This window comes from Paraburkholderia sp. RHO2, from assembly GCF_050955445.1.
In the GTDB taxonomy this organism is placed as follows: domain Bacteria; phylum Actinomycetota; class Actinomycetes; order Mycobacteriales; family Mycobacteriaceae; genus Prescottella; species Prescottella agglutinans_A.
Genome location: NZ_CP162617.1, coordinates 3,441,071 through 3,671,756 on the forward strand (window position 1 = coordinate 3,441,071; position 230,686 = coordinate 3,671,756).

A 230,686-nucleotide genomic window follows, 5' to 3' on the forward strand; every position below is an offset into this window, starting at 1 on the left:
CGCCCACCGTTGCCGCCGTCCGGGCCGCCGAGCGGCTTGAACTTCTCGCGGTGGACAGAGGCGCAACCATTGCCGCCCTTACCGGCGCTGACGTGCAGCACCACGCGGTCAATGAATCGGGACATGACTGCCGGATCCTTCCTCAGTCAATACTTCTGGGCTACTTCTGGATTCACAGTGTGACGCAGTAGACGCACTGTGGCTGAAACAACAGTAGGGGCGGGCAGGGTTGTGAGACCCTGGCCCGCCCCTACTGGGAGATCGGAACGGAATCGAACTCGTCAGCGCATCGAAACGATGGGAGCCCGAACCGTAGGTGGCAGCAGACCTAGGCCTCTGCCGCGACCGGAACGATGTTCACGGTCTTGCGCCCGCGCTTGGTGCCGAACTCGACGGCGCCCGCAGCGAGAGCGAACAGGGTGTCGTCACCGCCACGGCCGACGTTGACGCCGGGGTGGAAGTGGGTTCCGCGCTGACGCACGAGGATCTCGCCGGCGCTGACGGACTGGCCGCCGAAGCGCTTCACGCCGAGTCGCTGTGCGTTTGAATCGCGACCGTTACGGGAGCTGGATGCACCCTTCTTATGTGCCATGTCGAATCCCTCCAGGAATCGGTGAAAGTTCGAGTTACTTGATGCCGGTGACCTTGAGGACCGTCAGCTTCTGACGGTGACCCTGGCGCTTGTGGTAGCCGGTCTTGTTCTTGAACTTGTGGATCCGGATCTTCGGGCCCTTGGTGTGCTCGACGACCTCACCGGTCACGGAGATCTTCGCCAGCTTGTCGGCGTCGGTGGTCAGCTCGGACCCATCGACCACGAGGACCGGGGCAAGCGAGACAGCGGTGCCGGGCTCACCCTCGATCTTCTCGACCTTGACGAGGTCACCAACAGCGACCTTGTACTGCTTTCCGCCGGTCTTGACGATCGCGTACGTTGCCATCGGACGGCTACCCCTTGCTACTTCGAACGTGCTCGCGCCGCTGCCGTGAAGGCTTTCAGTGCTGCGCGACTGGTCTGGTGTGGCGGCTACCCCTTACGCGCCCGTAAGGCCCGAAGCGGGCGCAGCAGAGCGGTATCGCCGGGTAGCGACCGGTCAAGATTACGGGAAGCGGGCCGCCAGGGTCAAACTGGCGTGTCACCCGATCCCGGTGCGGTGCTTCGCCGCCCCGCGATGCGCGCGGGGCGGCGAGTCACCACGAATCCGTCAGGCCTCGGCGTCCACCGGCGGACCGGCGGGACGCGCCGCGGCACGGCGCCGACGCGGTCGACGCGAGACCTGAGCCTCGCCGTCCCCGGCCACGTCCGACGCGGCGGGGCCCGCCGACACCGTCTCCGGTGCAGCAGCGGGCTCCGGGGAGGCTTCCGGCGACGGCTGCGACGTCGGGATCACGAACACCGTGCCCGCCTCGGGCGTCTCGCCTGCCGGTGCGGCCGCCGCCCGCGAGACGCGGCGGCTCCGCCGCCGGGCTCGCGGTGCCGCCGGAGCCTCGGCCTCCGGCTCGACCGTCTCCGGCTCAACCGTCTCCGACTCCGCCTTCGCGGGCTCGATCGGTGCCTGCTCCGCCTTCTCGGGCTCCGGCTCCGGCTCCGGCGCCGGCGATTCGGCTTCGGGCTTCTCGGCCGATGCGGTGTCCGTGTCGGGCGCGTCCGGGTGGTGCGAGGCCATCGCGAGCGCCACCGGGTGTGCCCGCTTGACGGTCGCGTCGGCGGCCGCCTCCTCCGCCGTCGGGTGAGCGTGCTGCCCGTTCGCCGGCTGCGGCTCCTGCGCTGCCGCCGCCGCGCGGTCGCGTCCCCGCTTCTTCCGTCCGCCCGACTCCTTGGCCTGACCGCGGCCCTCGTCGCCGGACTTCACCTCGACGGGCTCGCTGTGGACGACGATGCCCCGGCCGTGGCAGTGCTCACACGTGGTGGAGAACGCCTCGACCAACCCCGTGCCGAGCTTCTTGCGCGTCATCTGAACCAGGCCCAGCGACGTGACCTCCGACACCTGATGGCGGGTGCGGTCGCGACCGAGAGACTCCGTCAGGCGTCGCAGCACGAGGTCGCGGTTGGACTCGAGGACCATGTCGATGAAGTCGACCACGATCATGCCGCCGATATCGCGCAGGCGCATCTGCCGCACGATCTCCTCGGCCGCCTCGAGGTTGTTCCGCGTGACGGTCTCCTCGAGGTTGCCACCCGAGCCGGTGAACTTGCCGGTGTTGACGTCGATGACGGTCATCGCCTCGGTGCGATCGATCACCAGCGTGCCGCCCGACGGCAGCCACACCTTGCGGTCCAGTGCCTTCGCCAGCTGCTCGTCGATGCGGTGCGTCTCGAACACGTCGGGCGTGCCCGGCTCCGGATCGTGCTGCTCGACGCGCGGCAGCAGGTCCGGGGCCACGGTCTTGATGTACGACTCGACCGTGTTCCAGGCCTTCTCGCCCTCGATCACGAGCTTCGAGAAGTCCTCGTTGAACAGGTCCCGCACGACCTTGACCAGCAGGTCGGGCTCCTCGTACAGCGCCTGCGGGGTACCGGACTTGCCGTCCTTCGCCTTCGCGGCCTGCTCCTCGATGGTCGCCCACTGGCTCTGCAGCCGGGTGACGTCGCGCGACAGCTCCTCCTCGCTGACGCCCTCGGACGCCGTCCGGATGATCACACCGGCATCGGCCGGCACGATCTCGCGGAGGATCTCCTTGAGGCGCTTGCGCTCGGTGTCGGGCAGCTTGCGGCTGATGCCGGTGGACGTGCCACCGGGCACGTACACGAGGAAGCGTCCGGCCAGGCTGATCTGCGTGGTCAGGCGGGCACCCTTGTGGCCCACCGGATCCTTGCTGACCTGTACCAGCACCTGGTCGCCCGGCTTGAGGGCCTGTTCGATCTTGCGTTCCCTGCCGCCGAGACCGGCCGCTTCCCAGTTGACCTCGCCGGCGTACAGCACACCGTTGCGGCCACGTCCGATGTCGATGAACGCCGCCTCCATGCTGGGCAGCACGTTCTGCACGCGGCCGAGGTAGACGTTGCCGACCATCGACGACGACGACGAACCCGTCACGAAGTGCTCGACCAGGACGCCGTCCTCGAGGACCGCCACCTGGGTCGACGCCGCCGGGTTCGACCCGCCGACCTTCTCTCGCACGACCATCACCCGGTCGACCGCTTCACGGCGGGCCAGGAACTCCGACTCGCTCAGGATCGGCGGACGACGACGGCCCGCGTCACGGCCGTCGCGGCGGCGCTGACGCTTCGCCTCGAGGCGAGTGGAGCCGCTGATGCCCTGCACCTCGTCCTTGGCGCGCGCCTTGTTCCGCGGCTCGCGCTCGTGGACGACGGTGTTCGGCGGATCGTCCTCCGCCGTGATGTCGCCGTCGGCGCCACCCTTGCGGCGGCGACGGCGGCGGCGACGACGACTCGAGCCCTCGGCACCCTCGTCCTCGGCCGACTCGGCACCTTCGTCCTCGGCCGGCTCGGTGCCCGCGTCCGCGGGCTGCTGCGACTCGGTCGCGGTGTCGCCCTCGGCGGCCACCTTCTCCTCGGTCTCGTCCGACTCGGTGCCCTCGGTGGCCTGCTCGCCGCGGCCACGGCCACGGCCGCGACGGCCACGCCGGCGCCGACGCTGCTGATCGCCGCCTTCGGTCTCGGCGGTCTCAGCGGCTTCGGCCGCCTCGGGCGCTGCGATTGACTCGGCCGTGTCGGACGGTTCGGCGGCCGGTTCGGCGGTCGGGACCGCCGGCTCGTCGCTCACCTCGGGAGCGGCGGCCGCTCGACGGCTGCGACGACGGCGCGGAGCGGCCTCCGCGACCACGGCCTCGGGCTGGAGGAACAGCGGCGCCTGCACGGTCGGTTCGGGTGCGGCGGACTGCTCCGCCTCGCGCTCGACACCCGACTCGGTGTCGGTGAACAGTCCGGCGCCGGTTGCGGCGGTCTCGTCGGCAGCAGGAGTCGGCTCCGGCTCGAGCTCCGGCTCGGTGACGGCCTCCGCGACCGCCGCCTTCGCCTTGGGCGCGGCCTTCTTGCGGACGCGCTTGCGGGGCGCCGGCTTCTCCGACTTCTCAGTCGTCTCCGGCTTCTCGGCCGCCCCCTCCGCGGGGACAGGCTCGACGACGGATTCGGCCGCCGGAGCCTCGACTACCGGGGTCTCCGGTTCCGGGCTCGGCTCGCCGGCGCTGGACATCGTCGCGTGGATGCGCTCGGCGATCTCGCGCTGCAGGCTGGACTGCGCACTGCGCAGCTCGGTACCCAGCGCGGCTGCCTCGGCGAGAACCTGCTTGCTGGTGACGCCCAGCAGTTTCGCCAACGCGTGGACGCGAATCTTCTCAGGAAGTACCGGGGTGGTACTCGGCTCGACCGTCGCTTCCGCGATCGGTTCCTGCACACTTTCGGGCGGCGCTTGATCGGCCACGTATTCTCCTCGAGCCCCCGGGCGCGTCCATCCGTCTGGAGATCGGATGTGACGCGGCCGCGCGGGGGCGATGGTTGTGTACTCGCACCGGGGTACGAGATTGTCTGGTCTCGCTCCACGTGCTTCGCAGTGTCCGTTATCACTGCGAAATCGCGCGGTGCCTGGCAGGATGGCGGCGATCCACGGCGCGGACGCCTGACCGTTCACGACGTGAGCGCCTGATCATCCAGCGTGCCGCGCGTAGCAGGGATTACCTGCGCCTGCGAGGCAGCGATGACGGGCTTCGCACCGTGGTGTCATCCGATCGGATCCGCGTGGAGCACAATTTGCGGTCCGACCGACTCAAGTATCCCACACCTGCGCGCGGTGTCCCCTCATCGGCGCACCGGTAGGTGGCAAAACAATCCACAAAACAAAAGACGCTCCCCGGGCACGCGGCCCGAGGAGCGTCGGTAGTCGAGGGGCTCAGGCCCGAGCGAGCTGGGGAAACCAGAGCGCGATCTCACGCTCGGCGGATTCGACGGAGTCGGAACCGTGCACCAGATTCTGACCGCCGTCGAGCGCCAGGTCCGCACGAATGGTGCCGGGGACGGCCTTCTCGACCGGGTCGGTGCCACCAGCGATCTGCCGGAACGCCGCGATGGCGCGCGGCCCTTCGAGGACTGCGGCCACGAGCGGCCCGGACGTGATGAACTCGAGCAGCCCGGGGTAGAACGGCTTGCCTTCGTGCTCGGCGTAGTGCGTCGCTGCGACGTCGTTCGACGCGGTCTGCAGCTCCATCGCCGCGATGGTCAGACCCTTGCGTTCGATGCGGGAGAGGATCTCGCCGACGTAGCCGCGAGCCACGCCGTCGGGCTTGATCAGTACCAGGGTGCGCTCGTTCACGGAAAGCAGCCTAGACGGTCAGTCTCGTTGCCCAGGCAGCAGACCCTGCTCGATCCGGCGAGCTATGTCCTTGCGGAGGTACAGGATGTACAGCCACACCGCCCCGAAGAGCAGACCGATGACGCCGAGCGCCGTGTCCACGAAGAACCCGAGGATCGTGAAGACCTGCAGCGTCAGGTTGAACTTCATCGCCCACGGCCGCCCCTGCATGCCGGAGCCGACGATCATGAGCACCGCCAGCACGCAGATGTAGGTGCCGGAGAACCACGTGAGTCCCGACGCGTTGACGACGGCCACCACCGGCAGCGCCAGCAGCACCACGATCGCCTCGAGGACGAGAGTCCCCGCCATCACACCGCGGAAGCCCTTCCACGGATCGGTCGCCGGCGGGCGGAACTCGGGGTTCTCTGGGGTATCCGGGGTCTCGCTCACGCGGGGTCCTTTCCGAACAGGGATCGGGCGACGCCCGCGGTCACGACCGAACCGGTGACCACGACACCCGCTCCCGACACTGCCTCGCCGGGTTCGGCGACCTCCTCCGCCAGCCCGATCGCCGTCTCGAGGGCGTCGGCCAGCGTGGGGGCCACCACGACCCGTTCGTCGCCGAAGCGGGCGACCGCACGATTGGCCAGGTCCTCGACGTCCATCGCCCGCGGCGAGCCGTTGTGGGTGACGACCAGCTCGTCGAAGACCGGTTCGAGAGCATCGAGGATGCCGTCGACGTCCTTGTCGCCCATGACGCTGACGACGCCGACGAGCTTGCGGAAGTCGAACTCCGCCGACAGCGCGGCGGCGAGCGCCTGCGCTCCGTGCGGATTGTGTGCGGCGTCGAGGAACACCGTCGGTGCGCTGCGCACCCGCTCGAGTCGGCCCGGGTTGACCACCGAGGCGAAGCCGGCGCGGATCGCATCGGCCTCGAGCTGGCGGTCCGGCCCGGCGCCGAAGAACGCCTCCACCGCGGCGAGGGCGAGCGACGCGTTGCGCGCCTGGTGCTCACCGTGCAGCGGCAGGAAGATGTCCTCGTACACGCCACCGAGCCCCTGCAGCTCGAGCTGCTGACCACCGATCGCGATCTGGCGGCGCAGCACCTTGAACTCGGATCCCTCACGGGCGACGGCCGCGTCGACCTCGACGGCGCGCCGCAGCAGCACGTCCATCACCTCGGGCGCCTGCTCGGCGATGATCGCGACGGTGTCGACCGGGGCGACGCCCTCGATCCCGCTGTCGCGGCCCTTCTTGATGATCCCGGCCTTCTCCCCCGCAATCGACTCGAGGTCGGGGCCGAGGTAGTCGACGTGGTCGAGCCCGATCGGGGTGATCACCGCGACCTGCGCGTCGATGACGTTGGTGGCGTCCCACTTGCCGCCGAGACCGGTCTCCACGACGGCGACGTCCACCGGCGCCTCCGCGAACGCGGCGTACGCCATCGCGGTGGTCACCTCGAACTTGCTCATCGCGGGACCGCCCGCGGCCTCGGACTGCTGGTCGATCATCCGGATGTACGGCTCGATCTCGCGGTACGTGTCGATGTACGTCCGCACCGGGATCGGTTTGCCGTCGATGCTGATCCGCTCCGTCGCCAGCTGCAGGTGCGGGCTGGTCGTCCGTCCGGTCCGCCGGTGCAGCTGGGTGAGCAGGGCGTCGATCATCCGCGTCACCGATGTCTTGCCGTTGGTGCCGGCGACGTGGATGGCCGGGTAGCTGTGCTGCGGCGAACCGAGCAGGTCCATCAGCGCGGAGATGCGGGTCAGCGACGGCTCGATCTTGGTCTCGGGCCAGCGCTGATCCAGCTCCGCCTCGACGAGTGCGAGTTCGGCGAGATCGACCGGGGTGGGTTCGCCCGGGCGTTCGGTGGTCACGCTCCGCCCAGCTCCTTCAGACGTGCGCTCATGCGGGCGATCTCCTCCTGCGCCACCTGCTGGCGGGTGCGGATCTTGTCGACGACCGCGTCGGGGGCCTTCGCCAGGAACGCCTCGTTGGACAGCTTGGCGGTGGTGCCCGCCAGCTCCTTCTCGGCGACCGCGAGGTCCTTCTCGAGGCGCTTCTTCTCGGCGCCCAGGTCGACGGCGCCGGACGTGTCGAGCTCGACGGTCACGGTGGCCTTGCTCAGGCGCACCTCCACCGACGCGGTCGCGGCGAAGCCGTCGGCCGGCTCGGTGAGCTTGGCGAGCGACGCGACCGACGCCAGCTGGCTCTCGATGTCCGCCTCGGCGGCACCGGACAGGCGGGCGGCCACCTTCTGCGACGGCTTGAGGCCCTGGTCGCTGCGGAAGCGTCGAACCTCGGTCACGAGCTTCTGCATGTCCTCGACACGCTGGGCCGCAACGGGATCCGCCTCGACTCCGCTCGCGTGCGGCCACTCGGCGATGACGACCGACTCGCCGCCGGTGAGCACCTTCCACAGCGTCTCGGTGACGAACGGGATGACCGGGTGCAGCATGCGCAGCAGGGTGTCGAGCACGTTGCCGAGGACTGCCTTGGTGCCGTTGGCGTACACGGAGCCGTCGGCGAGCTGGACCTTGGCGAGCTCGAGGTACCAGTCGCACACCTCGTCCCACGCGAAGTGGTACAGGGCCTCGCACGCCTTGGAGAACTCGAACTTCTCGAACGCCTCGTCGACCTCGGTGCGGACCTGCTCGAGCCGGTCGAGGATCCAGCGGTCCGCGTCGGTGAGCTGGTCGCGGGCCGGCAGGTCCGCGACGACGGCACCGTTCATGAGCGCGAACTTGGTGGCGTTGAACAGTTTGTTCGCGAAGTTGCGCGACGACTGCGCGTGGTCCTCGCCGACCGCGAGGTCGCTACCCGGGTTGGCGCCGCGGGCGAGCGTGAAGCGCAGCGCGTCCGCGCCGAAGCGGTCGACCCAGTCGAGCGGGTCGATGCCATTGCCGCGGGACTTCGACATCTTCTTGCCGTACTGGTCGCGAACCAGGCCGTGCAGGAACAGGTCCTCGAACGGGACCTTGCCGCCGACCACGTCGTCGCCGGCGACGTAGGTGCCGAACATCATCATCCGGGCCACCCAGAAGAACAGGATGTCGTAGCCGGTGACGAGAACGCTTGTCGGATAGAACTTCTCGAGCTCGGGAGTCTTGTCGGGCCAGCCCATCGTCGAGAAGGGCCACAGCGCCGACGAGAACCACGTGTCGAGGACGTCGGGGTCCTGCTCCCAACCCTCGGGAGCCGTCTCGTCCGGGCCGAAGCACTGCACCTCGCCGTTCGGGCCGTACCAGATCGGGATGCGGTGACCCCACCACAGCTGACGCGAGATGCACCAGTCGTGCATGTTGTCGACCCAGCCGAACCAGCGCGGCTCCTGGCTGGCCGGGTGAATCACGGTGTCGCCGTTGCGTACCGCGTCACCCGCGGTCTTGGCGAGGGAGTCGACCTTGACCCACCACTGCATCGACAGCCGGGGTTCGATGGTCTCGCCCGAGCGCTCGGAGTGGCCGACGCTGTGCAGGTACGGACGCTTCTCGGCGACGACGCGACCCTGCTCGGCGAGCGCCTCGCGCACCTTGACACGGGCCTCGAAGCGATCCATGCCGTCGAACCGCGTTCCGGTGTCGGCGATCTTGCCGGTCTTGTCCATGATCGTGGGCATCGGCAGGTTGTGCCGCACACCCATCTCGAAGTCGTTGGGGTCGTGTGCGGGCGTGATCTTCACGGCGCCGGTGCCGAACTCGGGATCGACGTACTCGTCGGCGATGATCGGGATCTGCCGCCCGGTGAACGGGTGCTCGAGCGTGGTGCCGACCAGGTGCTTGTAGCGCTCGTCGTCCGGGTGCACGGCGACGGCGGTGTCGCCGAGCATCGTCTCGACACGGGTGGTGGCGACGATCACGTGCGGCTCGTCGTCGTTCAGGGAGCCGTAGCGCAGCGAGACGAGCTCGCCCTCGACCTCCTCGAACTTGACCTCGATGTCGGAGATCGCGGTCTGCAGCACCGGCGACCAGTTGACCAGGCGCTCGGCGCGGTAGATCAGGCCCTCGTCGTACAGGCGCTTGAAGATGGTCTGGACGGCGCGCGAGAGGCCCTCGTCCATCGTGAAGCGGTCGCGGCTCCAGTCGACGCCATCGCCGATGCGACGCATCTGGCCCTGGATGGTGCCGCCGGACTCGCGCTTCCAGTCCCAGACCTTCTCGATGAAGGCCTCGCGGCCGAAGTCTTCCTTCTTCTTGCCGTCGGCTGCGAGCTGCTTCTCGACGATCGTCTGCGTCGCGATGCCGGCGTGGTCCATGCCGGGCAGCCACAGCACCTCGTAGCCCTGCATCCGCTTGCGGCGGGTGAGCGCGTCCATGAGGGTGTGGTCGAGCGCGTGGCCCATGTGCAGCGAGCCGGTCACGTTCGGCGGCGGCAGCACGATCGAGTAGCCCGGCTTGTCGCTGGTCGGGTCGGCGGTGAAGTAACCGGCGTCTACCCAGCCCTGATACAACTCGGCCTCTACCGCGCTGGGATCCCAGCTCTTGGGGAGGGCGTCTGCGGGGCTGCGGGGAGTATCTGGCGCACTGGTCACCCCCCAATCGTAATCAGTGGCGGCGAATCGCCCGGACCCGGCTCGGAAGAGCTCTCCCCGCCTCTCGGAGTCAGCCGAGGACGTCGGGCAGTGGGACGTCCTCCTCGAGGACGTGCTCGGCCAGGAACGACTCGACGACCTGGTACCAGACCTTGGCGTGCTGCGGGCTGAGCACCCAGTGGTTCTCGTCGGGGAAGTACAGGAACCGATGATCGGTCTTCCCGTCCGCGTCGGCGGGCAGCCCCGACTCGGACAGCAGTTCGTACCACAGGCGCAGGCCCTCGCCGATGGGCACGCGGTAGTCCTTGTCGCCGTGGATCACCAGCATGGGGGTGACGATGTCGGCGACGTACAGGTGCGGCGAGTTCTCGAACGCCATCTCGGGGGTCATCTCGCGCTGCCAGTACCAGGCCGCGTCGGTGGTCGGCGCGAACTGGTCGAGCGCCCACAGGCTCGCGTGCGTGACGATCGCCCGGAAGCGGTCGGTGTGCCCGGCGATCCAGTTGGCCATGTAGCCACCGAACGAGCCACCCATCGCGGCGGTGCGCTTCGCGTCGACCTCCGGCAGCGCGACGGCGGCGTCGGTGATCGCCATCAGATCCGTGTAGGGCGCCTTGCCCCACTGTCCCCACCCGCGCTGGACGAAGTCTTGCCCGTAGCCGGTCGACAGCGCGGGGTCGGGCAGCAGCACCGCGTACCCCTTCGCGACCAGCAGCCACGGGTTCCACCGCCACGACCACGTGTTCCACGAGCCCAGTGGGCCGCCGTGCACCCACAGCAGCAGCGGCGCCGGCGCCTCGGCCGACGCGGCGTCGGGCAGCGCCAGCCACGCGCGCAGCGGGGTGCCGTCCGCGGCCTGCCCGACGACCTCGGTGAGCCGGCCCGGCAGCCGTGGCGACTCCGACGGGGCGCGCAGTTCGGTGACGGTGCCGGCGTCGTCCCCGGTGAGCGCGATCCGCACCGGGCGCGGCGGCTGCGCGTACGACGCCCGCAGCGCGTACACCGCCGCGCCGTCGGGCGCGACACGCAGGTCGGTGTAGGCGCCGTCGTCGGTGGTGAGCGCAGCAGGCTGGTCCCAGGGCCGGTCCCCGCCCAGCACGAAGACCGGGCCGCGGCCGTGGTCGTCGGCCGTGAGCAGCAGCCCGTCGCTGTCGGGCAGCCACGCGACGGCGGTGGGCCAGCGGTCCCACCCGGGCGCGATATCCTCGCTGCCGGACGTCTCGAAGGTGAAGCGGTGCAGTGTGATTCGCGGCGCGTGCTCGGGGTCGCCGTACGCCTCACGCAGGTACACCATGCTGGCGCCGTCGGGCGCGATCGCGGGACGCGACAGATCGGCCGAGTCGTCGTCGACCAGCACGGTCCGCTCCCCCGTCGCGGTGTCGATCCGCACCAGGACGGTCCGGCGCGTACCGAGCACACCGGGCACGATCCACGTGGTGACGACGAACGATCCGTCGGCCGCCAGGTCGTAGTCGGCGTCCCGCAGCGCGCCGCCGGGAGCGGGCGTCAGGTCGTCGAGCTCGATCGCCGCGCCGTCGGTGGCGCCGGCCAGCAGGTGTGGGACGTCGGGGCCCAGGTCGTGATCCCAGTGCCGCACCGGGTATCCGGCGTGCAGGATCGCCGTGACCTTCTTGTCCTTGCGCTCGCCGCGGATTCGTTGGTCGTCCTCGGCGGTGCCCGATGCCCCCAGCACACCCGTCGACACGACGACGCGCGGCGCCGATCGCGCGGCCCGCACACCCGCGATCCCCCCGCCGCGCCCGGCCACCCGGCAGGCCTCGCCGCCGTCCGCCGGCAGCCGCCACAGCGAGCTCGGGGCGTCGTCCGGCTCGTCCGGCGCGGGCCGGGATGCGGTGAACAGCAGGTCGCCGCTGTCGGTGAACGTCGCCCCCGACTCCCCCTTCGTGCCCCACGTCAGCCGCCGCGCGGCCCGCCCACCGGCCGGATCCAGCTCCCACACCGCCGACACGTACTTGGTGGCGGTGTCGTCGAGCGTGGCTTGCGTGACGACGAGCCGTGTGCCGTCCGGGGACAGCTCGAGCCCGGACAGCCGCGGCAGCGCCAGGTAGTCGTCGAGATCGTGGAACGGCGTGGCGGGGTGCTGCTGGCTGGAGGTCACCCCTGATTGGTATCACGCGGCCACCCGTCATGACCGGCGTCACGTGACCGGCGGCAGTCGGTTCAGCGCGGGTTGCGCCACATCTGCCACAGCTTGGGTCCGCCGTTCGGGATCACGATCTCGCCGGTGACCTCGAACCCGAACCGCTCGTAGTACGGGATGTTCGCTTCCTTGCTCGATTCGAGGTAGGCGGGGGTCCCCTCGGCGTCGCACCGCGACAGCCGCGAGTTCAGCAGCGCCTTCCCGTACCCGCCGCCGCGGCCCGCGGCGGATGTTCCGATCGTCGCCAGATACCAGTGCGGCTCGACCGGATGCGCGGATTCGAGCGCATGATCGACGTCGGCCCCCACGCGAAGCTGCCGGCCGAGCGCGAACGCGAACACCGGCAGGCTCAGGTACGAACTCAGCGCCGACTGCTTCCACCGCCCCGGCGGATCCCACAGGGCCCCACCGACAATGACGCCGGCGTCCGACTCCGCCAACTCCGCCCCGCCGCCGGCGAGGTGGTGGTAGCGGATCTCGGCGGCAAACGTCCTCGCCAAGCGGGCCGGCCGCTTCGCCGCGTCCGGCAGAATCCAGCTCATCACGGGATCGTCGTCGAAGGCCTCCGCGAGCGCCCGCGCGAGCGCGGGGATGTCCGATCGGGTCACTGGTCGCACGACAACTCCCATGCCGCGAGCGTACCGATCGATCAGGTCAGCAGAGGCGCGATACGCGGCGGGATCTGCTGCAACGCGTACGGCAGGCTCAGCACCGTGCTCCACGTCATGGCCTCGGCCGCCTCGTCCTCGAGGATGATCGCGCGGCCGTCCTTGACGACGTCGAGCGTCTGGTAGACGGGAGTCTTGTCGAGCTCGGCACGCAGCTTGTCGCCGAACCCGCCGCCCGCGTACCAGACCAGCAGGTCGACGTCCGCGAGCGAGAGCTGCTCGGTGCTGATCTCCGCGAAGTTCGTCGACCGGAGCTGTTCCGCGACAGGCGGGTTCACGAAACCGAGCTCGGTGAAGAACCGCACCTTGGGATCCTCGGGGCCGTAGACGCCGAACTGTCCGGGGCCCTTGAGCGCGCCCACCAGCACCGTCTTGCCGGCGAACACCGGATTGGCCGCCGCGGTGTCGGTGAACTGCTTCTCCACACTCGACACCAGTTCCGCGGCCCGGTCCTGCGCGCCGAGCGCCTCACCGAGGATGGTCGTCTGGTCCTGCCAGCGCACGCCGTAGTCCGCGACGCCGGCGGGCTGCGCGACGGTCGGCGCCAGCGCCGCGAGCTTGTCGTACTGTGACTGGGTCAGGCCCGAGTAGGTGCCCACGATCAGCTCGGGGCCCGCGGCGGCCACCTTCTCGATGTCGATTCCGGTGCTCGCGCTGCCGATGATCGCCGGCTGCGCGTCGCCGAGCAGATCCCGTGCCCACGGCCACACCGCATTCGGGTAGTCGCCGTACCAGTCGAAGACGCCGACAGGAACCGCGCCGAGTGCGAGCAGGGCGTCCTGGTCGTTGTATCCGACGCTCACGACCCGCTGGGGGGCGGCGGACACGGTGGTCTGCCCGTACTTGTGCGCGATCGTCGCGCCGTCCCCACCGGAACCGCCGGCGCTCGAGTCGCTGCTGCATGCGGCCGCGAATGCCAGCAGCGCGCCCGCGCTACCGATCAGGAATCCGCGGCGCGAGAATTCGCCGGCTCGCGACTGGAGATCACCCATCGGAGGACCCTTCGTTTGGTGGTGACGTCAGACAGAGAAGGTAAGGCTAGCCGACCTTACCCGGACGTTCGGAGCGTCGGACCGTGCATACCGGTCCTGGCCGGGCCAGTATGGGGTCATGACACGTCAGGGTCCCCGCGCAGACATCGACGAGAACGGCCTCGTCGTCACCCCCGCCAAGGACTACGCGGCCGGCGTTCCGGCGGTACTCGTGTCCCTCGAGAGAGCGGTCGAGCAGATGGGACTCGCCCGCACCGCCCGCACGCTCACCCGCCTCAACCAGCGGCACGGGTTCGACTGCCCCGGATGCGCGTGGCCCGAGACCCCCGGCCACCGCAAGCCCGCCGAGTTCTGCGAGAACGGCGCCAAGGCCGTCGCCGAGGAGGCCACGCTGCGGACCGTGACGCCGGAGTTCTTCGCGACGCACCCGATCTCGGAACTGGCCGGCCACACCGACTACTGGCTGGGTCAGCAGGGCCGGCTCACGCACCCCATGGTGGTGCGTCCGGGCAGCGACCGCTACGAGCCGATCGACTGGGACGACGCGTACCGACTGATCGCCGACCACCTCCGCGCACTCGGGACTCCCGACGAGGCCGTCTTCTACACGTCGGGACGGACCAGCAACGAGGCGGCGTTCCTGTACCAGTTGATGATTCGCAGCTTCGGCACCAACAACATGCCGGACTGCTCCAACATGTGCCACGAGTCGTCGGGCAGCGCACTGACCGAGGCCATCGGCATCGGCAAGGGGTCGGTCTCGGTGCCCGACCTCGAGCAGGCCGACCTGATCCTCATCGCAGGCCAGAACCCGGGCACGAACCACCCGCGGATGCTCTCGACGCTCGAGAAGGCCAAGGCGAACGGGGCGCGGATCATCGCGATCAACCCGCTCCCCGAGGCCGGGTTGCGCCGGTTCAAGGACCCGCAGAAGGTCCACGGCGTCGTCGGCGGCGGCGTCGAGATCGCCGACGAGTTCCTGCAGATCCGGCTCGGCGGCGACATGGCACTGTTCCAGGGGCTGGGGCGACTGCTGCTCGAGGCCGAGGACCGGGCACCGGGCACCGTCGTCGACCGCGACTTCGTCGATGCGCACTGCGCCGGCTTCGACGAGTACGCCGCGCACGTGCGCCGAGTCGACCTCGACACCGTCGTAGCGGCCACCGGCCTGTCGCTGCGGCAACTCGAGGACACCGCCCGCGCCCTGATCGAGTCGGAGCGGACCGTCACGTGCTGGGCGATGGGCCTGACCCAGCAGGCGCACGCCGTCGCGACCATCCAGGAAGCGGTGAACCTGCTGCTGATGCGGGGCATGATCGGCAAGCCTGGCGCCGGCGTGTGCCCGGTCCGCGGCCACTCCAACGTCCAGGGCGATCGGACGATGGGCATCTGGGAGAAGATGCCCGAGGAGTTCCTCGCCGCCCTCGACACCGAGTTCTCCATCGCGAGTCCCCGCCGCCACGGATGGGACACCGTCGACGCGATCCGCGCGATGCGCGACGGTCGCGCGCGGGTGTTCATGGCGATGGGCGGGAACTTCGTGTCCGCGACCCCCGACACCGCCGCGACCGAGCAGGCGCTGCGCAACTGCGAGCTGACCGTTCAGGTCTCGACCAAACTCAACCGCAGCCACGTCGTGCACGGGCGCACCGCCCTCATCCTGCCGACCCTCGGCCGCACCGACCTCGACGTCCAGGCCACCGGAAAACAGCTTGTGTCGGTAGAGGATTCGATGTCCATGGTGCATCTGTCGCGGGGTCGGTTGACGCCCGTCAGCGAGCACCTGCGTAGCGAGGTCGCGATCATCTGCCAGCTCGCGCGGGAGTTGCTCGGCACCGACCACTCGGTGCCGTGGACCGCTTTCGAGGGCAACTACGACCTGATCCGGGACTCGATCTCGCGCGTCGTGCCCGGCTGCGAGAACTACAACGCCCGCGTCCGGCAGCCCGACGGCTTCCAGCTGCCGCATCCCCCGCGCGACTCACGGGAGTTCCGCACGCACACCGGCAAGGCCAACTTCGCGGTCAACCCGCTCGAGTGGGTGCCGACCCCGCCCGGCCGGCTGATCCTGCAGACGCTGCGCAGCCACGACCAGTACAACACCACCATCTACGGCCTCGACGACCGCTACCGCGGTGTCAAGAACGGTCGCAAGGTGGTGTTCGTCAACGCGGCCGACATCGCCGACCTGCACCTGCGCGACGGCCAGCTCGTCGACGTCGTGTCCGAGTGGCGCACCGCCGACGGCCGCGTCGAGGAACGCCGGGTGCACGACTTCCGGGTGGTCGAGTACAACACGCCCCGCGGGAACGCGGCCGCCTACTACCCGGAGACCAATCCGCTGGTGCCCCTCGATCACGTTGCCGCCAAGTCGAACACGCCGGTGTCGAAGGCGATCGTCGTGCGACTGGAACCGGCCGGGGACCGCTGATGGGCCGGGTCACCGCACGCCGCCCCGTCCTGCGGATCACCCCGGACGGCACCCGCCGTCGCCCCGACACGCTCGCCGTGGAGGAACCACTCGAGATCCGGCTGCGTGGCCGCTCCCTCACCGTCACGATGCGCACCCCGGGAAACGACGTCGACCTGGTCCACGGATTCCTGCTGACCGAGGGCATCATCCGCGACCCGGACGACGTCACCGTCGTCCGGTACTGCGACGGCGTCGACAGCGAGGGCGCCAACACGTACAACGTCCTCGACGTCGAACTCGCCGCCGGCGTACCCGATCCGGGAAATCGCGGCCGGCGCGAGTTCCTGACCACGTCGGCGTGCGGCGTGTGCGGCAAGGCGTCGCTCGACGAGGTCGCGGTGCGCAGCAGGTTCTCGCTGTCCGACAGCGCGCTCGAGGTCACGGCCGCGGCGCTGTCGGCGATGCCGCCGACCCTGCGCCGCGGCCAGCGGGTGTTCGAGGCGACCGGCGGCCTCCACGCGGCCGGGCTGTTCACCGCCGACGGCGCCCTGCTCGCGCTGCGGGAGGACGTCGGGCGGCACAACGCGGTCGACAAGGTGCTCGGCTGGGCGCTCACCCAGCGCCGGATCCCGCTGTCCGACGCGGTCCTCGTCGTCAGCGGCCGAGCGTCGTTCGAGCTGGCGCAGAAGGCCGCGATGGCCGGGATACCGGTCCTCGGGGCGGTGTCCGCGCCGTCGTCGCTGGCGGTCGACCTCGCCCGCGACCGCGGGATGACGCTCGTCGGGTTCCTGCGCGGCGAGACCATGAACGTCTACGCCGGCGAGCACCGCATCAAGGTCTGATCATCCGTCCTCGGCCGGGGCGGGGGTTGCTGCGCCGTTCTAGCAGATCCCGGCCGGCTTCTCCCCCGCCTGCAACGACCGGAAGAACTGCTCGGCGTCGTCGTACGCCTGCGGCACCGCCGACCGGTGATCGGCACCGTCGTACGTCTTGTAGGCGACCTCGGACCCGTTGCTGCACAGCGACTGCACCAGCGCCTTGCTGCCGGACTCGGCGATGAGCGTGTCGGCGGTGCCCTGCAGCACCAGCGTCGGGACCGTCAACGTCAGCTGCCCGGGCGCCTGCTTCCTCAGATACGTCACGAGCTTGTCGATGTCGGCTCCGGGCGCGAACGCCTTGTCGACCGGGACGGCCGGGACCGCGTCGCGGACCTGCGCGACGCACCCGTTGCGGGCCGCGGTGAGCAACGGGCTCGACTCGGGGGTGACGTACGAGTCGGCGTCGATCGACGGGTCCGCCGCCTCGGCACCCAGCAGGATCAACGGCAGGAACGCGAGCGCCGGAGCCACCGCCGGATTGCCGGACGCGAGGTACTGCGGCGTCGCGCTCGTATCGTTGCCCGGCGCGATCGCGACCGCGCCACGCAGATCGAGTTCGGGGGCACGCTCGGCGCCCTGCGCCGCTGTGAACAAGGCTGCGTGACCACCCTGGCTGTGCCCCATCGCGTACCACTGGTCGCCGATCGAGTCGTCGAGCGCCCGACTCGCGCGCACGATGTCGACCACCGCGTTCGCCTCCGTCCCGCCGTCCATGTACGGGTGACCGCCCGGCGTGCCCAGGCCGACGTAGTCGGTCTGCACCACGACGTAGCCGGCGGCGACGTAGCGGTCCAGCGTGAGATCGACCCCGCCGAGGTAGTCGTGCGCCGGCCCGTCCGCGGTGTCGTTCGACGGCGCGCAGATGTCGGAGACGCCGGTCGTGCCGTGCGCCCAGCTGATCACCGGCCAACCGCCCTCGGGGGCGGACGTCCGGGGAACCGACACCGTGCCGGACACGACGACGGGATCACCCTGCGCGTTCTGCGACACGTATGTGACGAGTTCGCTGCGCCCGGCGCTCGGCAGCACCGGGGCGCCGCGCAGTTCCTGGCTCGACAGCAGCCGACCCGGCTCGAGTGAGTCGGCCCGATCCGTCTCGGACTCACCGCTGCTGCAGCCGGCGGCCACCAACGCGACCGTCGTGGCCGCAACGGCGGCGACGACACCCGCGCGCCGAGCACCGCCGTTGTTCGTCAGCGAGAACACTGAACACCTCCGAAAATTAAGATACATGTCTCAAACCGGAGAACATAGCGCATTCAGTACCCTTGCCGACATGAACTCCCCGAACGGTCGCGAGACGATCCTCCACGTTGCCGAGCGCCTCATCGCCGAGCGCGGGCTGCACGGGGTCTCGGCCAGGGAGATCGTGAGAACCGCTGGGCAGCGGAACAATTCGGCCATCACCTACCACTTCGGATCATGGAACGGCCTCCTCGAGGCGGTGTGGCTGGCACACATGGGGACCGTCAACACGGTGCGGGCGGAGATGCTCGACACAATCGACGCCGACGCCCCGGACCGGCTCGCCGCACTCGTCGGCGCCTACATCCACCCCTTCGTCGCCGAGATCGCGGCGCACTCCCCGTCCTACTGGGCACGATTCAACGAACAGTGGCTCACCGGCGTCCACATGGACTTCGTCACCCGACCGACGTCGCTCATGCCCGACGACCCGAGGTATCCGCGGGTCGGCGGTATGACGATGCTCAAGGACCTCCTCGCGGACATCGGCGGAGAGCTCACCCACATCGACGAGGGCCTGCGCGCCCGCCGTGTCGCGCTCATGGCCCGATTCGTGGTCGGCGGGATGGCGTCGTGGGAACGCGAGGCCACGACCGGCACCACCGTCGATCTCGAGTCGTTCGAGAACGAACTGACGTCCCTCTCGATCGCGCTGCTGCGCGCCCCGTGATCCCATGACCGACCCGTCGCCCTCGGACCGGCAGATCCCGAACACCGTGCTGGGCAAGGTGGTCATCGCCCTCGACGCGTTCACCGCCGACGACCACTGGGTGGGTTTCACCGAGCTCGTCCGCCGCACCGGCCTGAACAAGACCACCCTCCACCGCCTCCTCGCCGAACTGGTCGAGACCCGGCTGATCGACCGCTCCCCGGCCGGATACCGCCTCGGCCGTCACCTGTTCGAGCTGGGCATGCGGGCATCGGTCGAACGCGGCCTGATCGAGGTGGCCACCCCGTTCCTCGAGGATCTCCGCGAGCGGACCCGCGAAACCGTGCACCTGGGCGTGCTCGAGGGCGACGAGGTCGTGTACGTCGCCAAAATCGGCGGGCACGGGCAGGCCCCGTCGCCCTCACGGATCGGCGGGCGGATGCCGTTGTACTGCACCGCGATCGGCAAGGTGATGCTCGCGCACGCACCGAACGAGTTGAAGGTCGACGCACTCAAGGGACCGCTCCCCCGCCGCACGCCGCGCACCATCACCACCCCGGGACTGCTCGCCCGACAACTCGAGACTATCGCCGAGACCGGGGTGTCGTACGAGTACGAGGAGTCGGCCGTCGGGATCGTCTGCGTCGCCGCCGCGATCCTCGACGCCGACGACCGCCCCCTCGCCGGCGTCAGCGTGACGGGGCCCGCCACCCGCTTCCGTCCCGAGGCTCACGCGAACCAGGTCCGCGCCGCCGCCGCGGGAATCGCGGCCACTCTCGCTCGGCGGGACAACCTGCGGCAGGACTAGGCCTCAGCAGGTAAGTTTCGCTCAGCGAAACTGAATGCTCGCCCTGGACGGGGACCGTCCCGCACAGTCCTTACAAGCACAACCCACGACAAGGACATCCATGCCTGACACCGAACCTACGATCTCCGAAGAGGCGATCACCCAGGCCGCGAAGCGGCTGGCGACCGCGGCCAAGACCGGCGTCGCCTGCGCACCGATCAACGACCTCATCGGCCCCTCCGACATCGGCGTCGCCTACCGCGTTCAGCAGCAGCTGATCGACTGGCAGATCGCAGACGGTGCCGTCGTCGTCGGCCGCAAGATCGGCGCGACCTCGCTGGCCGTGCAGACCCAGCTCGGAGTCGACCAGCCCGACTTCGGTGTCCTGTTCGCCGACATGGACGTCTCCGACCTGCCCGAGGTACCGACCGAGCGGATGCTCCAGCCCAAGGCGGAGGCCGAGGTGGCGTTCCGACTCGGCACCGATCTCGCCGAGGGCGATCTCGATCTCGACCAGATTCGTGCCGCCGTCACCGGTGCCGTCGCGGCGCTCGAGCTGGTCGACAGCCGCATCGAGAACTGGAAGATCCTCATCACCGACACCGTCGCCGACAACGCGTCGTCCGGCCTGTACGTGCTCGGCGACAACTGGGTCACGCTCGACGAGTTCGAGCCCAAGGATGTCGTGATGAAGATGTACGCCGACGACGAACTCGTCTCGGAAGGCAATGGCGAAGCCTGCCTGGGTGATCCGCTGGTCGCCCTGCAGTGGCTCGCCCGCACCGCCCGTGAATACGGAGAACCCCTCCGCGCCGGCCAGGTCGTGCTCTCCGGAGCGTTGGGCCCCATGGTTCCCGCCGCGCCGGGGGTGACCATCCGCGCCGAGCTGTCCACCCTCGGCTCCGTGACCGCAGTTTTCTCCCGGAAGGAATCGTGACAATCGTGACGAACAACGCTGATTCGAAGAAGATTCGGGTCGCCATCATCGGGCCAGGCAACATCGGCACCGACCTGATGATCAAGGTCCTGAACAAGTCCGACGTGCTCGAGATGGGTGCCATGGTCGGCATCGATCCCACGTCCGACGGCCTCGCCCGCGCGGAGCGCCTCGGCGTGCCCACCACGTCGGAGGGCGTCGACGGCCTCATCGCCCTCGACGGCTTCGACCAGATCGACATCGTCCTCGACGCGACGTCCGCCAAGGCGCACGTCGCCAACTGCGAGAAGCTCGCGCCGTTCGGCAAGAAGATCATCGACCTCACCCCGGCCGCGATCGGCCCGTTCGTGGTCCCGCCGGTGAACCTCGAGGAGCACCTCGACGAGGATCTCGACAACCTCAACATGGTCACCTGCGGCGGGCAGGCCACCATCCCGATGGTCGCCGCCATCTCCGCCGTCACCCCGGTCCCCTACGCCGAGATCGTCGCGTCGATCTCCTCGAAGTCGGCCGGCCCCGGCACCCGCGCGAACATCGACGAGTTCACCGAGACCACGTCGAACGCCATCCAGCAGGTCGGCGGCGCCGGCCGCGGCAAGGCGATCATCATCCTGAACCCGGCCGAGCCGCCCATGCTCATGCGTGACACCGTCCTCGCGCTCGTCGGCGACGCCGACCACGAGGCCATCCGCGCCTCCGTCAAGGAAATGGCCGAGCGGGTCGCCGAGTACGTGCCCGGCTACCGCCTCAAGCAGGAGGTCCAGTTCACGCCGGTCGGCGCCGACGAGCCGGTCCACACCCTGCTGCCCGAGGGCGCGGGCCCGGTCACCACGAAGGTCACCGTGTTCCTCGAGGTCGAGGGCGCGGCCGACTACCTGCCCGCGTACGCCGGCAACCTCGACATCATGACCTCGGCCGCCCAGCGCACCGCCGAGTCCATCGCGCGCCGCCTCATCGCCGCGCGCACCAACACCCCCGCGGAGGTCTGAGCGTGTCCACCAAGATCTACATCCAGGACGTCACCCTGCGCGACGGCATGCACGCCGTCCGGCACCGGATGACCCCGGAGAACGTGGCCCGGATCGCCAAGGCGGTCGACGAGGCCGGCGTCGACGCCATCGAGGTCTCGCACGGTGACGGCATCGCCGGCGGCTCGCTCAACTACGGACCCGGCTCGAACACCGACTGGGAGTGGATCGAGGCCGCCGCCGACGTCGTCAAGAACGCGAAGCTCACGACGCTGCTGCTGCCGGGCATCGGCACCATCGAGGAACTCGAGCACGCCCACAAGCTGGGTGTGCAGTCGATCCGCATCGCCACGCACTGCACCGAGGCCGACGTCTCCGCGCAGCACATCGCGAAGGCCCGCGAGCTGGGCATGGACGTGTCCGGCTTCCTCATGATGAGCCACATGGCCCCGCCGGAGCTGCTGGCCCAGCAGGCCAAACTCATGGAGTCGTACGGCGCGCACTGCGTGTACGTCACCGACTCGGGCGGACGCCTGACCATGGACGACGTTCGCGCCCGCATCAGGGCGTACCGGGACGTGCTCGACGCCGACACCCAGATCGGTATCCACGCGCACGAGAACCTGTCGCTGTCGGTGGCCAACAGTGTCGTCGCCGTCGAGAACGGCGTGTACCGCGTCGACGCGTCCCTCGCGGGCCAGGGCGCCGGTGCCGGCAACTGCCCGATCGAGGCGTTCATCGGTGTCGCCGACCTGTACGGCTGGGAGCACGGCTGCGACGTGTTCAAGCTGATGGACGCGGCCGACGACATCGTGCGCCCGCTGCAGGATCGTCCGGTCCGCGTCGACCGCGAGACCCTGACCCTCGGCTACGCCGGCGTGTACTCGAGCTTCCTGCGCCACGCGGAGAAGGCCGCCGCCGACTACGGCCTGGACGCCCGCACCATCCTGCTCGAGGTCGGCAAGCGCGCCCTCGTCGGTGGTCAGGAGGACATGATCGTCGACATCGCGCTCGACCTGCTGAACAAGGACGGCGCCTCGGCGTGATGCGCTGACCGTCTCAGCTACCGACGAAGGTCGGACCCGTTCCCACGGGTCCGGCCTTCGTCGTTCGGCGGTAGGCGCGGGTGCGTTCGGCGGCTGGGACGAGATGCCCGTGAACGACACTGCCGCCCGACCTCCTCACGGAGATCGGGCGGCAGTGTCGTTCGTGCAGGGTGCGGCTAGGCCGACTTGTCGCGTCGCTCGCGCTCCGGCTTGCGCGGCACGATGGTCGGCAGCACGTTGTCGTTGACGGTCTCGGCGGTGACGACCACCTTGGCGACGTCGTCACGGCTCGGGATGTCGTACATCACCGGGAGCAGGACCTCCTCCATGATGGCCCGCAGGCCACGCGCACCGGTGCCACGGTGAATGGCCTGGTCGGCGATCGCCTCGAGCGCGTCGACCGTGAACTCGAGCTCGACGCCGTCCATCTCGAACAGCCGGGTGTACTGCTTGACGAGCGCGTTCTTGGGCTCCGACAGGATCTTGACCAGCGAGTCCTTGTCGAGGTTCGTCACCGACGCCACGATCGGGAGTCGGCCGATGAACTCTGGGATCAGACCGAACTTGATCAGATCCTCGGGCATCACCTCGGCGAAGTGATCCTGCGTGTCGATCTCCGCCTTGGACCGCACCTCGGCGCCGAAACCGATGCCGCGCTTGCCCACACGGTCGGAAACGATCTTCTCGAGCCCCGCGAACGCACCGGCGACGATGAACAGCACGTTCGTGGTATCGATCTGGATGAACTCCTGGTGCGGATGCTTGCGGCCACCCTGCGGGGGAACGCTCGCCTGCGTGCCCTCGAGGATCTTCAGCAGTGCCTGCTGCACGCCCTCGCCGGAGACGTCGCGCGTGATCGACGGGTTCTCGCTCTTGCGAGCGATCTTGTCGACCTCGTCGATGTAGATGATGCCGGTCTCGGCCCGCTTGACGTCGTAGTCGGCCGCCTGGATCAGCTTCAGCAGGATGTTCTCGACATCCTCGCCGACGTACCCGGCCTCGGTCAGCGCCGTGGCGTCGGCGATCGCGAACGGCACGTTGAGCATCTTCGCGAGCGTCTGCGCCAGGTAGGTTTTGCCGCAGCCGGTGGGGCCGAGCATCAGGATGTTCGACTTCGCCAGTTCCACGGTTTCGCCGCGGGCGTCGCGGCTGCGGTCGCCGGCCTGGATCCGCTTGTAGTGGTTGTACACGGCCACCGCCAGCGTCCGCTTGGCTGCGTCCTGGCCGATGACGTAGTTTTCGAGGAACTCGCGGATCTCCGCCGGCTTGGGCAGCTCGTCGAGCTTGACCTCACTCGACTCGGCGAGTTCCTCCTCGATGATCTCGTTGCACAGATCGATGCATTCGTCGCAGATGTAGACCCCAGGTCCCGCAATGAGCTTCTTGACCTGCTTCTGGCTCTTACCGCAGAACGAGCACTTGAGCAGATCGCCGCCGTCACCGATGCGTGCCATCTCGTAAGGTCCCTACTTCCTTGTCTACGTGCGAGCGTCCCCACCCGACTCACACGGCCCGCTCGACGGCGGCTCCGCTTCCTCGGCTCAGGATCGAGGGCTCATGGTGTGACCGTACCCGCAGATCGGGAACGAGGTCGACCGAAAGCCGGTGATTCCCGCACGGTGAACACGATTCCGACACCTGAATCACACCCGCGTGGTCAACGCGGAATGCCCAAGCTTGACGCGTGTACATCCCGGCCCACCGCACTCCGTTCACTCGGCGTGTCGGTGGGCCGGGATGCCCGACATCACTTCTGGGCGGACAACTTCCGGTACTCGAGCACGTTGTCGATGATGCCGTACTCCTTGGCCTCCTCGGCCGTGAGGATCTTGTCGCGATCGGTGTCCTTGCGGATCACGTCGGGATCCTTGCCGGTGTGCTTCGACAGCGTGGTCTCCATGAGGCGACGCATGCGCTCGATCTCCGCCGCCTGGATCTCGAGGTCGGAAACCTGACCCTGGATGCCGCCGGTGGCCGGCTGGTGGATCAGCACGCGGGCGTTCGGCAGCGCCAGACGCTTGCCGGGGGTGCCCGCCGCGAGCAGCACCGCCGCCGCCGACGCCGCCTGGCCGAGGCACACGGTCGTGATGTCGGCGCGGACGTACTGCATCGTGTCGTAGATCGCCATCAGCGACGTGAACGAACCGCCGGGCGAGTTGATGTACATCGTGATGTCGCGGTCGGGATCGAGCGACTCGAGGACCAGCAGCTGGGCCATGATGTCGTTCGCCGACGCGTCGTCGACCTGCGTGCCGAGGAAGATGATGCGCTCCTCGAACAGCTTGTTGTACGGGTTGGACTCCTTGACGCCGTAGCTGGAGTGCTCGATGAACGACGGCAGGATGTAACGGGACTGCGCACCGGCCGGAGCCTGTCCACCGAGTGAATTGGCGGCACCGCCGCCGAGCGCGCGGGGATCGAACATGTTGGTCATCAGTTCTCCAAGGATGGTCTGAGCAGAAGGGCGGATGCGGGCGCGGGCCTAGTTGCCTGCGCCACCGGCCTGCCGCGCGCGGGTGACGACGTGGTCGACGAAGCCGTACTCGAGCGCCTCCTGGGCGGTGAACCAACGGTCACGGTCCGAGTCCGCGGTGATCTGCTCGACCGTCTGACCGGTGTGCTCGGCGATGAGCTCGGCCATCTCGCGCTTGGTGTGCGCGAACTGCTCGGCCATGATCGCGATGTCCGACGCGGTACCGCCGATGCCCGCCGACGGCTGGTGCATCATGATCCGCGCGTGAGGCAGGGCGTACCGCTTGCCCTTCGTGCCGGCCGAGAGCAGGAACTGTCCCATCGAGGCGGCCAGGCCCATACCGAAGGTGGCGACGTCGCACTCGGCGAACTGCATGGTGTCGTAGATCGCCATGCCCGCCGTGACCGAACCGCCGGGCGAGTTGATGTACAGGTTGATGTCCCGCGTCGGGTCCTCTGCCGACAGCAGCAGGATCTGGGCGCACAGCTTGTTCGCGATGTCGTCGTCCACCTGCGTGCCGAGGAAGATGATGCGTTCGCGAAGCAGGCGTTCGTACACCGAGTCGCTGAGATTCAGACCGGACGTGGCCGAAGTCATGGCGGGATTCTGGTAAGTCACGGTACCTGCCTTCTCGATAAGTCGTTGGTTCCTCACACAGACACTAACGAAGTAGGGCGGCACCGGAGTCCCGGTGCCGCCCTACTTCGCTGAAAGCGGAAAAGTCTTTCCCTGGAAGGCGTGGAATACGCCGCCGGGATTACTTCTGCTCGTCGCCCTCGTTGTCCTCTGCCGCATCCTCGGACGCCGGCTCGGCGGTGCCGAACATCTCGGCGGTGTCGATCGCCGCGCCGGTGGTGTCGGTGACGGTCGCGGCGTCGACGACACCCGCGAGCGCCTTGCCGCGACGCACGTCCGCGAAGACCGCGCCGAGCTGGTTGGCCTGCTGGATCTGCTGGATGAACTGCTCCGGGGCCATGCCGTAGCGCTGCGCCTGGAACAGGATGCGCTCGGTGAGCTCGTCCTGGCCGACGGTGGTGCCGGCAGCGTCGGCGATCGCGTCGAGCAGCAGCTGGGTCTTCACCGAACGCTCGGCGGCCTCCTTGGCGTCCGCGTCGAACTGCTCACGCGTGGTGCCCTGGGCCTCGAGGAGCTCGTTCAGCTTCTCCTCGTCGTGCTCCAGACCGTGGATGGCGTCGTGCAGGGCCGCGTCGACCTCGGCCTGGACGACGGCCTCGGGCAGCGGAACCTCGACGGTCTCGAGGAGGGTCTCCAGAACCTTGTCGCGGATCTGACCGGCCTGCTCGACCTTGCGGACGCGTCCGACACGCTCACGCAGGTCGGCCTCCAGGTCGGCGAGGGTGTCGAACTCGCTTGCCATCTGGGCGAACTCGTCGTCAGCCTCGGGCAGCTCGCGCTCCTTGACCGTGTTGACGGTGACGGTGATGACGGCTTCCTTGCCGGCGTGCTCACCGGCGACCAGCTTGGAGGTGAACTCCTTGGAGCCGCCGGCCTCGACGCCGACCACGGCCTCGTCCAGGCCCTCGATCAGCTGGCCCGAGCCGACCTCGTGGGACAGACCCGACGCGGTGGCCTCCGGAACGGCCTCACCGTCGACGGTGGCGGACAGGTCGATGGAGACGAAGTCGCCGTCCTGCACGGCACGCTCGACGCCCTTGAGGGTGCCGAATCGCTGACGCAGCGACAGCAGCTGCTCGGCCACGGCCTCGTCGGTGACCTCGATCGGGTCGACCTCGACGGCGATGGTGGCGAAGTCCGGGAGGGTGATCTCGGGGCGGACGTCGACCTCGGCGGTGAAGACGAGCTCCTGGCCGTCCTCGAGCTTGGTGATGTCGATCTCCGGCTGACCGATGACCTTCACGTCGCTGGCCGAGACCGCCTCGGAGTAGCGCGACGGCAGAGCGTCGTTGACGACCTGCTCCAGCACGGCGCCACGGCCGACGCGAGCCTCGAGCAGCTTGGCCGGAGCCTTGCCCGGGCGGAAGCCGGGGAGACGGATCTGCTGCGCGAGCGCCTTGTAGGCCTTGTCGAAATCAGGCTTGAGCTCCTCGAAGGGCACCTCAACGTTGATACGGACTCGCGTCGGGCTGAGCTGCTCGACGGTGCTCTTCACGGATCTGGCTCCTTCGTAGTGGTGATGCTCTTAGTTCGTTATGTCGTTTCTCGCGCGCCAGCGCCGCATACGCGGCCCCGTCGCGCGATTGGTCGGGGTGACAGGATTTGAACCTGCGACCCTCCGCTCCCAAAGCGGATGCGCTACCAAGCTGCGCCACACCCCGTCCGAACAGGACTTCGCGAACCTCGCGAGGACCCGAGGCAGAATCCTACGGCCCCCCGATTATGAAATCCAAAGCGAGGTCGGTACAGTTCCATCTCGCACACGGCATCACTGGCGATCCCACTAATGTCGTATGCACGGGGATGTAGCTCAATGGTAGAGCCTCAGTCTTCCAAACTGATTACGCGGGTTCGATTCCCGTCATCCCCTCTCACGAGGGAAACCCCGGTTCATCTGCGGAGACGCGGAAGGACCGGGGTTTTGTCGTTTCCGAGGACGCCTCGAGACTTGTCGCGGCCGGGCACCGCCGGCGCGACCGTCACCGCACCCGCTCCGGTTCCGCGCGGCCCACCTCGCGAACGGCGGCAAGGAAATCGCCCCGACTGGCGCCGTCCCGACGTCCGGCACCGACACGGTCCGTGACATGTCTCACATCGGACGGGTTCGCTGCCGCCGCCCCGTCGACGCACCGACCACCTCGGCCAACCCTTCCCAACCCACACTGGAACCTGTTACAAGTTTGGTACGGATTTCACAGGATTCCCCTGCCCCACGAAGGAGTGCCGAATGCACACCCCTCTCTGCGACGAACTCGGCATCGAGTTCCCGATCTTTGCGTTCACCCATTGCCGCGACGTCGTGGTCGCCGTCAGCAAAGCCGGCGGGTTCGGCGTTCTCGGTGCCGTGGGATTCACCCCAGAGGAGCTCGAGATCGAGCTCAAGTGGATCGACGAGCACATCGGCGACCACCCGTACGGCGTCGACATCGTGATCCCCAACAAGTACGAGGGCATGGATTCGAACCTGTCCGCCGACGAGCTGACGAAGATGCTGCAGTCGATGGTGCCGCAGGAGACGCTGGACTTCGCGCGCGGCATCCTCACCGACCACGGGGTCCCGGTGCCCGAGGATCCCAACGAGAACGCGTTGCAGCTGCTGGGCTGGACCGAGGCCACCGCCACCCCGCAGGTCGAGGTCGCCCTCCAGCACCCGAAGGTCACGCTGATCGCGAACGCCCTCGGCACCCCACCCAGGGACATGATCGAGCACATCCACGCCGCCGGCCGGAAGGTCGCCGCGCTGTGCGGCTCGCCCTACCAGGCCCGCAAGCACGCGGACGCCGGCGTGGACATCATCATCGCGCAGGGCGGCGAGGGCGGCGGTCACTGCGGCGAGGTCGGCTCGATCGTGCTGTGGCCGCAGGTCGTCAAGGAAGTCGCCCCCATTCCGGTGCTCGCCGCGGGCGGCATCGGCAGCGGCCAGCAGATCGCGGCCGCGCTGGCGATGGGCGCGCAGGGCGCCTGGTCGGGCTCGCAGTGGCTGATGGTCGAGGAGGCCGAGAACACCGCCGTCCAGCAGGCCGCGTACGCCAACGCGACCAGCCGCGACACCGTCCGCAGCCGCTCGTTCACCGGTAAGCCGTGCCGGATGCTGCGCAACGACTGGACCGAGGCGTGGGAGAAGGAAGGCAACCCGGAGCCGCTCGGCATGCCGCTGCAGTACATGGTGTCCGGCATGGCCGTCGCCGCCACCCACAAGTACCCGGACGAGACCGTCGACGTCGCGTTCAACCCGGTGGGCCAGGTCGTGGGCCAGTTGTCCAAGGTAGAGAAGACCTCCGCGGTCATCGAGCGGTGGGTGCAGGAGTACCTGGAGGCCACCGGCACCCTCGAGCAGCTGAACGCCGCCGCCGACGCCTGACCGTCGCCTGACCCGCGATCACTCGTCGGGCAGGATCGGGACGCTCTCGCCGCGGTCGCGGCCGAGCAGCGCCGCGCGCGTGACCGCGACCGACCCGAACTTCGCCCGGACCGCGTCGAGTGCACCGTCGAGCCGGACGCCGTCGGACTCCGTGACCGGAGTCCCGGTGTCCGGCTCGAACGGCAGGGCCAGCTGCTCGGCCCCCTCTCGGTCCAGGTTCGACAGCGCCACCCCGACCAGGGTCAGACCCCGGTCGGCGATCAGCGGCCGCGATTGTTCGAGCAGCGACCGGACCGCGGCGAGGATGGTTTCGGTGCGCGCCGACGCCTCGGCGAGCGTCACCGAACGGGTGGCTCGATCGAAGTCGGCGAACCGCATCCGCAGCACCACCGTGCGAGACACCCAGCCCGCCCCACGCAGGCGCCGCGCCACCCGATCCACCAGCGCGGCGGCCGTCGTCTCTATCTCCTCGAAGCTTCGAGCGCGCCGCCCGAGCGCGTGCTGCGCCCCGACGGACCTGCGCCTCCGTCCCGTCTGCACCCGCCTGGGGTCGCGGGCCCAGGCGAGGGCATGCAGGTGCCGCGCCGACGCGGAGCCCACCACCGTGGACAGTTCCCGCTCGGCGAGCGTCGCCAACTCGCCGACGGTCCGCACACCGTAGTCGTGCAGCTTCCGGGAGGTGACCGCACCGACGCCCCACAGCCGCTCCACCGGCAGCGGGTGCAGGAAGTCGAGTTCACGGTCGGGCGGCACCAGCAACAACCCGTCGGGCTTGCCGACCGCACTTGCGACCTTGGCCAGGAACTTCGTCCGCGCGATCCCGACCGTGATCGGGAGCCCGACACGGTCCCGCACGTCGCGGCGCAACCGCTCCGCGATCCCGAGCGGGCTGCCGGCGATGCGCCGCAGGCCGCCCACGTCGAGAAAGGCCTCGTCGATGGAGATGCCCTCGACGAGCGGCGTCGTCTCGCGAAAGACGTCGAAGACGTCCCGGCTGGCCTCCGCGTAGGCCGACATCCGCGGGCGCACGACGATTGCCTGCGGGCACAAGCGCAACGCCTGCGCCCCGCTGGACGCGGTCCGCACCCCGAACGCCTTGGCTTCGTAGCTGGCCGCGAGGACGACTCCCCCACCGACGATCACCGGCCGGCCGCGCAGGCTCGGATCGTCGCGCTGCTCGACCGATGCGTAGAACGCGTCAAGGTCGGCGTGCAGGATCGTCGCCTCGGCAACCGTCGGGGCCCCGGAACCGGACTCGGCGCGATCGATGGACACGAACATATGTTCGCATCGACCACCGACAGTCCCTCGAGTCCGAGTCGCCGCCAACCCGGTCCCGGTATCCTGGAGGTTGTCCGATTTGTCGCCTCCGGAAGGCACCCCGTGGAACTCCTTCTCATCGTCGCCGTTCTCGGCGCCGTCGTCTTTCTGGTCATGAAGAGCCAGAACAAGAACAAGGGCCACTCGGCGAACCAACTCGAAGACGCCAAGGCGGATGCACGCCAGGCGATCGAGCGACTGGGTGGCCAGGTCTACAACCTCGTCGGCTCCGACGACGCCTCCAAGCAGGCGCTCGCGGACGCGTCCGAGCGCTACACCGCGGCCGGTTCACAGATCGAGCAGGCCACCACGCCGGTGCAGGCCCGCCTGGCCAAGCAGACCGCACTCGAGGGCCTGTACTACATCCGCGCCGCGCGCACGGCGATGGGCATGGATCCCGGCCCGGAGGTCCCGAGCATCGACGGCCAGAAGTCGGCCGGCTCGGTCACCGAGGATCGCGAGATCGAGTTCGAGGGCCGTCAGGTGTCCGCGTCGCCGAACCCGTCGGCACGCACGCCCAACTACTACCCCGGCGGCCGCGTCGCCGGCCGACCGGTTCCGGCCGGCTGGTACTCCGAGCCGTGGTGGAAGTCGGCCCTCGTCGCCGGCGCATGGGGCGTCGGCTCGATGTTCCTGTTCTCGGCCATGTTCTCCGGCATGTCGGGTGTCCCCTACGACGCCCAGGCGTTCGAGAACGGCTACGGCGACGGCTACCAGGACGGCCTCGAGGCCGGTCAGGACGCGGGCGGCGACGGCGGTGACATGGGTGGTGACGCCGGCGGTGACATGGGCGGCGACACCGACTACGGCGCCATGGGCGACGGTGGCGGCGACTGGGGCGGCGGAGACTTCGGAGGCGGAGACTTCGGAGGCGGAGACTTCGGCGGAGGCGACTTCGGCGGCTTCGACTTCTAGTCGGCCTGACACCCGGGGCACCAGAACAGGTTGCGCCCCTTCATGACAGCGTGAGCGATCGGCGTGCCGCAGATGCGGCACGCCGATCCTGCTCTGCGGTAGGTGTAGGTGCGCGGCCGGTCCTTGGCGTACGACGGCTCGCCGTGATCGTCCTCGGGGCGCACGACGTGCATCTTCCCGCGGCGCACACCGACCTTCATGAGGTCGACGAGGTCGGCCCACATCGCGTCGAACTCGGCTCGGCTCACGCGCTTGCCGGGCCGCTCCGGGTGGATGTTGTGCCGGAACAGGATCTCGGCGCGATAGACGTTGCCGACACCGGCCAGCACGGCCTGGTCCATCAGCAGTGCGCCGATCGGGGTCTGCGACTTGGAGATCCGGGCCCACGCACGTTCGGGGTCGGCGTCCTGACGCAGCGGGTCCGGGCCCAGCCGGGCTTCGATGGCCGCGACCTGCGGCGCGTGCAGCACCTCGCACGCGGTGGGCCCGCGCAGGTCGGCGCCGTACTCGGCGCCGATCATCCGCATCCGAACCTGCCCGACGGGCGCGTCGAGCGGCACCGCGGACTCGGTGAACTTCCCGTACAGACCCAGGTGGACGTGCACCACGAGACCGTTCTCGTAGTGGTGCCACAGGTGTTTGCCCCAGGCGTCGGAACGGACGAGGACGCGGCCGTCGATGAGGGCCGCGTCCTCTGCGAATCTGCCTTGCGGGCTCGACACCCGGACCGCCGATCCCGCGAAGCGCCGCTGGTGCAGTCGCGCGAGTCGGTGCAGGGTGTGACCCTCGGGCAAGGTGGTCTACCTGGTCTTTGTCAGGCTTCGGGAGCTGCGGGGACGGCGGGAGCCACACCCGTCTTCTCGTACTCGGCGAGGATGTCGATGCGACGCTGGTGACGCTCCTCCTCCGACCACGGGGTCGACAGGAACGCGTCGACGATCGCGAGGGTCTCCTCGAGCGTGTGCATGCGGCCACCGATGCCGATCAGCTGAGCGTTGTTGTGCTGACGCGCGAGCTGCGCGGTCTCGACGCTCCACGCCAACGCGCAGCGGGCGCCGGGCACCTTGTTCGCGGCGATCTGCTCACCGTTGCCGCTGCCACCGAGCACCAGCCCCAGGCTGCCCGGGTCGGCGACGACGCGGCGGGCCGCCTCGATGCAGAAGGCCGGGTAGTCGTCGAGGGCGTCGTATTCGTGCGCACCGCAGTCGATGGCCTCATGGCCGTTGGCGGTGAGGTGATCGATGATCTGGTTCTTGCGTTCGAAGCCGGCGTGGTCGGCACCCAGGTATACGCGCATGACCCCAATTCTGACAGGTGACGTCACCGCGATGACGGAAGGGGCGAGTCTGCAACCTCCCCCGCTTCCGCCTCCTCCACTATCTCCTCGCAGTGGGCGCGAACCCGCTGCCGTTCGCCGTCCACCCAGCCCCGGGACGCAGCGAAGTCGATCATCGCCGCGAAACCGGCCGACCAGTCGATCGGGCGCTGTGGATGTTCGCCGATCGCCTTCCCGAGACGATCGATGTCGAGCCATACGTGCGGACCGTCCGGCTCACCCCAGGAGGACAGTGCCGCAGCCAACCGATCGGGATCCGGTCCATTGTCGATGACGACCGCCAGGCGCCGGAAGTCGTCGACACCGGTGAGGACAGGGACACCACTTCCTGCGAGATCGATCTCGAGTTGCATTCTCCGACACCCTCCGAACACTCCGAACACACTTCGACACTCCGAGCAATCTGGATCACTCGATCGAATACTTACGTTGATTCCACTCCATCAGCTCGCCCCCGTCAAGATGTGCGATGCTCTGCCACATGGTCACTCCACCTGGAAATCGGCAGGGAAGCGCGACACGGATACGCCTGATCAAGACCGCGGAACGACTCTTCGCCGCACAGGGCGTCGACGCGGTATCGGTCCGCGCGGTCAACGCGGCCGCCGGACTGGGTCCCGCATCGGTGCACTACCACTTCGGCAGTAAGGACGATCTGCTCGCCGCCGTTCTGTTGGACATGGGCGTACAGGTGCGCGACCAGATCATCACCAACGTGGCGAGTCTGGCTTCGAACCCGCGGCCCCCGTCGGCGGAGACCCTGGTCCGCGCACTCACCGATCCGTACCTGAATCTTGTTCTGCGACACCGCACGCGAGGGATGCGCTGGGTGAAGATTGTCGCCCAACTGTCCCCCGAGGGACATCCCGCGCTCACCGCGACGGGCCACGACGTGGCGAACTCCTTGCTGGACCAGGTCCGGCGCGCGTTCCCTGACAGCGACCCTCACCGCCTCGAAATGCGGTGGGCGATCGCGATCGCCGGCTACCTCGAGGCGCTCAGTCGCGCCGACGACTGGGCCCGCGACGGCCGGACCGTCGATCCGGACGAGCTCGCTGCGTTCCACGAGGACCTCGTGCAGTTCGTCGTCGGCGGGGTCGAGCGACTACTCGCCGCCTGACCCGGCCCGGCCGGCCAGCCCGACACGCAGCGCGCCCACCCAGCGGGAAACTTTTGGATCAACTGTTCCATTTCTGTGGTAGACCAACAGGCGAGGCGGATGTGATTCCGCTCACCCTCGACCTGTCAGGAGACGACGCTCATGTGGACACCGGATTCGATCAAGTTCGGCGCCTTCCTTGCCCCGTACCACCCGCTCGACGCCGACCCGGCACTGCAGCTGCGGCGCGACATCGACCTCATGACGCACCTCGACCACCTCGGCTTCGACGAGGCGTGGATGGGTGAACACCATTCGACCGGCGCCGAGATCGTTCCGGCCCCCGACGTGTTCATCGCCGCCGCAGCCGAGCGGACGGAGCGGATCCGGTTCGGCACAGGCGTGATGTCGCTGCCCTACCACCACCCGCTCGTGACCGCGGACCGCATCACCCAACTCGACTTGCAGACTCGTGGTCGACTGATCTTCGGCACCGGCCCCGGCAAGATCCCGCTCGACGCGCACATGATGGGAATCAACCCGTCCGACCAGCGACGCCGCCAGGGCGAGGCGCTCGAGGCGATCCTGCCGTTGCTTCGCGGCGAGGTCGTCGACATGGAGACCGACTGGTTCACCTTGCGGGACGCACGCGCTCAGCTGCCGCTATACGCGGGCAGCATCGAGATCGCGACAGCTTCCACGATCTCGCCCAACGGTTCGGTGCTCGCGGGCACACACGGGCTCTCGCTGCTGTCACTCGCAGCCAGCTCGCCATCCGGATTCGAATCGCTCGATCGCAACTGGGGGGTCTACGAGAAGGTCGCGCGGGAGAACGGACACGTCGCAGACCGATCGACATGGAGGATCGTGAACCCCATGTTCCTCGCCGAGACGAGGGCGGACGCCGAGCGGGCGGTGAGCCGACGGATCGGCTCGATGGCGGCCTATGTCAACCGGCAGACCGGAGAGAATCCGGCGTGGGCGGACACTCCCGCCGGAATCGTCGACCAGTGGCGGAACGACACTCTCGGCGAATTCGGTCAGGCGATCATCGGCACCCCCGCAGACGCGATCGATCAGATCGATCGGCTCATCGAGAAGACCGGCGGCTTCGGCACCCTTCTGATCCTGCACGTCGACATGGCGAACTGGGAGGACACAAAGCGCAGCTACGAGTTGTTCGCCTCCGAAGTGATTCCGCACTTCAAGCGACGAAACATCGGACGCGAGGCCAGCTTGCAGTTCGCGGCCGACAACAGCGAGTACCTGATCGGAGGCCTGGCGGGAGCGATCACCAAGGCGCACACCGACTACTACGGTCGGTCCGCCGAGACGGCAGGAGCACAGGTATGAGGGCCGCACGGTTCTCCGACGGCGCCTTCTCGATCGGCGAGGTCCCCGACGCGCCGGCACTCGGCCCCGCGCAGGTGCGCATCGACGTGGTGGCATGCGGCATCTGCGGCAGCGACCTGAGCATGTCGAAGGACCCCTGCCGGTTCGTGCACGTCGCCGAGCAAGCGGGCTACCCGCTGGCAACCTTCGACACCGATCGGCCCGTCGTCCTCGGACACGAGTACGCGGGCATCGTGTCCGAGGTGGGTTCGGCCGTCACCGATTTCGCCGTCGGCGACCGGGTCGCCGGAATCGGACTCGCGACCGACACCGCCACCGGCATCCCGAAGATCATCGGGTACTCGAACGATTACCACGGGGCCTTCGGCGAGCACATCGTCGTCGACGCATTCTGGGTCCGGCACGTCCCTGAGGGACTGTCGCTCGAACACGCGACGCTTGCCGAACCGTTGCACGTCGGTGAGACGCATATGCAACAGTCCGGCCTCACCTCCGCCGACGCGGCGCTGGTGATCGGTTGCGGCACCATCGGCCTCGGCGCGATCGTGGCGGCCAAGGCTCGCGGGGCGAAGCTGGTGATCGCGTCCGAGCCGTCGCCGAAACGTCGCGAGCTGGCCGCGAAGATGGGCGCCGACATCGTCGTCGACCCGAACGAGCAGGACCCCATCGAGCTGTGGAACCAGATTGTCACCGAGGGCAACACCCTCGTGGGCCAGGCGGGCGCGGGCATCCTCATCGCATACGAGTGCAGCGGCCGTGCCGGGATCCTGGGCACCCTGATGCACACGATGCCGTTCAACTCACGGATCCAGGTCCTGGCCGCGCCGTTCGGGGACGAGGCGATCATTCCGGTCGTGGGGCAGTTCCGCCGGATCGCGATCAACTTCGGTCACGGCCCGTACGAGAACGCCTACGACATCACCCTGCAGCGGCTGGCCGACGGCGAGATCGACGCCGAGGCCATCATCACCGGCCGGGTCGGCCTGGGCGGCGTGGCGGACGCCTTCACCGCCCTCCGCGATCCCGACGAGCACGTGAAGATCCTGGTGCTGCCGCAGGACTAGGTCAACCGCACGCGCACGGTGCCGCGGGGCCCTCGCCCCACGGCACCGTGCGCAGTGCGTAGCGCCTACTCGAAGGAGGGGTCCTCGGTGCGGGTGCGCTTGAGCTCGAAGAAGTGCGGGTACGACGCCAGCGCGACGGTGCCGTCCCACACCTTGCCGGCGTCCTCGCCGCGCGGGATGCGCGAGAGGACCGGGCCGAAGAACGCGGTCCCGTTGACGTGGATCGTCGGGGTGCCGACGTCGTCGCCCACCTTGTCCATGCCGGCGTGGTGGCTGCGGCGCAGCTCGGCGTCGAACTCGTCGGTGTCGGCGGCCGCGGCCAGTTCCGCCGGCAGCTCCAGCTCGGCCAGCGACTTGACGATCACCTCGCGAAGGTCGTGGTTGCCCTCGTTGTGGATGCGGGTGCCCATCGCGGTGTAGAGCGGCAGCAGGATCTCGTCGCCGCGCTGCTGCGCGGCCGCGATCAGCACGCGCACCGGCCCCCACGCCTGGACCATCCGCTCGCGGTATTCCTCGGGCACGTCGCGCCCCTCGTTGAGCACGGCGAGGCTCATGACGTGGAAGTTCGCCTCGATGTCGCGGACCTCGGTGACCTCCAGGATCCAGCGCGACGTGATCCAGCACCACGGGCACAGCGGATCGAACCAGAAGTCGACTGTGTCCTTGCCGTTCCCGCTGCCGGTCTGTGCACTCACGCCTGTCTCCCTCGTCCTGTGGCGCGACACCCGTCGCACCTCTCGGTTCAAGACAACCACGGCCCCGCGGGAATCCTTCCCGCGCGCCCCCGACGCCGGATAGTGTCGGTGGAGGACAGCCACCAGCGAGGGTCGACGCGACGGTCGACAGGGACGGTCGTCGGCGACTCGGGGACGGAGCCTCCCGTGACACTCCACGAGCCATCCACTCGCACATTCGTCGTCGTCGGCGGCGGCCTGGCCGGCGCCAAGATCGCAGAATCGTTGAGGGCCAGGGACTTCGACGGATCGATCGTGCTCCTCTGCGCGGAGGACCACCTCCCGTACGAGCGGCCGCCGCTGTCCAAGGAACACGTCGCGGGCAAGAAGGATTTGCCCGATTTCACCGTGCAGCACGGTGACTGGTACCGCGATCACCACGTGGACGTGCGGCTGGGCACCACGGCGACGGCGATCGACCGCGACCGCAAGCACGTGGTCCTGCCCGACGGCTCCACCGTCGCCTACGACAAGCTGGCCCTCGCGACGGGTTCGCGGTCGCGCCGTCCCCCGATTCCCGGCGCGGACGCCACGGGCGTGCACTACCTACGCACCATCGACGAGTCGGACGCCCTCATCGCGGCACTGGAGGCTGGGTCACGGTTGGTGATCGTGGGTGCGGGGTGGATCGGCCTGGAGATCGCGTCGGGCGCGCGGAACCGGGACGTGTCGGTCTCGATCGTCGAAGCGTCGGAGGTGCCGCTGCTCGCCGCGCTCGGCAAGGAGATGGGTGCGGTGTTCGCCGATCTGCACCGCGAACACGGCGTCGACTTCCGGTTCGGCGCGAGGGTGGAGGAGATCACGGTCGCCGACGGCCGCGCCGACGGTGTCCGGCTCCGCGACGGCACGGTGCTGCCCGCCGACGCGGTCCTGGTCGCGGTGGGCGCGCAGCCGAACATCGAGATCGCCGAGGACGCGGGGCTTTCCGTCGACGACCACGGCGGGGTGCTCGTCAACGGAAACCTCACGACCAGCGATCCCGACATCGTCGCCGTCGGGGACATCGCCGCGCAGCAGCATCCCCTGCTGGCGACCCGGGTCCGCGTCGAACACTGGGCCAACGCGCTCAACCAGCCGGCGGTCGCGGCCGCGACGATGCTCGGGCATCCCGAGGAGTACACGAATCTGCCGTACTTCTTCACCGACCAATACGACCTCGGCATGGAGTACGTGGGCTGGGCGCCGAAGTACTCGAAGGTCGTCACCCGCGGCGACGTCACGCGGCGAGAGTTCCTGGCGTTCTGGCTCGACGAGGAGAACCACGTCCTGGCCGGGATGAACGTCAACATCTGGGACGTCACCGACGAGATCAAGGCGCTCGTCGCGTTCTCCGGTCCGGTCGACCCCGCGCGTCTCGCGGACCCCGCCGTCCCCCTCCCCGATCTCCTCCCCTGACCCTCGCGTCTGCGCACTTGTCGCCCCGGACCCCGAAAACACCGCGACAAGTGCGCACGTCGCGGGAGAAGGGTGACACGTGGTGGGATAGCAGTGAGTCGAATGTCCATCCTTGACGAGGAGATCTCCGTGGCCCCACCGAATCTGACCCGCGAACAGGCTGCCGATCGGTCGGCGCTGGTGTCGGTCGACAACTACAGCATCGACCTGGACCTCACCGACGGCTCCGGCCGTCCGGGCGAGAAGACCTTCCGCTCACGCACCACCGTCACCTTCGGCGCCACCGCCGGATCGTCGACGTTCATCGACATCATCGCCGCCACAGTGCATTCCGCGGTGCTCAATGGCACACCGGTCGACGTGTCGTCGTACGACGAGTCCACCGGGATCACGCTCGACGGACTGGCCGAGTCCAACGAGCTGGTCGTCGACGCCGACTGCCTGTACACCAACACCGGTGAGGGCCTGCATCGGTTCGTCGACCCGACGGACGACGCGGTGTACCTGTACTCGCAGTTCGAGACCGCCGACGCCAAGCGCATGTTCGCGTGCTTCGACCAGCCGGATCTCAAGGCCACCTTCGACATCGCCGTCACCGCACCGGACGAGTGGAAGGTGATCTCCAACGCCGAGACCGTCCAGACGCTGGCGGCGACACCGGGCCGGCACGTCTTCCGCACCACCCCGCGCATGAGCACGTACCTCGTCGCGCTGATCGCCGGCCCGTACGCCGAGTGGGCCGACAGCTACACCGACGAGCACGGCACCATCCCGCTCGGCATCTACTGCCGCGCCTCGCTCGCCGGGTACATGGACGCGGAGCGGCTGTTCACCGAGACCAAGCAGGGTTTCGGCTTCTACCACCGCAACTTCGGGATCCCCTACGCGTTCGGCAAGTACGACCAGCTGTTCGTGCCGGAGTTCAACGCGGGCGCGATGGAGAACGCGGGCGCGGTGACGTTCCTCGAGGACTACGTGTTCCGGTCCAAGGTGACCCGCTACTCGTACGAGCGGCGCGCCGAGACGGTGCTGCACGAGATGGCGCACATGTGGTTCGGCGACCTCGTCACGATGCAGTGGTGGGACGATTTGTGGCTCAACGAGTCGTTCGCGACGTTCGCGTCGGTGCTCTGCCAGACGGAGGCCACCGAGTACACCAACGCATGGACCACGTTCGCGAACGTCGAGAAGTCGTGGGCCTATCGGCAGGACCAGCTGCCGTCGACGCACCCGATCGCCGCGGACATCCCGGATCTGGCCGCGGTGGAGGTCAACTTCGACGGCATCACGTATGCCAAGGGTGCGAGTGTGCTCAAGCAGCTCGTCGCGTACGTGGGCCAGGAGCCGTTCATGGCCGGCCTGCGGGACTACTTCGCCGAGCACGCGTTCGGAAACGCCACGTTCGACGACCTGCTGCGGGCGCTCGAGAAGGCGTCCGGTCGCGACCTGTCGAGCTGGGGCGCGCAGTGGCTCAAGACCACGGGCCTGAACATCCTGCGGCCCGACTTCCAGATCGAGCCCGACGGCACGTTCTCCCGGTTCGCGGTGTTGCAGGACGGCGCCGAGCCCGGTGCCGGCGAGACCCGCGTGCACCGCCTCGCGGTCGGCGTCTACGACGACGACCCGGCCACCGGCAAGCTCGTCCGGACCCATCGCGTCGAGCTCGACGTCGAGGGCCCCAGCACCGACGTCCCCGAACTGGTGGGCGTGCCGCGCGGCAAGCTCGTCCTCGTCAACGACGACGACCTCACCTACTGCTCGCTGCGGCTGGACCGGGACTCGCTCGACACCCTCGTCGGGCGGATCGGCGACATTGCCGAGCCGCTCCCCCGCACGCTGGCGTGGTCGGCGGCGTGGGAAATGACCCGGCAGGCCGAGATGCGGGCCCGCGACTTCGTCAGCCTCGTCCAGCGCGGCATCGGCGCCGAGACGGAGGTCGGTGTGGTGCAGCGGCTGCTGCTGCAGGCGCAGACGGCGCTGTCGGCGTACGCCGAGCCCGGGTGGGCCGACGCGTTCGGTTGGCCGGCGTTCGCGGACCGGCTGCTCGAGCTGGCCCGTGAGGCCGAAGGCGGCTCGGACCACCAGTTGGCGTTCGTCAACGCGCTCGCCGGGTCGCAGCTGTCGGCGTGGCACACCGAGATCCTGCAGGAACTGCTCGACACGACCGATCCGGCGACTGTCGGGCTGGCCGGGCTGGTCGTCGACACGGACCTGCGCTGGCGGCTCGTGCATGCGCTCGCGGCGGCCGGCGAGGTGGACGCTGACGGACCGGAGACCCCGTTCATCGACGCGGAGGCCGAGCGCGATCCCACCGCGGCGGGGGCACGGCAGGCGGCGTCGGCGGCGGCCGCGCGCCCGCAGGCCGTGGTCAAGGAGACGGCGTGGACGACGGTGTTCGACGACGACACCGTCCCGAACATCACCGCGCGCGCCATCATCGGCGGCATCGTCGCGCCAGGACAGTCGCAGCTGCTCGAGCCGTACGTCGCCCGCTACTTCGCGGAGATCCCCGCGGTGTGGGAGAGGCGGTCGAGCGAGGTCGCGCAGACCGTCGTCGTCGGGCTGTACCCGTCGTGGTCGATCAGTGAGGAATCGGTGGCGGCGGCCGACGAATTCCTCGCCGGCGAGCATCCGCCGGCGCTGCGTCGTCTGGTGGTCGAGGGCAGGGCCGGGATCGTGCGTTCGTTGAAGGCCCGCGCGTTCGACGCCACCTGACCCCCGAATGCCGATGACCCGGTGTCACATGCGTTCAATCGAACTGAACCGCTGTGACATCGGGTCACCGGGGGTGGAGCGCTGAGTACAGGGATTACTTCGGGGCGATCGCCGAGCTCATCACGCGCAGGGCCGAGACGAGACCGTCGATGAGGTTGCCCTCGCCGAACGACGCGACAGCGGCGGTGACGCCGAGCTGCGCGACGCGGTCCGTGACGCGGTTGCCGATCCGACGGCCACCGCGGACCTCGATGGCCCGCTGGTTCGGGGACACCGCGATGAGGACCGAACGCTCGGCCTCGGGGGTGGTCGGGAAGACGGCGTCCGCGCCGGCGGCCGGGTTGTCGCCGAGATCGCCGATGAAGACGTTGAACCGCACCTGGGTCAGGCGGGTCGCATCGGTGAGCGCGTCGTCGAGGCGCACCAGCTCGTCCGTCGTGAACGGCGGCAGGTCGACGAGCTCGCCGACGCGGTGCACACCGGAGATGCGACCGCTGGTGGTCACAACCGTGCCGACCGGCAGATCCGCGGGCGCGACCGCCGAGGACTGGAGAACGTCACCACTTGCCACTTGCCGAACCTCCGATCAGATCTGCACCTGCCGCGGCATGCGCCGAGTGGTGACTGTGGGTGGTCGCCTCGTCGGTGGCGCTCCACAGGACCGGGCCGTACGTCCACCGCTCGCCGAGGCGGTACTCCGCCGGGAGGGCGTTCGGCGACCTGCGGACCGTGATGGTCATGAGGCCGAGGACCGCGATCACCAGGACTGGAATCCCTACGAATATCAGCACTGTCTCGAGAATGCTCACGACGCAAACCGTAGCCCAGTCCTGCCGAAATGGAAGCGCCGGGGCCGATTCAGGCCGCGCCCTCGCCGAGATACGGAAGCCACGTCGGGTGCACCTCGGTGGTGGTCGCCAGCAGCCGCCAGTGTGGGCCCGACGGTGGCACGAGCGCCGTGCGGAGCGTCCACCCCAGTTCGGCGAGCAGTTTGTCCGCTTTGCGGTGGTTGCACGGCGCGCAGCAGGCGACGCAGTTCTCCCAGCTGTGCCCCCCGCCGCGGCTTCGCGGAATGACGTGATCGATGGTCTCGGCCTTGTCGCCGCAGTAACCGCACCGGAAGCGGTCACGGTGCATCAGTGCGGCGCGGGTCATCGGTATTCGGGTCCGATACGGCACCCGCACGTAGTTGCGGAGCCGAATGACGGACGGAACCTGGAGCGCGTAGCCCTCGGAGTGGATGACCGGCCCCAGCGGATCCTCGTGGACGGCGTCGGCCTTGTCACAGACCATCAGGACCACCGCGCGGCGGGCGGGCAGGGCGGTGAGGGGTTCGAACGTGGCATTGAGCAGCAGGACCCGGCGCTTGTTCCAGGTCGTCGGCACGCCGCCCGGAGACGAGACGAACCCGGACGGTTGCGGCTCGGGGATGACATGCAGCGGAAAGGCCCCCGACATGCGGTTATCGCGCACATCAGTGGGCACGAGTTGTCGGTGCGAGCGCACGTTCTTTCGGTGTGTCATGCCACCTCCGCGAAGACTGCCCCAAGTTGACCACGGATGATCGGGTCGCGCACACCCATTTCGGCGAAAAAATCGGCGCACATCGGGTGAACACCGGGCGGCACGCGGGCCCGGTGGACGACGCACAGTTGTCGGACACGGGCACAATGGAGCACGACATGACTGAAACGAACCACACGACGCAGCAGACCTTCTACGAGGCAGTGGGCGGAGCCGAGACGTTCCACAAGCTCACCGCGCGGTTCTACGAGGAAGTGGCGAAGGACGAGGTGGTCCGGCCGCTGTACCCCGAAGAGGACCTCGGCCCGGCGGAGCGGCGCATGCGCATGTTCCTCGAGCAGTACTGGGGCGGACCTCGTACCTACTCCGAGGAGCGCGGACACCCGCGCCTGCGGATGCGGCACAACCCGTTCAAGATCGGGCCGATCGAGCGGGACGCGTGGCTGCGGTGCATGCACACCGCGATCGCGTCGATCGACGAGCAGACCCTCGACGAACCGCACCGGCGCGCGCTGATCGACTACATGGAGATGGCAGCGGCGTCGATGGTCAACTCGCCGGTGTAGCCGACACGGCGCCATACACCTCTCCGGACGTCCTCGATGCGGCACTATGAGTGACTGTGACCAGCCGTGAGGAGCAGTCCGCCACCACGCCGGCCGACGCGCGTCCGTGGTGGTTGGACGCCGTCTTCTACCAGATCTATCCACGGTCGTTCTCGGATGCGGGCGGCGACGGCGTGGGCGACCTCGGTGGGGTGATCGATCGTCTCGGTTACCTAGAACTGCTCGGGGTGGACGCGCTGTGGCTCAGTCCGGTCATGCGGTCACCGATGGCCGATCACGGTTACGACGTGTCCGACCCGCGCGACATCGACCCCCTGTTCGGCGATCTGGCGACGATGGACGCGTTGATCGCCGCGGCACATGCGCGCGGGATTCGGGTGACGATGGATCTGGTCCCGAACCACACCAGCAACGAGCACCCCTGGTTCCAGGAGGCCCTCGCGGCCGGCCCGGGCAGCCACGCCCGCGACCGGTACATCTTCCGGGACGGGCGCGGACCGGACGGTTCACAGCCGCCCAACAACTGGCCGAGCGTGTTCGGTGGGCCCGCCTGGACCCGGGTGACCGAGCCGGACGGCACCCCCGGGCAGTGGTACCTGCACATCTTCGCGGCCGAGCAGCCCGACCTGAACTGGGACAACACCGAGGTGTTCGCCGACCTCGAGCAGACGCTGCGGTTCTGGCTGCACCGCGGCATCGACGGATTCCGGATCGACGTCGCACACGGGATGGCCAAACCCGCGGGCCTGCCCGACCACGACTGGGACACCAACGCCCTGCTCCGCAACGACGACCACGATCCCCGGTTCAACAATCCCGGCGTCCACGAGATCCATCGCGGCATCCGCAAGATCATGAACGAGCACCCGCACGCGATGTCGGTCGGCGAGATCTGGGTGCGCGACAACGAGCGGTTCGGCGAGTACATCCGCCCCGACGAGCTGCACCTGGGCTTCAACTTCCGCCTCGCCGAGACCACTTTCGACGCCGATGCGGTGCGTGCGGCCATCGAGAACTCCCTCGATGCCGTCGCGCGGGTCGGCGGCACCCCCACGTGGACGCTGTCGAATCACGACGTCGAGCGGGAGGTGACCCGGTACGGCGGCGGCGACCGCGGTGTCGCCCGCGCCCGGGCGATGGCGCTCGTCGAACTCGCGCTGCCGGGGGCTGCGTTCATCTACAACGGCGCCGAGCTGGGGCTGCCGAACGTGGTCCTGCCGGACGCGGTCCTTCAGGACCCGGTGTGGGAGCGGTCGGGACACACCGAACGCGGCCGGGACGGCTGCCGCGTGCCGCTGCCGTGGGAGGGGATGCACCCGCCGTTCGGCTTCTCGACGACGCCCGACACGTGGCTGCCGATGCCCCCGGAGTGGGCGCCGCTGACCGTCGAGGCACAGCTCGAGGACGTCGGTTCGACGCTGTCGCTGTACCGCTCGGCCCTGGAACTGCGCGCGACGCTGCCGGAGTGCTCGGGCGACGACATCGCTTGGTACGGAAGCCCTCCCGGATGCTTCGCGTTCCGCCGTTCGGGCGGGCTGATCTGCGTGCTGAACGCGACTGACGGACCGATCGAGCTGCCGTCCGGCACGGTCGTCATCACCAGCCGTCCGCTCGCCGACGGGCTGTTGCCGGCCGACTCGGCGGCCTGGCTGATCTGATCGACCGCCCTCCCGCACAGCGGGAGAAACGATTTCGCCGCCCTTCGCACCCTTCCTAGGGTCGTGGACGCGACGCGACCGGGCGTACACGCCTCGGGTCGCCGCCTGCCCCACGCACCCCAGGAGATCTGCCAATGCCGACCGATTCCCAACAGACCGACCAGTCCACCGCAACCCACTGGGATCACGAGGTGGACCTGCTGGTGGTCGGCAGTGGCGCAGGCGGATTCACCGCCGCCCTCGCCGGCGCAGCGGAGGGCATCGACACCCTGCTCATCGAGAAGGCCGACGTCTACGGCGGCGCCACGGCTCTGTCCGGCGGCGGCGTGTGGGTACCGAACAATCCCCTGCTGGTCCGTGAGGGCCTGGGCGACTCCCGCGAGGACGTCCGCCGCTACCTCGACGCGGTGCTCGGCGACCGGGTCCCGTCGGCGAACCTCGACGCCTTCATCGACGAGGGGCCCAAGACGCTCGAATTCCTCGAAACGTCCAGCCCGCACATGCGATTCCAGTGGTGCACCGGCTACTCCGACTACCACCCGGAGCAGCCGGGCGGCCGCCCCGCGGGCCGCACCATCGAGCCGCTGCCCGTGGACCTCAGAAAGCTGGGCGCCGACGAGAGCCTGCTGCGCCCGGCAGCGCTCGCCACTCCCCCCGGCCTGTTCATCACGTCGAAGGACTTCGTGCAGCTGAACATGGTGATGCGCACGTGGAAGGCCAAGCGTGCCGCACTCAAGACCGGTCTCAACGCCGTCAAGGCGATCCTGCTGCGCCGCCACATGGACACCCTCGGTCGGGCACTGATCGCCCGGCTTCGGCTGGCGCTCAAGGATGCCGGCGTCCCGCTCTGGCTGAACACGCCGATGCAGTCGCTCGTCACCGACGGGTCCGGCGCCGTGATCGGGCTCGTCGCCGAGCGTGACGGACATGCGGTACGGATCGGCGCCCGGCGCGGCGTCATCCTCGCGACCGGGGGCTTCGAGTTCAACGAGGACATGCGCAAGGCGTACCTCCCCGAGGGCGGCCGGGACAACTTCAGCGCGGCGTCGCGGCACAACACCGGCGACGGCATCGTCGCGGGCCAGAAGGTCGGCGGCGCAGTCGATCTCATGGACGACGCGTGGTGGATGCCGTCGTTCCAGCGCCCCGATGGCATCGTCCAGGTGATGGTCGCCGAGCGGTCCGTCCCCCGGTCGATCATCGTCGACCAGCACGGCAGACGGTTCACCAACGAGGCGGCGCCGTACGTCACGTTCGTGCACGATCAACTGGCGGGCGGTCACGAGCCCACGTGGTTCGTCTTCGACGAGCGTGCCAAGAAGCGCTACCCGATCGGCGGGATCATGCCCGGCCAGAAGTTCCCCCAGGCGTGGATCGACGGCGGCCTGATCGTCGTCGCCGACACCATCGAGGAACTCGCGCGCAAGATCGACGTCCCGGTCGCCGGACTCACCGAAACCCTCTCCCGTTTCAACGGATTCGCCCGGAACGGGCGGGACGAGGACTTCCACCGGGGCGAGAGCGCCTACGACAACTACTACGGTGACCCGAGCCTGCCGCATCCCACGCTCGACGCCATCGACACCGCCCCGTACTACGCGCTGCGGATGCGGGCCGGCGACCTGGGCACCAAGGGCGGACTGGTGTACAACGAGAACGGACAGGTCCTGCGCGCGGACGGCTCGGTGATCGACGGCCTGTACGCCACCGGCAACACGTCGGCCTCGGTCATGGGCAACGACTACGCCGGAGCGGGCGCCACCATCGGACCCGCGATGGTCTTCGGTTACATCGGCGCCCGGCACGCCGCCCGCGGCAAGTGACATCGGAAATCCCTGGAGGATACGCGACATGAGTGAATCGGAAATGCTGTCCGACAAGGTCGTTCTGGTCACGGGCGGTGCCCGTGGCCTGGGCGCGGCGTTCGCGCGCCGGATCGTCGACGGCGGCGGGAAGGTGGTGATCGCCGACGTCCTCGACGACGACGGCCACGCCACCGCTGCCGACCTGGGTGACGCCGCACGCTACATCCACCTGGACGTCACCGACGCCGGCGCGTGGCGGGCCGCCGTCGCGTTCACCCTCGCCGAATTCGGCACCCTGACGGGCCTGGTGAACAACGCGGGCGTCTCGACGGGCCAGTACATCGAGCACGAACCGCTCGAACACTTCCGGCAGGTGCTCGACATCAACCTGGTGGGCGTCTTCAACGGCATCCAGGCCGTCATCGCCCCGATGCGGGCCGCGGGCGGCGGCTCGATCGTGAACATTTCGTCGGCGGCCGGCCTGATGGGGCTCGCGCTCACCGCCGGCTACGGCGCGTCGAAATGGGGCGTGCGCGGGCTGAGCAAGATCGCGGCCGTCGAACTCGGCACCGACCGGATCCGGGTGAACTCCGTCCATCCCGGCATGACGTACACCCCGATGACGGCGGGCGTCGGAATCCAGCAGGGCGAGGGTAACTACCCCAACACTCCGATGGGCCGGGTCGGCGAGGCCGACGAGATCGCCGGCGCGGTGACCTACCTGCTCTCGGACGCCGCGTCGTACGTCACCGGGGCGGAGATCGCCGTCGACGGCGGGTGGACCGCCGGACCGACCGTCAAATACGTTATGGGACAGTAGAACTCGAGGACGGGAGAGAACCGCAAGGCGGCGTGGCGCTCGCCCTCCGGTACCGGCTGCGGACGATGGCCTCTGCGGCTGACGTCGGCACGAGTTGCGGAGGCAGTTCGCGAGCTCCACGCCGTTCGGCGTTCATTGCGGGGAGGTCGGTTGGTACCCGCGTATGCACGCCGACGCGTGTAGCGTGGAGGCCATCGCAGGTTCTTCACGTGCGGGTGTGACCGTACGGGCCTCGTTTGGAAATCCAGGCCGATTCGCGGCCCTCTAAGGAGCGTCTCTGCATGACGCGCACTCCTGCTCACTTCAGCCTTCGCCGGGAGAACCGATCCCCGGACGGCGGCCAGCCTTTCTCGGCACCTACTCGCACCACCAGACTGTTGCTTGCCGCCCGGTGCGACCGCGATGTGAACGGCGCATGGTGGCCTCGCACCCAGAACATCACCGTCGAACTCCACGACCTCGTTGTCGCCCTGACCGGCAGACTCGGTCCCGTTGCCCGCATCCATTTCGAGTGGAACGCGGTCAGTTCCCGTCAGCGTCAGATCGACCCCGACGATGGACTGACCGTCTCGGGGCTCGAACCCGATCAACCGCGCAGAGTAATGCGCGTATACGGACGCAACGGGTCTCGTGCCGACATCGCCGTCATCGACCCGGGCCCGGACACAGCCCACGGATACCAGCTCATGCGCCGACACGTCGACCAGCGGGCACCTGCAACCGAGGAGGAATGATCACGCCATGGCATACACAGTTCTCTCCTTCGACGTCGTCGAGCGAGGCGAGGTGAGCACCAGTGAGATCGAACGACTCGCCCGCGACATGTGGCAGGCCCTGTCCGCGGGATGCGCCGACGCCTCCCCTCTGCCTCGATGGGTCGACAGCGGCCCGGTCGATGGCGCCGACGCCTACGTCGCTCACCGATTCGTCGGCACTATCGACACCGACAGCTGACTGTGGGGTGACAGGCGGCGTCAGGCAACCCCGCTCCAGAAGGCCGCGAGCACCCTCGTCAGCTCCTCGGGCTTCTCCTCGTTGGGGGTGTGCGCGGCCCCCGCGATGATCTCGAACTTCACACCGAGCCGCGCCGCGGCGTCGGCCTGGACGTCCACCGGAATGACGTCGTTCTCGCCGGCGACGACCAGGATCGGCAGGCCGGTCGCGGCCAACTCCGCGACGCGGTCCGGCTCGGCGCTCATGGTGAGGGCGATGCCGGCGATGTTCGCGGTCTTGGTGACCATGATCCGGTGGTGCAGGAACTCCTTGACCGGCGCCGGGAAGATCTCCTCGAAGGCGCCGAACATGGCCTTCCACAGCACCTCGTTGCCACCCGCCCACAGCAGTTCCGGGATCTGCCCCATGTCCACGGCCATACCCAGGTTTCGCCCACTCGGCGGCGAGTCGAGAATCACGTAGTCCAGGAAACGCGTCGGGTCGTTCAGCACGGCGGCCCGGGTGACGAGGCCGCCGAAGCTGTGACCGAGAAGGTGGACCTTCTCGTCGGGCGCCACCGCGTCGAGCACCTCGGCGAGGTCCAGGGCGAACTTCGCGATCGTGTACTCCCCGACCGCGTCCTGACCGTCCGGCCCGTCCGAGTCGTACTGCCCGAGCTGGGAATACGAGATCAGGCGGTAGCCGGCCGCGGTGACGAACGGCGCCATCGGGAGGAAGTCCTCCCGGGAACCGGTGAAGCCGGGCACCATGACGACGGTGCCCTTCACCTCGGCGCCTGCCTCGGGCGTCGCCTCGAAGTAGGACAGCTCGCCGCGCGAGATCGCGATGCGGGACAGGTTTACGGTCATGTCGGGTTCTCCTGGTCGAGGTTTCACAGGGTCTTCGGTCGAGAGGTGGGAGCCGTCAGAGGCCCCAGGCGCAGTCGGTCGAGTCCGTCAGCTCGATCCGAGTCGTCAGCCGACGGTCGGTGGCCGAGCGCGCCGCGACCAGCGTCCGCGAACCGCCGACGACTCGCCACGCCGACGCCGACTCGTCCCAGCGAGCCAGGGTCCTGCGGTCCACGGTGATCCGCGCGGTCGCCGTCTGCCCTGCGTCGGCGGTCACCGATGCGAAGCCGACCAACCGCAACGGGTCGGTCCCGTCGGGGCCCTCGCCGCCGACGTAGAGCTGGACGACCTCGCGTCCGGTGCGCCCACCGGTGTTGCGGACGACCACCTCGACAGTCACCCCACCCGAATCGGTCTCCGCCGCAGTGATTCCCTCGTAGGCCCAGGTGGTGTAGCCGAGGCCGTGCCCGAACGGGTAGGCCGGGACAGTCGAGGCCTGCTCGTAGGCGCGGTACCCGAACGTGGAGCCCTCGGCGTAGTCGACGACGCCGTCGACGGGCTGCGTCGACAGCACCGGCGCGTCGGCACCGACAGCGGGGAACGTCGTGGGCAGTCGGCCACCGGGCTCGACGACGCCGGTCAGCGCGTCGGCGATCGCGTGGCCACCCTCCTGGCCCGGCAGCCACGCCCACAGCACCGCCGCAACCTCGTCCCGCCAGGGCATCTCCACCGGCGCACCGGCGTTGACGATCACGACCGTCCGCGGATTGACCGCGGCCACCGCCGACACCAGCTCGTCCTGCCGACCGGGCAGCAGCAGATCGGTACGGTCGAAGCCCTCGCTCTCCACCTCGTCGGTGGTGCCGACGAACACCAGTGCCACGTCGGCGCTCCGCGCGGCCTCGACGGCGGCGGCGAACGCGGCGTCCGGATTCACTCGGGGCGCATCGTGATTCAGCCCGCACATCACCATCGGGAAGGCCGGTACGGCTGCACGCATCTCGACGCCGACCGTCCCGACCGCGAGTTCCGCCGAGACGCGGCGCTCCGGCGGCTTGACCAGATTCTCGATCAGGTCGTTGTCGGCGCTGGTGAGCTCGATCTCGTGGGGGTCGGTCGCGCCGATCCTCAGGGAGTACTTCCCGGCCCCGGACACCGAGAACTGGTGGGTGCCGGCCTCAGTGACGGTCAGGTCGGTCCGCACCCGGACCTCGGCGGTGTCCGGCGGGAGGGTGCCCATGAACACCAGTCGGGACGTGAGCCGACGCTCGGTGCCCAGAACGGCGCCGTCCGCCGACACGAAGTCGACGCGGAATCCCGGCTCACCGGTCTCCGGGTCGCGGGCGACATCCGCCGGGATGGCCGGAAGGATGCGCTGCGTCGAAACGCCTTCCTGGTAGTCGATCTCGACCGAGTCGCCGAACGCGGCACGCAGCCCGGCCAGCGGACTGACCACGTGCGCGGGGTTGACGTGGGCCGAACCTCCACCCTGTGCGGTGAGCAGCGCGGCATTCGGGCCGAGCACGGCGACGCGGCCGCACGACGACGGGACCAGCGGCAGGACGCCGCCCTCGTTGCGCAGCACGACCATGGCGCGCGCCGCGATGTCCCGGAGCTGCTCGTCCGCGTCGTCCGGCGTCGTCGACGGGGCGGGCCCCTCGAAGCCGTCCAGGTAGCCGGTGCGGGCGGCGAGCCGAAGCACGCGCAGCACCTTGTCGTCGACGGTGCTTTCGGGGACCTCGCCGGCGCGGACCGCGGCGACGAGCGCCTCGTTCCACGGGCTCTGCGGCCCGGGCATGGCGACGTCGAGGCCCGCGTTCGCCGACGCGGCGGTGGAGCGGGTCGCGAACCAGTCGGACACGACCGCGCCGTCGAATCCCCATTCGTCCTTGAGGATGTCGGTGAGCAGTCGCCGGTTGTCGGTCAGGCTCGCGCCGTTGACCGAGTTGTACGAGGCCATCACGGACCAGGCGCCCGCGCGGACCCCGGCCTCGAAGGGCACCAGGTAGACCTCGCGCAGCGCCTTCTCGGAGATCCGCGCGTCGTAGGTCATGCGCTCGGTCTCGGACTCGTTCCCGATGTAGTGCTTGACCGTCACCGCCACCCCGTTGGCCTGAACACCCGAGACGAAGCCCGCCACGATCGCGGAGGTCAGCACGGGGTCCTCGGAATAGCACTCGAAATGCCGTCCACCGAGCGGCGAGCGGTGAATGTTGATGTTCGGGGCGAGGAGCCACGCGACGCCCTTGTCCCGGGCCTGGGCGCCCATGAGCGCTCCCGCGCGCTCGACCTGCGCCGGGTCCCACGTTGCGGACAGCGCGGACGGGTTCGGGAACAGCAGGCTGGTGTCGCGCTCGTCCCAGGTGGTGCCGCGGACGCCGTTGGGGCCGTCCGAGAGAAGCAGCTTCCGCAGACCAATCTTCTCGATCGGGTCGAGAGACCAGAAGTCCGCGCCGGTCAGGAGACCGACCTTCTCCTCGAGCGTCAGTTCCGTGAGGAGCTTTTCCAGCTTCTCCTCGTCCACCGCAGCCACATCGTCTCGGGGGTTGCCCACAACCAACACTCCTTCGCACCGTCACGCCGGTCGGGCCTGTTCGGCCGCCTGGCATCGAGGCTAACCCCGAATACCGAGTGGGTAGTAAGTTTGTTACCTCGTCGTTATTTTCGACCTCTTACAGTGAGATGGTGACCACCCCCGCACATGGCAGCGATGCCGCCGTCCGCCCACGACGAGGCGGCAGTTACGCCGTCGGCAGGGCCAGGCGAGCCCGGATACTGCACATCGCGATGGAGGAGTTCGCCGAGAACGGCTACCGCGGAGCCTCTCTCGCCCGGATCGCCGAGCGGGCCGAGATCTCCCAGCCCGGCCTGCTGCACCACTTCCACACCAAGGAAGAACTGCTGGCCGCCACGCTGGACCTGCGTGACGGGATGGACGCCGAGCGCTTCACCGACACCGACGGTGCGCCACTGACCGGCGTCGCCGCCCTGAAGGCCCTGGTCGACCTGGTCGAGCGCAACCAGCGCATCCCCGGACTCGTCCAGCTCTTCACCGTCCTCAGCGCCGAGTCCGTCACCGCCGATCACCCCGCGCACGCCTGGGCGCGCACCCGCTACCGGCGCATTCGGGCGTTCATCGCGGACGCCGTCCGAACCGGGATCACGTCCGGCGAATTCCGATCCGACATCGACCCCGAGGCGCACGCCTTCCGCCTGGTCGCCCTCATGGACGGCCTTCAACAGCAGTGGCTGCTCGACGCCGAGGCGGTCGACATGGCGGCGGTGTTCGGGGGCTACCTGCGCGAGACGCTCGACGCGATCCGGATCCGCCCGACGTCGTAGGGCGCCCTGCTGGGGCCATTGACAAAAGTAGTGATCTGTCTCACCTTTGAGGCATGACCACGACCATGTCCGGCAGTGCGGCCTACGTTCCCCGTTCCGGCGACTCGTGGCGGGATCCGTGGCCCATGTACGCCGCGCTGCGCGACCACGACCCCGTGCATCGGGTGGTGCCCGAGGCGTCACCCGCGGACGACTACTGGGTGCTCACCCGGCACGCCGACGTCTACGCCGCCGCGCGCGACGCGGACACCTTCTCCTCGGCCGAGGGCCTGACGATGACCTACGGCGAGCTCGACAAGATCGGCCTGCGCGACAATCCCCCGCTCGTGATGCTCGATCCGCCGGTGCACACCCAGTTCCGCCGACTCGTCGCGCGGGGCTTCACGCCCCGCCAGGTGGAGGCCGTCGAGCCCGAGGTGCGCGGCTTCGTGATCGAACGGCTCGAGCGGCTGCGCGCCGCCGGGACCGGCGACATCGTGACCGAACTGTTCAAGCCGCTGCCGAGCATGGTGGTCGCGCACTATCTGGGTGTCCCGCCGGAGGACCGCGGCCGGTTCGACGGCTGGACGGAGGTCATCGTGGCGGCCAACGCGAGCGGCGACCCGCTCGCGGCTCAGACCGCGGTGGTCGAACTCATGACCTACTTCGGCGGCCTGATCGAACGCCGCAAGGCCGACGCCGCCGCCGGCAACGCGGGCGACGACACCATCTCGCATCTCGTCGCCGCGGGGATGGGCGCCGACGGCGACGTCTCCGGGCTGCTGTCCATTCTCGGTTTCGCGTTCACGATGGTCACCGGCGGTAACGACACCACCACCGGAATGCTCGGCGGCGCCGTGCAGCTGCTGACCCAGCGCCGCGACCAGCGGCAGCTGCTGCAGGGCGACCCCGCGCTGATCCCCGGCGCGGTCGAGGAACTGCTGCGGCTCACCTCCCCCGTCCAGGGCCTGGCCCGCACCACGACCCGCGACGTCACCATCGAGGACGTGACGATCCCGGCCGGCCGCAAGGTGCTGCTGGTGTACGGCTCGGCGAACCGCGACCCGCGAATGTTCGGGGCCGATGCCGAAGAGCTCGACGTGCTCCGAAATCCGCGGCAGATCATGACGTTCAGCAACGGCAACCACCACTGCCTCGGCGCGGCCGCCGCCCGCATGCAGGCCCGGGTGGCGCTCGAGGAGCTGCTGGCCCGCTGCCCGGACTTCGACGTCGACATCGACGGGGTCGAGTACGCCGCGGGCAACTACGTCCGACGCCCCGTCCACGTGCCGTTCCGCGCCGGATGACCATGACACCCAACACATCCGGTTCGTGGTTGAGCGACGAACGCAGCGAGGTGGCGGCCGAGAAGATCCTCGATGCCGCCGCCGCGCTGTTCGTCCAACGCGGCGTCTCGGCGACCGGGATGGCCGAGGTCGCGAAGGCGGCCGGCTGTTCGCGTGCAACGCTGTACCGCTACTTCGAGAACCGCCGCGCCCTTCACCGCGCGTTCGTGCACCGCGAGGCGCGCAGGCTCGGCGAGCGGATCGCGGCCACCGTGGCATCGATCACCGACCCCCGAGACAGGGTCACCGGCGCCGTCCTCATGGCGCTCCGTGAGGTCCGCGCGACACCGACGCTGGCCGCGTGGTTCGGCCTCGGCGACGCGGGCCTGGCGTCGGAACTGGCGAGCACGTCGGAGGTGATCGAGGTCCTCGGCGCCGCGTTCCTCGCCGACATATCGGACGTCGACGACGTCGAGATCACCCGGCGTGCACGGTGGTTGGTGCGCGCGATCGTCTCGCTTCTCACCGTTCCGGGCATCGACGCCGACGACGAGCGCGCAATGGTCGAACAGTTCCTGGTGCCGGCGGTGCTACCTCCCGAGCCGAGGTGGGCCGACACCCGGTGATCCCGGTATGCCGCCCTCGCCCGAATTGGTATCGGGCCCTGCACTTTCCCAATCTCCGCGCGTTGTAACAGAACGCGCCGCGCCTGCGGATACACGTGTGCGGCGAACGTCGCAGTACCGGATCAGTGGGGAGTGATCATGAGCAACCAGTCGGCCCGCCGGGCGGGTGCGGCGGCAATGGCTGCCGTCGGCCTGGGTACCGCCATCGTGACCGGAGGCGGCGCTGTCGCGAGTGCTCAACCCGCGCCACCGACGTCGACGACGATGACGTGCTCGAGTGCGAACCCTCTCTTCTGGGCGCCGGCGTTCACCTGGACCGTCACCGCCGCGTCGGGCGAATCACTGCGCCCCGGTGGAGCCGCGTTGGAGCCGGCAATCCTGCTGAGCGGCGGGAACGAACTGCCGGCACCGCCCGGCGGACTCCTGCCGAGCATCGGCCCCAACTGGTACGGCACCCGCGTGTCCGTCGATTGGCACAACACGACGACGGGAGCCTCCGGCCGCAGCGTCAGCGACGAGGCGGCCTGGCAGCAGAAGCCCGGAATCCCGATCAACCGCACCTGGACGGGCACCGGCACGGTGGATTTCACCGTCAGCGTCCAGACCGGCGCCGCATGGTGGTTCGTCAATCCCCAGAACGCCGTCTGCCGGGGAACGATCTCGGTGGTGCCCGGGCGATGACCGCGGAGCGAAGCATCGACATGCGCATCGTTCCCGAGCTGCCACCCGAACCCGGCCTACCCGGTCTCCGCCCCGGTCTCGTGTTCCGGTCCGATGACACCTACCTCGTCGGACGGGAGAAGATACGCGAGTTCGCCCGCGTGATCCTCGCTGCGGATCCGGGCCACCACGACGTCGACGCCGCGCGGGAGGCCGGGTACGCGGACATCGTCGCCCCGCCCACCTTCAGCGCGGTGGTGACGGCGACGCTGATCCGCGACATGCTGACCGCTGCGGATTCGGCACTCGACATGAGTACGCACACTCCGATCCACGTGAACGAGAAGATCACCGTCGCCGCACCGATTCTCGCCGGCGACGCCCTCACCGCGGCGCTGACGGTCACCGCCGTCACCGAGCGCAGCGGCGCGGTGTTCCTCGACACCGAGACCCGCCTCCGCACCGCTGCGGGCGAGCCGCGGTCCACGGTGGTGTCGTCGATCCTGTTCGCCCCGAACGGCGAGTCCGCGCGCCCCGAACCGGAGTCGGTCGGGGCGCGCTGATCCGCATCCCCGACGATCAGCGCCGGACGTGAGGCGTCGCGTGGGCGACGTCGCTGCCCGAGGATTGCGGAAGGCCGATAGTCGTCAGTTCCGTTCGATTGATGATCTTGATTCGGTCTCGACCCCGCGCTGCGCCGAGCTGCTGCTCGGCCCTGTCGATACGCAGCCAACTGTCCCAGTCGATGCACCTTCTGCCGCGTTCACGGAGGATTCTGTCGATGGCACCGCGCTTGTGGCCGGTGCCGGGTCGTGTGGTCGAGAAGTGTCTCGATGGTGTGTCGGGCGTCGGGCTTGGTGGATCCGATCAGCCCGACCGAACCGCGCTTGATCCACCCGGTGACGAACAGTCCAGGAAGGCGGGTGCCGTGAACACCGGTGACCGCGCCGTCGACATGGCCGTAGCCGTCGGGCGTGGGGTGTAGGCAAGAAGCCTCCTATGTCCTTACGCCCTTTCGAACGAACTACGGGATCAGAACGCGCGGGTTCAAGATCTGGTTCGGATCCAAGGCGTTCTTGATGGTCCTGTTCAACTCGATCACGACGGGATCGAGCGCATGCGACAGGGTGTCGCGCTTGTGCTGTCCCACACCGTATTCGGTCGTCACGGTGCCGCCCAGCGTTCCGACGAGCTCGTAGATCTCCCGTCGTGCTGCGGAGGCGGACTCGGCGGCGTCGTCGTCTCCGGAGGGATAGCAGAGGACGGGGTGGGTGAGCTCGTCAGCTGCGTGGGTGTAGCTCACGATGGTGGTGCCGTGACGACGCGCGATGTCGGCCAGCCCGTCGGTCAGTGCCGGCAGCCTGTCGATGGGCACCGCGACATCGTCGCCGATGACCACACCCTTCTGCTCGAAGGCCTCGTAGACCGCGTAGCGCGGACGAATGAACAGTTCACCTTCTCCGGGATCATCCGTGATGAACACGTCCGTGGCTCCGCGCTTTTCGCAGTGAACGCGCATCAGGTCCATCTCCGCCTCCGCGCCGCTACCGGCGTCGGACCGCCCGACGAGGAGCGCACCGGCATCGGTGTCCAGATCCATGTCGAGGAACTCCTCGGCCACCTTGATGGCCGCGCCGTCGAGGATTTCGAGTTCCGAGGGTCGCGTCAGGTCGGTGATGGCTCGGGCTGCCGCCACCGCGTCGGACATCAGCGGAAAGAAGGCGGCCAGCGTGTGGGGCGTCGGTGGTTGCGGGATGAGCCGTAGCGTCAGCTCGGTGATAACCCCGAGCGTGCCCTCGCTGCCCACGAAGAGCTTCGTCAACGCGAGGCCGGGGGTGTCCTTGATTCGATTTCCGCCGAGGTCGGCGATCGATCCGTCGGGCAGTACCACGGTCATTCCCAGGATGTAGTCGCTGGTGACGCCGTACTTCACGCAACAGGGGCCACCGGCGTTGGTTGCAGCATTGCCGCCGATGGAGCACATTTCGGACGACGACGGATCGGGCGGATAGTGCAGGCCTTCGCGAGCAGCTGCAGCTTTGACATCGTTGGTGACGGCCCCGGGTTGGACGATGGCGGTTCGGGACGACGCGTCGATCCGAATCGATCTCATGCGTTCGAGGCTCAGCGTGATCGCGCCGTCGACAGCGGTGGACCCACCGACCACGCTGGTCCCGGCGCCGCGTGGGATGACCGGAACGCGTCGAGCATTGGCGAACCGCAGGACCTCTTGGACGTCCGATGCCGTCGACGCACGTACGACGGCGGCCGGCACGCCGGCGCCGGGGTCGAAACTCCAGTCCTGTCGGTAGGACGCGAGTAGATCCGGATCAGTGATCATCGCACCCGGCGACAGCCGCTGGGCGAGCATGTTCAGGTCGTCGACATTGACCATGGTTGTGAGTGTCTGCCTTTCGATCCGCGATGGGTCACCGACATGGGTCGGTGGACTCCTGGGCCTGGGAGGCGAAACCTAGGGCCTCAACCGCAGTTGAGGTCCAGCGAATGTGGCGTGCGCCATAGTGGAAGTGATCGGCCAGGGGCCACGGGAGAGAAAGAAGGAGAGCAGCGACGGCGGCCGGAGCAGAGACCACGAAGCTGGTTCGAACACGGCGGCCAGGCCTACGCGCGTTTCCGGCCCGAGCATCCGGACGAGCTGTCGGCCGGTCTCGCCGCGATGGCGCCGTCCCGGAGAATGGCGGTCGACGTCGGCTGCGGCACAGGACAATTGACCGCACAGTTGGCCGCGCACTTCGACGTGACCGTCGGGGTGACCCGAGCGCGGTCAGCTACGGTGTCCCGGTCTTCGACGACGATCGAATCGATGCGCGGTTCCAGGGTCTACCGGGACGAGATCGGACCGCACTCGCCGGCCGACCGGAGACTCGTCGACAGCGGCTGCGCCGAGATCGACTCCCCGTCCGCCGGGGTTGGGGGTGCGATCCCGCGTTCACCCGGGGCACTTCTAGGGAGCGCGCCGGTACCGGGTCTCATAGTCGACGCGTTCCGTGTCGATGCGCGCCTGCTGGTGCTGGTTGAGGAGGTGCGGATCGAGGCCGTGGCTGACGAGACGGTGACGCAGGTAGATGCTCTTCAGCCCGATCAGGAAATACACAAACGGCAGGCAGAGCAGGAGGACCATGCCGATTCGGATGAGCCACGGTCCGGGAATCAGCAGTAAGGCTGCGAGAACGGGAATGAGTGGTACGAGGCAACGGACCACGTAGCGGCGGGTGGCGCCGGGACCGGTGATGTCGTTGACCACCCACTCGTGAAGGTCTGCTGGGAGAGTTCGGCCGGCTAGGTAACCGAGATGCTGGCGCGTCGTCGGTGCGACGGTGGGGGTGGCTGGCATTGGTTCAGTCCTCGGTGGTGGTGGAGACGTAGTGGCTGTCGGGAAGAACAAGCGTCCGCGCGTAGCTGATCGCGCGTGGGGTGGTCTCGAAGACATGCCGCTCCTTGCTGTCGGTGGTGGTGAACACACCGACAGCTTCCAAGGGGCGCACGTGCTCGGGCTTGACTCCGGAAATGAGCACGGTGACATGGCGGTGCTCGAGTTTGGTGATGGCATCCTTGAGAAGGATGGCGCCTGTGGCGTCGAGGGCGGTGACACGCGACATCCGCAGAATAACCACCCTCACATCGGAGACCTCGGCGAGTTCCAGGAGGAATCGGTGAGCGGCGGCAAAGAAGAGGGCACCGTCGATGCGGTAGGCGACGATGTGTTCGCGTAGAAGTTCATGCTCTTCGGTCATGTGGTCATCACTCTCGAGGGGTACTTGCTCGATTCGCGCGGACTTGGCCACAGCCCGCAGCGCGAGGATCGCAGCGAATCCGACACCGACCGCGACCGCGGTCACCAGATCGAAGACAACGGTGACCAGGAACGTTGCGATCATCACGATGGTGTCGGCTCGGGTGGCGCGGGCAATCGCGAGAATCGAAGCGGTTTCGACCATCCGAACGGTGGTGGCGAGCAGGACGCCGGCGAGTGCCGCCAGCGGGATTTCCGCCACCAGGCCGGCAGCCAGATACACGATCGCGGCGAGGATGAGCGCGTGGGTCAGGGCCGCGAGCCTGGTGCGGGCACCAGAGCGGACGTTGACCGCAGTGCGTGCGATGGCGCCAGTGGCGGGGACCCCACCGAACAGAGGCGCGGCGATGTTCGCCAGACCCTGACCGAACAGCTCGCGGTCGGGATTGTGTCTGGCGCCGACGGCCATCGAATCCGCGGCGGTCGCCGACAAGAGCGATTCCAGCGCCGCCAACGCGGCCACCGCGAGGGCCGGCCCGATCAACGATGTGAGATCCCCCAGGTGCAGGAAACTCAGTGTCGGCGCCGAGAACCCGGACGGAATGGTGCCGATCGTCGCGAGATCGAGGTGGAACAGCTGCGCGACCACAGTCGCTGCAGCGACCGCCACGAGAGAAAACGGGACTCTCGGCAGGTAGCGTCCGCCAATGAGGATCGCCGCGGCAACCACCAGCGCGACCGTCGGCGTGAGGATCGTCGGGCTCTCCACGAACCGGCGCCCCGCGTCGAACGCGCTCTGCCACACCTTCTCGCCCTCGGCGCCTTGGATTCCCAGGGCAGCCGGGACCTGTTGGAGGGCGATGACGACGGCGATGCCCGCGGTGAACCCCTCGATCACCGGGGCCGGCATGTACCGCACCGCCCGCCCGACACCCGCGAACGCCAGCACGACCAGCAGCACGCCGGCGATCAGGCCGACCGCCAGGACCCCGGACGGTCCGTGCTGGGCCACGATGGGCACCAGAATCACCGTCATCGCGCCAGTCGGACCGGACACCTGAAAGCGGGAACCACCGAACACTGCGGCGACGGCGCCGGCGATGACTGCCGTCGTCAAGCCCGCTGCGGCGCCGAGCCCGGTGCTGACACCGAAACCCAACGCCAGCGGCAGAGCCACCAGCGCGACGATGAGACCGGACAACAGGTCCGCGCCGGGAGCGCGGACTGCCGGGCTCCAGTCACCCCACCGAGGTAGAAGCTCGACGACCGCCCGAAGGGCACCGGCGACGCGTCCCCCGGCAGAGCCGATCGTATTCGAGGGTCCGCTCGGGTTTCCCAGTTCAGACATGTGCAGGTTCCTCAGTGTGCCGACAAATACCCTAGACAACTAGTTGCTAATGTTAGCAATTAGTGACGATGGAAGGTTAGATGATGCGTGTTACACCGTTCAGTCGACTTCGCGGACCAATGTTGCGGTGCGCAGACTGCTCTCTCGTGTGCCGAACGTCGGCGATACCCGCGGGTGTGGGCAGCTGTCCCCGCTGCGGCGAGGGCGCACTGGTCGTCGTGATCACCGGCAAGCCGTTCCGTTCCGCCAGCCACACCTGCTGAAGAGGAAGTGCGGGCCAGGCTGCGGAGGGGTGTGGTCTGGCCCGAGTCGAGATCGGTTCGGCTCAGGCCAGACCACGAAGGCGTGGAACGTGGGGATCGACGTGACACGTTCCACGCCTCGTCATGGGCGGGGCGTTTCTGCCCCGACGGCAGGGTTCACGGCGTGGCGCGGCGAACACGATGGAAACCCTCGTCGCGCAACGGAATCGGATCGCCGAGCAGATCCGAGGCGGTCATGCGCAGTTTGAGGGCCGCGAGTTCCTCCCGCAGGACGTCGGGAAGCGTGTTGCCACCGATGGTGGCGAACCACTCGTCGATCAGGCGGGTTTCGGCGATCCACTCGTCGGGGTCGACCGCCAGTGCTGCCGACACTGCAGCGGGATCGACAGGCAGGCCTGTCAGGTCGAGATCGTCTACGGAGGGGACGTTCCCGACCGGCGTCACATCGGCGTGAGCAGTGCCATCGATCCGCTGCAGTGCCCATTTGAGGATGCGGGAGTTCTCGCCGAACCCGGGCCACAGGAACGCGCCGTCGTCACTACGCCGGAACCAGTTGACGTAGAAGATCTTCGGGAGTTTGTCAGGATCGGACTTGGTACCGATGTCGAGCCAGTGCGCGAAGTAGTCGCCGACGTGGTAGCCGAGGAACGGAAGCATGGCCATGGGATCGCGGCGCACCACACCCACCTTGCCCGTCGCGGCGGCGGTGGTCTCCGACGACAGGGTGGAGGCGAGGAACACCCCGTGCTGCCAGCTCGAGGCTTCGGTGATCAGGGGAATCGTGGTGGCGCGGCGGCCACCGAAGAAGATCGCCGAGATCGGCACGCCGGCGGGATCGTTCCACTCCGGGGCGACGGTCGGACACTGCGCGATAGGTGTGCAGTAGCGGGAGTTCGGATGCGCGGCAGGCCGTTCCGCATCGGGAGTCCAGCTCTGGCGTCGCCAGTCCGTGAGATGCGCGGGCGGCTGATCCGTCATGCCCTCCCACCACACGTCGCCGTCGTCGGTGAGGGCCACGTTCGTGAAGATCGAGTTGCCTTGCTCGATGGTGGCCATCGCGTGGGGATTGGTGTGCGCCCCCGTGCCCGGTGCGACACCGAAGAAGCCGGCCTCGGGGTTGACCGCATACAGGCGACCATCCTCGCCGAACCGCATCCAGGCGATGTCGTCGCCGATGGTCTCCGCGGTCCACCCGTCGAGCGTGGGTTCGAGCATCGCGAGGTTCGTCTTACCGCACGAGGACGGGAATGCCGCCGCGATGTAGTGGGTCTTCTTCTCGGGGGACGTGAGCTTGAGGATGAGCATGTGCTCGGCGAGCCAGCCCTCGTCCTTGGCCATCTTCGACGCGATGCGCAGCGAGTAGCACTTCTTGCCGAGTAGCGCGTTGCCGCCGTAACCGGAGCCGTAGCTCCAGATCATCCGCTCCTCGGGAAAGTGGGAGATGTACTTGGTGTGATCGCACGGCCACGTGGAATCGGCCTGCCCCGGGTACAAAGGAGACCCGACCGAGTGGAGGCATTTGACGAATTCAACTCCGGGGGTGAGCTTTTCCCACACACTCGCGCCGGATCGGGTCATGATCTGCATCGAGACGGCGACGTACTCCGAATCGGTGATCTGGACTCCGAACTTGGGCTCGGCAGCATCGAGGGGTCCCATGCAGAAGGCGATGACGTACATCGTGCGGCCGACCATCGCGCCGCGGTAGTGCTCGGTCATCACTGTCTTCATGTCGACAGGGTCCATCCAGTTGTTCGTCGGTCCCGCATCGGACTGCGATGCCGAGCAGATGAACGTGCGGTCTTCGACCCGGGCGACGTCCTGGGGGTCCGAGGCGCACCAGAACGAGTTCGGTTTACCCTCGAGGCGGACGAAGGTGCCCTTGTCGACCAGCTGGGTCGTCAGCCGGTCCCATTCGTCGGCGGATCCGTCGCACCACACGACGGCGTCGGGGCTAGCGAGGTCGGCAATGTCGGCGACCCAGGACACGATCTTCTCGTGCGTGGTCGGGGCGGCCTCGATGCCGGTCGCGCGGGATGTGGTCATGGTGTTCTCCTCACGGAAGTCGTCGAATGCGGTGCGCGAAAGCTCTGTGGCTACGTGTCGGCGGGATGAGTGATGACGCGGCCGACCTCGCGGGCGATGGCACGGGTGACAAGTCCGTCACCGGGCTCCGGCAGCACCTGCCCGGGTGGCGTGGTCAGCGCCACAGCCCGCGCGGCGGCAGCGAGCACCTCGGCGGTGACCTCGCTCGTATCGTGCCCACACACGGCACTGATCAGCCCCGGTACGACCAGGCGCCCGAGCCTGAACGGATCAACGGGAAAGTGCACGGTACGACCGGGCGCGTCCGTGTCGTCCGCAGTACCGGTGAGATCGACCAGAACGTCGTGTCGCTCCATCAACCGCCGCAGCGGAAAAGCGTGGGCATCGCCGCTGTTCCAGTTGACTACCTCACCGATTCCGCACTTCATCAAGATCGGGCCCAGCAGGGGCGAGCGTCCGGGGCTGTTGACCACCACCCGGCCTGAGCGAGGTGCAGCACCGCCACGGCGAAGGACGGAGATCGTGGCCGCTGCCAACACAGCGGTGACCGCGTCGAGTTCCGTGAGGATCAACGGCCCACGATCGGCGGCCACGTCGCGTTTGATCTGCGAGGACTCGCCAGCTCCGACGCCGGTGACGAACGCAACCGATACCCGCGGTGCGGTGGAGACGATCCGCGCGGCCACGAGCGGCATTTCTCCCGTTGCGAGAGGAAGACGCAGCACACGAATCGGCGTGTGATTGCTGATCAGATCCGCGTACTGCTCCATCGCGGTCCACGGTGAGCGGCGCGGAGCGACGTCGGAACGGCCGCGGCGTGACGCACAGACCGTCACCACGACGGCGTTGATCCCCTGTAGCTGCACGTTTGCGTCGGCATCGAGCCCACTGGTGTCGTGGTCGTTGCCCTCGTCGGCCACCCTCGTCATCCGTTCCTCTAAAGTATGAATGTTAGAAATTCTGCAACTAGTGGGTAACACTGCATTACTCGACAGGGCATCATCGGTCAGCGGGCGGCGTCGCCGACCAGTGCGGTATCCGGCAGATCCTCGAGTAGCTCGGCCTGACTGGCAACAACACCGGTGAGGATCCCTCGGGCGATTCTCAACAGATCGGCGACCTGCGGCGAGGTCAGCGCGTAGGTGACCGACAGCCCCTCACGCCTGCCCGTCACCAGCCCAGCTCTGCGCAGGATCGACAACTGCTGAGACAGGTTTGCCGGTTCGATTCCAACCTCGGGAAGCATCTCCGAGACCGCATGATCGCGCTCACTCAGCAACTCGAGGATACGAATACGAGCGGGATGCCCGAGAGTTTTGAAGAAGTCCGCCTTCATCCGATAGAGCGGTTGGTGCGAGTTCGCAACCATGGCGCCTCCCGTCTTTCTCCGTTGAGTCGCGCAGCCGACCCCAGTCCGCGCGTGCGTGGTAGCCGGCTTGGCAGCGCACGGCCATCATCCCACACAGCCCGTTCTACTTGCGAATCTTAGCAAGTTAATGGAACTGCCACGGCGCCGGCGGGCCGGCGCCGGCCCGCGACTACTGCGCCATTCAGTATGAACAAGGTCAACGTCAACGGCGGCGCCCTCGCGCTCGGACATCCCGTGGGCAGCACCGGTTCTCGCCTCATCACCACCGCGCTGCACGAGCTCGAGCGTCGCGACGCCTCGACCGCACTGATCACGATGTGCGCGGGCGGCGCACTCGCCACCGGCACCATCATCGAGCGGATCTGATCTTGAATATCGCGGTGTCGGTCGGCGAGTTCGTGTTCCGCCGACCGACACCCACTATTTCGGCTGAGGTCTGCACCGGGCGACGCTTCGCCTGCTCGGCACCTACGCCGTGAACAGCGGGATCGCGCCGGCCCGGCGGGCGTAGACCGAACCGAACCGCGCGTCCAGGCGCAGCCACGACGGCGTGGCCCGCACCCGCACGATCTCGTCCTCTCCGATGGCGCCCTCGTCGGTCTCGGCGGTGGCAGGGCGGCCGTCGGCGAGTGGCACGAATCCCATTCCGGTGAGGGCGAATACCGTGCGCATGGACACCGCCACCTCGGTCCCGCCGCCGTCGACCTCGAGGACCGTCTGCTCGAGCAGCGACGTCGGCGGCCCCTGCGCGCTGCCGTGTTCCTTCGCCAGCGCGGCGCCGCGCCGGGCCAACCCGATCAGGACGCGGGCGGGGACATCGTCGACGTGGACGAACCCGGACTCGGGCGGCAGTGCGCCGCGCCACGCGGAGTCCATAGCGAAACCCGGGTCGATCTCCGGGCCGGCGGCGCTGTCGGCCAGCGCGCGCAGCAGCGCGTCACCGGCAGCCGTCGTGTCCTGCGGGCGCACGTCGCCGGCGACGACGCGGGTCGCGAGGGCATCGAATCCCGTTGTCGTCCAAGCCGATACTCGTCCGTCCCCGCGGCGTCGCAGCCGGACGACCGCCGACTCGTCGAGCCGGACCGCGCGGCCGACGAACATCGCGAGATTCGCCCGGTCGGCGGGGTCGGGCACCATCAGGACGCGTTCAAGCACGCTTCCACAGCTCCAGGTATCCACGCTCGGACGCGGTCAGGCGGCGCAGCCGCTGCGTGCCGATGTCGAACGCCGCGATCTGCGTCGACGCGACGATCGACGGCGCCGTCGTGGAGGCCGCGCCCCCGGGCCGCACCTCGTACGCGATGGTGAAGTCCACGGCGCGGATCTGCTCCACCCACATCAGGACGTCGAGCGGGCTGTCGTCGTGACGCAACTGTCCGCGGTAGCGCACGTGCAGGTCGGCGATCACCGCACCGTCGCGCAGCGTCACCGTCGGGGCGCCGTCCTCGAAGAGCCACGGGATCCGTGCCTCCTCGAGCAACGTCACCATCCGTGCGTGGTTGATGTGCTGGAACGCGTCCATGTCGGACCAGCGGACCACGACCTTCGTGTGGAATCCCACCGGGCGCCCCTCCTGTTGCCCGGCCAGCTTCCCCTCAATGGCAGCCCCGTTCCGCACGGCTTCCTGCGACCCGCTCACCTTCCGACCTCCGATCTGGTGCCCACACCCCGCACCATGCTGCGTACCTGACGCGCCGCCACCGAGAGCGTCGCGAGGTCCAGCGTTCCAGACTCGAAGATCTCCGCGAGCGCGGACCTGGCCCTGGCGAGCCGCGAGGCGTTGGTCGACTCCCAGTAATCGATCTTCTCCTGCGACGATTCGGACGGCTCCCCGCCGACCAGGACCTCGAGCGTGAGCGAACGCAGCGACCCGTACAGGTCGTCACGCAACGCCAGCCGGGCCAGCGAATGCCACCGGTCGCCCCGCGCGAGGTCGGACACCGCGGTGAGCAGCCAGTCGATGCCGAGGTGCGCGTCGAGCGCGAAGTACAGCTCGGCCACCTCCTCGCCGTCCCGCTCGCAGATGTCGGCGATGTCGATGATGTCGAGCAGGCAGAACAGGTCCAGCAGCCGGTACACCTCGAGCGCGAGTTCCTTCGGGGCGCCGTCCGCGATGGCCGAGCGCGACCGCTTCTCGAGATCGGTCACGTGGTGACCGCGCAGCCAGCCCGGGACCTTGGGGGCGAGCTTGCGGAACTCCGAGGAGTACCGGCTGATCTCCGCCCCCACCGGGATCGGCTGCGGCCGGTTCGACAGGAACCAGCGCGATGCCCGGTCGAGGACCCGGCGCGACTGCAGCATCAGCGTGTCCGAGACCTCCGACGGCATGTCGGCGGAGCGGACGCGCTCCCACACGTCGTGCAGTTCGAAGATCGCGGTGACGGCGGCGTACGCGCGGATCGCGTCGGTGCTCGACGCCCCCGCGTCCTCCGCCAGCCGGTAGGCGTACGTGATGCCGCCGTTGTCGATCGTCTCGTTCGCGAGCATCGTCGCGACGATCTCGCGGCGCAGCGGGTGCGATCGGATCGCCGACCGGAACCGAGCGCGCAGCTGCGCCGGGAAGTAGCCGGGCAGCCGGGCGGCGAAGAACTCGCTGTCGGGCAGCTCGGTCGCCAGCAGGTCCTGCTCGAACGCCAGCTTGACGTGCGCCATGACGGTCGCGAGCTCCGGGGAGGTCAGACCGCCACCGGACACGGCCCGCTTGTCGAACTCGGCCTCGGTCGGCAATGCCTCGAGCTTGCGGTCGAGGCCGTGGTGCGAGATGAGGGTGGCGATCAGCCGGCGGTGGACGCCGAGCATCTGCGGCGCGCTCGCGCGCGACATGCCCAGCTGGTCGTTCTGGGAGATGTTGTCCGCCAGCACCAATCGCGCGACCTCGTCGGTCATCGAGGCGAGCAGCGGGTCCCGTTCGGCCGGTGCCAGGTCTCCGCCGCTGACCAGCGAGTCGAGCAGGATCTTGATGTTCACCTCGTGGTCCGAGCAGTCCACGCCGGCCGAGTTGTCGATGGCGTCGGTGTTGATCTTGCCGCCGTGCAGGGCGTACTCGATCCGCCCGAGTTGCGTGACGCCGAGGTTGCCGCCCTCGCCGATCACGCGGGCGCGGACGTCGGCGCCGTGCACGCGAACCGGGTCGTTACTCTTGTCCCCCACCGCGGCGTCGGACTCCCCCGCCGCCTTGACGTACGTGCCGATGCCGCCGTTCCACAGCAGGTCGACAGGCGCGGTCAGGATCGCCTTGACGAGGTCCGGGGGCGCCATCTCGCTGACGTCCGCGGGCAGCCCGAGCGCCCCGCGCACCTGCGGGCTGATCGGCACCGACTTGGCGGTGCGCGCGTACACGCCGCCGCCCTCGCTGATCAGCGTCGCGTCGTAGTCCGCCCACGACGACCGCGGCAGCGCGAACATCCGGCGGCGCTCGGCGAACGAGCGCGCCGCGTCCGGGTCCGGATCCAGGAAGACGTGCCGGTGGTCGAACGCCGCGACCAGTCGGATGTGTTCACTGAGCAGCATCCCGTTGCCGAACACGTCGCCACTCATGTCGCCGATCCCGACGACCGTGAAATCGTCTGCCGCGACATCGACCTCCAGCTCGCGGAAGTGCCGTTTGACGCTCTCCCACGCACCGCGGGCGGTGATCCCCATCTCCTTGTGGTCGTATCCCGCGGACCCGCCGGACGCGAACGCGTCGCCGAGCCAGAATCCGTACCCGGCCGCGACGTCGTTGGCGATGTCGGAGAACGTGGCCGTGCCCTTGTCCGCGGCGACGACGAGGTACGTGTCGTCGCCGTCGCGGCGCACCACCCGCGCGGGCGGCACCACCGCGCCGGTCACCCGATCGACGTTGTCGGTCACGTCGAGCAGACCCGAGATGAAGGTTCGGTAGCACGTGATGCCCTGATCGCGAACGGCCTGCCGGTCGACGATCGGATCGCCCGTCGCCGGAACCGGTTGCTTGACGACGAAGCCGCCCTTCGCGCCGACCGGGACGATCACCGCGTTCTTGACGGCCTGAGCCTTGGCCAGTCCGAGGATCTCGGTGCGGAAGTCGTCGCGTCGATCCGACCACCGCAGCCCACCACGCGCGACGTGACCGAAGCGCAGGTGCACGCCCTCGACGTCGGGCGAGTACACGAACACCTCGAACCGCGGCCGCGGCTTGGGCAACTCGGAGATCCGGCCGGGCTCGAACTTCAGCGAGAGGAACTCGCGGAACTCGCCGTCGGCGCCGCGCACGAAGTGGTTGGTGCGCAACGTCGCCTGCACCAGACCGAACAGGGCCCGCAGGATGCGGTCGACGTCGAGGCTGACCACCTCGCCGATGGCGGCCCGCAGCGCCCGCTCGAGACCCCGCGACCGCTGCGGGGCGTCGGCCGACACGCGGTCGGGATCGAACAGCGCCTCGAACAACTCGACCAGCAGGCGCGCGATCTCCGGGTGATCGAGCACGACCGACTCGATGTGGACCTGGCTGTAGGCGAATCCGGCCTGCCGCAGGTACTTCACGTACGCCCGCAGCACCGACACCTGCCGCCAGTCCAGGCCCGCACGCAGCACCAATTCGTTGAAGCGGTCGGCCTCGCACCGGCCGTGCCAGATCGCGGTGAACGTCTCGGTGAACCGATCGCGCAACTGTGCGCCGGGGCCGCCCTCGCTCACGTCGGCAGCGGCATCCCGCAACAACTTCGCGGGGACGGCGATCCCGAACTCGTACAGCCAGCACTGCAGCCCGTCCGGGCGCCGGACCGAATACGGCCGCTCGTCGAGCACCTCGACGCCCAGACTGTGCAGCACCGGCAGGACGTGGGACAGCGAGATGCCCTTGCCCGCGAAGTAGAGCGCGAACTGCCACTTCCACGGCGGATCGGGCTGGTCGTGGTGGATCCGCAGGTCGATCGAGTCGACGTCGAGGCCGGCGAACCGATCGATGTCGACGAGCGCCTCGACAGCGTCGAAGTCCTCCTTGTAACCGTCGGGAAGCTCGACCGCGTACTTCGCCGCGACAACCGGGTCCACGGTGGGATCGGCGGCCGCGGCATCCGCGAAGCGATCGTCCCAACTGCGGCTCGCCTCGGCCAGCAACCCCTGGATGCGCAGCCGATTGGGTTCCGAGGTGTCCACGTGACCGTCACGCGCGCCGGGCGGCTTCCGGATCGTCACGTGCAGCATCGCGAGGTCGCCCTCGGTGACCCGGGCCGTGTAGTCGAGCGACCCACCGCCCAGCTCGTCGAGCAGGATCTGCTGCATCGCCAACCGCACCCGCGTCGTGTATCGGTCCCGCGGCAGGTACACCAGACACGACACGAATCGTTCGAAGCTGTCCTCGCGCATGAACAATCGGACCTGTCGGCGCAATCCGATGTTGAGAACCGCGGTCATCGTCTCGAGCAGCGCGTCGGTGTCGATCGAGAACAGCTCGGTGCGAGGGAAAGACTGCATCACCTCGAGCATCGCCTGGCCCGAGAACGAGTCGATGCCGAAACCGGCGCGCTCGATCGCGGTCCGCACCCGCCGCGCGATCACCGGGATGTCGAGGACGTTCTCGTGCAGCGCCGTCACCGTGAACACCCCGAGGAAGCGGTGCTCGCCGACGATCGCACCGTCGTCGGCGAGGATGCTCACGCCCACGAAGTAGGGATACACCGACCTGTGCACGGTCGCGGGAACCGAACCCTGCGTCAGAACCAACAGCGGGTGATCCGGAATATCCACTGCCAGTGGAATTTTGATGTGCTCGTCGGCGTGGGCGTCCGATCGCAACACACCAAGTCCGCTCTCCGGCATCCGCCGGGTGCGCTGACCGTCCGTACATTCGTAGCGGCGGTAACCGAGCACCGTGTAGTGGCCGTCGGCGAGCCAACGCAACAGGTTCGCGCAGTCCCGCAACTCGTCGACCGACCGCCCGGGCGGCGGATTGTCCGCTCGCCCATCGAGTTCGGTGGCGAGATCGCGCTGCAGTGCACGCATGGCATCGGTGTCCGCCACGACCTGGCCGACGTCGGACAGCACATCGGCGATGGACGATTCGAGGGAATCGAGCACCTCGTTCTCGGTTGCGGGGTGGAACTGCACGTGCATCCACGACTCCGCGAGGGCACCGACCGGTAGGTCGTGGACCGGGATGTCGGACAGGACCTGCTCGAGCGTGCCGTCGGCGCTCCTGCGTACACCCAGAACCGGGTGGACCACCTCGCTGATGGAGGCGTCGAGCCGGCCCAGCAGCGCGGTCACGGATTCGACGAGCAGCGGCATGTCGTCGGTGACGATCTGCAGAGCGGCGCCGACACCGGTGCCGTCGGCGGGACGGTGGACACGCGTGACCGCGCTGCCCGGCGTGCGATGGTGAGCGAGCAACAGGTGCTCACGGATGATCGCGCCCGAACACCGGTCCAGGACGCTGTCGGGTTCACCGGCAGAGGTGTGCCGGAAGTAGACCGCCGCCACCTCCGGCAGGCAGGCCCGCAGCTCGGCGGGCAGCTCGAGAGACCGGTCGGCATCCACAGAATCCGTCATCGCCACGCTCCGTCCCTGTTCGAGGTCACCGCGGGTCGGCTCACTGGCGAGCCTAACCGCGGTGACCTCGAGTCGTGCAGAACTCGGGGCGTGACCGGGTGCGTCCCCGGGCGTCCGGCGCTACGCGGGTGCCGTTGCCGACAGGTAACGCGTCAGCACCTCGCGCTCGACGTCGGCGAGCGGGCGGGCGCGCTCGGCATGGACGTCGAAGCCCACCATCACGGCGTCGCCGGTAGCGCACACGTTGCCGGCGACGTCCTTGACGACGTGTCGGACCGTGAACGACGTCGTGCCGACTTTCACGACCGAGATATCGACGCGCACCGGGCCGGACGCGTCGGTGATGGGACGGAGGAACTCGGCGTCCATCTTGCGGACGACGACCGCCCGGGGTGCGGCGCCGACCGACGCCGCACCCTCGATCAGGAAGAGCGAACGCGCCTCCTGCATGTACTCCACGACGCGGGCGTTGTTGACGTGACCGAGCCGGTCGGAGTCACCCCAACGGACCTGGATGTCGCAGCTGTAGACCTGGGACGAATCCGTGGACACGGGTCGGCCGCAGGTCAGTCGCGGGTCAGCTTGCGGTGCGTGACCCGGTGCGGACGAGCGGCCTCGGCTCCGAGACGCTCGACCTTGTTGGCCTCGTAGGCCTCGAAGTTGCCCTCGAACCAGAACCACTTGCCCTCTTCGACATTGCCCTCCCACGCGAGGATGTGGGTGCAGGTCCGGTCGAGGAACCAGCGGTCGTGGGAAATCACGACGGCGCAGCCGGGGAACTGCTGCAGGGCATTCTCGAGCGAGCTCAGGGTCTCGACGTCGAGGTCGTTGGTCGGCTCGTCGAGGAGGATCAGGTTGCCGCCCTCCTTGAGGGTCAGCGCCAGGTTGAGGCGGTTGCGCTCACCACCGGAGAGCACCTCCGACGGCTTCTGCTGGTCCGGGCCCTTGAAGCCGAACGCGCTGACGTATGCGCGCGAGGGCATCTCGTTCTGGCCGACCTCGATGTAGTCGTTGCCGCCCGAGACGACCTCCCACACCGTCTTCTTGGGGTCGATGTTGGCGCGAGTCTGGTCGACGTAGCTGAGCTTGACCGTCTCACCGACCCGCACGTTGCCCGAATCCGGGTTCTCGAGGCCGACGATGGTCTTGAACAGCGTGGTCTTACCGACACCGTTGGGGCCGATGACGCCGACGATGCCGTTGCGCGGCAGCGTGAAGGACAGGTCCTTGATCAGGACGCGGCCCTCGAAGCCCTTGTCGAGGTGATCGACCTCGACCACGACGTTGCCGAGACGCGGCGGCGTCGGGATCTGGATCTCCTCGAAGTCGAGCTTGCGGTGCTTCTCGGCCTCGGCGGCCATCTCCTCGTAGCGGTCGAGGCGGGCCTTGTTCTTGGTCTGGCGAGCCTTGGCGCCGGAGCGGACCCAGGCGAGCTCCTCCTTGAGGCGCTTCTGCAGCTTCTGGTCCTTCTTGCCCTGGACCTCGAGACGCTCGGCCTTCTTCTCCAGGTAGGTGGAGTAGTTGCCCTCGTACGGGTGCAGCTTGCCGCGGTCGACCTCACAGATCCACTGCGCGACGTGGTCGAGGAAGTAGCGGTCGTGGGTGACGGCGAGGACGGCGCCCGGGTAGTTCGCGAGGAACTGCTCGAGCCACAGCACCGACTCGGCGTCGAGGTGGTTGGTCGGCTCGTCGAGCAGCAGCAGGTCGGGCTTGCTCAGCAGCAGCTTGCACAGCGCGACGCGGCGGCGCTCACCACCGGAGAGGTGGGTGACGGGCTCGTCGGCCGGCGGGCAGCGGAGCGCGTCCATGGCCTGCTCGAGCTGGGAGTCGAGATCCCACGCATCGGCGTGGTCGAGCTCCTCCTGGAGCTTGCCCATCTCCTCCATGAGCTCGTCCGAGTAGTCGGTCGCCATGAGCTCGGCGATCTCGTTGAAGCGGTCGAGCTTGATCTTGATGTCGCCGAGGCCCTCCTCGACGTTCTGCTTTACCGTCTTCTCCTCGTTGAGCGGCGGCTCCTGCAGCAGGATGCCGACGGTCGCCTCGGGATCGAGGAACGCCTCACCGTTGGACGGCTGGTCCAGTCCGGCCATGATCTTCAGGATGCTCGACTTGCCGGCGCCGTTCGGGCCCACCACACCGATCTTGGCGCCCGGGTAGAAGCTCATGGTGACGTCGTCGAGAATGACCTTGTCGCCATGCGCCTTGCGCACCTTTTTCATCGTGTAAATGAACTCAGCCACCCAAAGGCTCCCATCTGGACTGGAAAAGTGCAGCTCACCGGCTGCGAGAACGTACGACTCGGCTGCCAGCCTACCGCGCCGGTCCCGCGCCTCTCCCGCGCGAGCGGCTCGAGCCCCGGGGTGACGCCGCGTCTGTCCGAGAATGGCCGGGTGCGGTCACGAAAGATGATCTTGGGCGCCACGCTCGGTCGGATCGGACGCGCCGTCACATCAGAGTCGCGCGCGCACGAACGGCGTCGAGTCGGGCAGCGACGCCGCCATGGTGCCGTCGTGGCCCGTCGGGTAGTTCATGTACGTGGCGTCCACTCCGGCCAGTCGCAGGTCGGCGATGAGTTTGAACGACAGCGGCGCCGGCACCACCGTGTCGAGCAGCCCCTGGGCGATGAACAGGGAACGGTCGTAGCCCGTGGTCGGAACCGCGAGGTACTCCGTGAGCGCCGCCCGGAACGGCGGGTCGTCCAATGACCGACTCAGCAGCGCCCCCACCGAGACACCCGTGACGGCCTCTGCCTGCGCGTCGTAGCAGAGGGCCTCCGCCGAGTCGACGAACTGCCGGCCGACGGGCGTCAGGTAGCTGTCGACGTCGACGCCCGGCATCGTCGCGCGCATGCCGGCCAGGATGTAGGTCGTGAAGACCGTCAGCCCGTCGAGTCCGAGGTCCGGGATCCACGGTCCGCCGAACGGGTAGACGTTCTCGAGATTCGACGGCGCACCGGTGGTGACCGCGCCACGGAAGTCGAGATCGGGCGCGTAACGCGTCGCCTCGTGCGCGGTGAACAGCGCGGCGTGCCCGCCCTGCGACTGTCCGATCGCCATCCAGCGCGACGACAGTTCCGGTACCACCGCCCGCCCGGCCCGCACCATATCGACGACGGCGGTCGCCTCGGAGGCACCCTGCAGATAGGGGTGCACGCCGGGCGTGCCGAGCCCGATGTAGTCCGACGCGACGATCGCGTACCCCTGGGACAGCCAGTGCCCCAGATAGTTCGCGTCCCGCACCGACCGCGGATTCCGCGAGGGCGCGCACCCGTCCCCCAGGCCGACGGTGCCGTGGGCCCACGACACCACCGGCCACCCGCCCTCGGGCGGCGTGCCCCGGGGCACGAACACGACACCGGAACTCGACGCGGGACGGCCGGCTGCGTCCCGCGTCGCGTAGGTGATCCGGTACTCGCGCGCCGTCCCCGGCAGTCCGAGTTCGGCGGGCAGTGCCTCGACGGATTGCACCGTCCCGGGCGCGGTGTCGGTGGAGACCGCGCCCGCCGACGCCGTGGCCGGTACGAGAGCGGCGAGCGCGAGCACCGCGCCCACCGCTGTCACTCGACGAAGACACCTGCTGGTCGATCGACGCATGTTCGCTCCCCGATGGTCGCCAACGCCCGGTACAGACGTGCGAACACTCTCGCAGACCGTCGGTCTTCTCGCGTGACGATCCAACGGATTTCGTCGACCGATCGTGGGTCATCCGGCGAGGGCCGCGGCCCCCTGGTCGGCGCCCTCGTGCGGGTCGTCGTCGACAGCGGTATCGACCGCAGGCGGCTGCGCGGCATCCTCCGACGACGCGACACGCAGCCGCGCCGACCTGTCGAGCCGGACGCTGCACCGCGCCAGGTCCGGGCCGACGGCGCTGGCGCGCATCTCGAGGTCGGAGCGCGGTTCGCCGTCGCGCGTGCGGTACTCGTTGGTGCGCAGCTCGCCGTACGCGATGATCGGATCTCCCTTCATCAGCGACGCACCCACGCCCTGCACCAGCCGACGCCAGCAGCTCACGGTCAGGTACAGCGTGCCGCCGTCCACCCATTCGCCGCTCTCCCGGTCGCGACGCCGGACGTTGCTCGCCATGCGGAAGCTCATCACCTCCTCGCCGGCCGCGGTCTCCCGCTTCACCGGATCGGTGATGACCGTGCCGACCACTGCGGCCTGTGTCTCGTACATCGACTTCCCCTTCGACCCCGAATCCGACGCCCGCCGAAACGGCGAACGCACCGCCCGAACGGGGCGGCGCGTTCGACGATGCCCCGAATCGGTGACGCACTGCGGGCTCCGAGGGCGATTGTGGATGAATCGAGGTCGTATCCACAGACGCGCCCGGCGGGCCCGCCACGAACGGATTCCGTCGGCGGTGCCTGCTAGTGCGTTGTGGCGTCGTCAGTGAGAGGTGGTCGGCGACCGGCTTTCACGGCGACCACGGGACCCAGGACAGCGCGTCACGCCAACCGAGCCGCCCGAAGGCCCATGCGTCGAGCACCTCCGCCACGGGTTCTACCGCCGGCGCCCCGTCGTCGTGGGGTACCGATGCCTGGAAGTGCCGGTCCGCCCCGCCCTCGCGGTACTCCACGTCACAGCTGAAGTCGTCGTTGAGATAGACCTGCATGTAGTGCTGGCCGGCGGGTTCCGAATCGAGCCGCCGCAGGACGATGAACCGGCACGCGAGACTGAGGCTCGCCACAAGGTCGTGTAGCTGTTCCTCGGACGGGTCGTCCCAGGTCGTCCCGTCCGCGTCGACCGCCCGAAGCGCTGCTGCTGCCATGCGGGTGGACTCTACTGACCGACCGTGCGCTCGACAGCTGGAGGGCGGATCGCGATTGGGTTGACTTGCCGCATGAACGAGCTACCCGAGCAAATCGAGGAATCGAGACGGACTAGAGGCCGGTCTCCCGGTCGCGGCGCGCGAGTTCGGCGAACATCGCGTTGTGCGCGGCGAGGTCGGCGTCGTCGTCGCGTTCGGCGGCGCGGTCCACTCGTTTCGCGGTCTTCTCGTCGCTGCGCGACCACTGGACCAGCAGGGCGAGCATGATGATCACGAGCGGCATCTCGCCGGTGGCCCACGCGATGGATCCGCCCAGCTGCTGATCGCGTAGCAGGTCGTCGTTCCAGCCCAGCCCGAGCGACCGGTAGAACGTGGCGCCCATGACCTCGCCCATGCTCATCAGCGCGATGCCGAAGAAGGCGTGGAACGGCAGCGACCCGAAGACCACGCCCAGCTTGGTGATGGGCTGCAGGTTCCGCGGCGAGGGATCGACTCCGATGACGACCCAGTAGAACAGGTAACCGCTGAGGATGAAGTGCACATTCATCAGCAGGTGGGCCGCGTGGCTGTCGACGGAGGCACTGAAGATGCCGCCCAGGTACAGCGCGTAGAAGCCGCCGACGAAGAGCACCGCCGCCACGAGCGGATGGGTGAGGAAGCGGGAGATCGGGCTGTGCAGGAAGCTGAGCAGCCATTCGCGCGGGCCCGGGACGCCGTCCTTGCCGGCGGGCCGCAGCGCCCGCAGCGCGAGGGTGAACGGACCGCCGAGCACCAGCAGCACCGGCGCCAGCATCGACAGCGCCATGTGCGCGCCCATGTGGACGCTGAACACCGCGGGGGCGTACCGCCCCACACCGGACGACGTGGCGATGAGCAGGACGAAGCAGCCGGAGAACCACGCGATGGAGCGTCCGATCGGCCACGCGTCGCCGCGCTTGCGGAGCGTGCGCAGACCCGCGATGTACAGGACGGCGAGAACGATCGCCGCGGTGCCGAAGATGAGGTCGAACCGCCAGTCCAGGACCAGGCGCGCGAAGGTGGGCGGCCCGTCGAGGTTGTACCCGATTTCCACCTCGGTGAGCGTCGGGAGCGACGCCGGCGGCGGGGGCGGGGTCCGTCCCAGGCCGACCGCGATGCCGATCGTGGCCGCGAACACCAGCGCCTCGACACCGGCGAACCGGATGAGCGCCCCGCGGGACTCGGGATTCGCGGCGAGGGCGGGCAGCGCCCGACGGCGCTGGAAGAAGCCGAACACGCCGAGCACGACGAGGGCGACCACCTTCGCGACGATCAGGCGTCCGTAGGTGGTGGTGAACAGCTCGTCGAGCGGCATCCGGACGAGGGCGTTGATCACGCCGCTCAGTGCCATCGCGACGAAGCAGATCGTGGCGACGAAGGAGAACCGCTTGGCCGCGACGTCGGTGTAGGCGCCGCGCCGGCGGGCGTGCGCGAGCAGGGCGAACAGGCCGCCGGCCCAGAACGCCGCACCGACCAGGTGCCAGATCAGGCTGTTGGTCGCGACGTCGTGGGAGCCGCCCGACGACGAGTGCCCCGTCAGCGCGATCGGCATCATCGTCACGATGCCGAGCAGCAGCAGGAACGGCGTCCACGACCACCGCAGCGCCAGGCGGGTGACCACCGCGAGGAGGAGCGCGAGACCCGCGGTCCACGCCCACGCGACGGCGTTCTCGACCTGCCCGATCGCCGACCACAAGTTGTCCGGCTTGATCGCCTCCGTGAACGGCTGACCGGACGTGTCGGACAGCGTCAGCGGCACCAGGAGCGCCGCGCACAGCGCCCACACGAACGCGGCATGCGACGCGGTGCGGACCGCGCGGTAGCCGTCCACGTCGAGCACGCCGCTCTTCTGCGGCGGCACCATGAACGCCGCGAACAGCAGCGAGCCGATCGCGATGACGGCCGCGATCTCGCTGACCGCCCGAATCGCCGGCAGTCCGTACGTGGTGAACGGGCCGGGGTCGGGGATGCCCATGAGCACCAGCGCCTGGGACGCCGACAGGGCCACGACCAGCGCGGCGACCAGTCCCGCGAGGACGCCGCTGACCGCGAAGACGGCGCCGGATCCGGCGCGGGGGGACGGAACGGGAGCGCGCTCGGACTGCTCTCGCAGGGGTGTTGCCATGCCCACCAGCGTAGGACCTACGACAACGTGTCGGACTCGGGCCTCACCCAGTCCGACCGCTCCGCGGCCCGGGCGCCGCGCCCCACGATCGTGAGCATCTCGCCGAGGGTCGCCACCGAGTGCGCGGGCAGGAGGTCGTCGCAGTACGGCAGGGCCGCCGACATGGACCCGGCGACCGGCTCGAATCCCGGTGCGGCCGCGCGGGGATTGAGCCACACCAGCCGGTGGGCCCGACGGCGGACGCGGGCGACCGCGCGGGCGAGGTCGGCCGGCGGGTCGCTGTCCCAGCCGTCGGACGCGATGATCACCACGGCGCCGCGCAGCACGGTGCCGTGTGGCGAGGACAACAGTGCCGTGAGGCTGCCCGCGATGTGGGTGCCGCCGAATCGGTCCACGACACGCTCGTTGGCGCGCGCCACCGCGACGTCGGCGCTGCGGTGTGCGAGCACCGACGTCAGGCGCGTCAGCCGGGTCGAGAACGCGAAGACCTCCGCGTCGTTACCGGTGCCGCGGACCACCGCGGCGCGCATGAGGTGGAGGTAGACGTCCGCGTACCCGCGCATCGAACGGCTCACGTCGCACACCAGGACGATCCGCCGTCGCCGCACCCGCGGCCGGCACCGCACCAACCGGATCGGTTCGAGCCCCGTCCCCCGGGCCCGGCGCATCGTGGCGCGCAGATCCACCCGGCCGTGCCGGTGCGGTTCGCGCCGGCGGCTGCGCCGCGTCGGCCAGTGCGGCCGGGCCTGCTCGAGCCATCGCCCGAGCAGCCGCAGGTCCTCGTCGCGGAACTCCCCGAAGGACTGGTCCGCGATCGCCTCGAGCGGGCTCGGCAACCGCAGCGTGACGCCGATCGCCTCGCCGTCGCTCCCCGAGCCTCCCGCCTCGTCGGGCCCGGCCGCGTCCACGTCCCGCGTCACCCACGGCGGGGCCGTCCGTTCGCCGCCGGATCCCGCCGGCGCGGCCGCGTCGTCGGACCCGCGCCGGTCGACGCGTGCCGGTGGTCCCGTCGCCCGGGCGGCCGGATCGAGCGGCAGCACCGCGTCGTCGAACACCGACGCGAAGACCGCGTCGAACCGCTCGAGGTCGCCGCGCCGCCCGAGGAGGGTGATGCGCGCCGCCCAGTACAGCCGACTGCGCCCGGTCGGGGGCAACACGCGCAGCGCCTCGGTGAACCGGGTCGCGCCGCTGGCCGACACCGCGACGCCGGATGCGCGGGCCCGCGTGACGAGCGCGACCGCGAACGCCGCGAGGTCGACGCCGCGCAGCAGCGCCACGGCCGGGACGGTCACCGGCGCCGGGACCGCAGCACGACGAACACGACGACGGCGGCGACGATCGCCGCGAGCAACGGCGCCGCCCGCCGGGCGAGCGGGGCACCCGCGAGTTCGATGAGATCGATCGGCTCGGGTTCGGGGACGGCTCCCGCCTGCTGCGCCGGCACGACGGCGAGCACCGTGGGCTCCACGGTCTCCGCCGTCGGCGCCGTCGGCGCCGTCGGCGCAGCGGCCTGTGCGGCCGACGATCCGGTCGCCAGCCGGTCCTCGAGGGACGCGGCGAACTGCCCCATGAGCTTGGTGGAGACCTGCTGGATCATCCCGCTGCCGAACTGGGCCAGCTTGCCGACGACCTTCATGTCGGTGTCGACGGTCACCCGGGTGCCGCGGCCGGACTCGTGGAGGCGGGCGGTGATCGTCGCCGACGCGTTCCCGCTGCCGCGCTTCTCGCGACCGCGGGCGTCGATCACCGCCGTGCGCGACTGCTCGTCCTTCTCCACGAACGAGGCCCGCCCGGCGAACTCGCTGGTCACCGGCCCCACCTTGATCTTCACGGTGCCGAGGTAGTCGTCGCCCTCGCGCCCGGTCATCTGCGCCCCCGGCAGCAGCGGCGCGATCCCTTCGAGGTCCGTGAGCACCTCCCACGCCCGATCGATGGGCGCGTCGACCGTGAACTCGTCTGCGATCTTCATCGTCGTCCTCTCATCAGGTTGCCCCGCTCGCCAGGTAGTCGCCGACGGCCTCCGCCAGCACGGTGCGGTCGTCGGGGGTCTTCGCGATGGCGCCGAGGCTCGCGAGCGCGTCGGCCGACACCAGCTCGGCGGCGCCGAGCGCCGCCAGCGCCGACACCCAGTCGATCGCCTCCGCGAGCCCGGCCGGCTTGTCCAGATCGAGCGTCCGGGCCGACGCCACGAACCCGGTGACACTCGCGACGAGGGGGCCGGCGGCGCCGGGCACGGTCCGGCGCAGGATCGCGGCGGCACGCTCGGGCGCCGGGTAGTCGATCCAGTGGTAGAGGCAGCGCCGGCGCAGCGCGTCGTGCAGGTCGCGGCTGCGGTTGGACGTGAGGACCACGATCGGGGCGCGCTCGGCGACGAACGTGCCGAGTTCGGGCACAGTCACCGACGACTCGCCGAGGAATTCGAGCAGGAGCGCCTCGAATTCGTCGTCGGCACGGTCGATCTCGTCGATCAGGAGCACCGGTGGCAGGGGGCCGCGGTGCCGCACGCACCGCAGGATCGGACGTTCCTGCAGGAACTGTTCGGTGAACAAGTCCGCCTCCTGCAACCGCTCGCCGCGGGCCTCGGACAGCCGGACGGCGAGAAGCTGGCGCTGGTAGTTCCAGTCGTACAGGGCCTCGTCCGCGCCGAGGCCCTCGTAGCACTGCAACCGCACGAGTTCGGTGCCGAGCGCCGCGGCGAGCGCCTTCGCGGCCGTCGTCTTCCCCACCCCGGGCTCGCCCTCGAGCAGCAGCGGCCGCCCCAGCCGCAGCGCCAGGAACAGCGCCGTGGCCGTGCCCTCGTCGAGCAGGTAGTCCTGCGCGTCGAACCGTCGGGTCAGCTCCTCGACGTCGGCGAAGTACGCATCCACGGCGGTTCCGATCACGACGCGTCCCGGTCCTGGTCGAGCAGGGCACGGTACCCGTCCCACGTGTCGACGTCGAGCGGGATGCGTTCGTCGACGGGAATCTCGAACCCGTCCAGGTCCTCCCGGTCGAAGAGCTTCCACACCGCCTTGTCGCCGGCGAGCTCGTCCAGGTCACCGAACACGCTGCGCCCCAACCACAGCGGATGCCCGGGCCCGTCCGTGTAGCGGCACATCCCGATGTTCTCCATGGCGCCGCGGGCCACCAGGTCCCGCACCGTCCACGGCGTCACCCCCGGCTGGTCCCCCAGCAGCAACACGATGCCCGCGGCGAGCGGGTCCACCTCGCGCAGCGCCGCCCGCACCGACGCCGAACACCCGCTGCCGGCGTCGGCGCAGTGGACGACGGTGCAGTCGCGGAGGTCGACGAGGTCCTCGATCGCCTCGGCGGATCCGGGCACGGTCACCAGCAGTTGGTGGAACCGGCAGGCCCGGGCCACCGTCAGCGTCGCGTCGAGCAGCGTCGCGCCGCGATACGGCAGCAGTTGCTTGGGCCGCCCCAGGCGCCGGGACCCGCCCGCGGCCAGCACCAGACCGGTCACGAACATCGCGCACGCTCCTTCTCGTAGGTGCGGCGGCACCCGGGTGCGCAGAACCAGTAGTCCTCGCCGTCGATCTGCAGGTGCGGGGTGTCGTCGTCGACGGTGACCGTCATCCCGCACACCGGGTCGATCACCGTCAACCGTCCGGTATCCGATTCGGTTGTGCCGGTGGATGTTCGCTCCACCAGTCGCTCGACGCGGATCTCACGGACCAGTTCCGCGAGGATCGCGAGCGCGATCTCGCCGGGAGTGCGCGCACCGATCGCGAGCCCAGCCGGGGTGTGCACGACGCCGCGTTCGGTGGCGCCGAGCGCGAGTTCGTCGAGGATCGCCGAGCCACGGACCCGACTGGCGACGAGCCCGATGTACCCGGCGCCCGCGTCCAGCGCCTCCCGGATGGCACTCGGCTCGTCACCGCCGAGGCTGGCGACGATCACGGCGGACTCGCCCTCGCTCGGCGCGCCGCCGCGCCGGACGTCGAGGTCGAGCGCGCCGGCCAGGTGCGCAACGGCGTCGGCGACCGGGCTCTCCCCCACCACCCGGACGATCGGCGCCGGCAGGCACGGCTGCAGGAAGATCTCCATCGCCCCGCCGGACAGGCAGGGGTTGACGACGACCCGCGCACCGGGCACGTCGGGGTATTCGGGTCCGCCGTCGGGCAGGATCCGCAGCAGCAGGCTCTCCCCCGCCTCGAGTGCGTCGGTCGCGGCCTGCCGCACCGAGTTCCGCGTGCAGTGGCCGCCGACAAAGCCCTCGATCGTGCCGTCCGGCAACACGATCGCGCCGTCGCCGGGCGACGACGACGTCGGCTGCTGGGCACGGACCACCGTCGCGCGCACGTAGGGACGCCGCTCGTCGGTCAACTGGGCGGCGCGCGCGGCGAGGTCCATTTGCATCTCCTTGTCAGATCGGCGGGGTCGCCCGACCCTGCATCGCCTCCCATACCCGTGACGGCGTCAGCGGCATGTCCGCGTGACGCACCCCGAACGGCTTCAACGCGTCGACGACGGCGTTCACCACCGCCGGCGGCGATCCGACGGTCGCGCTCTCCCCGATTCCCTTGGCCCCGATCGGGTGGTGCGGGGACGGGGTGACCGTGTACCCGGTCTCGAGGTGCGGCACCTCGACCGCGGTGGGGATCAGGTAGTCCATGAGCGAGCCGCCGAGGCAGTTGCCGTCCTCGTCGAACGCGACGATCTCCATGAGCGCCATGCCGATTCCGTCGGTGATGCCGCCGTGCACCTGCCCCTCGATGATCATCGGGTTGATCCGGGTGCCGCAGTCGTCCACGGCGAGGAAGCGGCGCACCTCCACCTCGCCGGTGCCCGGATCGACGTCGACGACGCAGAAGTAGGCGCCGTACGGGTACGTGAGATTCTCCGGGTTGTAACAGATCTGGGCCTCGAGTCCGCCCTCGATGCCCTCCGGCAGGTCCCCGGCGCCGTACGAGCGCATCGCGATGTCCTGGATCGTCACCGCCGCCGACGGGTCGCCCTTCACCTGGAAGGCGCCGCCGTGGTCGTCGTCCTTCACCCATTCCAGGTCGGCGACGGACACCTCGAGCATGCCGGACGCGATGATCCGCGCCTTGTCGCGGACCTTGCGGGCCACCAGCGCGGCCGCGGCTCCGGACACCGGGGTGGACCGGCTGCCGTACGTGCCGAGCCCGAACGGGGTGTTGTCGGTGTCGCCGTGCACCACGTCGATGTCCTCGGGCGGGATACCGAGTTCCTCGGCGACGATCTGCGCGAACGTCGTCTCGTGGCCCTGGCCCTGCGTCTGCACCGACAGGCGGACGACAGCCTTGCCGGTCGGGTGCACGGTGAGCTCGCAGCCGTCGGCCATGCCCAGGCCGAGGATGTCCATGTCCTTGCGCGGGCCGGCGCCGACGGCCTCGGTGAAGAACGACATCCCGATGCCCATCAGTTCGCCGCGCTCGCGCCGCTCGGCCTGCTCGCGGCGCAGGTCGTCGTAGCCGATCATCTCCATGGCCTTGCGCATCGTCGTCGTGTAGTCACCGGAGTCGTACTTCCATCCGGTCTTCGACGTGTACGGGAACTGGTCGGGGCGCAGCAGGTTCTTCAGCCGCAACTCGGCGGGATCCATGCCGAGGTCGAACGCCAGGCAGTCGACGAGTCGCTCGACGAGGTACACGGCTTCGGTGATCCGGAACGAGCACGCGTACGCGACACCGCCGGGCGCCTTGTTCGTGTAGACGGCGGTCATCTTGCAGTAGGCGGCCTCGAGGTCGTAGCTGCCGGTGAACACGCCGAAGAAGCCGGCGGGGTACTTCACCGGTGCCGCCGTGCCGTTGAACGCACCGTGGTCGGCGAGGACGTCGGTGCGGATCGCGAGGATCCTCCCCTCGGCGGTCGCGGCGATCTCGCCGACCATGATGTAGTCGCGCGCGAAGCCGGTGCTGGTGAGGTTCTCGCTGCGGTCCTCCATCCACTTGACGGGCTTGCCGGTGAGCAGCGACCCGACGATCGCGCACACGTAGCCCGGATAGATCGGCACCTTGTTGCCGAACCCGCCGCCGATGTCCGGCGAGATGACCCGGATCTTGTGCTCGGGCAGGCCCGCCACCAGCGCGTACAGCGTGCGGTGCGCGTGCGGGGCCTGACTGGTGGACCACAGCGTGAGCTTGCCGTCGACGGCGTCGTAGTCGGCGACCGCACCGCAGGTCTCCATCGGCGCGGGATGCACACGCGGATAGACGATCTCCTGCCGCACTACGACGTCGGCCTTCGCGAACACGGCCTCGGTGGCGTCGGAATCGCCCGTCTCCCAGTCGAAGCAGTGGTTGTCGGTCTTGCCGTCCAGGTCGGTGCGGATCACCGGGGCGTCCGGCGAGAGCGCGGTCCGCGCGTCGATCACCGGGTCGAGGAGTTCGTACTCGACGTCGATGAGTTCGAGCGCGTCGCGGGCCGAATACCGGTCCTCGGCGACGACGAACGCCACCTCCTGACCCTGGAAGCGCACCTTGTCGGTGGCGAGCACCGCCTGCACGTCGTTGGACAGCGTCGGCATCCACGCCAGCCCCTTCTCCGCGAGGTCGGCGCCGGTGACGACCGCCGCGACCTTCGGATGCGCCTGCGCGGCAGTGGTGTCCACCCGCACCACGCGCGCGTGCGCGACCGGCGAGCGGAGGATCGCCAGGTGCAGCATGCCGGGCAGCTGGACGTCGTCGACGTAGCGCCCCTGTCCGCGGATGAACCGCGGGTCCTCCTTGCGCAGCATCCGGCCGTGTCCGCACGGCTTGCCGTCGTTGGCGGTGCTGTCGGGATCGGCGATTCCCGCTGGCTCCGTCGTCTCGGGCTCGAGTGTGGTCACGTCGTTCCTCCCGTCGTGACGGTGTCGGTGGTCGCCCCGCTGTGCTCGGCGGCCCAGCGGACCGAGCGGACGATCGTGGTGTAGCCGGTGCAGCGGCAGATCTGGCCGGAGATGGCCTCGCGGATGGTCTGCTCGTCGGGGTCCGGGTCGCGGTCGAGCAGGGCGCGGGCGGTGATCATCATCCCGGGCGTGCAGAACCCGCATTGCAGCCCGTGGCACTGCATGAAGCCCTCCTGCACGGGGTCCAGGACCCCGTCCTGTGCCAGACCCTCGACGGTGCGCACGGCGCGGCCCCCGGCCATGACCGCGAGCATGGTGCACGACTTCACCGGTTCGCCGTCCACCGACACCACGCACGTGCCGCAGTTGCTGGTGTCGCAGCCCCAGTGGGTCCCGGTGAGCCCCAACCGGTCTCGCAGGAAGTGCACCAGCAGCATGCGCGGCTCGACGTCCTCGGTCACCTCGGTGCCGTTGACCGTCATCGTCACCTGCATCTCACGTCTCCGATCGTGTGGCTGCGGCCCGTTCGGCGGCGGTGCGCAGCGAGCGGACGGTCAGTTCGTCGGCGAGGTGACGCTTGTAGGCGGCGGTGCCACGCGGGTCGGTGACCGGCTCGCACGCCTGCCCGGCGAGCCGACCGGCCCGCCGGAACGTCTCCTCCGTCGCGGGCTGCCCGCTCAGGAACTCGCCGATGGCCGCCACCCGGTTGGCGTCCGGTTCCACGGCGGTGAGCCCGACGGATGCCCCGCCGATCCGGTCGCCGTCCAGCCACAGGGCCGCCCCGGCGGCGGCGATGGCCCAGTCTCCAACGCGCCGTTTCGCTTTCGTGTACGCGCTCGATCCCGAGCGGTCCCGAGGTATCCGGACCTCGATCAGAATCTCGTTGCCACGTACCGCGGTCTCGTACGGCCCGACCAGGAACTCGGTCATCGGCACCTCTCGCACGCCGGTCGGCCCGCGGATCACGCACACGGCGCCGACCACCGAGCACACGGTGGTCAGGTCCTCGGCCGGATCGGCCTGGCACAGCGAGCCGCCGATGGTGCCGCGGTTTCGGACCACCGGGTCGGCGATCACCCGCTCGGCGTCCCGAAAGATTGGGAACGCCGCCGCCAGGTCGTCGGACTCGAGGATCTGGCGGTGCCGCACCATCGCGCCGATGCGTACCGGATCCCCGTCCGCCGCGATGTGGCCGAGTTCGCCGACGAGGTCGTTGATGTCGATGAGGTACTCGGGGTTGGCCAGGCGCAGCTTCATCATCGGCAGCAGGCTGTGCCCTCCCGCGACGACCCGCGCCTCGTCCCCCAGACGGTCGAGCAGCGCGATCGCGTTCTCGACGTCGGTGGCGCGCTCGTATTCGAACAGTCCCGGGACCTGCATGTGGCACTCCTCACAGTGCGGGATGCTTCCAGCGTGTGCCCCGCGGGAGGTGGCGTCAAGGCCGGTTAAGCCATCGCTGGATCACGGTGCCGACTCGCCCGTCGCGATCATCCGGATTGTTCGTGGTGGATACGTCCGTGCAGGTCACGCAGGGGTCGACCGTGCCCGCCCCACCGGCGCGCGATGATCTCGGCCGCGATCGAGACCGCGGTCTCCTCCGGGGTCCGCGCACCGAGATCGAGCCCGATCGGGCTCGACAATCCGGACAGTTCGTCGTCTGTGAGACCGGCCTCGCGCAGCCGGGCAAGCCGATCGAGGTGGGTGCGCTCGGACCCCATCGCCCCCACGTACCCCACCCGGGGCAGCCGCAGCGCGACCTCGAGCAGCGGGACGTCGAACTTGGGATCATGCGTGAGCACGCAGATCACGGTGCGGCCGTCGATCGCGCCGGCCTCGGCCTGCGCCGCGAGGTAGCGGTGCGGCCAGTCGACGATCACCTCGTCGGCGGTCGGGAACCGACTCGCGGTCGCGAACACCTCGCGCGCGTCGCACACGGTGACGCGATAGCCGAGGAACGCGCCCTGCCGCGCGACCGCGGCCGCGAAGTCGATCGCCCCGAACACCAGCATCCGCGGCGGCGGCGCATAGCTCGCGACGAACACCCGCAGGCCCTCACCGCGACGCTGACCGTCCGGCCCGTACTCGAGCACCGCGGTGCGTCCGGCCGCGAGAAGCCCCCGCCCGTCGTCGGTGACGGCCTGGTCGGCGCGAGCCGAGCCGAGGGTTCCGCTCGTCGTGTCCGGGCGGATGACGAGGCGACGACCGACCCGGCCGCCATCCACGCGAGCGGTGTCCCCGATGACGGTGGCCACCGCGACCGGTCGGCGGGCCGCGATGTCCGCGGCGACGACGTCGAGGTCGGGAAACGTGCGGCGCGACACCGGTTCGACGAACACGTCCAGGATGCCGCCGCACGTGAGCCCGACCGCGAACGCGTCCTCGTCGCTCACGCCGTACCGCTCGAGGACCGGTTCGCCGGTCGCCACGACCTCCGACGCCAGCTCGTACACCGCGCCCTCGACGCACCCGCCCGAGACCGATCCGGCGACCCGACCGTCCGGGGCGACCACCATCGCCGCCCCCGGATCCCGCGGCGCGGACCGGAATGTCGCGACGACGGTGCCCAGCCCTGCGGTGTCGCCGGCCCGCCAGATTGCGAGCAGATCGGACAAGACGTCGCGCATCGCGTCAGCCTCCAGCCCCGGCCGTCGCCGCTGGTGAGACCGGGTCATTCGCGGGTTGCGGGCGGGGACGCCGTCGTAGGCTCGACAGCGTGACTCCCGCTCAACTGCGAGCCTATTCCGCGGTGGTGCGGCTCGGATCGGTTCGAGCGGCGGCGCGGGAATTGGGCATGACGGATTCGGGCGTCTCGATGCATATCGCCCAGCTCCGCAAGGAACTCGACGACCCGCTCTACAGTCGCCGACCGTCCGGTCTGGCCTTCACCCCCGGCGGGCTGCGCCTCGCGAGCCGCGCCGTCGAGATCCTCGGACTGCAACGACAGACGGCGCTCGAGGTCAGTCAGGCCGGGCACGGGCGACGCCTGCTCCGGATCGCCGCGTCGCCGCTGTTCGCCGAGCACGCCGCGCCCGGTCTCATCGACCTGTTCGCCGGGCGCGCGAAGGACCTTTCGGTGGAACTGAGCGTCCACCCCGTCCGGCAGTTCGGGAGCCTCATCTCGTCGCGCGCCGTCGACGTCGCGCTGGGCCCCCGGGTGCTCGGCAATCACCAACCGCTGTGCGTGCATCCGTTCCTGCACTACGAGGTGCTGACGGTGTGCGCACCGGAACACCCCATGGCCCACACCCGCCCCGCGCTGCAGCGACTGCGGGAACAGCCGTGGTTCCTCGGGCCGTCCGCCGCCGGCGGCGACGGGGTGATGCGCCACTTGCTGCGCATCCTCGACATCCCGCGGGACCGGCAGCGGATCTTCCAGAGCGACGCCGCGGCCGTCGAAGCCGTCCGCCGATCGTCCGCCCTGACCCTGGCGCTCGGCTTCGCCGTCAGCGACGAACTGTCCGGCGGCGCCCTCGGGCTCGTCGAGGGACCGGACCTACGCGCCGCCGGCGAATGGTGCGCCACGACGCTGCACCACCAGCACCTGCAGCCCGCCGCGTCCGAACTGCTGCACTTCGTCAGCACCCCCCGCTGCATCCAGGCGATGATCCGCGGCACCGGCGTCGAGGTCACCCACTTCAAGCCCAAGGTGCACGTGACGCTCTGGAGCTGACACCACCGGCCACCCGGATGCACAAGGCACCGCGGTTCAGCGGGTATGCTCTTGGCCGCGCCTCCGTAGCTCAGTTGGATAGAGCAAGAGCCTTCTAATCTCTAGGTCGCAGGTTCGATTCCTGCCGGGGGCACCATAATCGCAGGTCCGAGGCGTAGGCTGGCGGCGCGCCTTCCGTGGTGCACCTTCGCGCAGCGCTGGCGCCAGAAGATCAAGAACGCACGCTCATGACGAGAATCGCCGCGATGATCTAGTTAGGCTGCGTCCGTGACGTTACGACGACCTCTGCTGCCCACCACCCGACGCACCCGGACACTGCTCCTCGCCGCGATCCTCGCAATGCCGATCGCGTCCGGATTCTCGGCACCGGCCCTCGCATCGGTTCCCGCGCCGGGTCCCACGGCGCCGGCCGATCCCGCCGCTCCGGCAGGGCAATCCGTCAGCGAGCGGTACGCGGCCACCGGCGTCCACGACGTCACCTCGGTTGCGGTGCCCGGGTACCAGATCTTCCACCCCGCCGACATCGCCACCAGCCCCGACCGCCATCCGGTGGTCACCTTCGGCAACGGCAGCTACGCGACGTACGAGCAGTACGAGGAGTTGCTGCGTCACCTGGCCTCGTGGGGCTTCGTCGTCGTGGTCGCCGACAGCAGCGTCACCGGCGACGGGACCGAGATCCTGGCGGCAGCACGCTACATCCTGGCGCAGAACGACAACCCGGACAGCGTCTTTCACGATCGCATCGACGTCGCTCACGTCGCGGCCGTCGGACATTCGCAGGGCGCCGGCGGATCGATCAATGCCAGCACCCACTCCGACGGACTCATCACCTCCACCGCCGTGCTCGACCTGCCCGATCCCTGGTGGGCCAGTCGTCCCGTCGACGTGTTCGACGTGACCCGACTGACAGGTCCGGTGTTCTACATGACGGGCGCCGAGGATCCGGTCTCGACGGCCATACCGCAGGCCGCCTTCCACGCCGTGAGCCCGGGACCCGCGGCCCGCGGCCGCCTGCTGGGGGTGGGCCACAACTGGCCCACCGACGGCGGCGGATTCCGCGGATATCTCACCGCGTGGCTGCGCTTCACCCTCACCGACGACGCCGACGCCGCGCGCGCCTTCGTCGGTCCGGCACCGGAACTGTTGGCCGATCCACGGTGGGACGGCACCGCGGTCAAGGGTTTGTGATCAGGCGCAGACGATATCGACCACCCGGCCCGGTCGTCCCCGCGCTCACCGCGCTCGCCGTCGGCGTGTTGCTCTGCCTCCGCTACGGTTGGTGGCCTTCACGATTCGGCGCCCTGCACTGGGCCGAGCCGCTCCTCGTCTGCGCCGGCGCGGTTCTGGCGCTCGGCGTCGTGGGGCTGGTCTGGGCGATCCGCACACTGGTGTTCGTCGTCGAGGAACGTCGCTGGTCGTGGTGGATTCTCCCGGCCCCGGCGGTCGTGCTGGGCGGCATCGTGATCGGCGTCCTGGTGCAACCGACGCCGTTCGACGAGATGCGACCGGAGTTCGAACGGGCTGCTCGGGAACTGCTCGCCAGTGGCGACCACTCTCGCGAGAACCTGGAGATCGGCCGGTTCGACATCTCCGCGGTGTTCGAGGGGTGCGACGGCGAGGTCTACTTCGAAGAAGCGTCCTGGTTTCCGTTCGGAGCCGGCAGCGGTTGGGTCTACTCACCCGACGGGGACCCCGCCGGGTTCGACGACTTCTCGTCGACGCACCTCGGTGGGCCTTGGTACGAGTACACATCCGTATGGCGGGACTGAGGTCGCGGCTCCGTACTCCACGGTCATGCACTGGGCGCGAGATCGACGCCGCTCGGCGGGTGCATGCGCCGTAGCGTGCCGTCGAACGATGTGACGTAGAGCGCCCAACCGTCGCCGGCCCGCCCGATGCGCACCGAACTCGGACCCTGCCACCCGTTCGACAGGCCCGACGCGACGACACAACTCGCACCGGTCTCCGGATCCACGGCGTAGATCGCGCCCTCGATGTGCGCCGCGACATAGAGCACCCCGGACCGCGACATCGTCAGATCGTCCGCGCCCGGCAACAAGCCGGGAATCCGCGTGACGACCGACCACCGCGCCGGATCGACCAGCGGCACGCGGTAGATCTGTCCGGTGAACAAATCGTCGGTGTAGACGACGCGCCCATCAGGGCTCGCGGCCAAGCCCTCCCCACGGGGCACCGGCGACCAGTTCGGTTCGACGTGCCCGGAGTCGGATCGGTAACGAGTCACACCCATCGGCGGTCCGCCTTCGGTGCCCACCCAGGTTGTCAGCAGGTCCCCACCAGGAAGGCGCAGCAGCCCGTTCCCGCCGAGCGCGCCGCGGTCGGTCAATTGTCCTGTCGTGGTGTCCAATTGCCACAGTTTGCCGTCCTGGCGGGTCAGGAAGTAGAGGTCGGATCCGTCGAGTTGCAGCCCGCCGGGGGCCGCCATGTGCTCGACGACCGTGCTCACCCGGCCGTCGGCGTCGACGTGATAGACCTTCGAGTCGCCGGCCAGATAGACGCCACCCCGGGCGTCCGGTTCGAGGTTCTCGAGCTGTTCCAACCCCTGCGCCACGGTCTCGACCCGCCAGCCGCCACACCCCGCAGCGATGGGCGAACCCGTTGCCGGCGTTGCCATCACGGTGCTCACCGCCGCAACCGCCGCCGAAATCACCAACCCCCGAGTCGATCTTCCGAGCCTCCCCATAGCGCGCAACCTACTGCACGGCGGCCGGAACCGGGGGCGTATTCGAATACGAACGCGGCCCGCCCCCGAACCGGGAACGGGCCGCGTCGTCACGAACTGCGTGCGTTCACTCGCCGTCGACGGTCTCGACGAATCCCTCGGGCGTATCGAAGCCCTCGAGACGCTGCTCGCCGGTGGCGGCCGGGTCCGGGCGGTCGAGCTGATCGGTCGCCGACATGGAGATCCGCCGCAGGTCGGTCCGCATGTAGATCACGTTGTAGCGGTCCCACGTCGTCAGCACGAAGTACAGGTCCGCGCCCGTCGACCACGGGTGCATGAACCCGCCGTACAGACCCGGCAGCGTGGCCGAGCCGATGAGCGTCTGGCTACCGCTCCACGGCCCCTGCGGATCGTCGGCCTGCCGGATCTTGAGACCTTCCACGTCCGAGTACATCGCGACGTACTTCTGCAGATAGTCGTTCCACTGCACCGACAGTTCGCTGACCGGCGCCTTGATCACCGGCGTCGCCTGGGTGATGTCCGATACCCAGGCAGAGCCAGTCCAGTACTCGTATTTGTCCGGATCGACGATGTCCGTGGTGTTCGCCGGCACACGGGCCAGGCGCGCGGAACCGGAACGCCCTGAGGGGGTGCCGAATTCGTAGACGAATCCGTCTCCGCGGTTGGGCACGAACGCGCTCATCTGCCAGTTCGCGTTGTTCGTCGAGAACGCCGGAATGTCGTCGACGCCGGGGATCGGAATCGGCGTGTCGAAGACGCCTTCGCGATTGATCCGCACAGTCCGCAGATCGGTGGTCCAGGTGTTGCCGTTGTCTTCGGAGACCGCAAGCCCGGAGTAGTTCGTGGTCCACTCGCCCGGCGTGTCCCAGGACCGGACGGACATCCACCGCACGTACTGGGTACCGTCGACCGCCACACCGCCGGTGGGGATGACGGTGAACTCGGGATTGCCCAGCTCGCCGGGTCCATTGGAGAGCAGACCCTTGATGACCTGCTTCGAGAAGTTCTCCGCCGGCGGCGGAGCGAGGGGCGAGTTGAGGATCCTCATGCCGTCACCGAGGCTCTCGTCGGTGCTGCGGAACAGGACGTTGCTGCGCCACTGGTCGCCCTCGATGCCACAGTCTCCGACCGTGTCGCCGAAGAGCATCATGACGTTCTTGCGGTCGCCGGTCCTGCCGTTGTCCCACATGATCCCGAGGTCGGTGCCCGAGACGCTGAATCGGTTGATGCTGTCGTTGGGACTGCCCGGCCCGGTGACCATCTCGAGTGCCTTGGTGCGACCGGAGAGGACCGGCAGTGCACCGTTGGGCGCGCCGGTGATCCACGGGAGGGAGTTCATCAGCGAACCCGTCGCGCTGCCCAGGCTGCCCGAGCTCAGGCTGCCGAGACTGCCGGAACTGCCGACGCTCCCCGAACTACCGGAACTGCCCGAGCTGCCGAGACTTCCGCTGCCGTTGCCGTTCTGCCCGCACGGTCCGCCGACCGCGCCGGCCGGGGTCGCCATGCCTACCGACAGACCGACCGTCAGTGCGGCCGCCGACAGCGCGGCGGTCCACCCCCGATTCACTGCTCTCACAGACCGCTTCCTTCCAGGTAGCGGGAGGCAATCCGTGCGCAGCCCATCGCGCTCTCCCCCCGAAGATGTGCATTGATCAACAGCAAACCATGTCACACCCAAGACGTTCGCGTTACCAATGTGATTGATGTGAAAATTGAGACTTGCCGCGCGTGCCGCTCCCCGCCCGGCAGAGGGAGCGCCGACGGGATTCCGTACGCCATTTGCCCAGGTGTGAGCACTCGGTAACGTGATGTTTACACGTGGCTAATCTCACTTTCCCCTGGTTACCGTCGAATTCGCCCCACTTTGCGGACTAGCCTGTAACAGAAAGATTAAAAAGTTCTCACGGAATCAGGTAGGTGAAAGTTGTCTGTACGCGACCGCGTTGAGGAGATCTACAAGCAGGTACTCCTTCGCAATGCTGGCGAGCCGGAGTTCCACCAGGCGGTCGCCGAGGTCTTCGAGTCGCTCACCGTGGTTCTCGATCGGCACCCGAACTATGCCGACGGTGCCCTGATCGAGCGTCTATGCGAGCCCGAGCGGCAGATCATCTTCCGCGTTCCGTGGCAGGACGACAACGGAAACATCCACGTCAACCGCGGTTTCCGCGTGCAGTACAACAGCGTGCTCGGCCCCTACAAGGGCGGCCTGCGATTCCACCCGAGCGTCAACCTCGGCATCGTCAAGTTCCTCGGCTTCGAGCAGATCTTCAAGAACTCCCTCACCGGCCTGCCCATCGGCGGCGGCAAGGGCGGTTCGGACTTCGACCCCAAGGGCAAGTCCGAAGCCGAGATCATGCGCTTCTGCCAGTCGTTCATGACCGAGCTGCAGCGCCACATCGGCGAGTACACCGACGTCCCCGCGGGTGACATCGGCGTCGGCGGCCGCGAGATCGGCTACCTGTTCGGCCAGTACAAGCGCCTCAACAACTCGTACGAGTCGGGCGTCCTCACCGGCAAGGGCCTCACCTGGGGCGGCTCGATGGTCCGCAAGGAGGCCACCGGTTACGGTGCCGCCTACTTCGTCGCCGAGATGATGGCCGCCAAGGGCGATTCCATCGAAGGCAAGAAGGCCGTCGTCTCCGGTTCGGGCAACGTCGCGATCTACGCTATGGAAAAGCTCCACCAGCTCGGCGGCACGGCCATCGCCTGCTCCGACTCGTCGGGCTACATCGTCGACAACAACGGCATCGACCTCGACCTGCTCAAGGAGATCAAGGAGGTCCGTCGCGGCCGCATCTCCGAGTACGTCGACGAGCGTCCCGACGCCCAGTACTTCCCGGGCGGCAACATCTGGAACGTGCCGTGTGACATTGCGCTGCCGTGTGCCACGCAGAACGAGCTGGACGACGTCTCCGCGAAGGTCCTGGTGAACAACGGCGTCAAGGCCGTCGCCGAGGGCGCCAACATGCCCACCACCCCGGGCGGCATCGCGGTGTTCCGCGAGGCCGGCATCGCCTTCGCGCCGGGCAAGGCCGCCAACGCCGGTGGCGTCGCGACCTCCGCGCTGGAGATGCAGCAGAACGCGTCGCGTGACTCCTGGAGCTTCTCCTACACGGACGAGCGCCTGTCGAAGATCATGCGCGGCATCCACGAGCGCTGCTCCACCACCGCCGAGGAGTACGGCAAGCCGGGCGACTACGTCCTGGGTGCCAACATCGCCGGCTTCGTCAAGGTCGCCGACGCGATGTTCGCCATGGGCGTCATCTGATCGACCCACGCACGGAATCGGCCCGGCACCTGTCAGAGGTGCCGGGCCCGATTTCTTTGTCCGGATTCAGCTCTCGTCGACTTCCGACCGTTCCCCGTCTTCGCGCGCCTTCCGTGCGGCCTCGCGCATCTCGATTCCATCGGTGATCCAGTCCCCCACCTCCCGGGTGACGTCCCGGACGGCCCCGGCGATGATCACCGCGATCGCGCCGACGTGTGTGGCGGCGGACTCGGTGAGCTCCTGCACCGTGTCCTTGCCTCGCTCGAACTTCCCCACCATGTTCGACGTGCCTCTCATGCGGCGGTCTTCCGACGCTCGACGATAACACCGCGCACCGGCGCCGGGCCGACGAGCGACGGCGGCAGCGCCAGCCGGAAGATCTTGGCCCATACGGTGCCGATCTGCCGGAAGAAGCCGCCGGTGTTGTACGGCAGGCCGTAGCGTTCGCACAGTTCCCGCACCCGCGGCGCCATCTCCGGGTACCGGTGCGCCGGGATGTCCGGGAACAGGTGGTGCTCGATCTGGTGCGACAGATTGCCGGACATGACGTGGAACAGCGGGCTTCCCGTAATGTTCGCGCTGCCGAGCATCTGCCGCACGTACCACTGGCCGCGGGTCTCGTCGGCCGTCTCCTCCTCGGTGAAACTCTGCACGCCCGACGGGAAGTGGCCACAGAAGATGATCGAGTACGCCCACACATTGCGGACCACGTTGGCGGTCGCATTCCCGAGCAGCGTCGAGACGAACAGCGGGCCGGTGAGCGCCGGGAACAGCACGTAGTCCTTGAGCACCTGGCGGCCGGCCTTCCGCCACCACCCCCGCACCAGCGGTGCGACGTCCGCCCAACTGCGTTTGCCCTGGATCACGTTCTCGGCCTCGAGGTCGTGCAGCATCACACCCCACTCGAACACGAACATCAGCGCGGTCGCGTACAGCGGATTACCGAGGTAGTAGGCGTTCCAGCGCTGCGCCTCGTCCATCCGCAGGATGCCGTAGCCGATGTCCCGGTCGCGTCCGACGATGTTGGTGTACGTGTGGTGCAGGTAGTTGTGCGAGTGCTTCCACTGATCCGCCGGGCACACGGTGTCCCACTCGAACACCCGCGAGTTCAGGCCGGGCTCACGCATCCAGTCGTACTGGCCGTGCATGACGTTGTGCCCGATCTCCATGTTGTCGAGGATCTTCGAGATCGACAGCGCCCCCACACCGGCCAACCAGAACGGCGGCAGGAAGCCCAGGTACATCAGGCCGCGGCCGGCCACCTCGAAACCACGCTGCGCCTTGATGATCCGATAGATGTACTCGCGGTCGGCGGCGCCGAGATCGGCGACGACCTCGTCCCGCAGCGCGTCGAGTTCGCGCCCGAGCGCCTCGACGTCGTCATACCCGATGACCGTCACCTCCGATTCCGGGTCGCGAGCACCGAATCTCAGGAACCCGGGCAGGGCCAGGAACCCGGGAAGACCGATTCCGAACATGGGTTTCTCCTCTGATCGTGGTGGACCGGTGTGGTCAGACGTCGATCTCGACGTCCCCGACGGGTGCCGAGATGCACAGCTGGATCGATTGCCCCGGGTCGTCGTGGGTGTCGCCGGTGCGCAGGTTGCGGGTGCGCCCGGACCGCTTGACCGCGGTGCACGAGAAGCAGATCCCCATCCGGCAGCCGTACTCCGGTTGCAGACCCGCCGCCTCGGCCTGCTCGAGCAGACTCGCCCCGGTGTTCTCGGCGGAGACACCGCTGCACGCGAACGACACCACGCCCTCCGCGGGCCCCGTCGGCGTCGGCGGGTCGATCCGGAACCTCTCGGTGTGCATATGTGCACCGAATCCGCCGGCATCGAGAAGCTCCCGGACCGACGTCTCGAGCGCGTCGGGTCCGCACACGAACACCTCGGATTCCGACCCGAACCACGGGGCGACCGCGTCGAGATGTTCACGCTGGAAGCGCCCCTCGACCGAGGTTTCGACGACGCGTACCGTCACGTTCTTACGCGCCTCCCCGATCGCCCGCAGTTCGCCCAGGACCGGAACGTCGTCCAGCGTGCGGGTGTAGTGCAGAAAGGCGATCGATCCGGCGAACCCCTCGTCGACGAGGGTGTGCAGCATCGACAGCACCGGGGTGATGCCGCTGCCGCCGCTGACCAGGACGACGTCCGCCGGCCGCGGCGCAGGCAGTGCGAAGTCTCCTGCCGCCGTGGACAGATCGACCACCATGCCGACGGCGGCTTGCCCGACCAGATACTGCGAGACCAGCCCGCCGGGGTGGGCCCGCACGATCAGCCGGATCGAGTCCCGCGAACCATCCTCGGCCCCGATCGGCGAGTAGCACCGCGTGTGCCGCACGCCGCCGATGACGACGTCGACCTGCACGAACTGGCCCGCCCGGAAGCCCCGCCAGTGCCGGGTGGGACGCAGCTCCAGCACCACCGAGTCCGGCGTGGGCCGCGTGACCCGCACGACGCGGGCCCGCATCTCACGCGCCGTGGCCATCGGGTCCAGGAGTTCGAGATAGCGGTCCACCGCATGGGGTGTCGCGAGCGCTTCGAACAGGGGCAGAAGCGGTCGACACCTCGAGCGGAGGGAGGAACGCGTCGTCATGATCATCTCCTCACGAGAGATTTTCAGTGCACACTCGTACACTGACTAGTGTGAGCGCGGTTACCCCCTACCTGTCAATCCCGGAGAAACGTGACACCGGTCACCGCAACGGTCGTCCGGGGTGTGGGTCACAGTGCCTAGACTCGACGCCGTGACCGAAGCGGTGGAGACGCGCGCGCAGCGCAAGGAGCGCACGCGTCAGGCGTTGCTGGACCGGGCCCTCGAACTCCACGCCGACCGCAGTTTCGCGAGCGTGAGCCTGCGCGAGGTCGCGCGCGCCGCGGGCATCGTGCCCACGGCCTTCTATCGACACTTCGCCTCGATGGACGAACTCGGCGTCGCGCTGGCCGAGGACAGCATGCGCGTGCTGCGGCGGATGCTGCGCGACGCCCGGCGGACCCCGAGCACGAAGAACGCCCGCGACTCCCTCGACATTCTCGTGCGCCAGGTGCGCGCCCACGAGGCCGAGTTCCGATTCGTCGCCCGCGAGCGATACGGCGGCGTGCCGGAGGTCCGGCGCGCGATCGCCATGGAACTGCGCCTGTTCGCCAGCGAACTCACCATCGACCTCGGACGCATGCCGGCGCTGGTGGACTGGGCGGTCGACGACCTCGAGATGGCGGCCGACCTGATCGTGCAGGCGATGCTCGCGGCGGTCGTCGACCTGCTCGAGTCGGACCGTCCGGGTTCGGCCGACGAACGCGCGGTGATCGACCGCGCCGAGAAGCAGCTCCGCCTGATCATGATCGGCATCGGCGGTTGGAAGCCCACGCACCCGTAACGATTCCGCTACCGTGGCTCCATGACCGCCGACTCACGGACAGATCGAGTTCGCCTGGGCGACCTGACATTCGACGTCACCCTCGCCGGACCGGACGACGGTACCCCGATCGTTCTACTGCACGGATTCCCCGAGAGTGCGGCGGAGTGGCGGCCGATCACCCCGCTTCTGGTGGCCGCGGGCATGCGCGTCATCGCACCGAATCAGCGCGGCTACTCCCCCGACGCCCGCCCGCGGGCGGTCGAGGACTACCGCTTCGACCATCTGGTCGACGACGTCCTCGGACTCCTCGACGCCTACGGCCTGCCCTCCGCGCACCTGGTGGGGCACGACTGGGGCGCGGCCATCGCGTGGCAGGTCGCGGGACGGCACCCGGATCGGATCCGCAGCCTTACCGCGGTGTCGGTGCCGCACGCGGGGGCGATCGGCTGGGCCCTGCGCCAGGACGCCGACCAGCAGCGCCGGTCCGCGTACGTCGGTCTGCTCCGGCAGGAGGGAACAGCCGAAACGTTTCTGCTCGAGGACGATTCGCGACGGCTACGCGGCGCGTACGGCGACGGCACCGACCCCGACCTGATCGAGGAGCACGTGCGTCTGCTGTCGCAGCCGGGCGCGTTGACCGCGACGCTCAACTGGTACCGGGCCCTGGTCCGCGCCTTCGGGGACCTGGCGCCGGTGCGGGTGCCGACCACGTACGTCTGGGGCACCGCGGATCCCACCCTCGGCCCCGCGGCGGCGCGGCGGTGCAGCGAGTTCGTCGACGCGCCCTACCGGTTCATCGTCCTCGACGGCGCGAATCACTGGATTCCCGAGGAGAACCCGGACGACCTCGCGGACGCGATACTCGCGAGGGTGTCGCAGAGCTGAGGCTCACGCCAGCAGCACCTCGAGTTCGTCGACCACCGCGTCGAGCGGACGCGAGGTGCCCTGCGCCTGCGCCATCACCAGCGCACCCTCGAGCGCACTGACGATCAGCACCGACAACGCGGCCGCGCGGACCTGGGAGATGCCGTCGTCGACGAGACTCGCCGCGATCAGGTCGCACCACTCGGTGAACGTGGTCCCCGCGACCTCGCGGGCACCGCGCTCCGTGCCCAGCGCGGCCGCGACGATCGGGCAACCCGCCGCATAGTCGGTGGCCTCGAGGCCGCGCCGCCACAGGTCGACGAGTTCCCGCAACGCGGACACCGTGTCGCCGGACTGCAGGACCCGCGCCACACCCCGGCCGAGATAGGCGGCGGCGGACCTGGTGGCCTCCTCCACGAGCTGGGACTTGCCCTCGGGGAAGTGGTGATAGATCGAGCCGCGCGGGGCACCGCTGTGGGCGAGCACGTCGGCGAACGACGTCGCCGCCACGCCCTGCTCGCGAATCAACGCGACGGCACTGTCGATCATCGCCGCGCGCGGACCACCCGCGGGATCCTGCCGTCTCGCCATCCCCTCGCCCTTCTCTCGCACGGTTGTCGACCGGTGCTATGTATGTTGTCATACTTAGAACCGGATCGTCACCCGTCAGGAGTCGTCGTGACCCAGATCGTTGCACCCACGCACCCGTTCGACGCGGCCGTCGAGCTCTCTCCCGAGTTGGGCGCGCCCGGCGTCTTCCTGGGGCACACCTCCCCGGCGTACGCGAACATGGTGGGCCCGTTCGGTGGCATCACCGCCGCCACCCTGCTGCGCGCGGTCCTGCAGCATCCCGAGCGCCTCGGCGATCCGCTGTCGCTGACGGTGAACTTCGCGGGCCCGATCGCCGACGGCGAGTTCGAAATCTCGGCGCGTCCCACCCGCACCAATCGGTCGACCCAGCACTGGAACATCGAGCTCGCGCAGGACGGCGTCATCACCACCACCGCCACCGCCGTGTTCGGCCTCCGCCGTGAGACGTGGGCGTCCACCGAGATCGCGGCGCCGGCGGTGCCGCCCGTCGGTGACGTTGCCGCCCAGGGCTTCCCCGAGTTCATCGCGTGGGCGCGCAACTACGAACTGCGCTTCGTCGAGGGTGCGGTCCCCGCGCCCGAGGACGGCGCCCAACCCAACTCGACGAGCACGCTGTGGGTGCGCGACAACCCGCCGCGGCCGCTGGACTTCCCGGCGCTGACGTCGCTGTGCGACGTCTTCTATCCCCGCGCCTTCCTGCGCCTGGGCCGGTACCTGCCGGCGGGCACCGTGTCGCTCACGGTGTACTTCCACGCCGACGCGACCATGCTCGCGGCCCAGGCCGACGACGCCGTCCTCGGCACCGCCCGCGCACAGCGGTTCGGCAACGGCTACTTCGACCAGTCCGGCGAGATCTGGGGCCGCGACGGCGCCCTACTCGCCACGACACACCAGTTGGTCTACTTCAAGGACTGACTCCCGCGTGGCCGAATGTCACACGCGTTCAGTTCAACCGAACCGATGTGACATTCGGCCATCAACCCGGGAGCCGGCTCGCGACCTCCCGCTCCGGCGCCCGCACCGGGAGCAGCGCGACGAGTCCGACGCCCAGCACCACCAGCAGTCCGACGATGCCGGCCCGGTCGGCGCCGAACCACCACGCGAAGAACCCGAACAGGGTCGGCGCCAGGAAGGACACCGCCCGGCCCGTGGTGGCATACAGCCCGAACAGCTGACCTTCCCGTCCGGGCGGGGTGATCCGGGCCAGGAACGTCCGGGCCGACGACTGTGCGGGGCCGACGAACAGGCACAGCAGCAGCCCGAAGACCCAGAAGAGCAGTGTCCCGGAGATCGCCAGCAGCACGACGCCGACGGCGATCATCGCGGCCAGCGAACCGACGATGACCGCCTTGGGTCCCACGCGGTCGTCGAAGCGACCGGCGACGATCGCGCCCAGCGCGGCAACGACGTTCGCGGCGATGCCGAACAGTAGGACGCTGTCGGAGGCGAGTCCGTACACGTTGACCGCCAGCACGGCACCGAAGGTGAACACCCCGGCCAGCCCGTCACGGAAGAGCGCACTGGCGACCAGGAAGCCGACCGTGCGCCGGTCGGCGGCCCACAGCTCGCGCACGTCCCTCCACAGCACCCGGTACGAGTCGACGAAACCGGCCTTCGCCGCGCCGGGGTCGGCGGAGGTGCGCGGCGCTTCCGGGACCATCAACAGCACGGGGATCGCGAACACCGCGAGCCACCCCGCGGCCAGGAGTGCGACCAGGCGAATGTTGAGCCCGCCCTCGGTGGACACGTCCAGGAATCCGCGGGTGTCGCCGGCGCCGGCGATGAACCCCAGATAGCAGACGAGCAGCAGCACGATGCCACCGAAATAGCCCATCGCCCAACCGAACCCGGAGACCCTCCCGATGTTCTCCGGCGTCGACACCTGCCGCATCATCGCGTTGTACGGCACGCCCGCGAGTTCGAAGATCACCGACGCGAACCCCAGCAACACCAGCCCGAGCCACAGGTATCGGTAGTCGTCGACGACGAAGAACATCCCCACCATCGCCGCGACGGTCAGGAAGGTCAGGACCGCGAGCGAACGTTTGCGTCGACCCGTCGCGTCGAATCGCTGACCACTCACGGGCGCCAGCACCGCGATGAAGAAGCCCGCGATGCCCAGCGACCAGCCGAGCCACGTGCTCGCCGACACCGATCCGGGCAGGTCCTCGCCGACGGCGTCGGTGAGATACACCGAGAACACGAACGTGAGGATGACGGCGTTGAACGCCGCCCCGCCCCAGTCCCACAGCCCCCACGCGACGATCTGTCGTCGCGTCGCTGCCTGACCGATGCCCGCCTCGCCAGCCACGCCGCTGCTCATGGCCGCGAGCCTAATCGCGGCGGGGTGCGTTTCCGCTACGACAACACACCGAACGGTCTATTCGCCTAGTTGCATACTCACCCCGTTGCATAGACAATTGCGGCGTGGCACTCGAACACGCGATCCTCGTGTCCCTCAGTGAGCAGTCCGGCTCGGGGTACGAACTCGCGCGCCGGTTCGACAAGTCGATCGGCTTCTTCTGGAACGCCACCCACCAGCAGATCTACCGCGTACTCAAGCGGATGGACGACGCCGGCTGGGTCACGGGCGAATCGATCGCACAGGACGGTCGCCCGGACAAGAAGGTGTACCGGGTGTCGAGCTCCGGCCGGGCCGAACTGGCCCGCTGGATCGCCGAGCCCACCGAACCGGGGCACCTGCGCAACGAACTCGCCGTGAAGATCCGCGGCGCCTCGTACGGGGACATGGCATCACTGCTCGCCGAGGTGCACCGGCACCGCGATGAGCACGTCGCCCGCCTGGACCTGTACCGCCGCATCCAACAACACGACTTCCCCGAGTCCCGTCCCCGCAGCGGCCGTGCCCTGCACCAGTACCTCGTCCTGCGCGGCGGCATCCGCGTCGAGGAGGGGTTTGTCGACTGGTGCACCGAGGTGCTCGACGCGCTCGGGACCGACGCGGACTCGGAACTGTCCTGACCCGACCGGAAGGCCCAGCATGACTTCACCTTTCCCGCACCTGCTCGAGCCGTTGGACCTCGGCTTCACGACGTTGAAGAACCGCGTGATCATGGGGTCGATGCACACCGGACTCGAGGACCGCGCGAAGAGCACTGCGCGCCTGGCCGAGTTCTACGCCGAACGGGCCCGCGGCGGCGTCGGCCTCATCGTCACCGGCGGCTACGCCCCCAACCGCACCGGGTGGCTGCTGCCGTTCGGCGCCAAGCTCACCAACCGGTTCGAGGCCCGACGGCATCGCACCATCACCCGGGCCGTGCACGACGCGGGGGGCACGATCGCGCTGCAGATCCTGCACGCGGGCCGCTACAGCTACCAGCCGCTCAGCGTCAGCGCGTCGTCGATCAAGGCCCCCATCAACCCGTTCCGGCCCCGTCGGCTGACGAGTCGCGGCGTGCGGTGGCAGATCCGCAACTTCGTCCGCTGCGCGCGACTGGCCCACGAGGCGGGCTACGACGGCGTCGAGATCATGGGCGGCGAGGGCTACTTCGTCAACCAGTTCCTGTGCGAGCGCACCAACAAGCGCACCGACGAGTGGGGTGGCACGCCGGAGAAGCGCCGTCGCATGGCTGTCGAGATCGTGCGGCGGACCCGCGCAGCGGTGGGACCGAACTTCGTCCTCCTGTTCCGGCTGTCCATGGCCGATCTCGTCGAGGGCGGGCAGACCTGGGACGAAATCGTCGCGCTGGCACAGGAAGTCGAGTCTGCCGGGGCAACGATCATCAACACCGACATCGGCTGGCACGAGTCCCGGGTGCCGACGATCGTGACCTCGGTGCCGCGGGCGGCGTTCGTCGACATCACTGAGAAGCTCGCCCGGCACGTGTCGATCCCCGTCGTCGCGTCGAACCGGATCAACATGCCCGAGGTGGCCGAGGAGATCCTCACCCGCGGTGAGGTGCAACTGATCTCGATGGCCCGACCGATGCTCGCCGACCCGATGTGGGTGCGCAAGGCCGAGGCCGGCACACCCGACGAGATCAACACGTGCATCGCATGCAACCAGGCCTGTCTCGACCACGCGTTCGTGAACAAGCACGTTTCGTGTCTGCTCAACCCCCGCGCGGGTCGCGAGACGGAACTGACGCTGCTGCCCACCCGGCGGAAGAAGAACCTGGCCGTCGTCGGTGCCGGGCCCGCGGGCCTGTCCGCGGCCCTCAATCTCGCCCAGCGCGGCCACGCCGTCACGCTGTTCGAGGCCCGGGACGAGATCGGCGGCCAGTTCGGGATCGCGCAGAAGATCCCCGGCAAGGAGGAGTTCGCCGAGACCATCCGGTACTACCGCCGCCAACTCGTCCTCGCCGGCGTCGACGTCCGGCTCGGCACGCGCGTCGAGGCGGCCGAGCTGATCGACGCCGGCTACGACGAGGTGGTGATCGCCACCGGAGTCGTCCCGCGGGTGCCCGACATTCCCGGCATCGACCACCCCAAGGTGCTCTCCTACGCCGAGGTGGTCCGCGACGGAAAGCCGGTCGGCACGACCGTCGCGGTCATCGGGGCGGGCGGAATCGGCGTCGACGTCAGCGAGTTCCTGACGCACGAGCACTCCCCCACGCTCGACCTGAAGGAGTGGAAGCAGGAATGGGGCGTCACCGAACCCGAGGCGGCACCGGGCGCGCTCACGACACCGCAGCCGTCGCCCTCGCCGCGTGAGGTGTTTCTGCTGCAGCGCAAGCCCGGACGGATCGGCGCCGGCCTCGCGAAGACCACCGGCTGGGTGCACCGGGCCGCGCTGAAAGCCAAGGGCGTCCACGAGATCGCCGGCGTCAACTACGAGCGCATCGACGACGCCGGCCTGCACATCACCTTCGGCGAGAAGCGGGAGCGCCCGCGCACCCTCGCGGTGGACACCGTGGTGATCTGCGCGGGGCAGGAATCGGTGCGCGACCTGATCGACGACCTGACGGTCGCGGGCGTGACGACCCACGTCATCGGCGGCGCCGACGTCGCCGCGGAGCTCGACGCCAAACGCGCGATCGAGCAGGGCACGCGACTGGCCGCGGGCATCTGAGCGCGTGAGCACCGTGTTTCCGTGGACCCGCTACGCTGCACTCTCGTGAGCCTGCCGAATCCCAACCCTGACGCCCGCGCGGTCGTGACCGGCGCTTCCTCCGGTATCGGCGAGGCCCTCGCCGCCGAACTGGCCGCGCGCGGGCACTCGCTGATCCTCGTCGCCCGCCGCGGCGACGTGATGGAGAAGCTCGCCGCCCAGCTGCGCGAGAAGTACGGCGTGGAGGCCGAGGTCCGCGCCGTGGACCTGTCCGACCGCGACGGCCGCGCCCCGCTGGTCGCCGAGCTGGCCGAGCGCGAGATCTCGATCCTGTGCAACAACGCCGGCATCGCGACATTCGGCCCGGTGATCGAGCTCGACCCGAGCTACGAGCGCGACCAGGTCGAGCTCAACGCTGTCGCGGTGCACGACCTGACGCTGGCCGTGCTGCCGGGCATGGTCGGCCGCAAGTCGGGTGCGATCCTCATGGTCGGCTCCGCGGCGGGCAACATGCCCATCCCGAACAACGCGACCTACGCGGCGACCAAGGCGTTCGTCAACACGTTCTCCGAGTCGCTGCGCGGCGAGCTGAAGGGCAGCGGCGTCAACGTCACGCTGCTCGCCCCGGGCCCGGTCCGCACCGAGACCCCGGACCCGGCCGACGCGTCGATCGTCGACAAGCTGGTCCCGGACTTCCTGTGGATCTCGAGCGAGTACGTCGCCAAGGTCTCCCTGGACGCCCTGGCCGACAACAAGATGCGGATCGTTCCCGGCATCCTGAGCAAGGGCATGTCCGTGGCCGGACAGTACAGCCCGCGCGCCGCGATCGCCCCCATCGTCGGCACGTTCTACAAGAAGCTGGGCGGCTGAGGCCCACCGCGCCAACCGCGCGTCAGGACTCCCCCGGTGGGCGTCAAGCGGGCGTCAAGAACCGACCACCGGGCGCCGCACCGGCGTACTCCTGAAGGGTGAACCCGCTCCGACCGGATTGCGGGCACCCCGAGGAGTACGCCGGTGACCCTGCTCGACATCTTCCCGTCGCTCCGCGCCGCGATGGCGCCGCGGCTCGACCCCGCGCTGTGGCCGGTGAGCACCAGCCACGACGACCGTGGCCGCATCCGTGTCGGTGGCGTGGCGCTCGACGACATCGCCGACCAGTACGGCACCCCGACGTACGTGCTCGACGAGGACGACGTCCGCCACCGCTGCCGCACCTACCGCTCGATCTTCCCCGAGGCCGAGATCGCGTACGCCGCAAAGGCACTGATCACCCGGCGTGTCGCGGCCCGGGTCACCCGCGAAGGCCTGTCTCTGGACGTCTGCTCGTCCGGCGAGCTCGCGATCGCCCTGGCCGCGGGCGTCGATCCGCGTCGGATCATCCTGCACGGCAACGCGAAGACGGCCTCGGAGCTGCGGACCGCCGCCGACGCCGGGGTCGGACGGATCGTCGTCGACTCGCACACCGAGATCCGACTGCTCGCGTCCGTCGCCCCGGCACGGCAGAAGGTGCTGGTGCGGGTCACCCCGGGCATCGACATCCACGGCCACCCCGCAGTCACGACCGGCGTCGACGACCAGAAGTTCGGGTTCCCGATCACCGGCGGACACGCCGATGCGGCGGTGCGGCTCGTGCTCGAGCAACCGAACCTCGAACTGGTCGGGTTGCATTGCCACCTCGGCTCCCAGATCACCGACCCCGACGTCTTCGGTGCCGCCGTGCAACGGCTGATCGGGCAGATGGACCAGGTCCGGCGCGACCACGGCCTGATCCTGACCGACCTCGATCTCGGCGGCGGTCACGCCGTGCCCTACCGGCCCGGGGACCCGCAGATCGACCTCACCGAGCTCGCGCGCACCATCGACGACGCCCTCGACGACGCGTGCGCCCGCAACCGCTTCCCGCGACCGCAGCTCACCCTCGAACCGGGCCGCGCGATCGTCGCACGGGCCGGGGTGACGCTGTACCGCGTCGTGTCGATCAAGGCGGCGCCGAGTGGCCGGATCTTCGCCGCGGTGGACGGCGGCATGAGCGACAATCCGCGCGTCGCGCTGTACGGCGCGCACTACGACGTCGCGGTCGCCAACCGCCACCCGTCCGGCGCCCACGTCCCGATGACCGTCGTCGGGCGCTTCTGCGAGGCGGGTGACGTCGTCGCGGGCGACGTCATGCTCCCGGCCGACCTGCATCCCGGTGACGTGCTCGCGGTGCCGTGCACGGGCGCCTACCACCACAGCCTGGCGTCGTCGTACAACTCCGTCGGCCGACCCCCGGTGGTGGCGGTGCAGGACGGAAACACGCGAGAGCTGATCCGGAGGGAGACGGTCGCGGACCTGCTCGCTCGCGACGTGGGGCTGTAACCGGGTTACGGTGAGCGAGAACGCTCACACGGAAGCGGGCCACCCGGACCGATAGTGATGCGCACCACATCGTCGCTATCCAACCAGGAGGAACCCTGTGAAGACCCGCGCCGCCGTCATCACCGAAGCGCCCGGCACCTACAAGGTGGTCGACCTCGAACTCCAAGGCCCCCGCCAGAACGAGATCACCGTCAAGATGGTCGCCTCGGGCCTGTGCCACTCCGACGACCACATCGCCAAGGGCGACCACGCGGTGGGCCGTTACCCGATCTGCGGCGGCCACGAGGGTGCCGGCATCGTCGTCGAGGTCGGTCCGCACACCGTCGGCTGGGAGGTGGGCGACCACGTCATCTTCTCGTTCCTCGCCGGCTGCGGTCGCTGTCGCTGGTGCGCCAAGGGTCTGCAAAACCTCTGCGACCGCGGCGCGGCCATCATGACCGGCGGTCGCCCCGACGATCCGGACAGCTACCGACTGTCGCTCGACGGCGCGCCTGTCGCGCAGACCTGCGGTCTCGGCACGTTCAGCGAATACACCACGGTGAGTATCGATTCCGCCGTCAAGGTCGACAAAGAGCTGCCGCTCGAAACCCTGTGCCTGCTCGGCTGCGGTGTGGGTACCGGCTGGGGCGCCGCCGTGAACTCCGCGCAGGTGTACCCCGGCCACACGGTCATCGTGATGGGCGTCGGCGGCATCGGCATCAACGCCGTCCAGGGCGCGGCACACGCCGGCGCGGCCCACATCATCGCCGTCGACCCGGTCGCGTTCAAGCGCACTATCGCCCTCGAGTTCGGCGCCACCCACGCGGTCGCCACGATGGCGGAGGCCACCGAGATCGCCCGCTCGTGCACCAACGGCCAGGGGGCCGACTCGGCGATCGTCACCGTCGGCGTCACGACGGGCGAGCATGTGGCACAGGCCTTCTCGGCGATCCGCAAGGCCGGGACGTGCGTGGTGACCGGTCTGGGCAAGATGGAGGACGTCGGCCTGCCGATCAGCCTCCTCGAGCTGACGCTCTACCAGAAGCGCATCCAGGGCTCGCTGTTCGGCGCGTCGGCCCCGAGCGCCGACATCCCGTGGATGGTGGAGCTGTACCGCAGCGGCAAGCTCGAACTCGACAAGCTCATCACCACCACCTACCAGCTCGACGACATCGCCCAGGGTTTCGTCGACATGCACGAGGGCAAGAACATCCGCGGTGTCGTCCTGTTCGACTGACCCCGCCGGGCCCGGCGCCGGCAGCGCCACCTCAACGCCGTCGCCGGCGCCCGGTCCCGAAGATGCTCCGCGAGATCTCCCGCCCAGCGGCCGACGCCGCCGACCGCAGGAAGCTCTTGACCGCCGAGTTGCCGAGGATCTGTTCCGCGACACTCGGCCCCTCGGGCGCCGGGGGCGGCGGCGGAGGAAGGTCCGGAAGGTCCGGTAGCGGCGGCACCTCCAGCGTCGGATCGACGTCCGGCGCCGCCACCACCTTCGCGGTGAGCTTCTCGTAGGCCGACTCCCGGTCGATCGTCTGCCCGTACTTGACGCGGAGCGAACTCGCCTCCGAGGCGGCCCTGATCGCGTCGTCTCCGATCGCATCCATGAGCGAGCGGGGCGGACGGATCCTGGTCCACGCGACCGGCGTCGGCGCCCCCTTCTCCGACAGCACCGTCACCACCGCCTCGCCGGTCCCCAGCGAGGTGAGCGCCTTCTCGAGGTCGTAGTGCGCGGTCTTCGGGTAGGTCTTGACGGTCCTGTTGAGCGCCTTCTGATCGTCGGGCGTGAACGCGCGCAGCGCGTGCTGGACGCGGGCACCCAACTGCGACAGCACAGCGTTGGGGACGTCGGTGGGCAGCTGGGTGCAGAAGAACACACCGACACCCTTCGACCGGATCAGTTTCACCGTCTGCTCGACCTGCGCGAGGAAGGCCTTCGAGGCCTCGGCGAAGAGCAGGTGAGCTTCGTCGAAGATGAAGACCAGCTTCGGCTTGTCGAGGTCGCCCTCCTCCGGCAGCGCCTGGAACAGGTCGGCCAACACCCACATCAGGAACGTCGAGAACATCGCCGGCCGCGCCGCCTGCGCCCCGAGCTCGACGAGCGTGACGATTCCCCGCCCGTCCGGTCCCACCCGCAGCAGATCCTCGGTCTCGAACTCGGGTTCACCGAAGAAGGTGTCGCCGCCGTCGGCCTCGAGATTGACCAGCGCCCGCAGGATGACACCTGCAGTGGAGGCGGACACGCCCCCGATGCCCTTCAGATCCGCCTTGCCCTCGTCGGAGGTCAGGTGTGCGATCACCGACCGCAGGTCCTTCAGATCCAGCAGCGTCAGACCCTGCGTGTCCGCCCAGTGGAAGATCAGGCCGAGGGTGGATTCCTGGGTCTCGTTGAGCCCCAGAACCTTGCTGAGCAGGATCGGCCCGAAGCTCGTGACGGTGGCACGCACGGGAATCCCGATGCCGTCGGTGCCGAGCGAGACGAACTCCACCGGGAATGCGGTAGGCGCCCAGTCGGACTCACCTGTCTCGACAGCGCGGGCGGCGACCTTCTCGTTCGGCTCCCCCGGCCTCGACAGCCCCGCCAGATCGCCCTTGATGTCCGCCATCACGACGGGGACGCCGGCCGCCGAGAGCTGTTCGGCGATGCCCTGCAGCGTCTTCGTCTTACCGGTGCCGGTCGCTCCCGCGATCAGCCCGTGCCGATTGACGGTGGCCAGCGGAATACGCACCCGCGCAGCCGGATCGACGACGTCGTCGACTACGACCGTGCCGAGTTCGAGTGCAGCCCCGGCCGATCGGTAGCCGGACGCGATCTCGGCAGTGGGGCCGCCCGGCTCAGCTGCGGCCGCCGCCACCGGCGCGTTCCGGGCGGCCGCCATCTCACGCTCTGCGGCCTCTGCGGCAGCCGCCGCCTCGGCCGCGACCCGAGCCGCCTCCTCCGCCGCGGCCTTCGCGATCCTGGCCTTCTCCGCCAGCGACTGGGCGTCGTCCCCCGCGCCCGAATCAACCGTCATGAAGCGTCCTCCTCGAAGCAGAAGCGTGCGGGAAGTTCTCCACCGTGGACAATATCCCGACCTCGCCTGACTACTGTGTTTCTCGTGCAGGACAAATTGGTATGGATCGATTGTGAAATGACGGGCCTTCGGCTCGGTTCGGACAAGCTCATCGAGATCGCCGCCCTGGTGACCGACAGCGACCTGAACATCCTCGGCGACGGCGTGGACATCGTGATCCACGCCGACGACGACGCGTTGGCCTCGATGCCCGACGTCGTCACCGAGATGCACGCGCGCTCGGGCCTCACCGAGGAGGTGCGCGCATCGACGGTGACGGTGGCCGAGGCCGAGCAGATGGTGCTCGCCTACATTCGCGAGCACGTGCCCGTCGCCGGCACCGTGCCGCTCGCCGGCAACTCGATCGCCACCGACCGTGGCTTCATCGCCCGCGACATGCCCGCACTGGACGCGCATCTGCACTACCGGATGATCGACGTCAGTTCGATCAAGGAGCTGTGCCGACGCTGGTACCCGCGGATCTACTTCGGCCAGCCAGAGAAGGGCCTGTCGCACCGCGCGCTCGCGGACATCAAGGAGTCGATCCGCGAACTTCAGTACTACCGGCGGACCGCATTCGTCGCGGATCCGGGACCGTCGACCGCCGAGATCGCGGCCGTCGCGAAGGAGCTGGGACCCGCCTGACCAGGCGATTGGCACTTTCCGCGATCGACAGGCTAATATTCATCTCGCTGCAGCAACCGGTTCCACCGGAAGCGACAGCGATGGTGACTGTAGTTCAGTTGGTAGAGCACCAGGTTGTGATCCTGGCTGTCGCGGGTTCGAGTCCCGTCAGTCACCCCGAAGAAACACCCCCCGGCATCGCCGGGGGGTGTTTTTCGTTTGTCGCGCCACCCCCGATTTGCGCACTTATCGATGCCGGGAAGGCCTCCCGGACACCGGTAAGTGCGCGAATCGCAAAGGCGGGAGGAACCTGGGCCAGCTCACTTTTCGGATACTCCGCGACACAGACAAATGGCCCTGAACAGGATGTTCATCCAGTCCCACTCAGCGAGACTTCCAATTAACCGTTTGTTAATCCGCCCCCTACTGTGACCTACAGCATCTCCGATGCACGGCATGACGCATGCCACACCCCCCACCCGCATCACATTGAAGGAGCATCCCCATGGGTTCTTCCGACGCCGACCTCGCCCTGATCAAGCAGATCCAGCCGGTCGTCACCGGCATCGGCGGCGTGATCGCCGGCGCTGGCGCCATCCTGGGCCTCATCGGCGCGATCAACGCCTTCCTCTGAGCCACACCGAGCACTAGCACGGTTCTCAGCCGAGCGGCCGACACCTCACAGGTGTCGGCCGCTCTGCTGTATGTGCACCCGAATTCACCGGACGGCTCCCGCACGCCCGGTAACCGGTCAGTCGAACAGGGTGGGCGCTTCGCCGTTGTCGGAGTCGTGCGCCGGATGCGCCGTGCGCGTTCCGGGCTCCGCCTTACGGACCACGGTCAGCGTCGTCGTGCGACGCGACAACCGATGCCCGTCCGCATGCTCGAGCAGGGCCATGCCGTGCCGGACCTCGAGCACCGTCCACGGGCCCGCATGCCCCGCGGCCTGGACGAGATCCCCGACTCCCACAGTTTCCACCGCTGCGCTCCCGTTCCCTCGGACAACTCGATCGCCCCCAGGATAATCCGCTGCTACGCGTTGCCGGCGCGCCAGGTCTCCCAGGGAATGTTCCAGTCGCCGAGGCCCTCCGTACCCGACAGGGTGCCGCCCACGGTGTTCTTCACGATCACGATGTCGCCGCGCTTGGTGTTGTCGTAGATCCACTTCGCGTTCGACGGGCTCAGGTTCAGACAGCCGTGGCTGGTGTTGGTGTAGCCCTGTTCGCCCACCGACCACGGGGCCGAGTGGAAGAAGATGCCGCTGTACGACATTCGCGTTGCCCAGTCGACGGGGGTGCGGTAGCCGTCGGGCGAGGTCACCGGCACGCCGTAGGTGGACGAATCCATCACGAGATGATCGAACCGATCACCGATGATGTAGACGCCGTTGTCGGTGGGGGTGCTGTCCTTGCCCATCGACGTCGGCATCGTCTTCACGTCCCGGCCCGACACGTTGACGGTCACCTGCTTGGTGTCGTCGTCGGCCGTGATGACGACGGCGTCGCCGATCGTGAACGACGAGTGGACGTCCTCCTGCCCGAACATCCCCTTGCCGAGGTCCCGGCCGTACGCCTTGACGTCGACCGTGACCTGGGTGCCCGGCGCCCAGTAGTTCTGCGGCCGCCAGCGCACCTCACGGTTGTTCAGCCAGTAGAACGCGCCCTCGACCGGCGGAACCGTGACGATCTCGATGGCCGCCTCGGCGGCCTTGCGGTCCGGGATGTTCTCGTCGAACTGCACCGCGACCGGCTGCCCGATCCCGACGACGCTGCCGTCTCCCGGCATGACGTACGGCTTGGTGAGGTTCCCGGGCGCGCTGGTCGTGAACGACATGGTGGTCGACGTCGAACCACCGAGCCCGTACGCGTCGGCCTGCAGCGTGTACTTGCGGTTGTAGCCGAGCGGTTCGGTGTTGGTCCACGACAGCCCGTCGGATGCGACAGCCCCCGCGACGACCTTTCCGTCGGGGTTGCGCAGGGTCACGTCGGACAGCCTGCCGTCGGCGACGCGGACCGTGACGGGATCGCCGGGCGAGAAGCCGACCGCGCCGTCGACCACGGATGTCGTGAGCTTGGGCTGGATCACCGCCACGAGAGGATTGGAGTCGACCGGCCCGGAGTCCGAGGTCGAGGCGCCGCTGGTCGAGATCGTGCACCCCGTGACGAGCATCACCATGCCGAGAGCGGCGGCGCCGGCCACGATCAGGGCCGGCCACCTCTGACTTGTTGCGCCGCCCCCGTCACGACACTCGCGACCGCCCCAGATGTTCATCAAAACCCCACTTCACACTGCACAGACCACACGGCGCGACCCTTCGGACGCACGCCCGCTCACGAACCGTCGTCTCTTCCCGACGCTCCGCGCACTTGCATGATGCCAGGTCGCGCACCCACCCCACTCCGACGTGCCGCAGCGGTGAATAACGGTCGAATACCAATCGCTACCTGCGGCTGGAGGGTTACAGCGGGACGGATTTGCTTTCGCTCGAAGCGGTCCGTTAATGTTCTCTTCGCACCGAGCGAGGGACACCTCGCGAAGGCAATGCGCCGCTAGCTCAACTGGCAGAGCAAGTGACTCTTAATCACTGGGTTCGGGGTTCGAGTCCCTGGCGGCGCACGCTAGTGTTTCTAGCAGAGCTAGCGCCTATAGCTCAGTTGGTAGAGCAAGTGACTCTTAATCACTGGGTCCGGGGTTCGAGTCCCTGTGGGCGCACCGGAAAGGCCCCCCGCACATCGTGCGGGGGGCCTTTTTCGTGTCGGGCCGGGTCGTGCCGGACGCCGCCCGAACGACGAACGGGACATCGCCTCACACGATCACGCGGAACGTGTGTGCCGATGTCCCGTCGGGGTCGGTCGCCGCTCGTCAGCGGAAGATCTTGCGCAGCACCAGGAGCCCGACGACGGCGCCGGCGCCGATGAGCGCCGCCTTCACCGCGGGCTCGTTCAGCTTGGCGAGCACGGTGTGCTTCGTCGACTCGACCAGACGCTTGGGATTGGTGCGGACAGCGAGCACGTCGAGTGTCTGCGCGAGTTGATTGCGGGCGTTCTCGATGTCCCGCTCGATGCTCTCGGTGTCCCTGGGCACGTGTCCTCCAACTGTCGAATAAGTGCGGCTGTGATGCTGCTGTGCCGGTCACGCTACCGGCAACACTGGACACAACCGTAGAACAGAAGGGCGAACGCGGCTCCGTCCGTACCGTCGTACGCCTTCGGTAGCCTCAGTCGCTGTGACGGACAACAGGCTCGCCCCCGGAGACATCGCCCCCGACTTCACGCTGCCCGACGCCGACGGCAACGAGGTATCGCTCGCTGACTACCGCGGCCGCAAGGTGATCGTGTACTTCTACCCCGCCGCCAGCACGCCGGGTTGCACCAAGCAGGCGTGCGACTTCCGTGACAGCCTCGCCGAGCTGAACGAGGCCGGCCTCGACGTCGTCGGCGTCTCCCCCGACAAGCCCGCCAAGCTGGCGAAGTTCCGCGACAACGAGGGGCTGAACTTTCCGCTGCTGTCGGATCCCGAGAAGACGACGCTCACCGCGTGGGGCGCGTTCGGCGAGAAGAAGATGTACGGCAAGGTCGTCCAGGGCGTGATCCGTTCGACGTTCCTCGTCGACGAGGACGGCAGGATCGAGGTGGCGCAGTACAACGTGCGCGCCACCGGCCACGTGGCGAAGCTCCGCCGCGACCTGTCGGTCTGACCGGCCGCGGCGATCACTTCCGCTCGCCGAGGCCCTGCAGGAACAGGGCCTCGGCGACGGCCAGGTTCTCGATCTCCGACGGGTCCACGCTCTCGTTCGGTGCGTGGATCAGCGCGCGCGGTTCCTCGACTCCCATGAGCACGATCTCGGCGTCCGGGAACTGCTCGGCGAGCACGTTGCACAACGGGATGGTGCCGCCCTGCCCCGCCACCGCGACCGCCGTGCCGTACGCGGACTTCAGCGCCGACGTCAGCGCCGCGTAGCCGGGTCCGGAGGTGCGCGCCCGGAACGGCGCGCCGACGGACTCCCGTTCGACGGTCACGTGCGCGCCCCACGGCGCCGCCTTCTCCAGGTGCGCGACGAGTGCATCCTGGGCGCGCTGCGGATCCATCCCGGGCGGCACCCGGAGGTTCAGGCGCGCCGCCGCCCGGGGTTGGATCGCCGCCGCGGACCCCACCACCGGCGGTGCGTCGATCCCGAGGATCGTCAGGGCCGGACGCGCCCACACCGCGTCGGCGACCGACCCCGACCCGGTCAGCCGCACCCCGTCGAGCACGCCGGCGTCCTTCCGGAACTGCTCCTCCGGGTAGTCGACGCCGTCCCAGTCCTGCGCGGTGTCGAGTCCGTCGACGACCGTGTTGCCGCCGTGGTCGCGCAGCGTAGAGAGCATCTGCACGAGCGCGGCGAGCGCGTCCGGTGCCGATCCCCCGTACATCCCCGAATGCAGTTCACCGGCGAGGGTTTCCACACGCACGACGACATTCGCGATCCCGCGCAGGCTCGTCGTGAGGGTGGGGACACCCACCGCGACGTTCCCGGTGTCGGCGATCACGACGACGTCGGCCGCAAACAGGTCCGGCCGGTCCTGGACGAGCTTCTCGAGCCCACCGGTCCCGGCCTCCTCCGATCCCTCCGAGACGATGCGGACCCCGACGGGCAGCGGATCGCCCGCCGTGGCCAGCGCCCGCAGCGCCACCAGGTGCATGACGAGGTTGCCCTTGCAGTCGGCGGCGCCGCGCCCGTACCAGCGCCCGTCGCGCTCGGTCAGCTCGAACGGCGGGGTCGCCCACAACTCCTCGTCGCCCGCGGGCTGTACGTCGTAGTGGCTGTACAGCAGAACGGTCGGTGCGCCGTCCGGGCCGGGCTGGTGCCCGACGACCGCCTTCGATCCGTCGGACGTCTCGACCAGTTCCATGTGCCCGATGCCGGCCGCTCGGAACGCGTCGGCGACCCAGTTCGCCGCGCCCTCGCACTGCTCCGGCGGGGCCTGGCGCGCGTCCGCGATCGACCGGAAGGCCACCAGTGCGGCGAGTTCCTCGCGGGCGGTCGGCATCAATGCCGCGACCCGGTCCCGAATCTCGTCCGAATGCCTCGTCACCACGGCCACCTCCAGCGTTCTCGACATGTCCTGTCGAGCCTACGAGTCGGAACGCGTCGGCGTCCGGGTACGGCGCGCTAGGCCTGCGCCGGATCCTGGTAGCGGGCGACGATCCGCTCCACGCCGTCGAGGAGGAGGCCGAGCGCGAACCGGAAGTCCGCGTCCGCCCAGTCCACGTCGTCCTCGGCGAATGCCCCGCTCTCGAGAGCCGACGTGAGCGCGGGAAACCGCGCAGGATCGAGGACGCGCGGGAGGATGCTCGCGTAGTTGTCGGGTTCCGCGTCCGGGACGAGATCGACGGTGAATCGCGCCCGGCCGATGACGTGAACCGAGACGTTGAGGGCAACCTGCACCTTGAGCGCCTCGGGCAGCCCGGTCGACGCAAGGCACCCGAGCGCGGCCTCGAGCCAGGCCATGTTGTTCGGCCCCAGGGGCGCGCCGACGATCGGCAGACGCAGCCACCACCGGTGTCGCATGAGGGCGTCGTACTCGGCGCGCGCCCACATCTCGAGCCCCTCCCGCCACGACAGGTCCGAGGGAATCTCGGGGGGCGCACCGACGACACGATCGGAGATCAGCTCGAGCAGTTCGTCCTTGCTCTCGACGTAGCGGTACAACGACATCGTGGTGAACCCAAGCCGCTTCGCGACGCGGGCCATCGACAGCGCGGCCACGCCTTCTTCGTCTGCGAGTTCGATTGCGGTGTCGAGGATTTCGTCGAGACTCAGGCCCCGCTTGGGCCCACGTTTGCCGGCCGCGCCCAGCCCCCACGCCAACTCCACGAACCGAGGCAGGGCCGCACCCTCCGTGGTGTCCATCCGCGTCATCGCTCCTGCCTGCCACTCCGGTCAACTCTTGCGCTCATCCTAAAACTGTGTATGTTCTAAACAGTTGTGTATCGCATACACAGTTTCTGGGAGGAGAGCTCGATGAATCGACCACAGCCCACTCACGCCGTGTCCGTGACCGGCCTGCGCAAGACCTTCGACGGCCGAACCGTGCTCGACGGGGTGGATCTGCGCGTGCCTGCCGGCACCGTGTTCGCGCTGCTCGGCGCCAACGGGGTCGGCAAGACCACCACGGTCCGCGTGCTGTCCACGCTGCTGCCGTTCGACGCGGGAGAGGTCGAGGTCGCCGGCCACTCTCTGCCGTCCGACGCCCGCGCGGTCCGCGCCGACATCAGCGTCACCGGGCAGTACGCGTCCGTCGACAAGCTCCTGACCGGGCGCGAGAACCTCGTCCTGATGGGCGTGCTGCATCACCTCGGTCGACGCGCCGCCCGACTCCGCGCCGACGAACTGCTGCACCGGTTCGATCTGGTCGACGCCGCGGATCGGCGGGCCGACACCTACTCCGGCGGGATGCGCCGACGACTGGACCTCGCCATGAGCCTCGTCGCCCGACCCAAGGTCCTGTTCCTCGACGAGCCGACCACCGGACTCGATCCGCGCAGTCGCCGGGACATGTGGGAAATGGTCCGCGAACTGGTCCGTGAAGGCACCACCATCCTCCTCACGACCCAGTACCTCGACGAGGCCGACGAATTGGCGGACCGTATCGCCGTGCTCGACGGCGGACGGATCGTGGCCGAGGGGTCCGTGGACGAACTCAAACGCCTCGTCCCCGGCGGCCACGTCGAGCTCAGGCTCCATGATGCCGCTCAACTGGCCCGGGCGCGCGCGGCCCTGCCCGAGGCCGCGGTCGACCCCGACACGGCGACGCTGACGATCCCGACCGACGGCAGCATCCGGTCCCTCGGGGCGCTCCTGGACCGTCTCGACGACCCGACGCTGTCCGTCGAACGGTTCGCCCTGCACACCCCCGACCTCGACGACGTGTTCTTCGCGCTGACCGGCGCCGAACGGAAGGAAGAAGCCCGATGACGACTCCCACCACCGGACGCGACACCCCGACCGTCGTCGCGGATTCGTGGGCGATGTTGCGACGCAATCTCACCCACATCACTCGGAGTCCCGACACGATGATCACGGCCGTGGCGCTGCCGGTCATGCTGATGTTGCTGTTCGTGTACGTGTTCGGCGGCGCCATCGACACCGGCACCGCGTACATCGACTACGTCGTGCCCGGCATCGTCCTGCTGTGCGCCGCCTTCGGGTCGTCCACCACCGCAGTGAGCGTGTCCGCCGACATGACGGACGGCATCATCGACCGCTTCCGCACGCTCCCGATCGCCCGCTCCGCCGTACTCAACGGCCACGTACTCGCGAGCGTCGTCCGCAATCTGATCACCGGTGCCATCGTCGTGGGCGTCGCCCTGTTGATGGGGTTCCGGCCGACGGCCGACCCACTGCGCTGGCTCGGCGTGGTCGGCGTCCTCGCGCTGTTCGTCTTCGCGCTGTCGTACCTGTCGACGGCGCTCGGACTCCTCGCCCGGAATCCGGAGGCCGCCAGCGGATTCACGTTCGGGATCCTGTTCCTCCCGTACGTGAGCAGCGCCTTCGTGCCCGCCGAGACGATGCCGACGTGGTTGCGGTGGTTCGCGGAGAACCAGCCCGTAACGCCGATCATCGAGACGGTCCGGGGCCTGCTCATGGACACGCCGATCGGTGACAGCGCCTGGCATGCGGTCGCGTGGTGCGTCGTCATCGCCGTGGCCGGGTACGCGGCCGCGACCACGCTCTATCGCCGGCGGACCTCTCGTTAGCGGTACCGAGAGAAACACCAGAACGGGAACTTCGTCGAATCCGGCGCGAAAGACCTATAACCTGTGCTCGTGGAGTCCACTACCAGCCGCCGTCTGCCCCGCAGGGCGGACCCCGCGCTGGAGGTCGATAGCGACCCCCAGGAGCTGATGCCCCGGCGGCGCCCGACACAGGAACGGAGCCGTCGCAAGTTCGACGCGCTTCTCGCCGCGTCCCGCGAACTGCTGGTCGACGTCGGCTTCGAATCGTTCACGTGCGAGGAGGTCGCGGCCCGCGCCGACGTCCCGATCGGCACCCTGTACCAGTTCTTCGCCAACAAGTACGTGATCGTGTGCGAACTCAACCGCCAGGACCTGGTCGGGGTGCAGCAGGAACTCGAGGCGTTCGACGGCGAGGTGCCGTCGTTGGACTGGCTGCGCTTCCTCAACAAGTTCGTCGACCACATGGCCGGGCTGTGGACGTCGGATCCGTCCCGGCGCGAGGTGTGGCTGGCGATGCAGTCGACGCCGTCCACCCGCGCGACCGGGGTGATCCACGAGAAGGAGTTCGCCGAGCAGGTCTCCCGCATGCTGGCGCCGCTCACCCCGCACACGCCGCGCGAGCGTCGCAAGATGATGGCAGAGGTCCTCGTCCACGTCGTGTACTCGATGCTCAACTTCTCGGTCCAGGACGGCCAGAGCCACGACGACGCGGTCGCCGAACTCAAGCGGCTCATGGTCGCCTACCTGCTGGTGGCGGAGAAGGAATCCCGTTCCAAGTGAGGACGATTCGACCACGGCGGGATCAGCGGCCGCGGACCGGCACCTCCGCGACGTCGTCGTAGCCGCCGCGGGTGGTGCCGCGGGCCCGTACCGCCGCCACGGCCGTGATCCCGGCCGCGACGAAGATCATGATCGCCGAGACCAGCAGCGCGGTGTCGAGTCCCGCGTGGAACGCCCGGTAGGTGGCGTCGATGACCTGGTCGACGATCGGCCCGTAGGCCGACGACGCCTGCTGGTCGCCGCCGGCCGGCACCGCACCGGTCTTGATGGCGTCGATGACGATGGCCTGGAAGTTCGCCGGGATGTTCAGGTCGTTGAGCCGGCCGGTGAGATCGGATGTCATGTGCGCGTTGACGAGTGATCCCAGCGCGGCGACACCGACGACCGCGCCGATCTGGCGCATCGTGTTGGTCGCCGCTGCCGCCATGCCCGAGTGCGCGGCCGGGACACCGGACAGGACGGCAGACGTCAACGGCACCACCGCGACCCCGAACCCAATGCCCGCGACGGCGAGCGCCGTCGCAAGCGGCAGGAAGGAGGGGTCACCGCTCAGTGCCGCGCGGGTGAGCAGGATGCCGATTGCCCCGACCACGCAGCCGACGAGCATCGGCACGGCGGCCGAACTGCGCGCCACCCACAATCCGCACAGCACCGAACCCACCACGATCGCCACGGCCATCGGCGCGAACATCGCGGCCGCGTGCAGCCCCGAGTACGCGTACACCTCTTCGAGATACAGCGCCGTGAAGAAGAAGATCGAGAACACCCCGAAATACACCGTGAACGCCACGATGAGCGCGCTGCGCACCATCGGCGGGCGCAGATAGCGGAAGTCGAGCATCGGGTTCCGCACGCGCAACTCCACGACGACGAACGCGACGAGTGCCACCGCGCCGACGACGAACAGAGCCACGACCGACGGCGCGTCGTAGCCGACGTTCTCGCCCGAGATCCCGGCGTAGATCACGCATCCCAGGAAGGTCGAGCCCAGCACGAAGCCGGCGAGATCGAGGGGACCGGGCTGCGGGTCGGCGCTCTCGGGGACGAAACGCACGGCCGCGACCAGCAACACGACGCCGAGGACGAGGTTGAACCAGAAGACCGCGCGCCAGTTGTAGGTGCCGACCAGGATTCCTCCGACGACCGGACCGAGCGCCAGCGCGAGCCCCGATACCCCCGACCACACACCGAGAGCCCGTGCCCGCTCGCTCCGGTCGGGGAACACGTGCCGGATCACCGACAGGGTGCCCGGCTCCGACGCAGCCGCGCCGACGCCCATGACCGCCCGCCCCACGATGAGCAGGGCCACCGTCCCGGCGGCTGCGGAGACCACCGAGCCGACGCAGAAGATCGCGATGCCGGCGACCATGACGCGTTTTCGGCCCCACCGGTCGCCGAGCGAGCCGGCCGTGAGCATCAGACTCGCGAACACCAGTGTGTACGCGTTGACGACCCACTGCAGCGACACCACGCCGGCGTGCAGGTCGGACTGCACGCTGCCCAGGGTGACGCTGACGATCGTGGTGTCGAGGAACGTCAGGAACAGCACCGCGCACACGGTGGCGAGCGCGGCGCGCTGTCCCGGCGCCGTGCCCGAACGTGCAGCGACGCCGGGCCCCATGGCGAACTCAGCTGGGGGCGGCGGGCGATGTCGTGGGCTGTCCGCACACCGGCGGCGGGTTGCCCTGGAGGGTCAGCAGGTCGCAGAACGTCGCCTGGGCCACCTTCCACTGACCGTCCACGTTCACCGCCTCCCCCATCTGGTCGGCGAGGACCGGTTGTCCGTTCGCCGACACCGTGTAGACGACGGTGGCGTGGCCGGGCGCGTCGAGGTCGACCTTCGTGACCGTCGCGGTCGTACCCTGCGCGAGGGGCGACGCCGCCTGCGCGTTGATGACGTCGGCGAACTCCTGGCCGTTCTGGACAAGCATGACCTTCTGGTCACCGGGCGTGCTGCCCGAGAAGAACGCGACGAACGCGTCGCCTGCCGCCTTCTCGTCACCGGACATCGCGGCCGTTCCCGACATCGTGGTCGTCGGTGTGGATGTGCCCGACGAGTTGTCGTCCGACGAACCGCAGCCCGCCGCTGCCACGAGTAGAACTGCGCCGAACGCCAGCGCGACGGCGGCTCTGACCACGCCGCCCGGGCCACCCTTTCGGCTCCTCGGTGTCGAATCGCGCATGTCACGTCCCCTTCCGTCGTCGTCTCGCGGATGTCGAACGGCTCTCGAACGTCTTCGGGCGGCGTCTGGCAACGCAGTACCAACCCCTCTCACTGTTCTACGCCGATTCGGGGTCGGTGACGTCACCTTCGGCGGGATACGCGGCACCGCACGAACGAACGAGGCCGGCCGACGGATTGTGTCCGTCGACCGGCCTCGTGTTTTTTCCGTGCTCGATCAGCCGATGGGCTGGATCGGGTCAGGTTCTTCGATCACCACCATCGCGCCCGCGACGTCGCCGTCGTGGGTCAGCGACAGGTGGATCTTCGCGCTCGGCAGGAACTCGGCGGCCTCGCCGTGCAGCTTGATGGTGGGGCGCCCCCACGCGTCGTTGACCACCTCGACCAGCACGTAGGCGTTGTCGCCCACGGCCGGCGGCCGGGCGAACCGCGAGGCCGCCCACGCCTTGATCACCGCTTCCTTCGCGGCCCACCGGACCGCGTAGTGCCGCGCCGGGTCGGTGCTGCGGGACTCGCAGTACCGACGCTCGGCAGGCCGGAAGCTCGACAGCATCGCCGTGCCGGGACGCTTCATCTGCTCCGCGAACTCCGAGATCGTGACGACATCGAAGCCGATTCCGAGAACTGCCACTACTGGCACCCCGGCTTTCCGGTGCGGTACACGTCGTCGGTGCCCAGGCGCGCATCCTCGGTGAGGAGCATGTCGGCCTCGAGCTGGCGGGCAGCCTTGGCCGGCACCGAATCTCCGCCGAAGCGGCGGTCGGCCGGACGCTCGTAGAGGCTGTCGCCGCCGCACATCGCCGCGGCCAGTCGACGCTGACCGTCGACGGTGCGCTGCTGCGCCTGCGCCAGGTAGGCCTCGCGCTGCTCGGCCGGGATCGACTCGACGAACGCCTGCGGGTGCACGATCGCGATCAGGCCCGACACGTGACCGAAGCCGAGGCTGGTCAGCAGGCCGGCCTTGAGCGGGAACTGCTCGCCGAAGCGCAGCGGCGTGCGCGGCCACACGAGGTGCGAGAACTCCGCCATCTTGTCGTCGACGCAGTCGAGGCTGCGGTTCGGCGGGATCACGCCCTGGCTGAGGACCTGGCACAGGCCGATCAGCTGGAACGCCGCCGCACCGCCCTTGGCGTGACCGGTGAGCGACTTCTGCGAGATCACGAACAGCGGGGCGCCGTCGCTGCGGCCCAGCGACGCGGCCAGACGCTCGTGCAGCTCGGCCTCGTTCGGGTCGTTCGCCGCGGTCGAGGTGTCGTGCTTGGAGACGACCGAGATGTCGTCGGCGGTGATGCCGAGCGCGTTGAGCGACAGCGCCAGCTGCGAGTCCTGGCCACCGCGTCCGGCGCCGAGGGCACCGATGCCGGGAGCCGGGATCGAGGTGTGCACGCCGTCGGCGAACGAACCCGCCCACGCGACCACACCGAGGACCGGCAGGCCCATCTCGAGGGCCAGGTCGCCGCGCGCCAGCAGGATGGTGCCGCCACCGGCCGACTCGACGAAGCCGCCGCGACGACGGTCGTTGGCCCGCGAGAAGCGCCTGTCGTCGATGCCCTTGGCGGACATCTCGTCCGACTTCGCGGTCGCCGACATGTCACCGAAGCCGACGATGCCCTCGATGCCGAGGTCGTCGAAGCCGCCGGAGACGACCAGCTTGGCCTTGCCGAGCTTGATCTTGTCGACGCCTTCCTCGACGGAGACCGCGGCCGTGGCGCACGCCGCGACCGGGTGCACCATCGCGCCGTAGCCACCGACGTACGACTGCACAACGTGTGCGGCGATGACGTTCGGCAGGGCCTCCTGCAGGATGTCGTTCGCGCGGGACTCGCCGAGCAGCGTGTCGATGTAGAGCGAGCGCATCGACGTCATGCCGCCCATGCCGGTGCCCTGGGTGTTGGCGACGAACGCCGGGTGCACCCAACGCAGCAGCTCGGACGGGGTGAAGCCACCGGTGAGGAACGCGTCGACGGTGGTGACGATGTTCCACAGGCCCACCCGGTCCACGGAGCCGGCCATGTCGGCGGGGATGCCCCACTTGGTGACGTCGAATCCGGTCGGGATCTGGCCGCCGACCGTGCGGGTCAGCTTCACCTTGCGCGGCACGCGGATCTCGGTGCCGGCCTTGCGGGTGACGGTCCAGTCGCCGCTCTCCGGGTCGACCGCGGCGACCGTGTTCTCCGGGTCCGAGTCCACGAACGCGCGGGCCTCGGCCTCGGAGCCGACGACGAAGGACAGGTCCTTGTCGATGAACACCGACGTCAGCAGCGGCGCCGTGTTGTCGACCATGGCGCCCTCGTCGCCGTAGGTGCGGATGCCGCAGCGCTCGACGACGGTGTCGTGGTAGCGGTCGGCGATCTCCTCCTCCGGCACCAGCTCACCGGTCTCGGCGTCGTACCAGCCCGGCTTGGGGTCGTTCTCCCACACGACCAGCCCGGTGTTCCACGCCAGCTCGAGCACGCCGGCCGCCGAGAGCTGCTCGTCGACCTCCATCTCGAAGCGGGTCCGCGCGGAGCCGTACGGTCCGAGCTCGCCGGCGCCGACGATGACGACCAGGTCGGCCGGATCGACGTCCAGTTCGGGCCAGGAGGACACCGCCGGGGCGACCACAGGACGCGGCGGGGCGGGCAGGGCCGCAATGGAATTCGCGTCCTTCGCCGACTCGTCCCCGGCCTTGGCCGCGTTCTCGGCGGCCTCGGCCGCCTCCTTCGCGAGCGCCGGAAGGTCCAGGTCGACCTCGGCGAGACCGCCGGTGAGATCCACCAGACGCGGAGCCTGCGCGGCGGCGCGCTTGGCGTCGGCGGTGCACGAGGTCAGCAGCTCGGTGGCCATCTCGTCGGTGGACCACGTGCGCACGCCCTTGGCCTCGACCGCCTCGACCATCGGGTCGTTGCCGCCCATGAGGCCGGTGCCGCGCACCCAACCGATCAGCGCGTGGACGAGGGTGACCCGCTCGGCCCACGTGCGCTCGGCCGACCAGCGGCCGACGATCGCGTCGAGCGCGGCCTTGGACTCGCCGTAGGCGCCGTCACCGCCGAACAGACCACGGTTCGGGGAGCCGGGCAGCACGACGTGCAGGTGGGTGTCGACGTCGCTGTCGTAGCCGATCTTCGACAGGCCGCCGATCAGGCGCTCCACCGACCACAGCAGCACCCGCATCTCCATCTCGGCGCGGGCGCCGGCGTCGGAGAGCTCGCCGGCCACGCGCGGCGCGGCGAACGGGAACAGCATCGTCGGCGTCATCGCCTCCTTGATCAGCTTCTTCGCACCGCCGGCGGTCTCGGTCTGCACCGAGCCGACCCAGTCGATGAGCGCGTCCACATCGGCGTACGACGCCATGTTGGCGGGCACGACCCACAGGGCCGCACCGGCGCGCGCGTTCTCGCTGTAGAGCTTGCGGTAGAAGCCGAGGCGCTCGCTGTCCAGACGCGACGTGGTCACGACGACCGTCGCGCCGCCGCCGAGGAGCTTGCCCGCCACGGACGCGGCGATCGAGCCCTTGCTGGCGCCCGTGACGACCGCGATCTCACCGGTGTACTGGCCGGTCTCGTCGATCGGCGCGACCGCGACCTGCGCGATGCGGCCGTAGACCTCGGCGAGGGTGATGCGTCCGGACTCGGTCGCCCGCTGCTGCCACCACTGCGCGTGGGCGGCCACGGCGGCGCCGGCGCCGTCGAAACGCTCGACGGTGATGTCGACCTCGCCGGTCCAGGCGCGGGCCAGGTCCTCGCGTGCGGTGGCCCAGCGGTCGTCGACCAGGACGGCCTTCTTGGCATCGAACGCGGGAGCGACCAGGCGCGGCCAGTCGGAGCCCAGCTCGGCCGAGACGAGGTCGACGAGGGCGGTGTCCTCGGCAGCGACGGCGGCAGCAGCGGACTCGCTGAAGCCGAGCTGCTCGAGCACCAGGCGCGCAGCCGAAGCCAGCACGCCGTTGCGTCCGGTGATGTGCTCGGTGAACTCACCGAGCGCGGCCGCGTCGACGGTGCCACCGGCACCGCCACCGGCCGCCGGCATCGAGACTGTGACCCCGCGACGCGACGCGACGGACTGGACGGCGGCGTCGACGAGCGCGTCGACCGCGGCACCGTCGGCGATCGTGCCCTCGTGCAGCCCGCCCATGGCGCCACCGCGGACGCTGGAGCCGTCACGGGTGCCGAGCGCGACCTCGGCGGTCACGTGGTGGGCCCAGCCGTCGCCGAGTTCCCAGACCTTCTTGACGCGATCCGCGATGGCGGCCGGACGCTTGCCGGACGGACCGAACACCTTGCGAAGGTGGTCGTTGATCGAATCGGTCAGCACCGGGCCGAACGGCTTGTAGGTGCGAGCCAGGCGGTCGACCGTGACGGCCAGCGAGCCCATGTCGGCGTCGGCGGCACCGTCGATCGCACCGAGGGACAGCTCGGCGCCGAGGTCGACGAGGAGCTGGTTGCGGCGCGACGACACGCCGTCGCACAGCGCCTCGATGGTGTCGGCGGGGCCGATCTGGTCCGGGCGCAGCTTCGTCCACAGCGCGATGAGCACCTTGGTGGCGTCGGCGGCCTTGAACGCGATGTCGTCCGGGCGCGGGCCACCGGCCGGCGCGGCCGGGGCGGCAGCGGGTGCGGGCGCGGCCGCAACCGGTGCGGCGGGTGCCTCAGCGGAGTCGTCCGCAGGATCTTCTTCGACGGGCGCCGGGTCGACGTCGGTGCTGTAGACGACCGACGCCTCGCGCTCGATGTTGAGCACCTCGACCTTGGTATTCGCGTGCTCGTCCAGCTTCAGCGTCTGCGCCGCGAGGTTCGCGACGGTCGGGGTGGCGCCCAGACCGATCTCGACGAAGCGCTCGACACCCAGTCCGCCGTGGTCCTCGTCCGTGAACAGCAGGTCCTGCGTCTCGATCCAGCGGACCGGGCTCGCGAACTGCCAGGCCAGCAGCTCGATGAGCACGACGCGGGTCAGCGCGACGGGACGCTCGCTCCAACCGTCGAAGTCGGCGAGCACGGCCTGCAGCTGCTCGGACGGCACCAGGTCGGCGATCTCCTGGACGAAGTCGCGGCCCAGGTTGAACAGCTTGGGCACCAGGTTCGGGATGTAACGCCCGATCAGCAGCGACGGGTCGATGTCGTGCGGCAGCAGCTCGTCGAGCTTGGCACGGAAGTCGTCGACGCCGCCGCGCAGCACCGTCGAGTGGAACGGGACGTCGATGCCCGGCACCAGGATGAACGCGCGCTTGCCGCCGAAAGCCTCACGGCGGATGTCGATCTCACGCTCGAGCGCCTCGAGGCCCTTGACCGTGCCGGCGATCGCGTACTGCGAACCCTTGAGGTTGAGGTTGACGATCTGGAGGAATTCCCCGGTCGCGTCGGCGACGCCACCCACGAACGCCTGCAGCTCGTCGTCGGCGACGCCGATCTGCGACGGACGGATCGCGGCCATGCGGTAGTCGCTGCGGCCCGCACCGTCACGCGGCACCAGCTCGTGCATCGCCGAACCACGCTGGAAGACGACCTCGAGCAGCGCCTCGAGCGGCAGCACGCCGGCGACCGCGGTGAGGGCGTTGTACTCGCCGACCGAGTGACCGGCCAGGTAGGAGCCCTCGACGAAGGCGCCGGCCTCGCGGAGTTCGGCGACCTGAGCGACACCGAGGGTCGCCATCGCGACCTGGGTGAACTGGGTCAGGTGCAGCACACCGTCCGGGTGCCGGTGCTCGACGCCCCGCGCCTTGACCAGCGTCGGGTTGTCGCGGACGACCGCGAGGATCGAGAAGCCGAGCGCCTCGCGGGTGTGCTTGTCGGCGCGCTCCCAGATCTCGCGGGCGGCCTTGCTGCGCGAGCGGGCGTCGAGGCCCATGCCCGGACGCTGGATGCCCTGGCCCGGGAAGGCGTAGACGGTCTTCGGGGCGGCGGTGCGACCCGTCGCGACCATCACCAGGTCGCCGTCGACGCGGCAGCCGACCTCGACGATCTCGTCACCGCGATCGGTGGCGACGCGGTCGACGCGGACGTCGATCTCGGCGCCGGGGCGGACCATGCCGAGGAAGCGCGCGGTCCACGCGGTCAGTCGGCGTGCCGGGGTCTTCGACTCGGGATCGATCGCGATCACGGCCTGCTGGGCCGCGGCCGACAGCCACATGCCGTGGACGATCGGGCTGCCGAGGCCCGCGAGCAACGCCGCGGCGTCGGAGGTGTGGATCGGGTTGTGGTCGCCCGAGACGCGGGCGAACGCGGCCATGTTGCGCGGCGCGACCATCTTCAGGTCACGGCGACGACGACGCGGGGTCTCGGCGACATCGGCGCTCAGCGAGCCGCCGGCCCGGGCCGGATCCGCCAGCTCGCCCTTGCCGGTGCGACCGCGGATCGCGAAGCGCTCGGTGAGCGTCGCGACGGCGGGAGCCTCGAGGCCCTCGCCGAGCATCGCGCCCAGCTGGACGCGCACCTCGACGACGCGACCCATGTCGGTGTCGACGACCTCGCCGGCCTCGGCACGGACCACGAGAATGCTGGTCTCCGTGGGCAGTTCGCCGACCAACTCGACGGCGTGGTCGAGGTGGACCAGGTCGAGCATGCCCTCGATGACGTGGACGCCCTCGGTGGTGGTCGCGGCGCCGAGCACCGCGAAAACGGCGGGCCAGCAGGCGCCGACGACGACGTCGGGCACGGCCTTGCCGCTGGTGCTCACGGTCTCGGGCAGGCCGACACCGGTGACACCGGCGTGATCGGCGATCAGGTCCGGGGTCCACGCCAGGTTGACGTGCGCGGCACCGTTCTTGACCGGCGGAAGCTCCTGTCCGGCAGCGACACCGAGCAGGGCCGACATCGACGCCTCGGCGTCGGCCTCGGTGATGACCGGCGCGCCGCCGTCACGGACGGTGGCGGGCACGGTGATCCGGATCTCGACGGCCTTGCCCAGCGCGAGCGGCACCGTGAGGTCGACGTGCTCGGCATCGGCGACGACCAGGCGTGCGCCGGTCTTGTCGTGGCTCGCGACGGTGTCGGACTCGATGGTCCACTCGGCGACGGCACCGAGACGACGGACCGGGTTCTGCGTCAGGCGGGCGGCCCAGCGCACGTCGGGGGCGGTGAGGACGGCGTCGAGCAGTCCGGTGCCGAAGCCGCCGTGGCGACGACCCGCGACGGGCGTCGGGGTGGCGCCGGCCGCGACCAGTTCGTCGGCGGTGGCCTTCTCGAAACGGTCCAGCAGCTCGCCGACGGGCTCGTCGACGCGGGTGATGCCGGCGACCGCGACGGTGCCGGGGATGATGCACACCTGGTCGGCCGTGTAGCGCGGATCGTGCGCCTGCCACAGCGAGTCGGAGCGCCACCAGCGGCGCACGTCGCCGTCGACGACGGGTACGAAGTTCACCGGCTTGCCGGGCATCTTGCACAGCGCGACGAAGAACGGCACGTCGGCCGGGTGCAGGACGGTGGTGGCGTAGTCGGGGTACGCGGCCTCGAGCGCGCATAGCGCCGCGAACGGCCGGTCGAGCGTCGCCGGGTCGGCGAACAGGGTCTGGATGGGGCCGCGGTCGTTGCGGTGCAGGCGGGCCTCGGCGCGCTGCAGCATCTCGCCGAAGCGGTCTCGCCACGAGACGTCCAGCCACACCGACTGCGTCGCATCGGCAATCGCGTCCTGCACGTCGCCACCGCAGTCGAACGCCTGCGGGGAGTCGACCCCCACGGCCAGTTCCAGGTAGCGGCGCAGCCACTGCTGGTAGGTCATGGTCGCGACGTCGCCGAAGTACGGCTTGGCGGTCACGTCGAGCGCGGCGATGATCTCGTCGCGGCGGGCCGCGACGGCCTCCGCGTCACCGGCGACCTCGTCGAGCAGGCGGCCGGTGCGCGACGCCGCGTTGTCGATCTCGTGGATGTCGGCGCCCAGCTGGCTGCGGCCGGAGGCCATGCCACCCTCCGCGGTGCCCGCCCCGACCCAGTCGGGGGTGCCGGGGGTGTCGACGAGCATCTGCTTGACGTCGGCCGAGGTGGTGGCCTCGAGCGTCGCCATCGCGGCGGTGCCGACGAGGATGCCGTCGAGCGGCATCGCCGGGAAGCCGTACGCGGTGGACCAGCGGCCGGTCAGGTAGTCGGCGGCCCGCTCCGGGGTGCCGATGCCGCCGCCGACGCACAGCACCAGGTTCTCGCGGGTGCGCAGCTCGGCGTAGGTGTCGAGCAGCAGGTCGTCGAGGTCCTCCCACGAGTGGTGACCGCCGGCGCGGCCGCCCTCGATGTGCACGATGACCGGGTAGTCCGGCACCTCGTTCGCGATGCGGATCACGGAACGGATCTGCGCGACGGTGCCCGGCTTGAACGCGACGTAGCTGAAGCCGGCCTCGGTCAGCTCGTCGATGATCGTGACGGCTTCCTCGAGCTCGGGGATGCCGGCGGTGACGACGACGCCGTCGAACGGGGCGCCCGCGGCACGCGCACGCGGCACCAGGCGCTTGCCACCCACGTGCAGCTTCCACAGGTACGGATCGAGGAACATCGAGTTGAACTGGACGGCGCGACCCGGCTCGAGCAGGCCCTTCAGCTCCTCGACGTGGTCGGCGAAGATCTGCTCGGTGACCTGACCGCCACCGGCCAGCTCGGCCCAGTGGCCGGCGTTGGCCGCTGCGGCGACGATCTTGGGATCGACGGTCGTGGGGGTCATGCCCGCGAGCAGGATCGGCGAACGTCCGGTCAGTCGCGTGAACGCGGTCTCGACGGCGACGCGGCCGTCGGGCAGCGCAACCGCCTTGGGCGCGAACTCGGTCCACGCGCGCGGCACCTCGGGTGCGGCACCGGGGGTGAGCAGGTTGCGGTGGCCGGCGCGGGTGGAGGCGGCGACGATGCCGACGCCCTGACCGCGCAGGCCGGTGGAGGTCATGCGGGTGAGCAGGTCACCGGGGCCCAGGTCGAGGATCCAGGCGGCGCCGGAGGAGATCGCGCCCTCGACCTCCTCGACCCAGTCGACGGGATCGACGAGCACGGCCTGCGCGAGCTCGCGCACCTGGTCGGCGTCGAGGCCACAGCGGGCGGCCCAGCCGCCGATGATCTCGACGGCCTCGTTCAGGGCCGGGTGGTGGAACCCGACCTCGACGGACAGCGACTCGAAGACGGGCGAGAACACCGCGCCGCCACGGGTCTTGGCGTCACGGGCACGGGCCTCGTCGGCCGCGATCTGCTCGCAGCGCTGCTGCACGCGAGCCAGCTGGGCGGGCGGACCGGACAGCACGACACGACGGCGGCCGTTGCGGATCGCCATGACGGCCGAGCGGTCCGCGTCGATGCCCTCGGCCAGCTCGGCCACGATCGCCGCGAGGCGCTCGGGGTCGACGTTGGAGACGGCGAGCATCGGCGAGCGGTCGGCGGTGGCGAGGATGCCGCGTCGGCGCCCCACCAGTCCGGCGGCCGCACCGATGAGCTGGGCGGTCGCGAGCAGCGCGCCGTCGGCGGCGCCGGCCCCGGCGACCGCGGCGGCGGCGATCAGGCCCTGCGAGTGACCGATCGTCGCGACCGGCGCGGTGACGGCGGGATCGAGGCCCTGCTGCTGCAGCGCACGCAGTGCGGCGAGCTGGGTGAGGAACACGCCGGGCAGCGAGACCGCGGCGGAGGTCAGCGCGGCCGCGGACGGGCCGGCCGCCTTGGCACTGTCTTCGTCCTCCGCGAGTTCCTGCTCGAGGATCCATGCGATCGGGTCGAAGCCGACCGGGCGCACGACGAGCAGGTCCTGGGCCACCGGTTCGAGAATCGCGGAAGCCTCGTTCACCAGTTCCGTGAGGGTCGGCTCGAGGCCGCTGTCCCGGGTGAGCTCGGCGAGTGCGCTCAGCCACGGCGCGCCCTGGCCGCCGAAGGCCAGCGCGTACGGCTCGCCGGCGCGGAGGCGGTCCACGAGCGGTCCCTGCGCGGCGGATCGGGCCGGAGACCGATCGGCACCGAACCGGCTGCGCTCCTTCGAGGTTCGTCCGTTTCCTGCAGTGTCGTCAATCGTCACTGGAGTTGAGTCCTCTCCTGGTTCCCTGACGGGAGGTAGGTCGTGGTCGGCCGCCCTCGGCAGAGTTGACGCGCAATGTCCCTCGACATCCACGGCACCCCTCGAACGCGCTGGGAATACAGCGGATTCGGGCTCGTCAAGGTTGGCACAAAATCATGAGGGAAGCCTCACGTTTGGTTACACCCACCTTTCCTACCAGCGAGTATCGAGTGACATTGGCCACAGGATGCCGCTCAAGTGACTCGCGAGTAGACCACGTATCCGCGGGTCACACGCCATGCGTGGACGTCCACAAACCTGAGGAAACCCTCACGTTGATTGTTATCATTTCGTGACCCACTTGACGACGGGGTCCAGACGTGCGGTCCGGTCGGAACGCGTTGTCGTAGCTGCCGGTTAGCGTGCGCCCGACAACCGCACAACTGGGGGGAACCATGAGTACACCGGAGGTCCGCACACTCGCCGCGTTCGTCGACGACGTCCTGCCACACGATCGGTCCCACTGGCCGCCGGGGTGGCCGGGTGAGGCAGAAGCAGCCCTGCTCGACGCTGTCTTCTCGGCCCGAGCCACCTACGGCACGCCGACGTCCGGCGTCCGTCGCGTGGTGGGGAATTGGCGCACGCACCGCGACACGCCATTGGACGACCTGACGACGCTGGCCACCTTCGTCGACGCGCCCGACCGGCTCGCCACGATCCTCGACAACCGTCAACGTGTGCCGGGCAACTACACCACCAAGGCCGAGGCCGCGGCCCGTGCCGCCGCGACGCTCGTCGAGGCCGGGATCGGGGGCAGCAACCGGATCGGCGACGGCCGCACCGCGTGGGACGCGATCACCGCGGTACCGGGACTCGGTGCCGCCACCTGGGAGACGTTCGTGCTGCGCCTGGGACTGGTCGGCCCCAGAGCCCTCGACGCGGTGCACGAGTTCGTCGCGGACGCCCTCGACCTGGGGGACTCGGCGACGATGGAGACGGAGGCCCTGGATCTGCTCGGCGCCGCGGCCGACACCGCCGGCGTCGATCCGGCCGCATTGCTGGGCGCGGTCTGGCGGTACCACCGCACCCGCGATCGGGCACCGAAGTCGTTGTCCGCGTAGTCGAATCACCCCACGTTCCCCGGTGGCCGATCCTGCGGATCCGGACCGGCCACCGGTGGCGTAGGCTGGCATCGCTCGCGCGAGTGGCGGAATTGGCAGACGCGCTGGATTTAGGTTCCAGTGTCTCAGGACGTGGGGGTTCAAGTCCCCCCTCGCGCACCAGTGGCAGTGCCATGAACTGCGGCGATCGAGGTCACGAACTCGGACGAGGGCGTGACCTCGATCCCGCGAGCATCTCGGGTCTTGTCCGGGCAGATGCAGGTCTCCGATACCATCGAGCCCGTGGATGACCAGCCACGTTCCGCTCGAACTGTCGTCACGGTATGGCTCTACGGCGGACCGCACCATGGCGACTCCAAGGACGTTTCGATTCCTCTGCCGCCGACAATCACGACCTCCGCGAACGAGGTCTATGCCCGGGTCGGCCCCGAGCTCGACGAATCCGGCCAACCACTGTCCGCGTGGTGCTATCGCTGGGAACCCCACGTCGCGCTCGAAGCACCGCTCGATCGCTAGAGTTCGTCGAGAGGCCGCGATGGATCAGGCTCTCTCGTTCTCGGCGGTCACGAATGCGTTCTCACACGCAGCCCCAGCTTGTTCGCCAGCGACCGGACCACTTTCGCCCGACGGCGGGCTGGGCTCGAGGAACTCGGAGGGGTGCGGTCCCGGCCGAGCGGGTCCCCTGCGTCAGACCACCATCGCACGTGAGGTCGCTTGCAGCCCGACGTTGACGAGACCCAGAACAATTCGATGGGGCTGATCTGGAGTCGGCCACGACATCGTCGGCGGCACAACATGTTTCAGCCGAATACCGATCCTCTACCTGGACGGCGTGCGGAGCCGGCCGGACGCGGAAGTTCGGGCTGGGGGGACCCTGCCCGGTCAGGTCCGCGGCGTCAGCGCGACCTTCCGGATCTTGCCGGCCGGAGTCATCGGCAGGCCGTCGACGACCTCGACCCGGTCGGGCACCTTGTACTCCGCCAGGGTGCGCCGACACCGCTCGAGCAGCCGCTCGGGGTCGAGAGCGGCACCGGGCGCGGGCACCACGAAGGCGTACCCGGTCTCACCGAAGGTCTCGTCCGGCACCCCGATCACCGCGCACAGCGCGACCGTCGGGTCCGCGGCAAGCACGTTCTCGACCTCCGCCGGGTAGACGTTGTATCCGCCGCGCACGTACATCTCCTTCCGGCGGCCGAGCAGGGTGACGTGCCCATCCTCGGACATGGACGCGACGTCGCCCGTCGCGAGCCAGCCGTCGGCGAGGAAGGTCGCGGCCGACTCGTCGGGCAGCCTCCAGTAGCCCGCGGCTACGCACCGGCCGCGGACCTGCAGCTCACCGACCTCCCGCGGGGCGAGCGGGGTGTTCCTGTCGTCGACGATGCGGCCCTCGAAGTCGCCGGTCGTGGTCCCGATGCTGCGACCGACCGTCTCCAGAGAGTCACCCAACGGCGAGATGACGCAGGCACCGGACGTCTCGGACATACCGTAGAGATTCGCGATCCGGACGCCGTCGAATCTCGCCGCGACCTGCTCGGCCAGGGCCGGTTCGAGGTTGGACCCACCGACCACGCACAGGCGCACGCTCGACATGTCCACGCCCGCGATGGCGTCCGCACCGAGCACCATCTTGTACATGGTCGGGACGCCGACGAACATCGTCACCCCGGTGCCCGCCATCACGTCCACCACCAGGTCCGGATGGAACCTCGGCAGCAGCGCGATCGCGCCCCCGGTGACGAGGGTCGACCCCAACGTGCAGGTCAATCCCCCGACGTGGTTGAACGGCATGACGCCGAGGATCACGTCCGTGGCCGACTGCTCGAACCGGTCCGCCTGCGCGGCAGCCGACGCAAGCAGGCTGGCGTGAGTGATGGTGGCCCCCTTGGGAGTCCCGGTAGTTCCGGAGGTGTAGAGGATCACCGCCGGATCGGTGGGCCGGACGGCCTCGGCGGCGCGGGCCAGCAACGCCGGTTCGGGCTCGGTGGCCGCGAGGTCCGTCCACCGCGACTGCCCCGAGGACCCGTCGCCGTCGAGGAAGACCAGATGCTCGACCGTCGGGATGTCGGGGCGAAGCCGGTCGAGAAAGGGGCCGAACTCGAATCCGTTCGACTCGGCATCGCAGATCAGGGCCCGGGCGCCCGACTGCGTGAGCATGTGGACGAACTCGCGCTCACGGTAGACGACGTTGAGGGTGACCAGCACCGCCCCGATCTTCGCGGCAGCAAGGTGCGCGACGATCCAGTCCGGCGAGTTCGTCGCGGCGATCGCGATGCGGTCGCCGTGGCCGAGACCCAGACGCAACCAGCCGGTGGCGACGCGGTCCGACCGCTCGTCGATCTCGGCATAGCTGATCGCCGCGCCACCGAAGTGGACGAACGTCGATTCGGGTGCGGCCGCGACCCGGGCGGCGAGCGTCGCGGGAATCGTCGATCCCGTGCCAATTCCTGTGTCCATCACGTATTCCGATCAGTCGTCGGGAGAGCGACGGACGACCGTCCGAGACAGGCGTCGTGACGGGGGTCACATCCGTCGAGCTTGCGTCACTGTAAGCGGACCGACCCGACTAAGCAAGCATGCGTGCTTGTTTCTCTGCGTTGCCGCGGGCGGATCAGGATCTCGGTCCGGGCATCTTCCGGTTCACCGTGGGCCGGGCACCGGGCTTGGGCGCGCGGGCTTGCCGGTGCTGCGCGAGTACGAGTTCCTTGGCGGCCACTTCGCGGTCGATGCGGGCGAACACGACGTGCTGCTGCACGTACGTCCAGACGTTGTTGCTGACCCAGTACAGCAGGATCGCGATCATCAGGAACGGTCCACCGACGAGGACTCCCAGCGGGAAGACCCACAGCATGAGCTTGTTCATCATCGCCGCCTGAGGGCCCGCTGCCGCGTCCGGACTCTGCCGCGCCACCGACGCTCGTGCGTTGAAGTGGGTGGCGACGGCGGCGACCACCATCAACGGGATCGCCACAGCCGCGATCGTGGCAACGGTCGGGACACCTCCGTGGGCCGCGAACGACGCCAGCGTGCTTTCCGGTGTGGTGATCGCTGCCGAGATCGGCGCACCGAACAATCGCGCGTTGAGGAACGACTGCACGTCGGCGGCGCTGAAGACATAGTTCGCGGTGTGCGCGTTGGCTTCAGGGGTCATTCCGAGTTGGCCCGCACCGGTTCCGGTGCGGTTGAACGACCGCAGGACGTGGTAAAGACCGATGAACACCGGCGTCTGCACCAGCATCGGCAGGCAGCCCATCAGCGGGTTGAAGCCATGTTCCTTCTGAAGCTTCTGCATCTCGAGCGCCATGCGTTGGCGGTCGCCGGCGTACTTCTTCTGCAAGGACTTGATCTGCGGTTGCAGTTCCCGCATCTGGAGGCTTGTGCGTATCTGCCGGATCGCGGGCCCGAGCAGCAGCAGGCGCAGGGTGAACACCAAGAACACCACCGCCAGCGCCCACGCGAAGCCGTTGTCCGGACCGAATATCGAGCCGAACGCCTTGTGCCAGAACCACAGGATCGCGGACACCGGGTAGTAGATGAAATCGAGCATCGAGCACCTCTTCGACGCACGACGCGACGACACGCATCGTGCGGATGGTGAATGCGCCGCGACGGTCAGTCGCTAGGGGCGCAGGTGGACAGGGGTGACGGGCGCGCCGCACAGCGGGGAGCTACGCGGCGGTCGACACCTGTCCGGGTGCGCGGGGGCGACGGGGACGGCCGGGAGTATTCGGAGCGCTCTGGCGGCGGAACGCGCCGCGCAGATGCCGTTCCTCGCGAGGTGGTCCGACTGCGGGTGCCGTCAGCAGGTGCAGCTGGGACAGCGAACCGCGCCCGCCGACAGCCAGAACCACGGCGATCGCGACCGCGGTGCCGGCGATCGCGGCCGGACCGTCACCGGCGGACGTCGTCGCGATCACCAATGTCAGCACGGCGACCCACGTGAGCTGAACAACATTCAGCTTCCCCGCGAGCATCGACCGGATCCGTGCCATGACAGGCAGCGTACAGAGAAACCGGCACCGACCGCCGACGCGGGCCGTGCAGCCCTGCAGCAGGGCACGCCGCCTGGTGTCGATGCTGCAACCATTCCTGCCACTTGCGAACGGCCGATCCGTTCGTCCGGATAGCGTTCGGGAGTGTCGCGGCCGCTACACCGCCGTGACCCCGATTCCGCGGCAGGCAGGGGGACGACGGTGTCCACACGTGTTCTCTCGGACTCGACCTACACCCATGTCGTCGACGTGGCCGCCGACAGGGTCGATATCGGCGAGTGGTTATTCTCGCTCTCCGAGGCGGAGTACCGACGGTGCTGTCCCCCGGACCACATCACGGCCGGTGTCGGCACCGGCGAGGACGGGCACCCCCTGGCGATCGGTGTGGAGACGTTCGGCGACGCCGTGCTGATCCACCGCTTCGTCGGTGAGGTCACCGAACCGCACCATTGCCGGCTGGTCTCGACGTCGGAGGCCGTCGCTGCCGAGGGCCGGACAACGGTCGAGGTGATCTGGGAACTGCGGGCCGAGCCCACCGACGACGGCCGCTGCACGGTCACCGACCGGATCGCGGTGATTCCCACCGGGGACTACTTCGCCTTCCTCGACCACCACGGCATCACCTTCGAGGACGCGGCGGCGGCGTGCCACGCCGCGTGCAGCGACCACAACCGGCGCGAGATCCCGCTGCTCGCAGCGAGCATCGCCCGCCGGGCGTCGTCATCGAACGGGCGACACTCGATAACGCCCGTTGCCGCCGTGACCATTCGACGCGAGACGTCCCCGGCGGACGGCGAGGCCGCGAAGGCTGTGGTGCGCCGGACTGCCGAGGAGGTGCAGGACGGCGGCGACTTCGCCGTGTTCGACGAGCTGTTCGCCGACGACTACGTCGATCACACACCCCAGCCCGGCATCGCACCCGACAAGGCCGGCACCAGGCTGCTGTACCAGTCGCTGCGGGCCGCGTTCCCGGACTTCCACGCCGAGATCCACTGGCAGTCGGTGGACGGCGACCTCGTGACGACCTACACGACGTACCGCGGCACGCACCGGGGCGCGTTCATGGGCGTCGCCCCCACCGGGCGCGCGGTCGAGTTCGAGACCGTCGACGCGATGCGGGTGCGCGCCGGCAGGATCGTGGAGCACTGGGGCGTGGCGAACCTGCTGTCGCTCATGCAGCAACTCGGCGACTGACGCCGCGCCCCGTCAGGCGAACGAGCCCCGGGCCGTGACGACCTGGCCGCCCACCATCACCAGCGACGGCTCCGCAAGCACTCCGGGACCGGTACGCGGATCCTGTTCGTACACAACGAGATCCGGCGAGGCACCGGCCGCGAGGCCGCCGCCACCGAGCCAGGTCTGCGCGTTCCAGCACGCGGCGCCGAGGGCCTCGGTGGGCGTCATGCCGACCTTGCCGAGCGACGCGACCTCGTCGGCGATCCGGCCGTGCCGGACGTGGCCGCCGGCGTCGGTGCCCGCGTAGATCGGGATGCCGGCGTCGCGGGCGGCGCCGATGGTGTCGTTCACCCGCGCGTACAGGTCACGCATGTGCGCCGCGTACACCGGGAACCGGGTGGCGCCGTCGGCGATCTCCGGGAAGTTGTCGATGTTGATCAGCGTCGGCACCAGTGCGGTACCGCGCTCGGCCATCATCGCGATGGTGGTGTCGGTCAGACCGGTGCCGTGTTCGATGCAGTCGATGCCGGCGGCGATGAGCCCGGGCAGCGCGTCCTCGCCGAACACGTGCGCGGTCACACGGGCGCCCTCACGGTGCGCCGCCTCGATCGCGTCGACCAGGATTCCGTCGCTCCACAGCGGCGCGAGGTCGCCGACCTCGCGGTCGATCCAGTCCCCCACCAGCTTCACCCAGCCGTCACCGGCGCGCGCCTGGCGTACCACCTCGTCGGGCAGCTGCGACTCGTCCTCGAGATCCACCGGCAGCCCGCGGATGTAGCGCTTGGGTGCGGCAATGTGCCGACCGGCGCGGATGATCCGAGGCAGGCCCGCAACGGCGTCGAGCGAGCGGGTGTCGACCGGCGACCCGGCGTCACGGACCAGCAGGACGCCGGCGTCGCGCTCGATCCGGGCCTGCGCCAGCGCCCCGTCGAGGTCCTCGGCGCCGCCGCCGTAGCGAATCCCGATGTGACAGTGCGCGTCGACGAGGCCGGGCAGGATCCAGCCCTCGGTGCACAGTGTCTGCGCACCGGGCACCGGCTCGTGGGAGATCTTCCCGTCGACGATCCACAGCTCGAACGGCTGCTCGTCGGGCAGGCCGGTGCCCCGCAGGTGGAAGGACGTCACTCCGGCCTACTTCTTGGGGAGCTTGAGCTGCGACAGGTCGATGCCCTCGAGTCCCGGAGGTAGCTGGTCGAGGCCCTTCGGCATGCTCGACAAGTCCGGGAACCCGGCGGGCATGCCACCGGGCATCCCGGGGAAGCCGCCGGGGAAACCGCCCTTGATCTTCGGCTGCGTCGGGCCCTTGCCGCCCTTCTTGCCCTTCTTGCCCTTCTTGCCGCGCAGCTGCTTGCGCGCGCCCGGCATGCCCATGCGGCCGGCCATCGCGGCCATCATCTTGCGGGCCTCGAAGAAGCGGTCGACGAGCTGGTTGACGTCGGAGACCTTGACGCCCGAGCCGTTCGCGATGCGCAGGCGGCGCGACGCGTTGATGATCTTCGGGTTCTCACGCTCCGCCGGCGTCATGCCGCGGATGATCGCCTGGATGCGGTCGAGCTGCTTCTCGTCGACGTTGGCGAGCGCGTCCTTCATCTGACCGGCGCCCGGCAGCATGCCGAGCAGGTTGCCGATCGGGCCCATCTTGCGCACGGCCATCATCTGCTCGAGGAAGTCCTCGAGGGTCAGCTCGCCCGAGCCGATCTTCGCCGCGGTGGCCTCGGCCTGCTGGGCGTCGAACACCTGCTCGGCCTGCTCGATGAGCGTGAGCACGTCGCCCATGCCGAGGATGCGGCTGGACATGCGGTCGGGGTGGAAGACGTCGAAGTCCTCGAGCTTCTCACCGGTCGACGCGAACAGGATCGGCTCACCGGTGATCTCACGGACGCTCAGCGCGGCACCACCGCGGGCGTCGCCGTCGAGCTTGGTGAGCACCACGCCGGTGAAGCCGACACCCGACTTGAACGCCTCCGCGGTGTGCACCGCGTCCTGACCGATCATGGCGTCGAGCACGAAGATCGTCTCGTCGGGCTGGACGGCGTCGCGGATGCCCGCGGCCTGAGCCATCAGCTCCTCGTCGATGCCGAGGCGGCCGGCGGTGTCGACGATGACCACGTCGTACTGCTTGTTCCGTGCCTCCTCGACGCCGGCGCGCGCGACGTCGACCGGGTCGGCGGCCGAGATGCCGAGCGGGTTCTCGCCGCCACCGATGGAGGTGCCGGGGTGCGGCGCGAACACGGCGGCGCCCGCGCGCTCACCGACGATCTGCAGCTGACTGACGGCTCCCGGACGCTGGAGGTCGCACGCGACGAGCAGCGGGGTGTGGCCCTGGTCCTTCAGCCACTTGGCCAGCTTGCCGGCCAGGGTGGTCTTACCGGAACCCTGCAGACCGGCCAGCATGATCACGGTCGGCGGCGTCTTCGCGAACTGCAGGCGCCGCGTCTCACCGCCGAGGATGCCGACGAGCTCCTCGTTGACGATCTTGACGACCTGCTGCGCCGGGTTGAGCGCAGCCGAGACCTCGGCACCCTTCGCGCGCTCCTTGATCTTCGCGATGAAGGTGCGGACGACGGGGAGCGCAACGTCCGCCTCGAGGAGGGCGAGACGGATCTCGCGGCACGTGGCGTCGATGTCGGCTCCGGAGAGTCGACCCTTGCCACGCAGATCCTTGAGGGCTCCGGTCAACCGGTCGGAAAGGGATTCGAACACCGAATGCGCTCCTGAGCTCTGTTGTCGGTCTGGCTGCGGGCCATGAATATTCTCCGACCAGGGTAACCGTTCGATCGGGAGAGACCGCGCGGCAACCCTGGCCGGAGGACTTACAGACCGGCCGTCAGGCGGTCGAGTCGACCGAAGACGCCTCCCTCTCCTTCTTCTTCGGCTCCGGCGCCGGCACGACGGCCAGGATCGCCCGTTCGAGGCGCTCCCGCTGCGCGCGGGTGTCGACGTCGGCCAGTTGGATGCAGAACGCGTCCACCACCGACGAGCCGAGCGTGCTCACCTTCGCCCAGCGCACGTCCGCGCCGTGCCGCTCGAAGACTCGTGCCAGTCGACTGAGCAGGCCCAGCCGGTCCTCGGCACGCACCTCCACGATCGCCTGGCCCGGTTCGGTGGCACAGGTGTCGGCGTCGAACCAGATCACGCGCGGCGGTGCCTGCGCGTACTGGACGGGCACGGCCGCGGCGGTGCGGTCCTCGAGCGCCTGGTTCTCGCGGGCCTCCCGTTCCTTGGTGTCGAGCTGGTCGAGCACGTCGACCTCGCCGCCGACAGCCCGGATGAGTTCCTGCCGCAGCAGACCGGCCTGGGGCGGGGCGCCGAATCGCGGGGCCACGACGAACGAGTTGATCGCCGCCTCGCCGTGGTGACCGAGCGACGCCGAGAGCACCCGCAGCGAGTTCAGCGCCAGCACCCCCGCCTCGTGCGACAGCAGGCCGGGCGTGTCGGGCGCGACGACCGTCACGACGTACGTGTGCGCGGAGCTCCCCGGGACGAGCGCGACGTGCACCCCACCCTCGTCGGCCAGTGCGACCAGCTCCGGGTCGATCGGATCGGGCACCGGCAACGGCTCCCCCGCCATCGCGAGCCGGCAACGCCGCACCAGCTCACCGATGAGCGACGACTTCCAGTCGCCCCACACGCCCGGACCCGTCGCGAGCGAATCCGCCTCGGCCAGCACGTGCAGCAGTTCGAGCAGTGCCGGGTCGCCGCCGAGCTTGTCCACCACCATCTGCACGGTCGTGGGATCGTCGAGGTCGCGGCGGGTCGCCGTCTGCTGCAGCAGCAGATGGTGGCGCACCATCCCGGTCAGCAGCGCGGTGTCGGACGGCCACAGCCCCAACCGCGCCCCGATCTGCGCGGCCAGTTCGGCCCCCACCTCGCTGTGGTCGCCGCCGCGGCCCTTGCCGATGTCGTGCAGCAGCGCACCGAGCATCAGCAGGTCGGGGCGCGCGACGCGGGTCGTCAGGGCCCCGGCCTGCGCCACCGTCTCGACGAGGTGCCGGTCGACCGTCCACGTGTGCACGGCGTCGCGCGGCGGCAGGTCGCGCACCGCCCCCCATTCGGGGATCAGCCGCCCCCACAGGCCCGTGCGATCGAGGGCCTCGATCGTCGGGACCGCCCGGTGCCCGGAGCCCAGCAGTACCAGGAAGTCGCTCAGCGCCCCCTTCGGCCACGGTTCACGCAGTTCGGGCGCGCTGTCGGACAACCGGCCCAGCGTCGACGCCGAGATCGGCAGCCCGCTCACGGCCGACGCCGCCGCGACCCGCACCACCAGTCCCGGATCCCGCTTCGGCCGGGCATCACGCGCCAGCACGAGTTCGCCCGACTGCTCGACGACCCCCTCGTCGACGGGTCGGCGCATCGGCACCCGGCGCAGCTTCGACAGGCCCCGCCGCGGCAGCGAGTTGTTCGCGGTCCGCAGTCCCACGTCAACGGAATAGCCGATCGTGCGGGCGCAGTCGCTGAGCGTGCGGGCCAGATCGAACCGATCGCCGATCCGCAACGCGGCCCCGATCTCGTCGGCGTCCTGGGCGCGCAACTGGTCTCGGGAGCGTCCGGCCACCCGGTGCAGTTCCGTGCGGACGTCGAGGAGCCGACGGTGCGCCAGCGCCAGGCCGCCACCGGGCGTGTCCGGTCCGAGGCCCGGCATCCCGTCGGTGAGTTGCGCAATGGACAGGGCGTTGAGGAGTTGGACATCGCGCAGGCCGCCGCGACCGTTCTTGATGTCCGGTTCGGCCCGGTGCGCGATCTGACCACTGCGGGCCCATCGCGCCTGTGCCTGATCGACGAGTTCGTCGAAACGCGAACGGATTCCGGTGCGCCACTGTCGGCGCACGCCACCGATCAGCAGGTGGCTGAGCTCGACGTCGCCGACGATGTGCCGCGCCTCGAGCATGCCGAGAGTGGCGGTGAGGTCGGCCGCCGCCACCTGGAGCGCCTGCGGCACGGTTCGCACACTGTGGTCGAGCTTGATGTGCGCGTCCCACAACGGGTACCACAGCTGATCGGCCACCTGGGAGACGCGAGCGGGGTCGACGTCGTCGTGCAGCAGGATGAGGTCGAGGTCCGAGTAGGGCAGCATCTCCCGTCGGCCGAGACCGCCGACCGCGACGATCGCGAAGCCGGAGTCCGGCCGGATGCCGAGTTCGTTTCCTTTTGTGGTGAGCCAGAATTCGTGCAGATCGACCAGGACGTGTCGCAGCGATGCGGCGTCGAGGCGGTGCTGCCGGGCGCTTCCCGCGAGCAGCTGTTCGCGGGCCCGTGCGAGATCACGCGCCTCGCCCGGCCGGCTCGTATCGGGTCCGTCAGACCCGGACGGCCCCGACCCGGTCGCCGTGAGGGCGACAGGATCAGGGCCGTCGAATCCGGACCCCTGAGGGTCAGATCGCATCGCCACCTCGTTCCCCGGTGCGAACCCTGACGACCGATTCGACCGGTGTGACCCAGACCTTTCCGTCACCGATCTTGCCGGTGCGGGCGGCCTCCACGATGACCTCGACGACCTTGTCGACGGTGGAGTCCTCGACGACTACCTCGACGCGCACCTTCGGCACGAAATCGACCGAGTACTCGGCACCGCGGTAGACCTCGGTGTGGCCCTTCTGTCGTCCGTACCCCTGGACCTCGCTGACCGTCATGCCGAGTACGCCGGCCTGTTCGAGTCCGGTCTTCACGTCCTCGAGAGTGAACGGCTTGACGATTGCGGTGATCAGCTTCATGTCCTATGCCTCCCTGGCAGCAACGGTGATGGGCGCCGGCGTGCGTCCCTGGACCGGGCTTCCGGCGAGCGCGACGAAGTCGTAGGCACTCTCGGCGTGTTCGCTCTCGTCCACGCCGCGAGCCTCGGCCTCGGCACGTACTCGCAGTCCGATCGTGGCCTTCACGATAAGCGCGATGACGCCTGTAGCGATGAAGGAGTAGATGAGCACGGCGCCCGCGCCGACCGCCTGACGCCACAACTGGTCGAATCCACCGCCGTAGAACAGCCCGTTCACACCGGCCGGTGCGGCATCGGTTGCGACCACTCCGACCAGCAGCGTGCCGACGAGACCACCGACCAGGTGGACGCCGACCACGTCGAGCGAGTCGTCGTACCCGAAGCGGTACTTGAGGCCGACCGCGAGGGCGCACAGCGCACCGGCGGCGACACCGACGACGATCGCGCCGATGATGTCGACCGACGAGCAGGCCGGGGTGATGGCGACCAGGCCCGCAACGATGCCGGACGCGCCGCCGAGGGTGGTGGCGTGACCGTCGCGGAGCTTCTCCACCAGCAGCCACGCGAGCATCGCGGCGCAGGTGGCGACGACGGTGGTGACGAACGCGGCGCCGGCGACCCCGTTCGCGCCGAGCGCGGAGCCCGCGTTGAAGCCGAACCAGCCGAACCACAGCAGCGCGGCGCCGAGCATCACGAACGGCAGGTTGTGCGGCCGGAACGGCGTCTTGGGCCAGCCGCGACGCTTGCCGAGCATCAGCGCCAGGACCAGACCCGCGACACCGGCGTTGATGTGCACCGCGGTTCCGCCGGCGAAGTCGATGACCTTCAGCTTGTTGGCGATCCAGCCGCCGTTCTCGGCGGTCACGCCGTCGAAGGAGAACACCCAGTGAGCGACCGGGAAGTACACGATCGTCGCCCACAGGCCGGCGAACAGCAGCCAGGCCCCGAACTTCATGCGATCGGCCACCGCGCCCGAGATGAGGGCGACGGTGATGATCGCGAACATCGCCTGGAAGGCGACGAACACGAGAGCCGGGATGGTGCCGACCAACGGGATGGACACTTCCGCGCCCGTATGCGCGTCGGCGAGGTACTGCCCGCCGAACAAGCCCTTGAGTCCGAAGAACTCGGTCGGATCCCCGACGACCCCGCCCTTGTCGTCACCGAAAGCCATGGAGTAGCCGAACAGCACCCAGAGAATGCCGACGACCCCCATCGCGCCGACGCTCATCATGATCATGTTCAGCACGCTCTTCGCGCGGACCATGCCGCCGTAGAAGAACGCGACGCCCGGCGTCATCAAGAGCACCAGCGCGGCGCTGGTGAGCATCCACGCGGTGTCCCCGGTGTCCGGGGCTCCGATGGTGGGAAAGTCCACGGTGAGCCTCCTCGTCATTCATGTCGTGACAGTCGTGCCGTACTGAAGAGAAAGAGTGCTCACATGGTGTTTCATTCGTGGTTTCGCTGAGTTTCGGATAGGTGAACGGATCGGCGGGTTGTGTTGCAGTCGGGTTTCGCGACGTCACCGAATCCGACCGAAGCGTTCGAAACCACCGAAAACGCCACTGCCCGGCCCCGAAACACGGGACCGGGCAGCGGTGTGTGAAGGAATCTCAGCCGAGCAGCGCGTCGACGAAGGCCTCCGGCTCGAAGGGGGCCAGGTCGTCGGCGCCCTCGCCGAGTCCGACGAGCTTGACCGGCACACCGAGCTCGTTCTGGACCTGGAAGACGATGCCGCCCTTCGCGGTCCCGTCGAGCTTGGTGAGCGCGACGCCGGTGATGTCGACGACCTCGGCGAACACGCGGGCCTGCATCAGGCCGTTCTGACCGACGGTGGCGTCGAGCACCAGCAGGACGTCGTCGACGGCGGCCTTCTTCTCCACCACACGCTTGACCTTGCCGAGCTCGTCCATCAGGCCGGTCTTGGTGTGCAGACGTCCGGCGGTGTCGATGACGACGACGTCGACGCCGTCCTCGATGCCCTTGGCGACCGAGTCGAACGCGATCGCGGCCGGGTCGCCGCCCTCCTTGCCGCGGACGACTCCGGCGCCCACCCGTTCGGCCCACGTCTGCAGCTGATCGGCCGCGGCGGCGCGGAACGTGTCGGCGGCGCCGAGCAGGACACGGCGGCCGTCCGCGACGAGGACGCGCGCCAGCTTGCCGGTGGTGGTGGTCTTGCCGGTGCCGTTGACGCCGACGACCAGCAGCACGGCCGGGTGGTCACCGTGCGGCAGGGCGTGGATGGAGCGATCCATCTCGGGATGCAGCTCGTCGACGAGGACTTCACGCAGCAGCGCCCGGGCCTCGGCCTCGGTGCGCACGCCGCGCGACGCCATCTCCGCGCGCAGCCGCTCGACGACCTTGGTGGTGGTCGCGGTGCCGAGGTCAGCGATCAGCAGCGTGTCCTCGACCTCTTCCCACGAATCCTCGTCGAGGTCGCCGCCGCCGAGCAGGCCCAACAGGCTCTTGCCGACCGCGTTCTGAGACCGCGACAGCCGACCGCGCAGGCGATCGAGCCGGCCCGCGGTCGGTGCGATCTCCTCGATGACCGGGGCGGGTGCCGCCTCCGGCTCGGCCGGGGCGACGGGCTCCGCGACGGGCTCTGCGACGGGTTCCGCCGGGGCGACCGGTTCCGGCTCCGCGACGGGTGCTTCGGGCTCGACGGCCGCCGGTTCCTCGACGACGGGCTCGGGCGCAACCGTGGGCTCGGCCGGGGCGACCGGTGCCTCGGGCTCCGCAACGGGGGCCTCGGTGTCGGCGACGGGCGCCTCGGGCTCCACGACCGGCTTCGGCTCCTCGACGACCGGCTCGGGCGCGACCGCGGGCTTCGGCTCGGGCGCGACCGCGGGCTTCGCCTCGGGGGCGGGCTCCGGCGCAGCCGGCGGGACCGGGGGCGCAACCGGAGGAACCGGCGGGGCCGGGGGCGTCTTGGGCGCGGCCGGGGGCACCTTGGGCGGTGCGGTGGCCGTCGGCCCCTGACTGAAGTTGAAGCCGCCACCGGCTTGGTATCCGCCCGAACGGTCCTTCGGCTTCTCCGTCAGCTCGGGCTTCTCGGGCGCCGCGGTGAGGCTGATGCGGCGGCGCCGCGCGATGGTCAGGCCGACGACGAGCGCCACGACGAGGACGGCCAGTACGGCCGCTATTGCTATCCAGGCTCCGGTAGTCACACCGCCATCCTGTCAGGCTGCCCGGGTTCGTGACGTCTCCGGGCAAGTCATTCGACGTCTGTCACCCCGACAGAGCGCAACGCGAGCGTGCAAGTTCGCTAGACCATGCTTCGTTGTCGGGGAAACTGGGCCACGTCCTTCATCGGACGCCCAGCAGAGGTCCCAGCCTATGGTGGCATGCGCAACATTCAACGCCTTGCACTGACGTCCGGGAATCTTCGCGCGCGGCTGGCTGACGCAGTTTGGAGCTAGCTCAGGTTGTCCACCTTCTGCAGATGACCTAACGCGATCGAGACATGGCGGTCAGTGAAGATCCGTCCCTTACGTTGGGTCCACGTGCGAACCGCTGCACTTGCAGCCTCCAGGGTTCGGGCGCCCTCGTGGGCGGCCACCCAGTGAGTGCTGGCGAGAAGTTCGACCCCGTAGGGTTCCTCGAAACCACCGACTACTCGCATTACCCGATCAACGAGGTCAGTTACTTTCCTAGAATCCGGTCGGTCAAGATAGTCGACAAGACGGTTTCTACCTTCGTCCGTGAGACTGATCGGCGATAGATTGAGAACTTTGTCTGTTCCATCACCAAACCCGGAGACGAACTCCCCTTCCATGTCACGAATGACGATCCGCAGTACGTCGCTGTACGGACCATAGCGGCCCGGAGCGAACCTCAGACGGAGGGATGGATCGAAGTAGTCCGCGAAATAGAGAAGTTTCTGGAGTTCTAGGTGCGACAGAGCCTTATCCGCAAGCGGCTCGATTGCACCGCGGCGCTCACAGTAGTTATCCATTAGTGCAAGAACGGTAGCCCGCCCACGTGTCATGTTTAACCGCTTGGCGGTACTACGCAAAGGTCGCGGGGCCCCCGAAGGAGAGTAAAGATGGACTTCCACTGGCAACCCCTCGAACGCGGTCCGGATCAACGGCTCCACGTGGGACCAATCGAGACCACCGTTACCCGCTCCGAGAGGAGGCACGGCGATCGACCGCAGCCCGAGTCGTTCGATGACAAGCTTCAGATCCTCAAGTCCCTCAGAGATGTATGACAGCTTCGATGCCGACCTCCAGTGCGTCTTAGTCGGGAAGTTCACGACCCACTGGGGTGTCCCCAACTCACCTGTGGGAACCGGAAGCATCGTGCCGATACGCACGTCACCTGCTTTGCACGCCTGCTCGTAAGCCTTGAATACAGCGGGATACCGGCGCTTTACCTGCAGGGCAATCCCTTTCCCCATCACCCCAACACAGTTCACTGTGTTCACGATCGCGTCGGTCTGTGCGTTGAGAAGGTCACCTGACGACTCAATGATCAACAGAAACCCTCCTCAGAAGTAGTTCGACGACAGAACCATGAAGGACGCATTCACAGCCTGCGCACTCAGTGTCCCGTGTACCTCCGACAGCCTGCTGCCGGACTTGCACACAACATAAGCGACTGCGCTCAACGGTACGCTGTCATGAACCAGCAGCTCCGCCTGCCTGCGTCTTCCGAGATCAGAATCGTCCTCATCCTTCCAAGAGCTCACGGACAACGCGCGAGTGTCTACGAAGCTACCAAGAGCACCTAGATCATTCGAAAATTCGGTCAACATGGAACGCGCGTTACCGTTGGCTGCACACCACAAGTGACCGCCTCCCGCGATCCCGCCCACGCGTACTCCAAAGAAGACCAACGATTCTTGGCCGGACCGCTCCATCATTATGCGATACAGCATTGGGCTGCGAGGAGCGAAGTAAAAGGGCACGTGCTGCCCGACTGTTGCAGGCGGATAAGGCGGGGCGAGATCAACCGTCCGCGACAGCCGACTGTGCTTGATTCCGGCGTCGGCAAGATCGACATGTTGGAGGCCAGCGTTATGGCACACGAGAGAACCTCGATCTGCTATTGACTGGATGTTCTGCACGTCAGTGAAGTGCCAAGCTATCCAGTCGGCAGGTGACGAGTCCAACGGACTAGCGCCCTCGGCGCAAAACCCCGTCGTCGGCAGGTAAATTAGGGGCAACGCCGATCTCCTTGTATCCCTGATTGAACGAGCATGAACGCCGACGCGGATTGTAATCCGCGATCGCAGGTCCACCACCACATCGCGTCAGTGGTGGACCTGCGACCGTCGTTTTTACCATGAGGAGTTGGGAACTATGTGCAAGGCAACATATGTGACCCCCTCACACGGCAGCACCTCGAATTATGCAGTCCGGTTGCGACTAGAACGTGAGATGTGTAACCGGCCGCCTGAGCCTTTCAGCTCTTTCACCGAAGCAGTTCGGCGATCTCCTCGGCGATCTGCTCGGGGGTGACGGTGGGTTCGAAGCGGCGAACGACCTCGCCGTCCCGGTCGACGAGGAACTTCGTGAAGTTCCACTTCACCTCGTCGGTGCCGATCGCCTCGGGGCGGGTCTTGCTGACGTGCTCGAAGAGGAAGCCGTGGTCGGGGCCGAAGTCGCCGGGGGCCGCGGCACGCAGGTACTGGTACAGCGGGTGTGCGCCCTCCCCGTTGACCTCGAGCTTCGCGTACACCGGGAAGGTGACGTTGTAGTTGAGGCTGCAGAACTGCTGGATCTCGGCATTGTCGCCGGGCTCCTGCTCCCCGAACTGGTTGCACGGGAACCCGACGATCTGCAGCCCACGGTCCTTGTTCGCCTGGTACAGCGCTTCCAGGCCCTCGTACTGCGGCGTGAGTCCGCACTTGCTCGCCACGTTGACGATCAGCAGCAGCTTGCCCTTGTACGCGCTCAGGTCCTCGGTGGTCCCGTCGGCGGCCTGGACGGGGAAGTTGTAGGCGTTCATCGGTTCTCCCATGTAGTTCGGGTGTGGACGTGCGGGGTGCACGCACGTGGTGACGGTGCCGGGTTCACCCGGCAACCAGGTCCTGGCCGCGCAGTCGCTGCGAGATGACGGTGGTGATGCCGTCGCCGCGCATGCTGACGCCGTAGAGCGCGTCGGCGACCTCCATCGTCGGCTTCTGGTGGGTGATCACGATCAGTTGGGACTTCTCCCGCAACTGTTCGAACAGACCGATCAGGCGCCGCAGGTTCGTGTCGTCGAGCGCGGCCTCCACCTCGTCCATCACGTAGAACGGGGACGGGCGGGCCCGGAAGATCGCCACCAGCATCGCGACGGCGGTCAGCGACTTCTCGCCGCCGGACAGCAGCGACAACCGCTTGACCTTCTTCCCGGGCGGCCGCGCTTCGACGTCGATGCCGGTGGCGAGCATGTCCGACGGGTCGGTGAGGACCAGCCGGCCCTCGCCACCCGGGAACAGGGTCGCGAACACCTCGACGAACTCCCGCTCGACGTCGGCGTAGGCGTCGGTGAACATCTGCAGGATGCGGGCGTCGACGTCGGCGACCACCCCGAGCAGGTCCTTGCGGGCGTTCTTGACATCCTCGAGCTGGGTGGACAGGAAGTTGTACCGCTCCTCGAGGGCCGCGAACTCCTCGAGTGCGAGCGGGTTGACCTTGCCGAGCGTCGCGAGGTCCTTCTCCGCGCGCTTGGCCCGACGTTCCTGCGTCGCCCGGTCGTACGGCTGCGGGGTGGGGGCCACCACCTGCTCACCACGCTCGCGCGCCTGCTCGTACTCGGCGATCTCCAACTCCGACGGCGGCAGCGGGACGTCCGGGCCGTATTCGGCGATCAGGTCGTCGGGCGCGATCGCGTACTGCTCGAGGATCGTCTCCTCGAGCTGCTCGATCCGCAGCGCCGCCTGCGCGCGGGCCACCTCGTCGCGGTGCACGGCGTCGGTGAGCGCCGACATCTGCGCGGTGAGGTGACGGACCTGCTCCTTGAGCGTCTCGACCTGCTCGGTGTGCGCGGACCGCAGCCGGGTGAGCTCGTCGCGGTGCGCCTCCGCCGCCGCGACCACAGTCTCCAGCCGAGCGGCCACCTTCCGTCCGGCCTCCGCCACCGCGGCCGCCACCGCGGCCGCCTGCTGCCGCGCCCGCAGCGCCCGCTCCGCGCGGGCCCGCGCCTCCCGCTCGGCCTGCGCCGCCCGGCGCAACGAATCCGCTTTGCCGCGAACGGATTCCGCGCGTTCCTCGGCGGTCCGGACCGCGAGCCGGGCCTCGACCTCGACGGCTCGAACCTCCGCGAGCGCGGCGGCCGCCATCTCCCGCTCGACGTCGGTGGTGTCACCGGCCGCGACATCCGACGAGTCGCCGCCGGCCTGTTCGTCCTCGGCGCGGCGCAACCGCTCCTCGAGTTCGGCGAGCGACGCGAGCGTCTCCCCCCGGCCGGCCTCGGCCTCGGCGCGCTGCGCGACGAGCCGCTCGGACTCGGCCCGGGCGCCGCGCACGACGTGCCCCAGCCGCCCCAGCTGCTCGTAGACCGCGGCCATGGTCGCGTCGGATTCGTGGAGCGCCGCGAGGGTCTGCTCGGCCACTTCGGCGCGGTCGCCCTGCTCGGCGACGGCCCCGGCGAGCGCCGCCGTGAGTTCCTGCGCGCGGCGTTCGGCGGCCTCGAGCGCGGTCACCGACGCATCGATCGCGGCCTGTACCTCGAGGGTGCTGGGCCGACGGTCGGATCCGCCGGTGATCCAGCCGGGTCCGACGAGGTCGCCGTCGCGGGTGACGGCCCGGGCCGAGGGCACCTCGCGCACCAGTGCGACGCCGTCGGCACGTGAGTCGACCACGGCGACGCCGCCGAGGAGCGCCGTGATGCCGGCGCGTACCCCGTCGGGGACCTCGACGACCCCGGCCAGCCATCGCGCCCCGTCCGGAAGCGCCGGCGGCGGTGCCGGTGTCGCCAGTTCGAGCGGGAAGACGATCGAGGCGCGACCGCCGTCGCCGTCTGCGAGCGCCTGCACGGCCGCCTCCGCAGCCGCCGCGGACTCGGCGGCGATCGCGTCGGACGCGGGACCGAGCACGGCCGCGACGGCGGCCTCGAAGCCGGGCTCGACACGGAGCAGTTCGGTCACCGAGCCGGTGAGCCCGCGGTCGCGGTGGTGTTCGAGCAGCCACGCACCGCCGTCCTTGCGTTCGAGCCCCATCGCGAGAGCGTCGATCCGGGCCTTCAGCGACGCCACCTCCTGACCGGCGTCACGCTCTGCGGTCCGCAGTTCGGCGACGCGTGCGGTGACGAGATCCAGTGCCGCGACGGCGCGTTCGTGCTGCCCGTCCAGGCCGACCTCACCGGCGTCGAGGTCGTCGACCGTGGCCTCGACGGCCTCGAACTCCAGCTGCGCCGCGTCGCCGCGTTGCCGCGCCTCCCCGATCGCAAGGTCCAGGCGCGCCACCTCGGCGTCCACGGATTCGGCGCGGGTACGCAGCGTCTCCACCTGCCCGGCGAGCCGGGCCAGCCCCTCCCGCCGGTCCGCGACCGCGCGGACCGCGGCCAGATGCGCGCGCTCGGCCTCCGCGGCGGCCTCCTCCCGGTCGGCGAGCTGTTCACGCGCCGCTTCGAGGGTCGCGCGGGCCACCTCGACAGCCCCGACGAGTTCGGCCTCCTCCTGCGCGATCCGCTCGGCGCGGGCCTCCATCTCGTCCGGGTCCTGGCCGCGCCCGGCGACCGGCTCGGTCTCGAGGTGCCGCGCGCGTTCGCTCGCGATCCGGATGGTCGCGCTGACGCGTTCGGCGAGCGCCGACAGCTGGAACCACGTCTGTCCCGCGGCCTCGGCCTGCGGGGCGAGCCGGGCCAGGGCCTGCTCGTGTCCGCCGAGCCCGCCGGTGGCCGCGTCGAGTGCGGCCTGGACCGCCTCCTGCTGCTCCCGGGCCTGCTTCTCGTCGTGCGTCTGGTTCGCGAGCTCGGCGCGGCGGGTGACGAGGTCGTCGGCCGCCAGACGCAGCCGCGCGTCGCGCAGATCCGCCTGCACGGTCTGGGCCCGACGGGCCACCTCGGCCTGGCGGCCGAGCGGCTTGAGCTGGCGGCGCAGTTCGGCGGTGAGGTCGGTGAGCCGGGCGAGGTTGGCCTGCATCGCGTCGAGCTTGCGGACCGCCTTCTCCTTGCGACGGCGGTGCTTGAGGACGCCGGCGGCCTCCTCGATGAACGCGCGCCGGTCCTCGGGCCGCGATTCGAGGATCGCCGCGAGTTGTCCCTGCCCGACGATGACGTGCATCTCGCGGCCGATGCCGGAGTCGCTGAGCAGTTCCTGCACGTCCATCAGCCGGCACGAGTTGCCGTTGATCTCGTACTCGCCGGCGCCGTCGCGGAACATCCGGCGGGTGATCGAGACCTCGGAGTAGTCGATCGGCAATGCGCCGTCGGAGTTGTCGATCGTGAGCGTGACCTCGGCGCGGCCGAGCGGGGCCCGGCCCGCCGTGCCGGCGAAGATGACGTCCTGCATCTTCCCGCCGCGCAGCGCCTTGGCGCCCTGCTCCCCCATCACCCACGTGAGTGCGTCGACGACGTTGGACTTGCCCGACCCGTTCGGGCCGACGACGCACGTGATCCCGGGCTCGAACCGCAGAGTCGTCGCGGACGCGAAGGATTTGAATCCCTTCAACGTCAGACTCTTCAGGTGCATGACGGTGGACTCTACCGGCGGATCAGCGCTCGACGAATCCGGAAAGACCCCCGCGTGCCGCACCGAAGTGCTCGACGACCAGGGTGACACTGCCGGGCGTCTGCCCTGATCGCAGCAGCGCCAGGAGCCGTTCCAGCGCGTCGCGCGGGCCCTCGGCGATCACAAGCACCCGGCCGTCGGCGTGGTTGGTGGCGTGGCCGACGAGCCTCAATTCGAGGGCGCGCGAGCGTGTCCACCACCGGAACCCGACACCCTGGACGTAGCCGTGGACCCAGGCGGTGAGGCGTTCGGTCGCATCGGAGTCGTCCATGGCTGCCATTATCGGACGGGCGGGGTCAGCTCGCGTACGGTGCCGTCGAATCCGGTCGCGTACAGCGCGTATGGATCCCACCCCGGTCCCGATCCGAACTTCACGGCGGATGTGAGCGTCAGGCCCGACGCGATCACGCAGGCGGCACCGCTGTCGGGTTCCACCCGCAGCACCTTGCCCGCGACGTTGTACGCCAGGTAGACGGCGCCGTCCGGGCCGACGGTGAGGTCGTCGGCGACGTCGAGCGGCCCGATGCCCGGCAACGGAATCGTCCGGACCGGACCGTCCAGGTCGTCCGCGGCGAGGATCTCGAGTCCGTTCACCGGATCGAACGAGGTGGTGAGGAACACTCGGTCACCGGCGGTGGCGATGCCGTTGACGGTGCCCAGATCGGTGCGCACGAGCTCGGGCGAGCCGGGGCGGTCGGCGGGAATCCGGGTGAGTCCGGGCGCCCCGACGTTGCGGGTGGTCAGCAGGTCCCCGTCGGCCAGCTGGGTCAGGCCGTTCGGCATCACCAGGCCCGACGCGACGGTCGTCCGCTCCCGGGTGCGCAGATTCACGGCGTCCACGGTGCCGTCCGGGATCCCGAACACGCCGGAGAGCGTGGCGTTCCCGGTGGTGAAGTAGGCGTCGTCACCCGCGACGACGAGCCCACCGGGACCGTGCACGCGCTCGACGAGCGTGCCGCGCGTCCCCGACGCGTCGAGCGTGCGAATCGCACCGGGCGCGAGGAGCGCCGAATCCGACAGCAGCATCGTGCCGGTGCCGTCGAATGCGAGGTTCTCGAGCATCCCGTACCCGGAGGCGACGGTGCGGACGTTCCACTGCGGGCAGGTGCTCGGGGCGCTCGACATCTCGGCCGCGGCCGGCCCGGCCGCCACGAGCCCGGCCACCACGGCGCCTGCAAGCGCGAGGCCCCCGAATCGTCCTGTCCGCCGTATCCGCACGATGTCCTCCCTTTCGACAGCCGACCCCGCAGGGTACGGGATTCTTCCAAACAGATGGTCGGTCGAGCGACGAAACCCGGATGCGTTGCCCCGCTGAGGCGTACATTCTTTCGGTTCGTGGATCTCCCGACGAAGGGCACACTTCCATGACGACTGCGATCACCCCACCCGAGGCACGGACCGGGTTGACCGGAATAGTCGCGCGCCACCCCGTCTCGTCGTATTTCGTTCTCGCATAGGGCATCACGCGGGTCGTCTGGTCCCAGTTCATGCTGTCCGAGGAGCGCACTCGGTGGTTTCCGTTCCACTCCACCTACGACTTATTCGTCGCCTTTGCGAAGCGAATCGTGTTGTGGCGTGTCGGTGTCGGATGGCGGATGGCGGATGGTGGCCATCTTCGGGTTTCCCCAGCACCTTGATCGCCGTGGTTGCCCACCCTTCGATGGACGCCTTCCCGAACGTGGTGCTGTTCAGAATGTTCCCCGCACCCGCCGCGGAGTCGTCGTTCGGCGTCAACAGGTTGTACGTCGCGCTCACCGGCGGTCTCGGTCTGGCAGCGCTCGCGCCGATCGTCGCGACGAAGCGCCGTCCGGGCCTGCCCGTTGGGGCCACGCCGCCCGGGAGCACCCGTCGGCAATTCGACGACGGAGCCGCCCGCAACACCCGTCACGGACGGCTCCGAACGCCCTAGCCCCGCGTGATCTTCAGGGTGACGGTGGTGCCCGCCTCGAGGGTGCGGCCGACGGTGCACACCTTGTCGACCGAACGCTCCACGAGCGCGACCAACCGTTCCTGGGCCTCCGGCTCGAGTTCGCTGAGGTCGAGTTCGAGGGTCTCCTCGAGGTGCGGATACACCTCGTTCTCGCGGTCGGCCGCACCCGAGACGCGGATGGTCGCGTCGTAGTCGTCGCCGAGCCGGCGCGAGAGCGGGAAGTCCGAGCTCATGCCCGAGCACGCGGCCAGGGCGATCTTGAGGAGCTCACCGGGGGTGAAGACGCCCTCCACCGATTCCGATCCGATGCGTACCTCGGCGCCGCGGGAGCTACGGCCGGTATAGAGACGGGTGCCGGTGCGCTCGACCCACAGTTCGGTGGGCGCGGGTGCAGGAGTCTGTTCAGCCATGAGTAGAGATCCTGCCATCCTGCCCCGACTCCGGTGTCGTCTGCTCCCACACCTGGATGCCGTCGATCTCCGGCAACTCGTCCCGATGGAAGGTGGGATCCTTGCCGTCGGCCCGCTGTCGGCTGTAGTGACGGAACAGCACGAACGCGACCCCCGACAGCGGCAGCAGCGCCAGCAGATTCACCGTCACCATCACGCCCATCACGAGGTCGGCCAGCGCCCACACCAGAGGCACCGACCCGATCGCGCCGGCGAACACGCACACCACCACCAGGGCACGGAAGCCCGTCCGCACCCGCTTGGACTCGGTGAGGAATTCGATGTTGGTCTCGCCGTAGTAGTAGTTGCCGATCACCGACGTGAACGCCAGGAAGAAGATCGTGACGGTCAGGAAGTGCACCGTCCACCCGCCGAGTTCCGCGCCGAGCGCGTTCTGGGTGAGCGACGCCCCGGCTTTGGTGCCGTACTCCGGATCCGAGAGCAGGATGACGAACGCCGTCGCGCTGCACACCAGCAGCGTGTCGAAGTAGACGCCGAGGCTCTGCACCAGGCCCTGCTTCACGGGATGCGAAACCGCGGCCGTTGCACCGGCGTTGGGCGCCGAACCCATGCCGGCCTCGTTCGAGAACAGGCCGCGTCGGATGCCGTTCATGAACGCCGCCGCGAAGCCGCCGCTCACAACCTCCCGGATACCGAAGGCGTTCTCGAGGATCAGCGTGACCATGCCCGGCACCTCGGTGATGTTGAGCACCACGACCAGCAACGCGAGTGCCAGGTATGCGCCCGCAACCACCGGCACCACGATCTGCGAGACCGCAGAGATCCGGCGGACGCCACCGAAGATCACCGCCGCCGTGAGGCCTGCGACGACAACTCCCACCGCGATGGCCACGCCGCGGTCGTCCGTCTCGAGGGAGGTGGACACCGCGTCGACGATCGAGTTGGTCTGGACCGCATTGAATACGAATCCGTACGTCACGGTGATGACGACCGCGAAGATCACACCCATCCAGCGACGGCGGAGTCCGTGCAGCATGTAGTAGGCCGGGCCGCCGCGGAACCCGCCGTCCTTGTCTCGAATCTTGTAGACCTGGGCGAGCGTGGACTCGATGAACGCGCTGGCCGCACCGATGATCGCCATGACCCACATCCAGAAGACCGCGCCGGGTCCGCCGACGCTGATCGCGATGGCGACACCGGCGATGTTGCCCGTCCCGACCCGCGACGCCGCGGAGATCGAGAACGCACGGAACGCCGAGATGCCCTTGGTTCCGTCCGGCAACTGCTCGGCGGGCTCGGTGACCGACCGCAGCATGTCCGGCAGCAGTCGCAGCTGCACGAACCGGGAGCGCACTGTGAAGTACAAGCCCAGGCCGACGAGCAGCACGATGACGCCGTACCAGTAGAAGTCGTTGACGTCGGTGACCAGTTCCACGAGCGAGTCCACACCAGGGACTATGCGGGACGACGGTCCCACACGCCAGTCGGAAACCGACCGCCAGTTTGCTAATGACTCCGAGTCAATTGAACTCGGGGCAGTCCCCTTCGGCGTACAGGCAGGGCTGAATCGACCGGAGTTGGAGTGGTTGGGCACCGGCCAGCGGCAAGGGCTTTCCCGAGCAACGGATGCCTACAACGGCATGACACGCAAACAGTTGCCTCGGGGACAGATGGGGTAGAGATCCGGGTGTTCACCGATGGTCCGTCGCCAGCGGCCGCCATACGTTTGACGGCATGCGCTCACCACTTCTCCTGTCGGGCCTCGCTGTCGGAACCGTGCTGCTGGTCGCGGGCTGTTCGGCGTTCGCCCGCATCGACGCCCTCCAGGACGACCTCAACGCCCTCACCGGCTCGGGTGTCGCCGGTGCCGCGGCCACCGTCGAAGGCGACCACACGACGATCGTCGTCACCAGCGGCGTCGGCGACCGCGCAACCGGGGCACCGATGCCCAACGCGGGCCAGATCCGGATCGGCAGTGTCACCAAGCCGTTCACCTCCACGATCGTGCTGCAGCTCGTCTCCGAAGGCCGGGTACAGCTGGACTCGCCGATCGACACGTACCTACCGGGAGCACTGAACGCGAACGGAACCGACGGCCGAGTGATCACTGTTCGTCAACTCCTGCAGCATCGCAGTGGAATTCCTGAGTTCGCCGGTCAACCCGGTGCCGACGAGCTGGTGGCGGCGTCCCAGAACACAACGCTCTCGCCGGCCGAGGCCGTCGCGATCGCGCTCCGACAGCCACCGCAGTTCGAGCCCGGCACGCGCTTCGCCTACACCAACACCAACTACATCGTGTTGGGGATGCTCATCGAACGAGTCACTGGCCGTTCTTATTCCGACGAGCTCACCTCACGTATCATCGGCCCGCTGGGACTGTCCGACACATACCTGCCGGGTCCCGGAGAGACAGAGATTCGTGGCGACCACCCGCACGGCTACGAGTCCACACAAGACGGTGTCGTCGACGTCTCCCGTATCGAACCGTCGATTCCCTGGTCGGCCGGAGCACTGGTGTCGACGGGACACGACCTCAACACGTTCTGGCGCGCCTTGCTGGACGGAAAGCTCGTCCCGGCAGCACAATTCGCCGAGATGACGGCGGCGCAGTCCGGCGCGAGCGAGGAAGAGGGACGCGGTTACGGGCTGGGTGTTGGAACGACCGATCTGCCGTGCCGAACCCGCTACGTCGGCCACAGCGGTGGAATACCCGGGTATTACACGACCTCCGGAGCGACGAGGGACCGGGCCGTGACGATCGTGCTGACACAGGCGCCCGAAACTCGACCCGATCTCGAGAAGATGCTGGCACACGCGCTCTGCCCGTAACGCCCTCCCGGCGGCGCCAGCCACGCTTCGCGATGAGCACACTCGTGTTCGGCCTCATCGCAGCACTCAACGCTACCTACTTCCGGAGGGCGCCACGGGTCTCGCCCATCACGCGGCGCCACTCCGTAGTCGTCGCTGGATGTGCGGGTCCTCGCCCTCCCACGCGAGGGTTTGTTCAGCGGAGCGATGTGGGTGGGCGGCCTACGTCCGTCCGGGATGCGCGGGATGCACGGCCGCCGGGCTGACCTGATCATCGGACGCCCCGGTCATGTTGCGGAAGGGAGGAGGCAATGTCCAGAGTCCATCACAAGCGGTCGAGTAACCCGGCCGGTGTCATCACCGTCACCGCATGGACCTTTGCCGTGATGGGCACCTTCGGAGTCCTCGGAAGCATCGAACTGCACAAGGGCGGTGACGCAGCCTCGTGGGGGATCGTTGGACTCCTCGCCGGCGGACAACTGTTCAGATCCCGACTTCGCCGAGCAACGGCCACCACCGCCGCCGAGTTCGTTGCCTACGGCGAGCGCAAGAACCGACTGGGCGTCGACGGTGCCAGCGACGGCGTGCGCACGTAGCGCGTCCTGACACGAGCCGGTCTGTCGGGCTCCGCGCCTGCCTCCCGGTTGCGGCTCAAGAGAAGCCCGGCACGAGGACGAATGGGCTCCGAGAGGACCGCGACCGTGGCCGCGACGACGCCACCGGCCAGCGGCAGCGCGCCGCTACGCGTGCGGCGGGAGCCTGCGGCACCGCAGTTGGAAGGGCTGGTGACGCGGCAATAGCGCAGGCGCGATGCGCAATCCGCGGGTGTTCCCGTTCGCGCCGTGACGGGGAAGTGGTACGAACCGCCCCCGCAGACACTCATCGGATGCGATCACGAAGGGGTATCACCTCCTCGGCAATGAAGCGGCCGGTGCTCGACGGCGATGGCTGCCCGGCCGGCGGCGGTATTGACCTCGATCTTGCGAGGCTTGGCCTTCTCCGCCACCGGGATCGTCAACCGCAGGATGCCGTCGGCATAGTGAGCGTCGATCCGCTCGGTGTCGAGGGTCTCCCCGAGGAACAACTGTCGGCTGAATACCCCGCGGGGCCGCTCGGCGGCGAGCATGTCGACATCGCCATCGCGTTCGGGACGCTCGGAGCGAACCGTCAGAACGTTACGTTCGACATCGAGGTTCAGTGAGTCCACCGATGCGCCCGGCAGGTCGAACTCGATGACGAAAGTCGCCTTCACGCCACGCGTCCATCGGCGCATCGCCACCGGGCGGGCGGATGTCCCCTTCATGTGTGGAGTCCAGTGGTCGAGCTCGCGGAACGGATCAGTGCGCATCAACATCATGTCCACCTCCAAGAACCCTCTGAGGTGACTGCAATCATCACTGCAACAACAGCTTTGGACGTCTTTGTTGCGGTAGCCACCGAATCGGCTCCTCTACCACCGAGAGGGCAGGGGGGGCTCGACCCCTGCGAGAATCCCGGCAAGATGACGTGTCTTGGTTTGGGCGGCGCTCAGCTTCCCACCTCGCTGTCGACAGCGCACCCACCGCGTGTGGGCGCGGCCCACCGCGCACCGCCACCGCAACGCCGAATCGCCACACACCTCTGGATCGTGTATTGCACATCTATATCAGGTGACATAGAAAGGCTATCTAGCTCGGCGATGAACGCTCGCTATTCGGCAACCCGGGGACGGTCCGGTCATGTGGCGGTGGCAGCGGCGAGTTCCTCACGGAGCAGCGCGTTGTCGAGGACGAGTCTGCGGTTGTCGATCTCGAGCCTGTGCTTGTCGGCCTCGAGTTCGAGGATGTGGGCGATGCCGGCGATGTTGACCCCGGCGGCGGCCAACTCTCCGATGTGCTGCAGGGCAACCAGATCGTCGTCGCTGTAGCGGCGGTTTCCCCCTTGGGTGCGTGCCGGCGTGAGCAGACCACGCCGCTCGTACAGTCGCAGCGTCTGCGGGTCGATTCCCGACAATTGGGCCGCCACCGAGATGCCGTAGACCCCCAGGCGGGATCGGGGGGTGGACTCGTGCGCCATGACGCCTCCTGACCGGATCACTTCTTGCCCCAATCTAGCAGGAGTGACACCATTAATCCTGTGTGAGGAATAACAGATCTTCTGGCGGAGTTTCCCCACATGCCTAGAACGAGAAGAACCTGGAGGTGACGATGATGTTGATGCGTACCGATCCGTTCCGCGACTTCGATCGCCTCGCCCAGCAGGTGTTCGGCACCGTCGCGCGGCCCGCAGTGATGCCGCTGGATGCATGGCGCGAAGGTGACAAGTTCGTCGCGGAGTTCGACCTGCCTGGCGTCGCTGCCGACTCGATCGCGCTCGACGTCGAGCAGAACGTGCTCACCGTCCACGCCGAACGTCCGGAGCTCGACCCCGACCGAGAACTGGTGTCGGCAGAGCGGCCGCGTGGCGTGTTCAGTCGACAGCTGTTCCTCGGCGAGACCCTGGACACCGACGGGATCGAGGCCGGCTACAACGACGGCGTGCTGCGAGTGGCCATCCCCATCGCGGAGAAGGCCAAGCCCCGCAGAATCGAGATCACCGGCTCGAGCGAAGCCAAGGCTATCGACGCCTGACCCGCAGCCCTTCTCTGCCGTGGGCTTTCCTCGAACCCGATACGGAAGGTGGTGGTGTCACAGGAACATGACGCAGCAAACGAACGGTGCACACCTTCTTCATTCGAAAACCCACCCGATCGCCCCGCCCCGCGGGGCGATCGCCTGCGCGGGCACAGCCTCGAACAGTGTTCGCGGAACTACTCCACCCGCCGCGAATTGAGATGGGGGCTCAGCGGGGATTCGGCGAGTATGAGCGCGCCCCGCTGGTGAGAAGAACTCCGGCGGCAACCATCACAATCCCGAGAACGAGGTGGAGCCAGTTGTCGGCGGTATTGAGAGGAACGAAGTTGGCGTCGCTGTTCTGGTCGATGAACAGCCCGTACAGCCACAGCACCAGGTAGACGATCCCGCCGACGATCAGGTACCACCGTGCCGTGGTGACTGCGCGGGCCAGCGCGAGACCTGCCACACCGAAGATGAGGTGGACGATGTTGTGGAGAATCGACACTTCGAAAAGTCCGATGAGTTTCGCGTCGGAGTCTTGCCCCGCCCATGCGAGCGTGTCGTAGTTCGTTGTGATGCCGGGGATGAATCCGGCGATGCCGACGACGAGGAAGACAGCGCCGACGAGAAGAGCGGCCCACTGCACCGGTGTCAGCTGCCGCACTGTTGGGGCGGATCGATCGCTCATGTCATCACCTCGAATCCGGGGAACGATGTTGCGGACGGCGAGTACCCGGACCCGCGCCCTCAAAAACGGCGGCGACGGAACGATTGCGTCACGGCCGCACGCGCATCGCGACCGCCGACAGCTACAACGACTCCCCCTTCCCGAGCGGAGCCGATCGCGCCGCCGCCGCCGGCGACGACGACGCCCGTCCCAGAAGTCGCCGAATGCGATGCCACCGCCAGCCCGCGCCCGCATCAACCGGACCAGCACAGCCCCCACCCATGCCGGATACGGGCGGCACGCCGAGCGTCAGATCGCGGCGACGTCGCGCTGGTGTGGTGGTCACAGCCCGATGCTGGTGACGGCATTGCCGACCGGCGGGGAGTGTTCGCGGGCATAGACCCGACCCGCAGCGAATGACCACTGAGCTGATCGACGAGCGCCGGAGCGTGCCCTGCGGCGACGGCCGGCTGCCTGATCCGCGTGAGAAACGCCTACGGAAAGACGGTAAGCCTCCGGACGTCAAACCTGGAAGCGGTATCCCATGCCGGTCTCGGTCAGCAGGTGCCGCGGCTTCGACGGATCCACCTCCAGCTTGCGGCGCAGTTGCGCGAGGTAGACCCGCAGGTAGTGCGTCTCGGTGGCGTACGCCGGACCCCAAACCTCGCGCAGCAGTTCCTTCTGTCCGACGAGTTTGCCCTTGTTGCGCACGAGCATCTCGAGCATCCCCCACTCGGTGGGTGTGAGGTGCACCTCGGTCCCGTCCCGAGTGACCTTCTTCGCGGCCAGATCGACCGTGAACGAGTCGGTGATGACCACCGGTTCACTCGTCTCCGCCGCGGCCGCGCCACGACGCACGGCCGCCCGCAGCCGCGCGAGAAACTCGTCCATCCCGAACGGCTTGGTGACGTAGTCGTCCGCGCCGGCGTCGAGCGCCTCGACCTTGTCCGACGAGTCCGTGCGCGCCGACAGCACGATCACCGGAGCGGTGCACCAGCCCCGCAGTCCGGCGAGCACCTCGATGCCGTCCATGTCGGGCAGGCCGAGGTCCAGCACCACCACCTCGGGGTGCTTCTCGGCCGCCGCCCGCAGCGCCGCCGCGCCGGTCGACGCCGTCGTGACCTCGTAGCCACGCACGCTCAGGTTGATTCGCAGCGCGCGCAGGATCTGCGGCTCGTCGTCGACCACCAACACCCGGGTCATCGGGCTCCTTCCGTCTCATCGGCCGGCCCCGCCGGCGTGTCTCCGGTTCTGTCTCCCACCGGGCAGGCTGCCAACTCGACGACCATCGTCAAACCGCCCCCCGGCGTATCCGTCGCGCTGACGGTTCCACCCATTGCTTCCACGAATCCCTTGACCACCGACAGCCCCAGCCCCACGCCGATCGTGTTGTCCCGGTCGCCGAGCCTCTGGAAGGCGTCGAACACCTGGTCGTGGGTGCCGCGGGCCAGGCCGGGGCCGGTGTCGGCGACGGTGATCGTCATCCGGTCCCCCACCCGCGCGGCGCCGATCCGGACGGGCTCGTCCGGCGCGTACCGCAACGCGTTGTCCACCAGGTTCGCCAGGACCCGCTCGAGGAGCCCGGCGTCGGCCATCACCGCGGCGTCGCCCACCTCGACCTTGACCTGGTCCCGCACGCGTCGCGCCGATCCGGGTCCGCCGAAGCCGGCGCCGACGAGAGCCCGGTGCACCACTTCCTCCAGGTACACCCGCCGCAGGGTCGGCTTGACGACGCCCGCGGCGAGCCGCGACGAGTCGAGGAGGTTGCCGACCAGCGCGGTCAGCTGGTCCGCCGACTCCTCGACGGTCGCGAGCAGTTCGGCGGTGTCCTCGGGCGAGAACTCGATGTCGTCGCTGCGCAGGCTCGACACCGCCGCCTTGACCGCGGCCAGCGGGGTGCGCAGGTCGTGGCTGACCGCCGAGAGCAGCGACCGCCGCAGCCGGTCCGCCTCCGCGAGGGCGTTCGCCCTGCTGGCTTCCTCCGCCAACTGCCGCTGCCGGATCAGCCCGACGGCCTGGTTCGCGACCGCGTTGAGAACCTTGCGGTCCCGGGCGCCGAGTTCGCTGCCCGCGAGCAGCAGCGTGTACTCGCCGTCGCCCACCTCGCACGCCGTCCCCGCCTCGTCGACGGTGCGCGGCGGCGAGGCGCCGGCGGCGCTGATGACGCCCTCGCCGCGGCGGACGACGCTGACCCCCGTCTGCGCGTACGTCTCGCGCACCTTCTCGAGCAGCGCCGGCAGGTCGGCGCCGCGCAGCACGGACCCGGCGAACAGCGCCAGCAGTTCCGCCTCCTGCGATGCCCGCCGGGCCTCGCGCGCGCGTTTGGCGGCGGCGTCGACGAGCACTGCGACCGCCACCGCGACCACCAGCAGCACCACGGTGGTGATGAAGTTGTCGGGCTGCGCGATCGTGAAGCTGTAGAGCGGTGCCGTGAAGAAGTAGTTGAGCAGCAGACCGGAGATCAGCGCCGACAGGATCGCCGGCCCGACGCCGCCGAGCAGCGCGACCGCGAGCACGACGACGAAGAACAGGGCGTTCTGACCGCCGACGCCGGCGACCCGGTCGACCAGACCCATCAGCACCGCGGCCAGCGACGGCACGACCACCGCGGCGAGCCACGACACGAGCCGGCGCTCGCCGCGCCCCAGGATGGAGATGCGGTGCCGGGTCGCGGCCTCGTCATGGGTGACCATGTGGACGTCGATCTTCCCGGACTGCTGGACGATCGACGCCCCGATACCCTCGTCGAGGATCCGCGCCCACCGCGACCGCCGGGACGTGCCGATCACCAGCTGGGTGGCGTTGACCTCGCGGGCGAACTCGAGCAGCGTCGTCGGGACGTCGTCGCCGACGACGCTGTGCAGGCTCGCACCGATGCTGGCGGCGAGCTTGCGCACCTTGCCCATGTCGCCGGCGGATACTCCCTCGAGCCCGTCGCCGCGCACGACGTGCACCACCATGAGCTCGGCGCTGGCCTTGCTCGCGATGCGGCTGGCCCGCCGGACGAGGGTCTCGGACTCCGGACCGCCGGTGACGGCCACGACGACCCGTTCGCGGGCCTCCCACGTGTCGGTGATCTTGTTCTCGGCGCGGTACTTCGCGAGCGCGGCGTCCACCTGATCGGCCACCCACAGCAGGGCGAGTTCGCGCAGGGCCGTGAGGTTCCCACGCCGGAAGTAGTTCCCGAGTGCCGCGTCGACCTTGTCGGCCGAGTACACGTTTCCGTGGGAGAGCCTGCGCCGCAATGCTTCCGGCGTGATGTCCACGAGCTCGACCTGGGTGGCGGCGCGCACCACCTCGTCCGGCACGGTCTCCTGCTGCGCCACGCCGGTGATCTGCTGCACCACGTCGTTGAGGCTCTCGAGGTGCTGGACGTTGAGCGTCGAGAGGACGTCGATGCCGGCGTCGAGCAGCTCGTAGACGTCCTGCCAGCGCTTCTCGTTGTGGCTGCCCGGGGTGTTGGTGTGCGCGAGTTCGTCGACGAGCACCACGGCCGGCCGCCGGGCCAGCACCGCCTCGACGTCGAGCTCGGGCATCGAGGTCCCCCGGTACTGGATGTACTTGGGCGGGATCAGCTCGAGCCCCTCGAGCTGCTCCGCGGTGCGGGCGCGGCCGTGGGTCTCCACCACGGCCGCGACCACGTCACCACCGCGTTCACGCCGTCGGTGCGCCTCCCCGAGCATCGCGTACGTCTTGCCGACGCCGGGTGCCGCGCCCAGGTAGATCCGCAGCTCACCGCGGCGACGCGCTCGCTGAATCTCCGGAATCGTCACACCGCCATCATTCACCCGACGGTGCTGCACCGCACGCAGGTGCGGTCAACCCCAGTGCGAGATTGAGTTCGAGCACGTTCACCCGCTCGGCGCCGAGGAACCCGAGCTGACGACCCTCGGTGTGCTCGGCGACGAGTTCACGAACGCGGGCCTCGCTCAATCCGTTCACGGCCGCGACCCGACGCACCTGCAGTGCCGCGTACTCAGGCGAGATGTGCGGATCCACACCGGAGCCGGAGCCCGTGACGGCGTCGACCGGCACGTCCTGCGGAGAGACGCCTTCCCGATCGGCGATCACCGCCCGACGTTCCGCCACGAATCCGGCAAGCACCTCGCTGCTGGGGCCCTGGTTGGACGGCAGTGCCGCGGCCGGGTCGCCCGCGGCGAAGGGGTCGCCGTCCGCGACCGAGCCGACGACCCGGTTGTGGAAGAACGGGTCCGGCTCGCCCTCCTCCACCCGAGGGTCGACCCCGATCCAGCGACTGCCCACCACGCAGCCCGCGGCGTCGGTCACGGGCGAGCCCTCCGCCGTTCCGGAGGCGATGCGCCCCACACCCCACACGGCGGCCGGATACAGCACACCGAGGATCGCGGTGAGCGCGAGGAGCACCAGCAGCCCGGCCCACACCTGCTTGAGAAATCCGATTCCGAATCTCATTGACATTTCACCCGATTCCAGGAATGAGGCGGACGACGAGGTCGATCAGCCAGATGCCGATGAAGGGGGTGACGACACCGCCCACACCGTAGATCAACAGGTTCCGGCCGAGCAGCTTCGACGCCGCCGCGGGCCGGTAGCGCACTCCCCTGAGCGCCAACGGGATCAACCCGATGATGACGAGCGCGTTGAAGATGACCGCGGACAGGATCGCCGACTGGGGCGTGGCCAGGTGCATGATGTTCAGCACGGCGAGCTGAGGATAGATGGCACTGAACAGCGCCGGCAGGATCGCGAAGTACTTCGCGAGGTCGTTGGCGAGCGAGAACGTGGTGAGGGCGCCGCGCGTGATGAGCAACTGCTTGCCGATCTCGACGACCTCGATGAGCTTGGTGGGATCCGAGTCGAGGTCCACCATGTTGCCGGCCTCCTTCGCCGCCGACGTTCCGGTGTTCATCGCCACGCCCACGTCGGCCTGCGCCAGTGCGGGTGCGTCGTTGGTGCCGTCGCCGGTCATCGCGACCAGGCGTCCGCCCTCCTGCTCGGCGCGGATCCGCTCGAGCTTGTCCTCGGGCGTGGCCTCGGCCATGAAGTCGTCGACGCCGGCCTCCTCCGCGATGGCCCGCGCGGTGAGCGGATTGTCGCCGGTCACCATGATCGTCCGGATACCCATCGCCCGCAGTTCCGCGAAGCGCTCCGCGATCCCGGGCTTGACGACGTCGGTCAGTGCGATCACCCCGAGCACCGTCGCGGTGCCGCGCTCGGCGACCGCCACGACGAGCGGCGTGCCGCCCGCGAGCGCGACCTTCTCGACGGAATCCGACACGGCCGGATCGACGGCGGCGCCGTACCCGGACACCCATGCCAGCACGGCGTCACCGGCGCCCTTGCGGATCTGCTGCGGGCCGGTCTCGGTCGCGATGTCGAGTCCGCTCATGCGCGTCTGCGCCGTGAACGGGACGAACTCGGCGGCACGTTCGTGGTCGGTGGCGTCGGTGGAGAGGCCGAACCGTTCGGCGCACAGTTCGACGATGCTGCGTCCCTCGGGGGTTCCGTCGGCGAGGCTGGACAGCCGTGCGGCGGCAGCCAGTTCGTCCTCCGAGCGGCCCGGGGCGGGGTACAGCGCCGTCGCGCGGCGGTTGCCGAACGTGATGGTGCCGGTCTTGTCCATCAGCAGCGTGTCGATGTCGCCCGCCGCCTCGACCGCGCGGCCCGACATCGCCAAGACGTTGCGCTGCACCAACCGGTCCATGCCCGCGATACCGATGGCGGACAACAGCGCACCGATCGTGGTGGGGATCAGGCACACCAGCAGCGCGATGAGCTTGATCGGATCCTGTTCCTGCCCCGCGTACTGCCCCATGGGGCCGATCGCCACGACGGCGAGCAGGAAGATGATCGTGAGCGACGCCAGCAGGATGTTCAGCGCGATCTCGTTGGGCGTCTTCTTGCGCGACGCCCCCTCGACGAGTGCGATCATCCGGTCGACGAACGACTGCCCCGGAGCGCACGTGATCTGCACGACGATCCGGTCCGACAGCACGGTCGTGCCGCCGGTGACGGCACAGCGGTCGCCGCCGGATTCGCGTACGACGGGGGCTGACTCGCCGGTGATCGCGGACTCGTCGACGGTCGCGATGCCATCGATGACGTCGCCGTCACCGGGGATCACCTGTCCCGCCTCGACCACCACGGTGTCGCCGATCGCGAGCTGGGTGGCCGACACCTCCTCGATCGCGCCGGACGCGGTGAGGCGTCGGGCGACGGTGTCCTGCTTCACTTTCCGCAGGCTCGCAGCCTGCGCCTTGCCGCGCCCCTCGGCGACCGACTCGGCGAGGTTCGCGAACAGGACGGTGAACCAGAGCCACGCGGCGATGAGCCACGAGAACACCGTGGGCTGCGCGACGGCCATCACCGTCGTCACGATCGAGCCGACCAGCACGACGAACATGACCGGGTTGCGCGCCTGGTGGCGCGGGTCGAGCTTGCGCACCGCGCCCGGGAACGACGTGATCAGCTGTCGTGGGCTGAAGATTCCGGCCTGGACGTGCGAGTGACCGTGCGCAGACTCCTCCACGGGCAGGTCGGCGAGGGTGTCGGTGGGGTTCACTGTGGTTTCGGTCCGCAGACTCATTGCAGGGCCTCCGAGATGGGCCCGAGTGCGAGGGCCGGGAAGAAGGTGAGGGCCGCGACCAGCACCACGGTGCCGGTGAGCAGACCCGTGAACATCGGGCCGGAGGTGGGCAGGGTGCCCGCACCGGCCGGCGTCCTGCGCTGCGCCGACAGCGATCCGGCGAGCGCGAGCACGAACACGATCGGCAGGAAGCGTCCCAGCAGCATGCAGACGCCGAGCGCCGACTGGAACCAGTCGCTGGTGACGGTGAGGCCGCCGAACGCGCTGCCGTTGTTGTTCGCGGCCGAGGCGAACGCGTACAGCACCTCGGTGAACCCGTGGATCGAGCCCGGGGTGCCGGGATCGCCGCTGTTGCCGAGGTATCCGACGGTGGACCCGAGGATCACCGTGATGCCGGTGCCGATCAGCACCAGTGCCGGCATCACGAGCACCGACAGGGCGGCGAGGGTGATCTCGCGCTGTCCCAGCTTCTTTCCCAGGTATTCCGGTGTGCGGCCGACGAGCAGTCCGCCGACGAACACCGCGATCAGCGCGAGCACCAGGATCCCGTACAGACCGGTTCCCACGCCACCGGGAGCGATCTCACCGAGCAGCATGTTGAGCAGCACCGCGCCACCGCCGAGGGGCGACATGCTGTCGTGGGCGGAGTTGACGGCGCCGGTGCTGGTGCCGGTGGTGGTGACGGCGAACAGGGCCGAACCGGGGATCCCGAATCGAACCTCCTTGCCCTCCATCATCGATCCGGCCGCGGTGGCGGCGACGCCCCGCGCTCCGGACTCCGCGGCCAGCGTGACCGCGAGCAGACCGAAGTACAGCGTCGACATCACGGCGAGCAGGGTCAGGCCCTGCCGGCGGTCACCGACCATCGTGCCGAACGTGCGGGTCAGGGAGACCGGGATGAGCAGGATCGCGAGGATCTCCACGATGTTGGTGAGCGGCGTCGGATTCTCGAACGGATGCGCGGAGTTGGCCGCGAGGATGCCGCCGCCATTGGTGCCGAGCTCCTTGATGGCCTCCTGGGAGGCGACCGGCGCGAGCGCGTTGGTGACGGCGCTGCCGTCGAGACCCGTCGAGGCGAAGCCGGTGCGGAACGACTGGACGACGCCCTGGCTCAGCAGGATCAGCGCGATGACGAACGCGATGGGCAGCAGGATGCGCAGGCAGCCGCGGGTGAGATCGACCCAGAAGTTGCCGATCTCGCCGCCCCGCGAGACGCGGACGAACCCGCGGATCAGCGCGGCGGCCACCGCCATGCCGACCGCGGCGGACACGAAGTTCTGGACCGCCAGACCGGCGGCCTGCGTCACGTGGCTCATCGTCGTCTCGGGGACGTACGACTGCCAGTTCGTGTTGGCGACGAACGACGCGGCGGTGTTGAACGCGACGGCGGGGCTCACGCCCTCGAGGCCGCCGCTGAGCGGCAGCACGCCCTGGACGCGTTGCAGGAAGTGGAGGAACAGCACGCTGGCGGCCGAGAAGCCGAGCAGGCTTCCGGCGTATCCGTACCAGGTCTGTTCGGCGCGGGGGTCGACCCGGCAGATCCGGTAGAGCAGGGATTCGATGCGCAGATCGCCGGACCGGAGATCGGTGTCGGTGGTGTAGACCTTGGCCATGTAGTCACCGACGGGGACGTACAGAATCGCTAGCACGGCAACGACCAGTGCTATCTGCAGTCCCGCTGCGAGAGCGGGATTCATGTGCGAGGGACCTCTCGAGGACTAGAACCGCTCGGGGTTCAGGAGCGCGATGAGCAGGTAGATCACCAGGGCTGCGGCGATCACGACGACGGCGACACTGACCGCCCCGGCTACGGTCACCGGACGCTCCTCGCCTGCAGACCACGCAGCACCAGCGCACAGACGGTGAACACTCCGATGATCAACCCGACGTAGGCCAAATCAGCCATGACGTTCCTCTTCCGACTTCCTCAGTAGGGCGCGCGCCGGACGACGGCGCGACGTGTGGGCGCCGCATCTCGGCGCCTCCTGGAGCGTGCACCCGTTTCGAGCGCGCGAACGTCGTCCTGACACTCTGCTGACACCACCAGCAGCGCGCATTGATGCGATCTTTACGCGCCCTCCCCGTTCGTTGTGAGGGCGCGCACAGACGCCGGCACCGGGACGTTGTCGGGAACCCACGGAGCCGGGACCGGCTCTCCCACAACCGTTCGCAGCGGCACCAGCCCCGCCCACACGCCGGGATTGCGATCCCCCTCGCTCGGCGGCGCGGACCGGACCTTGACCGTCCACTGTCCGGGAGCGATCGGCAGCGCGATGGTGAGCGTGGCCGCCAGCTCCTTCCTCGTCGACGCCCGCACCTCGCTGCTGCGGCCCGGAATCAACGCATCCGAGAGCGCGGCCAGCGCCGATTCCGCCTCGGCGCCCGAGATCGGCTCGAGCTGTCCGCGCACCACGGCCGAGCGATAGTTCGCCGACGAGTTGAAGAGGTTGTCCGCCACCACGATCGCGTCGAGGTGCGTCACGCAGAGGGCCGCGGGTGCACCCGCCGCGACCTGCCGGAGCGCCCCGGCGCCGGTCGATCCGTGCAGCAGGATCCGGTCCCCGACGCGGGCGTACAGCATCGGTACCGCCCACGGCAGCCCGTCGACCACTGTCGCGAGGGTTCCGACGGCCGCCGCGTCCAGCACGGCGTCCAGGTCGGCGCGGTCGGCGCGGGAACGTTCGGGCAGTCGCTTGATCCGATCGAGGTCGTATGCGGTGCTCATGCTGTCACTGTGGCGCGATTGCGGAGATGCAACCAGATCCGGAATCGACGAAACCGGCAGACCAGTATTGTCACGGGATGCCTCGGACGCGGCCCGTGTCGACACTGCACCTGCAGCTGCACCTTCCCGACGATGGGGAACCGCTGCGCCGACGGATCGCGTCGGCGATCGTGGCCGCCCTGCGCGACGGACACCTGGACGCCGGGGACCACCTGCCCGCCACCCGGGCCCTGGCAACCGAACTCGGCGTCGGGCGCGGCGCGGTGGTCGACGCGTACGACGAACTGGCCGCGGCCGGCTACGTCGTCACACGCCCCGGGGCGGGCACGAGTGTCGCACCGGGCGCCGACGCCGCCGCCCGGGCGGGTGTCCGCCCACACGTCGGGTCACCCACCGCTCTGCCGCCGAGCGCGCCGGCCGCGGCACGCCGCGCGGTGTTCGACCTGTCCCCCGGCTACCCCGACACCACGCTCGTCTCACCGCGGGACTGGCGATCGGCCTGGCGGGCAACCATTTCCGGTGCCGTTCCGAACGACGCCCCGAGCCCGGACCTTCACCTTCGAGTTCGTGAGGCGCTGGCCGACCATCTCCGGCGCACCCGTGGGATCATCGCGTCCGCCGACGAGATCGTGGTCGTGCCCGGTGTCCTCTCGGCGCTGCGGACACTCGCCGCCGCAGCCGATCTGGCCGGACGCCCGGTCGCATTCGAGGATCCCGGCTACACCAAGGCCCGACGTGCGCTCGACGCGGCAGGGGTCGTGGTCCGGCCGGTGCCGGTGGACGTCGACGGTCTCGATCCGGACAGTCTGAGTCCCGCGGACGCGGCCGTGTACTGCACCCCGGCGCACCAGTATCCGATGGGTGGACGCATGTCGGTCGCCCGCCGGGCCCGGCTGATCGCCACGTCGGCCGACACCGGACGTCTCGTCATCGAGGACGACTACGACGGCGAGTTCCGTTACGGCGTGGCCGCGCTGCCGGCGCTGCGGTCGATAGACGGCGGCCGCGACACGGTGGCCTACCTGGGCACGGCGTCCAAGATCGTGTCGCCGTCGCTCCGGCTGGCGTGGATGGTTCCGCCGGCGCCGCTCCTGGCGCGGGTGCGCGAGGCACTCGAGATCAGCGGCGAAACCGTGTCCGCGGTCACCGCGGACGCGTTCGCCCGATTCGTCGAATCCGGTTCGCTGACTCGGCATCTGGCGCGGGCGGCACGGACCTACACGGCCCGGCGGCAGGCGTTCGTCGATGCGCTGCGCCGGCATCACCCGGACGTCAATCTCGCGGGGATCGAAGCGGGCCTCCACGTGGCGGTGCGATTGCCGGACGGGGCCGACGACACGGAGATCGCACGCGAGATCGGCCGACGCGGGGTCCTGGTCCGGGGCCTCGACGCCTACCGCGTCGGCGAACCGGGCCCCCGCGGATTGCTGTGCGGCTACGCGCGACTGCCCGAATCGCAGGCCGACGCCGCCGCCCGGCTGATCGCCGACGTCATCCGTGACCGAGGCGGGGACGCGGCCCGCACTTGACCGCTCGCGCCTTTCACCGTGCATCGTGGCGGTACCCGAAGAGGCGGCGTCGTCCGCTATCCGAGCATGAGCATCGCCTCGGTGACCTCGCCGACCGCCGCATCGGGGATCGCTGTGGCGGCCTCTTCGAGGACGAGCAGCCGTGCCCTGGGGATCTCGCGCGCGATCGCCTCGCCGTTGCCGAGGGGGAAGAACCGGTTGCGGCGGCCGTGGACCACGAGCGTGGGGACCCCGATCTCGGGCAGGCGCTCGCGCCAGCGGGGTCTGCAGTCGAGCCTGGAGAACACCATGCCGATCTGGTTGGCCATGTGGACCGGGGGTGCGGTGCCGGGCGTGCGGTCCCAGATGCGCGCAGCGATTGTGCGCGCGGCGACGGGGTCGTCGCCGAGGATCTCCGCGCCGGCCGCGGCGAACTCCGCGACCGCCTCGCGGTCGGTCCACTCGGGCATCGGACGCGCGAACAGTCGGCTCATCGTCGCCTCGTCATGGTCGGGGAGGTCATCGTCGGGCGGGCCAGGGGCAACCGGGCGGGTGCCCACCACGGTGAGCGCCGAGAAGGCGCCCGGATGGTCGAGCACGGCCACCTGGGCGACCATCCCGCCGACGCCGATCCCCGCGAGGTGCGCGGGCCCACCGCCGAGCGCGTCAGCAAGGGCCGCCGCGTCGGCGGCGAGGCCGCGCAGTGTGTAAGCGGGCGCCTCCGGATCCGTCGTCGTCGACTCTCCGCTATCGCGCAGGTCGTAGCGCACCACACGGCGCCTGCCGGCGGCGAGGCGCTCGCACAGCGCGTCTGGCCAGGAGAGCATCGTCGTTCCGCCCGCGAGCAGAACGAGTGGCGCGTCGTCGTCACCGAACGACTCGACGCCCAAGGCGATCCCATTGACGTCGACAGTGGTCATCGGATCACCCGAAGACGTCGTAGGTGGTCCGGGCTGGGGTCGGGGCCCGGTGGCGAAGCCGTCGGGAGAGACGGGGATGTCGGCAACAATGCGAGTCATGCCAAGGCAGACCCGATTCGCCGCCCGAACTCATCGCGCGCCTACGGTGCCTGCGTAGTCACTCGCCCGACTCGGAGTCGGGTCCGCGTGCTGGGGGCTCGCACGATGATCGGTGGCGACGGTGTGCCCGCTTCCGTCATCGGCTCCCGCAGACCTAGCCGCTCCTGCTCGGCAGCAGAATCGATCGCGGCAGATATCGCCCGTTGCAGGCGGAGGAAATCCGCCCAGTTTCCGTCGCATTCGATCGAGGGCAGCCCGAAGCTCTCCGCTCGCCCGGCCCAGGTCAGATGCACCTCGGTGAAGCGTTCCGGATCGGCCAGATGCCGGCAGAGTACGTCGTCGAACGCGACATCGTGCGCTACCACTTCGACAGCCACCCCGAACAACGGATGCCCGGCCGACACTTCCACAGCGACTTCCTCGGCGATCGCGGTGTGCGAGACGTCGCAATCTCCACTGGGCCGGTCGGTTGCGCACCAACCTGCGGGCAATTCGGAAAGCTGGGACTCGGTCAGGGGCATGCTCATCCCCGGACGAGGCGGGGCCGCGGCTGGCACTTGGGGCAGCTGAACGACGAGCGGTTCATGAACTTCTCCCGGCGGATCGGCGCCCCGCACCGCCGGCACGGCAGGTCCTCCTGCCCGTACGCGGCCAGCGACCGGTCGAAGTAGCCGGACTGGCCGTTGACGTTGACGTACAACGCATCGAACGAGGTGCCGCCCTGCGCGAGGGCCTCCTGCATGACGGCCTCGACGGACACCAGCAGTCGGCGCAGGCGCGGTCCGCTGAGCTTGTCCGTCGGCCGATTGCCGTGAATCTCGGCGCGCCACAACGCCTCGTCGGCGTAGATGTTGCCCACACCCGAGACCACGGTCTGATCGAGGAGGGCCCGCTTGATCTCGGTCTGCTTGCCGCGCAACGTTTTCACGACCGCGTCGGGATCGAATCGCGGATCGAGCGGATCACGGGCGATGTGCGCGACGGAATCGGGAACCACCGTGCCGTCCACGGTCACGAGGTCCGCGAGGGCCCATCCGCCGAACGTCCGCTGGTCGACGAAGCGCAGGTCGGTCCCCGAGTCGAGCCGCGTCCGGATCCGCAGATGCTTCTCGTCGGCGACCGTCGGATCCTGCACGAGCATCTGGCCGCTCATCCCCAGGTGAACGACGAGCGCGACGTCGTCCGGTTCGAGGACGAGCCAGAGATACTTGCCACGACGCTCGGCGGACGCGATCGTCCGGCCCGCGAGCCGTCGGGACAGGTCGATCGAGCCGAGCAGGTGCCGACGTACCGCACGCGGATGCAGGACGTCGACCGTGTCGATCACACGGCCGACGACGTGCGCCTCGAGGCCACGCCGGACGACCTCGACCTCGGGAAGCTCGGGCACGGTACGTCTCGCTCCGCCGGGTCCTACTGCTCGACGACCGGGGCTGCGGTCTCGGTGGCCTCCGCGGCCTCCGACAGCGCGCTCCAGGCCGTGCTGGCCGCCTTCTGCTCGGCTTCCTTCTTGGAGCGGCCCACACCGACGCCGAAGGCGTTACCGCCGACGAGGACCGTCGCGGTGAACTCCTTGTCGTGGTCGGGTCCGGTCGCGGTGATCTCGTATACCGGCACTCCGGCACCGCGCTCGGCGGTCAGCTCCTGGAGACTGGTCTTCCAGTCCAGGCCAGCACCGAGCTTCGGCGCGCGCGAGAGCAGATCGGCGAACAGGTCGAGCACCACCGTGCGTGCGGTGTCGATGCCGTGCTGGAGGTGGATCGCACCGAGGAGCGACTCCATGCCGTCGGCGAGGATGCTGGGCTTGTCGCGCCCACCGGTCATCTCCTCACCCTTTCCGAGCAGCAGGTGCGCACCGAGACCACCCGGGCCGAGACCGCGAGCCACCTCGGCCAGCGCGTGCATGTTCACGATGCTGGCGCGGATCTTCGCGAGTTCACCCTCGGACTTCTCCGGATGTGCGAGGTAGAGCCGCTCGGTGATGGTCAGTCCGAGAACCGAGTCACCGAGGAACTCGAGTCGCTCGTTGGTCGGCAGCCCACCGTGCTCGTACGCGTACGAGCGGTGGGTCAGCGCCAACGTCAGCAGCGACTCCTCGAGAGGAACGCCAAGAGCGGCGAGGAGCGATCCGTGATCCCCCTCGCCGCCGGCGAGTGCTGTATTGCTTTTTTTGCTGGTCACAGCGCCACTGAGCAGACTAGACCGCAGCGGTAACCTGACGGCCCTTGTAGGTGCCGCAGGACGGGCACGCGACGTGGGGCAGCGTCTTCTCGCCGCAGCCACGGTTCGGGCAGGTGATGAGGGTGGGCGCAGTGGTCTTCCACTGGCTCCGTCGCGACCTCGTGTTGGACCGCGACATTCTGCGCTTGGGAACAGCCACGTCTACTTCTCCTCGTTGATCTTGCTGGCATCAGCAGTTGCATTGCTGGCGTCGGATCCTGCACCGAATTTGGCTGCGAGCCCAGCCCAGCGAGGATCCATTGTCTCATGACCGTGCCCGGATTCCGCAATCGCCAGGCGAATACCGCATTCGGGGCACAGTCCCTCACAGTCGTCGCTGCAGAGCGGCTGGAGTGGAAGCTCCAGTCCGACGGCATCGACGATCACCGGTTCGAGGTCGATCTCGTCGTCCACGACCCGGTAGATCTCGTCCTCCTCGGTGGTCTCCTCGGTAGCGCTGTCCGGGTAGGCGAACAGTTCCGTGAGGTGAAGACTCACCGAGTCGTCGAACGGTTCGAGGCACCGCGAGCACTCGCCCACCGTGTCCGCACGAACGGAACCGGTCACGAGGACACCCTCGGACACGGCCTCGAGCCGAAGATCGAATTCCACATCCGTACCCTCTTCGATCGCGACGAGGTCGAGACCGATCCGCGAGGGAGCCGGAACCACCCGCGACACTGTGCGCATCGAGCCGGGACGCCGCCCCAGCGAGAGCGTGTCCAGCACGAACCCCTCGTCGCGCGTCGGACGCGAGGACTTGTGGCGATGCGATGACACGGGTGTTCTCTTTCAGAAGACATGGAACGGGCAACCACTCCACGGTACGCGATGGACGGGCCCGGATGGAAATCGGAAGCGGCTACGCCCGGTGGATCTACCGGCGACGGTCGCCGTAGCCGGCGTCGTAGTCGGGGACCCCGGCGCCCGTCCGCAGCTGCTGACGACCCCGGCCTACCGATCGGATGGTGCCGTTCAGGAACTCCTCGAACTCCGCGAGCTTGGTGTCGACGTACAGGTCGCACTCCGAGCGCAGGCGGTCGGACTCGGCGTGCGCGGCGTCGATGACCCGGGCCGACTCCGCGTGCGCGGCCTGGACGACCTCGGCCTGCGACACCAGCCGCTCCTGCTCGGCGACACCGTCCGCGACGGATCGCTCGTACGACGCCTTGCCCGACTCGATCATCCGCTCCGATTCGGCGCGAGCACGCGACGTCACCGCGTCGTACTCCCGCTGCCCGTCCGCGACGGTCGCGTCCGCCTCTTCGCGCGCATCGCGAACCAACTGCTCCGCATGCGAGCGCGCCTCGGCGACCATGCGGTCGGCCTGCGCCTTCGCGTCGGCCAGCAGGCGGTCGGCGTCCTCTCGCGAGTTGGTGATCGTCTCGTGCGCCTCCGCGTTCGCGCGCGAGATCGTCTGTTCCGCGTTCTGACGCGCATCGCCCACCAGCTTGTCGCGGTGGTCCAGCACGTCCTGCGCATCGTCCAACTCACCCGGAATCGCGTCCCGCACATCGTCGAGAAGCTCGAGGACGTCGCCGCGTGGCACGACGCACCCAGCGGTCATCGGAACCCCACGCGCCTCCTCGACTATCGCGACAAGCTCGTCGAGTGCCTCGAATACCCGGTACACGCACAACCCCAATCGTCAGTTGCCATCGTCGGTGCTGACGTCCAGTCTGCCCCAGCCGCCGCGGCCCGGCCGTCGCGGCGGCCGGTGTGTCGACTCAGGCGTTCTCTGCCGCGCGCTCGGCGAGCCGCGCCGTCAGCCGGGCATGGACCTTCTCGGGCACCATGTCCGCGACGTCGCCGCCGAACGTGGCGACCTCCTTGACCAGCGAGCTGGACAGGAAGCTGTAGGTAGGATTCGTGGGGATGAAGAGGGTGTCGACACCCGAGAGCTTCTGGTTCATCTGCGCCATCTGCAGCTCGTAGTCGAAGTCGTTGGCGCCGCGCAGGCCCTTCACGATCGCCGTGATCCCTTGGGACTTGGCGTAATCCACGAGCAGCCCGTGCCAGGCGGCGACACGCACGTTGGACAGGTGACTCGTGGCGTCCTCGAGCATCTCGATGCGCTCGTCGACAGTGAACAGACCGCGCTTGTTCTTGTTGATCATCACGGTCACGACGACCTCGTCGAACAGCGCCGCGGCGCGTCCGATCACGTCGAGGTGACCGTTGGTCACGGGGTCGAAGGATCCGGGGCAGACGGCGCCAGTCATGGCTCCAGACCGTAGCAGGTGGCGACCTCGATTCTGGTCTCGCCGTAGCGCTTCACCCGCTCGGCCCGCATGCCGTCGGGCCACGAGGTCTCGGGTGAGCGCGACGAGCGTTCCACCACGACGACCGACCCCTCCCCCACCCAGCCGTTGGCCAGGAGCGCGGTGAGCGCGGCGGTGACCGACTCCTCGGTGACCGCGTACGGCGGATCGGCGAGCACGACGTCGAATTCGCGTTCGGCGACGCCGCCCACGACCGCCGCGACGGGGGCCGTGCGCACGCTCGCCCCGGGCAGGCCGACCGCCGTCACGTTCTGCTTGATGACGGCGGCGGCCTTGGCGTCGGATTCGACGAGGAGCACGTGCTCGGCGCCCCGGGACAGGGCCTCGAGCCCGAGGGCGCCGGAACCTGCGTACAGGTCGAGCACTGCGGCGCCTTCGAGGTCGATGCGGCTGTCGAGCGAGCTGAACAGGGCCTCGCGGACTCGTTCGGACGTCGGTCGGGTCCCGCTCGCGGGCACCTTCAAACGCCTGCCTCCGGCTCGGCCGGCGACGATTCTTGTCACGCTGTCAGTCCTGTCACTCGCTGGTTCTCACTCGTTGCCGGCGGTCTCCCTCGTCGACACGACGGCCAGGAGATCGCCGCCCTCGACCTGCGAGGTACCGCCGATGGCAACGCGCGTGACGATACCGCTGCGCGGTGCTGTGATCGCCGCCTCCATCTTCATGGCCTCGATGGTCGCGACGGTGTCGCCCGCCGAAACGTGCTGGCCCTCGGTGACGACGAGCGTGACGACACCGGCGAACGGCGCCGGGATGTGCGCGGGGTTGTTCTTGTCCGCCTTCTCGGCCGCCGGCACCTCGCTCGCGATCGAGCGGTCGCGCACCGACACCGGACGCAGTTGGCCGTTGAGGATGCACATCACGGTCCGGTAGCCGCGTTCGTCGGGCTCGGAGATCGCCTCGAGACCGATGAGCAGCTCGACGCCCTTGCCGAGCTTGACCCGGTGCTCCTCGCTGCGGCGCAGACCGTAGAAGAACTGGTTGGCCGACAGCTGCGAGGTGTCGCCGTACTTCTCCCGGTGCTCCTCGAATTCCCTTGTGGGGCCGGGGAAGAGCAGCCGGTTGAGCGTGGCCTGGCGTTCCTTCGCCGTGCCCGACAGCCCCTTCTCGTCCTCGGCGGTCAGCGGAGTCTCCGGTTTGGCCGGGCCGCGGCCCTCGAGGGCCTTGCTGCGGAAGGGCTCCGGCCATCCGCCGGCCGGGGTGCCGAGCTCGCCGCGCAGGAAGCCGACGACGGAGTCGGGGATGTCGAACTTGGCCGGGTCGGCCGCGAACTCGTCCGCCGCGACGTCGGAGCCCACCATGTGCAGCGCCAGGTCGCCGACGACCTTCGACGACGGCGTGACCTTGACGAGGCGTCCGAGCATGCGGTCGGCGGCGGCGTACTTGGCCTCGACCTCCTCGAACCGGTCACCGAGGCCGAGCGCGATGGCCTGCTGCCGCAGGTTCGAGAGCTGACCGCCCGGGATCTCGTGGGTGTAGACGCGTCCGGTCGGGGCAGGCAGCCCGGACTCGAACGGCGCGTAGACCTTCCGTAGTGCCTCCCAGTACGGCTCGAGGTCGCACACGGCCTGCAGGTCGATGCCGGTGTCGAACTCGCTGTGCGCCGCCGCGGCGACGATCGCCGACAGCGCCGGCTGACTGGTGGTGCCCGCCAACGGCGCCGCCGCGCCGTCGACCGCGTCCGCGCCCGCGTGCCACGCGGCCAGGTAGGTGGCCAGCTGCCCGCCGGGGGTGTCGTGGGTGTGCACGTGCACGGGCAGGTCGAAGTTGCTCCGCAGCGCGGAAACCAGCTTCGCCGCCGCGGGCGCCCGCAGCAGACCGGCCATGTCCTTGATCGCGAGGACGTGCGCACCGGCCTCGACGATCTCCTCCGCCAGACGCAGGTAGTAGTCGAGCGTGTAGAGCTTCTCGTTCGGGTTCGCCAGGTCGCCGGTGTACGACATCGCGACCTCGGCGATCGTGGTGCCGGTCTCGCGGACCGCCTCGATCGCCGGACGCATCTGGTCAACGTTGTTGAGGGCGTCGAAGATGCGGAAGATGTCGATACCCGTCGCCGCGGCCTCCTCGACGAACGCTCGGGTCACCTTCTCCGGGTACGGCGTGTAGCCGACGGTGTTGCGGCCGCGCAGCAGCATCTGCAGGTTGATGTTCGGTACGGCCTCACGCAGAGCCGCGAGCCGGTACCAGGGATCCTCGTGCAGGAAGCGCAACGCCACGTCGTAGGTCGCGCCGCCCCACGCCTCGATCGACAGCAGCTCGGGCGTCATCCGCGCGACGTGTCCCGCGACGTCGAGCAGTCCGGACGTGCGCACCCGGGTGGCGAGCAGCGACTGATGCGCGTCGCGGAACGTGGTGTCGGTGACCGCGAGCGCCTTCTGCTCCCGCAACGCCTTGGCGAAGCCGTCGGGCCCGAGCGCGAGCAGTCGCTGGCGGGACCCGTCCGGCGGGGCCACGTCCAGGTCGATCTTCGGCAGCTTGTCGTGCGGGTACACCGCGGTCGGCCGCTCGCCGTGCGGCTTGTTGACCGTGACGTCCGCGAGGTAGTTGAGAATCTTGGTGCCACGGTCGGCCGAGCTGCGCAGCGTCAGCAGCTCGGGGCGCTGCTCGATGAACGACGTCGTCACGCGTCCCGCGCGGAAGTCGGGGTCGTCCAGAACCGCCTGCAGGAACGGGATGTTCGTGGCGACACCGCGGATGCGGAACTCGGTCACCGCGCGGCGCGCGCGGGCGACGGCCGCCTCGAGATCGCGACCGCGACACGTGAGCTTGACGAGCATCGAGTCGAAGTGGGCGCCGACCTCGGCACCGAGATTCGCGCCGCCGTCGAGTCGCACGCCCGCGCCGCCCGGGGTGCGGTAGGCGGTGATCCGGCCGGTGTCGGGACGGAAGCCGTTGGCCGGATCCTCGGTGGTGATGCGGCACTGCAGTGCGGCACCGCGGATCGTGATCGCGTCCTGGCTCAGGCCGAGATCGGCGAGGGTCTCGCCCGACGCGATGCGCAGCTGCGCCTGCACCAGGTCGACGTCGGTGATCTCCTCGGTCACCGTGTGCTCCACCTGGATTCGCGGGTTCATCTCGATGAAGACGTGGTTGCCGCGGGTGTCGAGGAGGAACTCGACCGTGCCCGCGCACCGGTAACCGATCTGCTTGGCGAACGCCACGGCGTCGGCGCAGATCCGGTCGCGCAGTTCCGGGTCGAGGTTGGGCGCCGGCGCGAGCTCGATCACCTTCTGGTGACGGCGCTGCACCGAGCAGTCCCGCTCGAACAGGTGGATCACGTTGCCCTCGCCGTCGGCGAGGATCTGCACCTCGATGTGCCGCGGATCGACCACGGCCTGCTCGAGGAACACCGTCGGGTCACCGAAGGCCGACTCCGCCTCGCGCGACGCCGCCTCGATCGACTCCCGCAGCGCCGACCGCTCCGCGACACGGCGCATGCCGCGACCGCCGCCGCCGGCGACCGCCTTGACGAAGACGGGGAACTCCATGTCCTCCGCGGCGGCGAGCAGTTCGTCGACGTTCGACGACGGCTCCGACGACGCCAGCACCGGCAGCCCCGCCGCCTTCGCGGCGGCGATCGCCCGCGCCTTGTTCCCGGTCAGCTCGAGGACGTCGGCCGACGGTCCGACGAAGGTGATGCCCTTCGCCTCGCACGCCGCGGCCAGATCCGGGTTCTCCGACAGGAATCCGTAGCCGGGGTAGATGGCGTCGGCGCCGGCGCGCTCCGCGGCGGCCACGATCTCCTCGACCGACAGGTACGCGCGCACCGGATGCCCGATCTCACCGATCTGGTAGGACTCGTCGGCCTTGAGCCGGTGCACCGAGTTGCGGTCTTCGTACGGGAACACCGCAACCGTTCCGGCGCCCAGTTCGTAGGCGGCACGGAACGCGCGGATGGCGATTTCGCCGCGGTTGGCGACGAGGACTTTGGTGAACATGGGAAGCAAAGTACCTTGCCGCGCGGCCCACCGTGACAGCACCGTCCCACGATACGGAACGCTTCGCAAGCTTCACAAACAGCCGCTCTGACATGCGAAATTGGCAAGTTTGCAAACCGGGGAAGAAGTGCCCTGCACAGACCGTACGGACGGCATTCGGGCCGGTTCCGGGACGCCGGATCGGGCGCTAGGACTTCTCCAGGAATTCGATCCTCTCGGAGTCCAACGCGGCGGCCACCATCGCCGCCAGTCCGGGGTGCTCGGTCAGATCCGGATCGGCGTCGGTGACGCCGCGGGCGAACTCCTGCGCCGCCGCGATCACGTCCTCGTGCTCGAGGAGCGACAGCAACCGCAGGGTCGTGGTGCTGCCGGACTGCGCCGACCCGAGGACGTCCCCCTCGCGCCGCTGGCGCAGATCCAGCTGCGCCAGCTCGAATCCGTCGTTGGTGCCCGCGACCGCGGTCAGACGTTCGAACGCCGTCGAGCCCGGCATCATGTCGGTGATGAGGATGCACAGCCCCTGGTGGCTGCCGCGACCCACCCGCCCGCGCAGCTGGTGAAGTTGGCTCACGCCGAAGCGGTCCGCGTCGACGAGCACCATGACGGTGGCGTTCGGGACGTTCACGCCCACCTCGACAACGGTGGTGCACACGACCACGTCGATCGCGCCGGCCGTGAAGTCACGCATCACCGCGTCCTTCTCGTCGGCCGGCAGCCGGCCGTGCAGCAGGCCCAGCCTCAGATCCCGCATCGGACCCGACCGCAGCTCGTCGAAGAGGTCGACGGCGGACGTGGTCTCCGGCGGCTCCTTGCCGGCCTTGATCAGGTCCGCCTCGCTCTCGCCGTCGCCGATCCGCGAACACACCACGTACGCCTGCCGGCCGGCGGCGACCTCCTCGCGAATCCGCTCCCATGCCCGCGCCACCCACTGCGGGGTCTGCCGGGCCGCCACGACCTTGCTCACGATCGGTGCACGCCCCTGCGGCAGCTGCCGCAGCGTCGACGTCTCCAGGTCGCCGAGCACCGTCATCGCGATCGTCCGCGGAATCGGCGTGGCGGTCATGACGAGAACGTGCGGGCTCAATCCCTCGCGGGCCCGCGAGCGCAGCTCGTCGCGCTGTTCGACACCGAACCGGTGCTGCTCGTCGATGACGACGAACCCGAGATCGAAGAACTCCACCTTGTCCTGGATGAGCGCGTGCGTGCCGATCACGATGCCGGCCTCGCCGGTCACGATGTCGAGCAGTGCGGCCCGTCTGGCCGCGGTCGCCATCGAGCCGGTCAGCAACGTCACCTTCGTCGCCACGTCGTCGGCGCCGAGCTCCCCCGCGATCCCGAGCGGGCCCAGCATCTCCCGCAGCGACCGGGCATGCTGCGCCGCAAGCACTTCCGTGGGCGCGAGGAGCGCGCACTGGTATCCGGCGTCGATGGCCTGGAGCATCGCCCGCAGCGCCACGATCGTCTTGCCCGACCCGACCTCACCCTGCAGCAGCCGGTTCATCGGGTGGGGTTCGGAGAGATCGTTCGCGATCTCCGCGGCCACGTCCTTCTGGCCGTCGGTCAGCTCGAACGGCAACCGACGGTCGAACGCGGCGGCCAGCCCGTCCGGCTTCGGCGGACACTGCGGTGCCGTGCGGGCCGCGACGTCCCGGCGCCGCTTGGCGAGCACCAACTGCAGCGCTGCGGCCTCGTCGAAACGCAGCCGCTCCTGCGCGCGGCCGATGTCGTCCCGGGTGTCGGGCAGGTGCACCGTGCGCAGCGCCTCGTCCAGACCGATGAAGCCGTGCTCGTCGCGCACCTCGCGCGGCAACGGGTCGTCGACGGTATCGAGCTGGTCGAGCACCTGTCGGACGCAGCGCAGCAGGGTCCAGCTCTCGACCTCGCGGGTCGCCGGATACAGAGGGATCAGCTCGCGATCGAAGATCGACATGTCGACCCCGGACCCGGACTCCTGTGTGGCCCGCGCCATTCCGGCGAGATCCCCCGCACCCTGCACGTGCGCCATCGACACGACCGGGTCCTCGCCCTCGGCGGGCTCCGGCAGGATCAGATAGCTCGGGTGGGTCAGGCTCCACTTGCCGCGGAAGTACTTGACCGTGCCCGAGAACATCGCCCGGACGCCCTTACGGACTGCGTGCTTGACCTTGTGCGGGTTGAAGAATGTGACGTCGACGCTCTGCGACTCGGCAGCGAGCACCACCTTGAGCATCTGTCCGCGGCGGCTCTTCATGTTCACCACGTCGGCCTTGACGACCCGCGCGATGATCGTGATGTGCGAGCCCTCCTCGGGCTCCTTCTCGGTGAGCTCGCGGCCCTGCGCCGCGTACCGGTGCGGGTAGTGCCGCAGCAGATCCTCGACCGTGTGGATGTCGAACGCGTCCACCAGCGCGTCGGCCGTCTTCGCACCCAGCAGGTGGTCGAGTCGGTCGTTCAGCGTCGCCATGTCAGTGATCCCGTCACGCGTCCCGTCGATACTGTCGCCATCCATCCGCCCTCTACTCGACTCCGAACTGCAACAGGTCGCGGCTCTGCCCGCCGCGGTAGACCATCACCTCGACGCCGGGGTGCCGCGACGCGATGTACGAGGACACCCGCTCCCCCAGATCGTCGGTGGCCTTCGCGCCCAGCAGTATCGTCACCAGCTCACCACCGGACCTCAACACGAGGTCCACGAGGCGGCCGCCCGCCGCCGCGGCGTCCCGTTCGATCACCACCACCTCGTGACCGACGAGACCCAGCCCGTCCCCCGGTTCGCACGTTCCCACATACGTCAGTGCGCGTTCGTCCGCGATCCGCAGCGATCCCCACCGGGTGGCGGCGGCCGCCTCCGACATCGAGAAGGCGTCGTCCACCGCGATGCGGTCGGCGTCGTGCACCGCGATCGCGGACAACGCCTGCACCATCGACGAACTCGGCAGGAACACCACCTCGCGGTCGTCGGCACGCGCCTGCGCGCCCACCGCGACCAGATCCTGCGCGGGCAGGGCGCCGTTGGGCAGCACCATCACCTCGCGCCTGCCGGTGCCCCGGATCGCCGCGAGCAGGTGGGCCGGGGTGATCTCGCCGTCGGAGCGCAGCACGTGCGCCCCTTCCTGTGCGAACAACTCGGCCGCGCCCTCACCCTCGACCACCGACAGGACCGCGCGCGGGCCGCCCCCGGAGACCGCCGCGGTCCGCGCCGCGTCGAGCACGAAGCAGGTGATCCGCACGTCGGACAACCGCCCGGCGGCCAGTCCGGCCTCGACCGCGGCGCCCGCGTCTGCACAGTGCACGTGAACCGACCACGTGACGGACGCCCCCGCGGGACCGTCGGGGTCGTCGGAGTAGTCGCCGCCGTCGCTGACGATGACGACCGAGTCGCCCAGATCGCACAGGCGCGACCGCAGCGATGCGATGCGGGCGTCGTCGCTGTCCGCGACCAGATACATCACCTCGTAGTCCTGGCCGGGCACCTCGTGCACGGTGTGCGGCGCCGCGCACAGGTGGTTCGCCGACTCCGCAGACTCCCCCCGCGCCGTCGGCACCGGTGCGCGTTCGAGGGCGCGACCGGTGACGACCTCCACCAAGGCGTCGAGGATGACGACCAGCCCGCGACCGCCCGCGTCGACCACACCGGCCGCCCCCAGCACGTCGAGCTGTGCCGGAGTCCGCAGCAGTGCAGCCGATGCCGCGTCCGCCACCACCTGCACGAGGTCACCGAGTGACGCGTCCGGCGCGCTCGTGTCGGCGGCACCGGCCGCCTCCGCCAGGACCGTGACGATGGTCCCCTCCATCGGAACGCTCACCGCCTCGAGCGCCAGATCCGACGCGTGCCGCAACGCCGAACGCAGAGTCGCCGCGTGGAGGACGTCGGTGTCGGCGGAGTCGGCGATCCCGTGCGCGAACCCGCGCAACACCTGGGACAGGATCGCCCCGGAGTTTCCGCGGGCACCCGACACCGCGCCACGCGCGAGGGCCTGGGCGACAGCCGACGCCGAGGAGACCACGGCTCCCTCACGGTCTCGCACCGCCCGGACCGCGGACCGCATGGTCGCGAGGAGATTCGTACCGGTGTCGGCGTCCGGCACGGGAAAGACATTGAGGTCGTTGATCTCGTCGCAGTGCTTCTCGAGGCCGGCGACGCACGCGAGGGCCCACCGGTGCAGCGTCTGGCCGTCCACCGTCTCCGGGACCTCGAGCACTCGCCTGTCCTCTCCTGCGCCGACCCCACACGACCACCGGACCGGGACCTCGGAGAGGTCCGCCGATCCCGGCCAGGCAAGCCTAGCGGGACGGCCGGACAGCCCGCCGTCTCCGCACCGCGACCGGAAGGTAGGGTCGATCGAGTCCTTCGGTGCGCGCCGAGGAACCCATTTCCGTCACTGGATCGGTGATTTGGCCAATCGAGGCGGAAGCGGTTATTCTAGTCGGGTTGCCTCGCACGGGTGGCTCTGCTGCGCGTGTTCGAAGGCGCATACAAGACAATGTTTGACTATCACAAGGAGTTCGCGACTATGGCTGCCGTCTGCGACGTTTGCGCCAAGGGCCCCGGCTTCGGTAAGTCGGTCTCGCACTCGCACCGGCGTACCAATCGTCGCTGGAACCCGAACATCCAGACCGTTCGCGCTCAGGTTGCCCCCGGCAACACCAAGAAGCTGAACGTCTGCACCTCCTGCCTGAAGGCCGGCAAGGTCGTCCGCGGCTGATACAGCCCACTCGGACAGTTCTCACCGCACCCCTCGACACCATCGGTGTCGGGGGGTGCGGTCGTCTCCGCACCCGGGTCCGCCGTCCAGTCCGGCACCGGGCCCCGTTGCGGTGGGTGGGACCGAAGTTCCGATCTCCTCGGTGCGGACAGTTACTGTGCTCACGTGACTGCAACTGATGCACCCAGCTACGTCCGGATCGAGGACGGCGTTCTGCGGGTGGCCGTGTCCACCACCGCCAACGGAACTTCTCTCGACATCGACGGAATCACCCAGGCCACCACTGCACTGCGCGAACTCGGCAGCGATGTAGGAGCGGTACTACTGGTCGGCGACGGCGCGAACTTCTGTGCCGGCGGCAACGTGCGGGCGTTCGCGTCCGCCGAGCGCCGCGGCGAGTTCGTCGGCGAGGTCGCCACCGGTTTCCACGAATTCGTCCGCGCCCTCGACGCCACCGCGGTTCCGGTGGTCGCCGCTGTCCACGGTTGGGCGGCCGGCGCCGGCATGAGCATCGTGTGCCTGGCCGACATCGCGATCGGCGGCACCTCCACGAAGCTGCGTCCGGCGTATCCCTCGATCGGGTTCACCCCGGACGGCGGCATGTCGTGGACGCTGCCGCGCATCGTCGGCGCGGCCCGGGCACGGGAGATCCTCCTCACCGACGCCGTCGTGGGCGGCGAGGAAGCCGTGCGGTTGGGCCTGTTGAGCCGCCTCGTCGAGGATGACCAGGTGCAGGACGAGGCGCTGCGCGTCGCGCGGACGCTCGCCGCCGGCCCCACCGCGTCGTACGCGGGCATCAAGACGCTGTTCACGAGCAGCCGGACCAACACGCTGTCGGAGCAACTCGACGCCGAGACCGCGTCGATCTCCGCGGCCGCCGACGGTCCCACGGGCCGTGAGGGTGTCGACGCGTTCGTCGAGAAGCGCCGACCCGACTTCTCGTCGGTCCGCAACGGGTAGGTCAGTCGTGCGGGCCCCGGTCGGTCGTCAGGCCTCCACGGTCACGGCCACCGGGGTCCGGTCCGCGCGACAGTGCACCTTCGGCCAGTAGCCGTCCATGAATGCCTGCTCGAACAGGCCCTCGTCGTCGGTCAGATCGATCCCGAAGTCTCCCGAGTGGTAGACGGTGACGGCCTCGATCCCGAACCCGGCGACGAACCGCGCGCGATCGTCGTCGGTGTCGCTGTCGTCGCGCCCCCACTCCCACAGGTAGCCGACGGCCGCATCGTGGACCGCCGGCAGATCCGCCAGGATGTCGCGCACCACCGGTAGGAGCTCCTCGATCCGCGCGCGGCTCACACCGTCGAACAGCACTCCGACCGGCCCGCCGCCGAACGTGCCGGCCTCCGGAACCTCGGCGGTGTAGCCCATGGCCGACGGCACGCGCACGACGATCTCACCCAACACCGGGTCGCTCAAGGGAACGTCCGGAACCGACCCCACGATGTCGGCGGCGGGAAGGTTCGACGCATCCAGGAAGGCCCGCTCGTCCTGCGCCTCGTAGTGCGGATTGTGCTCGGCCGGTAGGAGATACGGGACGACGGACAACTGCCCCGGCGACGCGACGAGCACCCTGCCGTCGTCGGAGTGCAGGTGCACTCGGTTCGCCTCGTGAGTGACCGTCGCGACCCGGAACCGGCGGGGAACCGGGCGCGACAGCCTGCCGATCTCGAGAACCTGCCCATCGTCGGTGTCGAGGACGCGGACGGAACCGGAAGGTGTGCTCATGATCGGCACTCCAGCGACAAACCGGACCTCAGGGCAGACGCCAATCCACCGGCTCCGCGCCAAGTTCCGCGAGCAGCGTGTTGGCACGGCTGAACGGCCGCGAACCGAAGAATCCGCGCGAGGCCGACAACGGTGACGGGTGCGCCGATTCGATCGTCGGGACGTCGCCGAGCATCGGCTTGAGCGTCGCCGCGTCGCGTCCCCACAGGATCGCCACCATCGGACTCTCCCGCTCGACGAGCGCGCGAATCGCCTGCTCCGTCACCGCTTCCCAGCCCTTGCGCCGATGCGATCCGGCGTCGCCGGGCGCGACGGTGAGCACCCTGTTCAGCAGCAGCACACCGTTCTCCGTCCACGGCGTCAGGTCACCGTTCGACGGCGTCGGGTACCCGAGGTCCTGGCTGTACTCGGAAAAGATGTTGTTCAGGCTCCGCGGCACCGGCCGGACGTCGGGGGCCACCGAGAAGCTCAGCCCCACAGCGTGACCCGGTGTCGGGTAGGGATCCTGTCCGACGATGAGCACCCGCACGTCCTCGAACGGATGCGTGAACGCACGCAAGACGTTGTCGCCGGCCGGCAGGTACTGGCGCCCGGCCGCGATCTCGGCCCGCAGGAAGTCGCCCATCTCACTGATCCGGCCCTCGACGGGCGTGAGCGCCTTCGCCCACCCGGGATCGATCAGGTCGGCGAGAGGCTTGGCCGCCATCAGTCGAGCCTGCGCAGCGAGTCGCGGTAGTACGCGGCGTTCGCCTGGTACAGCTTGACGTTCAGGTCGAGGTGCCCCTCCGGAACCTCGTAGCCCTCACGGACCTTCGCCGGCACCCCGAGTGCCATGCTGCGGGGCGGAACCTCGAACCTGAACGGGACCACCGCGCCCGCGCCGACGACCGAACCGGCGCCGACGACGGACCCGTTGAGCACGACCGACCCGGACGCGATGAGGCAGTTGTCGCCGATCGTCGCGCCCTCGATGTGAGCGTTGTGGCCGACCACGCACCCGGCACCGATGATCGTGGCGTCGACCGACGTGCAGTGGATGATCGTGCCGTCCTGGATGTTGGTGCCGGCGCCGACGCTGATGGTGCCGTAGTCACCACGCAGGACCGCCTGCGGCCAGACCGAGGCGCCCGGCCCCAGCGTGACGGCGCCGATGACGACGGCGTCGGGGTGGACGTAGGCGTCCGGCGCGATGTCCGGTTCGCGATCACCGAGTGCATAGATAGCCATGCGTGCAACCTATCCCGCGTCGAAGCTCTGCCAACCGCCGGAGGCCGTCCAGTCGCGTCCGTCGACCAGCACGGCCGCACCCGTGTCGACCGGTGCGACGTCGCCGATCACCGTCCACCCGGCCGGGAGGTCCACGTCCGGCGCGAATGTCGCGGCCAGGGCGTGGTCCTCGCCACCGGTCAGGATCCACTCCCACGGGTCCGCGCCGACCCGCTCGGCGGCGGCCGCGAGCACCGGCTCGAGACCGATCCGAGTACGGTCGAGCCGGATCCGAACGCTCGACGCGTCGGCGATGTGGCCCAGGTCCGCGACGAGGCCGTCCGAGATGTCGGTCATGGCCCGCGCGCCCGCCCGGGCCGCCTCGACACCCGCACGGTACGGGGGGGTCGGCACACGGTGGGCGTCGACCAGCGCAGCGAGCGCGTCGGCCGACGCATCCGGGCCGGTGAGTCCGGCCGACAGCAGCGCGAGGCCGGCCGCCGACCACCCGAGCCTGCCCACGACCGCCACGACGTCCCCGGCGCGCGCACCCGACCGGAGCACCGGAGCCCGGCCCTCGAGGTCGCCCAACACCGTCACCGAGACCACCACGTGGTCGGCCTGCACCAGATCTCCCCCGACGACACCGGCCCCGATCGCCTCCGCGGCGAGACCGATGCCCTCGGAGATCCCGGCCGCGACGGACACCGCGGTGTCGGGTGGGCAGCCCAACGACACCAGGAACGCGGTCGGCCGGGCCCCCATCGCGGCGATGTCCGCGCCGTTCTGTGCCACGGCCTTTCGCCCGACCTGCTCGGGTGTCGACCAATCGAGGCGAAAGTGCCGGCCCTCGACGAGCATGTCGGCCGACACCGCGACGCGCCCGTCCGACGCCCGCACCACAGCGGCGTCGTCGCCGGGCCCGAGAAGCGTCGTCGCCGGCTGACTGCGGCCCGCGACGGCCCGCCCGATCACCGCGAACTCGCCGAGTTCGGCGACGGTGCGATCGGCGTCGTCCTGCTTCGGTCGCGACGTGTCGATGGTCCGTCCTCCAGTTTCGATGTCGGTTGCCGGTGCGGCCCCGAAGTCGTTTCGGGTGGTCGTTCCGACCGGCGGTCACAGGTCACACGTTGGCGTGCCGCGACTGCGGTACCTTTTAGTTTGCGGCCGGGCATCCCGGTGCGGACGCCGGCAGGCGTTTCGCGGGGAGTCCTCGGGGACGTTCGAGACTCTACCGAGATGACGGCGCACGACGACGGGAAGGGATGGACCCGTGGTGCAGGCTTTCGTACTGATCCAGACAGAGGTCGGTAAGGCCGCGGCGGTCGCGGCGACGCTCTCCCGGATACCGGGTGTCGACTCGGCCGAGGACGTGCTGGGACCGTACGACGTGATCGCCCGAGTGGGCGCACCCGTCGAATCGGGTCTGTCCGATGTCGTCGACGACATGAAGAAGGTTCAGGGCATCACCCGGATCCTGACCTGCCAGATCGCGGCGCCGGCCGCACCGACCGAGAACTGAGATGTCCGAACCCGAACACCCCGCACCCGAACAGACCGAAGAACACTCGACGGAGAAGCGCCACCCCGCACTGATCGCGACGGCCGTCGCACTCCCTGTGGCTCTCGTCGTCGGCGTGATCGCCGCCGCCGCCATCGCGAACCGGACCCCGGTGAAGGAGTCCGTGGGCCTCGGCCCGGTCGAGGCGCCGGCCGCCCAGTCCGCCGAGTGCACCGAACTCATGGGGAGCCTGCCCGAGAACCTCGGCGACTTCACCCGCGCCGAACTCCGGGATCCGGCACCCGAGGCCACTGCCGCGTGGCAGCCGACCGAGGGCGAACCCGTCGTCATGCGGTGCGGCCTGCCCCGGCCACCGGAGTTCAACCAGGCGTCACCGCTCACCGTCGTGGACGGCGTCCAGTGGTTCGAGATCTCCGGCGCCCCGCAGGGCATCGAGGCCAGCACGTGGTACACCGTCGACCGCGGCGTCTACGTCGCGTTGACCGTGCCGAACGGGTCGGGCCCGACGCCGCTGCAGGACGCGTCCGCCGCGATCACCCAGGCGCTGCCGCAGCAGCCGCTCGATCCGGCGCCGGTCCCCAACCCGTGAGCCCCGGGCTCCGGTTCCACCGGAGCCCGGTACCACCGGTCCCTCGGGACCGCGTCAGCGCAGCCCTGTTCCCCGGGCGAGTGCCGTGTCGACGAGCGTCGAGACGAGATCGCCGTACTCGACGCCCACCGCCTGCCACATGCGCGGGTACATCGAGATCGACGTGAATCCGGGCATCGTGTTGATCTCGTTGATCACCGGTCCCCGCTCGGTGACGAAGAAGTCGACGCGCGCCAGGCCCTGGCAGTCGAGCGCACGGAACGCACGCACGGCGAGTTCGCGGATCTGCTCACTGATGTCGTCGTCCAGCTTGGCCGGGACGTCGAACTCGCAGACGTCGTCCAGGTACTTGGTGTCGAAGTCGTAGAACGCGGACTCGTCACCGTCCGCCTCGGGCATCCGGATCTCGGCCACCACGCTCGCCCGGACGTCGCCGTCCGGGAACTCGAGGACGCCGCACTCGACCTCGCGTCCCACGATGCCGGATTCGACGATCACCTTGGGGTCGTGCTTCCGGGCGTGGGCCACCGCGTCGTCGAGTCGGTCCCAATCCGCGACCCGGGTGATGCCGATCGACGAGCCGCCGCGCGCGGGCTTGACGAACACCGGCAGACCCAGACGCTCCTTCTGCGCCTCGGTGAGCGTCGGGACGCCCGGTCGCAACACGACCTGAAATCCCACCGGAAGGCCCTCGGCCGCGAGGAGCTTCTTGGTGAACTCCTTGTCCATGCCCGCCGCGCTGGCCAGCACACCGGGGCCGACGTACGGGATCCCGGCGAGTTCGAGCAGGCCCTGGATGGTGCCGTCCTCGCCGTACGCACCGTGCAGCACCGGGAACACGACGTCGACCGACGCGAGGATCTCGCCCGCACGCGCCTGGTCGAGGGCGACCAGCGCACCCGACCGAGTGGGGTCCGCGGTGAGCGCCAGGGACGTGCCGTCCGCGTCGACCGTCGGCATCGACCGGTCCTGGATGGCGAGCGTGGCCGGGTCGGTCGAACCCAGCACCCATGCGCCGTCCGTCGTGATGCCGATCGGTACCACCTCGTAGCGTTCGGGATCGAGGTTCCTCAGGACGCTGCCGGCGGACACACAGGACACCGAATGCTCGTTGCTGCGGCCACCGAAGACGACGGCGACCCTGGTACGCGGATTGTTCACGCCCCAAACCGTACCGTTGCCGGGGGCCTCGCACCGAACCGACCGAGTATGCCGATTCGTCCGCCCGGGGGCTACTCGGGCTTGATCCGGCGACCGAGGAGCATGCCGACCGCGTCGTGCACGGACATGCCCTCGTGGCACACCCGGTGGACGGCGTCGGTGAGCGGCATCTCGACGCCGTTCGCCGCGGCCAGTGCCCGGATGGACGTGCAGGACTTGACTCCCTCCGCGATCTGCCCGTGCGTGGCCGCCTGTGCGCTCTCGAGCGACCCGCCGAGCCCGAGCCGCTCGCCGAACGAGCGGTTGCGCGAGAGCGGTGACGTGCACGTCGCGACCAGATCGCCGACACCGGCGAGTCCCGCCAGCGTCGCCGCGTGCGCGCCCAACGCGACACCGAGTCGGATGATCTCGGCAAGCCCCCGGGTGATGAGGCTGGCAATGGTGTTCTCGCCCAGACCGATCCCCGACGCCATGCCGCACGCCAGCGCGATGACGTTCTTGCACGCGCCGCCGATCTCGCACCCGATCACGTCGGTGTTCGTGTAAGGCCGGAAATATCCTGTTGCACAAGACTTCTGGATCGCCATCGCACGTGCTTCATCGGTGCACGCCACGACGGTGGCAGCGGGCTGTTCCAGCGCGATCTCCCGGGCGAGGTTCGGCCCCGACAAGACCGCGACCCGGGACGGGTCGACCGAAGCGACCTGGGAAATCACCTCACTCATCCGCAGCAGCGTGACGCTCTCGATTCCCTTGGCCAGACTCAGCAGCGTCGCGTCCGGACCGATGGCACCCGCCCAGCGCTCGAGATTTCCGCGCAGCGACTGGGACGGCACCGCGAGCACCACCAGATCGGCGCCGGCGAGGGCCTCCTCGTGGTCGGCGGTCGCCGTCACCGAGGACGGCAGCACGATCCCGGGCAGGTAGTCGGGGTTCTCGTGACGCGAGACGACGGCGTCCGCCACCTCGGTCCGCCTCGCCCACAACGTGACATCGGTACCTGCGTCCGCGAGCACCTTCGCGAATGCCGTCCCCCACGAACCCGCCCCCAACACCGCGGCTTTGCTCACGCCGTCCCCTCCGATCCGCGCTCACCACTCGTGTCGTTCACTGCCCACACCGTCCCGCCGCCGACCTGCCCGCTTCGATGACTGCTCGAGAACACGATATCTCCCCCGGGCGGTCGGGTCGCCGGTCGCGAGCCCGCCGCGACGCTGCTGGCAAGATTGCGCGCATGGAGGCGCAGCACCGACCGGAGCGAGCGGCGCACACCCATGTCCTGATCGCCGTCAAGGAACTGCGCCTCGCGAAGTCGCGGCTCGCCGAATCACTGTCCGCCGCCGACCGCACCGATCTGGTCGCGGCGATGCTCCGCGACACGCTGGCCACCCTCGTCGGCGCCGCGATCGGGACCGGCCCGCGCTCGGGGATCACCGTTGTCACGCCCGATCCAGCAGTGACCGCGATCGCGGACGAATACGGCGTGCGGCACTGGCCCGACCCTCCGCGAGCGCGCGCCGACGCATCGGGCCTCAATGCCGCCCTCGTCGCCGCCGAGGCCGGACTGGGCGTGGATCCCGACGAGACCGACCTCGTCGCGCTGCAGGCGGATCTCCCCGCCTTGCGCGCCGGCGAACTACTCGACGCGCTCGCGGCGGCCCGGCGGGTCGGGCGTGCAATCGTCGTCGACCACACGGGCAGCGGAACCGCCGCACTGTTCGCGTGCGGGCCGGGCACCACCCTCGATCCACGGTTCGGCTCGAATTCCGCTGCCCGCCACATCGCATCGGGCGCGCACGCGCTCGACGGCGACTGGCCAGGGCTGCGTCAGGACGTGGACACTGTCGCCGATCTCACCGCCGCGACTCGACTCGGTCTCGGACCGACGACTCTCGCAGTGCTCGAGCGCATCGCGTGTACATCCGGTGTCCGACGCCCCCTGTTGCCGTGAACTGCTCGTGATCGATTGTCGTGCCTGCAATTCTCGAGGGATGATCGAGGCGTGAGCAACGGGAGAGCACTCGAGCGACGCACGGATTCCGACCGACCCGAGGAGAACGCCTCCGGGACCGACCGGAAGGTTCCGGTAAGCAGTTCCGACGGCGGTCACTCGCCCAGCATCCCGACCGCGCCGCCGGCGGCGACACCGACCGGGACGGAGGACGGCGGGCTGCCCGCCGCCCGCTACCTGAACCGCGAACTGAGTTGGCTCGACTTCAACTCGCGCGTACTCGCGCTCGCCGAGGACACGTCGCTGCCGCTCCTCGAGCGCGCGAAGTTCCTCGCGATCTTCGCCTCGAACCTCGACGAGTTCTACATGGTCCGGGTGGCGGGCCTCAAGCGTCGCGACGAAACCGGCCTGTCCGTCCGGTCCGCCGACGGACTCTCGCCCCGTGAGCAATTGGCGTTGATCGGATCCCGGACCCAGGAGATCTCGTACAAGCACGCCCGGGTCTTTCTCGACTCCGTGCGTCCCGCGCTTGCCGCCGAGGGAATCTCGATCATCGGCTGGCCCGAGCTCGACACCGAGGAACGTCGCCGGCTGTCGAGTTACTTCCACGAGCAGGTCTTCCCGGTCCTGACACCGCTCGCCGTCGATCCGGCGCACCCGTTCCCCTACATCAGCGGGCTGAGCCTGAACCTCGCCGTCACGGTGAAGGACGCGACCACCGGGGGTGAGCACTTCGCCCGCGTAAAGGTTCCCGACAACGTCGACCGCTTCGTACGCGTCACGCGCACCGGCGATTCCACGGGGTCCATTCCCGCGTTCCTGCCGACCGAGGACCTCATCGCCGCGCACCTCGACGTGCTGTTCCCCGGCATGGAGGTCGTCGAGCACCATGCCTTCCGAATCACCCGCAACGCCGACTTCGAGGTCGAGGAGGATCGGGACGAGGACCTCCTCCAGGCACTCGAACGCGAACTCGCCCGACGGCGGTTCGGGTCTCCGGTCCGGCTGGAAGTCGCCGACGACATGACCGAGCACATGCTCGACCTGCTGTTGCGCGAACTCGACGTCGATCCGAACGACGTCATCCAAGTTCCTGGCCTACTTGATCTTTCGTCGCTCTGGCAGGTGTACGGCGTCGATCGGCCGAACCTCAAGGATGCCCCGTTCGTCCCCGCGACCCACCCGGCGTTCGGCGAGCGGGAAACCCCCAAGAGCGTCTTCTCGACGTTGCGTGACGGCGATGTCCTCGTCCAGCATCCGTACGACTCGTTCTCGACGAGCGTGCAGCGGTTCATCGAGCAGGCGGCGGCCGACCCGCAGGTCCTGGCGATCAAACAGACGCTGTACCGGACCTCCGGTGACTCACCGATCGTCAACGCCCTCGTCGCCGCTGCCGAGGCCGGTAAGCAGGTGGTCGCGCTCGTCGAGATCAAGGCTCGGTTCGACGAACAGGCGAACATCAAATGGGCGCGCAAGCTCGAACAGGCCGGCGTCCACGTCGTCTACGGTCTCGTGGGACTGAAGACCCACTGCAAGACATGCCTCGTGGTTCGCCGCGAGGGTTCGACGATCCGCCGCTACTGCCACATCGGAACCGGCAACTACAACCCGAAGACCGCGCGACTGTACGAGGACGTCGGTCTGCTGACCGCCGCTCCCGAGATCGGCGCCGACCTGACCGATCTGTTCAACTCGCTCACCGGTTACTCGCGGAAATCGCAGTACCGCAACCTGCTCGTCGCGCCGTACGGCGTGCGCGCCGGAATCATCGCCCGCATCGAGCGCGAGATCGAGCACAAGAAGGCGGGGCGCGAAGCCGGGATCCGGCTCAAGGCCAACGCCCTCGTCGACGAGCAGGTGATCGACGCGCTGTACCGCGCGTCGCGTGCCGGCGTGCCGGTCCAGGTCGTCGTCCGCGGCATCTGCGCCCTCAAGCCGGGTGTTCCCGGCCTGAGCGAAAACATCGAGGTCCGGTCCATCCTCGGCCGGTTCCTCGAGCACTCCCGCATCATGCATTTCCGTGCGGCGAACGAGTTCTGGATCGGAAGCGCGGACATGATGCACCGCAACCTCGATCGGCGCGTCGAAGTGATGGCCCAGGTCAAAGATCCCCGGCTCACCCGACAGCTCGACGAGATCTTCGAATCGGCCCTCGATCCAACCACTCGCTGCTGGGTACTGCAGCCCGACAGCAGTTGGCTGGCATCGCCGGCCCGCGGCGAGAAGGTCCGTGAACACCAGGAGGAGATGATGCGCCGCCGACGGTCCGTCACCGCCTGACCGACACCCAGCCCTGCCGCCTGCCTAGCACCGCGAACACGTGGTCGAGGGAAGGAACGAAGCCCTTGAGTCCTGAGAAGCCGCGTCCCGACAAACCGACAACCGACAAACCGGTCAAAGCAAATATCTTCGCGGCGGGCGCAGTCCTGTGGCGGAAGTCTCCTTCGAACCCGTACGAGATCGAAATCGCCGTCATTCACCGTCCACGGTATGACGACTGGTCATTTCCCAAGGGAAAACTCGATCCCGGCGAAACGGCGATTGTGGCGGCTGTGCGCGAGATCCAGGAAGAAACCGGGATCAACGCCCAATTGGGTCGACACCTGTCAGGTGTGACATATCCGATACCTGGGCACCGCAAACTCAAGCGCGTCGAATACTGGGCCGCCGAGGGGGTATCCGGAGAGTTCACGCCCAACGACGAGGTCGACGAGCTGCGGTGGCTCGCTCCGGACCGCGTCGCCGAACAATTGTCCTATCCGATGGATCGCACGATCCTGAGACGATTCGCAGCGCTCCCGCCCGACACGACGACGGTGCTGCTCGTCCGGCACGCCAAAGCTGGAAGCAGCAAGAACTACGCCGGCGACGACACCCTGCGTCCCCTCGACGAGAAGGGTCGAGTTCAGGCGAAAGCGCTTGTGCCACAACTGCGGGCGTTCGGAGCGAGCGAGATCTGCTCGGCCGACCGCACCCGCTGCGTCGAAACGGTCGAACCTCTCGCTGCGGAAATCGGCGTCCCCATCCGGCTCGAGCCGCTGCTGTCGGAGGAGGGCTACGCGGCCGATCCGTCAGGCGCGCGGGCCCGCGCACGCAAGATCGCGGCGATGGGCGGCGTCCAGGTGATCTGCAGTCAGGGCGGCGTCATTCCCGATCTGATGCAATGGTGGGCCGAACGTGACGGTATCCAGTTACCGCCGGCACGAAATCGCAAGGCGAGTACCTGGGTGCTGTCCCTGTCCGGTGGCCGACTCGTGGCCGCCGACCATATCGACAGCCCACTTCCGGTCGTACGCAAGGCGAATTGATTCGCCACACCAAGACAACTCGGCGGCCACGGGAGAAATCCCGTGGCCGCCGAGTCAGTTACGGAGTGTTCCGTTGACGCTGTGACGCCGCAGTTCTACTTGCGGGCGGTGCGCTTGGCCGGAGCCTTCTTGGCCGCGGTCTTCTTCGCTGCGGTCTTGGCGGGAGCCTTGGCCGCGGTCTTCTTCGCGACGGTCTTCTTCGCAACGACCTTCTTGGCGGGAGCCTTGGCCGCGGTCTTCTTCGCCGCGGTCTTGGCCGGAGCCTTGGCCGCGGTCTTCTTCGCGACGGTCTTCTTCGCAACGACCTTCTTGGCGGGAGCCTTGGCCGCGGTCTTCTTCGCCACGGTCTTGGCCGGAGCCTTGGCCGCGGTCTTCTTCGCCACGGTCTTGGCCGGAGCCTTGGCCGCGGTCTTCTTGGCCGCCGTCTTCTTCGCGGCGGTCTTCTTGGCCGCCGTCTTCTTGGCTGCAGCCTTCTTCACCGGCTCAGCCGCACCACGCTTGACGGCCGGGCCGCTGGACGGCAGCTTCTGGCCGCCGGCGATGAGCGCCTTGAACTGCGCGCCCGGGCGGAAAGCCGGAACCGACGTCGGCTTGACCTTGACCGTCTCACCGGTGCGCGGGTTGCGTGCGACGCGAGCCGCGCGGCGACGCTGCTCGAAGACACCGAATCCGGTGATGGTGACACTGTCCCCGGCGTGGACGGCCCGCACGATGGTGTCGACGACATGCTCGACAGCCTCGGTGGCGGTGCGCCGATCCGTGCCCAGTTTCTCGGTCAGAACATCGATGAGCTCTGCCTTGTTCATGGAAATTCCTCCGCAAACTAATGGTCCACCGTCGGACCGACTACGAACTACGGTAAACCCGAAATCGGCAAGAGTCTATGTGGCACGCCAATTCTCATCAAGCGCGGCCCCCCGATCTGTGGTAGATCGGGGGGCCGCGTCAGCTTTCCGATTGCGTCAATTGTCGTCTGCAACGCGCGCGGGAAGCGTCGCAGGTTTCCATGACGGCCTTGACTTTTCGAACTCCGAAATCGCGTCTACCTGGCGCAACGTGAGTCCGATGTCGTCGAGACCCTCGAGCAGGCGCCACCGCGTGTAGTCGTCAATTTCGAAGCGCACCACCGTCGTTCCGGCGGTCACCGTCTTGTCCTCGAGGTTCACGACGAGCTCGAGACCCGGCTCCTCCTCGAGGAGCTTCCACAGCATCTCGACGTCACTCTGATCGACCTGAGCGGCGAGCAGACCGGCCTTGCCGGCGTTGCCGCGGAAGATGTCGGCGAAGCGCGACGCGATGACGACGCGGAAACCGTAGTCCGACAGCGCCCAGACGGCGTGCTCACGGGACGAGCCGGTGCCGAAGTCGGGGCCGGCGACCAGAACGGAGCCCTTGTCGTACGGCGCGACGTTGAGAATGAACCCGGGGTCCGTACGCCAGGCGGCGAACAGACCGTCCTCGAAACCGCTGCGAGTCACGCGCTTCAGGTACACCGCGGGGATGATCTGGTCGGTGTCCACGTTGGACCGGCGCAGAGGAACACCGATTCCCTTATGAGTGGTAAAGGCTTCCATCGATTTTCTCCTAGTTCCCTTGCGCCCTATGCCAGGTCTGCCGGTGCCGAGAGCGTTCCCCGGACCGCGGTCGCCGCGGCGACCGCGGGAGACACGAGATGCGTGCGACCACCCTTACCTTGGCGGCCTTCGAAATTGCGGTTGGACGTCGACGCCGAACGCTCCCCCGGGGCCAACTGGTCCGGGTTCATGCCCAGACACATCGAGCACCCCGCCTGACGCCATTCCGCACCTGCCGTGGTGAAGATCTCACCGAGACCCTCCTCCTCCGCCTGGGCCCGCACCCGCATCGATCCGGGGACGATCAGCATCCGGACGCCCTCTGCGACACGACGCCCCTTCAGGACGTCGGCGACGGCGCGCAGGTCCTCGATACGGCCGTTGGTGCACGATCCGACGAAGACGGTGTCGACGGGCACCTCGCGCAGCGGCGTACCGGGCTCCAATCCCATGTAGGCCAGAGCCTTCTCCGCCGCTAGGCGCTCGCTCTCGTCGGCGATATCGGCCGGGTTCGGCACCGAATCACCCAGCGGAGCACCCTGACCGGGGTTGGTACCCCAGGTAACGAACGGCGTCAGCGACGCCGCGTCGATGTGGACCTCGGCATCGAAGACGGCGTCGTCGTCGGTCCTGAGCTGATTCCAGGCAGCAACGGCCGCATCCCAATCGGCGCCCTGCGGTGCGTGCGGACGACCCTTGATGAACTCGTAGGTGATCTCGTCCGGGGCGATCATGCCGGCGCGTGCGCCCGCCTCGATCGACATGTTGCAGATCGTCATCCGGGCTTCCATGGACAGCTTCCGGATGGCCTCGCCGCGATATTCGAGGACATACCCCTGTCCTCCACCGGTACCGATCTTCGCGATCACGGCGAGGATCAGGTCCTTGCTCGTGACACCGGGCGGCAGTTCGCCGTCGACCGTGATCGCCATGGTCTTGAACGGCCGCAGCGACAGCGTCTGGGTCGCCATCACGTGTTCGACCTCGCTGGTGCCGATTCCCATTGCGAGAGCACCGAATGCGCCGTGCGTGGACGTGTGGCTGTCACCACAGACGACGGTCGTGCCGGGCTGGGTCAGGCCGAGCTGCGGGCCGACCACGTGGACGATGCCCTGGTCCAGATCGCCCATGGGGTGCAGGCGAACCCCGAACTCCTCACAGTTCTTCCGCAGAGTGTCGACCTGGGTCCGCGAGACCGGGTCCGCGATCGGCTTGTCGATGTCGACCGTCGGGACGTTGTGGTCCTCGGTGGCGATCGTGAGGTCCGGGCGGCGCAGCTTGCGACCGGCGAGCCGGAGTCCGTCGAATGCCTGCGGGCTGGTGACCTCGTGCACAAGGTGCAGGTCGATGTAGATCAGGTCCGGCTGCCGCGCCGCACCCTCACCCTCGCCGCGCACGACTACGTGCTCGTCCCACACCTTCTCGGCCAGAGTGCGTCCTCTGTGAGCCATCTTCTCCACCTCTGTGATCAGGATGTCGCGTCGCCGGGTTTCAGGGCCGACCCGTGTCGCGTGATGTGTCGAACCATCCGCCGCCGCATTCGGTTATGATCCCAATATGCGAGAACAGAGTATCGACCTATGAGACAGCATAGCGGTATCGGAGTCCTTGACAAAGCAATGGGCGTACTGCACGCAGTGGCCGAACAGCCGTGCAGCCTCACCGAACTGTGCAATCGGACCGGTCTCCCTCGCGCCACCGCACACCGGCTCGCGGTGGGCCTCGAGGTCCACCGACTCCTCACCCGTGACGCGGACGGCCTCTGGTGCCCCGGTCCCGGATTGAGCGAACTCGCCGCGAGCGCGAGCGATCCTCTCGTCGACGCCGCCGCCCTCGTCCTGCCGCGCCTCCGCGAGATCACCGGCGAGAGCGTTCAGCTGTACCGGCGCGAAGGCACGCAACGCGTGTGCGTCGCCTCCATGGAACCACCGGCCGGGCTACGGGACACCGTCCTCGTGGGTGCCCGACTGCCGATGACGGCGGGATCCGGAGCCAAGGTTCTCCTGGCGTGGGCCGATCCCCAGACGCAGCGCGCCATCCTGCCCGACGCCTCGTTCGGCGAACGGGTGCTCGTCGAGGTCCGACGCCGTGGCTGGGCCCAGAGCGCCGCCGAGCGCGAACCGGGCGTGGCCAGTGTCGCGGCACCGGTGCGCGACGCGGCCGGCAACGTCGTCGCCGCGATCTCGGTGTCGGGTCCGATCGACCGGATGGGCCGACGCCCGGGCGCCCGATGGGCCGCCGACCTGCTGGCCGCAGCCGACGCCCTCCACAAGCGCCTGTAGCGGCCGCGGCGGACCCACTCGACGTCCAGGAAAGTGATTCGTGGCACAGTCTTTCGCAGGAGCGAAATTCAGTCGAGTGGAGGAACTGCTGTGGGAACAAACCAGCGCGGCCAGATCACGATGACGGACGCCGAGATCACCGAGTTCGTCGAACGGAGTCGGGTCGCGACGATGGCGACGATCGGACCGAGCGGCACGCCGCATCTCGTCGCCATGTGGTACGCCGTGATCGACGGTGAGCTGTGGTTCGAGACCAAGGCGAAGTCCCAGAAGGCCGTCAACCTCCGCCGCGACGGCCGGCTCACGATGATGATCGAGGACGGCGACACCTACGACACATTGCGCGGCGTCTCGATCGAGGGCCGCGGCGAGATCGTCGACGACCCCGAGGCGCTGTTCAAGGTGGGCATCAGCATCTGGGAGCGCTACACGGGCCCGTACTCGGAGGACGTCAAGCCCGCCGTCGAGATGATGCTGCACAAGCGGGTCGCGGTCCGGGTGGTCCCGGACCGGGTCCGGTCGTGGGATCACCGCAAGCTCGGGCTGCCCGAGATGCCGGTCGGTGGCTCGACCGCTGCCTACCTCTAGGCCGCGATTAATCACGCGACTCCTCCTTCCCTCGGCGGTACATTTCGGAGTACCCACGAGCGGGAGGAGGACGACGTGACCGAAGCAGGGACCGACGACATCAAACGCAAGTTCCGTGAGGCACTCGATCGCAAGAATCACCGGCAGTCGAACACGACGGCACACTTGGACGGACAGTCGAAGGTGCACGACGCCCACGCCAGTGCCGATCACAAGCGCGAGTTCCGCCGCAAGAGCGGGTAACGGGTCGAGCGGCCACTCGAAGAAGGTCGCACGAACGAGAACACCCTCCGATCGCATGATCGGAGGGTGTTCTCCTTGTAGCCCCGACGGGATTTGAACCCGCGCTACCGCCTTGAGAGGGCGGCGTCCTAGGCCGCTAGACGACGGGGCCAGGACTGTGTTTTCTGCAAGATCTCCGTGGTAGCCCCGACGGGATTTGAACCCGCGCTACCGCCTTGAGAGGGCGGCGTCCTAGGCCGCTAGACGACGGGGCCGAGAACTTGCATCGAACACTGTATGACTGCGCAACTCTCGCGAGCAAATCGCAGTATCTGTACCGCAACACCTTGCAAGCGAGGCGCCGTGGCTGGAAGACCCGGAAATCCGAGGCTCACCGAAATCCTGAGGCTTTCACCTCGGGACTTCCGCTGGGGTACCAGGACTCGAACCTAGAATGGCTGAACCAGAATCAGCTGTGTTGCCAATTACACCATACCCCAATGGTTTGTTCCTTCGGCCCGCCCTGCGGGCGTTGTGGCCTCCGTTCCGAACCGAGAAGAAGATTAGCACCAACCCCTCGCCGAACTACAAATCGGCAGGTCAGGGCCGGTAAATCGCATCGAAGACGCGCTCGGCCCGCGCCGGGGGTACCGGCGCGGGCCGAGATTCGCAGATCCCGTCAGGCGATCTGCGCGCGAGCCGAACGCAACCGCGCCAGGGTCGTCTCGCGTCCCAGCAACTCCATCGACTCGTACAGCGGCGGGCTGATGTGCGATCCGGTGAGCGCCACGCGTACGGGAGCGAAGGCCTTGCGCGGCTTGAGTTCGAGCTTCTCGATCAGCGCGGCCTTGAGCGCCTCCTCGAGATCCGCGGTCGCCCAGGTGGGCAGTGAATCGAGCGCAGCGATGGTCTCGTCGAGCACCGGCGCGGCGTCGGCACCCAGGTTCTTGGCCGCGGCCGCCGGATCGATCGCGAACTCCGACTCGTCGACCAGCAGGAACTTCAGCAGGTCCCAGGCATCCGAGAGCACGACGATGCGGGTCTGCACCAGATCGGCCGCGACGTCGAACTGTTCAGCCGTCAGAGCGTCGACGGGGTGACCGTGCGTGGTCAGGTACGACCGCAGCCGCGCCGAGAAGTCGGCCGGCTCGAGCAGGCGGATGTGCTCGGCGTTGATCGCGTCGGCCTTCTTCTGGTCGAAGCGCGCGGGATTGGAGTTGACCTTGGAGATGTCGAACGCGGCGACCATCTCGTCCAGGGAGAAGACGTCGTGGTCGTCGGCGATGCTCCATCCCAGCAGGGCCAGGTAGTTCAGCAGGCCCTCCGGAATGAAACCGCGATCGCGATGGATGAAGAGATTCGACTCGGGATCACGCTTGGACAGCTTCTTGTTGCCCTGCCCCATCACGAACGGCAGATGGCCGAATTCCGGTGTGAAATCGGCGACACCGATGCGCTGGAGCGCCTCGTACAGCGCGAGCTGACGCGGCGTCGACGACAGCAGATCCTCGCCGCGCAGGACGTGCGTGATCTTCATCAGAGCGTCGTCGACCGGGTTGACGAGCGTGTAGAGCGGAATACCGTTGCCGCGGGTGAGCGCGAAGTCCGGCACCGAGCCGGCCTTGAACGTCGTCTCGCCGCGCACCAGGTCGTTCCACGTCAGATCGTGGTCCGGCATCCGCAGGCGCACGACGGGCTTGCGCCCCTCGTCGAGGTACGCCTGAACCTGCTCGGGCGTCAGGTCGCGATCGAAGTTGTCGTAACCCAGCTTGGGATCGCGGCCGGCGGCCTTGTGCCGCGCCTCCACCTCCTCGGGGGTCGAGAAGGACTCGTACGCCTCGCCCGCCTCGACGAGGCGACGAACCACGTCGAGGTGCAGGTCACGCCGCTGCGACTGCCGGTACGGCTCGTACGGCCCGCCCACCTCCGGGCCCTCGTCCCAGCTCAGTCCGAGCCAGCGCAGTGCGTCCAGGATCGCCTGGTACGACTCCTCCGTGTCACGGGCGGCGTCCGTGTCCTCGATGCGGAACACGAACGTGCCACCGTGGTGACGTGCGAACGCCCAGTTGAACAGGGCGGTTCGGACGAGCCCGACGTGCGGGGTGCCGGTGGGTGACGGACAGAAACGGACGCGTACTTCGCTGGTGGTCATGGCTCACTTCGGGTCGACACTGCCAGGCGCTGCCGGGCGTGGTCATCTACGGGAACGGACCCTTACAGGCTAGTCCGCGCCCACCGTGAGCGGTATCCGATCAGCGCTTGGCGGCAACCGGATTGGTCAACGTGCCGATCCCCTCGACCGTGACGCTCACCGACTGACCGTCGACGATCGGGCCGACCCCCTCGGGCGTGCCGGTGAGAATGACGTCACCCGGCAGCAGCGTCATAACCGTGGACACCCACTCGATGACCTTCGGGATGTCGTGCAGCAGAAGCGAAGTACGGCTGCGCTGCTTGACCTCGCCGTTGACTTCGGTCCTGACCTCGACGTCGGAGACGTCGAGGTTCGTCTCGATCCACGGACCGAGCGGGCAGAACGTGTCGTAACCCTTGGCCCGCGTCCACTGGCCGTCGTGACGCTGCTGATCGCGAGCGGTGACGTCGTTCGCGACGGTGTAACCGAGGATGACGTCGCGCGCCTTGGCTGCGGGAACGTCCTTGCAGGGGCGACCGATGACGACGGCCAGTTCGCCCTCGTAGTGCACCTCGTTGGACGACGGCGGCAGCACGATCGGGGCGCCCGGCCCGACGATCGAGGTGTTCGGCTTGATGAAGATGACCGGATCCTCCGGCGCCTCGCCGCCCATCTCGGCAGCGTGCGCAGCGTAGTTCTTGCCGATGCAGATCACCTTGCTCGCGAGGATCGGCGCCAGCAGGCGGACGTCCGCGAGCGGCCAGCTACGCCCGGTGAAAGTCGGTGTACCGAAGGGATGTTCGGCGATCTCCTTCGCAGTCTGCGCGTCGCCCTCCCCCTCGATGGACACGAAGGCAACTCCGTCGGGACTGGCAATTCGACCTAGGCGCATGGGGCCGAGTCTATCGAGTCACGCCACACCGAACCGGCGGACCCGTCGCGCGCCGGTCGCCCGAAGGTCTACACTCCGAGACGTATCCACATTTTAAGACATTCATTTCACATTCTGGGATGGCATCGTGAGCGAGACGAGAACTCGGGAATTGCAGACGAACGCGCTGCACCGCTGGTCGATGCTGGGACTCGGCGTGCTCGCGCAGGCTGCGGGGGCCGTGTTTTCGAACGCGCCGGCCTTCCTGCTGCCCACCCTGCAGCACGCCCAGGGCATGGACCTGTCGCGCGCCGGACTCGTCGTCGCCACACCGACCGTCGGCTTCCTCGTCAGCCTCATGGCGTGGGGTGCCGTCGTCGACCGCATCGGCGAGCGTCGCGTCCTGGTGATCGGCATGGCGACCACGGCGCTCGCCGGTGCCGGCGCCGCGTTCAGCTCGTCGTTCGTCATGCTGGGCGTGTTCCTGCTGATCGGCGGCATGGCCGCATCGAGCGCGAACGCCGCCAGCGGACGGGTCGTGGTCGGATGGTTCCCTCCCGAGCGCCGCGGCCTCGCGATGGGTATCCGCCAGATGGCACTGCCCCTGGGCGTGGCGGTCGCCGCGCTGACCGTTCCCCGGGTCGCCGAAACCCACGGTGTCGGTTGGGCGTTGGCCCTGCCGACCGCTGTGACGTTCGTCGCAGCGGTGGCGTGCCTGTTCGTGGTCGACCCACCTCGGCCGGCGCACGCCGCCGCCGAGGAAACCGGCCTGCTGGACAATCCGTACCGGGGATCCAGTGTGCTGTGGCGGATTCACGGCGTTTCCATGCTGCTCGTGGTCCCGCAATACCTGGTGTGGACCTTCGGCCTGTTGTGGCTGATGACGGACCGGGATTGGTCCGCCACCTCCGCGGGCATCCTCATCACGGTCACCCAATTGCTCGGTGCTGCAGGCCGGATCGCCGCCGGCGCCTGGTCCGACCGGGTCGGCAGCCGAATGGGACCGCTGCGCTGGGTGGCGGCCGCGGCAGCGGTGTCCATGGGAGCGCTGGCACTGACGGACTGGCTCGACTCCCCCGCCTCCGTCGCCCTCCTGATGATCGCGTCGGTGATCACGGTGGCGGACAACGGGTTGGCGTTCACGGCCGTCGCCGAGATCGCCGGACCGTACTGGAGCGGCCGTGCACTCGGCGCCCAGAACACCAGCCAGTACCTGGCCGCGTCCGTGGTCCCGCCGGTGTTCGGTGCGCTCATCGCCACCGTCGGCTTCCCGCTGGCCTTCGCGATCACTGCCCTGTTCCCGCTCGTGGGCGTACCGCTGGCGCCCGACGACCATCCCGAACGACGCTGAAACGACCGCGACCGCCACCCGGATTCCGGGTGGCGGTCGCGTATTTCGGGGCTCGGAGCGCCTAGACGGCAGCCGCGATACGGTCCCCGACCTCGGCGGTGACGATCGGGGCGTCGCCACGCGACGCCAGATCCGCCTCGACCGCAGCCTCGATGCGCGCAGCGTCGTCCTCGCGACCGAGGTGACGCAGCAGCATGGCGGCCGACAGGATCGCGGCGGTCGGGTCGGCGATGCCCTGGCCGGCGATGTCCGGTGCCGAACCGTGGACGGGCTCGAACATCGACGGGTTGGTGCCCGACGCGTCGATGTTGCCGCTCGCGGCCAGGCCGATACCACCGGTGACCGCGCCCGCGAGGTCAGTGATGATGTCGCCGAACAGGTTGTCGGTGACGATCACGTCGAAGCGCGCCGGATCGGTGACCATGTAGATGGTCGCCGCATCGATGTGGCAGTACGCCGTCTCGACGTCCGGGTACTCGGCGCCGATGGTCTCCATCGCGCGGGTCCAGATGCGGCCCGCGTTGGAGAGCACGTTGGTCTTGTGGATCAGCGTCAGGTGCTTGCGGCGGGTCTGCGCCAGCTCGTACGCGGCACGCACGACACGCTCGGCGCCGAACCACGTGTTGACCGAGACCTCGGTGGCGACCTCGTGCGGGGTGCCGACGCGGATCGAACCACCGTTGCCGGTGTACGGCCCCTCGGTGCCCTCGCGAACCACGATGAAGTCGATGTCCGGGTTCGCGGCCAGCGGCGAGCTCGAACCCGGGTACGTGCGGGCCGGGCGCAGGTTCACGTGGTGATCGAGCAGGAACCGCATGTTCAGCAGCAGGCCACGCTCGAGAATGCCCGGCGCGACGTAACGCGGATCGCCGATGGCGCCGAGCAGGATCGCATCATGCTGACGGATCGCATCCAGCTCGGACTCCGGCAGCAGGTCGCCGGTCTCGTTGTAGCGCTTGGCGCCGAGGTCGAACTCGGTGGTCTCCACGTCGGGCACCAGCTTCCGCAGCACCTTCAGCGCTTCCGCCGTGACCTCGACACCGATGCCGTCACCGGGGATGACCGCAAGCTTCATGGGGCACACTCTCTTTCGACTGAGAATCCGACGGTGGCCGCGACCGTCCTCGACGATCGCGGCCACCGGGTAGGGATGGGGAGGATCAGGACAGGTCGACCTGCGCGACGCGCGCGTCGAGCTTCTCCACGATCTGCGCGACCTCGGCGTCACCGACGACACGATCGACACGCAGGATGACGGTGGCGCCCTCGCCCTCGACGTCCTGGCTCAGCGCGGCGGCCTGGATGTCGATGCCGGCGGTGCCGAGAACGGTGCCGAGAACACCGAGCACGCCCGGACGATCCGCGTAGTGGACCACGATGTTGTGGCCCTCGGCGCGCAGGTCGAAGCTGCGGCCGTTGATGTTGACGATCTTCTCGACCTGCTGCAGGCCGGTGAGCGCACCCGCGACGGTGGTGACGGTGCCGTCGGCGGCGACCGCGCGGACCTCGACGGCGCTGCGGTGGGTCTGCGCCTCGCTGTGCTTCTCGACCTCGACGCTCACACCGCGCTGCTCGGCGAGCTGCGGGGCGTTGACGAACGTGACGGCCTCGTCGCTGCTCGCGGAGAACAGGCCACGCAGCGCGGCCAGACCCAGGATGTCGACGTTCTCGGCCGACAGCTCGCCGCTCGCGACGACCTGGACGTTCTGGACGGCCTCGGTCGACAGGGTGCCGGCGAGCAGACCCAGCTTGCGGACCAGCTCGAGCCACGGGGCGACCTCTTCGCCGACCGGGCCGCCGGAGACGTTCACGGCGTCCGGCACGAACTCGCCGGCCAGGGCCAGCAGGACGCTCTTGGCGACGTCGGTGCCGGCGCGGTCCTGGGCCTCCGCCGTGGAGGCGCCCAGGTGCGGGGTGACGACGACGTTGTCGAGGTCGAACAGCTTGGAGTCGGTGCACGGCTCGGTGTTGAACACGTCGAGGCCGGCGGCGCGGACCTTGCCGTTCACGAGCGCGTCGTACAGCGCGTCCTCGTCGATCAGGCCACCGCGGGCGGCGTTGACGATGATGACGCCGTCCTTGGCCTTGGCCAGGCGCTCGGCGTTGATGAGGCCCGCCGTCTCCTTGGTCTTGGGCAGGTGGACGGAGATGAAGTCGGCGCGCTCGACCAGCTCGTCGATGTCGACCAGCTCGATGCCCAGCTGCGCGGCGCGAGCGGCCGGCAGGTAGGGGTCGTACGCGATGACGTTGGTCTCGAACGCGGCCAGGCGCTGCGCGAACAGCTGGCCGATGCGGCCCAGGCCGACGACGCCGACCGTCTTGCCGAGGATCTCGGTGCCGTTGAAGCTCGACCGCTTCCAGGTCTTCTCACGAAGCGTGCGGTCGGCGGCCGGAATCTGGCGGGCGGTCGACAGCAGCAGCGAGACGGCGTGCTCGGCAGCCGAGTGGATGTTGGAGGTCGGCGCGTTCACGACCATGACGCCACGCTCGGTGGCGGCCGGGATGTCGACGTTGTCGAGGCCGACACCGGCGCGGCCGACGATCTTCAGCTTGGTCGCGGCGGCGAGTACCTCGGCGTCGACCGTGGTGGCGGAGCGGACGAGCAGGGCGTCGGCCTCGGGCACGGCCGCGAGCAGCGCGGGACGGTCGGGGCCGTCGACCCAGCGCACCTCGACACCGTCACCGAGCGCATCGACGGTCGATTGTGCGAGCTTGTCGGCGATCAGGACAACGGGGCGGCCATTCTGGCTCACGAGTCAACTCCCTAGTTCGGTGTCGGGCTGTGTCAATGTCTTCGTCAGTGTCTTCGGAGAGGTCTTCGCAGATCGTCTTCGAAGGTCGAGCGGGATGTCCACGGCCGGGCACCGCGAAGGCGCGCGCGAAGGGCCGTAGTCGGGAATCAGTTTAGTGGGGCGGACCGAGCGATTCCGCAGGGCGGGTATCCATTACCAGATAGTGGACACCCCGGTGGAGAAATCGGAGATTCGCGCCACACCCCGAAACCACTTCGGCCCGAGGGCCACGCGCAAGGACGCGCGACCCCCGGGCCGAAGCTGTCAGCAGTGGATCAGGCCGTCTCGGTGATCGGACGATCGACCCAGCTCATCAGGTCGCGCAGCTTCTTGCCGGTGACCTCGATCGGGTGCTCGGCGTTCTCCTTGCGGAGCGCCTCGAGCTCCTTGTTGCCGTTCTCGACGTTGGCAACCAGGCGACGGGTGAACTCACCCGACTGGATGTCCGCCAGGATCTCCTTCATGCGCTCCTTGGTGCCGGCGTCGATGACGCGCGGGCCGCTCAGGTAGCCACCGAACTCCGCGGTGTCGGACACCGAGTAGTTCATGCGGGCGATGCCACCCTCGTACATGAGGTCGACGATCAGCTTGAGCTCGTGCAGCACCTCGAAGTACGCCATCTCGGGCGCGTAGCCGGCCTCGACCATGACCTCGAAACCGGTCTTGACCAGTTCCTCGGTGCCGCCGCACAGCACGGCCTGCTCGCCGAAGAGGTCCGTCTCGGTCTCTTCCTTGAACGTGGTCTTGATGACGCCGGCGCGGGTGCCGCCGATGCCCTTCGCGTAGGAGAGCGCCAGGGCCTGGCCCTCGCCCTTCGGGTCCTGGTGAACGGCGATCAGGGCCGGAACGCCCTTGCCGTCGACGAACTGACGACGCACCAGGTGGCCCGGGCCCTTCGGCGCGACCATGCCGACCGTGACGTTCGCCGGGGGCGTGATCAGGTCGAAGTGGATGTTGAGGCCGTGTCCGAAGAACAGCGCGTCGCCGTCCTTCAGGTTCGGCTCGATGTCGTTCTTGAAGATCGACGCCTGAGCGGTGTCGGGAGCGAGCACCATGATGACGTCGGCCCACTCGGCGACCTCTGCCGGCGTGCCCACGGTCAGGCCCTGCTCCTCGGCCTTGGCGCGGGACTTCGAACCCTCCTGGAGACCGATGCGCACATCGACACCGGAATCGCGCAGGCTCAGCGAGTGCGCGTGGCCCTGGCTGCCGTAGCCGATGACCGCGACCTTGCGGCCCTGGATGATCGACAGGTCTGCATCGTCGTCGTAGAACATCTCGACTGCCACAGTTCTTACCTCTCCTCTGGGTTCTATGAACGCTTGATTGTCTGTTGTCGGTGAATGGACGGTTCTAGCGGGTGGCCGTGATGGACTTCGGCCCACGGCCGACCGCCACCACACCGGACTGCACGATCTCGCGGATGCCGAACGGATCGAGCATGCGCAGGAGCGCGTCGAGCTTGGAACGGGTGCCCGTCGCCTCGATCGTGACGGCCTCCGGCGAGACGTCGATCACCTTGGCGCGGAACAGGTTCACGGTCTCGATCACCTGCGTGCGAACGCTCGCGTCGGCCCGGACCTTGATCAGGACCAGCTCACGGGCGACCGAAGCCTCGTTGTCCTGCTCCACGATCTTGATGACGTTGACGAGCTTGTTGAGCTGCTTGGTCACCTGCTCGAGCGGGAACTCGTCGACCGTGACGACGATCGTCATGCGCGAGATGTCCGGGACCTCGGTGCCGCCGACGGCGAGGGACTCGATGTTGAATCCACGGCGGGAGAAAAGTGCAGCGACACGGGCCAGCACGCCCGGCTTGTCCTCGACGAGAACACTGAGGGTGTGGCTGGTGCTCACTTGGTGTCCTCCGTTTCCGTGGCGGCGCCTGCACGCTGCTCACGTTCCATGGCCTCGTGGATGGTTGCGGGCTCGTCCGCAGCCTCGTCTTCGTCGAACAGCGGTCGGATGCCCCGCGCCGCCATGATCTCGTCGTTGCTCGTGCCGGCGGCGACCATCGGCCACACCTGCGCGTCCTTGCCGACGATGAAGTCGATGACGACGGGCTTGTCGTTGATCGACTGCGCGGTGCGGATGGCGTCCTCGACGTCCTCCTCGCGCTCGACACGGATGCCGACGCAGCCCAGCGCCTCGGCGAGCTTGACGAAGTCCGGGATGCGCACGGCGCCGTGCGTTCCCAAGTTCGTGTTGGAGTAACGCTCGTCGTAGAACAGCGTCTGCCACTGACGAACCATGCCCAGGTTGCCGTTGTTGATGAGCGCGACCTTGATCGGCACGCCCTCGACGGCACACGTGGCCAGTTCCTGGTTGGTCATCTGGAAGCAGCCGTCACCGTCGATGGCCCAGACCTCACGGTCCGGCAGGCCCATCTTCGCGCCCATCGCGGCCGGCACGGCGTAGCCCATCGTGCCGAGGCCACCCGAGTTCAGCCACGTGCGCGGCTTCTCGTAGTTGACGAACTGCGCCGCCCACATCTGGTGCTGACCGACACCGGCGCAGTAGATCGCGTCCGGGCCCGCGAGCCGGCCGACGGCCTGGATCACGAACTCGGGCGACAGCGCGCCGTCCGAGGGACGGTCGTATGCCAGCGGGTAGGTACGACGGATCCCGTCGAGGTACGCCCACCACTCGGTGAGATCGAGGGTCGTGCCCGTCGCCTGATCGGCACGGATCGCCTCGATCAGCTCGGTGATGACCTCCTTGCAGTCGCCCACGATCGGGACGTCCGCGTGGCGGTTCTTGCCGATCTCCGCGGGATCGATGTCCGCGTGGATCACCTTCGCGTCCGGCGCGAACGAGTCGAGCTGACCGGTGACACGGTCGTCGAAGCGTGCACCGAGGGTGATCAGCAGGTCGCTCTTCTGCAGCGCGGCGACGGCTGCGACCGTGCCGTGCATGCCCGGCATGCCGCAGTTGAGCTGGTGACTGTCCGGGAACGCTCCGCGCGCCATCAACGTCGTGACGACGGGGATACCGGTCAGCTCGGCGAGTTCGAGCAGCTCGGGCGAGGCGTCTGCCTTGATGACGCCGCCGCCGACGTACAGCACCGGGGACTTCGCGTCGGCGATCAGACGCGCGGCCTCACGCACCTGCTTACCGTGCGGCTTGGTCACCGGACGGTAGCCGGGCAGGTGCATCTCCGGCGGCCACGAGAACGTGGTCTGCGCCTGCAGGATGTCCTTGGGGATGTCGACGAGGACCGCGCCCGGGCGGCCGCTCGACGCGAGGTAGAACGCCTCCGCCAGGATCCGCGGGATGTCGATCCCGTCGGTGATGAGGAAGTTGTGCTTGGTGATCGGCATCGTGATGCCGGAGATGTCGGCTTCCTGGAACGCGTCGGTGCCGATCAGCCCGCGGCCGACCTGTCCGGTGATCGCGACGACCGGGACCGAGTCCATCTGCGCGTCGGCGAGCGGCGTCACCAGGTTGGTCGCACCCGGCCCGGACGTCGCCATGCAGACGCCGACCTTGCCCGTGGCCTGTGCGTAACCGGTCGCGGCGTGACCCGCGCCCTGCTCGTGACGCACCAGGACGTGCCGAACCTTCTGCGAATCGAAGAGCGGGTCGTAGACCGGCAGAACGGCACCGCCCGGGATACCGAACACCGTGTCGACCTCGAGCTCCTCGAGGGCGCGGACCACGGACTGAGCGCCGGTGACCCGCTCGGGGGCGACCTGACGACGGTTACCGGGCTGCGTAGCAGCGGCCCTGCTGTCTCCGGGGGTCGGGCCTGTAGCTCCCGACTTGCGCGGCGTGGGTTGAGGCCGTGCGGTTGGTGCGCTCACTGGAAATCCTCTTTGATTCTGGCTCCGGGCAACAAAAAACCCTCGTCAGCATCAGCTGTACGAGGGTGGCGCGTCGTTATCTGGCGAGTTGTAGGAACCGGCTCAGGCGACGACGCGCCGGCCGATTACGAGCAACTCATTCTGCTTCACGCGCTCGACGGTAGGCGCGCTAATGGTAGACAGTCAACTTTGGTGAGTGCGCTGTCCCAGAATGTAAGATGCCTCGGCTGCAGTGCGAAGATGTAGAGGTGTCATCTCCTCAGCAGCCCGTGCCACCGCAGCCATCATCCCACATGCCCGACGACAGCCGACAGGTCATCCGGATTTCCCCGCTCGCGCTGATCGCGTGCATCTTCCTGCTGTTCTGCATCAGCTTCCCGGTACTCGGGTGGCCTGCAGCCTTCGGCTGGATGCTGGTCATCCCGTTCCTCGTCGGCGCCTGGGTGCTGCGCGTGCGTACCACGGTCACGCCCGACGGGCTCGAGCTGCGCCGCGCCTTCTCCTCGCAGTCCATATCGTGGGATCAGATCAAGGGGTTCCGTTTCCCCAAGCGTGGATGGGCCCGGGCCGACCTCGTCGACGGCACCGAGGTGTCGCTGCCGACCGTGACATTCGGACGGCTCCCCCAGTTGGCCTCGGCGAGTGGTGGGCGCGTCACCGACCCGTACGCCGCGGCCCGCGAGGCAGAGGCACAGAAGGTCCGCACGGAGTCCCCGGAGACGGCCGAATCCCCTGGCACCGACGTGTCCACCGACGCGGAGCCGAATACCGACTGATCCGTGCGCGGGAGTAGCGTCTCACCAGGACGTCTCCCGCTCCCACCGGAGATGACGAGACGGCCACACCAGCCGAAATCGGGTCCAGCCGACCAGCACCTTCACGGGCCCACCCGTTTACGAATTACGCCTGTTACGAATACGCCGCGCTCGGTGTGCACAGCCCGCCGCCGAGAACCGCTGATCGACGAAGGAATCGCCCATGCCCCCGCTCAGGTCACGCACCACCACCGTCGGACGCAACGCTGCCGGAGCCCGCTCGCTGTGGCGCGCTACCGGCATGACGGACTCCGACTTCGGTAAGCCGATCGTCGCGATCGCGAACTCCTACACGCAGTTCGTGCCCGGCCACGTCCACCTGAAGAACGTGGGCGAGATCGTCGCCGAGGCAGTGCGCGCCGCCGGCGGCGTGCCCCGCGAGTTCCACACGATCGCGGTCGACGACGGCATCGCGATGGGCCACGGGGGCATGCTGTACTCCCTCCCGAGCCGCGAGATCATCGCCGACTCCGTCGAGTACATGGTCAACGCCCACACCGCCGACGCGCTGGTGTGCATCTCGAACTGCGACAAGATCACCCCCGGCATGCTCAATGCCGCAATGCGCCTGAACATCCCGACGGTGTTCGTGTCGGGCGGCCCGATGGAGGCCGGCAAGGCCGTCGTCGTGGGCGGCGTCGCGCAGGCCCCCACCGACCTGATCACCGCGATCTCGGCGAGCGCCAACGACTCCGTGTCCGAGGAAGGACTCGAGGAGGTCGAGCGCAGCGCGTGCCCGACGTGCGGTTCCTGCTCGGGCATGTTCACCGCCAACTCGATGAACTGCCTCACCGAGGCACTGGGCCTGGCCCTGCCCGGTAACGGCTCCACGCTGGCCACCCACGAGGCCCGTCGCGCCCTGTTCAGCCGCGCCGGCACCACCGTCGTCGAGGCCGCGCTGCGGTACTACCGCGACGAGGACGAGTCGGTCCTGCCGCGGAACATCGCCTCCCCCAAGGCGTTCCGCAACGCGATGGCGCTCGACGTCGCGATGGGCGGCTCCACCAACACCGTCCTGCACACCCTCGCGGCGGCGCAGGAGGGCGAGGTCGACTTCGACCTGACCACGATCGACGAGATCAGCCGTCGGGTGCCGTGCCTGTCGAAGGTCTCCCCCAACTCGGACTACCACATGGAGGACGTCCACCGCGCCGGTGGCATCCCCGCCATCCTCGGTGAGCTGCGCCGCGCGGGCCTGTTGGAGACCGACGTCTCCACCGTCCACACGGCGAGCTTCGACGAGTGGCTCGACACGTGGGACATCCGCTCCGGCAAGGCGAGTGACGAGGCGATCGAGCTGTTCCACGCCGCACCGGGGGGCGTGCGCACCACCGAGCCGTTCTCGACCGACAACCGCTGGTCGGCACTCGACACCGACGCCGAGGGCGGCTGCATTCGCGACATCGAGCACGCCTACACCGTCGAGGGTGGCCTGTGCGTGCTGCGCGGCAACATCGCCGTCGACGGCGCGATCCTCAAGACCGCCGGCATCGACGAGGACCTGTTCTCCTTCCAGGGCCCGGCCGTCGTCGTCGAGTCCCAGGAGGCGGCCGTCTCGGTGATCCTGCAGAAGCAGATCAAGCCGGGCGACGTCATCGTGGTCCGCTACGAGGGCCCCAAGGGCGGCCCGGGCATGCAGGAAATGCTGCACCCCACCGCGTTCCTCAAGGGCGCCGGTCTCGGCAAGGTGTGCGCGCTGATCACCGATGGCCGCTTCTCCGGCGGCACGTCCGGCCTGTCGATCGGCCACATCTCCCCCGAGGCCGCGTCCGGCGGTGTGATCGGCCTCGTCGAGGACGGTGACCAGATCCGCATCGACGTCGCGACCCGCACCCTCGAGGTCCTCGTCGACGACGAGACCCTGGCGCAGCGCCGCGCCAAGATGGAGGCGTCCGAGCGCCCGTGGCAGCCGGTGGACCGTCAGCGTCCGGTCACCACCGCCCTGCGCGCCTACGCCGCGCTGGCCACCTCGGCCGACAAGGGCGCCGTCCGCCAGGTGCCGTAACCGCCTGCCGCTCCGCTTTTCGCTGTGCCGCGTCCCCGATCGGGGGCGCGGCACAACCGTTTCCGGAGCGGCAGATCTGTGGATACCGAGAAATCCATCCACAGATCGCGACGTAGGCGCCGTCGGTACACTCCGGCGCGGCAGGCTCGGCACATGGAATTCGACGGCACGCCACTGGTATTCAGGTCCGACGCGCTCGGTCGCGGCTTCACGGACCACGAACTGCGCGCGGCGCGACGGTCGCGGGAGTTGCTCGCCGTCCGGCCCGGGGCGTACGTCCGCGCGGCCGATCTGGCCCGGCTCGACTCCGTCGCGCAACACCGGCTGGCGGTCCTCGCCACGGCGTCTGCATGCCGCGACACCGTGGTCAGCCACGTGTCGGCGGCCGTGATGCACGGGATCGATCTGTGGAACGTGCCGCTACGGCTGGTGCACTCCACCCTCGACCGCCCTTCCGGCGGCAAGGTCACCACCCGCCGGCACGTTCACGTGGGGCAGCTGCCCGCCGAGGACGTCGTCGTCGTGGACTGTCTGACCGTCACCACACCGGCGCGGACAGTCGTCGACCTCGCGCGGACGTTGCCGTTCGAGTCCGCCGTCACCTCGGGGGACCACGCGCTGGCGACGGGGCTCGTGACACACCGGGATCTCGCCGACGCCCTCGAACGGTGCCGCGGCCGACGCGGGGCGGCGCAGGCAGCACGAGCGGTCGCCTGCATGGATTCGCGGAGCGAGAGCGTCGGCGAGTCACGCAGCCGCGTGCTGATCCACCGCATGCGCCTTCCCGCACCGGACCTCCAGCGCGAGATCGCCGACGAGAAGGGCTCGATCGGGCGGGTCGACTTCCTCTTCGAGGACGAGCATGTCGTGGGCGAGTTCGACGGTCTCGGCAAGTACACCGAACACCTCCGGCCCGGGCAGAGCAGCGAGCAGGCCGTGATCGAGGAGAAACGACGCGAAGACCGCATCTGTGCTGCCGGCTACATAGTCGCCCGTTGGGGCTGGCGTGAGCTCGGTTCGCCGGAGGAGGTGGTCCGGCGCATCCGACGCGCGATCGCTTCCGCGGCCGCCGCGCCCACAGTGGCGACGCCGCGCCCCCGATCGCAGGCGCGGCACGACGAAGACCGGCGCGGCGCCGTCAGATGACGGGGTTGGCGCCGTTGAGGAGGAACCACACGCCGACACCGACCGCGGCGCCCAGGATCAGGATCACCGCCGAACCCACGTACGGGCGGGTCGCCCAGTTGCGGCGACCGTCCAGGGAGATACGCCCGGGACCGGTCAGGATGATCGCTCCGGCGGCCGCTCCCAGCAGCGTCTCGTATTCGATGCCGTCGGGCGCGAAGTACTCGAGTCCGGGGACCATCGACTGCTTCAAGCACCACGCGTTGATCATCACCGCGAGCACCGTAGCCGCGGCCACCGGCGTGATCAGGCCCAGGATCAGGAGTGCGCCGCCGGCCACCTCGCCGACCGCGCCCGCCGCGGCCAGCGCCCGCGCGTGGTCGAATCCGGAGTCGATCAACTGGTCGCGGTACCCGGAGAGCCCGGGCCCGTTCCACCAGCCCGTCAGCTTCTGCAGGCCGTGCGCCAGCAGCGTGCCGCCGACCGCGAGACGCAGAACGAGCAAACCGACGTCGAGGGTGCCGCGACGCGAGTCGTCCGACGACGCGGGCGGGACGACGACCGGCCCGGCGGCCGGCGGAGACACGATCGGCTCGGACACGATCGGCTCGGACACGATCGGCTCCGACGCAACCGGCTCCGACACCAGTGTTTCGGTCGCGGAGCGGGTGGACACTGTCGGCTCGGACACCGGGGGCTCGCCGCGGTCGATCACCACGGTGGGCTGGTCCTCGACCGGGATCGGTATCGGGGCCGTCGGCGAGGACACCGGACGGAAGGTGGGGATCTGCTCGGTCGGGAGACTGTCGGCGTGCGGGGCGCCGAAGTCGAGGTCCTCGTCGGTCTGCGGCAGGAGCGGCTTCGTCGGATTCGACGGCCGGGTCGACTGGACCGGGAACCGCTCGGTCGGCTGGTCGAACGGGCTGGGGGCGGACGCCCCGCCGGCGGACTCGGTGTGATCTCTCGGCTTGTCAGTCACGCCCTGCAGCCTAGGTGCGCTCGCCGGAGTTGCCCGGGTACCGAAGCCCGGCGCGCCGGTCACACAACACCGCGTGGCGGCGACCGGCGGACCTTCCGTAACGTCTGCAGCATGACGATTGGTCAACGGAGCCGGACGGTCCGGCGCACCGCCGCGACCGTACTCCTGTCGGTGTCGGTGCTCACGATCGCCGGATGCGCCCGGTTCGACGACTCCGCGTCCTCTCCGTTCACCCCGGAGCCGACGTTCGGCTCCGGTGCCGAGGTGCAGCCGAAGGAGCCGTCCACGCCGCCGTCGGGAGTGCCCGAGCCATCCGTGCCGAACGATCCGTGCTTCGACCGCGACCCCAACGTCATCGCGACCTGCCTGGACACCACCGGCGGGATGGTGATGCTCCCCGACGGCGCCTCCGCGCTCGTCACCGAGCGCCGCACCGGTCGCATCCTGCGCGTGGCGCCGGGCCAGACGCCCTCCGAGTTCGCAAGGATTCCGGTCGATTCCGGCTCGGACGGCGGACTGCTCGACATCGCGCTGTCCCCCACCTTCGAAGAGGACAACCTGCTCTACGCGTACATCACGACGCCGAGCGACAACCGTGTCGTGCGGATCGCGCCCGGCGACGCACCCAAGGACGTGCTGACGGGTATTCCGCGCGGCGCCACCGGAAACGCGGGCGCGCTGGCGTTCGCGACGCCCAGTGAGCTGATGGTCCTCACCGGCGACACCGGGAGTCCTGCTGCCGCTGCCGATCCGGCGTCGCTCGCCGGAAAACTGTTGCGCGTCACGGTGCTCGCGTCGACGCCGAACCCGCCGCGTCCGGCGGTGGCGCTGTCCGGCATCGGCCGGGCGGGAGACGTCTGCACGGACCCGAGCGGGGCCGTCTGGGTGACCGACCGCACGGTCGTCGAGGACCGGCTGCAGCGCGTCGACGCCGGCGGCGCCGTCGGCGCGCCAGCGTGGACGTGGCCCGACAAGCCCGGTGTCGCCGGCTGTGCGGCCACGCAGAACGCGGTGGTGGTGGCGCTCAGCGACGGGCGTGCGGTGGCGGTCTTCGCGACCGACCGCGAGACCGGTGGCGTTTCGACGGCGCCGGCGCTGCTGGCGCAGAACCTCTACGGCCGTCTCGGTGGAACCGTCATCAGCGGGGACGGGCAGATCTGGGCGGCCACGGTGAACAAGTCGGGCGGCGCCCCCGGCCCCACCGACGATCGGGTGGTCAGGCTCCCGTTGCCGTCGGGCGCCGGCGGCGTCGACTGATGCTCACGCCGGGAGCTGGTCGCGCGGCTCGCTGGGTGTCTCGGACGCGAGCGCGCTCGCGAGCAGCGGCAGCACCAGGACCGTGATGGCGCCGGCGGCCACGAGGATCGATGCGGTCGCGTTGGACATCTGCCCGGCGGCGACCGCGACTCCCGTGACGGCGACGATGAGCGGCAGGCCGGTGGTCGAGTACAGCGCGACCTGGAGTTGCTCGCGGGTATCGAAGTTCGCGCCGGCCGGGCCGCGGTCGTAGCGCGACGCGACGAACACGGGCAGACCGCGGACGACGAGGAGAAGCACGAAGAAGGCCATCAGCACGAGGGGTTCGCCGGCCACCGCCGATACGTCGATCGCCATCCCGGAGGTGACGAAGAAGATCGGGATGAGCAGACCGAACGCGAGCCCCTCGAGCTTTCCCTCGAGCAGTTCGTCACCGTCCGGGACCGTGCGGCGCAGGATGAATCCGGCCGCGAACGCGCCCAGGATGATGTCGAGGTCGAACACTGCGGCGACCGCGATAAGTGCCACCAGCAGCAGCATCACCAACCGCACGGTCGTCTGTGCGGTGGTGTCGGAGCCGCGCCGGATCACGGCCAGCAACTCGGTGCCCTCGCGGAGGATCCGGGCGGGCAGCATCGCGACGACGACCGCGACCGCGGCGAAGGCGGCCAGCACGACGAGCGAGAGCACCGCGCCGCGCGCGCCCAACAGGATGGCCATCGCCAGGACCGGGCCGATCTCACCGATCGCGCCGTGGTTGAGGACCGAGCGCCCGACCGGCGTCGCCAAGAGACCGCGGTCCTTGAGGATCGGCAGCAGCGTGCCCAGCGCGGTCGACGTGAGCGCGATCGCGACGGCGATCTCCGAATGCACCAGACCCGCCGCCGCCAGCGCGCCGACGACGGCGAACGCCAGCGCCAGGCAGGCCAGCCAGGTCACCAGAGCGCGACGGCCGCCGCGGCCGGTCAACTCGTCCTTGTCGATCTCGTATCCGGCGAGCAGGAACAGCATGCCGAGCCCGAGTTCACGCAGCAGTTCGATCTCGGAATCGACGTTCGCCAGATCGAGCACGTAGGGACCGATGACGATGCCGCCCACGAGCAGCAGCACGACCTCGGGAATCAGCTTGCGCCGCAGCGACCCCGCGATGAGTGGCGCGATCGCCGCCGCGACCGTGATCCAGAACAGTGATGTGGCAACGGCGGCGTCCATGTGCCGCTACGTTAGCTGCACGCGGCGATGACGAGCTCCTTGACACGCGCGGGGTCGGCCTGGCCACGGGTGGCCTTCATTACGTCGCCGACGATCTTGCCCGCCGCGGCGACCTTGCCGCTGCGGATCTTTTCGGCGATGTCGGGATTGGCGGCCAGCGCCTCGTCGACCGCGGCCTGCAGCTTGGTGTCGTCGCGCTCGACGACCAGGCCGCGCGCCTCCACGATCTGCTCAGGCTCGCCCTCGCCGTCGAGCACGAAGTCCACGACCTGGCGGGCGACCTTGTTGTTGAGCTTGCCGCTGTCGACGAGCTCGACCACCTTGGCGACCTGCACCGGCGTGATGGGCAGTTCGGCGAGCTCGACACCACGCGTGTTGGCCTGCTGCGCGAGGTAGGACACCCACCACGACCGCGCCGCGTCGGCCGACGCGCCGGCCTCGGTGGTGGCGATCACCAACTCGAGGGCGCCGGCGTTGACGAGGTCGCGCATGACCTCGTCCGAGACGCCCCACTGCTCCTGGATGCGGGCACGACGGATCCACGGCAGCTCGGGCAGCGTCGCGCGCAGTTCCTCGACCCACTCGGCGCTCGGGGCGACCGGCTCGAGGTCGGGCTCGGGGAAGTAGCGGTAGTCCTCGGCGGTCTCCTTGCGGCGACCGGCGGATGTGGTGCCGTCGGCCTCCTGGAAGTGCCGGGTCTCCTGAATGACCTCGCCGCCGGAGACGAGCACCGCACCCTGACGGCGCATCTCGTAGCGGACGGCGGTCTCGACGCTCTTGAGCGAGTTGACGTTCTTGGTCTCGGTGCGGGTGCCGAACTCCTTGGCGCCGATCGGCATGAGCGAGACGTTGGCGTCGCAGCGCAGCGAACCCTGATCCATGCGGACGTCGGAGACGTCGAGTGCCTTGAGCAGGTCACGCAGCGCGCTCACGTACGCGCGGGCGACCTCGGGGGCACGCTCGCCGGCGCCGGTGATGGGCTTGGTGACGATCTCGACGAGCGGCACGCCGGCCCGGTTGTAGTCGAGCAGCGAGTGGCTCGCGCCGTGGATGCGACCGGTGGCACCGCCGACGTGGAGCGACTTGCCGGTGTCCTCCTCCATGTGGGCGCGCTCGATCTCGACGCGCCACGTGGTGCCGTCGTCGAGCACGACGTCGAGGTAGCCCTCGGTCGCGATGGGCTCGTCGTACTGGGAGATCTGGTAGTTCTTCGGCTGGTCCGGGTAGAAGTAGTTCTTCCGCGCGAACCGGCCCCACGGGGTGATGGAGCAGTTCAGCGCCAGGCCGATGCGGATCGCCGACTCGACGGCGGCCTGGTTGACCACCGGCAGCGCGCCCGGCATACCGAGGCACACGGGGCACACCTGCGTGTTGGGATCGGCGCCGAACGCCGTCGGGCACGGGCAGAACATCTTGGTGGCGGTGTGCAACTCGACGTGCACTTCCATGCCCAGTACGGGCTCGAACTTCGCGAGGACGGCGTCATAGTCGAGAAGGTCAGCGGACACGGCGGCAGTCATGCCCATGAGTTTATGCGCCTCGTCAGCCGAAGAACGCGGCCGCCTCCCGGTAACGATCCAGGGGCACCGTCTTGAGCTGCTTGGTCGCCTCCGACAGCGGCACGAGCTCGATCTCGGTGCCGTGCAGTGCCACCATCTGACCGAACTGTCCGCCGTGCGCCGCGTCCGTGGCGTGCACCCCGAACCGGGTGGCCAGGACCCGGTCGTAGGGCGTGGGTGTGCCGCCGCGCTGCACGTGTCCGAGCACCGTCGTGCGGACCTCCTTCCCGATCCGCCGTTCGATCTCGACGGCGAGTTGCTGCGCGACACCGGTGAAGATCTTGTGCCCGAACTCGTCGATCCCGCCTTCCCGCAACGTCATGGAGTCCGGGTCGGGTGACGCACCTTCGGCCACGACGCAGATGAAGTGGGAGTCGCCGCGTTGGAAGCGCTTCTTGACCATGGCGCACACCTCGTCCACGTCGAACGGTTGCTCGGGGACGAGGATCAGGTGCGCTCCCGACGCCATCCCGGACTGCAGCGCGATCCAGCCGGCGTGCCGGCCCATCACCTCGACGAGCATGACGCGCTGGTGCGACTCCGCGGTGGTGTGCAGGCGGTCGATCGCGTCGGTCGCGATCGTGAGGGCGGTGTCGAACCCGAAGGTGACGTCCGTGCAGTCGATGTCGTTGTCGATGGTCTTGGGGACCCCGACGATGGGAACCCCGCTGTCGGCGAGCCAGCTGCCGGCCGTCAGCGTGCCCTCGCCCCCGATCGGGATGAGGACCTCGATGCCGTTGTCGTCGAGTGTCTGCTTGATCCGGTCTAGCCCGTCGTGCAGCTTCTGCGGGTTGACCCGGGCGGTACCGAGGATGGTGCCGCCGCGCGCGAGTATGCGGTCGATGCGGTCCTCGTTGCGCATCTGGACCTTGCGGTCTTCGAGAAGTCCGCGCCAGCCGTCCTGGAAGCCGACGACGGTGCTGCCGTAGCGGCCGTCCGCGGTTCGCACGACGGCGCGGATCACGGCGTTGAGACCGGGACAGTCGCCGCCTCCGGTCAGGATTCCGATGCGCATCACGGCCCCCAGGGCGTTCGGGTAGCAGAGCGGTCCCCTCTCATCTTGCCGCTCCCGTGCCGATCGGGCACGCCGACTCGATCAGCCGGGCGTGACGAGGCCCGATTCGTACGCGAGCACCACGGCCTGGGCCCGGTCGCGCAACGCCAGCTTCGACAGCACCTTGCCCACGTGCGTCTTGACGGTCTGCTCCGCGACGAACAGGCGCTCGGCGATCTCCATGTTCGACAGGCCGGCGGCGATGAGCTCGAGCACCTCGCGCTCACGCGGGGTGAGCGCGTCCAGTCGCGGGTGCGGCGAGCGCGGGGCCGACCGGCGCCGGGTGACGTCGGCGATGAGCCGTCGGGTGACGCTGGGCGCCAGCAACGCCTCGCCTTCCGCGACGACCCGCACCGCGCGGATCAGCTCCTCGGCCGGCGCGTCCTTGAGCATGAAGCCGCTCGCGCCGATCCCGAGTGCCTCGTACACGTACTCGTCGATGTCGAACGTGGTGAGCATCAGCACCCGAACCGGTGGATCGATTGCGGCGGAAAGGATCTCACGTGCGGCGTCGAGACCGTTGAGCTCGGGCATCCGCACGTCCATCAGGACGACGTCGGGGCGCAGTCGCTTGACCTCCGAGACGGCGACGCGGCCGTTCGGCGCGTCGCCGATCACGCTGATGTCGGGCTGCGCGGCCAGCAGCGCCCCGAAGCCCTGCCGCACCATCGCCTGATCGTCCGCAATGAAGACCGTGATCGCCACCCGGACAGCCTAGGCGAGCGGCGCGACGGGGATGTTGGCCCGCACCTCGAAACCGCCGTCGGGCAGCGCCCGGGTATCCAGGGTGCCGCCGACCGCCGCGGCGCGCTCGCGCATGCCGCCGATGCCGCTGCCGCCCGAGGACTCCGACCGCGCCGGCGCACCCACCGCGACGACGGCGGGGCCGTTGACCACCACGAGGGACGCGACGGGCGAGCCGTAGTCCAGCGTCACCGTCACGGGCGCGCCCGGGCAGTGCCGGGCCGCGTTCGCGAGCGACTCCTGCAGGATCCGGTACACGGTGAGCCCCGACAGCTCGGACAGCGACGCCGGATCTCCGGTCACGTTCCACGACAAGGCGATACCGGCGCGGCGGCTGCCGTCGAGCAGTTCCTGGACCTGCCCGACACCGGGCTGCGGCGCCCGCTCGAGCGTCTCGGCATCGCTGCGCAGCACGCCGAGCAGCCCGCGGATCTCGTTGAGCGCCTCGCGCGCGGTGGCTCCGATGGATTCGAACTCGGCCTTGGCCTCGTCGGACACCGTGGCGAGCCGGTACGGCGCACTCTGCGCCTGCACCACGACCATCGACATGTGATGTGCGACGACGTCGTGCAGGTCGCGGGCGATGCGCGCCTTCTCCTCGAGGATCGCCCGACGCGCACGTTCGAGTTCGCTGGCCTGTTCCTCCGCGGCCAACTGCCGGCGCGAGAGCACCAGCCAGCGGATCAGCAGACCGAACACGACCATCGCGCTCAACCCGACCGCCCACCCGACGCCGTCGTCTCCGGGGGTGTCCGCGAGGAACAGCAGCACGGTCGAGACCCAGGCCACCACCACGGTCGGCGGGCCGGCGGTGAGGCTGACCGCCAGCAGCAGTGCCATGATCACGATGATGTGCACGACCTGCCAGGGGTAGGTGTACCCGGAGTCGGGGACAAGGTCGAACACCCACGGGATCACGAGCGCCGACACCGCCGAGACCGCCCATCCCAGAGCCGGATTGGCCCGGATCAGAACGAAGGGCCACGCGGCGAGCGCGGCGACGATCGGCTGCACCGGCGGCGGCACCTCGTGGGTGAGATGCAGCGTCGGCCACGCCACCGCGTACAGGGTCACCGTGACGAGCGCGATGAGGATCGACAGGCGGTGTCCGCGCAGCCGCGTGTTCAGTCGTCGTACCGGTCCGTTGCCACTCACAGGTGTCGACTCTAGGAACCCGGACGTCGTCGGGCGTCATACCTGGGAGTGAGATCGGGCTCGCTCCCCGGTACGAGAGTGCCCGCACCACCCCCTCGCCGGGGCCGCCCCGATTCCACTCCGCGGAGTGATGCCGCAGCGTACCGGCCATTTCTAGCGTCAGTTGTCATGGATGCGAGAAGATGGACCGGCACGGTCCTGGCCGGCGCCGCGATCGTGACCGCCACCCTGGCCGCCCCGCAGGCGGACGCGGGCACACCCGTGCGGGAGCACTCGGGCGCCGCACGGGCGGTGAGCGAGCTGACCGCGAGCGATGTCGCCGCGGACACGTCCGCCGTGCCCGACGACTTCGCGGCCGTCATCGGCTATCGGCCGCGCCTCGAGGACGGCCTGCTGGTGAATCCGAACGGCGCGTGCTCGTCGCCGGTGCCCCTGCCCACCGAGTTCGACGTCCCCTGCAAGGCACACGATCTCGGCTACGACCTCCTGCGCTACGCGCACCTGGCCGACGGTGACCTGGGCGGGTGGGCACGCAACGCGCTCGACGCCCAACTCGACCGTCGGATGCACGAGGCCTGCGAGGCCCGGGAACGGGACCGCACATCCTGTTTCGCGATGGCGAACACCGCGACGACGGCGGTGGCCGTGAACTCCATGCGGCAGGGCTACGGCGTCCCGATCGACGAGCCGTGGATCCGGTACTCCGTCGGCGCGACCCTCGCCGCGCTGGGACTGCTGGCGGTGACGGCGGTGGTCCGCCGGGTCGGGCGGATCCGTTGGGCGGTGCCGGCATGAGCGCACTCCTGAGCCCGGGTGTCCGGGCGCGTCAGCTCGCCGCCACCGCCGCACTCCCCCGGGTGGGCACGTCCCTGGCGGTCTCGGCCGGGACGGTGGTGTCGCTGGCGCCGTCGCTGCTCCCCCGGTCCGCACCCGTCCAGGGCGTGCTGACCGGCGTGCTCGTCGCGGCACTGTGGGGATCGGCGGCACTGATCGGCCGGTTGCGGCCGAACAACCGACAGGGTTCGACCGCACGACTGGCCGCCCTCGGGGCGGCCACCGTTGCCGCCGCATGGGCCGTGGCCTGCGCCGACAGCTGGCAGAACTCGCTCCGCGCGATGATGGCCCTGCCCTCGGTCGGCGCCACGCACTGGGCCCAGGCGGGACTCTGGGCCGCCGCGGTGTGCCTGGTTGCGGCGGGAATCGGGCGGGGACTCGCGGCGGCGGCGCGGCGACTGGGCCCCGCGCGATCGACGGCACTGGCCGCCACCGTCGCCGCGCTCGCCTGGTTCGTCGCGGTACCCGGAGCGACTTCGGCTGCGGCGCAGCACTTCCGCGCCTCAAGTGCGGTGGTCGACCCGGATCTCGTTGCACCTGTGGGTGATCCGCTGGTGCCGTGGACGACGCTGGGTGCGGAGGGACGCCGGTTCGTCGCCGGCACGTCTGACCCCCGCAGCATCCGCACGTACGTGGGGCTCGACTCCGCGCCCACCGTCGACGCCCGCGCCGCCCTCGCCGTGCGGGAACTCGACCGAGCGGGCGGGTTCACCCGGGGCCACATAGTGGTGGCCGTCCCGACCGGCTCGGGGTGGATCGACGGTGAGGCGGCACGCGGGATCGAGCGCCGGTTCGGCGGCGACGTCGCCACCGTCGGGCAGCAGTACTCGTACGCCCCCAGTTGGGTCACGTTCCTGTTCGGCCGCACCGACGCGCAGGAGTCGGCCCGCGCCCTGTTCGCGGCCGTGTCGGCGCACGTTGCCACACTGCCGCCGCAGGCGCGTCCGATTGTGCACGTGTACGGCCAGAGCCTGGGCTCGGTCGGTGGCAGCGCGATCCTCGACGACGCCACCGGGCCCGCGGTGTGCAGCGCGCTGTGGGCCGGACCTCCGGCCGGGGCCGTGCGTCTCGGCGGCGCGACGGTGCTCGCCAACAGCTCCGACCCGGTGGTGTGGTGGTCCCCCGCCCTGTTGACCCGCGCGCCCGACCTCACCCGAGCGCGTGTCGACGCCCCGGTGCCGCAATGGATTCCGTTCGTGAGCTTTGTCCAGACCACCGTCGACCTGATGTTCTCGCTGGACGCACCGACCGGGCACGGACACCGTTACGGAGCCGACCAGGGCCTGCTCATGCCCGGCTGCTGAGCGATCGTCCGCGGCGACGCGGGTCTGCGCCTACGGTGGAGGCATGAGCCGAAACACGGAGGCGGACGCGGCACGCGCGGTCCTGCGGGACAACTTCGAACGCATCCGCGAACTGGTCGTCTCGGTCACCGACGGGCTGACGCCCGAGATGTCCGACTATCGTCCGGCGCCACAGGCAAATTCGATCGCCTGGCTGATCTGGCATCTCACCCGCGTGCAGGACGACCACGTGAGCGATGCCGCCGACGTAGAGCAGGCGTGGACGTCGCGTGGTTGGCAGGAGCGGTTCGCGTTCCCGTTCCCGGCCGCGGACGTCGGGTACGGGCACAGCAGCACCGATGTCGGCGCCGTGCACGCCGATGCGGAACTGCTCGCCGACTACCACGGCGACGTGCACCTCGCGACCCTCGAGTACATCGACGAACTCACCACCGACGAGCTCGAACGGATCGTGGACCGCCGATGGGATCCCCCCGTCACGGTCTCGGTTCGACTGGTCAGTGTGATCGGTGACTGCCTCCAGCACCTGGGGCAGGCGGCATACGTGCGGGGGCTGTACCAAGCGGGGTGAAACGACCCGCCCGCCTTGTTCGCGCCGTTGAGCGCGCCGATACTGAGGACATGCACTCCGTACTCATCCTCGGGGCCGGTTTCGGAGGGCTGGAGCTGGCTGCGAATCTGTCCGAGTCGCTCGCCGGGGAGGTCCGGGTCGACCTCGTCGATCAGAGTCCTTCCTTCGCATTCGGCTTCTCCAAGATCGATGTGCTGTTTCGCGGCACCGACCCAGGGTCCGTCAAGATCCCGTATTCCGCGATCGATCATCCGGGCGTGGAGTTCCACCAGGAGCGGGTCACGTCGATCGCCCCGTCGACTCGGAGCGTCCGCACCGACCGCACCGAATACCGGCCCGACACATTGGTGGTGGCACTCGGCGCCGACTACGACTTCGCCGCGACACCAGGTTTCGTCGAGGACGGTCACGAGTACTACTCCATCGACGGCGCATGCCGCCTGCGTGACCGGCTCGACGGGTTCACCGGCGGAACGGTCCTGATCGGCGTCCTGAGTGTGCCGTTCAAGTGCCCCCCGGCGCCCTACGAGGGCGCGCTGATGCTGCACGACACCCTGACCCGGCGGGGCGTGCGGTCGGACACGAGCATCCATGTGGTCACACCGATGCCCGCACCGATCCCGGTGTCGGTACCCACGTCCGAGGCGATCGTCGGCGCACTCACCGAGCGCGGAATCGAGCACTCGCCCGGCATACGTGTCCACGAACTGGACCCGAACCGGCACGTAGCGACCACGCGTGACGGCGAGCTCGGTTACGACCTGTTCATCGGGATTCCCCGGCACCGAGTACCGGACGTCGTCGAGGAGTCCGGGCTCACCGAAGGCGGCGCCGACGGCTGGGTGCACGTCGATCCGGAGACCCTGGCCACGCCGTATCCCGGCGTCTACGCCGTCGGTGACTGCGCCGACGCCCCCACCCCGCGGGCCGGCGTGTTCGCCGAGAACGCCGCCCGCACCGTCGCCGAGGGCATCATCGCCCGACTGCGCGGCACGGACCCGCCGGAGAAGTTCCGCGGCCAGGGATCGTGCTACATCGAGTTCGGCGGCGGCCTCGTCGGCAAGGTGGATGCGGACTTCCTCTCCGGCCCCGAACCGGTGGCACCGCTCTACGGGCCGTCCACCGAATTCGCAAAGGAGAAAGCGGATTTCGCGATCATACGACGTCGCCGCTGGTTCGGGCCCGAAGCGTGACGGTCCGCAGCCGGTAGTCGCGACGGTCCGGTCGTCGCGTGCGCCGCCGATAGGCGGTGACGGTGCCGGGCCAGTTGGTGGTGATCCGGCCCGACGCGGTGCGGTACCAACTGTTGCACAGGCTCCACACCGAATCCCCGAGCCTGCGCTGGATGCGCTCGTCGAACCGACGCTCGACGCCGGCGTCGACTTCGACGGCACAGCCCGGTTGCTCGACGAGCCACCCGACGAGACCGGCAATGTGCCGGGCCTGCGATTCGAGCATGTACACGATCGATCCCGAACCGAGATTGGTGTTGGGTCCGTACAGCATGAAGAAGTTGGGGAACCCGGCCGTGGTGATCCCGAGGTAGGCCCGGGCCCCGTCCGACCAGGCCTCGCCCAGGGTCCGGCCACCGCGGCCCCGGATGGTCATCGGGGCGAGGAAATCCGTTGCGGCGAAACCGGTTCCGTAGACGATGACGTCGGCCCGATGGAGGGTCCCGTCGGCCGTCCGCACGCCGTCGGGTTCGATGCGGTCGATGCCGTCGACGACGAGGTCGACGTTGTCGCGAGTGAGCGCCGGGTAGTAGTCGTCGGACAGCAGCATCCGCTTGCAGCCGGGCTCGTAGTCGGGTGTCAGCGCGGCGCGCAGCACGGGGTCCGTGACCTGCTTCTCGAGGTGCCGCCGGGCCAGCGCACCGGCGAATCCCCCGCGCTGCGGGGTATGGAGCAGACCGACGGTCAGCACTTCGAAGATCCCCCAGGTGAGGAAGCGTTCACCGCGCAACGTCGCGGGCACCGACCGGAAGATCCGGTGGTGCCAGTCGTGGTACACGCGGTCGGGTTTCGGGAGGACCCACGGCGCCGAGCGCTGGAACAGGGTCAGCCGGCCCGCGTCCGGGGCGATCGCCGGCACGAACTGGATCGCGCTGGCCCCGGTGCCGATCACCGCGACACGCTTGCCCGCGAGGTCGACGTCGTGGTCCCACTCGGCGGAGTGGAACGCCGGGCCGGCGAACGTCTCCCGGCCGGCGATGTCGGGCAGCGCCGGCCGCGACAACTGTCCCACCGCGGTGACCAGGACGTCGGACTCGATCACCTCACCGTCGGCCGTGTGCACCGACCATCGGTTCGTGTGCTCGTCGAACTCCGCCGCGGTGACCGCGACCCCGAACCGGATCAGCGACCGCAGGCGGTGCCGGTCGGCGATGCCGCGCAGATACGCCAGGATGTCGGGCTGCTCCGCGAACCGGCGCGCCCACTCGGGATTGGGCTCGGACGAGATCGAGTACAGCGGCGACGGCACGTCGCACGCCGCACCGGGATACGTGTTGTCACGCCACACCCCGCCGACGTCGTCGCCCTGCTCGAGGAGGGTGATGTCGGTGAGTCCGGCGCGGCGCAGTTCGAGCGCCATCGTCAGCCCACCGAACCCGGCGCCGATGATCGTGATCGACGGTTGTGCCAACCGGGGCCTCCTCGTGCGTCCGCGTCCTGTGCCACTTGCCGATGCCACGCAGCGTAGTCCCGCCGAACGCGCGACAGCCCGGATCCGATGTCCGGATCCGGGCTGTCGAACGCTCGGGCTCTAGGCGACGGGCGAGGCGATCGGGCCGCGCGCGGCCTCGTAGGCGGCGCCCACGCGGTACAGGCGCTCGTCCGCCAGGGCGGGGGCCATGATCTGCAGGCCGACGGGCAGGCCGTCGTCCGCGGACACACCCGACGGCACCGACATCGCGCAGTGGCCGGCCAGGTTGGTCGGCAGCGTGCACAGGTCGGAGAGGTACATCGCCAGCGGGTCGTTCACCTTCTCGCCCAGCTTCCACGGCGTGAACGGGCTCGTCGGCGACACCAGGACGTCGACCTTCTCGTATGCGGCGTCGAAGTCGCGCGCGATCAGCGTGCGAACCTTGAGCGCCGAACCGTAGTAGGCGTCGTAGTAGCCCGACGACAGCGCGTAGGTGCCGATCATGATGCGGCGCTTGACTTCCTTGCCGAAGCCGGCGGCGCGCGTCGCGGCCATGACCTGCTCGGCGCTCATGTCGCCGTCGTCGACGCGCAGGCCGTAACGCATGGCGTCGAAGCGCGCGAGGTTCGAGGACACCTCGCTGGGCAGGATCAGGTAGTACGACGCGAGGGCGTACTCGAAGTTGGGGCACGAGACCTCGACCACCTCGGCGCCGAGCGCGGTCAGCTGCTCGACCGCGGCGTCGAACGACGCAATGACGCCGGGCTGGTAGCTGTCCGATCGCAGCTCCTTGACGACGCCGACGCGTACGCCCTCGAGGTCACCGGTCGCACCCTGACGGGCCGCCTCGACGACCGGGCGGACCGGCTCGTTCACCGACGTGGAGTCGCGCGGGTCGTAGCCGGCGACGACCTCGTGCAGCAGCGCCGTGTCGAGCACGGTGCGACCGCACGGGCCGCCCTGGTCGAGCGACGACGCGCACGCGACCAGACCGAAGCGCGAGACCGTGCCGTAGGTGGGCTTGGTGCCGACGGTCGCGGTGACCGCGGCGGGCTGACGGATCGACCCGCCGGTGTCGGTGCCGATCGCGAGCGGCGCCTCGTACGACGCGAGCGCGGCCGCGGAGCCGCCGCCGGAACCGCCCGGAATACGGGTGGGGTCCCACGGATTGCGGGTGGGGCCGTACGCGGAGTTCTCCGTGGAGGAGCCCATCGCGAACTCGTCCATGTTGGTCTTGCCGAGGATCGGGATGCCCGCCTCGCGCAGCTTGGTGGTGAGCGTCGCGT

General features: G+C 69.1%; 201 protein-coding genes and 10 tRNA genes (2 of these 211 cut by a window edge). 77 read left to right on the top strand and 134 right to left on the bottom strand.

The genetic code is table 11. From position 1 onward, the window contains the following. The 11 genes from obgE to ABTV10_RS16075 form a co-directional block, all read right to left on the bottom strand. Positions 1-125, bottom strand: partial view of a GTPase ObgE gene (gene obgE / locus ABTV10_RS16025; RefSeq protein ID WP_433605441.1) — the 5' end (the start) only. Its footprint begins 1,336 nt before the window's first position; only the first 125 of its 1,461 coding nucleotides appear in the window; it begins with the start codon at positions 123-125; its stop codon lies off the left edge, out of view. A gap of 203 nt (positions 126-328) precedes the next feature. Continuing rightward, positions 329-592, bottom strand: a complete 264-nt coding sequence (gene rpmA / locus ABTV10_RS16030) for a 50S ribosomal protein L27 (RefSeq protein ID WP_013416501.1) — start codon at positions 590-592, stop codon at positions 329-331. Between the two features lie 34 nt (positions 593-626). Beyond that, positions 627-938, bottom strand: a complete 312-nt coding sequence (rplU, locus tag ABTV10_RS16035; protein WP_005512259.1) for a 50S ribosomal protein L21 — start codon at positions 936-938, stop codon at positions 627-629. Between the two features lie 264 nt (positions 939-1,202). Next, on the bottom strand, positions 1,203-4,382 hold the full coding sequence (locus tag ABTV10_RS16040) for a translation initiation factor IF-2 N-terminal domain-containing protein (protein WP_499028434.1): 3,180 nt from the start codon (positions 4,380-4,382) through the stop codon (positions 1,203-1,205). A 465-nt stretch (positions 4,383-4,847) separates the two neighbouring features. Further along, complete coding sequence (gene ndk / locus ABTV10_RS16045) at positions 4,848-5,267, bottom strand: nucleoside-diphosphate kinase (protein WP_433605447.1); 420 nt, start codon at positions 5,265-5,267, stop codon at positions 4,848-4,850. An 18-nt stretch (positions 5,268-5,285) separates the two neighbouring features. After that, complete coding sequence (locus tag ABTV10_RS16050) at positions 5,286-5,699, bottom strand: DUF4233 domain-containing protein (RefSeq protein ID WP_433605449.1); 414 nt, start codon at positions 5,697-5,699, stop codon at positions 5,286-5,288. Further along, positions 5,696-7,126: a bifunctional tetrahydrofolate synthase/dihydrofolate synthase gene (gene folC / locus ABTV10_RS16055; RefSeq protein WP_499028438.1), complete on the bottom strand. Its 1,431-nt coding sequence runs from the start codon at positions 7,124-7,126 to the stop codon at positions 5,696-5,698. Before folC ends, ABTV10_RS16050 begins: the two co-directional genes overlap by 4 nt. Further along, positions 7,123-9,780: a valine--tRNA ligase gene (locus tag ABTV10_RS16060; protein WP_499028441.1), complete on the bottom strand. Its 2,658-nt coding sequence runs from the start codon at positions 9,778-9,780 to the stop codon at positions 7,123-7,125. Before ABTV10_RS16060 ends, folC begins: the two co-directional genes overlap by 4 nt. Before the next feature lie 70 nt (positions 9,781-9,850). After that, positions 9,851-11,899, bottom strand: coding sequence for a S9 family peptidase (locus ABTV10_RS16065; protein ID WP_499028443.1), 2,049 nt, complete (start codon positions 11,897-11,899; stop codon positions 9,851-9,853). Between the two features lie 62 nt (positions 11,900-11,961). Then, on the bottom strand, positions 11,962-12,570 hold the full coding sequence (locus ABTV10_RS16070) for a GNAT family N-acetyltransferase (RefSeq protein WP_499028444.1): 609 nt from the start codon (positions 12,568-12,570) through the stop codon (positions 11,962-11,964). A 20-nt stretch (positions 12,571-12,590) separates the two neighbouring features. Continuing rightward, positions 12,591-13,601 carry an iron-siderophore ABC transporter substrate-binding protein gene (locus ABTV10_RS16075; RefSeq protein WP_499028446.1) on the bottom strand — a complete coding sequence of 337 codons (1,011 nt, stop codon included), beginning with the start codon at positions 13,599-13,601 and terminating at the stop codon, positions 12,591-12,593. Between the two features lie 118 nt (positions 13,602-13,719). Between ABTV10_RS16075 and ABTV10_RS16080 the strand changes: the two genes are divergently transcribed. Together ABTV10_RS16080 and fdhD are read left to right on the top strand one after the other, a co-directional pair. Continuing rightward, positions 13,720-16,032 (top strand): FdhF/YdeP family oxidoreductase, encoded by a 2,313-nt coding sequence (locus tag ABTV10_RS16080; protein ID WP_499028448.1) that lies wholly within the window; start codon positions 13,720-13,722, stop codon positions 16,030-16,032. After that, positions 16,032-16,856: a formate dehydrogenase accessory sulfurtransferase FdhD gene (gene fdhD, locus ABTV10_RS16085; RefSeq protein ID WP_499028451.1), complete on the top strand. Its 825-nt coding sequence runs from the start codon at positions 16,032-16,034 to the stop codon at positions 16,854-16,856. Before ABTV10_RS16080 ends, fdhD begins: the two co-directional genes overlap by 1 nt. A gap of 39 nt (positions 16,857-16,895) precedes the next feature. Here the strand turns inward: fdhD and ABTV10_RS16090 are convergent, their stop codons facing one another. Next, on the bottom strand, positions 16,896-18,098 hold the full coding sequence (locus tag ABTV10_RS16090; protein WP_499028452.1) for an alpha/beta hydrolase family protein: 1,203 nt from the start codon (positions 18,096-18,098) through the stop codon (positions 16,896-16,898). Between the two features lie 70 nt (positions 18,099-18,168). Here ABTV10_RS16090 and ABTV10_RS16095 point away from each other — a divergent pair, with 70 nt between their 5' ends. The 5 genes from ABTV10_RS16095 (at position 18,169) to dmpG (ending at position 22,524) form a co-directional block, all read left to right on the top strand. Then, positions 18,169-18,807 carry a TetR/AcrR family transcriptional regulator gene (locus ABTV10_RS16095; protein ID WP_499028454.1) on the top strand — a complete coding sequence of 213 codons (639 nt, stop codon included), beginning with the start codon at positions 18,169-18,171 and terminating at the stop codon, positions 18,805-18,807. Between the two features lie 4 nt (positions 18,808-18,811). Further along, positions 18,812-19,594: an IclR family transcriptional regulator gene (locus ABTV10_RS16100; protein ID WP_433605471.1), complete on the top strand. Its 783-nt coding sequence runs from the start codon at positions 18,812-18,814 to the stop codon at positions 19,592-19,594. A 100-nt stretch (positions 19,595-19,694) separates the two neighbouring features. Beyond that, a complete protein-coding gene (locus tag ABTV10_RS16105; protein ID WP_499028456.1) occupies positions 19,695-20,510 on the top strand; it encodes a 2-keto-4-pentenoate hydratase in 816 nt (271 codons plus the stop codon). Between the two features lie 5 nt (positions 20,511-20,515). Beyond that, a complete protein-coding gene (locus tag ABTV10_RS16110) occupies positions 20,516-21,499 on the top strand; it encodes an acetaldehyde dehydrogenase (acetylating) (RefSeq protein ID WP_499028458.1) in 984 nt (327 codons plus the stop codon). Next, positions 21,496-22,524 carry a 4-hydroxy-2-oxovalerate aldolase gene (gene dmpG, locus ABTV10_RS16115; protein ID WP_499035191.1) on the top strand — a complete coding sequence of 343 codons (1,029 nt, stop codon included), beginning with the start codon at positions 21,496-21,498 and terminating at the stop codon, positions 22,522-22,524. Before ABTV10_RS16110 ends, dmpG begins: the two co-directional genes overlap by 4 nt. Positions 22,525-22,700: 176 nt before the next feature. On the opposite strand, the gene clpX is transcribed toward dmpG, so the two are convergent. The 5 genes from clpX to ABTV10_RS16140 all read right to left on the bottom strand — a co-directional run bounded on the left by clpX (position 22,701) and on the right by ABTV10_RS16140 (position 27,294). After that, entirely contained in the window at positions 22,701-23,978 is a 1,278-nt protein-coding gene (gene clpX, locus ABTV10_RS16120; protein ID WP_499028460.1) for an ATP-dependent Clp protease ATP-binding subunit ClpX, read from the bottom strand. A gap of 293 nt (positions 23,979-24,271) precedes the next feature. Then, positions 24,272-24,958 carry an ATP-dependent Clp protease proteolytic subunit gene (locus tag ABTV10_RS16125; protein ID WP_433605477.1) on the bottom strand — a complete coding sequence of 229 codons (687 nt, stop codon included), beginning with the start codon at positions 24,956-24,958 and terminating at the stop codon, positions 24,272-24,274. Positions 24,959-25,006: 48 nt separating this feature from the next. Then, complete coding sequence (locus ABTV10_RS16130; protein WP_499028462.1) at positions 25,007-25,651, bottom strand: ATP-dependent Clp protease proteolytic subunit; 645 nt, start codon at positions 25,649-25,651, stop codon at positions 25,007-25,009. A 103-nt stretch (positions 25,652-25,754) separates the two neighbouring features. Next, the gene (gene tig, locus ABTV10_RS16135; protein WP_499028464.1) at positions 25,755-27,128 is read right to left on the bottom strand and encodes a trigger factor; all 1,374 of its coding nucleotides are present in this window, start codon (positions 27,126-27,128) and stop codon (positions 25,755-25,757) included. A gap of 89 nt (positions 27,129-27,217) precedes the next feature. After that, positions 27,218-27,294 (bottom strand) — tRNA-Pro (locus ABTV10_RS16140). A 138-nt stretch (positions 27,295-27,432) separates the two neighbouring features. Here ABTV10_RS16140 and ABTV10_RS16145 point away from each other — a divergent pair. After that, positions 27,433-27,503: transfer RNA gene (locus tag ABTV10_RS16145), tRNA-Gly, on the top strand. A 357-nt stretch (positions 27,504-27,860) separates the two neighbouring features. Further along, a complete protein-coding gene (locus ABTV10_RS16150; protein ID WP_499028466.1) occupies positions 27,861-28,994 on the top strand; it encodes a nitronate monooxygenase in 1,134 nt (377 codons plus the stop codon). An 18-nt stretch (positions 28,995-29,012) separates the two neighbouring features. On the opposite strand, the gene dinB is transcribed toward ABTV10_RS16150, so the two are convergent. Then, positions 29,013-30,269 (bottom strand): DNA polymerase IV, encoded by a 1,257-nt coding sequence (dinB, locus tag ABTV10_RS16155; RefSeq protein ID WP_499028469.1) that lies wholly within the window; start codon positions 30,267-30,269, stop codon positions 29,013-29,015. A gap of 108 nt (positions 30,270-30,377) precedes the next feature. Between dinB and ABTV10_RS16160 the strand changes: the two genes are divergently transcribed. Beyond that, the gene (locus tag ABTV10_RS16160) at positions 30,378-31,229 is read left to right on the top strand and encodes a hypothetical protein (protein WP_499028471.1); all 852 of its coding nucleotides are present in this window, start codon (positions 30,378-30,380) and stop codon (positions 31,227-31,229) included. On the opposite strand, the gene ABTV10_RS16165 is transcribed toward ABTV10_RS16160, so the two are convergent. From ABTV10_RS16165 to ABTV10_RS16175, 3 genes are read right to left on the bottom strand one after another with little or no spacing between them, the layout of a single operon-like run. Further along, positions 31,226-32,023 carry an Fpg/Nei family DNA glycosylase gene (locus ABTV10_RS16165; protein ID WP_499028472.1) on the bottom strand — a complete coding sequence of 266 codons (798 nt, stop codon included), beginning with the start codon at positions 32,021-32,023 and terminating at the stop codon, positions 31,226-31,228. The genes ABTV10_RS16160 and ABTV10_RS16165 overlap by 4 nt on opposite strands. Positions 32,024-32,043: 20 nt before the next feature. Beyond that, a complete protein-coding gene (locus ABTV10_RS16170; RefSeq protein WP_499028474.1) occupies positions 32,044-32,526 on the bottom strand; it encodes a ribose-5-phosphate isomerase in 483 nt (160 codons plus the stop codon). Positions 32,527-32,549: 23 nt separating this feature from the next. Continuing rightward, on the bottom strand, positions 32,550-32,918 hold the full coding sequence (locus ABTV10_RS16175) for a hypothetical protein (protein WP_499028476.1): 369 nt from the start codon (positions 32,916-32,918) through the stop codon (positions 32,550-32,552). A gap of 128 nt (positions 32,919-33,046) precedes the next feature. Here ABTV10_RS16175 and ABTV10_RS16180 point away from each other — a divergent pair, with 128 nt between their 5' ends. The 3 genes from ABTV10_RS16180 to ABTV10_RS16190 all read left to right on the top strand — a co-directional run bounded on the left by ABTV10_RS16180 (position 33,047) and on the right by ABTV10_RS16190 (position 36,081). After that, positions 33,047-33,685 carry a TetR/AcrR family transcriptional regulator gene (locus ABTV10_RS16180; RefSeq protein ID WP_499028477.1) on the top strand — a complete coding sequence of 213 codons (639 nt, stop codon included), beginning with the start codon at positions 33,047-33,049 and terminating at the stop codon, positions 33,683-33,685. 141 nt (positions 33,686-33,826) lie between these two features. Beyond that, entirely contained in the window at positions 33,827-35,017 is a 1,191-nt protein-coding gene (locus tag ABTV10_RS16185) for an LLM class flavin-dependent oxidoreductase (protein ID WP_499028479.1), read from the top strand. Beyond that, positions 35,014-36,081, top strand: coding sequence for an alcohol dehydrogenase catalytic domain-containing protein (locus tag ABTV10_RS16190; RefSeq protein WP_499028481.1), 1,068 nt, complete (start codon positions 35,014-35,016; stop codon positions 36,079-36,081). Before ABTV10_RS16185 ends, ABTV10_RS16190 begins: the two co-directional genes overlap by 4 nt. 65 nt (positions 36,082-36,146) lie before the next feature. On the opposite strand, the gene ABTV10_RS16195 is transcribed toward ABTV10_RS16190, so the two are convergent. Further along, positions 36,147-36,776, bottom strand: a complete 630-nt coding sequence (locus ABTV10_RS16195; RefSeq protein ID WP_499028483.1) for a mycothiol-dependent nitroreductase Rv2466c family protein — start codon at positions 36,774-36,776, stop codon at positions 36,147-36,149. 186 nt (positions 36,777-36,962) lie between these two features. On the opposite strand from ABTV10_RS16195, the gene ABTV10_RS16200 reads away from it, so the two are divergent. Together ABTV10_RS16200 and pepN are read left to right on the top strand one after the other, a co-directional pair. Continuing rightward, positions 36,963-38,210 carry an NAD(P)/FAD-dependent oxidoreductase gene (locus ABTV10_RS16200; RefSeq protein WP_499028485.1) on the top strand — a complete coding sequence of 416 codons (1,248 nt, stop codon included), beginning with the start codon at positions 36,963-36,965 and terminating at the stop codon, positions 38,208-38,210. Positions 38,211-38,339: 129 nt separating this feature from the next. After that, complete coding sequence (gene pepN, locus ABTV10_RS16205) at positions 38,340-40,925, top strand: aminopeptidase N (protein WP_499028486.1); 2,586 nt, start codon at positions 38,340-38,342, stop codon at positions 40,923-40,925. A 94-nt stretch (positions 40,926-41,019) separates the two neighbouring features. Here the strand turns inward: pepN and ABTV10_RS16210 are convergent, their stop codons facing one another. Genes ABTV10_RS16210 through ABTV10_RS16220 form a run of 3 tightly spaced genes read right to left on the bottom strand, consistent with a single transcriptional unit; the run spans position 41,020 to position 42,449 of the window. Continuing rightward, the gene (locus tag ABTV10_RS16210; protein WP_433605499.1) at positions 41,020-41,496 is read right to left on the bottom strand and encodes a DUF5130 domain-containing protein; all 477 of its coding nucleotides are present in this window, start codon (positions 41,494-41,496) and stop codon (positions 41,020-41,022) included. Continuing rightward, a complete protein-coding gene (gene ctaJ / locus ABTV10_RS16215) occupies positions 41,483-41,734 on the bottom strand; it encodes an aa3-type cytochrome oxidase subunit CtaJ (protein WP_433605501.1) in 252 nt (83 codons plus the stop codon). Before ctaJ ends, ABTV10_RS16210 begins: the two co-directional genes overlap by 14 nt. A gap of 49 nt (positions 41,735-41,783) precedes the next feature. Continuing rightward, on the bottom strand, positions 41,784-42,449 hold the full coding sequence (locus ABTV10_RS16220; RefSeq protein ID WP_499028488.1) for an HNH endonuclease: 666 nt from the start codon (positions 42,447-42,449) through the stop codon (positions 41,784-41,786). Between the two features lie 158 nt (positions 42,450-42,607). Between ABTV10_RS16220 and ABTV10_RS16225 the strand changes: the two genes are divergently transcribed. The 6 genes from ABTV10_RS16225 (at position 42,608) to ABTV10_RS16250 (ending at position 48,252) form a co-directional block, all read left to right on the top strand. Beyond that, on the top strand, positions 42,608-43,015 hold the full coding sequence (locus ABTV10_RS16225) for a globin (RefSeq protein WP_499028489.1): 408 nt from the start codon (positions 42,608-42,610) through the stop codon (positions 43,013-43,015). Between the two features lie 56 nt (positions 43,016-43,071). Continuing rightward, positions 43,072-44,673 (top strand): glycoside hydrolase family 13 protein, encoded by a 1,602-nt coding sequence (locus ABTV10_RS16230; protein WP_499028490.1) that lies wholly within the window; start codon positions 43,072-43,074, stop codon positions 44,671-44,673. A gap of 134 nt (positions 44,674-44,807) precedes the next feature. Then, positions 44,808-46,496 carry an FAD-binding protein gene (locus ABTV10_RS16235; protein ID WP_499028492.1) on the top strand — a complete coding sequence of 563 codons (1,689 nt, stop codon included), beginning with the start codon at positions 44,808-44,810 and terminating at the stop codon, positions 46,494-46,496. Positions 46,497-46,524: 28 nt separating this feature from the next. Continuing rightward, positions 46,525-47,298 (top strand): glucose 1-dehydrogenase, encoded by a 774-nt coding sequence (locus tag ABTV10_RS16240; RefSeq protein ID WP_499028493.1) that lies wholly within the window; start codon positions 46,525-46,527, stop codon positions 47,296-47,298. 281 nt (positions 47,299-47,579) lie between these two features. Beyond that, complete coding sequence (locus ABTV10_RS16245; protein ID WP_499028494.1) at positions 47,580-48,032, top strand: DUF5994 family protein; 453 nt, start codon at positions 47,580-47,582, stop codon at positions 48,030-48,032. Positions 48,033-48,039: 7 nt separating this feature from the next. Beyond that, complete coding sequence (locus ABTV10_RS16250; protein WP_499028497.1) at positions 48,040-48,252, top strand: hypothetical protein; 213 nt, start codon at positions 48,040-48,042, stop codon at positions 48,250-48,252. 20 nt (positions 48,253-48,272) lie between these two features. Here ABTV10_RS16250 and ABTV10_RS16255 read toward each other — a convergent pair whose 3' ends face one another. Beyond that, positions 48,273-49,100, bottom strand: coding sequence for an alpha/beta fold hydrolase (locus tag ABTV10_RS16255; RefSeq protein ID WP_499028498.1), 828 nt, complete (start codon positions 49,098-49,100; stop codon positions 48,273-48,275). Positions 49,101-49,155: 55 nt separating this feature from the next. Continuing rightward, positions 49,156-51,633, bottom strand: coding sequence for a beta-glucosidase family protein (locus ABTV10_RS16260; RefSeq protein ID WP_499028499.1), 2,478 nt, complete (start codon positions 51,631-51,633; stop codon positions 49,156-49,158). Positions 51,634-51,761: 128 nt separating this feature from the next. Here ABTV10_RS16260 and ABTV10_RS16265 point away from each other — a divergent pair, with 128 nt between their 5' ends. The 5 genes from ABTV10_RS16265 to ABTV10_RS16285 all read left to right on the top strand — a co-directional run bounded on the left by ABTV10_RS16265 (position 51,762) and on the right by ABTV10_RS16285 (position 55,535). Then, positions 51,762-52,421, top strand: a complete 660-nt coding sequence (locus tag ABTV10_RS16265) for a TetR/AcrR family transcriptional regulator (RefSeq protein WP_499028501.1) — start codon at positions 51,762-51,764, stop codon at positions 52,419-52,421. 53 nt (positions 52,422-52,474) lie between these two features. Continuing rightward, on the top strand, positions 52,475-53,707 hold the full coding sequence (locus ABTV10_RS16270) for a cytochrome P450 (RefSeq protein ID WP_499028503.1): 1,233 nt from the start codon (positions 52,475-52,477) through the stop codon (positions 53,705-53,707). Between the two features lie 2 nt (positions 53,708-53,709). Next, complete coding sequence (locus ABTV10_RS16275) at positions 53,710-54,312, top strand: TetR/AcrR family transcriptional regulator (RefSeq protein WP_499028505.1); 603 nt, start codon at positions 53,710-53,712, stop codon at positions 54,310-54,312. Positions 54,313-54,450: 138 nt separating this feature from the next. Beyond that, complete coding sequence (locus tag ABTV10_RS16280; RefSeq protein ID WP_499028506.1) at positions 54,451-54,993, top strand: hypothetical protein; 543 nt, start codon at positions 54,451-54,453, stop codon at positions 54,991-54,993. Beyond that, positions 54,990-55,535, top strand: coding sequence for an FAS1-like dehydratase domain-containing protein (locus ABTV10_RS16285; protein WP_499028507.1), 546 nt, complete (start codon positions 54,990-54,992; stop codon positions 55,533-55,535). Before ABTV10_RS16280 ends, ABTV10_RS16285 begins: the two co-directional genes overlap by 4 nt. Before the next feature lie 461 nt (positions 55,536-55,996). On the opposite strand, the gene ABTV10_RS16290 is transcribed toward ABTV10_RS16285, so the two are convergent. From ABTV10_RS16290 to ABTV10_RS16315, 6 genes are all read right to left on the bottom strand, one after another. Beyond that, a complete protein-coding gene (locus ABTV10_RS16290; protein ID WP_499028510.1) occupies positions 55,997-57,367 on the bottom strand; it encodes an FAD-binding oxidoreductase in 1,371 nt (456 codons plus the stop codon). Positions 57,368-57,937: 570 nt separating this feature from the next. Continuing rightward, positions 57,938-58,327 (bottom strand): DUF5313 family protein, encoded by a 390-nt coding sequence (locus ABTV10_RS16295; protein WP_499028511.1) that lies wholly within the window; start codon positions 58,325-58,327, stop codon positions 57,938-57,940. A gap of 4 nt (positions 58,328-58,331) precedes the next feature. Further along, the gene (locus ABTV10_RS16300) at positions 58,332-60,074 is read right to left on the bottom strand and encodes a SulP family inorganic anion transporter (RefSeq protein ID WP_499028513.1); all 1,743 of its coding nucleotides are present in this window, start codon (positions 60,072-60,074) and stop codon (positions 58,332-58,334) included. Positions 60,075-60,493: 419 nt separating this feature from the next. Continuing rightward, positions 60,494-62,383 carry a phosphoenolpyruvate carboxykinase (GTP) gene (locus tag ABTV10_RS16305; RefSeq protein ID WP_499028515.1) on the bottom strand — a complete coding sequence of 630 codons (1,890 nt, stop codon included), beginning with the start codon at positions 62,381-62,383 and terminating at the stop codon, positions 60,494-60,496. Between the two features lie 50 nt (positions 62,384-62,433). Then, positions 62,434-63,312 carry a hypothetical protein gene (locus tag ABTV10_RS16310; protein WP_499028517.1) on the bottom strand — a complete coding sequence of 293 codons (879 nt, stop codon included), beginning with the start codon at positions 63,310-63,312 and terminating at the stop codon, positions 62,434-62,436. A gap of 77 nt (positions 63,313-63,389) precedes the next feature. Next, positions 63,390-63,719, bottom strand: coding sequence for an ArsR/SmtB family transcription factor (locus ABTV10_RS16315; protein WP_499028520.1), 330 nt, complete (start codon positions 63,717-63,719; stop codon positions 63,390-63,392). Positions 63,720-63,938: 219 nt separating this feature from the next. Here ABTV10_RS16315 and ABTV10_RS16320 point away from each other — a divergent pair, with 219 nt between their 5' ends. Next, the gene (locus ABTV10_RS16320; protein WP_499028522.1) at positions 63,939-64,118 is read left to right on the top strand and encodes a hypothetical protein; all 180 of its coding nucleotides are present in this window, start codon (positions 63,939-63,941) and stop codon (positions 64,116-64,118) included. 102 nt (positions 64,119-64,220) lie between these two features. Here the strand turns inward: ABTV10_RS16320 and ABTV10_RS16325 are convergent, their stop codons facing one another. The 18 genes from ABTV10_RS16325 to ABTV10_RS16410 form a co-directional block, all read right to left on the bottom strand. Continuing rightward, complete coding sequence (locus tag ABTV10_RS16325) at positions 64,221-64,907, bottom strand: DUF8010 domain-containing protein (RefSeq protein ID WP_499028523.1); 687 nt, start codon at positions 64,905-64,907, stop codon at positions 64,221-64,223. After that, on the bottom strand, positions 64,900-65,313 hold the full coding sequence (locus ABTV10_RS16330; protein WP_499028525.1) for an acyl-CoA thioesterase: 414 nt from the start codon (positions 65,311-65,313) through the stop codon (positions 64,900-64,902). Before ABTV10_RS16330 ends, ABTV10_RS16325 begins: the two co-directional genes overlap by 8 nt. A 74-nt stretch (positions 65,314-65,387) precedes the next feature. Then, positions 65,388-70,262, bottom strand: coding sequence for an NAD-glutamate dehydrogenase (locus ABTV10_RS16335; protein WP_499028526.1), 4,875 nt, complete (start codon positions 70,260-70,262; stop codon positions 65,388-65,390). Between the two features lie 120 nt (positions 70,263-70,382). Then, positions 70,383-70,814 (bottom strand): acyl-CoA thioesterase, encoded by a 432-nt coding sequence (locus ABTV10_RS16340; protein ID WP_499028528.1) that lies wholly within the window; start codon positions 70,812-70,814, stop codon positions 70,383-70,385. Between the two features lie 14 nt (positions 70,815-70,828). Further along, positions 70,829-72,502 (bottom strand): energy-dependent translational throttle protein EttA, encoded by a 1,674-nt coding sequence (gene ettA / locus ABTV10_RS16345; protein WP_433605547.1) that lies wholly within the window; start codon positions 72,500-72,502, stop codon positions 70,829-70,831. 210 nt (positions 72,503-72,712) lie between these two features. Beyond that, entirely contained in the window at positions 72,713-73,822 is a 1,110-nt protein-coding gene (locus tag ABTV10_RS16350) for an alpha/beta hydrolase family protein (protein WP_499028531.1), read from the bottom strand. Between the two features lie 141 nt (positions 73,823-73,963). Beyond that, positions 73,964-74,437 carry a single-stranded DNA-binding protein gene (gene ssb, locus ABTV10_RS16355; protein ID WP_433605551.1) on the bottom strand — a complete coding sequence of 158 codons (474 nt, stop codon included), beginning with the start codon at positions 74,435-74,437 and terminating at the stop codon, positions 73,964-73,966. 241 nt (positions 74,438-74,678) lie between these two features. Then, positions 74,679-75,032, bottom strand: coding sequence for a hypothetical protein (locus ABTV10_RS16360; protein ID WP_499028533.1), 354 nt, complete (start codon positions 75,030-75,032; stop codon positions 74,679-74,681). A 112-nt stretch (positions 75,033-75,144) separates the two neighbouring features. Then, positions 75,145-77,175 (bottom strand): bifunctional copper resistance protein CopD/cytochrome c oxidase assembly protein, encoded by a 2,031-nt coding sequence (locus ABTV10_RS16365; RefSeq protein ID WP_499028535.1) that lies wholly within the window; start codon positions 77,173-77,175, stop codon positions 75,145-75,147. Between the two features lie 17 nt (positions 77,176-77,192). Beyond that, positions 77,193-78,467 carry a vWA domain-containing protein gene (locus ABTV10_RS16370; RefSeq protein ID WP_499028537.1) on the bottom strand — a complete coding sequence of 425 codons (1,275 nt, stop codon included), beginning with the start codon at positions 78,465-78,467 and terminating at the stop codon, positions 77,193-77,195. After that, entirely contained in the window at positions 78,464-79,144 is a 681-nt protein-coding gene (locus tag ABTV10_RS16375) for an SRPBCC family protein (RefSeq protein ID WP_499028539.1), read from the bottom strand. The genes ABTV10_RS16370 and ABTV10_RS16375 overlap by 4 nt, the downstream gene beginning before the upstream one ends. Positions 79,145-79,157: 13 nt before the next feature. Further along, positions 79,158-80,057 (bottom strand): AAA family ATPase, encoded by a 900-nt coding sequence (locus ABTV10_RS16380; RefSeq protein WP_499028540.1) that lies wholly within the window; start codon positions 80,055-80,057, stop codon positions 79,158-79,160. Beyond that, positions 80,054-80,644: a nucleotidyltransferase family protein gene (locus ABTV10_RS16385; protein WP_499028542.1), complete on the bottom strand. Its 591-nt coding sequence runs from the start codon at positions 80,642-80,644 to the stop codon at positions 80,054-80,056. The genes ABTV10_RS16380 and ABTV10_RS16385 overlap by 4 nt, the downstream gene beginning before the upstream one ends. Continuing rightward, positions 80,635-81,528: an XdhC family protein gene (locus tag ABTV10_RS16390; RefSeq protein ID WP_499028543.1), complete on the bottom strand. Its 894-nt coding sequence runs from the start codon at positions 81,526-81,528 to the stop codon at positions 80,635-80,637. The genes ABTV10_RS16385 and ABTV10_RS16390 overlap by 10 nt, the downstream gene beginning before the upstream one ends. Positions 81,529-81,541: 13 nt before the next feature. Next, complete coding sequence (locus ABTV10_RS16395; RefSeq protein WP_499028544.1) at positions 81,542-83,971, bottom strand: aerobic carbon-monoxide dehydrogenase large subunit; 2,430 nt, start codon at positions 83,969-83,971, stop codon at positions 81,542-81,544. Continuing rightward, positions 83,968-84,465, bottom strand: a complete 498-nt coding sequence (locus tag ABTV10_RS16400) for a (2Fe-2S)-binding protein (RefSeq protein ID WP_433605569.1) — start codon at positions 84,463-84,465, stop codon at positions 83,968-83,970. The genes ABTV10_RS16395 and ABTV10_RS16400 overlap by 4 nt, the downstream gene beginning before the upstream one ends. A 1-nt stretch (position 84,466) precedes the next feature. Beyond that, positions 84,467-85,351, bottom strand: a complete 885-nt coding sequence (locus ABTV10_RS16405) for an FAD binding domain-containing protein (RefSeq protein WP_499028546.1) — start codon at positions 85,349-85,351, stop codon at positions 84,467-84,469. Between the two features lie 107 nt (positions 85,352-85,458). Next, the gene (locus ABTV10_RS16410; RefSeq protein WP_499028548.1) at positions 85,459-86,595 is read right to left on the bottom strand and encodes an XdhC family protein; all 1,137 of its coding nucleotides are present in this window, start codon (positions 86,593-86,595) and stop codon (positions 85,459-85,461) included. A gap of 89 nt (positions 86,596-86,684) precedes the next feature. On the opposite strand from ABTV10_RS16410, the gene ABTV10_RS16415 reads away from it, so the two are divergent. The 4 genes from ABTV10_RS16415 (at position 86,685) to ABTV10_RS16430 (ending at position 89,410) form a co-directional block, all read left to right on the top strand. After that, a complete protein-coding gene (locus ABTV10_RS16415; RefSeq protein WP_499028549.1) occupies positions 86,685-87,641 on the top strand; it encodes a LysR family transcriptional regulator in 957 nt (318 codons plus the stop codon). Between the two features lie 59 nt (positions 87,642-87,700). Then, positions 87,701-87,777, top strand: a tRNA-Arg gene (locus ABTV10_RS16420). 131 nt (positions 87,778-87,908) lie between these two features. Then, a complete protein-coding gene (locus ABTV10_RS16425; RefSeq protein WP_499028551.1) occupies positions 87,909-88,829 on the top strand; it encodes a poly(ethylene terephthalate) hydrolase family protein in 921 nt (306 codons plus the stop codon). Next, positions 88,826-89,410 (top strand): hypothetical protein, encoded by a 585-nt coding sequence (locus ABTV10_RS16430; RefSeq protein WP_499028553.1) that lies wholly within the window; start codon positions 88,826-88,828, stop codon positions 89,408-89,410. The genes ABTV10_RS16425 and ABTV10_RS16430 overlap by 4 nt, the downstream gene beginning before the upstream one ends. 23 nt (positions 89,411-89,433) lie before the next feature. On the opposite strand, the gene ABTV10_RS16435 is transcribed toward ABTV10_RS16430, so the two are convergent. Together ABTV10_RS16435 and ABTV10_RS16440 are read right to left on the bottom strand one after the other, a co-directional pair. Continuing rightward, a complete protein-coding gene (locus tag ABTV10_RS16435) occupies positions 89,434-90,288 on the bottom strand; it encodes an SMP-30/gluconolactonase/LRE family protein (RefSeq protein ID WP_499028555.1) in 855 nt (284 codons plus the stop codon). Positions 90,289-90,451: 163 nt separating this feature from the next. Continuing rightward, positions 90,452-91,921 carry a glycoside hydrolase family 183 protein gene (locus ABTV10_RS16440; RefSeq protein WP_499028556.1) on the bottom strand — a complete coding sequence of 490 codons (1,470 nt, stop codon included), beginning with the start codon at positions 91,919-91,921 and terminating at the stop codon, positions 90,452-90,454. 348 nt (positions 91,922-92,269) lie between these two features. On the opposite strand from ABTV10_RS16440, the gene gdhA reads away from it, so the two are divergent. After that, positions 92,270-93,613 carry an NADP-specific glutamate dehydrogenase gene (gdhA, locus tag ABTV10_RS16445; protein WP_433605584.1) on the top strand — a complete coding sequence of 448 codons (1,344 nt, stop codon included), beginning with the start codon at positions 92,270-92,272 and terminating at the stop codon, positions 93,611-93,613. Positions 93,614-93,679: 66 nt separating this feature from the next. On the opposite strand, the gene ABTV10_RS16450 is transcribed toward gdhA, so the two are convergent. Genes ABTV10_RS16450 through ABTV10_RS16460 form a run of 3 tightly spaced genes read right to left on the bottom strand, consistent with a single transcriptional unit; the run spans position 93,680 to position 96,211 of the window. Beyond that, on the bottom strand, positions 93,680-93,910 hold the full coding sequence (locus ABTV10_RS16450) for a hypothetical protein (protein ID WP_499028558.1): 231 nt from the start codon (positions 93,908-93,910) through the stop codon (positions 93,680-93,682). Next, complete coding sequence (locus ABTV10_RS16455) at positions 93,907-95,091, bottom strand: fatty acid desaturase family protein (RefSeq protein WP_499028560.1); 1,185 nt, start codon at positions 95,089-95,091, stop codon at positions 93,907-93,909. The genes ABTV10_RS16450 and ABTV10_RS16455 overlap by 4 nt, the downstream gene beginning before the upstream one ends. Positions 95,092-95,125: 34 nt before the next feature. Then, the gene (locus ABTV10_RS16460; protein ID WP_499028561.1) at positions 95,126-96,211 is read right to left on the bottom strand and encodes a ferredoxin reductase; all 1,086 of its coding nucleotides are present in this window, start codon (positions 96,209-96,211) and stop codon (positions 95,126-95,128) included. 151 nt (positions 96,212-96,362) lie between these two features. Between ABTV10_RS16460 and ABTV10_RS16465 the strand changes: the two genes are divergently transcribed. Continuing rightward, complete coding sequence (locus ABTV10_RS16465) at positions 96,363-96,992, top strand: TetR family transcriptional regulator (RefSeq protein WP_433605590.1); 630 nt, start codon at positions 96,363-96,365, stop codon at positions 96,990-96,992. 21 nt (positions 96,993-97,013) lie between these two features. Beyond that, positions 97,014-97,859 carry an alpha/beta fold hydrolase gene (locus ABTV10_RS16470; RefSeq protein ID WP_499028562.1) on the top strand — a complete coding sequence of 282 codons (846 nt, stop codon included), beginning with the start codon at positions 97,014-97,016 and terminating at the stop codon, positions 97,857-97,859. A 3-nt stretch (positions 97,860-97,862) separates the two neighbouring features. Here the strand turns inward: ABTV10_RS16470 and ABTV10_RS16475 are convergent, their stop codons facing one another. Beyond that, positions 97,863-98,429 (bottom strand): TetR/AcrR family transcriptional regulator, encoded by a 567-nt coding sequence (locus ABTV10_RS16475; protein ID WP_499028565.1) that lies wholly within the window; start codon positions 98,427-98,429, stop codon positions 97,863-97,865. 87 nt (positions 98,430-98,516) lie between these two features. Here ABTV10_RS16475 and ABTV10_RS16480 point away from each other — a divergent pair, with 87 nt between their 5' ends. Then, on the top strand, positions 98,517-99,344 hold the full coding sequence (locus tag ABTV10_RS16480; RefSeq protein ID WP_499028566.1) for an acyl-CoA thioesterase: 828 nt from the start codon (positions 98,517-98,519) through the stop codon (positions 99,342-99,344). Between the two features lie 61 nt (positions 99,345-99,405). Here the strand turns inward: ABTV10_RS16480 and ABTV10_RS16485 are convergent, their stop codons facing one another. Further along, on the bottom strand, positions 99,406-100,752 hold the full coding sequence (locus ABTV10_RS16485) for an MFS transporter (RefSeq protein WP_499028568.1): 1,347 nt from the start codon (positions 100,750-100,752) through the stop codon (positions 99,406-99,408). Between the two features lie 104 nt (positions 100,753-100,856). Between ABTV10_RS16485 and ABTV10_RS16490 the strand changes: the two genes are divergently transcribed. The 5 genes from ABTV10_RS16490 to ABTV10_RS16510 all read left to right on the top strand — a co-directional run bounded on the left by ABTV10_RS16490 (position 100,857) and on the right by ABTV10_RS16510 (position 107,014). Beyond that, the gene (locus ABTV10_RS16490) at positions 100,857-101,411 is read left to right on the top strand and encodes a PadR family transcriptional regulator (protein ID WP_499028571.1); all 555 of its coding nucleotides are present in this window, start codon (positions 100,857-100,859) and stop codon (positions 101,409-101,411) included. 19 nt (positions 101,412-101,430) lie between these two features. Then, positions 101,431-103,461, top strand: coding sequence for an FAD-dependent oxidoreductase (locus ABTV10_RS16495; RefSeq protein WP_499028573.1), 2,031 nt, complete (start codon positions 101,431-101,433; stop codon positions 103,459-103,461). A gap of 45 nt (positions 103,462-103,506) precedes the next feature. Continuing rightward, positions 103,507-104,310: a mycolate reductase gene (cmrA, locus tag ABTV10_RS16500; protein WP_499028575.1), complete on the top strand. Its 804-nt coding sequence runs from the start codon at positions 103,507-103,509 to the stop codon at positions 104,308-104,310. Between the two features lie 144 nt (positions 104,311-104,454). Beyond that, positions 104,455-105,798, top strand: coding sequence for a diaminopimelate decarboxylase (gene lysA, locus ABTV10_RS16505; protein ID WP_499028577.1), 1,344 nt, complete (start codon positions 104,455-104,457; stop codon positions 105,796-105,798). A gap of 97 nt (positions 105,799-105,895) precedes the next feature. Beyond that, positions 105,896-107,014, top strand: coding sequence for an NDMA-dependent alcohol dehydrogenase (locus ABTV10_RS16510; protein WP_499028579.1), 1,119 nt, complete (start codon positions 105,896-105,898; stop codon positions 107,012-107,014). 31 nt (positions 107,015-107,045) lie between these two features. On the opposite strand, the gene ABTV10_RS16515 is transcribed toward ABTV10_RS16510, so the two are convergent. Next, positions 107,046-108,788: a helicase HerA-like domain-containing protein gene (locus tag ABTV10_RS16515; protein ID WP_499028581.1), complete on the bottom strand. Its 1,743-nt coding sequence runs from the start codon at positions 108,786-108,788 to the stop codon at positions 107,046-107,048. A gap of 84 nt (positions 108,789-108,872) precedes the next feature. Between ABTV10_RS16515 and orn the strand changes: the two genes are divergently transcribed. The 3 genes from orn (at position 108,873) to ABTV10_RS16530 (ending at position 110,085) form a co-directional block, all read left to right on the top strand. Then, positions 108,873-109,472 (top strand): oligoribonuclease, encoded by a 600-nt coding sequence (orn, locus tag ABTV10_RS16520; RefSeq protein ID WP_499028583.1) that lies wholly within the window; start codon positions 108,873-108,875, stop codon positions 109,470-109,472. Between the two features lie 83 nt (positions 109,473-109,555). Beyond that, a tRNA-His gene (locus ABTV10_RS16525) sits at positions 109,556-109,628 on the top strand. Positions 109,629-109,956: 328 nt separating this feature from the next. Further along, a complete protein-coding gene (locus ABTV10_RS16530; protein WP_433605615.1) occupies positions 109,957-110,085 on the top strand; it encodes a hypothetical protein in 129 nt (42 codons plus the stop codon). A gap of 117 nt (positions 110,086-110,202) precedes the next feature. Here ABTV10_RS16530 and ABTV10_RS16535 read toward each other — a convergent pair whose 3' ends face one another. Next, positions 110,203-110,430, bottom strand: coding sequence for a hypothetical protein (locus ABTV10_RS16535; protein ID WP_499028585.1), 228 nt, complete (start codon positions 110,428-110,430; stop codon positions 110,203-110,205). A 53-nt stretch (positions 110,431-110,483) separates the two neighbouring features. After that, positions 110,484-111,722 (bottom strand): L,D-transpeptidase, encoded by a 1,239-nt coding sequence (locus ABTV10_RS16540; protein ID WP_499028587.1) that lies wholly within the window; start codon positions 111,720-111,722, stop codon positions 110,484-110,486. 272 nt (positions 111,723-111,994) lie between these two features. Between ABTV10_RS16540 and ABTV10_RS16545 the strand changes: the two genes are divergently transcribed. Both ABTV10_RS16545 and ABTV10_RS16550 read left to right on the top strand, forming a co-directional pair. After that, positions 111,995-112,067 (top strand) — tRNA-Lys (locus tag ABTV10_RS16545). A gap of 23 nt (positions 112,068-112,090) precedes the next feature. Next, positions 112,091-112,163: transfer RNA gene (locus tag ABTV10_RS16550), tRNA-Lys, on the top strand. A gap of 150 nt (positions 112,164-112,313) precedes the next feature. Here the strand turns inward: ABTV10_RS16550 and ABTV10_RS16555 are convergent. Further along, complete coding sequence (locus tag ABTV10_RS16555; RefSeq protein WP_433605619.1) at positions 112,314-112,535, bottom strand: DUF3618 domain-containing protein; 222 nt, start codon at positions 112,533-112,535, stop codon at positions 112,314-112,316. A 142-nt stretch (positions 112,536-112,677) separates the two neighbouring features. On the opposite strand from ABTV10_RS16555, the gene bcp reads away from it, so the two are divergent. Then, positions 112,678-113,148: a thioredoxin-dependent thiol peroxidase gene (bcp, locus tag ABTV10_RS16560; protein WP_499028589.1), complete on the top strand. Its 471-nt coding sequence runs from the start codon at positions 112,678-112,680 to the stop codon at positions 113,146-113,148. 13 nt (positions 113,149-113,161) lie between these two features. On the opposite strand, the gene ABTV10_RS16565 is transcribed toward bcp, so the two are convergent. Continuing rightward, positions 113,162-114,553: a dipeptidase gene (locus tag ABTV10_RS16565; protein ID WP_499028590.1), complete on the bottom strand. Its 1,392-nt coding sequence runs from the start codon at positions 114,551-114,553 to the stop codon at positions 113,162-113,164. A 50-nt stretch (positions 114,554-114,603) separates the two neighbouring features. Next, positions 114,604-115,344, bottom strand: a complete 741-nt coding sequence (locus ABTV10_RS16570) for a TetR/AcrR family transcriptional regulator (protein ID WP_499028591.1) — start codon at positions 115,342-115,344, stop codon at positions 114,604-114,606. A gap of 111 nt (positions 115,345-115,455) precedes the next feature. On the opposite strand from ABTV10_RS16570, the gene ABTV10_RS16575 reads away from it, so the two are divergent. The 3 genes from ABTV10_RS16575 to ABTV10_RS16585 all read left to right on the top strand — a co-directional run bounded on the left by ABTV10_RS16575 (position 115,456) and on the right by ABTV10_RS16585 (position 117,950). Next, positions 115,456-116,409 (top strand): ATP-binding cassette domain-containing protein, encoded by a 954-nt coding sequence (locus tag ABTV10_RS16575; RefSeq protein ID WP_499028593.1) that lies wholly within the window; start codon positions 115,456-115,458, stop codon positions 116,407-116,409. Then, positions 116,406-117,191, top strand: a complete 786-nt coding sequence (locus ABTV10_RS16580) for an ABC transporter permease (RefSeq protein WP_499028594.1) — start codon at positions 116,406-116,408, stop codon at positions 117,189-117,191. The genes ABTV10_RS16575 and ABTV10_RS16580 overlap by 4 nt, the downstream gene beginning before the upstream one ends. 69 nt (positions 117,192-117,260) lie before the next feature. Next, positions 117,261-117,950, top strand: a complete 690-nt coding sequence (locus ABTV10_RS16585; protein WP_499028596.1) for a TetR/AcrR family transcriptional regulator — start codon at positions 117,261-117,263, stop codon at positions 117,948-117,950. Between the two features lie 22 nt (positions 117,951-117,972). On the opposite strand, the gene ABTV10_RS16590 is transcribed toward ABTV10_RS16585, so the two are convergent. The 4 genes from ABTV10_RS16590 to ABTV10_RS16605 all read right to left on the bottom strand — a co-directional run bounded on the left by ABTV10_RS16590 (position 117,973) and on the right by ABTV10_RS16605 (position 130,074). Beyond that, on the bottom strand, positions 117,973-119,571 hold the full coding sequence (locus ABTV10_RS16590) for an MFS transporter (RefSeq protein WP_499028598.1): 1,599 nt from the start codon (positions 119,569-119,571) through the stop codon (positions 117,973-117,975). A gap of 7 nt (positions 119,572-119,578) precedes the next feature. Then, on the bottom strand, positions 119,579-120,133 hold the full coding sequence (locus tag ABTV10_RS16595; protein WP_499028600.1) for an MTB12 C-terminal domain-containing protein: 555 nt from the start codon (positions 120,131-120,133) through the stop codon (positions 119,579-119,581). 216 nt (positions 120,134-120,349) lie between these two features. Then, positions 120,350-120,763, bottom strand: coding sequence for a holo-ACP synthase AcpS (acpS, locus tag ABTV10_RS16600; RefSeq protein WP_127914271.1), 414 nt, complete (start codon positions 120,761-120,763; stop codon positions 120,350-120,352). After that, complete coding sequence (locus ABTV10_RS16605; RefSeq protein WP_499028602.1) at positions 120,763-130,074, bottom strand: fatty acid synthase subunit beta domain-containing protein; 9,312 nt, start codon at positions 130,072-130,074, stop codon at positions 120,763-120,765. The genes acpS and ABTV10_RS16605 overlap by 1 nt, the downstream gene beginning before the upstream one ends. A 434-nt stretch (positions 130,075-130,508) precedes the next feature. Here ABTV10_RS16605 and ABTV10_RS16610 point away from each other — a divergent pair, with 434 nt between their 5' ends. From ABTV10_RS16610 to ABTV10_RS16620, 3 genes are all read left to right on the top strand, one after another. After that, complete coding sequence (locus ABTV10_RS16610; protein WP_499028604.1) at positions 130,509-131,174, top strand: DUF8548 family protein; 666 nt, start codon at positions 130,509-130,511, stop codon at positions 131,172-131,174. A 77-nt stretch (positions 131,175-131,251) separates the two neighbouring features. Next, positions 131,252-131,336 (top strand) — tRNA-Leu (locus tag ABTV10_RS16615). Between the two features lie 81 nt (positions 131,337-131,417). Beyond that, complete coding sequence (locus ABTV10_RS16620; protein ID WP_499028606.1) at positions 131,418-131,690, top strand: hypothetical protein; 273 nt, start codon at positions 131,418-131,420, stop codon at positions 131,688-131,690. Positions 131,691-132,056: 366 nt separating this feature from the next. Here the strand turns inward: ABTV10_RS16620 and ABTV10_RS16625 are convergent, their stop codons facing one another. From ABTV10_RS16625 to ABTV10_RS16635, 3 genes are all read right to left on the bottom strand, one after another. Continuing rightward, positions 132,057-133,628 (bottom strand): class I adenylate-forming enzyme family protein, encoded by a 1,572-nt coding sequence (locus ABTV10_RS16625; RefSeq protein ID WP_499028608.1) that lies wholly within the window; start codon positions 133,626-133,628, stop codon positions 132,057-132,059. 154 nt (positions 133,629-133,782) lie between these two features. Beyond that, positions 133,783-134,718 (bottom strand): membrane protein insertase YidC, encoded by a 936-nt coding sequence (gene yidC / locus ABTV10_RS16630; RefSeq protein WP_499028609.1) that lies wholly within the window; start codon positions 134,716-134,718, stop codon positions 133,783-133,785. A 121-nt stretch (positions 134,719-134,839) separates the two neighbouring features. Further along, positions 134,840-135,163, bottom strand: coding sequence for a DUF6412 domain-containing protein (locus ABTV10_RS16635; protein WP_499028611.1), 324 nt, complete (start codon positions 135,161-135,163; stop codon positions 134,840-134,842). A 201-nt stretch (positions 135,164-135,364) separates the two neighbouring features. Between ABTV10_RS16635 and ABTV10_RS16640 the strand changes: the two genes are divergently transcribed. Beyond that, positions 135,365-136,357, top strand: a complete 993-nt coding sequence (locus tag ABTV10_RS16640) for an ester cyclase (RefSeq protein WP_499028613.1) — start codon at positions 135,365-135,367, stop codon at positions 136,355-136,357. Between the two features lie 12 nt (positions 136,358-136,369). On the opposite strand, the gene ABTV10_RS16645 is transcribed toward ABTV10_RS16640, so the two are convergent. From ABTV10_RS16645 to ABTV10_RS16700, 12 genes are all read right to left on the bottom strand, one after another. Continuing rightward, complete coding sequence (locus ABTV10_RS16645; RefSeq protein ID WP_499028615.1) at positions 136,370-137,464, bottom strand: amidohydrolase family protein; 1,095 nt, start codon at positions 137,462-137,464, stop codon at positions 136,370-136,372. A gap of 6 nt (positions 137,465-137,470) precedes the next feature. After that, entirely contained in the window at positions 137,471-139,042 is a 1,572-nt protein-coding gene (gene ffh / locus ABTV10_RS16650) for a signal recognition particle protein (protein ID WP_499028617.1), read from the bottom strand. Positions 139,043-139,166: 124 nt separating this feature from the next. Continuing rightward, positions 139,167-141,722, bottom strand: a complete 2,556-nt coding sequence (locus ABTV10_RS16655; protein WP_499028620.1) for a [protein-PII] uridylyltransferase — start codon at positions 141,720-141,722, stop codon at positions 139,167-139,169. After that, a complete protein-coding gene (locus ABTV10_RS16660; RefSeq protein ID WP_280762606.1) occupies positions 141,712-142,050 on the bottom strand; it encodes a P-II family nitrogen regulator in 339 nt (112 codons plus the stop codon). Before ABTV10_RS16660 ends, ABTV10_RS16655 begins: the two co-directional genes overlap by 11 nt. 3 nt (positions 142,051-142,053) lie before the next feature. Continuing rightward, on the bottom strand, positions 142,054-143,427 hold the full coding sequence (locus ABTV10_RS16665; RefSeq protein ID WP_499028622.1) for an ammonium transporter: 1,374 nt from the start codon (positions 143,425-143,427) through the stop codon (positions 142,054-142,056). Positions 143,428-143,662: 235 nt separating this feature from the next. Next, positions 143,663-145,216, bottom strand: coding sequence for a signal recognition particle-docking protein FtsY (gene ftsY, locus ABTV10_RS16670; RefSeq protein ID WP_499028624.1), 1,554 nt, complete (start codon positions 145,214-145,216; stop codon positions 143,663-143,665). A gap of 248 nt (positions 145,217-145,464) precedes the next feature. Then, complete coding sequence (darG, locus tag ABTV10_RS16675; RefSeq protein ID WP_499028627.1) at positions 145,465-146,526, bottom strand: type II toxin-antitoxin system antitoxin DNA ADP-ribosyl glycohydrolase DarG; 1,062 nt, start codon at positions 146,524-146,526, stop codon at positions 145,465-145,467. 12 nt (positions 146,527-146,538) lie between these two features. After that, a complete protein-coding gene (locus ABTV10_RS16680) occupies positions 146,539-147,297 on the bottom strand; it encodes a DUF4433 domain-containing protein (RefSeq protein ID WP_499028630.1) in 759 nt (252 codons plus the stop codon). Positions 147,298-147,464: 167 nt separating this feature from the next. Continuing rightward, on the bottom strand, positions 147,465-148,001 hold the full coding sequence (locus ABTV10_RS16685; RefSeq protein WP_499028632.1) for a glutathione peroxidase: 537 nt from the start codon (positions 147,999-148,001) through the stop codon (positions 147,465-147,467). A gap of 64 nt (positions 148,002-148,065) precedes the next feature. Beyond that, on the bottom strand, positions 148,066-151,671 hold the full coding sequence (gene smc, locus ABTV10_RS16690) for a chromosome segregation protein SMC (protein WP_499028633.1): 3,606 nt from the start codon (positions 151,669-151,671) through the stop codon (positions 148,066-148,068). A 22-nt stretch (positions 151,672-151,693) separates the two neighbouring features. Beyond that, positions 151,694-151,981: an acylphosphatase gene (locus tag ABTV10_RS16695; RefSeq protein ID WP_433605666.1), complete on the bottom strand. Its 288-nt coding sequence runs from the start codon at positions 151,979-151,981 to the stop codon at positions 151,694-151,696. 8 nt (positions 151,982-151,989) lie between these two features. Continuing rightward, positions 151,990-152,874 (bottom strand): SMP-30/gluconolactonase/LRE family protein, encoded by an 885-nt coding sequence (locus tag ABTV10_RS16700; protein ID WP_499028634.1) that lies wholly within the window; start codon positions 152,872-152,874, stop codon positions 151,990-151,992. Between the two features lie 478 nt (positions 152,875-153,352). Here ABTV10_RS16700 and ABTV10_RS16705 point away from each other — a divergent pair, with 478 nt between their 5' ends. Further along, the gene (locus ABTV10_RS16705) at positions 153,353-153,619 is read left to right on the top strand and encodes a hypothetical protein (protein WP_499028635.1); all 267 of its coding nucleotides are present in this window, start codon (positions 153,353-153,355) and stop codon (positions 153,617-153,619) included. Here the strand turns inward: ABTV10_RS16705 and ABTV10_RS16710 are convergent. Together ABTV10_RS16710 and ABTV10_RS16715 are read right to left on the bottom strand one after the other, a co-directional pair. Beyond that, positions 153,616-154,050 carry an OsmC family protein gene (locus tag ABTV10_RS16710; protein ID WP_499028636.1) on the bottom strand — a complete coding sequence of 145 codons (435 nt, stop codon included), beginning with the start codon at positions 154,048-154,050 and terminating at the stop codon, positions 153,616-153,618. The two genes, ABTV10_RS16705 and ABTV10_RS16710, sit on opposite strands and share 4 nt — an antisense overlap. Then, the gene (locus ABTV10_RS16715) at positions 154,043-155,497 is read right to left on the bottom strand and encodes an alanine/glycine:cation symporter family protein (protein ID WP_499028638.1); all 1,455 of its coding nucleotides are present in this window, start codon (positions 155,495-155,497) and stop codon (positions 154,043-154,045) included. Before ABTV10_RS16715 ends, ABTV10_RS16710 begins: the two co-directional genes overlap by 8 nt. Positions 155,498-155,784: 287 nt before the next feature. Here ABTV10_RS16715 and ABTV10_RS16720 point away from each other — a divergent pair, with 287 nt between their 5' ends. Together ABTV10_RS16720 and ABTV10_RS16725 are read left to right on the top strand one after the other, a co-directional pair. Further along, positions 155,785-156,879, top strand: coding sequence for a serine hydrolase domain-containing protein (locus ABTV10_RS16720; protein WP_499028639.1), 1,095 nt, complete (start codon positions 155,785-155,787; stop codon positions 156,877-156,879). A 290-nt stretch (positions 156,880-157,169) separates the two neighbouring features. After that, the gene (locus ABTV10_RS16725; RefSeq protein WP_499028641.1) at positions 157,170-157,454 is read left to right on the top strand and encodes a hypothetical protein; all 285 of its coding nucleotides are present in this window, start codon (positions 157,170-157,172) and stop codon (positions 157,452-157,454) included. Between the two features lie 296 nt (positions 157,455-157,750). On the opposite strand, the gene ABTV10_RS16730 is transcribed toward ABTV10_RS16725, so the two are convergent. Continuing rightward, positions 157,751-158,215, bottom strand: coding sequence for an Hsp20/alpha crystallin family protein (locus ABTV10_RS16730; RefSeq protein ID WP_499035192.1), 465 nt, complete (start codon positions 158,213-158,215; stop codon positions 157,751-157,753). 359 nt (positions 158,216-158,574) lie between these two features. Continuing rightward, entirely contained in the window at positions 158,575-158,913 is a 339-nt protein-coding gene (locus ABTV10_RS16735; RefSeq protein WP_499028643.1) for a MerR family transcriptional regulator, read from the bottom strand. Between the two features lie 140 nt (positions 158,914-159,053). Here ABTV10_RS16735 and ABTV10_RS16740 point away from each other — a divergent pair, with 140 nt between their 5' ends. Further along, positions 159,054-159,467, top strand: coding sequence for an Hsp20/alpha crystallin family protein (locus ABTV10_RS16740; protein WP_499028645.1), 414 nt, complete (start codon positions 159,054-159,056; stop codon positions 159,465-159,467). A 211-nt stretch (positions 159,468-159,678) separates the two neighbouring features. On the opposite strand, the gene ABTV10_RS16745 is transcribed toward ABTV10_RS16740, so the two are convergent. From ABTV10_RS16745 to ABTV10_RS16780, 8 genes are all read right to left on the bottom strand, one after another. Next, positions 159,679-160,140: a DUF4383 domain-containing protein gene (locus ABTV10_RS16745; RefSeq protein ID WP_499028647.1), complete on the bottom strand. Its 462-nt coding sequence runs from the start codon at positions 160,138-160,140 to the stop codon at positions 159,679-159,681. A 501-nt stretch (positions 160,141-160,641) separates the two neighbouring features. Beyond that, positions 160,642-161,322 carry a response regulator gene (locus tag ABTV10_RS16750; RefSeq protein ID WP_499028649.1) on the bottom strand — a complete coding sequence of 227 codons (681 nt, stop codon included), beginning with the start codon at positions 161,320-161,322 and terminating at the stop codon, positions 160,642-160,644. Continuing rightward, positions 161,319-163,892 (bottom strand): DUF4118 domain-containing protein, encoded by a 2,574-nt coding sequence (locus ABTV10_RS16755; RefSeq protein WP_499028651.1) that lies wholly within the window; start codon positions 163,890-163,892, stop codon positions 161,319-161,321. The genes ABTV10_RS16750 and ABTV10_RS16755 overlap by 4 nt, the downstream gene beginning before the upstream one ends. Positions 163,893-163,899: 7 nt before the next feature. Continuing rightward, positions 163,900-164,550, bottom strand: coding sequence for a potassium-transporting ATPase subunit C (locus ABTV10_RS16760; protein ID WP_499028653.1), 651 nt, complete (start codon positions 164,548-164,550; stop codon positions 163,900-163,902). A 7-nt stretch (positions 164,551-164,557) separates the two neighbouring features. Next, positions 164,558-166,585 (bottom strand): potassium-transporting ATPase subunit KdpB, encoded by a 2,028-nt coding sequence (gene kdpB / locus ABTV10_RS16765; protein ID WP_499035194.1) that lies wholly within the window; start codon positions 166,583-166,585, stop codon positions 164,558-164,560. Between the two features lie 95 nt (positions 166,586-166,680). Further along, complete coding sequence (kdpA, locus tag ABTV10_RS16770) at positions 166,681-168,381, bottom strand: potassium-transporting ATPase subunit KdpA (RefSeq protein ID WP_499028655.1); 1,701 nt, start codon at positions 168,379-168,381, stop codon at positions 166,681-166,683. Between the two features lie 21 nt (positions 168,382-168,402). Further along, on the bottom strand, positions 168,403-168,501 hold the full coding sequence (gene kdpF / locus ABTV10_RS16775) for a K(+)-transporting ATPase subunit F (RefSeq protein WP_499028657.1): 99 nt from the start codon (positions 168,499-168,501) through the stop codon (positions 168,403-168,405). Positions 168,502-168,752: 251 nt separating this feature from the next. Continuing rightward, positions 168,753-169,409, bottom strand: coding sequence for a pyridoxamine 5'-phosphate oxidase family protein (locus ABTV10_RS16780; protein WP_499028659.1), 657 nt, complete (start codon positions 169,407-169,409; stop codon positions 168,753-168,755). 95 nt (positions 169,410-169,504) lie between these two features. Between ABTV10_RS16780 and pdxR the strand changes: the two genes are divergently transcribed. Then, positions 169,505-170,938 carry a MocR-like pyridoxine biosynthesis transcription factor PdxR gene (pdxR, locus tag ABTV10_RS16785; protein WP_499028661.1) on the top strand — a complete coding sequence of 478 codons (1,434 nt, stop codon included), beginning with the start codon at positions 169,505-169,507 and terminating at the stop codon, positions 170,936-170,938. Between the two features lie 56 nt (positions 170,939-170,994). On the opposite strand, the gene ABTV10_RS16790 is transcribed toward pdxR, so the two are convergent. The 12 genes from ABTV10_RS16790 to ABTV10_RS16845 form a co-directional block, all read right to left on the bottom strand. Further along, entirely contained in the window at positions 170,995-171,837 is an 843-nt protein-coding gene (locus ABTV10_RS16790) for an alpha/beta fold hydrolase (protein ID WP_499028663.1), read from the bottom strand. A 140-nt stretch (positions 171,838-171,977) separates the two neighbouring features. Next, the gene (locus tag ABTV10_RS16795) at positions 171,978-172,457 is read right to left on the bottom strand and encodes a hypothetical protein (RefSeq protein ID WP_499028665.1); all 480 of its coding nucleotides are present in this window, start codon (positions 172,455-172,457) and stop codon (positions 171,978-171,980) included. Positions 172,458-172,459: 2 nt separating this feature from the next. Continuing rightward, positions 172,460-173,326, bottom strand: coding sequence for a bifunctional DNA-formamidopyrimidine glycosylase/DNA-(apurinic or apyrimidinic site) lyase (mutM, locus tag ABTV10_RS16800; protein ID WP_499028667.1), 867 nt, complete (start codon positions 173,324-173,326; stop codon positions 172,460-172,462). Positions 173,327-173,349: 23 nt separating this feature from the next. Further along, positions 173,350-174,117 (bottom strand): ribonuclease III, encoded by a 768-nt coding sequence (gene rnc, locus ABTV10_RS16805; RefSeq protein WP_499028669.1) that lies wholly within the window; start codon positions 174,115-174,117, stop codon positions 173,350-173,352. Between the two features lie 16 nt (positions 174,118-174,133). Further along, the gene (rpmF, locus tag ABTV10_RS16810; protein WP_081880878.1) at positions 174,134-174,316 is read right to left on the bottom strand and encodes a 50S ribosomal protein L32; all 183 of its coding nucleotides are present in this window, start codon (positions 174,314-174,316) and stop codon (positions 174,134-174,136) included. A gap of 2 nt (positions 174,317-174,318) precedes the next feature. Further along, positions 174,319-174,936 (bottom strand): YceD family protein, encoded by a 618-nt coding sequence (locus ABTV10_RS16815; protein WP_499028671.1) that lies wholly within the window; start codon positions 174,934-174,936, stop codon positions 174,319-174,321. 97 nt (positions 174,937-175,033) lie between these two features. After that, positions 175,034-175,789, bottom strand: coding sequence for a hypothetical protein (locus ABTV10_RS16820; RefSeq protein ID WP_499028673.1), 756 nt, complete (start codon positions 175,787-175,789; stop codon positions 175,034-175,036). A 94-nt stretch (positions 175,790-175,883) separates the two neighbouring features. Further along, positions 175,884-176,378 carry a pantetheine-phosphate adenylyltransferase gene (coaD, locus tag ABTV10_RS16825; RefSeq protein ID WP_127914305.1) on the bottom strand — a complete coding sequence of 165 codons (495 nt, stop codon included), beginning with the start codon at positions 176,376-176,378 and terminating at the stop codon, positions 175,884-175,886. Further along, a complete protein-coding gene (rsmD, locus tag ABTV10_RS16830; protein WP_499028675.1) occupies positions 176,375-176,941 on the bottom strand; it encodes a 16S rRNA (guanine(966)-N(2))-methyltransferase RsmD in 567 nt (188 codons plus the stop codon). The genes coaD and rsmD overlap by 4 nt, the downstream gene beginning before the upstream one ends. Before the next feature lie 27 nt (positions 176,942-176,968). Then, positions 176,969-180,376, bottom strand: coding sequence for a pyruvate carboxylase (locus tag ABTV10_RS16835; protein ID WP_499028677.1), 3,408 nt, complete (start codon positions 180,374-180,376; stop codon positions 176,969-176,971). 187 nt (positions 180,377-180,563) lie between these two features. Continuing rightward, positions 180,564-182,864 carry an ATP-dependent DNA helicase RecG gene (gene recG / locus ABTV10_RS16840; RefSeq protein WP_499028678.1) on the bottom strand — a complete coding sequence of 767 codons (2,301 nt, stop codon included), beginning with the start codon at positions 182,862-182,864 and terminating at the stop codon, positions 180,564-180,566. Positions 182,865-182,871: 7 nt separating this feature from the next. Then, on the bottom strand, positions 182,872-184,557 hold the full coding sequence (locus ABTV10_RS16845; protein WP_499028680.1) for a DAK2 domain-containing protein: 1,686 nt from the start codon (positions 184,555-184,557) through the stop codon (positions 182,872-182,874). A gap of 243 nt (positions 184,558-184,800) precedes the next feature. On the opposite strand from ABTV10_RS16845, the gene rpmB reads away from it, so the two are divergent. Together rpmB and ABTV10_RS16855 are read left to right on the top strand one after the other, a co-directional pair. Next, on the top strand, positions 184,801-185,061 hold the full coding sequence (gene rpmB, locus ABTV10_RS16850; protein WP_499028682.1) for a 50S ribosomal protein L28: 261 nt from the start codon (positions 184,801-184,803) through the stop codon (positions 185,059-185,061). Positions 185,062-185,226: 165 nt separating this feature from the next. Next, entirely contained in the window at positions 185,227-186,021 is a 795-nt protein-coding gene (locus ABTV10_RS16855; RefSeq protein ID WP_499028685.1) for an enoyl-CoA hydratase-related protein, read from the top strand. Positions 186,022-186,048: 27 nt separating this feature from the next. Here the strand turns inward: ABTV10_RS16855 and ABTV10_RS16860 are convergent, their stop codons facing one another. Genes ABTV10_RS16860 through ABTV10_RS16875 form a run of 4 tightly spaced genes read right to left on the bottom strand, consistent with a single transcriptional unit; the run spans position 186,049 to position 189,057 of the window. Continuing rightward, positions 186,049-186,789, bottom strand: coding sequence for a hypothetical protein (locus ABTV10_RS16860; protein WP_499028687.1), 741 nt, complete (start codon positions 186,787-186,789; stop codon positions 186,049-186,051). A gap of 28 nt (positions 186,790-186,817) precedes the next feature. Next, a complete protein-coding gene (locus ABTV10_RS16865) occupies positions 186,818-187,495 on the bottom strand; it encodes a uracil-DNA glycosylase (RefSeq protein ID WP_499028689.1) in 678 nt (225 codons plus the stop codon). Beyond that, positions 187,495-188,016 (bottom strand): gamma carbonic anhydrase family protein, encoded by a 522-nt coding sequence (locus ABTV10_RS16870; protein WP_499028691.1) that lies wholly within the window; start codon positions 188,014-188,016, stop codon positions 187,495-187,497. Before ABTV10_RS16870 ends, ABTV10_RS16865 begins: the two co-directional genes overlap by 1 nt. 9 nt (positions 188,017-188,025) lie before the next feature. Continuing rightward, on the bottom strand, positions 188,026-189,057 hold the full coding sequence (locus ABTV10_RS16875) for a thiamine-phosphate kinase (RefSeq protein ID WP_499035196.1): 1,032 nt from the start codon (positions 189,055-189,057) through the stop codon (positions 188,026-188,028). Between the two features lie 211 nt (positions 189,058-189,268). Between ABTV10_RS16875 and ABTV10_RS16880 the strand changes: the two genes are divergently transcribed. After that, positions 189,269-189,517, top strand: a complete 249-nt coding sequence (locus ABTV10_RS16880) for an Lrp/AsnC ligand binding domain-containing protein (protein ID WP_433605740.1) — start codon at positions 189,269-189,271, stop codon at positions 189,515-189,517. Between the two features lies 1 nt (position 189,518). Continuing rightward, positions 189,519-190,106, top strand: a complete 588-nt coding sequence (locus ABTV10_RS16885) for a DUF3515 domain-containing protein (protein ID WP_499028693.1) — start codon at positions 189,519-189,521, stop codon at positions 190,104-190,106. A gap of 54 nt (positions 190,107-190,160) precedes the next feature. Here ABTV10_RS16885 and ABTV10_RS16890 read toward each other — a convergent pair whose 3' ends face one another. Continuing rightward, a complete protein-coding gene (locus ABTV10_RS16890) occupies positions 190,161-191,267 on the bottom strand; it encodes a D-alanine--D-alanine ligase family protein (RefSeq protein WP_499028695.1) in 1,107 nt (368 codons plus the stop codon). A 71-nt stretch (positions 191,268-191,338) separates the two neighbouring features. Beyond that, on the bottom strand, positions 191,339-192,337 hold the full coding sequence (locus ABTV10_RS16895; protein WP_499028698.1) for an NAD(P)H-dependent glycerol-3-phosphate dehydrogenase: 999 nt from the start codon (positions 192,335-192,337) through the stop codon (positions 191,339-191,341). Between the two features lie 164 nt (positions 192,338-192,501). Between ABTV10_RS16895 and cofC the strand changes: the two genes are divergently transcribed. From cofC to ABTV10_RS16910, 3 genes are all read left to right on the top strand, one after another. Then, positions 192,502-193,218: a 2-phospho-L-lactate guanylyltransferase gene (cofC, locus tag ABTV10_RS16900; RefSeq protein WP_499028699.1), complete on the top strand. Its 717-nt coding sequence runs from the start codon at positions 192,502-192,504 to the stop codon at positions 193,216-193,218. Positions 193,219-193,386: 168 nt separating this feature from the next. Beyond that, positions 193,387-195,498, top strand: a complete 2,112-nt coding sequence (locus tag ABTV10_RS16905) for an RNA degradosome polyphosphate kinase (protein ID WP_499035197.1) — start codon at positions 193,387-193,389, stop codon at positions 195,496-195,498. A gap of 65 nt (positions 195,499-195,563) precedes the next feature. Beyond that, positions 195,564-196,526 carry an NUDIX hydrolase gene (locus ABTV10_RS16910; RefSeq protein ID WP_499028701.1) on the top strand — a complete coding sequence of 321 codons (963 nt, stop codon included), beginning with the start codon at positions 195,564-195,566 and terminating at the stop codon, positions 196,524-196,526. 95 nt (positions 196,527-196,621) lie between these two features. On the opposite strand, the gene ABTV10_RS16915 is transcribed toward ABTV10_RS16910, so the two are convergent. The 3 genes from ABTV10_RS16915 to leuC all read right to left on the bottom strand — a co-directional run bounded on the left by ABTV10_RS16915 (position 196,622) and on the right by leuC (position 199,551). Continuing rightward, the gene (locus ABTV10_RS16915) at positions 196,622-197,332 is read right to left on the bottom strand and encodes an HU family DNA-binding protein (protein ID WP_499028703.1); all 711 of its coding nucleotides are present in this window, start codon (positions 197,330-197,332) and stop codon (positions 196,622-196,624) included. Between the two features lie 156 nt (positions 197,333-197,488). Next, the gene (gene leuD / locus ABTV10_RS16920; protein ID WP_499028705.1) at positions 197,489-198,100 is read right to left on the bottom strand and encodes a 3-isopropylmalate dehydratase small subunit; all 612 of its coding nucleotides are present in this window, start codon (positions 198,098-198,100) and stop codon (positions 197,489-197,491) included. A 26-nt stretch (positions 198,101-198,126) separates the two neighbouring features. Next, on the bottom strand, positions 198,127-199,551 hold the full coding sequence (gene leuC, locus ABTV10_RS16925; RefSeq protein WP_499028706.1) for a 3-isopropylmalate dehydratase large subunit: 1,425 nt from the start codon (positions 199,549-199,551) through the stop codon (positions 198,127-198,129). 129 nt (positions 199,552-199,680) lie between these two features. Between leuC and ABTV10_RS16930 the strand changes: the two genes are divergently transcribed. The 3 genes from ABTV10_RS16930 (at position 199,681) to ABTV10_RS16940 (ending at position 201,213) form a co-directional block, all read left to right on the top strand. Continuing rightward, entirely contained in the window at positions 199,681-200,382 is a 702-nt protein-coding gene (locus ABTV10_RS16930; protein ID WP_433605758.1) for an IclR family transcriptional regulator, read from the top strand. Between the two features lie 90 nt (positions 200,383-200,472). After that, positions 200,473-200,970, top strand: a complete 498-nt coding sequence (locus ABTV10_RS16935; RefSeq protein WP_499028708.1) for a pyridoxamine 5'-phosphate oxidase family protein — start codon at positions 200,473-200,475, stop codon at positions 200,968-200,970. A 75-nt stretch (positions 200,971-201,045) separates the two neighbouring features. Beyond that, positions 201,046-201,213, top strand: a complete 168-nt coding sequence (locus tag ABTV10_RS16940; RefSeq protein ID WP_433605762.1) for a DUF5302 domain-containing protein — start codon at positions 201,046-201,048, stop codon at positions 201,211-201,213. Between the two features lie 78 nt (positions 201,214-201,291). Here the strand turns inward: ABTV10_RS16940 and ABTV10_RS16945 are convergent. From ABTV10_RS16945 to ABTV10_RS16965, 5 genes are all read right to left on the bottom strand, one after another. After that, positions 201,292-201,364 (bottom strand) — tRNA-Glu (locus ABTV10_RS16945). A 27-nt stretch (positions 201,365-201,391) separates the two neighbouring features. After that, positions 201,392-201,467: transfer RNA gene (locus ABTV10_RS16950), tRNA-Glu, on the bottom strand. Between the two features lie 153 nt (positions 201,468-201,620). After that, positions 201,621-201,692: transfer RNA gene (locus ABTV10_RS16955), tRNA-Gln, on the bottom strand. A gap of 179 nt (positions 201,693-201,871) precedes the next feature. Then, complete coding sequence (gene gltX / locus ABTV10_RS16960; protein WP_499028710.1) at positions 201,872-203,344, bottom strand: glutamate--tRNA ligase; 1,473 nt, start codon at positions 203,342-203,344, stop codon at positions 201,872-201,874. A 100-nt stretch (positions 203,345-203,444) separates the two neighbouring features. Continuing rightward, on the bottom strand, positions 203,445-204,218 hold the full coding sequence (locus ABTV10_RS16965) for a fumarylacetoacetate hydrolase family protein (protein ID WP_499028711.1): 774 nt from the start codon (positions 204,216-204,218) through the stop codon (positions 203,445-203,447). Positions 204,219-204,345: 127 nt separating this feature from the next. On the opposite strand from ABTV10_RS16965, the gene ABTV10_RS16970 reads away from it, so the two are divergent. Next, positions 204,346-205,548 carry an MFS transporter gene (locus ABTV10_RS16970; protein WP_499028714.1) on the top strand — a complete coding sequence of 401 codons (1,203 nt, stop codon included), beginning with the start codon at positions 204,346-204,348 and terminating at the stop codon, positions 205,546-205,548. 61 nt (positions 205,549-205,609) lie between these two features. On the opposite strand, the gene ABTV10_RS16975 is transcribed toward ABTV10_RS16970, so the two are convergent. From ABTV10_RS16975 to ABTV10_RS16995, 5 genes are all read right to left on the bottom strand, one after another. Continuing rightward, complete coding sequence (locus ABTV10_RS16975) at positions 205,610-206,623, bottom strand: 3-isopropylmalate dehydrogenase (protein WP_433605768.1); 1,014 nt, start codon at positions 206,621-206,623, stop codon at positions 205,610-205,612. Positions 206,624-206,708: 85 nt separating this feature from the next. After that, complete coding sequence (gene serA / locus ABTV10_RS16980; RefSeq protein ID WP_433605770.1) at positions 206,709-208,301, bottom strand: phosphoglycerate dehydrogenase; 1,593 nt, start codon at positions 208,299-208,301, stop codon at positions 206,709-206,711. 314 nt (positions 208,302-208,615) lie between these two features. Next, a complete protein-coding gene (ilvC, locus tag ABTV10_RS16985) occupies positions 208,616-209,617 on the bottom strand; it encodes a ketol-acid reductoisomerase (protein ID WP_499035199.1) in 1,002 nt (333 codons plus the stop codon). Between the two features lie 76 nt (positions 209,618-209,693). Next, complete coding sequence (gene ilvN / locus ABTV10_RS16990; RefSeq protein ID WP_127914331.1) at positions 209,694-210,197, bottom strand: acetolactate synthase small subunit; 504 nt, start codon at positions 210,195-210,197, stop codon at positions 209,694-209,696. Next, positions 210,194-212,143 (bottom strand): acetolactate synthase large subunit, encoded by a 1,950-nt coding sequence (locus ABTV10_RS16995; protein WP_499028717.1) that lies wholly within the window; start codon positions 212,141-212,143, stop codon positions 210,194-210,196. The genes ilvN and ABTV10_RS16995 overlap by 4 nt, the downstream gene beginning before the upstream one ends. A 293-nt stretch (positions 212,144-212,436) precedes the next feature. Here ABTV10_RS16995 and ABTV10_RS17000 point away from each other — a divergent pair, with 293 nt between their 5' ends. From ABTV10_RS17000 to ABTV10_RS17010, 3 genes are all read left to right on the top strand, one after another. Then, positions 212,437-212,919, top strand: coding sequence for a PH domain-containing protein (locus ABTV10_RS17000; protein WP_499028719.1), 483 nt, complete (start codon positions 212,437-212,439; stop codon positions 212,917-212,919). A 202-nt stretch (positions 212,920-213,121) separates the two neighbouring features. Further along, positions 213,122-214,963 (top strand): dihydroxy-acid dehydratase, encoded by a 1,842-nt coding sequence (gene ilvD, locus ABTV10_RS17005; RefSeq protein WP_499028721.1) that lies wholly within the window; start codon positions 213,122-213,124, stop codon positions 214,961-214,963. 153 nt (positions 214,964-215,116) lie between these two features. Beyond that, positions 215,117-216,109: a type IV toxin-antitoxin system AbiEi family antitoxin gene (locus tag ABTV10_RS17010; protein WP_499028722.1), complete on the top strand. Its 993-nt coding sequence runs from the start codon at positions 215,117-215,119 to the stop codon at positions 216,107-216,109. On the opposite strand, the gene ABTV10_RS17015 is transcribed toward ABTV10_RS17010, so the two are convergent. Next, complete coding sequence (locus ABTV10_RS17015; protein ID WP_499028724.1) at positions 216,102-217,067, bottom strand: DoxX family protein; 966 nt, start codon at positions 217,065-217,067, stop codon at positions 216,102-216,104. The genes ABTV10_RS17010 and ABTV10_RS17015 overlap by 8 nt on opposite strands. A 111-nt stretch (positions 217,068-217,178) precedes the next feature. On the opposite strand from ABTV10_RS17015, the gene ABTV10_RS17020 reads away from it, so the two are divergent. Beyond that, the gene (locus ABTV10_RS17020; protein ID WP_499028726.1) at positions 217,179-218,324 is read left to right on the top strand and encodes a PQQ-dependent sugar dehydrogenase; all 1,146 of its coding nucleotides are present in this window, start codon (positions 217,179-217,181) and stop codon (positions 218,322-218,324) included. A gap of 3 nt (positions 218,325-218,327) precedes the next feature. Here ABTV10_RS17020 and ABTV10_RS17025 read toward each other — a convergent pair whose 3' ends face one another. The 5 genes from ABTV10_RS17025 to ABTV10_RS17045 form a co-directional block, all read right to left on the bottom strand. Next, positions 218,328-219,536, bottom strand: a complete 1,209-nt coding sequence (locus ABTV10_RS17025) for a cation:proton antiporter (RefSeq protein ID WP_499028728.1) — start codon at positions 219,534-219,536, stop codon at positions 218,328-218,330. A gap of 11 nt (positions 219,537-219,547) precedes the next feature. Next, positions 219,548-221,056: an Asp-tRNA(Asn)/Glu-tRNA(Gln) amidotransferase subunit GatB gene (gene gatB, locus ABTV10_RS17030; protein ID WP_433605784.1), complete on the bottom strand. Its 1,509-nt coding sequence runs from the start codon at positions 221,054-221,056 to the stop codon at positions 219,548-219,550. A 22-nt stretch (positions 221,057-221,078) separates the two neighbouring features. Further along, the gene (locus ABTV10_RS17035) at positions 221,079-222,110 is read right to left on the bottom strand and encodes an ATP-dependent 6-phosphofructokinase (protein WP_499028730.1); all 1,032 of its coding nucleotides are present in this window, start codon (positions 222,108-222,110) and stop codon (positions 221,079-221,081) included. A gap of 81 nt (positions 222,111-222,191) precedes the next feature. Further along, positions 222,192-222,854, bottom strand: a complete 663-nt coding sequence (locus tag ABTV10_RS17040) for a response regulator (RefSeq protein WP_499028732.1) — start codon at positions 222,852-222,854, stop codon at positions 222,192-222,194. Positions 222,855-222,863: 9 nt separating this feature from the next. After that, positions 222,864-224,048, bottom strand: coding sequence for a sensor histidine kinase (locus tag ABTV10_RS17045; RefSeq protein WP_499028733.1), 1,185 nt, complete (start codon positions 224,046-224,048; stop codon positions 222,864-222,866). A 168-nt stretch (positions 224,049-224,216) separates the two neighbouring features. On the opposite strand from ABTV10_RS17045, the gene ABTV10_RS17050 reads away from it, so the two are divergent. Genes ABTV10_RS17050 through ABTV10_RS17065 form a run of 4 tightly spaced genes read left to right on the top strand, consistent with a single transcriptional unit; the run spans position 224,217 to position 227,950 of the window. Beyond that, positions 224,217-224,843, top strand: coding sequence for a hypothetical protein (locus ABTV10_RS17050; protein WP_499028735.1), 627 nt, complete (start codon positions 224,217-224,219; stop codon positions 224,841-224,843). Then, a complete protein-coding gene (locus ABTV10_RS17055; RefSeq protein ID WP_499028737.1) occupies positions 224,840-226,186 on the top strand; it encodes an alpha/beta-hydrolase family protein in 1,347 nt (448 codons plus the stop codon). Before ABTV10_RS17050 ends, ABTV10_RS17055 begins: the two co-directional genes overlap by 4 nt. Positions 226,187-226,229: 43 nt before the next feature. Continuing rightward, positions 226,230-226,757: a mycothiol transferase gene (locus ABTV10_RS17060; protein WP_499028738.1), complete on the top strand. Its 528-nt coding sequence runs from the start codon at positions 226,230-226,232 to the stop codon at positions 226,755-226,757. 50 nt (positions 226,758-226,807) lie between these two features. Next, positions 226,808-227,950, top strand: coding sequence for an NAD(P)/FAD-dependent oxidoreductase (locus tag ABTV10_RS17065; RefSeq protein WP_499028740.1), 1,143 nt, complete (start codon positions 226,808-226,810; stop codon positions 227,948-227,950). On the opposite strand, the gene ABTV10_RS17070 is transcribed toward ABTV10_RS17065, so the two are convergent. Both ABTV10_RS17070 and gatA read right to left on the bottom strand, forming a co-directional pair. After that, positions 227,913-229,400 (bottom strand): flavin-containing monooxygenase, encoded by a 1,488-nt coding sequence (locus tag ABTV10_RS17070; protein ID WP_499028742.1) that lies wholly within the window; start codon positions 229,398-229,400, stop codon positions 227,913-227,915. The two genes, ABTV10_RS17065 and ABTV10_RS17070, sit on opposite strands and share 38 nt — an antisense overlap. A 120-nt stretch (positions 229,401-229,520) precedes the next feature. Beyond that, a protein-coding gene (gene gatA / locus ABTV10_RS17075) for an Asp-tRNA(Asn)/Glu-tRNA(Gln) amidotransferase subunit GatA (protein ID WP_499028743.1) crosses the window boundary here: on the bottom strand, positions 229,521-230,686 show its 3' portion. It continues 319 nt past the right edge of the window; the window shows 1,166 of its 1,485 coding nt (coding positions 320-1,485); the start codon falls outside the window, past its right edge; its stop codon occupies positions 229,521-229,523.

Coding starts and splice junctions, on each gene's coding strand:
- ABTV10_RS16220 (WP_499028488.1), bottom strand. CDS start 42,449: ATGACACACCGAAAGAACGTGCGCTCGCACCGACAACTCGTGCCCACT.
- ABTV10_RS16740 (WP_499028645.1), top strand. CDS start 159,054: ATGCGTACCGATCCGTTCCGCGACTTCGATCGCCTCGCCCAGCAGGTG.
- ABTV10_RS16695 (WP_433605666.1), bottom strand. CDS start 151,981: ATGGACGACTCCGATGCGACCGAACGCCTCACCGCCTGGGTCCACGGC.
- ABTV10_RS16930 (WP_433605758.1), top strand. CDS start 199,681: ATGAGACAGCATAGCGGTATCGGAGTCCTTGACAAAGCAATGGGCGTA.
- gatB (WP_433605784.1), bottom strand. CDS start 221,056: ATGACTGCCGCCGTGTCCGCTGACCTTCTCGACTATGACGCCGTCCTC.
- ABTV10_RS16240 (WP_499028493.1), top strand. CDS start 46,525: ATGAGTGAATCGGAAATGCTGTCCGACAAGGTCGTTCTGGTCACGGGC.
- ABTV10_RS16725 (WP_499028641.1), top strand. CDS start 157,170: ATGTCCAGAGTCCATCACAAGCGGTCGAGTAACCCGGCCGGTGTCATC.
- ABTV10_RS16720 (WP_499028639.1), top strand. CDS start 155,785: ATGCGCTCACCACTTCTCCTGTCGGGCCTCGCTGTCGGAACCGTGCTG.
- ABTV10_RS17060 (WP_499028738.1), top strand. CDS start 226,230: ATGAGCCGAAACACGGAGGCGGACGCGGCACGCGCGGTCCTGCGGGAC.
- ABTV10_RS16610 (WP_499028604.1), top strand. CDS start 130,509: ATGAGTACACCGGAGGTCCGCACACTCGCCGCGTTCGTCGACGACGTC.
- ABTV10_RS16150 (WP_499028466.1), top strand. CDS start 27,861: ATGCACACCCCTCTCTGCGACGAACTCGGCATCGAGTTCCCGATCTTT.
- ABTV10_RS16070 (WP_499028444.1), bottom strand. CDS start 12,570: ATGGGAGTTGTCGTGCGACCAGTGACCCGATCGGACATCCCCGCGCTC.
- ABTV10_RS16595 (WP_499028600.1), bottom strand. CDS start 120,133: ATGCGCGATTCGACACCGAGGAGCCGAAAGGGTGGCCCGGGCGGCGTG.
- ABTV10_RS16245 (WP_499028494.1), top strand. CDS start 47,580: ATGACGCGCACTCCTGCTCACTTCAGCCTTCGCCGGGAGAACCGATCC.
- leuD (WP_499028705.1), bottom strand. CDS start 198,100: ATGGAAGCCTTTACCACTCATAAGGGAATCGGTGTTCCTCTGCGCCGG.
- ABTV10_RS16790 (WP_499028663.1), bottom strand. CDS start 171,837: ATGACCACTGTCGACGTCAATGGGATCGCCTTGGGCGTCGAGTCGTTC.
- ABTV10_RS16170 (WP_499028474.1), bottom strand. CDS start 32,526: ATGCGCGTATACCTGGGTGCCGACCACGCCGGCTTCGAACGCAAGAAC.
- ABTV10_RS16635 (WP_499028611.1), bottom strand. CDS start 135,163: ATGGCACGGATCCGGTCGATGCTCGCGGGGAAGCTGAATGTTGTTCAG.
- ABTV10_RS17050 (WP_499028735.1), top strand. CDS start 224,217: ATGGATGCGAGAAGATGGACCGGCACGGTCCTGGCCGGCGCCGCGATC.
- ABTV10_RS16625 (WP_499028608.1), bottom strand. CDS start 133,628: ATGGACACAGGAATTGGCACGGGATCGACGATTCCCGCGACGCTCGCC.
- ABTV10_RS16185 (WP_499028479.1), top strand. CDS start 33,827: ATGTGGACACCGGATTCGATCAAGTTCGGCGCCTTCCTTGCCCCGTAC.
- ABTV10_RS16590 (WP_499028598.1), bottom strand. CDS start 119,571: ATGGGGCCCGGCGTCGCTGCACGTTCGGGCACGGCGCCGGGACAGCGC.
- rpmA (WP_013416501.1), bottom strand. CDS start 592: ATGGCACATAAGAAGGGTGCATCCAGCTCCCGTAACGGTCGCGATTCA.
- ABTV10_RS16125 (WP_433605477.1), bottom strand. CDS start 24,958: ATGACCAACATGTTCGATCCCCGCGCGCTCGGCGGCGGTGCCGCCAAT.
- ilvD (WP_499028721.1), top strand. CDS start 213,122: ATGCCCCCGCTCAGGTCACGCACCACCACCGTCGGACGCAACGCTGCC.
- ABTV10_RS16835 (WP_499028677.1), bottom strand. CDS start 180,376: ATGTTCACCAAAGTCCTCGTCGCCAACCGCGGCGAAATCGCCATCCGC.
- ABTV10_RS16565 (WP_499028590.1), bottom strand. CDS start 114,553: ATGTCGAGAACGCTGGAGGTGGCCGTGGTGACGAGGCATTCGGACGAG.
- cofC (WP_499028699.1), top strand. CDS start 192,502: ATGGAGGCGCAGCACCGACCGGAGCGAGCGGCGCACACCCATGTCCTG.
- ABTV10_RS16250 (WP_499028497.1), top strand. CDS start 48,040: ATGGCATACACAGTTCTCTCCTTCGACGTCGTCGAGCGAGGCGAGGTG.
- ABTV10_RS16760 (WP_499028653.1), bottom strand. CDS start 164,550: ATGAGATTCGGAATCGGATTTCTCAAGCAGGTGTGGGCCGGGCTGCTG.
- ABTV10_RS16190 (WP_499028481.1), top strand. CDS start 35,014: ATGAGGGCCGCACGGTTCTCCGACGGCGCCTTCTCGATCGGCGAGGTC.
- ABTV10_RS16885 (WP_499028693.1), top strand. CDS start 189,519: ATGTCCGAACCCGAACACCCCGCACCCGAACAGACCGAAGAACACTCG.
- ABTV10_RS16750 (WP_499028649.1), bottom strand. CDS start 161,322: ATGACCCGGGTGTTGGTGGTCGACGACGAGCCGCAGATCCTGCGCGCG.
- recG (WP_499028678.1), bottom strand. CDS start 182,864: ATGGATGGCGACAGTATCGACGGGACGCGTGACGGGATCACTGACATG.
- ABTV10_RS16460 (WP_499028561.1), bottom strand. CDS start 96,211: ATGACGACGCGTTCCTCCCTCCGCTCGAGGTGTCGACCGCTTCTGCCC.
- coaD (WP_127914305.1), bottom strand. CDS start 176,378: ATGACTGGCGCCGTCTGCCCCGGATCCTTCGACCCCGTGACCAACGGT.
- ABTV10_RS16385 (WP_499028542.1), bottom strand. CDS start 80,644: ATGTTCGTGACCGGTCTGGTGCTGGCCGCGGGCGGGTCCCGGCGCCTG.
- leuC (WP_499028706.1), bottom strand. CDS start 199,551: ATGGCTCACAGAGGACGCACTCTGGCCGAGAAGGTGTGGGACGAGCAC.
- ABTV10_RS16405 (WP_499028546.1), bottom strand. CDS start 85,351: ATGCAGGTCCCGGGACTGTTCGAATACGAGCGCGCCACCGACGTCGAG.
- ABTV10_RS16745 (WP_499028647.1), bottom strand. CDS start 160,140: ATGAGCGATCGATCCGCCCCAACAGTGCGGCAGCTGACACCGGTGCAG.
- smc (WP_499028633.1), bottom strand. CDS start 151,671: ATGCACCTGAAGAGTCTGACGTTGAAGGGATTCAAATCCTTCGCGTCC.
- ABTV10_RS16400 (WP_433605569.1), bottom strand. CDS start 84,465: ATGCAGGTGACGATGACGGTCAACGGCACCGAGGTGACCGAGGACGTC.
- rplU (WP_005512259.1), bottom strand. CDS start 938: ATGGCAACGTACGCGATCGTCAAGACCGGCGGAAAGCAGTACAAGGTC.
- ABTV10_RS17010 (WP_499028722.1), top strand. CDS start 215,117: ATGGAATTCGACGGCACGCCACTGGTATTCAGGTCCGACGCGCTCGGT.
- ABTV10_RS16795 (WP_499028665.1), bottom strand. CDS start 172,457: ATGCCCCTGACCGAGTCCCAGCTTTCCGAATTGCCCGCAGGTTGGTGC.
- ssb (WP_433605551.1), bottom strand. CDS start 74,437: ATGTACGAGACACAGGCCGCAGTGGTCGGCACGGTCATCACCGATCCG.
- ABTV10_RS16335 (WP_499028526.1), bottom strand. CDS start 70,262: ATGACGGATTCTGTGGATGCCGACCGGTCTCTCGAGCTGCCCGCCGAG.
- clpX (WP_499028460.1), bottom strand. CDS start 23,978: ATGGCACGCATCGGTGACGGCGGCGATCTGCTCAAGTGCTCGTTCTGC.
- fdhD (WP_499028451.1), top strand. CDS start 16,032: ATGGGCCGGGTCACCGCACGCCGCCCCGTCCTGCGGATCACCCCGGAC.
- ABTV10_RS16530 (WP_433605615.1), top strand. CDS start 109,957: ATGGGTTCTTCCGACGCCGACCTCGCCCTGATCAAGCAGATCCAGCCG.
- ABTV10_RS16265 (WP_499028501.1), top strand. CDS start 51,762: ATGGTGACCACCCCCGCACATGGCAGCGATGCCGCCGTCCGCCCACGA.
- ABTV10_RS16365 (WP_499028535.1), bottom strand. CDS start 77,175: ATGGCAACACCCCTGCGAGAGCAGTCCGAGCGCGCTCCCGTTCCGTCC.
- ABTV10_RS16095 (WP_499028454.1), top strand. CDS start 18,169: ATGAACTCCCCGAACGGTCGCGAGACGATCCTCCACGTTGCCGAGCGC.
- ABTV10_RS16485 (WP_499028568.1), bottom strand. CDS start 100,752: ATGAGCAGCGGCGTGGCTGGCGAGGCGGGCATCGGTCAGGCAGCGACG.
- ABTV10_RS16315 (WP_499028520.1), bottom strand. CDS start 63,719: ATGAAGGCGGACTTCTTCAAAACTCTCGGGCATCCCGCTCGTATTCGT.
- ilvC (WP_499035199.1), bottom strand. CDS start 209,617: ATGTTCTACGACGACGATGCAGACCTGTCGATCATCCAGGGCCGCAAG.
- ABTV10_RS16100 (WP_433605471.1), top strand. CDS start 18,812: ATGACCGACCCGTCGCCCTCGGACCGGCAGATCCCGAACACCGTGCTG.
- ABTV10_RS16275 (WP_499028505.1), top strand. CDS start 53,710: ATGACACCCAACACATCCGGTTCGTGGTTGAGCGACGAACGCAGCGAG.
- ABTV10_RS16870 (WP_499028691.1), bottom strand. CDS start 188,016: ATGGCTATCTATGCACTCGGTGATCGCGAACCGGACATCGCGCCGGAC.
- ABTV10_RS16285 (WP_499028507.1), top strand. CDS start 54,990: ATGACCGCGGAGCGAAGCATCGACATGCGCATCGTTCCCGAGCTGCCA.
- ABTV10_RS16540 (WP_499028587.1), bottom strand. CDS start 111,722: ATGAACATCTGGGGCGGTCGCGAGTGTCGTGACGGGGGCGGCGCAACA.
- ABTV10_RS16255 (WP_499028498.1), bottom strand. CDS start 49,100: ATGACCGTAAACCTGTCCCGCATCGCGATCTCGCGCGGCGAGCTGTCC.
- ABTV10_RS16865 (WP_499028689.1), bottom strand. CDS start 187,495: ATGGCGGCCAAGCCTCTCGCCGACCTGATCGATCCCGGGTGGGCGAAG.
- ABTV10_RS16730 (WP_499035192.1), bottom strand. CDS start 158,215: ATGATGTTGATGCGCACTGATCCGTTCCGCGAGCTCGACCACTGGACT.
- ABTV10_RS17020 (WP_499028726.1), top strand. CDS start 217,179: ATGACGATTGGTCAACGGAGCCGGACGGTCCGGCGCACCGCCGCGACC.
- ABTV10_RS16180 (WP_499028477.1), top strand. CDS start 33,047: ATGGTCACTCCACCTGGAAATCGGCAGGGAAGCGCGACACGGATACGC.
- ABTV10_RS16280 (WP_499028506.1), top strand. CDS start 54,451: ATGAGCAACCAGTCGGCCCGCCGGGCGGGTGCGGCGGCAATGGCTGCC.
- ABTV10_RS16300 (WP_499028513.1), bottom strand. CDS start 60,074: ATGTCTGAACTGGGAAACCCGAGCGGACCCTCGAATACGATCGGCTCT.
- ABTV10_RS16735 (WP_499028643.1), bottom strand. CDS start 158,913: ATGGCGCACGAGTCCACCCCCCGATCCCGCCTGGGGGTCTACGGCATC.
- ABTV10_RS16235 (WP_499028492.1), top strand. CDS start 44,808: ATGCCGACCGATTCCCAACAGACCGACCAGTCCACCGCAACCCACTGG.
- ABTV10_RS16470 (WP_499028562.1), top strand. CDS start 97,014: ATGACCGCCGACTCACGGACAGATCGAGTTCGCCTGGGCGACCTGACA.
- gltX (WP_499028710.1), bottom strand. CDS start 203,344: ATGACCACCAGCGAAGTACGCGTCCGTTTCTGTCCGTCACCCACCGGC.
- ABTV10_RS16495 (WP_499028573.1), top strand. CDS start 101,431: ATGACTTCACCTTTCCCGCACCTGCTCGAGCCGTTGGACCTCGGCTTC.
- ABTV10_RS16270 (WP_499028503.1), top strand. CDS start 52,475: ATGACCACGACCATGTCCGGCAGTGCGGCCTACGTTCCCCGTTCCGGC.
- ABTV10_RS16310 (WP_499028517.1), bottom strand. CDS start 63,312: ATGACGAGGGTGGCCGACGAGGGCAACGACCACGACACCAGTGGGCTC.
- ABTV10_RS16475 (WP_499028565.1), bottom strand. CDS start 98,429: ATGGCGAGACGGCAGGATCCCGCGGGTGGTCCGCGCGCGGCGATGATC.
- ABTV10_RS16075 (WP_499028446.1), bottom strand. CDS start 13,601: ATGGGTGATCTCCAGTCGCGAGCCGGCGAATTCTCGCGCCGCGGATTC.
- ABTV10_RS16320 (WP_499028522.1), top strand. CDS start 63,939: ATGAACAAGGTCAACGTCAACGGCGGCGCCCTCGCGCTCGGACATCCC.
- ABTV10_RS16570 (WP_499028591.1), bottom strand. CDS start 115,344: ATGGACACCACGGAGGGTGCGGCCCTGCCTCGGTTCGTGGAGTTGGCG.
- ABTV10_RS16455 (WP_499028560.1), bottom strand. CDS start 95,091: ATGTTCGGAATCGGTCTTCCCGGGTTCCTGGCCCTGCCCGGGTTCCTG.
- ABTV10_RS16175 (WP_499028476.1), bottom strand. CDS start 32,918: ATGCAACTCGAGATCGATCTCGCAGGAAGTGGTGTCCCTGTCCTCACC.
- ABTV10_RS16410 (WP_499028548.1), bottom strand. CDS start 86,595: ATGCGCGACGTCTTGTCCGATCTGCTCGCAATCTGGCGGGCCGGCGAC.
- ABTV10_RS16295 (WP_499028511.1), bottom strand. CDS start 58,327: ATGCCAGCCACCCCCACCGTCGCACCGACGACGCGCCAGCATCTCGGT.
- ABTV10_RS17065 (WP_499028740.1), top strand. CDS start 226,808: ATGCACTCCGTACTCATCCTCGGGGCCGGTTTCGGAGGGCTGGAGCTG.
- yidC (WP_499028609.1), bottom strand. CDS start 134,718: ATGCTCGATTTCATCTACTACCCGGTGTCCGCGATCCTGTGGTTCTGG.
- ABTV10_RS17035 (WP_499028730.1), bottom strand. CDS start 222,110: ATGCGCATCGGAATCCTGACCGGAGGCGGCGACTGTCCCGGTCTCAAC.
- ABTV10_RS16655 (WP_499028620.1), bottom strand. CDS start 141,722: ATGCGATCTGACCCTCAGGGGTCCGGATTCGACGGCCCTGATCCTGTC.
- ABTV10_RS16860 (WP_499028687.1), bottom strand. CDS start 186,789: ATGAGCACACCTTCCGGTTCCGTCCGCGTCCTCGACACCGACGATGGG.
- ABTV10_RS16710 (WP_499028636.1), bottom strand. CDS start 154,050: ATGGCTGAACAGACTCCTGCACCCGCGCCCACCGAACTGTGGGTCGAG.
- ABTV10_RS16390 (WP_499028543.1), bottom strand. CDS start 81,528: ATGGACCTCGCCGCGCGCGCCGCCCAGTTGACCGACGAGCGGCGTCCC.
- kdpA (WP_499028655.1), bottom strand. CDS start 168,381: ATGAATCCCGCTCTCGCAGCGGGACTGCAGATAGCACTGGTCGTTGCC.
- ABTV10_RS16915 (WP_499028703.1), bottom strand. CDS start 197,332: ATGAACAAGGCAGAGCTCATCGATGTTCTGACCGAGAAACTGGGCACG.
- ABTV10_RS16360 (WP_499028533.1), bottom strand. CDS start 75,032: ATGGCAGCAGCAGCGCTTCGGGCGGTCGACGCGGACGGGACGACCTGG.
- ABTV10_RS16975 (WP_433605768.1), bottom strand. CDS start 206,623: ATGAAGCTTGCGGTCATCCCCGGTGACGGCATCGGTGTCGAGGTCACG.
- ABTV10_RS16515 (WP_499028581.1), bottom strand. CDS start 108,788: ATGACGGTTGATTCGGGCGCGGGGGACGACGCCCAGTCGCTGGCGGAG.
- ABTV10_RS16290 (WP_499028510.1), bottom strand. CDS start 57,367: ATGGTCAATGTCGACGACCTGAACATGCTCGCCCAGCGGCTGTCGCCG.
- ABTV10_RS16305 (WP_499028515.1), bottom strand. CDS start 62,383: ATGACCACATCCCGCGCGACCGGCATCGAGGCCGCCCCGACCACGCAC.
- ABTV10_RS17025 (WP_499028728.1), bottom strand. CDS start 219,536: ATGGACGCCGCCGTTGCCACATCACTGTTCTGGATCACGGTCGCGGCG.
- ABTV10_RS16105 (WP_499028456.1), top strand. CDS start 19,695: ATGCCTGACACCGAACCTACGATCTCCGAAGAGGCGATCACCCAGGCC.
- ABTV10_RS16080 (WP_499028448.1), top strand. CDS start 13,720: ATGACACGTCAGGGTCCCCGCGCAGACATCGACGAGAACGGCCTCGTC.
- ABTV10_RS16780 (WP_499028659.1), bottom strand. CDS start 169,409: ATGAGCACCGCATACGACCTCGATCGGATCAAGCGACTGCCCGAACGT.
- ABTV10_RS16660 (WP_280762606.1), bottom strand. CDS start 142,050: ATGAAGCTGATCACCGCAATCGTCAAGCCGTTCACTCTCGAGGACGTG.
- ABTV10_RS16575 (WP_499028593.1), top strand. CDS start 115,456: ATGAATCGACCACAGCCCACTCACGCCGTGTCCGTGACCGGCCTGCGC.
- ABTV10_RS16580 (WP_499028594.1), top strand. CDS start 116,406: ATGACGACTCCCACCACCGGACGCGACACCCCGACCGTCGTCGCGGAT.
- ABTV10_RS17055 (WP_499028737.1), top strand. CDS start 224,840: ATGAGCGCACTCCTGAGCCCGGGTGTCCGGGCGCGTCAGCTCGCCGCC.
- ABTV10_RS16685 (WP_499028632.1), bottom strand. CDS start 148,001: ATGAACGCCTACAACTTCCCCGTCCAGGCCGCCGACGGGACCACCGAG.
- ABTV10_RS16225 (WP_499028489.1), top strand. CDS start 42,608: ATGACTGAAACGAACCACACGACGCAGCAGACCTTCTACGAGGCAGTG.
- ABTV10_RS16450 (WP_499028558.1), bottom strand. CDS start 93,910: ATGAGAGGCACGTCGAACATGGTGGGGAAGTTCGAGCGAGGCAAGGAC.
- ABTV10_RS16375 (WP_499028539.1), bottom strand. CDS start 79,144: ATGAAGATCGCAGACGAGTTCACGGTCGACGCGCCCATCGATCGGGCG.
- ABTV10_RS17000 (WP_499028719.1), top strand. CDS start 212,437: ATGCCCGACGACAGCCGACAGGTCATCCGGATTTCCCCGCTCGCGCTG.
- ABTV10_RS16965 (WP_499028711.1), bottom strand. CDS start 204,218: ATGCGCCTAGGTCGAATTGCCAGTCCCGACGGAGTTGCCTTCGTGTCC.